Source organism: Novosphingobium sp. SG751A (assembly GCF_013149295.1).
Classification (GTDB): domain Bacteria; phylum Pseudomonadota; class Alphaproteobacteria; order Sphingomonadales; family Sphingomonadaceae; genus Novosphingobium.
Map to the genome: position 1 here is coordinate 1 of NZ_JABGCB010000005.1, position 225,353 is coordinate 225,353.

At 62.8% G+C, this 225,353-nt stretch carries 221 protein-coding genes, 2 tRNA genes and 4 pseudogenes (1 of these 227 running past the window's edge); 99 read left to right on the forward strand and 128 right to left on the reverse strand.

The genetic code is table 11. The features are described 5' to 3' along the window. Positions 1-114: 114 nt before the first annotated feature. From FHW96_RS07675 to FHW96_RS07705, 7 genes and pseudogenes are all read right to left on the reverse strand, one after another. A pseudogene (locus FHW96_RS07675) lies at positions 115-992 on the reverse strand (IS481 family transposase); the annotation flags it as partial. A gap of 216 nt (positions 993-1,208) precedes the next feature. Beyond that, entirely contained in the window at positions 1,209-2,117 is a 909-nt protein-coding gene (gene rfbA, locus FHW96_RS07680; RefSeq protein ID WP_172339983.1) for a glucose-1-phosphate thymidylyltransferase RfbA, read from the reverse strand. Continuing rightward, entirely contained in the window at positions 2,114-3,007 is an 894-nt protein-coding gene (gene rfbD, locus FHW96_RS07685; RefSeq protein WP_172339984.1) for a dTDP-4-dehydrorhamnose reductase, read from the reverse strand. The genes rfbA and rfbD overlap by 4 nt, the downstream gene beginning before the upstream one ends. Then, on the reverse strand, positions 3,004-4,059 hold the full coding sequence (rfbB, locus tag FHW96_RS07690; RefSeq protein ID WP_172339985.1) for a dTDP-glucose 4,6-dehydratase: 1,056 nt from the start codon (positions 4,057-4,059) through the stop codon (positions 3,004-3,006). The genes rfbD and rfbB overlap by 4 nt, the downstream gene beginning before the upstream one ends. 4 nt (positions 4,060-4,063) lie before the next feature. After that, positions 4,064-4,627: a dTDP-4-dehydrorhamnose 3,5-epimerase gene (gene rfbC / locus FHW96_RS07695; protein WP_172339986.1), complete on the reverse strand. Its 564-nt coding sequence runs from the start codon at positions 4,625-4,627 to the stop codon at positions 4,064-4,066. Between the two features lie 122 nt (positions 4,628-4,749). Continuing rightward, complete coding sequence (locus FHW96_RS07700) at positions 4,750-5,169, reverse strand: hypothetical protein (RefSeq protein WP_172339987.1); 420 nt, start codon at positions 5,167-5,169, stop codon at positions 4,750-4,752. Beyond that, positions 5,170-5,979: a hypothetical protein gene (locus FHW96_RS07705; RefSeq protein WP_172339989.1), complete on the reverse strand. Its 810-nt coding sequence runs from the start codon at positions 5,977-5,979 to the stop codon at positions 5,170-5,172. A 214-nt stretch (positions 5,980-6,193) separates the two neighbouring features. Between FHW96_RS07705 and FHW96_RS07710 the strand changes: the two genes are divergently transcribed. The 3 genes from FHW96_RS07710 (at position 6,194) to FHW96_RS07720 (ending at position 8,751) form a co-directional block, all read left to right on the forward strand. Continuing rightward, entirely contained in the window at positions 6,194-6,931 is a 738-nt protein-coding gene (locus FHW96_RS07710) for an endonuclease/exonuclease/phosphatase family protein (RefSeq protein ID WP_172339990.1), read from the forward strand. Between the two features lie 341 nt (positions 6,932-7,272). Beyond that, positions 7,273-7,845, forward strand: a complete 573-nt coding sequence (locus tag FHW96_RS07715; RefSeq protein ID WP_172339991.1) for a recombinase family protein — start codon at positions 7,273-7,275, stop codon at positions 7,843-7,845. 159 nt (positions 7,846-8,004) lie between these two features. Next, the gene (locus tag FHW96_RS07720; RefSeq protein ID WP_172339992.1) at positions 8,005-8,751 is read left to right on the forward strand and encodes a hypothetical protein; all 747 of its coding nucleotides are present in this window, start codon (positions 8,005-8,007) and stop codon (positions 8,749-8,751) included. Positions 8,752-8,847: 96 nt separating this feature from the next. Here the strand turns inward: FHW96_RS07720 and FHW96_RS07725 are convergent, their stop codons facing one another. Then, positions 8,848-9,189: a hypothetical protein gene (locus tag FHW96_RS07725; RefSeq protein WP_172339993.1), complete on the reverse strand. Its 342-nt coding sequence runs from the start codon at positions 9,187-9,189 to the stop codon at positions 8,848-8,850. A gap of 30 nt (positions 9,190-9,219) precedes the next feature. On the opposite strand from FHW96_RS07725, the gene FHW96_RS07730 reads away from it, so the two are divergent. Genes FHW96_RS07730 through FHW96_RS07740 form a run of 3 tightly spaced genes read left to right on the forward strand, consistent with a single transcriptional unit; the run spans position 9,220 to position 10,700 of the window. Next, a complete protein-coding gene (locus tag FHW96_RS07730; protein ID WP_172339994.1) occupies positions 9,220-9,495 on the forward strand; it encodes a hypothetical protein in 276 nt (91 codons plus the stop codon). 45 nt (positions 9,496-9,540) lie between these two features. Beyond that, the gene (locus FHW96_RS07735) at positions 9,541-10,008 is read left to right on the forward strand and encodes a hypothetical protein (RefSeq protein WP_172339995.1); all 468 of its coding nucleotides are present in this window, start codon (positions 9,541-9,543) and stop codon (positions 10,006-10,008) included. A gap of 32 nt (positions 10,009-10,040) precedes the next feature. After that, positions 10,041-10,700 carry a phytanoyl-CoA dioxygenase family protein gene (locus FHW96_RS07740; RefSeq protein WP_216650829.1) on the forward strand — a complete coding sequence of 220 codons (660 nt, stop codon included), beginning with the start codon at positions 10,041-10,043 and terminating at the stop codon, positions 10,698-10,700. A 9-nt stretch (positions 10,701-10,709) separates the two neighbouring features. Here the strand turns inward: FHW96_RS07740 and FHW96_RS07745 are convergent, their stop codons facing one another. The 3 genes from FHW96_RS07745 to FHW96_RS07755 form a co-directional block, all read right to left on the reverse strand. Beyond that, on the reverse strand, positions 10,710-11,264 hold the full coding sequence (locus FHW96_RS07745) for a hypothetical protein (RefSeq protein ID WP_172339996.1): 555 nt from the start codon (positions 11,262-11,264) through the stop codon (positions 10,710-10,712). A 55-nt stretch (positions 11,265-11,319) separates the two neighbouring features. After that, positions 11,320-12,849 (reverse strand): DUF6538 domain-containing protein, encoded by a 1,530-nt coding sequence (locus FHW96_RS07750; RefSeq protein WP_172339997.1) that lies wholly within the window; start codon positions 12,847-12,849, stop codon positions 11,320-11,322. A gap of 81 nt (positions 12,850-12,930) precedes the next feature. Continuing rightward, a tRNA-Thr gene (locus tag FHW96_RS07755) sits at positions 12,931-13,005 on the reverse strand. 161 nt (positions 13,006-13,166) lie between these two features. Between FHW96_RS07755 and FHW96_RS07760 the strand changes: the two genes are divergently transcribed. The 6 genes from FHW96_RS07760 to FHW96_RS07785 all read left to right on the forward strand — a co-directional run bounded on the left by FHW96_RS07760 (position 13,167) and on the right by FHW96_RS07785 (position 17,157). Continuing rightward, complete coding sequence (locus FHW96_RS07760) at positions 13,167-13,313, forward strand: hypothetical protein (RefSeq protein ID WP_172339998.1); 147 nt, start codon at positions 13,167-13,169, stop codon at positions 13,311-13,313. A gap of 142 nt (positions 13,314-13,455) precedes the next feature. Next, the gene (gene gpmA / locus FHW96_RS07765) at positions 13,456-14,142 is read left to right on the forward strand and encodes a 2,3-diphosphoglycerate-dependent phosphoglycerate mutase (RefSeq protein ID WP_172339999.1); all 687 of its coding nucleotides are present in this window, start codon (positions 13,456-13,458) and stop codon (positions 14,140-14,142) included. Between the two features lie 5 nt (positions 14,143-14,147). Next, positions 14,148-14,636 (forward strand): 5-(carboxyamino)imidazole ribonucleotide mutase, encoded by a 489-nt coding sequence (purE, locus tag FHW96_RS07770; protein WP_172340000.1) that lies wholly within the window; start codon positions 14,148-14,150, stop codon positions 14,634-14,636. A gap of 3 nt (positions 14,637-14,639) precedes the next feature. Further along, positions 14,640-15,716, forward strand: coding sequence for a 5-(carboxyamino)imidazole ribonucleotide synthase (locus FHW96_RS07775; protein WP_172340001.1), 1,077 nt, complete (start codon positions 14,640-14,642; stop codon positions 15,714-15,716). A gap of 10 nt (positions 15,717-15,726) precedes the next feature. Next, positions 15,727-16,215, forward strand: a complete 489-nt coding sequence (locus FHW96_RS07780) for a dihydrofolate reductase (RefSeq protein ID WP_172340003.1) — start codon at positions 15,727-15,729, stop codon at positions 16,213-16,215. A 12-nt stretch (positions 16,216-16,227) separates the two neighbouring features. Then, positions 16,228-17,157 carry a bifunctional riboflavin kinase/FAD synthetase gene (locus FHW96_RS07785; protein WP_172340004.1) on the forward strand — a complete coding sequence of 310 codons (930 nt, stop codon included), beginning with the start codon at positions 16,228-16,230 and terminating at the stop codon, positions 17,155-17,157. 309 nt (positions 17,158-17,466) lie between these two features. Here FHW96_RS07785 and FHW96_RS07790 read toward each other — a convergent pair whose 3' ends face one another. From FHW96_RS07790 to FHW96_RS07805, 4 genes are all read right to left on the reverse strand, one after another. Beyond that, complete coding sequence (locus tag FHW96_RS07790; RefSeq protein ID WP_168603271.1) at positions 17,467-17,883, reverse strand: DUF3035 domain-containing protein; 417 nt, start codon at positions 17,881-17,883, stop codon at positions 17,467-17,469. Between the two features lie 6 nt (positions 17,884-17,889). Beyond that, on the reverse strand, positions 17,890-18,435 hold the full coding sequence (gene lspA / locus FHW96_RS07795; protein WP_172340005.1) for a signal peptidase II: 546 nt from the start codon (positions 18,433-18,435) through the stop codon (positions 17,890-17,892). Beyond that, positions 18,432-21,263, reverse strand: a complete 2,832-nt coding sequence (ileS, locus tag FHW96_RS07800; protein ID WP_172340006.1) for an isoleucine--tRNA ligase — start codon at positions 21,261-21,263, stop codon at positions 18,432-18,434. The genes lspA and ileS overlap by 4 nt, the downstream gene beginning before the upstream one ends. A 293-nt stretch (positions 21,264-21,556) precedes the next feature. After that, positions 21,557-22,798: a hemolysin family protein gene (locus tag FHW96_RS07805; RefSeq protein WP_216650830.1), complete on the reverse strand. Its 1,242-nt coding sequence runs from the start codon at positions 22,796-22,798 to the stop codon at positions 21,557-21,559. 253 nt (positions 22,799-23,051) lie between these two features. Here FHW96_RS07805 and FHW96_RS07810 point away from each other — a divergent pair, with 253 nt between their 5' ends. Beyond that, positions 23,052-23,741 carry an OmpA family protein gene (locus tag FHW96_RS07810; RefSeq protein ID WP_172340010.1) on the forward strand — a complete coding sequence of 230 codons (690 nt, stop codon included), beginning with the start codon at positions 23,052-23,054 and terminating at the stop codon, positions 23,739-23,741. A 32-nt stretch (positions 23,742-23,773) separates the two neighbouring features. Here FHW96_RS07810 and FHW96_RS07815 read toward each other — a convergent pair whose 3' ends face one another. Next, positions 23,774-24,502 carry a metallophosphoesterase gene (locus FHW96_RS07815; protein ID WP_172340011.1) on the reverse strand — a complete coding sequence of 243 codons (729 nt, stop codon included), beginning with the start codon at positions 24,500-24,502 and terminating at the stop codon, positions 23,774-23,776. Between the two features lie 258 nt (positions 24,503-24,760). Next, positions 24,761-26,281, reverse strand: a complete 1,521-nt coding sequence (locus FHW96_RS07820) for a fumarate hydratase (protein ID WP_172340012.1) — start codon at positions 26,279-26,281, stop codon at positions 24,761-24,763. 293 nt (positions 26,282-26,574) lie between these two features. Here FHW96_RS07820 and FHW96_RS07825 point away from each other — a divergent pair, with 293 nt between their 5' ends. From FHW96_RS07825 to FHW96_RS07845, 5 genes are all read left to right on the forward strand, one after another. Then, positions 26,575-27,180, forward strand: a complete 606-nt coding sequence (locus tag FHW96_RS07825; protein ID WP_253950816.1) for a protein-L-isoaspartate O-methyltransferase — start codon at positions 26,575-26,577, stop codon at positions 27,178-27,180. Beyond that, positions 27,180-28,643, forward strand: a complete 1,464-nt coding sequence (locus FHW96_RS07830) for a TolC family outer membrane protein (protein WP_172340013.1) — start codon at positions 27,180-27,182, stop codon at positions 28,641-28,643. The genes FHW96_RS07825 and FHW96_RS07830 overlap by 1 nt, the downstream gene beginning before the upstream one ends. 42 nt (positions 28,644-28,685) lie before the next feature. Next, on the forward strand, positions 28,686-29,114 hold the full coding sequence (locus tag FHW96_RS07835) for a DUF2497 domain-containing protein (protein WP_172340014.1): 429 nt from the start codon (positions 28,686-28,688) through the stop codon (positions 29,112-29,114). A gap of 195 nt (positions 29,115-29,309) precedes the next feature. Next, the gene (locus FHW96_RS07840) at positions 29,310-29,741 is read left to right on the forward strand and encodes a thioesterase family protein (RefSeq protein ID WP_172340015.1); all 432 of its coding nucleotides are present in this window, start codon (positions 29,310-29,312) and stop codon (positions 29,739-29,741) included. Further along, entirely contained in the window at positions 29,732-30,103 is a 372-nt protein-coding gene (locus FHW96_RS07845; RefSeq protein WP_172340016.1) for a ferredoxin, read from the forward strand. Before FHW96_RS07840 ends, FHW96_RS07845 begins: the two co-directional genes overlap by 10 nt. On the opposite strand, the gene FHW96_RS07850 is transcribed toward FHW96_RS07845, so the two are convergent. After that, positions 30,085-30,384: a hypothetical protein gene (locus tag FHW96_RS07850; RefSeq protein ID WP_172340017.1), complete on the reverse strand. Its 300-nt coding sequence runs from the start codon at positions 30,382-30,384 to the stop codon at positions 30,085-30,087. The two genes, FHW96_RS07845 and FHW96_RS07850, sit on opposite strands and share 19 nt — an antisense overlap. A gap of 169 nt (positions 30,385-30,553) precedes the next feature. On the opposite strand from FHW96_RS07850, the gene FHW96_RS07855 reads away from it, so the two are divergent. The 3 genes from FHW96_RS07855 to xth all read left to right on the forward strand — a co-directional run bounded on the left by FHW96_RS07855 (position 30,554) and on the right by xth (position 32,407). After that, the gene (locus FHW96_RS07855; protein WP_172340018.1) at positions 30,554-30,982 is read left to right on the forward strand and encodes a CBS domain-containing protein; all 429 of its coding nucleotides are present in this window, start codon (positions 30,554-30,556) and stop codon (positions 30,980-30,982) included. A gap of 71 nt (positions 30,983-31,053) precedes the next feature. Beyond that, the gene (gene erpA, locus FHW96_RS07860; protein WP_172340019.1) at positions 31,054-31,392 is read left to right on the forward strand and encodes an iron-sulfur cluster insertion protein ErpA; all 339 of its coding nucleotides are present in this window, start codon (positions 31,054-31,056) and stop codon (positions 31,390-31,392) included. A 241-nt stretch (positions 31,393-31,633) separates the two neighbouring features. Further along, entirely contained in the window at positions 31,634-32,407 is a 774-nt protein-coding gene (xth, locus tag FHW96_RS07865; protein ID WP_172340020.1) for an exodeoxyribonuclease III, read from the forward strand. Here xth and FHW96_RS07870 read toward each other — a convergent pair whose 3' ends face one another. The 19 genes from FHW96_RS07870 to FHW96_RS07960 form a co-directional block, all read right to left on the reverse strand. Next, the gene (locus tag FHW96_RS07870; RefSeq protein ID WP_172340021.1) at positions 32,408-33,010 is read right to left on the reverse strand and encodes a hypothetical protein; all 603 of its coding nucleotides are present in this window, start codon (positions 33,008-33,010) and stop codon (positions 32,408-32,410) included. 111 nt (positions 33,011-33,121) lie between these two features. Further along, positions 33,122-33,640, reverse strand: coding sequence for a demethoxyubiquinone hydroxylase family protein (locus FHW96_RS07875; RefSeq protein ID WP_172340022.1), 519 nt, complete (start codon positions 33,638-33,640; stop codon positions 33,122-33,124). 16 nt (positions 33,641-33,656) lie between these two features. Continuing rightward, positions 33,657-34,124 carry a disulfide bond formation protein B gene (locus FHW96_RS07880; RefSeq protein WP_172340023.1) on the reverse strand — a complete coding sequence of 156 codons (468 nt, stop codon included), beginning with the start codon at positions 34,122-34,124 and terminating at the stop codon, positions 33,657-33,659. A 1-nt stretch (position 34,125) separates the two neighbouring features. After that, positions 34,126-35,463, reverse strand: coding sequence for a S41 family peptidase (locus FHW96_RS07885; protein ID WP_172340024.1), 1,338 nt, complete (start codon positions 35,461-35,463; stop codon positions 34,126-34,128). Between the two features lie 77 nt (positions 35,464-35,540). Further along, entirely contained in the window at positions 35,541-36,731 is a 1,191-nt protein-coding gene (locus tag FHW96_RS07890; RefSeq protein ID WP_253950817.1) for a murein hydrolase activator EnvC, read from the reverse strand. Positions 36,732-36,767: 36 nt separating this feature from the next. Further along, positions 36,768-37,190 carry a 23S rRNA (pseudouridine(1915)-N(3))-methyltransferase RlmH gene (locus FHW96_RS07895; RefSeq protein ID WP_172340026.1) on the reverse strand — a complete coding sequence of 141 codons (423 nt, stop codon included), beginning with the start codon at positions 37,188-37,190 and terminating at the stop codon, positions 36,768-36,770. Between the two features lie 54 nt (positions 37,191-37,244). Then, positions 37,245-37,652, reverse strand: a complete 408-nt coding sequence (gene rsfS / locus FHW96_RS07900; protein WP_172340027.1) for a ribosome silencing factor — start codon at positions 37,650-37,652, stop codon at positions 37,245-37,247. A gap of 100 nt (positions 37,653-37,752) precedes the next feature. Continuing rightward, complete coding sequence (locus FHW96_RS07905) at positions 37,753-38,442, reverse strand: nicotinate-nucleotide adenylyltransferase (protein ID WP_172340028.1); 690 nt, start codon at positions 38,440-38,442, stop codon at positions 37,753-37,755. Further along, positions 38,406-39,692 carry a glutamate-5-semialdehyde dehydrogenase gene (locus FHW96_RS07910; RefSeq protein ID WP_172340029.1) on the reverse strand — a complete coding sequence of 429 codons (1,287 nt, stop codon included), beginning with the start codon at positions 39,690-39,692 and terminating at the stop codon, positions 38,406-38,408. The genes FHW96_RS07905 and FHW96_RS07910 overlap by 37 nt, the downstream gene beginning before the upstream one ends. Before the next feature lie 40 nt (positions 39,693-39,732). Then, positions 39,733-39,900, reverse strand: a complete 168-nt coding sequence (locus FHW96_RS07915) for a DUF1289 domain-containing protein (RefSeq protein WP_172340030.1) — start codon at positions 39,898-39,900, stop codon at positions 39,733-39,735. Between the two features lie 77 nt (positions 39,901-39,977). Next, positions 39,978-40,586 (reverse strand): cell wall hydrolase, encoded by a 609-nt coding sequence (locus FHW96_RS07920; protein ID WP_172340031.1) that lies wholly within the window; start codon positions 40,584-40,586, stop codon positions 39,978-39,980. 197 nt (positions 40,587-40,783) lie between these two features. Beyond that, the gene (locus FHW96_RS07925; RefSeq protein WP_172340032.1) at positions 40,784-41,122 is read right to left on the reverse strand and encodes a DUF1491 family protein; all 339 of its coding nucleotides are present in this window, start codon (positions 41,120-41,122) and stop codon (positions 40,784-40,786) included. A 9-nt stretch (positions 41,123-41,131) separates the two neighbouring features. Next, entirely contained in the window at positions 41,132-41,590 is a 459-nt protein-coding gene (locus tag FHW96_RS07930; RefSeq protein ID WP_168603244.1) for a PTS sugar transporter subunit IIA, read from the reverse strand. 202 nt (positions 41,591-41,792) lie between these two features. After that, positions 41,793-42,332 carry a ribosome hibernation-promoting factor, HPF/YfiA family gene (gene hpf / locus FHW96_RS07935; protein WP_371815665.1) on the reverse strand — a complete coding sequence of 180 codons (540 nt, stop codon included), beginning with the start codon at positions 42,330-42,332 and terminating at the stop codon, positions 41,793-41,795. Between the two features lie 61 nt (positions 42,333-42,393). Continuing rightward, a complete protein-coding gene (gene dnaQ / locus FHW96_RS07940) occupies positions 42,394-43,086 on the reverse strand; it encodes a DNA polymerase III subunit epsilon (RefSeq protein WP_172340033.1) in 693 nt (230 codons plus the stop codon). Positions 43,087-43,145: 59 nt separating this feature from the next. Continuing rightward, positions 43,146-43,745: a dephospho-CoA kinase gene (gene coaE, locus FHW96_RS07945; RefSeq protein ID WP_172340034.1), complete on the reverse strand. Its 600-nt coding sequence runs from the start codon at positions 43,743-43,745 to the stop codon at positions 43,146-43,148. Continuing rightward, the gene (gene aroE / locus FHW96_RS07950; RefSeq protein ID WP_371815666.1) at positions 43,742-44,599 is read right to left on the reverse strand and encodes a shikimate dehydrogenase; all 858 of its coding nucleotides are present in this window, start codon (positions 44,597-44,599) and stop codon (positions 43,742-43,744) included. Before aroE ends, coaE begins: the two co-directional genes overlap by 4 nt. Positions 44,600-44,612: 13 nt before the next feature. After that, positions 44,613-45,197 carry a Maf family protein gene (locus FHW96_RS07955; protein WP_172340035.1) on the reverse strand — a complete coding sequence of 195 codons (585 nt, stop codon included), beginning with the start codon at positions 45,195-45,197 and terminating at the stop codon, positions 44,613-44,615. Between the two features lie 5 nt (positions 45,198-45,202). Continuing rightward, positions 45,203-46,030 (reverse strand): pyruvate, water dikinase regulatory protein, encoded by an 828-nt coding sequence (locus FHW96_RS07960; RefSeq protein WP_172340036.1) that lies wholly within the window; start codon positions 46,028-46,030, stop codon positions 45,203-45,205. Positions 46,031-46,358: 328 nt separating this feature from the next. Between FHW96_RS07960 and hemE the strand changes: the two genes are divergently transcribed. From hemE to FHW96_RS08005, 9 genes are all read left to right on the forward strand, one after another. After that, positions 46,359-47,384, forward strand: coding sequence for a uroporphyrinogen decarboxylase (hemE, locus tag FHW96_RS07965; protein ID WP_172340037.1), 1,026 nt, complete (start codon positions 46,359-46,361; stop codon positions 47,382-47,384). 103 nt (positions 47,385-47,487) lie between these two features. Beyond that, entirely contained in the window at positions 47,488-47,931 is a 444-nt protein-coding gene (locus FHW96_RS07970; RefSeq protein ID WP_172340038.1) for a CopD family protein, read from the forward strand. Between the two features lie 386 nt (positions 47,932-48,317). After that, on the forward strand, positions 48,318-49,574 hold the full coding sequence (rho, locus tag FHW96_RS07975; RefSeq protein WP_172340039.1) for a transcription termination factor Rho: 1,257 nt from the start codon (positions 48,318-48,320) through the stop codon (positions 49,572-49,574). Positions 49,575-49,884: 310 nt separating this feature from the next. Next, the gene (locus FHW96_RS07980; protein WP_172340040.1) at positions 49,885-50,130 is read left to right on the forward strand and encodes a DUF6489 family protein; all 246 of its coding nucleotides are present in this window, start codon (positions 49,885-49,887) and stop codon (positions 50,128-50,130) included. A gap of 12 nt (positions 50,131-50,142) precedes the next feature. Next, on the forward strand, positions 50,143-51,420 hold the full coding sequence (gene mnmE / locus FHW96_RS07985) for a tRNA uridine-5-carboxymethylaminomethyl(34) synthesis GTPase MnmE (protein WP_172340041.1): 1,278 nt from the start codon (positions 50,143-50,145) through the stop codon (positions 51,418-51,420). Positions 51,421-51,486: 66 nt separating this feature from the next. Next, positions 51,487-53,331 (forward strand): tRNA uridine-5-carboxymethylaminomethyl(34) synthesis enzyme MnmG, encoded by a 1,845-nt coding sequence (gene mnmG / locus FHW96_RS07990; RefSeq protein WP_172340042.1) that lies wholly within the window; start codon positions 51,487-51,489, stop codon positions 53,329-53,331. A 1-nt stretch (position 53,332) separates the two neighbouring features. Continuing rightward, positions 53,333-53,986, forward strand: coding sequence for a 16S rRNA (guanine(527)-N(7))-methyltransferase RsmG (gene rsmG / locus FHW96_RS07995; protein WP_172340043.1), 654 nt, complete (start codon positions 53,333-53,335; stop codon positions 53,984-53,986). Further along, positions 53,983-54,762, forward strand: coding sequence for an AAA family ATPase (locus FHW96_RS08000; RefSeq protein WP_172340044.1), 780 nt, complete (start codon positions 53,983-53,985; stop codon positions 54,760-54,762). Before rsmG ends, FHW96_RS08000 begins: the two co-directional genes overlap by 4 nt. Further along, a complete protein-coding gene (locus FHW96_RS08005; protein WP_172340045.1) occupies positions 54,759-55,730 on the forward strand; it encodes a ParB/RepB/Spo0J family partition protein in 972 nt (323 codons plus the stop codon). The genes FHW96_RS08000 and FHW96_RS08005 overlap by 4 nt, the downstream gene beginning before the upstream one ends. 49 nt (positions 55,731-55,779) lie before the next feature. Here FHW96_RS08005 and FHW96_RS08010 read toward each other — a convergent pair whose 3' ends face one another. Together FHW96_RS08010 and FHW96_RS08015 are read right to left on the reverse strand one after the other, a co-directional pair. Continuing rightward, positions 55,780-56,271 carry a hypothetical protein gene (locus FHW96_RS08010; RefSeq protein WP_172340046.1) on the reverse strand — a complete coding sequence of 164 codons (492 nt, stop codon included), beginning with the start codon at positions 56,269-56,271 and terminating at the stop codon, positions 55,780-55,782. Positions 56,272-56,370: 99 nt separating this feature from the next. Then, positions 56,371-56,859, reverse strand: a complete 489-nt coding sequence (locus tag FHW96_RS08015) for a GAF domain-containing protein (protein WP_172340047.1) — start codon at positions 56,857-56,859, stop codon at positions 56,371-56,373. Between the two features lie 89 nt (positions 56,860-56,948). On the opposite strand from FHW96_RS08015, the gene FHW96_RS08020 reads away from it, so the two are divergent. Continuing rightward, complete coding sequence (locus FHW96_RS08020) at positions 56,949-58,430, forward strand: sorbosone dehydrogenase family protein (protein WP_172340048.1); 1,482 nt, start codon at positions 56,949-56,951, stop codon at positions 58,428-58,430. Positions 58,431-58,681: 251 nt separating this feature from the next. Here FHW96_RS08020 and FHW96_RS08025 read toward each other — a convergent pair whose 3' ends face one another. Further along, on the reverse strand, positions 58,682-59,509 hold the full coding sequence (locus FHW96_RS08025) for a DUF815 domain-containing protein (protein ID WP_172340049.1): 828 nt from the start codon (positions 59,507-59,509) through the stop codon (positions 58,682-58,684). A 53-nt stretch (positions 59,510-59,562) separates the two neighbouring features. Here FHW96_RS08025 and FHW96_RS08030 point away from each other — a divergent pair, with 53 nt between their 5' ends. Then, positions 59,563-60,513, forward strand: coding sequence for an L-threonylcarbamoyladenylate synthase (locus FHW96_RS08030; RefSeq protein ID WP_172340050.1), 951 nt, complete (start codon positions 59,563-59,565; stop codon positions 60,511-60,513). Positions 60,514-60,525: 12 nt separating this feature from the next. On the opposite strand, the gene FHW96_RS08035 is transcribed toward FHW96_RS08030, so the two are convergent. The 5 genes from FHW96_RS08035 to FHW96_RS08055 all read right to left on the reverse strand — a co-directional run bounded on the left by FHW96_RS08035 (position 60,526) and on the right by FHW96_RS08055 (position 65,501). Then, complete coding sequence (locus FHW96_RS08035) at positions 60,526-61,254, reverse strand: head GIN domain-containing protein (RefSeq protein ID WP_172340051.1); 729 nt, start codon at positions 61,252-61,254, stop codon at positions 60,526-60,528. Between the two features lie 128 nt (positions 61,255-61,382). Further along, on the reverse strand, positions 61,383-61,916 hold the full coding sequence (locus FHW96_RS08040; RefSeq protein ID WP_168603226.1) for a CarD family transcriptional regulator: 534 nt from the start codon (positions 61,914-61,916) through the stop codon (positions 61,383-61,385). A gap of 347 nt (positions 61,917-62,263) precedes the next feature. Beyond that, positions 62,264-62,602, reverse strand: coding sequence for a ferredoxin FdxA (gene fdxA, locus FHW96_RS08045; protein WP_172340052.1), 339 nt, complete (start codon positions 62,600-62,602; stop codon positions 62,264-62,266). Then, a complete protein-coding gene (locus FHW96_RS08050; RefSeq protein WP_172340053.1) occupies positions 62,599-62,913 on the reverse strand; it encodes an RNA-binding S4 domain-containing protein in 315 nt (104 codons plus the stop codon). Before FHW96_RS08050 ends, fdxA begins: the two co-directional genes overlap by 4 nt. Before the next feature lie 2 nt (positions 62,914-62,915). Then, positions 62,916-65,501, reverse strand: a complete 2,586-nt coding sequence (locus FHW96_RS08055; RefSeq protein WP_253950818.1) for a helicase-related protein — start codon at positions 65,499-65,501, stop codon at positions 62,916-62,918. Positions 65,502-65,671: 170 nt separating this feature from the next. Here FHW96_RS08055 and FHW96_RS08060 point away from each other — a divergent pair, with 170 nt between their 5' ends. From FHW96_RS08060 to FHW96_RS08070, 3 genes are all read left to right on the forward strand, one after another. Continuing rightward, the gene (locus tag FHW96_RS08060) at positions 65,672-67,186 is read left to right on the forward strand and encodes a M23 family metallopeptidase (protein WP_172340055.1); all 1,515 of its coding nucleotides are present in this window, start codon (positions 65,672-65,674) and stop codon (positions 67,184-67,186) included. Positions 67,187-67,259: 73 nt separating this feature from the next. After that, positions 67,260-67,688, forward strand: coding sequence for a group II truncated hemoglobin (locus FHW96_RS08065; RefSeq protein ID WP_371815667.1), 429 nt, complete (start codon positions 67,260-67,262; stop codon positions 67,686-67,688). Then, on the forward strand, positions 67,689-68,303 hold the full coding sequence (locus FHW96_RS08070) for a YoaK family protein (RefSeq protein WP_172340057.1): 615 nt from the start codon (positions 67,689-67,691) through the stop codon (positions 68,301-68,303). 13 nt (positions 68,304-68,316) lie between these two features. Here the strand turns inward: FHW96_RS08070 and FHW96_RS08075 are convergent, their stop codons facing one another. From FHW96_RS08075 to FHW96_RS08100, 6 genes and pseudogenes are all read right to left on the reverse strand, one after another. Next, the gene (locus tag FHW96_RS08075) at positions 68,317-68,598 is read right to left on the reverse strand and encodes a DUF167 domain-containing protein (protein ID WP_172340058.1); all 282 of its coding nucleotides are present in this window, start codon (positions 68,596-68,598) and stop codon (positions 68,317-68,319) included. Continuing rightward, on the reverse strand, positions 68,585-69,157 hold the full coding sequence (locus FHW96_RS08080) for a gamma carbonic anhydrase family protein (protein ID WP_172340059.1): 573 nt from the start codon (positions 69,155-69,157) through the stop codon (positions 68,585-68,587). Before FHW96_RS08080 ends, FHW96_RS08075 begins: the two co-directional genes overlap by 14 nt. 9 nt (positions 69,158-69,166) lie before the next feature. Further along, a pseudogene (locus FHW96_RS08085) lies at positions 69,167-69,716 on the reverse strand (GNAT family N-acetyltransferase). Beyond that, the gene (gene hemB / locus FHW96_RS08090; RefSeq protein ID WP_172340060.1) at positions 69,709-70,716 is read right to left on the reverse strand and encodes a porphobilinogen synthase; all 1,008 of its coding nucleotides are present in this window, start codon (positions 70,714-70,716) and stop codon (positions 69,709-69,711) included. The pseudogene FHW96_RS08085 and the gene hemB overlap by 8 nt, the downstream one beginning before the upstream one ends. A gap of 94 nt (positions 70,717-70,810) precedes the next feature. Next, positions 70,811-73,216: an ATP-dependent Clp protease ATP-binding subunit ClpA gene (gene clpA, locus FHW96_RS08095; protein ID WP_253950820.1), complete on the reverse strand. Its 2,406-nt coding sequence runs from the start codon at positions 73,214-73,216 to the stop codon at positions 70,811-70,813. A gap of 170 nt (positions 73,217-73,386) precedes the next feature. Beyond that, positions 73,387-73,617: a DUF1192 domain-containing protein gene (locus tag FHW96_RS08100; RefSeq protein WP_172340061.1), complete on the reverse strand. Its 231-nt coding sequence runs from the start codon at positions 73,615-73,617 to the stop codon at positions 73,387-73,389. A gap of 97 nt (positions 73,618-73,714) precedes the next feature. Between FHW96_RS08100 and FHW96_RS08105 the strand changes: the two genes are divergently transcribed. The 3 genes from FHW96_RS08105 to FHW96_RS08115 all read left to right on the forward strand — a co-directional run bounded on the left by FHW96_RS08105 (position 73,715) and on the right by FHW96_RS08115 (position 76,499). After that, positions 73,715-74,719 carry an NAD(P)H-quinone oxidoreductase gene (locus tag FHW96_RS08105; protein WP_172340062.1) on the forward strand — a complete coding sequence of 335 codons (1,005 nt, stop codon included), beginning with the start codon at positions 73,715-73,717 and terminating at the stop codon, positions 74,717-74,719. Positions 74,720-74,988: 269 nt separating this feature from the next. After that, the gene (locus FHW96_RS08110; protein WP_172340264.1) at positions 74,989-75,639 is read left to right on the forward strand and encodes a glutathione S-transferase family protein; all 651 of its coding nucleotides are present in this window, start codon (positions 74,989-74,991) and stop codon (positions 75,637-75,639) included. Positions 75,640-75,797: 158 nt separating this feature from the next. After that, on the forward strand, positions 75,798-76,499 hold the full coding sequence (locus tag FHW96_RS08115; RefSeq protein ID WP_168603213.1) for a DUF1013 domain-containing protein: 702 nt from the start codon (positions 75,798-75,800) through the stop codon (positions 76,497-76,499). Positions 76,500-76,801: 302 nt separating this feature from the next. On the opposite strand, the pseudogene FHW96_RS08120 reads toward FHW96_RS08115, so the two are convergent. Together FHW96_RS08120 and FHW96_RS08125 are read right to left on the reverse strand one after the other, a co-directional pair. After that, positions 76,802-77,173: pseudogene (locus FHW96_RS08120) on the reverse strand (IS5/IS1182 family transposase); the annotation flags it as partial. After that, a pseudogene (locus FHW96_RS08125) lies at positions 77,169-77,509 on the reverse strand (helix-turn-helix domain-containing protein); the annotation flags it as partial. The pseudogenes FHW96_RS08125 and FHW96_RS08120, both read right to left, overlap by 5 nt. Positions 77,510-78,016: 507 nt before the next feature. Between FHW96_RS08125 and FHW96_RS08130 the strand changes: the two are divergent. Further along, a complete protein-coding gene (locus FHW96_RS08130; RefSeq protein WP_172340063.1) occupies positions 78,017-79,603 on the forward strand; it encodes a methyltransferase domain-containing protein in 1,587 nt (528 codons plus the stop codon). Further along, positions 79,600-80,103, forward strand: coding sequence for a glycosyltransferase family 9 protein (locus FHW96_RS08135; protein ID WP_172340064.1), 504 nt, complete (start codon positions 79,600-79,602; stop codon positions 80,101-80,103). The genes FHW96_RS08130 and FHW96_RS08135 overlap by 4 nt, the downstream gene beginning before the upstream one ends. A gap of 281 nt (positions 80,104-80,384) precedes the next feature. Here the strand turns inward: FHW96_RS08135 and FHW96_RS08140 are convergent. Then, a tRNA-Leu gene (locus FHW96_RS08140) sits at positions 80,385-80,471 on the reverse strand. 225 nt (positions 80,472-80,696) lie between these two features. On the opposite strand from FHW96_RS08140, the gene FHW96_RS08145 reads away from it, so the two are divergent. After that, entirely contained in the window at positions 80,697-81,614 is a 918-nt protein-coding gene (locus tag FHW96_RS08145) for a complex I NDUFA9 subunit family protein (protein ID WP_172340065.1), read from the forward strand. Here FHW96_RS08145 and FHW96_RS08150 read toward each other — a convergent pair. From FHW96_RS08150 to xseA, 3 genes are read right to left on the reverse strand one after another with little or no spacing between them, the layout of a single operon-like run. Beyond that, positions 81,604-82,437 carry a M23 family metallopeptidase gene (locus FHW96_RS08150; RefSeq protein ID WP_371815668.1) on the reverse strand — a complete coding sequence of 278 codons (834 nt, stop codon included), beginning with the start codon at positions 82,435-82,437 and terminating at the stop codon, positions 81,604-81,606. The two genes, FHW96_RS08145 and FHW96_RS08150, sit on opposite strands and share 11 nt — an antisense overlap. Beyond that, the gene (locus FHW96_RS08155; protein WP_371815669.1) at positions 82,434-82,628 is read right to left on the reverse strand and encodes a DUF2093 domain-containing protein; all 195 of its coding nucleotides are present in this window, start codon (positions 82,626-82,628) and stop codon (positions 82,434-82,436) included. Before FHW96_RS08155 ends, FHW96_RS08150 begins: the two co-directional genes overlap by 4 nt. 24 nt (positions 82,629-82,652) lie before the next feature. Beyond that, positions 82,653-84,149 (reverse strand): exodeoxyribonuclease VII large subunit, encoded by a 1,497-nt coding sequence (gene xseA, locus FHW96_RS08160; protein ID WP_172340067.1) that lies wholly within the window; start codon positions 84,147-84,149, stop codon positions 82,653-82,655. Between xseA and purD the strand changes: the two genes are divergently transcribed. Next, complete coding sequence (gene purD, locus FHW96_RS08165) at positions 84,148-85,428, forward strand: phosphoribosylamine--glycine ligase (protein ID WP_172340068.1); 1,281 nt, start codon at positions 84,148-84,150, stop codon at positions 85,426-85,428. The two genes, xseA and purD, sit on opposite strands and share 2 nt — an antisense overlap. A gap of 39 nt (positions 85,429-85,467) precedes the next feature. Here purD and FHW96_RS08170 read toward each other — a convergent pair whose 3' ends face one another. The 3 genes from FHW96_RS08170 to FHW96_RS08180 form a co-directional block, all read right to left on the reverse strand. Further along, entirely contained in the window at positions 85,468-85,644 is a 177-nt protein-coding gene (locus FHW96_RS08170; RefSeq protein WP_172340069.1) for a hypothetical protein, read from the reverse strand. Positions 85,645-85,662: 18 nt separating this feature from the next. Next, the gene (locus FHW96_RS08175; RefSeq protein WP_172340070.1) at positions 85,663-85,836 is read right to left on the reverse strand and encodes a hypothetical protein; all 174 of its coding nucleotides are present in this window, start codon (positions 85,834-85,836) and stop codon (positions 85,663-85,665) included. Positions 85,837-86,008: 172 nt separating this feature from the next. Then, the gene (locus FHW96_RS08180; RefSeq protein WP_172340071.1) at positions 86,009-87,004 is read right to left on the reverse strand and encodes an adenosine kinase; all 996 of its coding nucleotides are present in this window, start codon (positions 87,002-87,004) and stop codon (positions 86,009-86,011) included. Between the two features lie 109 nt (positions 87,005-87,113). Between FHW96_RS08180 and FHW96_RS08185 the strand changes: the two genes are divergently transcribed. Together FHW96_RS08185 and FHW96_RS08190 are read left to right on the forward strand one after the other, a co-directional pair. Then, entirely contained in the window at positions 87,114-87,524 is a 411-nt protein-coding gene (locus FHW96_RS08185) for a hypothetical protein (protein WP_172340072.1), read from the forward strand. Between the two features lie 93 nt (positions 87,525-87,617). Continuing rightward, positions 87,618-87,974 (forward strand): hypothetical protein, encoded by a 357-nt coding sequence (locus FHW96_RS08190; RefSeq protein WP_172340073.1) that lies wholly within the window; start codon positions 87,618-87,620, stop codon positions 87,972-87,974. Between the two features lie 182 nt (positions 87,975-88,156). On the opposite strand, the gene FHW96_RS08195 is transcribed toward FHW96_RS08190, so the two are convergent. The 8 genes from FHW96_RS08195 to FHW96_RS08230 are packed head-to-tail and all read right to left on the reverse strand — an operon-like array spanning position 88,157 to position 93,901. After that, positions 88,157-88,513 carry an iron-sulfur cluster assembly accessory protein gene (locus FHW96_RS08195; protein WP_172340074.1) on the reverse strand — a complete coding sequence of 119 codons (357 nt, stop codon included), beginning with the start codon at positions 88,511-88,513 and terminating at the stop codon, positions 88,157-88,159. 1 nt (position 88,514) lies between these two features. Further along, on the reverse strand, positions 88,515-89,048 hold the full coding sequence (locus FHW96_RS08200; RefSeq protein WP_172340075.1) for an SUF system Fe-S cluster assembly protein: 534 nt from the start codon (positions 89,046-89,048) through the stop codon (positions 88,515-88,517). Then, a complete protein-coding gene (locus FHW96_RS08205; protein WP_371815670.1) occupies positions 89,048-90,277 on the reverse strand; it encodes an aminotransferase class V-fold PLP-dependent enzyme in 1,230 nt (409 codons plus the stop codon). The genes FHW96_RS08200 and FHW96_RS08205 overlap by 1 nt, the downstream gene beginning before the upstream one ends. After that, the gene (locus FHW96_RS08210; RefSeq protein ID WP_172340076.1) at positions 90,274-90,996 is read right to left on the reverse strand and encodes a SufD family Fe-S cluster assembly protein; all 723 of its coding nucleotides are present in this window, start codon (positions 90,994-90,996) and stop codon (positions 90,274-90,276) included. Before FHW96_RS08210 ends, FHW96_RS08205 begins: the two co-directional genes overlap by 4 nt. Next, positions 90,993-91,736, reverse strand: a complete 744-nt coding sequence (sufC, locus tag FHW96_RS08215; protein WP_172340077.1) for a Fe-S cluster assembly ATPase SufC — start codon at positions 91,734-91,736, stop codon at positions 90,993-90,995. Before sufC ends, FHW96_RS08210 begins: the two co-directional genes overlap by 4 nt. 11 nt (positions 91,737-91,747) lie before the next feature. Then, positions 91,748-91,951, reverse strand: coding sequence for a hypothetical protein (locus FHW96_RS08220; protein ID WP_172340078.1), 204 nt, complete (start codon positions 91,949-91,951; stop codon positions 91,748-91,750). Between the two features lie 19 nt (positions 91,952-91,970). Continuing rightward, positions 91,971-93,452, reverse strand: coding sequence for a Fe-S cluster assembly protein SufB (sufB, locus tag FHW96_RS08225; protein WP_172340079.1), 1,482 nt, complete (start codon positions 93,450-93,452; stop codon positions 91,971-91,973). Then, positions 93,449-93,901 carry an Rrf2 family transcriptional regulator gene (locus tag FHW96_RS08230; protein ID WP_172340080.1) on the reverse strand — a complete coding sequence of 151 codons (453 nt, stop codon included), beginning with the start codon at positions 93,899-93,901 and terminating at the stop codon, positions 93,449-93,451. The genes sufB and FHW96_RS08230 overlap by 4 nt, the downstream gene beginning before the upstream one ends. 499 nt (positions 93,902-94,400) lie before the next feature. On the opposite strand from FHW96_RS08230, the gene FHW96_RS08235 reads away from it, so the two are divergent. Together FHW96_RS08235 and FHW96_RS08240 are read left to right on the forward strand one after the other, a co-directional pair. Beyond that, a complete protein-coding gene (locus FHW96_RS08235) occupies positions 94,401-95,450 on the forward strand; it encodes a quinone-dependent dihydroorotate dehydrogenase (RefSeq protein WP_172340081.1) in 1,050 nt (349 codons plus the stop codon). Between the two features lie 101 nt (positions 95,451-95,551). Beyond that, the gene (locus FHW96_RS08240) at positions 95,552-97,372 is read left to right on the forward strand and encodes a long-chain fatty acid--CoA ligase (RefSeq protein WP_172340082.1); all 1,821 of its coding nucleotides are present in this window, start codon (positions 95,552-95,554) and stop codon (positions 97,370-97,372) included. A gap of 404 nt (positions 97,373-97,776) precedes the next feature. On the opposite strand, the gene FHW96_RS08245 is transcribed toward FHW96_RS08240, so the two are convergent. The 4 genes from FHW96_RS08245 to FHW96_RS08260 all read right to left on the reverse strand — a co-directional run bounded on the left by FHW96_RS08245 (position 97,777) and on the right by FHW96_RS08260 (position 102,890). Further along, a complete protein-coding gene (locus FHW96_RS08245) occupies positions 97,777-98,508 on the reverse strand; it encodes a M23 family metallopeptidase (protein WP_371815671.1) in 732 nt (243 codons plus the stop codon). 145 nt (positions 98,509-98,653) lie between these two features. After that, positions 98,654-99,451 (reverse strand): ferritin-like domain-containing protein, encoded by a 798-nt coding sequence (locus tag FHW96_RS08250; protein WP_172340083.1) that lies wholly within the window; start codon positions 99,449-99,451, stop codon positions 98,654-98,656. A gap of 260 nt (positions 99,452-99,711) precedes the next feature. Further along, positions 99,712-100,182, reverse strand: a complete 471-nt coding sequence (locus tag FHW96_RS08255) for a peroxiredoxin (RefSeq protein ID WP_172340084.1) — start codon at positions 100,180-100,182, stop codon at positions 99,712-99,714. Then, a complete protein-coding gene (locus FHW96_RS08260) occupies positions 100,179-102,890 on the reverse strand; it encodes a bifunctional [glutamine synthetase] adenylyltransferase/[glutamine synthetase]-adenylyl-L-tyrosine phosphorylase (protein ID WP_172340085.1) in 2,712 nt (903 codons plus the stop codon). The genes FHW96_RS08255 and FHW96_RS08260 overlap by 4 nt, the downstream gene beginning before the upstream one ends. Before the next feature lie 106 nt (positions 102,891-102,996). Here FHW96_RS08260 and FHW96_RS08265 point away from each other — a divergent pair, with 106 nt between their 5' ends. The 11 genes from FHW96_RS08265 (at position 102,997) to FHW96_RS08315 (ending at position 117,666) form a co-directional block, all read left to right on the forward strand. Further along, entirely contained in the window at positions 102,997-103,995 is a 999-nt protein-coding gene (locus FHW96_RS08265; RefSeq protein ID WP_172340086.1) for an agmatine deiminase family protein, read from the forward strand. Positions 103,996-104,423: 428 nt separating this feature from the next. Continuing rightward, entirely contained in the window at positions 104,424-104,978 is a 555-nt protein-coding gene (gene dcd / locus FHW96_RS08270) for a dCTP deaminase (protein WP_168603303.1), read from the forward strand. 31 nt (positions 104,979-105,009) lie between these two features. Next, on the forward strand, positions 105,010-105,396 hold the full coding sequence (locus tag FHW96_RS08275; RefSeq protein ID WP_172340087.1) for a VOC family protein: 387 nt from the start codon (positions 105,010-105,012) through the stop codon (positions 105,394-105,396). A gap of 6 nt (positions 105,397-105,402) precedes the next feature. Beyond that, positions 105,403-106,206 carry a formate dehydrogenase accessory sulfurtransferase FdhD gene (gene fdhD, locus FHW96_RS08280; protein ID WP_172340088.1) on the forward strand — a complete coding sequence of 268 codons (804 nt, stop codon included), beginning with the start codon at positions 105,403-105,405 and terminating at the stop codon, positions 106,204-106,206. A gap of 75 nt (positions 106,207-106,281) precedes the next feature. Continuing rightward, entirely contained in the window at positions 106,282-106,953 is a 672-nt protein-coding gene (locus tag FHW96_RS08285; protein WP_172340089.1) for a glutathione S-transferase family protein, read from the forward strand. Positions 106,954-107,034: 81 nt separating this feature from the next. Beyond that, the gene (locus tag FHW96_RS08290; protein WP_172340090.1) at positions 107,035-107,208 is read left to right on the forward strand and encodes a hypothetical protein; all 174 of its coding nucleotides are present in this window, start codon (positions 107,035-107,037) and stop codon (positions 107,206-107,208) included. A 314-nt stretch (positions 107,209-107,522) separates the two neighbouring features. Continuing rightward, entirely contained in the window at positions 107,523-110,639 is a 3,117-nt protein-coding gene (locus FHW96_RS08295; RefSeq protein WP_172340091.1) for a TonB-dependent siderophore receptor, read from the forward strand. 83 nt (positions 110,640-110,722) lie between these two features. Beyond that, positions 110,723-112,753: a sulfotransferase gene (locus tag FHW96_RS08300; RefSeq protein WP_371815672.1), complete on the forward strand. Its 2,031-nt coding sequence runs from the start codon at positions 110,723-110,725 to the stop codon at positions 112,751-112,753. Beyond that, positions 112,750-113,877 carry an aspartyl/asparaginyl beta-hydroxylase domain-containing protein gene (locus FHW96_RS08305; protein ID WP_172340092.1) on the forward strand — a complete coding sequence of 376 codons (1,128 nt, stop codon included), beginning with the start codon at positions 112,750-112,752 and terminating at the stop codon, positions 113,875-113,877. Before FHW96_RS08300 ends, FHW96_RS08305 begins: the two co-directional genes overlap by 4 nt. Positions 113,878-113,892: 15 nt before the next feature. Continuing rightward, complete coding sequence (locus FHW96_RS08310; protein WP_172340093.1) at positions 113,893-115,995, forward strand: M3 family metallopeptidase; 2,103 nt, start codon at positions 113,893-113,895, stop codon at positions 115,993-115,995. A 27-nt stretch (positions 115,996-116,022) separates the two neighbouring features. Further along, positions 116,023-117,666, forward strand: coding sequence for a M28 family metallopeptidase (locus FHW96_RS08315; RefSeq protein WP_172340094.1), 1,644 nt, complete (start codon positions 116,023-116,025; stop codon positions 117,664-117,666). Positions 117,667-117,981: 315 nt separating this feature from the next. On the opposite strand, the gene rpmB is transcribed toward FHW96_RS08315, so the two are convergent. Beyond that, positions 117,982-118,272 (reverse strand): 50S ribosomal protein L28, encoded by a 291-nt coding sequence (rpmB, locus tag FHW96_RS08320; RefSeq protein ID WP_172340095.1) that lies wholly within the window; start codon positions 118,270-118,272, stop codon positions 117,982-117,984. Positions 118,273-118,398: 126 nt separating this feature from the next. Between rpmB and FHW96_RS08325 the strand changes: the two genes are divergently transcribed. Beyond that, the gene (locus tag FHW96_RS08325; RefSeq protein ID WP_172340096.1) at positions 118,399-118,854 is read left to right on the forward strand and encodes a nucleoside deaminase; all 456 of its coding nucleotides are present in this window, start codon (positions 118,399-118,401) and stop codon (positions 118,852-118,854) included. Here the strand turns inward: FHW96_RS08325 and FHW96_RS08330 are convergent. The 11 genes from FHW96_RS08330 to FHW96_RS08380 form a co-directional block, all read right to left on the reverse strand. Next, the gene (locus FHW96_RS08330) at positions 118,851-119,615 is read right to left on the reverse strand and encodes a hypothetical protein (protein WP_172340097.1); all 765 of its coding nucleotides are present in this window, start codon (positions 119,613-119,615) and stop codon (positions 118,851-118,853) included. The genes FHW96_RS08325 and FHW96_RS08330 overlap by 4 nt on opposite strands. Next, positions 119,616-120,491 (reverse strand): carboxylating nicotinate-nucleotide diphosphorylase, encoded by an 876-nt coding sequence (gene nadC, locus FHW96_RS08335; protein WP_172340098.1) that lies wholly within the window; start codon positions 120,489-120,491, stop codon positions 119,616-119,618. It lies immediately after the preceding gene. A gap of 267 nt (positions 120,492-120,758) precedes the next feature. Continuing rightward, on the reverse strand, positions 120,759-121,559 hold the full coding sequence (locus FHW96_RS08340; RefSeq protein WP_172340099.1) for a LytTR family DNA-binding domain-containing protein: 801 nt from the start codon (positions 121,557-121,559) through the stop codon (positions 120,759-120,761). A gap of 62 nt (positions 121,560-121,621) precedes the next feature. After that, complete coding sequence (locus tag FHW96_RS08345) at positions 121,622-122,782, reverse strand: sensor histidine kinase (RefSeq protein WP_172340100.1); 1,161 nt, start codon at positions 122,780-122,782, stop codon at positions 121,622-121,624. Between the two features lie 50 nt (positions 122,783-122,832). After that, positions 122,833-123,537, reverse strand: coding sequence for a DsbA family protein (locus FHW96_RS08350; RefSeq protein ID WP_172340101.1), 705 nt, complete (start codon positions 123,535-123,537; stop codon positions 122,833-122,835). Positions 123,538-123,687: 150 nt separating this feature from the next. Further along, positions 123,688-125,031: a M48 family metalloprotease gene (locus FHW96_RS08355; protein WP_172340102.1), complete on the reverse strand. Its 1,344-nt coding sequence runs from the start codon at positions 125,029-125,031 to the stop codon at positions 123,688-123,690. Positions 125,032-125,120: 89 nt separating this feature from the next. Then, on the reverse strand, positions 125,121-126,410 hold the full coding sequence (locus FHW96_RS08360) for a hypothetical protein (RefSeq protein WP_172340103.1): 1,290 nt from the start codon (positions 126,408-126,410) through the stop codon (positions 125,121-125,123). An 86-nt stretch (positions 126,411-126,496) separates the two neighbouring features. Further along, complete coding sequence (locus tag FHW96_RS08365) at positions 126,497-127,231, reverse strand: sterol desaturase family protein (RefSeq protein ID WP_172340104.1); 735 nt, start codon at positions 127,229-127,231, stop codon at positions 126,497-126,499. Positions 127,232-127,309: 78 nt separating this feature from the next. After that, positions 127,310-128,113: an enoyl-ACP reductase FabI gene (gene fabI, locus FHW96_RS08370; protein ID WP_172340105.1), complete on the reverse strand. Its 804-nt coding sequence runs from the start codon at positions 128,111-128,113 to the stop codon at positions 127,310-127,312. After that, entirely contained in the window at positions 128,110-129,159 is a 1,050-nt protein-coding gene (locus FHW96_RS08375) for a YihY/virulence factor BrkB family protein (protein ID WP_253950821.1), read from the reverse strand. Before FHW96_RS08375 ends, fabI begins: the two co-directional genes overlap by 4 nt. A 4-nt stretch (positions 129,160-129,163) precedes the next feature. Continuing rightward, positions 129,164-130,099: a DnaJ C-terminal domain-containing protein gene (locus tag FHW96_RS08380; RefSeq protein WP_172340106.1), complete on the reverse strand. Its 936-nt coding sequence runs from the start codon at positions 130,097-130,099 to the stop codon at positions 129,164-129,166. Between the two features lie 137 nt (positions 130,100-130,236). On the opposite strand from FHW96_RS08380, the gene pdxH reads away from it, so the two are divergent. Then, a complete protein-coding gene (gene pdxH, locus FHW96_RS08385; RefSeq protein ID WP_172340107.1) occupies positions 130,237-130,857 on the forward strand; it encodes a pyridoxamine 5'-phosphate oxidase in 621 nt (206 codons plus the stop codon). A gap of 11 nt (positions 130,858-130,868) precedes the next feature. Beyond that, on the forward strand, positions 130,869-131,795 hold the full coding sequence (locus tag FHW96_RS08390) for a cation diffusion facilitator family transporter (RefSeq protein ID WP_172340108.1): 927 nt from the start codon (positions 130,869-130,871) through the stop codon (positions 131,793-131,795). Between the two features lie 278 nt (positions 131,796-132,073). Here the strand turns inward: FHW96_RS08390 and FHW96_RS08395 are convergent, their stop codons facing one another. Beyond that, on the reverse strand, positions 132,074-133,225 hold the full coding sequence (locus FHW96_RS08395) for a serine hydrolase (RefSeq protein ID WP_172340270.1): 1,152 nt from the start codon (positions 133,223-133,225) through the stop codon (positions 132,074-132,076). A 31-nt stretch (positions 133,226-133,256) separates the two neighbouring features. Between FHW96_RS08395 and FHW96_RS08400 the strand changes: the two genes are divergently transcribed. After that, positions 133,257-133,643, forward strand: coding sequence for a hypothetical protein (locus tag FHW96_RS08400; RefSeq protein ID WP_253950822.1), 387 nt, complete (start codon positions 133,257-133,259; stop codon positions 133,641-133,643). Between the two features lie 123 nt (positions 133,644-133,766). On the opposite strand, the gene mnmA is transcribed toward FHW96_RS08400, so the two are convergent. Further along, a complete protein-coding gene (gene mnmA / locus FHW96_RS08405) occupies positions 133,767-134,858 on the reverse strand; it encodes a tRNA 2-thiouridine(34) synthase MnmA (protein WP_371815678.1) in 1,092 nt (363 codons plus the stop codon). 237 nt (positions 134,859-135,095) lie between these two features. Here mnmA and FHW96_RS08410 point away from each other — a divergent pair, with 237 nt between their 5' ends. The 6 genes from FHW96_RS08410 (at position 135,096) to FHW96_RS08435 (ending at position 142,018) form a co-directional block, all read left to right on the forward strand. Beyond that, the gene (locus tag FHW96_RS08410; protein ID WP_172340110.1) at positions 135,096-135,446 is read left to right on the forward strand and encodes a hypothetical protein; all 351 of its coding nucleotides are present in this window, start codon (positions 135,096-135,098) and stop codon (positions 135,444-135,446) included. Beyond that, complete coding sequence (locus FHW96_RS08415) at positions 135,443-135,742, forward strand: DUF1153 domain-containing protein (protein ID WP_168603328.1); 300 nt, start codon at positions 135,443-135,445, stop codon at positions 135,740-135,742. Before FHW96_RS08410 ends, FHW96_RS08415 begins: the two co-directional genes overlap by 4 nt. A gap of 199 nt (positions 135,743-135,941) precedes the next feature. Next, positions 135,942-137,138: an efflux RND transporter periplasmic adaptor subunit gene (locus tag FHW96_RS08420; RefSeq protein WP_172340272.1), complete on the forward strand. Its 1,197-nt coding sequence runs from the start codon at positions 135,942-135,944 to the stop codon at positions 137,136-137,138. 14 nt (positions 137,139-137,152) lie between these two features. Further along, positions 137,153-140,350 carry an efflux RND transporter permease subunit gene (locus FHW96_RS08425; RefSeq protein ID WP_172340111.1) on the forward strand — a complete coding sequence of 1,066 codons (3,198 nt, stop codon included), beginning with the start codon at positions 137,153-137,155 and terminating at the stop codon, positions 140,348-140,350. Positions 140,351-140,451: 101 nt separating this feature from the next. Then, a complete protein-coding gene (locus FHW96_RS08430; RefSeq protein ID WP_172340273.1) occupies positions 140,452-141,627 on the forward strand; it encodes a DUF445 domain-containing protein in 1,176 nt (391 codons plus the stop codon). 130 nt (positions 141,628-141,757) lie between these two features. Next, complete coding sequence (locus FHW96_RS08435) at positions 141,758-142,018, forward strand: hypothetical protein (RefSeq protein WP_172340112.1); 261 nt, start codon at positions 141,758-141,760, stop codon at positions 142,016-142,018. Positions 142,019-142,078: 60 nt separating this feature from the next. Here FHW96_RS08435 and FHW96_RS08440 read toward each other — a convergent pair whose 3' ends face one another. Genes FHW96_RS08440 through FHW96_RS08455 form a run of 4 tightly spaced genes read right to left on the reverse strand, consistent with a single transcriptional unit; the run spans position 142,079 to position 148,212 of the window. Further along, positions 142,079-144,091 carry an acetyl/propionyl/methylcrotonyl-CoA carboxylase subunit alpha gene (locus tag FHW96_RS08440; protein WP_172340113.1) on the reverse strand — a complete coding sequence of 671 codons (2,013 nt, stop codon included), beginning with the start codon at positions 144,089-144,091 and terminating at the stop codon, positions 142,079-142,081. Between the two features lie 5 nt (positions 144,092-144,096). Further along, positions 144,097-146,235: a methylmalonyl-CoA mutase gene (gene scpA, locus FHW96_RS08445; protein WP_172340114.1), complete on the reverse strand. Its 2,139-nt coding sequence runs from the start codon at positions 146,233-146,235 to the stop codon at positions 144,097-144,099. Continuing rightward, entirely contained in the window at positions 146,222-146,671 is a 450-nt protein-coding gene (mce, locus tag FHW96_RS08450; RefSeq protein ID WP_172340115.1) for a methylmalonyl-CoA epimerase, read from the reverse strand. Before mce ends, scpA begins: the two co-directional genes overlap by 14 nt. A gap of 14 nt (positions 146,672-146,685) precedes the next feature. Next, positions 146,686-148,212 (reverse strand): acyl-CoA carboxylase subunit beta, encoded by a 1,527-nt coding sequence (locus FHW96_RS08455; protein WP_168603334.1) that lies wholly within the window; start codon positions 148,210-148,212, stop codon positions 146,686-146,688. 117 nt (positions 148,213-148,329) lie between these two features. Between FHW96_RS08455 and FHW96_RS08460 the strand changes: the two genes are divergently transcribed. Next, on the forward strand, positions 148,330-149,730 hold the full coding sequence (locus tag FHW96_RS08460; RefSeq protein ID WP_172340116.1) for a short-chain fatty acyl-CoA regulator family protein: 1,401 nt from the start codon (positions 148,330-148,332) through the stop codon (positions 149,728-149,730). On the opposite strand, the gene FHW96_RS08465 is transcribed toward FHW96_RS08460, so the two are convergent. Further along, positions 149,727-150,335 (reverse strand): NAD(P)-dependent oxidoreductase, encoded by a 609-nt coding sequence (locus FHW96_RS08465; protein ID WP_172340117.1) that lies wholly within the window; start codon positions 150,333-150,335, stop codon positions 149,727-149,729. The two genes, FHW96_RS08460 and FHW96_RS08465, sit on opposite strands and share 4 nt — an antisense overlap. Positions 150,336-150,395: 60 nt before the next feature. Between FHW96_RS08465 and FHW96_RS08470 the strand changes: the two genes are divergently transcribed. Next, on the forward strand, positions 150,396-150,833 hold the full coding sequence (locus FHW96_RS08470) for a helix-turn-helix domain-containing protein (RefSeq protein WP_172340118.1): 438 nt from the start codon (positions 150,396-150,398) through the stop codon (positions 150,831-150,833). Here FHW96_RS08470 and FHW96_RS08475 read toward each other — a convergent pair. Beyond that, on the reverse strand, positions 150,830-152,605 hold the full coding sequence (locus tag FHW96_RS08475; protein ID WP_172340119.1) for a sensor domain-containing diguanylate cyclase: 1,776 nt from the start codon (positions 152,603-152,605) through the stop codon (positions 150,830-150,832). The two genes, FHW96_RS08470 and FHW96_RS08475, sit on opposite strands and share 4 nt — an antisense overlap. Positions 152,606-152,752: 147 nt before the next feature. After that, positions 152,753-153,952, reverse strand: a complete 1,200-nt coding sequence (gene sucC, locus FHW96_RS08480) for an ADP-forming succinate--CoA ligase subunit beta (protein WP_172340120.1) — start codon at positions 153,950-153,952, stop codon at positions 152,753-152,755. Between the two features lie 131 nt (positions 153,953-154,083). On the opposite strand from sucC, the gene FHW96_RS08485 reads away from it, so the two are divergent. Beyond that, the gene (locus FHW96_RS08485; RefSeq protein WP_172340121.1) at positions 154,084-154,869 is read left to right on the forward strand and encodes a 3'(2'),5'-bisphosphate nucleotidase CysQ; all 786 of its coding nucleotides are present in this window, start codon (positions 154,084-154,086) and stop codon (positions 154,867-154,869) included. 67 nt (positions 154,870-154,936) lie between these two features. On the opposite strand, the gene rpsI is transcribed toward FHW96_RS08485, so the two are convergent. The 4 genes from rpsI to FHW96_RS08505 form a co-directional block, all read right to left on the reverse strand. Continuing rightward, entirely contained in the window at positions 154,937-155,419 is a 483-nt protein-coding gene (gene rpsI / locus FHW96_RS08490; protein ID WP_172340122.1) for a 30S ribosomal protein S9, read from the reverse strand. Then, positions 155,419-155,898: a 50S ribosomal protein L13 gene (gene rplM, locus FHW96_RS08495; protein ID WP_172340123.1), complete on the reverse strand. Its 480-nt coding sequence runs from the start codon at positions 155,896-155,898 to the stop codon at positions 155,419-155,421. Before rplM ends, rpsI begins: the two co-directional genes overlap by 1 nt. A 137-nt stretch (positions 155,899-156,035) precedes the next feature. Continuing rightward, positions 156,036-156,359: a divalent-cation tolerance protein CutA gene (cutA, locus tag FHW96_RS08500; protein ID WP_172340124.1), complete on the reverse strand. Its 324-nt coding sequence runs from the start codon at positions 156,357-156,359 to the stop codon at positions 156,036-156,038. Further along, positions 156,356-157,384, reverse strand: a complete 1,029-nt coding sequence (locus FHW96_RS08505; RefSeq protein WP_172340125.1) for a COX15/CtaA family protein — start codon at positions 157,382-157,384, stop codon at positions 156,356-156,358. Before FHW96_RS08505 ends, cutA begins: the two co-directional genes overlap by 4 nt. A 171-nt stretch (positions 157,385-157,555) precedes the next feature. Between FHW96_RS08505 and FHW96_RS08510 the strand changes: the two genes are divergently transcribed. The 3 genes from FHW96_RS08510 (at position 157,556) to FHW96_RS08520 (ending at position 159,600) form a co-directional block, all read left to right on the forward strand. Beyond that, a complete protein-coding gene (locus tag FHW96_RS08510) occupies positions 157,556-157,930 on the forward strand; it encodes a MerC domain-containing protein (protein ID WP_172340126.1) in 375 nt (124 codons plus the stop codon). A gap of 18 nt (positions 157,931-157,948) precedes the next feature. After that, entirely contained in the window at positions 157,949-158,938 is a 990-nt protein-coding gene (gene thiS, locus FHW96_RS08515; RefSeq protein ID WP_172340127.1) for a sulfur carrier protein ThiS, read from the forward strand. 134 nt (positions 158,939-159,072) lie between these two features. After that, the gene (locus FHW96_RS08520; RefSeq protein WP_172340128.1) at positions 159,073-159,600 is read left to right on the forward strand and encodes a hypothetical protein; all 528 of its coding nucleotides are present in this window, start codon (positions 159,073-159,075) and stop codon (positions 159,598-159,600) included. 163 nt (positions 159,601-159,763) lie between these two features. Here the strand turns inward: FHW96_RS08520 and galU are convergent, their stop codons facing one another. Continuing rightward, the gene (gene galU / locus FHW96_RS08525; RefSeq protein ID WP_172340274.1) at positions 159,764-160,660 is read right to left on the reverse strand and encodes a UTP--glucose-1-phosphate uridylyltransferase GalU; all 897 of its coding nucleotides are present in this window, start codon (positions 160,658-160,660) and stop codon (positions 159,764-159,766) included. A gap of 169 nt (positions 160,661-160,829) precedes the next feature. On the opposite strand from galU, the gene murA reads away from it, so the two are divergent. Beyond that, on the forward strand, positions 160,830-162,113 hold the full coding sequence (gene murA / locus FHW96_RS08530) for a UDP-N-acetylglucosamine 1-carboxyvinyltransferase (RefSeq protein WP_168603348.1): 1,284 nt from the start codon (positions 160,830-160,832) through the stop codon (positions 162,111-162,113). 43 nt (positions 162,114-162,156) lie between these two features. On the opposite strand, the gene FHW96_RS08535 is transcribed toward murA, so the two are convergent. The 6 genes from FHW96_RS08535 to FHW96_RS08560 form a co-directional block, all read right to left on the reverse strand. Beyond that, entirely contained in the window at positions 162,157-162,447 is a 291-nt protein-coding gene (locus tag FHW96_RS08535; RefSeq protein ID WP_168603349.1) for a hypothetical protein, read from the reverse strand. 94 nt (positions 162,448-162,541) lie between these two features. Further along, on the reverse strand, positions 162,542-162,919 hold the full coding sequence (locus FHW96_RS26165) for a glycine zipper 2TM domain-containing protein (RefSeq protein ID WP_253950824.1): 378 nt from the start codon (positions 162,917-162,919) through the stop codon (positions 162,542-162,544). Positions 162,920-163,008: 89 nt separating this feature from the next. After that, positions 163,009-163,272, reverse strand: a complete 264-nt coding sequence (locus FHW96_RS08545) for a ribbon-helix-helix domain-containing protein (protein WP_172340129.1) — start codon at positions 163,270-163,272, stop codon at positions 163,009-163,011. A gap of 351 nt (positions 163,273-163,623) precedes the next feature. Continuing rightward, on the reverse strand, positions 163,624-164,346 hold the full coding sequence (phbB, locus tag FHW96_RS08550; RefSeq protein WP_168603351.1) for an acetoacetyl-CoA reductase: 723 nt from the start codon (positions 164,344-164,346) through the stop codon (positions 163,624-163,626). Between the two features lie 265 nt (positions 164,347-164,611). Continuing rightward, on the reverse strand, positions 164,612-165,349 hold the full coding sequence (locus tag FHW96_RS08555; RefSeq protein WP_172340130.1) for a hypothetical protein: 738 nt from the start codon (positions 165,347-165,349) through the stop codon (positions 164,612-164,614). A 143-nt stretch (positions 165,350-165,492) separates the two neighbouring features. Then, entirely contained in the window at positions 165,493-165,690 is a 198-nt protein-coding gene (locus FHW96_RS08560; RefSeq protein ID WP_172340131.1) for a hypothetical protein, read from the reverse strand. Here FHW96_RS08560 and FHW96_RS08565 point away from each other — a divergent pair. The 14 genes from FHW96_RS08565 to FHW96_RS08630 all read left to right on the forward strand — a co-directional run bounded on the left by FHW96_RS08565 (position 165,677) and on the right by FHW96_RS08630 (position 185,770). Next, complete coding sequence (locus FHW96_RS08565) at positions 165,677-166,186, forward strand: DUF3576 domain-containing protein (RefSeq protein WP_253950825.1); 510 nt, start codon at positions 165,677-165,679, stop codon at positions 166,184-166,186. The two genes, FHW96_RS08560 and FHW96_RS08565, sit on opposite strands and share 14 nt — an antisense overlap. Positions 166,187-166,267: 81 nt before the next feature. Beyond that, positions 166,268-168,784, forward strand: a complete 2,517-nt coding sequence (gene leuS, locus FHW96_RS08570; protein WP_172340132.1) for a leucine--tRNA ligase — start codon at positions 166,268-166,270, stop codon at positions 168,782-168,784. A 35-nt stretch (positions 168,785-168,819) separates the two neighbouring features. Beyond that, positions 168,820-169,287: an LPS assembly lipoprotein LptE gene (gene lptE / locus FHW96_RS08575; RefSeq protein ID WP_371815673.1), complete on the forward strand. Its 468-nt coding sequence runs from the start codon at positions 168,820-168,822 to the stop codon at positions 169,285-169,287. Further along, entirely contained in the window at positions 169,284-170,315 is a 1,032-nt protein-coding gene (gene holA, locus FHW96_RS08580; protein WP_172340134.1) for a DNA polymerase III subunit delta, read from the forward strand. Before lptE ends, holA begins: the two co-directional genes overlap by 4 nt. A 313-nt stretch (positions 170,316-170,628) precedes the next feature. Further along, on the forward strand, positions 170,629-171,915 hold the full coding sequence (locus FHW96_RS08585) for an exopolysaccharide biosynthesis polyprenyl glycosylphosphotransferase (RefSeq protein WP_253950826.1): 1,287 nt from the start codon (positions 170,629-170,631) through the stop codon (positions 171,913-171,915). 340 nt (positions 171,916-172,255) lie between these two features. Beyond that, positions 172,256-173,626 carry an O-antigen ligase family protein gene (locus FHW96_RS26690; protein ID WP_172340136.1) on the forward strand — a complete coding sequence of 457 codons (1,371 nt, stop codon included), beginning with the start codon at positions 172,256-172,258 and terminating at the stop codon, positions 173,624-173,626. Beyond that, positions 173,623-174,321 (forward strand): polysaccharide biosynthesis/export family protein, encoded by a 699-nt coding sequence (locus tag FHW96_RS08595; RefSeq protein ID WP_172340137.1) that lies wholly within the window; start codon positions 173,623-173,625, stop codon positions 174,319-174,321. Before FHW96_RS26690 ends, FHW96_RS08595 begins: the two co-directional genes overlap by 4 nt. A 67-nt stretch (positions 174,322-174,388) precedes the next feature. Then, on the forward strand, positions 174,389-176,569 hold the full coding sequence (locus FHW96_RS08600; RefSeq protein WP_172340138.1) for a polysaccharide biosynthesis tyrosine autokinase: 2,181 nt from the start codon (positions 174,389-174,391) through the stop codon (positions 176,567-176,569). Positions 176,570-176,614: 45 nt separating this feature from the next. Then, complete coding sequence (locus tag FHW96_RS08605) at positions 176,615-177,790, forward strand: hypothetical protein (RefSeq protein WP_172340139.1); 1,176 nt, start codon at positions 176,615-176,617, stop codon at positions 177,788-177,790. Positions 177,791-177,986: 196 nt separating this feature from the next. Further along, positions 177,987-179,117 carry a glycosyltransferase gene (locus FHW96_RS08610; RefSeq protein WP_172340140.1) on the forward strand — a complete coding sequence of 377 codons (1,131 nt, stop codon included), beginning with the start codon at positions 177,987-177,989 and terminating at the stop codon, positions 179,115-179,117. Between the two features lie 39 nt (positions 179,118-179,156). Continuing rightward, on the forward strand, positions 179,157-180,338 hold the full coding sequence (locus tag FHW96_RS26695; protein WP_172340141.1) for a glycosyltransferase: 1,182 nt from the start codon (positions 179,157-179,159) through the stop codon (positions 180,336-180,338). Positions 180,339-180,830: 492 nt separating this feature from the next. Further along, entirely contained in the window at positions 180,831-182,657 is a 1,827-nt protein-coding gene (locus tag FHW96_RS08620; protein ID WP_172340142.1) for a type I secretion system permease/ATPase, read from the forward strand. Between the two features lie 4 nt (positions 182,658-182,661). After that, the gene (locus FHW96_RS08625) at positions 182,662-184,005 is read left to right on the forward strand and encodes an HlyD family type I secretion periplasmic adaptor subunit (RefSeq protein WP_172340143.1); all 1,344 of its coding nucleotides are present in this window, start codon (positions 182,662-182,664) and stop codon (positions 184,003-184,005) included. A 37-nt stretch (positions 184,006-184,042) separates the two neighbouring features. Beyond that, the gene (locus tag FHW96_RS08630; RefSeq protein ID WP_172340144.1) at positions 184,043-185,770 is read left to right on the forward strand and encodes a TolC family outer membrane protein; all 1,728 of its coding nucleotides are present in this window, start codon (positions 184,043-184,045) and stop codon (positions 185,768-185,770) included. A 47-nt stretch (positions 185,771-185,817) separates the two neighbouring features. Here the strand turns inward: FHW96_RS08630 and FHW96_RS08635 are convergent, their stop codons facing one another. From FHW96_RS08635 to FHW96_RS08650, 4 genes are all read right to left on the reverse strand, one after another. After that, positions 185,818-187,149, reverse strand: a complete 1,332-nt coding sequence (locus tag FHW96_RS08635) for a Gfo/Idh/MocA family protein (protein WP_172340145.1) — start codon at positions 187,147-187,149, stop codon at positions 185,818-185,820. A gap of 44 nt (positions 187,150-187,193) precedes the next feature. After that, positions 187,194-188,267 carry a Gfo/Idh/MocA family protein gene (locus tag FHW96_RS08640; protein WP_172340146.1) on the reverse strand — a complete coding sequence of 358 codons (1,074 nt, stop codon included), beginning with the start codon at positions 188,265-188,267 and terminating at the stop codon, positions 187,194-187,196. A 165-nt stretch (positions 188,268-188,432) separates the two neighbouring features. Next, positions 188,433-189,743, reverse strand: a complete 1,311-nt coding sequence (locus FHW96_RS08645) for a lipopolysaccharide biosynthesis protein (protein ID WP_172340147.1) — start codon at positions 189,741-189,743, stop codon at positions 188,433-188,435. A gap of 33 nt (positions 189,744-189,776) precedes the next feature. Beyond that, positions 189,777-190,376: a polysaccharide biosynthesis/export family protein gene (locus FHW96_RS08650; protein WP_172340148.1), complete on the reverse strand. Its 600-nt coding sequence runs from the start codon at positions 190,374-190,376 to the stop codon at positions 189,777-189,779. A 143-nt stretch (positions 190,377-190,519) separates the two neighbouring features. Here FHW96_RS08650 and FHW96_RS08655 point away from each other — a divergent pair, with 143 nt between their 5' ends. From FHW96_RS08655 to FHW96_RS08680, 6 genes are all read left to right on the forward strand, one after another. Next, positions 190,520-191,674 carry an alginate lyase family protein gene (locus FHW96_RS08655; protein ID WP_172340149.1) on the forward strand — a complete coding sequence of 385 codons (1,155 nt, stop codon included), beginning with the start codon at positions 190,520-190,522 and terminating at the stop codon, positions 191,672-191,674. Between the two features lie 208 nt (positions 191,675-191,882). Beyond that, positions 191,883-193,217: a hypothetical protein gene (locus FHW96_RS08660; RefSeq protein ID WP_172340150.1), complete on the forward strand. Its 1,335-nt coding sequence runs from the start codon at positions 191,883-191,885 to the stop codon at positions 193,215-193,217. Between the two features lie 66 nt (positions 193,218-193,283). Beyond that, on the forward strand, positions 193,284-194,504 hold the full coding sequence (locus tag FHW96_RS08665; RefSeq protein ID WP_172340151.1) for a glycosyltransferase: 1,221 nt from the start codon (positions 193,284-193,286) through the stop codon (positions 194,502-194,504). Continuing rightward, positions 194,497-195,774 (forward strand): O-antigen ligase, encoded by a 1,278-nt coding sequence (locus tag FHW96_RS08670; protein ID WP_172340152.1) that lies wholly within the window; start codon positions 194,497-194,499, stop codon positions 195,772-195,774. Before FHW96_RS08665 ends, FHW96_RS08670 begins: the two co-directional genes overlap by 8 nt. A gap of 50 nt (positions 195,775-195,824) precedes the next feature. Beyond that, on the forward strand, positions 195,825-197,318 hold the full coding sequence (locus FHW96_RS08675) for an outer membrane beta-barrel protein (protein ID WP_172340153.1): 1,494 nt from the start codon (positions 195,825-195,827) through the stop codon (positions 197,316-197,318). Between the two features lie 159 nt (positions 197,319-197,477). Next, positions 197,478-198,575: a glycosyltransferase gene (locus FHW96_RS08680; RefSeq protein ID WP_172340154.1), complete on the forward strand. Its 1,098-nt coding sequence runs from the start codon at positions 197,478-197,480 to the stop codon at positions 198,573-198,575. Positions 198,576-198,653: 78 nt separating this feature from the next. On the opposite strand, the gene FHW96_RS08685 is transcribed toward FHW96_RS08680, so the two are convergent. Continuing rightward, on the reverse strand, positions 198,654-199,037 hold the full coding sequence (locus FHW96_RS08685; protein ID WP_172340155.1) for a hypothetical protein: 384 nt from the start codon (positions 199,035-199,037) through the stop codon (positions 198,654-198,656). Between the two features lie 484 nt (positions 199,038-199,521). Between FHW96_RS08685 and FHW96_RS08690 the strand changes: the two genes are divergently transcribed. Both FHW96_RS08690 and FHW96_RS08695 read left to right on the forward strand, forming a co-directional pair. After that, positions 199,522-199,944: a hypothetical protein gene (locus tag FHW96_RS08690; RefSeq protein ID WP_172340156.1), complete on the forward strand. Its 423-nt coding sequence runs from the start codon at positions 199,522-199,524 to the stop codon at positions 199,942-199,944. Then, positions 199,941-202,241: a hypothetical protein gene (locus tag FHW96_RS08695; RefSeq protein WP_172340157.1), complete on the forward strand. Its 2,301-nt coding sequence runs from the start codon at positions 199,941-199,943 to the stop codon at positions 202,239-202,241. The genes FHW96_RS08690 and FHW96_RS08695 overlap by 4 nt, the downstream gene beginning before the upstream one ends. Before the next feature lie 41 nt (positions 202,242-202,282). Here the strand turns inward: FHW96_RS08695 and FHW96_RS08700 are convergent, their stop codons facing one another. The 5 genes from FHW96_RS08700 to FHW96_RS08720 all read right to left on the reverse strand — a co-directional run bounded on the left by FHW96_RS08700 (position 202,283) and on the right by FHW96_RS08720 (position 208,009). After that, positions 202,283-204,004 (reverse strand): hypothetical protein, encoded by a 1,722-nt coding sequence (locus tag FHW96_RS08700; protein ID WP_172340158.1) that lies wholly within the window; start codon positions 204,002-204,004, stop codon positions 202,283-202,285. Positions 204,005-204,115: 111 nt separating this feature from the next. Further along, a complete protein-coding gene (locus tag FHW96_RS08705) occupies positions 204,116-205,201 on the reverse strand; it encodes an acyltransferase (RefSeq protein ID WP_172340159.1) in 1,086 nt (361 codons plus the stop codon). 171 nt (positions 205,202-205,372) lie between these two features. Next, positions 205,373-206,485, reverse strand: coding sequence for a glycosyltransferase family 4 protein (locus tag FHW96_RS08710; RefSeq protein ID WP_172340160.1), 1,113 nt, complete (start codon positions 206,483-206,485; stop codon positions 205,373-205,375). A gap of 22 nt (positions 206,486-206,507) precedes the next feature. After that, positions 206,508-207,089 (reverse strand): putative colanic acid biosynthesis acetyltransferase, encoded by a 582-nt coding sequence (locus tag FHW96_RS08715; RefSeq protein ID WP_172340161.1) that lies wholly within the window; start codon positions 207,087-207,089, stop codon positions 206,508-206,510. Continuing rightward, positions 207,086-208,009, reverse strand: a complete 924-nt coding sequence (locus FHW96_RS08720; RefSeq protein ID WP_172340162.1) for a hypothetical protein — start codon at positions 208,007-208,009, stop codon at positions 207,086-207,088. Before FHW96_RS08720 ends, FHW96_RS08715 begins: the two co-directional genes overlap by 4 nt. A 22-nt stretch (positions 208,010-208,031) precedes the next feature. Between FHW96_RS08720 and FHW96_RS08725 the strand changes: the two genes are divergently transcribed. Beyond that, on the forward strand, positions 208,032-208,172 hold the full coding sequence (locus tag FHW96_RS08725) for a hypothetical protein (RefSeq protein WP_172340163.1): 141 nt from the start codon (positions 208,032-208,034) through the stop codon (positions 208,170-208,172). A gap of 330 nt (positions 208,173-208,502) precedes the next feature. Here FHW96_RS08725 and FHW96_RS08730 read toward each other — a convergent pair whose 3' ends face one another. From FHW96_RS08730 to FHW96_RS08780, 11 genes are all read right to left on the reverse strand, one after another. Next, complete coding sequence (locus FHW96_RS08730; RefSeq protein WP_172340164.1) at positions 208,503-209,414, reverse strand: glycosyltransferase family 2 protein; 912 nt, start codon at positions 209,412-209,414, stop codon at positions 208,503-208,505. Continuing rightward, complete coding sequence (locus tag FHW96_RS08735) at positions 209,411-210,571, reverse strand: glycosyltransferase (protein ID WP_172340165.1); 1,161 nt, start codon at positions 210,569-210,571, stop codon at positions 209,411-209,413. Before FHW96_RS08735 ends, FHW96_RS08730 begins: the two co-directional genes overlap by 4 nt. Beyond that, positions 210,564-211,478 (reverse strand): glycosyltransferase family 2 protein, encoded by a 915-nt coding sequence (locus tag FHW96_RS08740; protein WP_172340166.1) that lies wholly within the window; start codon positions 211,476-211,478, stop codon positions 210,564-210,566. The genes FHW96_RS08735 and FHW96_RS08740 overlap by 8 nt, the downstream gene beginning before the upstream one ends. Positions 211,479-211,484: 6 nt before the next feature. Continuing rightward, the gene (locus tag FHW96_RS08745; protein ID WP_172340167.1) at positions 211,485-212,426 is read right to left on the reverse strand and encodes a glycosyltransferase; all 942 of its coding nucleotides are present in this window, start codon (positions 212,424-212,426) and stop codon (positions 211,485-211,487) included. A 44-nt stretch (positions 212,427-212,470) separates the two neighbouring features. After that, positions 212,471-213,835, reverse strand: coding sequence for a lipopolysaccharide biosynthesis protein (locus tag FHW96_RS08750; protein WP_172340168.1), 1,365 nt, complete (start codon positions 213,833-213,835; stop codon positions 212,471-212,473). Continuing rightward, positions 213,832-215,073, reverse strand: coding sequence for a WcaI family glycosyltransferase (locus FHW96_RS08755; RefSeq protein WP_172340169.1), 1,242 nt, complete (start codon positions 215,071-215,073; stop codon positions 213,832-213,834). Before FHW96_RS08755 ends, FHW96_RS08750 begins: the two co-directional genes overlap by 4 nt. Continuing rightward, the gene (locus FHW96_RS08760) at positions 215,073-216,002 is read right to left on the reverse strand and encodes a GDP-L-fucose synthase (RefSeq protein WP_172340170.1); all 930 of its coding nucleotides are present in this window, start codon (positions 216,000-216,002) and stop codon (positions 215,073-215,075) included. Before FHW96_RS08760 ends, FHW96_RS08755 begins: the two co-directional genes overlap by 1 nt. 11 nt (positions 216,003-216,013) lie before the next feature. Further along, positions 216,014-217,108, reverse strand: a complete 1,095-nt coding sequence (gene gmd, locus FHW96_RS08765; RefSeq protein WP_172340171.1) for a GDP-mannose 4,6-dehydratase — start codon at positions 217,106-217,108, stop codon at positions 216,014-216,016. Positions 217,109-217,525: 417 nt separating this feature from the next. Further along, entirely contained in the window at positions 217,526-218,041 is a 516-nt protein-coding gene (locus FHW96_RS08770; protein ID WP_172340172.1) for an LptA/OstA family protein, read from the reverse strand. A 117-nt stretch (positions 218,042-218,158) separates the two neighbouring features. Beyond that, positions 218,159-218,806: an LPS export ABC transporter periplasmic protein LptC gene (gene lptC / locus FHW96_RS08775; protein WP_172340173.1), complete on the reverse strand. Its 648-nt coding sequence runs from the start codon at positions 218,804-218,806 to the stop codon at positions 218,159-218,161. Positions 218,807-218,813: 7 nt separating this feature from the next. Then, complete coding sequence (locus tag FHW96_RS08780) at positions 218,814-219,437, reverse strand: ribonuclease D (RefSeq protein ID WP_168603383.1); 624 nt, start codon at positions 219,435-219,437, stop codon at positions 218,814-218,816. A 66-nt stretch (positions 219,438-219,503) separates the two neighbouring features. Between FHW96_RS08780 and ung the strand changes: the two genes are divergently transcribed. Further along, positions 219,504-220,190: a uracil-DNA glycosylase gene (ung, locus tag FHW96_RS08785; protein ID WP_172340174.1), complete on the forward strand. Its 687-nt coding sequence runs from the start codon at positions 219,504-219,506 to the stop codon at positions 220,188-220,190. A gap of 164 nt (positions 220,191-220,354) precedes the next feature. Then, entirely contained in the window at positions 220,355-220,933 is a 579-nt protein-coding gene (locus tag FHW96_RS08790; RefSeq protein WP_253950827.1) for an N-acetylmuramidase domain-containing protein, read from the forward strand. 4 nt (positions 220,934-220,937) lie between these two features. Here the strand turns inward: FHW96_RS08790 and FHW96_RS08795 are convergent, their stop codons facing one another. From FHW96_RS08795 to gltB, 3 genes are all read right to left on the reverse strand, one after another. After that, positions 220,938-221,129, reverse strand: coding sequence for a hypothetical protein (locus tag FHW96_RS08795; RefSeq protein ID WP_172340176.1), 192 nt, complete (start codon positions 221,127-221,129; stop codon positions 220,938-220,940). A gap of 117 nt (positions 221,130-221,246) precedes the next feature. After that, on the reverse strand, positions 221,247-222,683 hold the full coding sequence (locus tag FHW96_RS08800) for a glutamate synthase subunit beta (RefSeq protein ID WP_172340177.1): 1,437 nt from the start codon (positions 222,681-222,683) through the stop codon (positions 221,247-221,249). A gap of 23 nt (positions 222,684-222,706) precedes the next feature. Next, positions 222,707-225,353, reverse strand: partial view of a glutamate synthase large subunit gene (gene gltB, locus FHW96_RS08805; RefSeq protein ID WP_172340178.1) — the 3' portion only. The gene runs 1,994 nt beyond the window's last position; 2,647 of the gene's 4,641 nt are visible here — the last part of the coding sequence; its start codon lies off the right edge, out of view — the gene reads right to left on this strand; the stop codon is at positions 222,707-222,709.

Here is a 225,353-nt window from a genome sequence, read left to right on the forward strand (position 1 = left end):
GCACCCATCGCCAGCCTCCGTCAAAGCTGGTTCCTCATGAATCACGCATTCGCCGCTAAGGGAATCCCAAAAATCACTTTTCTGCCAAAGTAGTGTTAGCGCGGGTGGCGGTGCGATCCGTTCGCCGACCGTCTGGCGCGGTGATCTGCCTTGGAGCACGCACTGTCGTCGTCGATTATAGGCGCGGTTGAAGCCGGTCAGCAGGATTTCGAGATCGGCGTGGCTGGCAACATTGATGCCCAATACCTCGCTGGCAATACGGCCATTGAAGCGTTCGACCATACCGTTGGTTTGCGGCGTATAAGGCTTTGTCGTGCGATGAATGACTTTGAGCTGCGCGCAGATGCGTTCAAAATCATCAGCTGTGAAGCAGGATCCCCGGTCCGTCAGGACATGGGTGATGCGGAACGGGAAGGCCTTTCTGGCAGCCTTGAGGAAGGTGATGGCGTTTGCGGCATTTTCGGCGTCGTAGACGTTGAGATGGACGAACCGTGAGCAGCGATCGATGGCCACATAAAGGAAGCGCTTGCGGATCTCGCCATCCGCGGTGCGCAGTTTGGGCAGATGTTTTACATCGATGTGCACGAAGCCCAGATCATAGTCTTTGAAGCTGCCTTGTCCTTTGCGCGGCTGCGTCACGGGTTTGGGCGGGCGGCGGTTGAGCCCCTCGGACTTAAGCACCCGATAGATGCTGTCGCGATTGAGGTGTGGCAGGAAATGCCGGAGCACGAAGGTGAGATCGTCCAGGGGGAAACCCGTGGCTCGGCGTACCGCGCAGATAATCGCGCGTTCTTCCTCGTTCATGCGCCAGGCCAGTTGTTTGGGCCGGCTCGAGCGATCCTGGACCGCCTGTTCTCCACGTTTGCGCCACTTGCGCACGGTTTCATCGCTTATGCCATAGCGCTTGGCCACGACGCTGGCGGGCTCAGCCGAACGGGCAATCTCCGCCCGTACAGCAGGTGTGGCTGGGCTTGGGGATGTATTTGCACCATCACGAAACCTCTTCAGCAAGTGCGGAAAAGCGCCACGCATGATCTGAGATGGCTTCATTTACCATGTCCCAATGATGTGTCGCAACCAGACACCTAGGGCCGACGGCGATTCAGAATAGCTATCGGCAAATTCTGATCCAGAGCGTGACGCCCCAGTCCATCATTAACTTAAGATATTGAATTATTTTATAAATATTCAATTAGAAATTTCCGACCCTATCCCGACGCCATCTCTCCTCCCGGACTGCGACTTAACACCCCCTGCCCTATCAAATCGCCCAAATAGCCCGCATAATTGCCCTTACCCAACCGCAGCGTCGCACGCTCAAGCCCGTTGTCGTCGATAAAGCCCATATGCCAGGCGATTTCCTCAGGACAGGCGATTTTCATGCCCTGCCGCCTTTCGAGGGTCGAGACGAATTCTGCCGCCTCCAGCAGGCTGTCGGGCGTGCCGGTGTCCAGCCAGGCATAACCGCGCCCCATTTCCATCACGCTCAACCGACCCCGCTCCAGATAGATCCGGTTCACATCGGTGATTTCCAGTTCCCCGCGCGGCGAAGGCTGGAGATTGGCGGCAATATCCACCACGGTGGCGTCATAGAAATACAGCCCCGTCACCGCCCAGTTCGACTTGGGGTTCAGCGGTTTTTCCTCAATCGAGACGGCCCGGCGCTGATCGTCGAATTCCACCACGCCATAGCGCTGCGGATCGGCCACGTGATAGGCAAAGACCGCCGCGCCATCGAGCGCGCTGCGCGCCTGCGCCATCTTTTCAGGCAGACCGTGGCCGAAGAAGATATTGTCGCCCAGCACCAGACAGGATGGCCCGCCCGCCAGAAATTCCGCGCCGATCGTAAAGGCCTGCGCCAGCCCCTTGGGCTCGGGCTGCACCGCATAGGTCAGCGAGACACCCCATTGGCTGCCATCGCCAAGCAGATGCTGAAAAGCGGGCGCATCATGGGGCGTGGTGATGATCAGGATCTCGCGGATCCCCGCCAGCATCAGCGTGGTCAGCGGATAATAGATCATCGGCTTGTCATAGACAGGCATCAACTGCTTCGAGAGCGCCAGCGTCATCGGATAGAGCCTGGTTCCGCTGCCCCCGGCCAGAATGATACCCTTCATACGGCAGGATCCTTTTGCGTGACGAGACGGGCGACAACGGGCTTCACCGCATCGCGCCATACGGGCAGTCGCAAGCCATAGGCCTCGGCCAGATGATCCCCGCAGAGCCGGGAATTGGCGGGCCGCGCGGCGGGGGTGGGGTAATCGGCGGTGGCGATGCGGCGCACGCGCGCCCATGGCCCGCCCTGTGCAGCGCTGGCGGCAAACACCGCCTCGGCCAGATCGGCCCAACTGCCCTCCCCGCTGCCGGCCATGTGGAAAACGCCGCGTGGGGCCTGATCGGGGGCGCCATAAAGCCGATGGGCCACCGCCAACACCGTGTCGGCAATATCGAGCGCGCTGGTGGGATTGCCGACCTGATCGGCCACCACGCCCAGTTCCTCGCGCGTTTGCGCCAGACGCAGCATGGTTTTGACGAAATTGCCGCCAAACGGACTGTAAACCCAGGCCGTGCGCAGGATCACCGCATCGGGCGCAGCGGCCAGCACCGCGTCCTCCCCCGCCAGTTTCGAGCGGCCATAGACGCCCAGCGGCGCCACCGGATCGCTTTCCACATAAGGCGCCATTTTGGTGCCATCAAACACATAGTCGGTGGAAATATGGATCACCGGCAAGCCCAGCGCCCGCGCCGCCGCCGCCACGGCCCCCGGCCCGGCGGCATTAACGGCAAAGGCGGCTTCCTCTTCGCTCTCGGCCCGGTCCACCGCGGTATAGGCGGCGGCCGAGACCACCACATCGGGCCGCACCGCCACAATTGCCGGAGCAATCGTGGCCGGATCGCCCAGATCCAGTTCTGGCCGCCCCAGCGCGATGATTTCCACCCCCGCGCCCGCCCGTTCGATGAGCGAGGTCACCACCTGTCCGGTCTTGCCGGTCACCGCGATCCTCATGCGGTTTTCTCCAGCAGACCCAGTCTTTCGCCGCCATAGCCATCGCGCAAAGGCTGCCACCACCACGCATTGTCGAGATACCACTGAACGGTCTTTTCGATGCCGCTGTCGAAATCCTCGCGCGCGCGCCAACCCAGCTCATTTTCCAGTCGCGTGGCGTCGATGGCATAGCGCGCATCATGGCCGGGGCGATCGGTGACGAAGCGGATCAGCTCCTCACGCGGGCGATCAGCGGGCACCAGCCGGTCCAAAACCTGACAGATGCGGCGTACCACATCGATATTGCGGCGTTCATTGCGCCCGCCGACATTATAGGTTTCCCCCGGCACGCCACGCTCGACGATCAGGTCCAGCGCGCGGGCATGATCCTCGACATAGAGCCAGTCGCGGATGTTCTCGCCCGCCCCGTAAACCGGCAGTTCCCGCCCCTCCAGCGCGTTGAGGATGGTGAGCGGAATCAGCTTTTCCGGGAAGTGATAGGGGCCGTAGTTGTTCGAGCAATTCGACACAACAATCGGCATGCCATAGGTGCGGTGCCATGCCTTGGCCAGATGGTCGCTGGCCGCTTTGGACGCGGAATAGGGGCTGGAGGGGTCATAGGGCGTGTCCTCGCGGAACAGCGCCTGCGGATCCTCGCTCAGGCTGCCGTAAACCTCGTCGGTCGAGACATGGAGGAAGCGGAACGCTGCCTTGTCCTTCAGTCCGTTCCAGTAATCGCGCGCCGCCTCGAGCAGGGTGAACGTGCCCACCACATTGGTCATGATGAAATCGGCAGCGCCCGTGATCGAGCGGTCAACATGACTTTCGGCGGCCAGATGCATGATGCGGTCGGGGCGGAAGTCATGGATTGCAGCCTTCATCGCGGCGCCGTCGCGGATGTCGGCATGCAGAAAGCGATGCTGCGCGCAGCCTTCGACCGCGCGCAGCGATGCCAGATTACCCGCATAGGTCAGAGCATCGATGGTGAGCACATCGTAGCCTTGTTCCAGCACCAGATGGCGCACCAGCGCCGAACCGATGAAACCGGCGCCCCCGGTGACGATAACGCGCATGCGATCAATCCTTTACGCTAAAATAGGGCGGCAGATCGGCCAGCAGCGGCTGCACCCGATCCTTGCCTGACAGCGTTTCGGCGTCGGCCAGATCGGGCCAGACGATCCCGATGGCCGGATCGTTCCACATCAGACCCTTGTCATGCTCAGGGCTGTAATAGCTAGTCACCCTATAGGTTACGACGCTGTCAGGCCGTAGCGTACAGAAACCATGGGCAAAGCCGACCGGAACCCAAAGCTGGTTGCATTTTTCCGCCGTCAGTTCGACCGCGATCCATTGGCCAAATGTCGGGGAATCATGGCGTATATCGACCGCCACATCCAGAATGGCCCCCGCAGCGCAGCGCACCAGCTTGCCCTGCCCCATGGGGTGCGTCTGAAAATGCAGGCCGCGAAGGGTGCCTACCCGCGCGGAAAGCGACTGGTTCTCCTGAACAAAGGTCACGTCACCCGCGAGCGGAGCAAACCCGTCCTCGCGAAACAACTCGGTGAAATAGCCGCGCTCATCCCCCAGCTTGCGCGGGATGATTTCGACCAGGCCGGATATATCGAAGGTTTTGCATTCCATGGATGGTTTTCGCTTGCATATAATAACAAGAGACCACCAACGAGACTGGTCTCCCTCGCTCCTGAATATTTGGCATTTCGCAAAATGCGCCTCAATGGAGTTTGGAACGGGTACGGATGCGCTTACCCGTGTTTCTTACCGACCTCGGTTATAATTTGCGTGATCTGCGGCACGATGGAGCATAGGCGCGACGCATGGGAGTCCGCTCGCACGGCAAACGCCTGCCGCTGTGAAAGTAGGGCGATACCAAAGACACCGCGCCCGCCGTATTTTGCCAATGGCCCCGGAGACAGACAGATTGTGCCGATCAGGATCGAGGACGAAATCTGCCGGATCACATACGTAACCGCTGTCCACCGAAAGATATTGATTTCATGCAAACCCGCATCCATGCGGAAGAAACTGTGGTGCTGCTGGGGAGGATTGAACTCGTCATTCTCCAGCCAAACACCTGAAAAGAAAAGAGATTTTTTCAGAGCCTGTTGCGGTTGTAATAGCCGGATGTAACGGCGGAGGCAAGGCCTTCGGCTAGGGTTGTGCAATCAGCGCTGCGAGGCAGCGTCAAGGGCGTGCAATCCGTCGCTGACAGTGTTTAGCCTCTTGTATGCTGCCATGAACTCAGGTGGCACAGGTCTGAGTTTCGGCGTGTGGGCCTCTGTCCATGCCCGCATGAACTGGTCGGGTGGGTCTGGAGTGTTGGGCGGGCAGAGGATCACGCTACCGTCAGGCAAGTCCCTCGTTCCGGCATGGAGCACTCGTAGGCTATGACCGCCAGCCTGTTCCAATTCCACCCGAATACAGAACCGGCCCTTGCTGGGGATTTCGTCCCCCTTGGCGTCATGGCTCACCTCTTCCGGTGAACGGTGGGCACGTAGGAAATCGTAGTCTGCATCGCTGACATCGAAGTCCGCCCAAAGCTGGGCTGTCTGGACATGGCCATGAGGGCTTTTGCCATGGCTATAGTAAGCTCGTGAAAGATGCAGGACACCCGTATAGCGGATCGTCTGGCCGCTCGGAAAATCGCGGTAGCTCGCTATGACATCGCCGCCGAAGGCGATCAGGAGGATGGACACGATGAAGCCAACGAAACCAAAAGCGAGGCTGGCTCCGATTCGTCGCCACACAGACGCGCCTTCGAAAACCCACCAGAAGCCTCCCAGCGCGAAAAGCCCTCCGATCCCTGCCACTGCCATCCATGGGTCGTCTTGCCCCTGATGAGGCGAAATCAGGATCGTTGCGGTGTTCATGCCGCCAAGGATGGCGGCGGCCACCCCCATCAACGCCAGCGTACCCAATCCGTAATACATACGCTTGATGTTCGTCGGCTGGGGTGTCTGCGTTTCAGATGTCATCTTAATGCTCTTGCCTGCAACCTCAATGGGCGTACCAGCAAGCAGAGGCGATGAAAATGGAAAGCGTATGCAGGCCGCACTTACCGGCCTAAAACCGCAAGTTAGTCACGCTGGGAAACTCAGACCATTGCGCGCATGAATTACCCCCGTTACCCCACACCCTGACAGGTATTTACCCAGTAGCCTGACCGGCGAGGGGTTCGGGGGGGCCACGGTGCGGCTGGCTACATGGAACTGCAACGGGGCGCTGCGCCGCAAGCTGGAGTATGCCGACGCTCTGGGGGCAGATGTACTGGTCATCCAAGAATGTGAAGAACCAACCCAGTCCACCGCCGCTTACCGAGACTGGGCGGGCGACCATGCTTGGGTCGGTTATGGCAAGAACAAGGGCATCGGCATCTTCCCTCGGCGGGGACAGACCATCGAGCGGCTGGATTGGCCAGCTAGGGCCTTTGAGTTGTTCCTGCCCGTCAGGATCGGTTGTGGCCTCGACATCGTGGGCGCGTGGACGCAGAACGCCTCTCCATCCAACACCGCCTACATCGGCCAGTTCTGGCATTACATGCAGGCTCACCGGAACAAGCTGGGGCCGCAGACCATCATCGCGGGCGACCTCAACAGCAACGCCATTTGGGACAAGCCACGCCGGGCGTGGAACCACTCAACCTGCGTTGACGAACTTGGGGCCGCCGGGTTCCGCAGCCTGTACCATCTAGCCACAGGTGAGAACCAAGGTGCCGAGGCCCAGCCCACCTTCTATCTCCACCGCTCAGACCTCAAACCGTACCACATCGACTATGTGTTCGCCCATGATGCGATGCTTGGAGGCGCCACCCCGGTGGTACAGGTGGGGCACCGGGCTGACTGGATCAGGGTCAGCGACCACATGCCGTTGGTGGTGGACCTTTACCTGAATACGCCCTACGGTTACGCAGGGGCAGTCAGACCTTAACACGCATGGGCTACCCCCGTGCCCCACCCCCTCTGCCCATTTCAGGGCGCTTAGCCAATCATGGGAAAGGGTAAGCCCTTGCCGGGCCACGCCAGCCCGTTAGCAGCCGCAGGCTTGCGCCCCTGCGCTACCCCAGCCGCAAGGCATGATGCCCCCGGTCGGGGCCAGCCGACACCCGGCCACCCTCGGCCCTGCCCCACCAAGCCCGCAAGGCTGTGTCTCTTTGGGGTGTACCTAACCGGGACAATCCCGTGAGACACAATTCACGTCTCAATAGGCTTGACTTTGATTTGTGAGACGGTCTAAGCGTGAAGGTCTAGACCTATGTGAGACAGTTCGCCATGCCCAACATCATCGGATACGCCCGCGTCAGCACCACCGACCAAGACTGCACTTTGCAGAGGCAGGCGCTAGACGCCGCAGGCTGTACCCTAGTCCGCAGTGAACAGCGCAGCGGTACCACCACCGAAGGAAGGGCTGAACTCGACTTGGTGTTGCAGCTACTCCAAGAGGGCGACACCCTGATGGTCACACGCATTGACCGGCTGGCCCGCTCGGTAGCAGACCTAGAGCGCATCGCCAGTGTGGTACGGGCCAAGGGGGCAAGCCTCAAAGCGACAGAGCAACCTATCGACACGTCCACGGCAGCCGGGACAGCCTTCTTTCAAATGCTGGGGGTGTTTGCCCAGTTCGAGACGGCCATACGCAAGGAGCGCCAACTAGAGGGCATCGCCAAGGCGAAGGCGGCGGGCGTGTACCGGGGCCGCAAGGCGACTGTGCCGGTGGATGCTGTGCGCAGCCTGCGGGCAGAAGGTGTAAGCCCAACCGAGATTGCCAAGCGACTGGGGATAGGCCGGGCCAGCGTCTACAGGGCGCTTGAGGCGGGGCAGCCAGACACAGCAGGAGGCGAGTAGCAGAAGTCGTCTGTGCGGCCTGTGGAGGCGGTTTGTGGGCGCAGCCCAAGGCAACCCTCCGAGCGGGCCAGTCGCACTGTACGGCCCTCCTGCGGGCTTCTGGTAGGTGCCGCCGCGCCGGTAAAGATACGTAAAAGATTTCAAGGCATTGAAGCGACCATGACTAATGCTTTTACCGCAGCCATAAAGCAGGCCGCCACGCACATAAACATGAATGAGCCGCGTCGTGCTGACGACGACAATTGGCCAAGCCCTGCCGACTTAGGTGGCGTCAATGATGGTCTAGCCTCCTCCGAAGGGATGGCGGCGGCAAACTCAGCGGATGCAAAGGCAGCACGCCGTGACAATCAGACCGAGTATGACCAAGCACTGAAAGCCTTCCATGAAGCTTGGCGGGAAAAGACCGGCTTTGCCGTGGCTGTCCCAAAGCAACCAACGGTCTACAAGCCGGGCCCAAAGGGTTCCTACGAACTATGGAAACGCGTTCTAGGCATTTACGAGGCGAAGCCCGCCATGCTCGACATGAACATCTCCAAGCTCACCAAATTTCTAGCCGAGAGTGAGCCGAACTTCGTTGTTACCCGCGCTATGCTAACTCGGTCACTGGGCAAAAACGTCGCCAGAGATGCAACGCGCAAGCTGGCTGGTCAGGGTTGGGACATCACAGTCAAACCGGATGACACGATTTCTACAATCCGCAAGAAGATGTTGGCCCAACGGGCTGGTGCTGCGGGCGTTGAGGTGGAAGTGTTTTCCGGCAAGTTCCAAATCCGTGGCAAGCGGGTGACTGTGAATGGCCGGGAATACGCCGTGTTAGACGATGGCAAGGGTGGGCGCAGAATACAGCTTGGCAGACGCTCGATTTCTCTCGACACCCTCAAAGAGGTATGCACGCGGGAGGATTAACTCCAGTGATCTTTAGTACAGAGTACAATAAGACAAATCACTACCAAGGCCATCTTTCTGTTTCGTGACCCGATTGGAGGAGAGCGCCCTCCGCGCTCATGCCTCCCCCGTCCACCCGCCAGCCGGGGGCATGGGGCGAACTTTCACCATCAGGAGCCAACCATTCCCAAATCCACGCGGCCTCACGGCCCACAATCTGACCCCCGTTTCCGGCTGCACCAGCGCCAGCCGCGTGCCGACAAGCTGGACGCCCGCCAGCGTCTCCTTTGCAAGGCCGACCACGCCTATCAGGACGCTCTGCGCCAGCGTGTCGGCAATCCCGACCGCTTCGCCGCCTTCATGGCGGGCATCGCCTCCTATCTCGATTTCGACCGCCCTTGCCCCGCCTGTGAGGGCGTGCGCCGCCGCACCCGTGACCGATCCTGCTACACCTGCCACCTGCGTCGGGGGCAAGCCAATTTCGCCCGCATGAAAGCCGGGGTGGCCCCCATCGTCACCCGCAACCGGGCCAGCCACCTTGACCTGTTACGCCGCCAGAAGGCCGAACGAGAGGGCCAAGGCATCACCCGCACCTTCGGCACCATCACCGCGACGCGATGGCCCACAGGGCGGCTGGAGGTCCATTTCCCGAACGGCACCAGCACGCCCGACCTCGCCAAGGCCATGCCCGCCAAAGCCATCTGGCAAGCCGCACAGCGTACACCGGACCTGTGGGAGGTGTTGGTCTGGGCGGGGTGGTATTGAGCCTTACCCACTGGCATTCCTTGTTGCCTTCGGTAAGCTCTCGCCATGACGGCTGCCCCTTTGCTCTTGAGCTTGCTGCTTGCGGCCTCCGTGGCCGGTGATACCTCTGAGGAGGCCACCCCGTCGCCATGCTATGACGTAGCGGTGAGGGCCAAGCTGATCGACCAGATACCCAGCATCATGCCCGAATGTGATGACTGCCTCATCATGTCATGGCCTTGGTTCGTTGACCTCAAGGTTGCCAGGGTCTTGGAAGGCCATTTGGACGACAAGGTGGTTACGGCGCTAGTGGTCCAGCACACCTATCATGTATCGCGTTATGGTGTCTGGAAACTGCGCCACAACGCGGTTGGCGGTTACAACGTCGTCCAAGGATTTGATAGCGACAAGCCCCCGGCACGATGCGCTGCGGGCACGCCACCGGCCAAGCCCTACATCCGCTCAAAGGACAAGTCCCTCGACGACCTCAGGAATGAGGGGATCAAGCAGTACGGCCACTATCCCAAGCAATGACCATGGCCCCCACCCTGCCTGCCCCTGACACCATGACGCTTGCCGACCATGGCGCCCAACTGTTTCGGGGCGCTGCACTCCACGACCTGCCCGCGCTGTTGGACGTGTTGGCCCCGCTACCCGCCGAGCAAGCCGGTGTCCGCATCAGCGGCCTTCCCGGCCTGCGCCCCTATCTCGCCCCCACAGGTTCCATTGGCATGATCGCCAGCCGTGCCTTGGGGGCCGAGGGCAAGGCGGTGCGTGCCATCCTGTTTGACAAGAGCGAGGGCACCAACTGGTCGCTGGCATGGCATCAGGACCGCACAATCTGCGTGAAGGAGCGGGTGGAGGTGGACGGCTTCGGCCCTTGGTCGGTGAAGGCCGGGCTGCACCATGTCGCCCCGCCGTTCGATGTGCTGGCCCGCATGGTCACGCTGCGGGTTCATCTGGACGATGTGCCCGCCACCAACGCGCCGCTGCTCATCGCGCCGGGGTCACATCGGCATGGCCGCGTGCCGGTGGATGCGGTGGAGGGCGTGGTGGCCCGCTGTGACACGATGGCCTGCCTTGCCTCGGCTGGCGACGTGTGGGCCTATGCCACGCCCATCCTGCACGCATCTGAGGCTGCCAGCCGACCGGCCCGGCGACGGGTGCTACAGGTTGATTTCAGCGCCGATGCTCTGCCCGGTGGGCTGGAATGGTTGGGGGTGTAGTCTCGGCACTCAAGCAGGCTGGAGGATGTCAGGCGCCTTGGGGCAGGCGTGCTGTTTGACCGCCAGCCTCAAGATGTCGTTGCGCCGATAATCATCGTCCCGCATGAAATCGACACTCACCCAACTGTCGGCATGGACAGCCCCGCCTTGAGGCTCCACTTGATGCCAAGCGAAGGTGACTTGCCCCATTCCATACTCGAAATGCTCACCGGCCACGCTCCACAGTTCATCGGCGTCAACGTTTTTGCTGGCATAGGGTTTGCCGGGGTGGAAACTTTCAAGGCAGCCTTGCACTGACTGATACATGCCGGTTCGGACCTCGTCACGCGCTTGCCTAACGTGGCTGATCTCTATGCCTGCCCCGTAGGACATGCCTCCAATCCACACCACAGCTAAGACCGTCGTGCCAATGGGGCGGCCCCTAAGCCACGCCAGCCTCGTCAAGGCCGCAAGCAGCAGTCCGCCACCGCCAATGATAGCAAAGATGAAATAATCCGGCTGGATCGCCTCGGGATGGGCCACCAAGTCAAAAACGATTTGGGCGGGTGCGGCGGACGTTAGCATCACCGTGCTGTTAGCATGGGTAAGACGAGGCAGCCAAGATGATGCGCCGCAGCCATTACCGCTTTGCCGTGAATGGCGGCAATCCATGGCCTTGGTAAGGCGGTATCTTCTCAATCTCCGCCAGCAACACAGCCACCGGCAACGCGCCCTTGCCATACTTGCCGCCCTGATGCTTGGGCGCGTGGCCTTGAATGCGGTCGGCCAGTTCCTCGGTGATGCCCACGATCCGGGCCTGTGTCTTGAAACGATGCCGCCAGCCGTGGTTGGGTTGGACGTTCGGGTCGGTCACGCCCAGCGAACGCACCCAATCGCTCAGGTCGGTCGCCCGCATCTTGGGAGCGGGATTGACCTCGTTGCCCGCCCCTTCGCGGTAGAACAGCGGCGTGTTGTCCCCCTGCTTGGCCAGCTTGGTGATGCCCTGCTCGATAAGATGGGGATGCAGGGGCACACGCCGGGCCTTGCCGTCTTTGGTCGATCCAGCCTCGGGCGTGACGTGAACCACCCAAACGCCTTGCTCCTGCCTTATGTCGCCAGCCCGTAGCTGGGTCATCTCTGCCACCCGCGCCCCAGTATAGGCGCAAAGCCACGGCACCCACCGCCGCGCCAAGGCGTGTTCGGGTGAGAGCCGGTCTGACTGGGGCTGTAGTGTGCCCCGCAAGATGGTGAGGGCTTCATCATCGGTCAGATCACGGTCACGCACCATCACCGCAGAGGGGCCGCGTACCTTCAACCCACTAGACGGGTTGGACGGTATAAGCTCATCATCATAGGCAAGGCCCAGGATCACCTTCACCGGAGGCAGGTAGCCATCTGCCACCGTCTTTTTGGCCAGCCCCTTGGCGATCAGCGTCTCGACCCACTTGTTGAGGTCGCCCCGCGATACTCGGGTCACGTCATCATGGCCGAGGTATTCCACAAAACTGGCCACGCGGGGGCGCCATCTGGCAATGGTCTTGGGGTTGGCCGATCCTGAGAGGGCGTAACGCTCGTACAGTCCGGTGATGGACGCGGCTGGGGGCATGGCTTCGGCCAGCCGGGCGACCAACTCTGCCCGCTGCTTAGCGGCAGCCTCGGCTTTCTTTTCCTGAAAGGCTGGGCCGTACTTGTCCTTTTCCATCAAAGCAATGGCGGCGCGAAGCTGCTCTAGCTCGGCGTCCTTTTCGCGGATCAGGTCGATGGCTGCGGCCTCTTCGGGGGTCAGCATGGCGGTGCTGGTGGCCCGCCGCTTGTGCCATAGCGTGCGAAGCTCTGAGCGGGCTTCTCGGCGCTCCTCGCTCTCTCTGGCAAGGGCTGCCATGGCGGCTGCCTCTTCGCGTTCACGTGCCTGTGCAGCCGGGCCTATGGTGGGCTGAGGTTGGTCCTGCGCGATCTTTGCGCGGGCTTCGTCAATCTGCCTGCCGGTATCGACGATGTGCGGCACGCGCAGCCGCTTGGCTGTCTCGTGGTCCTTGGTGTTGAGGCTGATGTTCCACTCGGTCCGGGGCTTGCCCGAGGCGGTCAGGATGAGGCCCTGCGCGATAATGTCCTTGGGGACGGGGCGGCGGAAACGATAGGTCGAACCAACTTTTATGAGGTAGCTGCACATGTGCGCCTCCGTTACGATTGTAACAGGCGACTGTCAAAAGCCCTTGTTTTCGTTGGTTTCCCCGTGTTTCCGGGGGAACTGTGGTGCTGCTGGGGAGGATTGAACTCCCGACCTCAGCCTTACCAAGGATGCGCTCTACCACTGAGCTACAGCAGCACACCACAGTCATCGCCGGTGCGACCAGTGCCGCAGCGGAGGCGCGCTAATGGCCGGGGGTCGAAGGAATGTCAAGCGCCCTTCCTGCATTTTTGCAAAAGGGTTGCTTGAAGTCTGCCTCGACCTTCGCCAAACAGGGCGCACAAGATGAGAAAAATCCGATGAGCAGCACCGAAAAACCCGACAATTCCAAGCCTTCGCGTGAAGAACGGCTCGCGGCCAAGCTGCGCGAAAATCTTCGCCGCCGCAAAGCGCAGAGCCGCGCGATGGAGGACGCCCATGCCCCGACGGGTGATTCGCAAGCATGATGCCCCCGCTTTTTCTCATGCGTACACGCACACCCACGCACGCGCGAAATTCGGGCAAATCCTTGCTTCCCATTATCGCGGCAAAGGGCTAGGGCCGCGATAAAGGTGTATTCACGCTGCATTTGAGGGAGTGCCAGAACCCGTGCCTCGTCTGATTCTCGTCCGTCATGGTCAAAGCCAATGGAACCTTGAAAACCGCTTCACCGGCTGGTGGGACGTGGATCTTACCGAAAAGGGCGAGGGCGAAGCTCGCGCGGCCGGCGCTCTGCTGAAAGAAAAGGGCATCCTGCCGACGGTAGCTTTCACCTCGGTTCAGACCCGCGCGATCCGCACGCTGCATCTGGCGCTGGAAACGGCGGGCCGGGTGTGGATCCCCGAATATAAGGACTGGCACCTCAATGAACGCCACTATGGCGGGCTGACCGGTCTGGACAAGGCCGAGACGGCCGCCAAGCATGGCGACGAGCAGGTCAAGATCTGGCGCCGTTCGTTCGACGTGCCGCCCCCGGTGCTGGAAGACGGCAGCGAGTTCGATCTCAAGCAGGACGCGCGCTATGCCGGGATCGACATTCCCAGCACCGAATCGCTGAAACTGACCATCGAGCGCGTGCTGCCTTATTATGAAAGCACGATCGCACCGGAACTGGCCAAGGGCGAAACGGTGATCGTGGCCGCCCATGGCAATTCGCTGCGCGCGCTGGTCAAGCATCTGTCGAATATTTCGGATGCGGATATCCTCAATCTGGAGATCCCCACCGGCCAGCCCATCGTCTATGAGTTGGACGATAATCTGAATGCGCTCGAACGCTACTACCTGTCGGAGAGGTAAGAACAATGACCCGTCCCGGAGCCGTCGTTTCCATCGTCATGGGCAGCCAGTCGGACTGGCATACGATGAAGAAAGCCGCTGACATTCTGACGCAACTGGGCGTGGCCCATGATGTGCGGATCGTGTCGGCCCATCGCACGCCCGACCGTCTGGTCGAATTTGCCAAGAATGCCGCCGATGAAGGCTTCAAGGTCATCATCGCGGGCGCGGGCGGCGCGGCGCATCTGCCGGGCATGGTCGCCTCGATGACGCATCTGCCGGTGCTGGGCGTTCCGGTTCAGTCCAAGGCGCTTTCGGGTCAGGATTCGCTGCTCTCCATCGTCCAGATGCCTGCCGGTGTTCCTGTCGGCTGTCTGGCCATTGGTGAGCCGGGCGCGACCAATGCGGGCCTGCTGGCCGCCAAGATCCTTGCCACCAGCGACGAAGCGCTGGCCGCGCGCGTGAAGGAATTCCGCGTGGCGCAGACCGAAAGCGTGGCGGAGCGCCCGGAATAAGGCATGATTGCTCCGGGTGAAACGATCGGCATTCTGGGTGGCGGCCAACTGGGCCGAATGATGGCCTTTGCCGCCGCCCGTCTTGGTTATCGCGTGCATATCTTTGCGCCTGAGGCCGACAGTATCGCGGCTGAGGTCTGCAGCCGCTTTACCTGTGCGGACTATACCGACGAGGCGGCCTTGGCGCGCTTTGCGGCGGATTGCGCGGTCATCACCTATGAGTTTGAAAATGTGCCGGTCGCGCCGCTGGCCGCGGTCGGCGCAACGCCCCTGCTGCCCCATCCGCGCGCGCTGGAAACGGCGCAGGATCGCTTGAACGAAAAGCGGTTTGTGAGCGAACTGGGCGGGCGTCCGGCGCCTTTCATGGCGGTGGATGGGGGGGCCGCAAACCCAATGGGGGATCTGGCCCGCGCGGTCGCTGAAATCGGCACGCCGGGCATTTTGAAGACCCGCCGCGACGGCTATGACGGCAAGGGTCAGTGGCGGATAAAAAGCGAGGCTGATCTGGCCGGGCTGGATCTGCCGCCTCAGGCGCTGATCTACGAAGGCTTCGTCACCTTTTTTGCCGAATTTTCCGTGATTCTGGCCCGCGCCGCCGATGGCAGCGTGCAGTTCTGGGATAGCGCGGAAAATGTCCATGTGAACGGCATTCTCGACACATCGACCGTGCCCGCCAGCGCAGGCATCGCCGCACAGGTGCCGCAGGCGCGCGCCTTGGCGCAGAAGGTGGCCGAGGCGCTCGATTATGTCGGCGTGCTGACGCTGGAATTTTTCGCGACCGAAGACGGGCCGGTGTTCAACGAAATGGCGCCCCGCGTCCATAATTCGGGCCACTGGACCATCGAGGGCGCGATCACCAGCCAGTTCGAGAACCATATTCGCGCCGTTTGCGGCCTGCCGCTGGGGCTGACCACGCTGGCGGTTCCCGGCGCGCGGATGCTGAACCTGATCGGCGATGATGCCCATGATTGGCCCAAGATCCTGTCCGATCCGGCCAACCACCTGCATCTCTATGGCAAGGCAGCGGCGCGGCCCGGACGCAAGATGGGCCATGTCACCCGCCTGAAGCTTGAGGCGTGAGCAGAGGATAATGGCGCGGATCACCTTTGTTGTGGCCCGCGCGGCCAATGGTGTGATCGGCGCCGATGGCACGATGCCATGGCATTTGCCCGCTGACCTGCGCCACTTCAAGGCCAAGACCATAGGCAAGCCGATGATCATGGGGCGCAAAACGTTTGAATCCCTGCCCGGATTGCTGCCCGGCCGCCGCCATATCGTGATGACCCGCGATGCGGCGTGGGATGCGCCCGGCGCAGAGGTTGCGCCCGACCTGAATGGCGCGCTGGCGCTGGCGGGCGATGTGGATGAGGTTTGCGTGGTGGGCGGCGGGCAGGTCTATGCCCAGTTCATGCCCATCGCCCACCGCATCGAATTGACCGAAATCGACGCAAACCCCGAGGGCGACACGCATTTCCCCCTGATGATCGGCCCTGAATGGGTCGAAACCGCCCGCGAAGAGCATCCTGCCCAAGAGGGCAGACCGGCTTTTGCCTTTGTCACGCTGGAAAGGGCGGGATAGGCGCTTTTTTCCATGATCCGTCTCGATTCCCGCCAGCCCATTCCCGAAGCCTTACGCGGCGCGATCATCGCGCTGGGCAATTTCGACGGCTTTCATCTGGGCCATCAGGCCGTGGTGGGCGAGGCCCTGCGCTGGGCCCGCGCCGAGGGGCGGCCCGCGATTGTCGCCACCTTTTCGCCCCATCCGGTCGAGTTTTTCGCCCCCGGTTCGCCTCCGTTCCGCCTCTCGACGCTGGAGCAGCGCGAGGAATGGTTTGCGCAGGCCGGGGCCGACGCCATGCTGGTTTTTGCGTTTGACGCGGCCATGGCGGCCAGCAGCGCGCATGACTGGGTCTATGACGTGCTGGGCCGCCAATTGGGCGCGGCGGGCGTGGTGACGGGCGAGGATTTCACCTTTGGCAAGGGCCGATCCGGCTCGGTCGATACATTGCGCGCGATGGGGGCCGAGATCGGCCTTGGCGCAAAGGCGGTGGGCGCGGTGATGGAGGGGGGCGAGATCGTCTCCTCCAGCCGCATTCGCCGTGCGCTGACCTCTGGCGATATTGCGACTGCCACGCGCCTTTTGACGCGGCCCTTTGCCATGCGCGCCGCCGTCCAGCATGGCGACAAGCTGGGCCGCGAAATCGGCTTTCCTACGGCCAATATGGCGCTGGGTGACTATCTTCGGCCCGCTTATGGGATTTACGCGGTGACGGGACGCCTGCCCGATGGGCGCGTTTTGAAGGGCGCGGCCAATATCGGCATCCGCCCCCATTTCGATCCGCCCAAGGAACTGCTCGAACCGCATTTCTTCGACTTCTCCGGCGACCTCTATGGGCAGGAGATCGAGATCGGGTTTCATGCGTTTTTGCGGGCAGAGGCGAAGTTCGATTCGCTCGATGCCTTGATCGCGCAGATCGGGCGGGATTGTGATGAGGCGCGGAAGGTTTTGGAGGGGGTTTAAGATGCGAGGGTCTCGACCCTCGCGCTCCCTTTACTGTCTTTGTCGCGCTATGGGTTCAGCGTCAGGTGTCGGACGCGGCGTTGAGTTTTCAAAGCCTGCGGCGCCAACCAGCGCTACTTCCCCGCGCCGCAGGCTTTCACACATCCCTCAAAACGCCCCGCTGCCGAATCTGGCAGACCCCCATTTAATGGGATTGCAAAGGGACCAAGTCCCTTTGCCCGCCGGAGGCAAAAACCCTCATAGTCTGCACACAAAAAACCCCCACCCAACCGGGCAGGGGCCTTTTGAAACCAATGGCAACCCGCGCGATTACTGGCGCGGCGGGGTCTTGGCCTGCGCCTCGCGGCCATCGCCTTCGGGGGCGGCCACGATGGTGCGGGTGACATCGCCCTTGTTGGCGGTGGCGGTTTTGGGGTCGGCGACGGTCGAGCGGATCGAGGCGTCGCCGGTGCCCATCTTGGCCACGGCGGCATTTTCCACGCCGCTGCGCTGGGGCGCGGGGCCGAACATCGCCTCGGTGGTTTCAACCTGGCCGGGACGGGTGTTGGGGCGCGGGGCGCCCGGCTGCGGCGGGGTCAGCGCGAAATCGGGCGGGGCGAACAGCGGCGTCTGGCGCTGAACGGCGAATTCATCGGGGCGCACGCGGTTGAACAGCCCGCCCGCGCCACAGCCGGAGAGCATCAGGCAGGTGGTGCCGGCCAGCAGGATGGCGGAAATCTTGCGCATTGTGGTTCAGTTCTCCGGGGTGGACGGCGCGGCGTCCAGCTTGATGTGGCCACGCTTTTTGCCCGAAAGAAAGCTCCGGGCAAGGATAATCAATACGCCGAAGGTGATGGCGACATCGGCGAGGTTGAAGATGTAGAAGGGGCGATACGATCCGATGTGGAGATCGGCATAATCGACGACGAAACCCTTGGCCACGCGATCAAGGATATTGCCCAGCGCACCGCCCAGCACGAGGCCGAGGGGCAGGATTTCGCCCATGCGCCGCTCGACAAAGATCCACACCGCCACGCCTAGCGCAATCGCACCGGTCATGCCCACCAGCAGCCAGCGTTCAAGGTCCGAACCCGCCGTGAGCAGGCCCAGCGACACGCCGTAATTTTCCGCCCAGGTGAAGTTGAAAATGGGCAGCAGCGTGATCTGTTCGACGCGGGGCAGGTCGAGCGGGCCGATCATCGCCCATTTGACGATCTGATCCAGCGCAAACACCGCCCCCGCCACGGCAAAGCCGAGCAGGCGCGCTTTGACAGGGGAAGTTTGCGCAAGAGTCGTCATTCGGCGGCATCCATGCCCGCCACAACCTGATCGCAGCGTGAACACAGGTCGCCATCCTCGGAAACTTCCGGGAGATGGCGCCAGCAGCGGCCGCATTTGTGGGCTTCGGTGCGGGCCACGCTCAACGCATCGCCGCGCACAACGCTCGCGCTGATGAACAATTCGGCCAGATCGGCCTCCGGCGCATCACCCGGCACAATCACCTGTGCCTCAAGGCTGGAGCCCAGCGTCTTGTCGCGGCGCAGCGGTTCGATGGCGGCCAGCACCTCGGCGCGCAGGGCACGAAGCGCGTCCCAGCGTTCGCCATCGAGCGAGACCGCCGGCACCACCGGCCATTCCAGCAGATGCACGCTGCCCGCATCGGCAAAGCGCGACTTCCACACTTCCTCCGCAGTGAACACCAGCAAGGGCGCGGCATAGCGGATCAGCGCGTGGAACAGGATGTCGAGCACGGTGCGATAGGCGCGGCGCTTGGTATCCGTAGGGGCGTCGCAATAGAGCGAGTCCTTGCGGATATCGAAGAAGAAGGCCGAGAGGTCTTCGTTGCAGAAATCGACGAGGCTGCGGACATAGGTGTTGAAGTCGAAATCATCGACCGCCACCTTAAGCTCACCATCCAGCTTGGCCAGCAGCGCAAGGATGTAGCGCTCCAGCTCGGGCATGTCCTCAACCGGCAGCTTTTCGGCATCGCTGAAACCGTCCAGCGCGCCCAGCAGATAGCGGAACGTGTTGCGCAGCTTGCGATACTGATCGGCCACGCCTTTGAGGATTTCATCGCCGATGCGGTGATCCTCGGTGTAATCCACCGACAGCGCCCACAGGCGGACGATATCCGCGCCGTAAGTCTCCATGACCTTGAGCGGATCGACCGTGTTGCCAAGGCTCTTGGACATTTTCATGCCCTTGGAATCCATGGTGAAACCATGGGTCAGCACCGCCTTATAGGGCGCATGGCCGCGCGTGGCGCAGCTTTCCAGCAAGGAGGACTGGAACCAGCCGCGATGCTGGTCGCTGCCTTCCAGATAGAGGTCGGCGCGCGGGCCGCGATAGCCCTCGGGGCGCAGGAGGTCGGGCCAACGACCGCTTTCCATCACGAAAGCATGCGTGCTGCCGCTGTCGAACCACACGTCGAGAATGTCGGTGACGCGCTCGTAATCCTCGGCGTTGTAATCCGCGCCCAGATATTCCTGCGCACGCGCCTCGTCCCATGCGTCCACGCCTTCCTCGCGGATGGCGGCGATGATGCGGGCGTTGACCGCCTTGTCGACCAGATATTCGCCGGTCTTGCGATCAACGAACAGCGTGATCGGCACGCCCCATGCGCGCTGGCGCGAAAGCACCCAGTCGGGGCGGCCCTCGACCATCGCGCCGATGCGGTTGCGGCCCTTTTCGGGCACAAAGCGCGTTTCGGCAATCGCATGCTTGGCCCGTTCGCGCAGAGTGTCAGGCGAAAGGATCGTGGCCAGATCGAACATGTCGTCGGCCTCGCTCAGCGGGGCCAGATCCTTGTCCATCGGCACGAACCATTGCGGGGTGCAGCGGAAGATCACCTTGGCCTTGGACCGCCACGAATGGGGATAGGAATGCTTGTAATCGGCCGAAGCCGCCAGCAAACCGCCCTCTTCACGCAGCGCGGTACAGATCGGACCGTCGGGCGCGTTGAACTTGGGGTTGATGACCGACCCTTCGCCGCCCAGCCAAGGCCAGTCGGCGCGATATTTGCCATCGCCCTCGACCGCAAAGACCGGGTTGATCTTGTTGGCCTTGCACAGCAAAAAGTCGTCCTCGCCATGGTCGGGCGCCATATGGACAAAGCCGGTGCCTGATTCGACGGTGACGAAATCGCCGGCCAGCAGCGGGCGCAGCTTGGTAAAGAACTCGGATTCGGGGAAACGCGCGGCCATCGGGTGACGTGCCTTGGCCCCGTTGAGAACCGGCCCCTTCACATACATCAGGAAGTCATAGCCATCCTCGTCGATGCGCTTCAAAAACGCCTCGATCAACGGCTCGGCAATCAGATATTTCTGATCGCCCACGCGGATCTGCGAATAATCGATCGCGCGGCCATAGGCGAGGGCCTGATTGGTCGGGATGGTCCATGGCGTGGTGGTCCAGATCACCACCTTGGAGCCGACCAGCTCGGGCGCGGCGGGCACTTCGACCAGTTCGAAGGCCACATCGACCTGCGTGCTGGTGATGTCCTCATACTCGACCTCGGCCTCGGCCAGAGCGGTCTTTTCCACCGGGCTCCACATCACCGGCTTGGCGCCGCGATAGAGCTGGCCCGACTGGGCAAATTTCAGCAATTCGCCAACGATGGTCGCCTCGGCCTGAAAATCCATGGTCAGATAGGGATTGTCCCAATCGCCATTAACACCCAGACGCTTCAACTGCTCGCGCTGGGCATTAACCCAGGTCTGCGCATAGGCGCGACATTCGGCGCGGAATTCGCGCGGCGGCACCTCGTCCTTGTTCTTCTTCTTCTTGCGATATTCTTCCTCGACCTTCCACTCGATGGGCAGGCCGTGGCAATCCCAACCGGGCACATAAGGCGCGTCCAGACCCTTCAGGCTCTGGGTGCGAACCACCATGTCCTTCAGGATATGATTAACCGCGTGGCCCACGTGAATGTTGCCATTCGCATAGGGCGGGCCATCATGCAGAATGAACTTCTCACGCCCCGCGCGCGCATCGCGCAAGGCACGGTAGAGATCCTGCTCCTGCCACCCCTTCAAAATGCCCGGCTCCTTCTGCGGAAGGCCGGCCTTCATGGGGAAATCAGTCTTCGGCAGGAAGACGGTGGGTCGAAAATCGCGTTTCTCGGTCATGACGCGCCGTGCCTTAGCGATTCGGGGGGGGTTTCGCAAATAATGATGCGGGGGAATGCGTTTTGTCTTTTGCCTCCGGCGGGCAAAGGGACTCGTCCCTTTGCAATCCCATTATGGGGGTGGCGCGTGGTTGGCGGGGGTGGGGATATATTATGAAAGCCTGCGGCGCGGTGAACTCATGCCTGTCCGCACCGCAGGCTTTCAAATCTCAAACGCCGCGTCCCACACCTGACGCCGAACGCCACGCGCAACGCAGACAGTAAAGGGAGCGCGAGGGCCTAGACCCTCGCATTTCAACTCTCTTCCAAAACCTCAACCTTGCTCGCCAACAGCTTGTCGATCTTACGCCGATCCATATCGACGATCTCCCACCGCCAGCCCTGATCCACAAAGTGATCGCCCTCCTTGGGCAAACGCTTCAGAATCGAAAGCGCATAGCCCGCCACGGTGGCGTAATCGCGCGTTTCGGGCACTTCGATGCCAAAACGGTCGCCCAGCGAATCGGCGGGCAGGGCGCCAGAAATCAGCAGCGAGCCATCCTCGCGCGTGACCACCAGCGGGCTGTCGCCTTCATCCTGATAGGAGGCGAAATGGCCCGCGATGGCCGAGAGCAGATCAGCGGGCGTGACGATGCCTTCCAAATGGCCATATTCGTCATGCACCAGCGCCATCGACAGACCTGAATTTTGCAGCACGCGCAGCGCGTCCATCGCGTCGATCTGGTCCGGCACGATTTCGGCCTTATGGATCAGGCTTTCCAGATCCAGCGGCCCGCCGGCCAGCAATTGCGCCAGAACCTCGCGCACCTTGATCACGCCCACAATATTGTCGACCGCGCCATCGGTCACGGGCAGCAGCGAATGCGGGCTTTCGGCAATGGCGGCGCGCACCTCCGATTCGCTGGCCCCGCGTTCGATCCAGTCGATTTCGGTGCGCGGCGTCATCACCTCGCGCACGGGGCGCTCGGCAAGGCGCATGATGCCGGTCATGATCGCGCGCTCTTCCTCCTCGATCACGCCCGAACGCGTCGCTTCGGCAAAAACGAGGTGGATTTCCTCGGCGGTCACCTGCTGCTCCTCGCCGGTTTTCACCCCGATCATGCCAAGGATGGCATCCGAAGACACGCGCAGCAGCCACACCAGCGGCGCGGTCGAACGCGCCATCATCGCCATGGGCGGCGAGGCGATGATCGCGATCCGCTCGGCATGGGCCAGCGCCACCTGTTTGGGCACCAGTTCGCCGACAATCAGGCTGACAAAGGTGGTCAGCCCCAGCACCAGCACGCTGGCCAGACGGTCGGCATAGGCAAGCGGGATGCCCCAATGGGCGATCCTTTCGGCCACGGGGGTCGAAAAACTGGCCTCGGAAAAGGCGCCCGTGACCACAGCAACCAGCGTGATGCCGATCTGCGCGGTGGAGAGCAGCTTGCCCGGATCAGCGGTCAGGTCGAGCGCGGCCCGCGCCCCCCGATTGCCCCGATCGGCCAGCACGCGCAACTTTGCCGCGCGCGCCGAAACAATTGCCAGTTCTGACATGGCAAACACGCCATTGAGGACAATAAGCCCACCAATGACAAGAACATCTATCCAGGGAAAGGGTGTCACACACCATCCCTAGCAGCTTTGCCGGCAAAGGCGAAGGGGGCGCGAGGAAACGTATAAAAACTGTTACAAATTACTGCCAGACCGATGGCTCCTTGCGTTCAGCAATGCTAGATTCAGGCACAATCGCTGAAATGCGCAAGTACGAGGGGGCCCACCGCGGGCCGATTTCCATGGAGAGAGACCCATGACCAAGGCACGTATTTTCACCGCCGGTTTTGCCGTTGCCGCGCTGCTGGTAACTTCGGGCTGCGTGACCGATCCCAACACCGGTCAGCAAAAGGTTTCGCGCACGGCCATCGGCGCGGGCGCGGGCGCGCTGGGCGGCATGTTGCTGGGCGGGCTGATCGGGGGCGGCACGGGCCGCATCATCGGCGCAGGGATCGGCGGCATCGCGGGCGGCGCCATCGGCTATGAACGCGACAAGCAGATCAAGCAGTTGCGCGAGCAGACGGCAGGCACCGGGGTGGATATCCGCCCCTCCGACGATGGCCGCTCGATCATGCTCAGCCTGCCCGACGGCGTGACCTTCGACACCGGCTCCTATATGCTCCACCCGCAATTCCGCCCCACGCTGGACAAGATTGCGCAGAGCCTGAAGGATTATCCCAACAGCCTGATCGACGTCTATGGCCACACGGATTCCACCGGCAGCGCCCAGTTGAACCAGACCCTGTCGGAAAATCGCGCGCGCACAGTGGGCGATTACCTTGGCATGCAGGGCGTCTCGCAGGCGCGCATCCGCACCCAGGGCTATGGCGCGACCATGCCCGTGGCCGACAATGCCACGCCCGAGGGCCGCGCGAAGAACCGCCGCGTGGAAATCAAGATCGTGCCCATCACCCAGGAACAGGTGAACGCCGCGCGCGGCCAGTAAAAGGGGCCAGTAACGGATTTGGGGCGGTGGGCTTACCCCGCCGCCCGAACCATCACGTTCAGGCCCGTTTCGAGCGTATAATCCAGACGATTATAGCTGGGCGGTGTGGCGCGGGTCCGTTCGGACAGAGTGCCGGCGCCGATGATACGGATCGGACCGTTTTCGGTTTCAACATTCAGGTCGAACGGGTCATGCACATGGCCCGACAGCACGGCGGCCACCCCAGCACCCGCCAACGCCGCCAGCGCCCGCCGTCCGCCGCGCGTCGATCCCGTGCCATGCGTATCGGCATCGACCAGCGGATGATGGCAGGCCGCCAGCTTCAGCCCCTGTGCGCCCTCCAGACGGCGCAGGGCGGCATTCAGCGCAGGCTGTTTCACGCAACCCTTCGACCAGTTGATCCGCCACTGCGCGGGTGTCACCGTGGGCAGCGAGGCCAGCGTGACATCGCCCAGCGGCAGGTCCGAATGCGCCCGCGCGCGCAAAGCCTCAAACCGGGCAAAGGGGCGGCGCAGGCGGCTCACCATCTCCCAATAATAGGGCATGTCGTGATTGCCCGGCTCGATGCTGACCGGCACGCCAAGGCCGAGCAGATAATCCCCCGCCGCGCCAAATTCGCGCACGGTGCCCCGCATCGTCAGGTCGCCGGTGCAAATGACCGCGTCGGGCTTTTCCCGCGCGATCTCCTGTTTCAGCCAGTCGAGCGCGGCGCGGTCCTCGGCGCCGAAGTGGAGGTCGGAGATGTGGAAGAGGATGGCCATGGGGGAGGGGATTAGAAGAAGATGATGCGAGGGACTAGTCCCTCGCGCTCCCATTATTGTCTGCGTTGCGCCAAGGGTTCGGCGGACAGGTGTCGGACGCACCGTATCAAAAATAAAGCCTGCGGCGCTTTTGAGAGTGACCTCCCCGCGCCGCAGGCTTTCAATTCATCTCGCAAAACGCCCCGCCGCAAACGAGGCGCCACCCCATAACGGGATTGCAAAGGGCTTTCGCCCTTTGCCCGCCGGAGACAAAAAACCTTAGGCCAACAACCCCTCGGCCGCGATCTTTTCCTTCCACACCAGCGGGGCAAGCTGGTGAACATTCTTGCCCTCGCTATCGACCGCGACGGTCACCGGCATATCTTCGACGGTGAATTCATAGATCGCTTCCATGCCCAGATCGGCAAAGCCCACGACCTTGGATTCCTTGATCGCGCGGGCGACGAGATAGGCCGCGCCGCCGACTGCCATCAGATAGGCGCTCTTGTGGTTGGCGATGGACTCGGTGGCCTTGGGGCCGCGCTCGGCCTTGCCCACGCTGGCCAGCAGGCCAAGATCGAGCATAAGGTCGGAGAAGCTGTCCATGCGGGTGGCCGTGGTGGGGCCGGCGGGGCCGACCACTTCTTCGCGCACCGGGTCGACGGGGCCGACGTAATAGATCACGCGGCCCTTGAAATCGACGGGCAGTTCCTCGCCCTTGGCCAGCATGTCCTTGATCCGCTTGTGCGCGGCATCGCGGCCGGTCAGCATCTTGCCGTTCAAGAGCAGGCGGTCGCCCTGCTTCCAGCTCTGCACTTCTTCGGCTGTCAGCGTGTCGAGGTTGACGCGCTTGGCCGCCGCATCGGGGGTCCAGTGAACCTGCGGCCACTGATCCAGCTTGGGCGTTTCCAGATAGGAGGGGCCCGAGCCGTCCAGCGTGAAGTGCGCGTGGCGCGTGGCGGCGCAGTTGGGGATCATGGCGACCGGTTTGCCCGCCGCGTGGCAGGGGGCGTCCATGATCTTGACGTCGAGGATCGTGGCGAGGCCCCCCAGACCCTGCGCACCGATGCCCAGCGCGTTGACCTTGTCGAAGATCTCGATGCGCAGCGCCTCAAGATCGTTCTGCGGCCCGCGCTGCTTCAACTGGGCCATGTCGATCTGTTCCATCAACGCCTTTTTGGCCAGCAGGACGCAATGTTCCGCCGTGCCGCCAATGCCGATGCCCAGCATGCCCGGCGGGCACCAACCCGCGCCCATCTGGGGCAGCATTTCCAGCACCCAGTCGACGATCGAATCGGACGGGTTCATCATCTTGAACTTCGACTTGTTTTCCGAGCCGCCGCCCTTGGCCGCAACGTCCACATGGATCTTGCTGCCCTTGACCATATCGACATGGAGAACGCAGGGCGTGTTGTCGCGCGTGTTGCGGCGGGTAAAGGCCGGGTCGGCCAGAACGCTGGCGCGCAGCTTGTTGTCCGGGTTGTTATAGGCGCGGCGCACGCCCTCATCGACAACTTCCTGCAGGCTCATCTCGGATTCCAGAATGCAGTTCTGGCCCCACTGGATGAACACGTTGACGATGCCGGTGTCCTGACAGATCGGGCGATGCCCTTCAGCGCACATGCGGCTGTTGGTCAGGATCTGGGCGATGGCGTCCTTGGCGGCGGGCCCCTGTTCGGCCTCGTAAGCGTCCCCCAGCGCGCGGATATAGTCCATCGGGTGATAGTAGCTGATATATTGCAGCGCATCGGCCACGCTGTCGATCAGATCCTGTTCTTTGATGGTCACCAACTCGGCCATGGGGGCTCCTTCGCTCTGGGCCTTTGGCCATAGAGAAGGGGGGCCAAGGCGCATTCGTATGATCGGTTGGGGCGGTCCATAGGCATGATTGCCCCGCTTCGCCAAGGGTAAAGCGGCGGTTATGACAAAAGTCGGTGCCGCTTGTGGCGAATTTGCCCGGATTCCCGTGTCAAAGCGCTTGGCTTTGGCCCGCCGTTTGCCCTAGAAGCGCGCGCGATAAACGAACACAGGTCTGGCCTATTGCATTACTGTGTTATGTATGTAATACGGCCTTGGTCAAGGATTGTGATGGCATGAGCGAAATCCACTATGCACCCCAAGGCGCCGAGGCAGGCACCGCCCGCCGCGCCATGATCGACAGCCAGCTGCGCACTTGCGGCGTGAATGAGCCGTGGGTGCTTTCGGCTCTGGCCAGCGTCGCGCGTGAGGATTACGTGCCCGCCGCCAATCGCGCAGCCGCCTATATCGACCGCGCCGTGCCGCTGGGCAATGGCCGCGCGCTGCCCGCGCCGCTGTTTCATGGCAAGGTGCTGGGCGCCGCGCAGCCCACCGCGCAGGACAAGGTTCTGGTCGTGACCGCAGGCAGCGATTACCTCGCCGCCGTGGTCGCGCGCCTTGCGGGCAGCGTGGACAAGGTGGACGCTGCCGATCTGGGCAAGGGTCTGCCCGGCACCGGCTATTCGCTGATCCTGATCGACGGCGCGGCGGGCGAAGTGCCTGCTGTGCTGAACGATGCGCTGGCCGCCGATGGCCGTATCGTCACGGGCCTCGTCGAAAAGGGCGTTTCACGCCTGGCGCTGGGCCGCAAGGTGGCGGGCGCGGTATCCTATCTGACGCTGGCCGATCTTGGCATTCCCGCGATTGCCGAACTGGCCGCGCCCAAACACTGGAGTTTCTGATGATCAATGGCCGGGTAACGCGCAAGCTTCTGCTTTTGTCCTGCCCGGCCATGGTTCTTGTGGCGCCGATCGTCCATGCCGAGGATCTGCGCAGCGCTCTGGCCGCAACCTATGCCAGCAACCCTACCCTGCTGGGCGCGCGCGAACAATTGCGCGCCACCGATGCGGGCGTGCCGCTGGCCCGGGCCGATGGCCTGCCATCCTTGAACGCCACCGCCACCGAAACCGAATATGTCCGCCAGAACCCGGCCTCGACCACCGATATGCCGCGCATGGTCACAGCGGTGGGCACTTTGTCGGTGCCGCTGTACAGCGGGGGCGGGGTGAAGAATGCGATCCGCGCCGCCGATACGCGGGTGATCGCCGGGCGCAATGATCTGCGCGCCACCGAGGCGGGTGTATTTACCCAGGCCGTCACCGCCTATCTGGATGTGATCCGCACCGAGGCCATCGTGCGCCTGAACAAGGCGCAGGTGCAGACGCTGGTGACCAACCTGAAAGCCACCAGTGATCGCTTTCAGATCGGCGATGTGACCAAGACCGACGTGGCGCAGTCGCAATCCCGTCTGGCCGTGGCGCAAGGTAATCTGCGCAGCGCCGAGGCCAGCCTGGTGCAGGCGCGCGAGACCTATATCCAGATCATCGGCCATGAGGCGGGCGAACTGGCCCCGCCGCCGCCGCTGCCCAGCCTTCCCGCCGCGCCCGAAGATGCGGTGGGCATTGCGCTGGACGCCAACCCCGATCTGGCCGCCGCGCGCGAGCGCAGCAAGGCCGCCGGGTTTGACAGCGATGTGGCCCGCGCCTCGCGCATGCCCAAGGTCAGCATGGTGGCCAATGGCAATTACACCGATTATCTGGGCCAACTGGCGCTGCGCGGCAATTTTCCTTTCCCCATCGCGCAATCAGCCGCCACCGCCGATGTCAGCATCCGCGCCACGATCCCGCTCTATCAGGGCGGGCGGCCCAGCGCCCAGATCAAGCAGGCGCAGGCCCGCGAGGGGCAGGCGATGGACAATGAAATCGCCACCGAGCGGCAGGTGATCGCCAGCGTGCGCGCCTCTTTTTCGAACTATCGCGCGGCCAACGAAATCATCCTCGCCAGCCAGACAGCGGTGGAGGCGGCCGAACTCTCGCTGCGCGGGGTGAAGGCGGAAAACAGCGTGGGCAATCGCACCGTGCTGGATATCCTGAACGCCGAGCAGGAACTGGTCAACGCGCAGGTGCAACTGGTGACCGCGCGGCGCAATGCCTATGTCGCGGGCTTCTCGCTGCTCTCGGCCATGGGCCGGGTGTCGGGCAAGGATCTGGGGCTGGATGCGGGCGCGCTCTATGACCCGGAAATCCACTATCGCGAGGCGCGCGGGGCGCTGGGCGACTGGGGCGCAGACAAGGTGCAGGGCGCGGGCAAACCCACGCGCACCGTTGACACACCTGCCCAGAACGGTTCAACATTCGGCAATTGAGGGCCGATTTCGGCGATAATGCGATTTTCAGGGGCACAATTCATGCGCGCACAGGGCGAACCTTCGGTCGAGGAAATCCTTGATTCGATTAAAAAAGTCATCGCGCGTGACAATCGTGCCCCGACGGCCGCCCCCCGGCTGAATGTGGTCGAATCGCATGAGGACGATGTGCTGGATCTGGCTGATTCGGATCAGTATTTTCACGAGGACCCCACCCCGACTAGCCCCGCGGCCGACCTCATCAGCGAACCGGCTATCTCCTCGATGCGCGAATCTCTGGCCGCTTTGGCCATGATGTCACAGCCCAGCCGCCCCCCCCAGATCGTGCGCAGCGGCGAAACCTCGCTCGAAGGATTGGTGGCCGATCTGCTCAAGCCCGCATTGCGCGAATGGCTGGACCAGAACCTGCCCGCGATGGTCGAACGGATGGTCGCCGCCGAAATCGCCAAGATCGTCGGCAAGAAGGGCTGAAAGTTGGACGGGAAATCGCCTGCGCGATTTCCTAGCGGCACCAGCCCTCTCCCCCGGCCCTACCACCCACAGGGTACACCAAATGGGTGGTAGGGCCGGGGGAGAGGGCTGGTGCCGTAAGCTCCGGGCGGATGCCCGGAGCGCACCAACACAGAGGCGCTAGCCCTCCCGTCTTTGTCCTGATAGGACAAGGGCATGGCCAAACCCGATCCCGCTTTGCTCGATCCCGCCGGTTACCCGCATGTTTGCGAGGTGACGACCCGTTATGCCGATCTGGACCCGAACAACCACATCAACAATGTGGCCATGGCGGCGATCATTGAAGACGCCCGCGTGCGTTTCCATATGGCCAGCGGCTTTGCCAAGGCTATCCCGGCAGGCGCGCAGACGATGGTCGTCTCGCTCAATATCGATTATCTGGCGCAGGCCCATTATCCCCATCCTCTGGTGATCCATTCGGGCCTTTCGGCGGTGGGGGACCGCAGCCTGCGCCTGCGCCATCTGCTGACGCAGGACGGCCGCCCGGTCGCGCTGGCGGAGGCGGTGGCGGTGCATGTGGTGGATGGCAAGGCCGCGCCGCTGCCCGAGGGGCTGCGCGAAGCAATCGAGGCATGGAAATGTCGGTAAAGCCTGACGAAATCGCGCTGGCGCAGGCCGCCTTGGCCAAGGCCGGGGCCGCCGCACCGGGTGGGGTTCAGCGCCACATCTTCCTCTGCGCCGAACCGCAAAAAGGCGAATGCTGCGCGCCTGCGGTGGGCGGCAAGGCTTGGGCCTATCTCAAAAAGCGGGTCAAGCAACTGGGTCTGACCGAGGCGGGCGTGATGCGCAGCAAGGCCGATTGCCTGCGTGTGTGCTTTGCCGGGCCAGTGGCGGTGGTCTATCCCGATGGCGTCTGGTATCATTCCTGCACCGAGGATGTGCTCGAACGCATCCTTCAGGAACATATCATCGGCGGCGTGCCGGTGGAGGATTACCGACTCAGGCCCTGATCGTCCTTGGGGCCTTCGTTGACATCCTCGTCATGCCCGCTGGCGCTGGAGAGGAAAACCAGCCCCATCAGCGCCGACATCAACAGCATCGCAAAAGACACGCCGATCGCCACCGCGATATAGAAATGCGGGCTGACCATGCCTTCCTGTTTGTACAGGACGGTCAGGGCCCCGATCACCGTGGTCATCGTCACCAGAAACATCCAGCGCATGATGCGCCGAAACCGCGCCCATGCAGCGGCGGCCTGAGCCGTATCGGAAAAAGGAGCACGGTTGGTCATTGCGCGTCTTCATGCGCCTTTGGGGATCATGTTTCAAGCGTGGCGCATGGGTGACAGTTAACGGGCCAAGCACCAAAACCCGCGCAATTCCCCACTTTTCATGGGGGATGGCCTATGTCATACTCATACAAATAGACAAAAAGCCCGCCAAAAGGGAGATGGAGGAAACATGTCGATTGCTCGTCTGATCGAAGGCCGCAACGTTAATATCGTTGGCTGTACCGTCTCGATGAAAGTGCGCGATGCCATCGCCCTGCTGGCGGACAAGAGGATCGGCGCGATCCCCGTGCTAGATGGTCATGCCATTGCCGGGATCTTTTCCGAACGCGATGTGATCTCGCGCCTCAACGAACATGGCCCGGCCCTGCTCGACATGGTCGTGGGTCAGGTGATGACCTCACCCGCGATCACGGTGGACCCGGAAACCTCGGCCCTTGAGGCACTTGGCCTGATGACCCGCCGCCGTATCCGCCACCTGCCGGTGCTGCGCGAAGGGCGGATGGTTGATTTCATCTCCATCGGCGACCTCGTTAAATACCGGATCGACCGCATCCAGGGCGAAGCCGATGCTCTGCGTGATTACATCCAGATGGCCTGACCGCTGTCATCTGGATTGATGGGCGCGCGCCCGCCTTGCGAGTGGGCGGGCGCGCGCCTACATATAGACCTATGACTGACACCGCCCCCACCATCACCCTCAGCCCCTCCGCCGCCGCCCGAGTCGCGTGGATCGCGCAGAAGCAGGGCAAACCGGCCATGCTGCGCCTTGCCGTCGAAGGGGGCGGATGTTCGGGCTTTCAATATCGCTATGGTCTGGCCGAAAGCATTGAGGGCGATGACACGGTCGTCGAAACCGATGGCGTCAAGCTCGTCGTCGATTCGCTCAGCCTCGATCTCGTTTCGGGTTGCGTCGTCGATTATGTCGAGTCGCTGGGCGGGGCGGCGTTCAAGGTCGAAAATCCCAATGCCGTGGCCGGGTGTGGGTGCGGGTCTTCGTTTGCGGTTTGAGGTTAAGGGTTAATGACTCCGGCGGGCAAAGGGTCTTGGCCCTTTGCAATCCCGATAATGGGGTGGCGTGAGATTCGCGACCGGGCATTATGCGGCAAAGCCGCTTTAATTTATTGTCTCCGACGGTAAGAGAAGGTGACATTGCCTCTGGCACTTTCCCAGTCATGGGATTGCAAAGGGACCGAGTCCCTTTGCCCGCCGGAGGCACCTAAGACTTCTCTTCCCAAGGACCTGCATCCTCATGAAAATCGCCAGCTTCAACATCAACGGCATCAAGGCCCGCCTGCCGCGCCTGCTGGAATGGCTGGAGGAAACGCAGCCCGACGTGGCCTGCCTTCAGGAGATCAAGACGCAGGACGAGGGCTTTCCGGCCGATGAGTTTGAAAAGATCGGCTATCAGGCGATCTGGCACGGCCAGAAGAGCTTTAACGGCGTGGCGATCCTTGCGCGGGGCGAGAAGCCGGTTGAAACCCAGCGCGGCCTTGCGGGCGAGCCTGAGGACGAACAGAGCCGCTATATCGAAGCCGAAGTGCGAGGCGTGCGGATCGCGGGCATCTATCTGCCCAATGGAAATCCCCAACCCGGCCCCAAATTCGACTATAAATTGCGCTGGATGGAGCGTCTGCGCGCGCGGATGGCCGAATTAAAGGCGCTGGAAATCCCCGCCATCGTCACGGGCGATTTCAACGTCATTCCCACCGACCGCGACATCTGGAACCCCAAGGCGATGGCCGAGGATGCGCTGATGCAGCCCGAATCGCGCGATGCCTATCTGCGCCTGCTGCACGATGGCTGGACCGATGCCATCGCCACCCATAATCCCAACGGCGGCGTGTGGACCTATTGGGATTATCAGGCGGGCGCATGGCAGAAGGACAATGGCTTCCGCATCGACCATGCGCTGCTCTCGCCCGAACTGGCGGATCGGCTGGTGGCCTGCGGAGTGGACAAGGCGCATCGCGGCCGGGAAAAGGCCAGCGACCATGCGCCCGTCTGGGTCGAAATCCGCGATTAATTATTGACCGGGGGCAGGGGGGCCGTGCTGCGCGGCCTCTGCCTTCGCCTTAGCTTCGGCTTCAGCCTGCTTTTGCTTGCGGGCGAAATAGGCCTTTTCCTCGTCCTCGACATCGGACTGGGTGCGCGCGGCTTCGGTGTCGATCTTGCCAAGACGCTTTTCGCGCTCGGCCTCGATCATCTTGGAAAACTGCACGTCGCTCGACTGCTTGCGCTCGGCATAGGCATTCTTGATGAATTGCGAGACGCAGCCCGTCTGCCCGCCCGCGCCTACCGGCGAACAGCTTTGAGCACCGGTTGAACCGACGCGCTCATAGGCGATCACCTTGTTATTCCACGATTCGTTCTTCGGCCCGCCGGTGTTCTCGCGGAACGGCTCCGGAATGCGATAGCGCTCGCCCTCGGCCTTGCGGGCGCAGACGGTGATTTCGTCGCCCTTGCCCTGCGGACAGGCATCATCGCCAAAGATGATGACCATATTGACCCGCTCGCCCCCCGGCGCGGTGATCTGCGTGCCGGTCGGTTGCGCTCCATTTTGCTGGGCGGCAAGAGCGGGGGCAGCCATGCTCAAAACGGCAGCGAGGGTGAGAATCGGGCGAAACATGGCAACAGGCTCCTCAATGCGTTTGGCGGCAATATAGGCTGACCAAGCCCTCTGCGATAGCGGGTGAATGCTAGCTGAAGTTGGCTGCACCCGGCCTTGCGCCAGAACAATTTAGATACGTTCCGACAGCTTGATAGCCAACCGGCACCCCAACCGGATAGCCCCCGAGAGCAGCGGATAGGCCGGCGCGCGCTCCGCCCCATTGGCAAGGGCGGTGTCGCGGTGTTCGCGCTCGTCATCGCGCGCCTTTTCGATCAGGCCCGCCAGTTCAGGGTCCTCATCGCCCAGTTCTTCCAATTGCTCGGTATAATGCTTGTCGATCTCGGTCTCGATGGCCGCGGTGCAGGCCATCGCCGCCTCCGGCCCGATCAGCGCCGTGGCCGCGCCAAGCGCAAAGCCCGCGACATGCCAGATCGGCTGAAGCACCGTAGGCCGCCCCTGCCTCTCGACGATCAGCCGGTCGAACCATGCGCGATGGTCCACTTCCTGCGCTTCCATCTCGCGGATCTTGGCCGAATGCGGACCGCGATCGCCCATCACCGCCAATTGCCCGGCATAGATGCGCACCGCGCCATATTCCCCTGCCTGATCGACGCGCACCATCCGCTTCACGCGCTGCGAAACCGCCATCTCAACGCTCCCCATCTCAACCCTTGTTCCGCGCCATCAGCGCGAAAACCACCAGCGCCGCTGCGCCCGAAATCAGGAAATCGAAACCGGCCATCGAAATGCCCATCAGCTTCCACTGCACCACATCGCAGCGGATGACGGGCGCCGCCATGATCGCGGCCAAAGGATCGCCGCCATTGGAAAAGCTGACCGTGGTGGTGCATTCGGTCAGGCCCTTCCACCAGCCATATTCGACGCCTGCATGATAGCCGCCAATCGCCGAGGCCGCCACCAGAGCAAGACCCGACAGTGCCACAAACAAACGCTTCACCGGCAACACGAATGCCGCCACCGCCAGCCCCAGCGCGGCAAAATGGGCATAACGCTGCCACCAGCACATCTCGCAAGGCACAAGGCCGCCGATATACTGAAACCCATAGGCCCCGCCCAACAGCGCCAGCGGCACCGCCAGAGCAACCAGATTGGCCTTACTCAGATTTTTCATCTCACTTGCCCTTTGCCGCCAGCGTCGCCGTGCGATTGATCGTCTGCAGCGCATACCACAGCTGGAAATCCTTGATGCCCTTCTCGGTCAATTCCTCGGGCGTCATTTTGAAGCGCGGATCGGGCGTGTTGTCCTTTTCCAGCTTCTTGTCGTCCACGCCTTTTTCATTGACCAGATGGCGGCGCAGATCGCTCTCGCGCAGCGCTTTTTCGCTGCGCTTGCGGGCGTCGGGGTCGGAAATCTGGGGCACGCGGATGTCGGGTTCGATCCCGCCCTCCTGCACGCTGCGGCCCGAAGGCGTGTAATAGCGCGCCGTGGTCAGTTTCACCGCATGGGCGCTGTCGATAGGGATCATCGTCTGCACGCTGCCCTTGCCAAAGCTGCGCTCGCCCATAATCAACGCGCGATGTTGATCCTGAAGCGCGCCCGCGACGATTTCGGACGCGCTGGCCGAACCGGCATCGATCAGCACGATCACCGGCAGCCCCTTGACCAGATCGCCGGGGAAGTAGGTTTCGGCGCGATAGACCGCATTCTCGCCCGCCTGACGCCCGCGCTGCGACACCACCGTGCCGCCGCTCAGGAACAGATCGGACAGGGCCACCGCCTCGTCCAGCTCGCCGCCGGGGTTCGAGCGCAGATCCAGCACCACGCCTGTCAGACGGTTGCCTGCGGCAGCGCGCTGCTTCTGGATCTGTTCAAACACCAGACGGCCCACGTCATGGCTGAATTCATTGACGGTGATCACCGCCACATTGCCTTCCAGCTTGCCCGTCACCGGCTCCAGCGTGATCACCGCGCGGGTCAGCGTCAGGTCGAACGGCTCCTCGCGGCCGGGGCGATAGATGGTCAGCTTGATCTGTGTGCCCGCCGCGCCGCGCATCTTGGCCACGGCATCGTCCAGATCGCCATCGACAATGAATTTGCCATCCAGATGCGTGATATAATCGCCCGCCTTGACGCCTGCCTGCTCGGCCGGGCTGCCGCGCATCGGGCTGACCACCTTGACCGCGCCATCTTCCTGCACCACCGAAATGCCAAGGCCCGCATAGCCCCCGTCAATCATCGTGCGCAGCCGTTCCAAGCTGGCCCCGTCGAGATAGGAGGAATGCGGATCGAGGCTGGAGAGCATCCCGTCGATCGCGCCCTTGACCAGTTTTTCATCATCGGTCTGATCGACATAATGCGCCTTGATCAGGCTGTAGACCGTGTAAAGGCGGGCAAATTGCGGCGCCACGCGCCCATCGACGGCGGCCAGACCCGCCGTGCCCACCGGCACCATCGCCACCGCCCCCAGCATAAGTCCGGCGCGGGCAAGAGTGGCTAAACGTGAACGCATGGGGGGCCTTTCTGGATAATCGACGGCAAACCTAGCCGGGTTGGGCGCGGAATGCCAGATACGCTATGATGCAAGATTCAACGCCTGAGTTGATCCAAAGGGTTCACCGGCTTGCCATCTCTGCGCAATTCCAGCGTAATCTGGGGCTGCCCCCCGCCCGCCGCGCCCAAAGGCGATCCGGCCACGACATTGTCGCCCACCTGCGCCGAAATCCGGTCAAGCCCGGTGATCAGGCTGGTAAAGCCGCCCGGATGATCGATGATGATGATCTGGCCATAGCCGGCAAAAGGTCCGGCAAAGGCAATCCGCCCCGCCGATGGGGCCACCGCCTGCGCCTGAGGGCGCACCGACAGCGTGATGCCGCGCGCGGCTGTTCCACGTGAAGCATCGCCAAAGCCCGAGATCAGCCGCCCCGTCACCGGCAGCAGGAAATCAGGGAGGGCTGTGGGTGTCGGGCTGGGCGAGGGGGCATAGGCGGCCTCCTGCGCCATCTGGCCCCCCGCCGTCCAGCCTGACGCAGGGCGCAGCACCGGGCCGGGCAGCGCCGCCAGACGGTCGCGCAGCGCGGCGGCCTGCTCCAGCCCATCGAGCAATCCGCCCAGATCACGCGCCTTTTCGCCCAGAGCCAGCGCGCGTTCGGCCTCGCGGCTTGCCCCGCCATTGGCCTCACGCGCGGCCTGACGCTGGCGGGACTCCATCGCGCCCAGATCGCGGCGGCGGGTACCCAGTGCGGCAATCTCGCCATGCAGCGCGGCCTCAGCCACCTTGGCCTGTTCCTGCAGCGCGCGGGCGCGGGCCAGTTCGCTGCGCAAGGCGGCGGTGCGGCGCTGCACCTGCGGCAACATGCTTTCCAGCAAGGCGCGCGTATGCACACTGTCCGCCAGCGAGCCGGGGCGCAGCAAGGCCACCAGCGGCGGGCGGCGCGACAGGCGCTGCAAAGCCCCGGTCAGCTCGACCAGCGGCTTTTGCCTTTGCGCCAGTTCCGCCCGCAAATCCTTGCGCTGTTGTTCGATGATGCGGATGCGCGCCTCGTCTGCCACGATTTGCGCCTCGGCCTCCTGAATCCGCGCGGCCAGAGCGGCGGCTTCACGGGCGGCTTTATCGGCGGCGGCACTGGCCTGCTGCGCTCCGCGTTCAAGGTTCTCGGCCCGGGCGCGCGCCTGACTGGCCTGGGCCTGCGCGGCGGCCAGATCGCGCCTTGTTTGCGCCGGGCTTTGCGCCGGATCGTCCAGCACATTGACCACCTGCGCCGCGGCGGCACCGGCCATGAAAGCGGCAATCAGCAAGACCCCCGCCCGCATCGTTCAATTCGCCCGGTGATAGGGGTGGCCCGACAGGATCGCGGTGGCGCGCCACAATTGTTCGGCCAGCATCGCGCGCGCCATCAGATGGGGCCATGTCATCGCGCCAAAAGCGATCAGCAGATCGGCCCCTTCGCGCCCGGCGTCGCCATGCCCATCGGCCGCGCCGATTTCAAAGCGCACCTCGCGCACGCCATCATCGCGCCAACGCCCCAGCATCGCGGCAAATTCTTCCGAAGAAAGCTGGCGCCCGCGCTCGTCGAGCAAAACGCGGCGGGCAGGGGTGGCAAGGGCGGGAATGGTACCGCCCCGGTCCGGCAATTCGGTGTGCTTCACCGGCCAGCTAATCCGCTTCAAATAGCGGTCCAGCATCTCTCCTTCGGGCGAGCGGGCAATCCGCCCACGGGCCAGTATATGCAGCAGCATCGTGCCGACCCGTCCTTTTGCCGCGCCCCCGAAAAGCCTGATCAGTCGTGCAGATCAGGCCGCACCGCTGGGTCCGTCAAAGCCCCACATGCGTTCCAGATTATAGAAGTTGCGCACTTCGGGGCGGAACAGATGGACGACAATATCGCCGGCATCGATCAACACCCAATCCGCCGCAGGCAGACCTTCGATGCGGACATGGCCAAAGCCGCCGTGCTTGATACGCTCGGCCAGATGCTGGGCCATCGCGGCCACCTGACGCGTGGAACGGCCCGATGCGATCACCATGTGATCGGCCACCGAGGTCTTGCCTTCCAGCGGGATGGAGACAATTTCCTGCGCCTGATCGTCGTCAAGCGATTGCAGGACCAGCGCGTGCAGCGAACCGGGTTCGGCGTCGGGCAGCGTGGAAACGGGTTTCGCCGCCGGGATGGCGGGCGAAGGGGTGATAGGATCGGGCATGTAGGTCAGAATAACTCCTCTCTGGTGGCAGGCCCGCTCCGGCTGGAGGCGGGGTGCCAGAATGATCAATGTGAAACGCTTATGGGCATGTCCCGCCGCATCATGCCCGTCCCCACGGGGCAATGTTGCGGCGTGTCAGGCCGTCCCGCAGCGATGGTGCAATCGCTCCCTGCGCCCACGCCGGATTGGCCTGCCGGATGGCGGTGGCCGAACGGGGATCGGGGTCGAAACGCAACAGCACCAGCCTTGGCGCGCTCCATCCAGCCGGCTTTTTCAAACTGGCCGCAGGCCGCCGGAATCGGCGCAGCCAGGCCATCGCCGGACTGGCAACAGCGCCGCTATCATAGCCCGGACGGGCAATAACCGCAATCGGCATAGCACGCGCGATATCGCGCCACCGCCGCCAGTGGTGAAATTGCGCCAGATTGTCGGCGCCCATGATCCACGTGAAACATTTGGCGGGCCAACGGCGACGAATCCGCGCCAAAGTATCAACGGTATAGCGCGTGCCCAATTCGCGCTCGATGGCCGAAACGCGGATCGGCGCGCGCCGCGCCTGCGCCCGGGCCGAGGCCACGCGGGCGGCAAGCGGGGCCATGCCCGCACGCGGCTTCAATGGATTGCCCGGAGACACCAGCCACCACACCTCATCCAGCCCCAGCGCGGCGAGCGTCATGAGGCTGATGCGGCGATGGCCCCCATGGGCGGGGTTGAAGCTCCCGCCCATGAGGCCGATACGTTGCGGATTGGGTTTCAGGGGCGAACCTGTCCGGTTCCGCGCACCTGCCACTTATAGGTGGTCAGCCCTTCCAAAGCGACCGGGCCGCGCGCATGCAGGCGCCCGGTGGCAATGCCGATTTCCGCGCCAAGCCCGAATTCGCCGCCATCGGCAAATTGCGTGCTGGCGTTGACCATGACGATCGCGCTGTCGACGCGCTGGAGGAATTCCTCGGCAGCGGCAGGATCGGCGGTGATGATCGCATCGGTGTGATGGCTGGAATGGCGGGCGATATGGTCAATCCCGGCCTCAAGCCCATCAACCACGGCCACCGAAAGGATGGCGTCGAGATATTCGGTGTCCCAATCCGCCTCGCTGGCGGGCAGGATGCGCGGATCGAGCGCGCGGGCGCGGGCATCGCCGCGCAATTCGCAGTCCTTGTCCAACAAAGCGCGAACCACCGCGACCGAGCCGGGGAAGGCCGCGTCGAGCAGCAGCGTTTCCATCGAACCGCAAATACCGGTACGGCGCATTTTCGCATTCACAGCGATGGACAGCGCCATTTCGGGGTCAGCCGCGCTGTGAACATAAGTGTGGCAAATGCCGTCGAGATGCGCCAGCACGGGGACGCGCGCGTCATCCTGCACCCGCTGGACCAGCGATTTTCCTCCGCGCGGCACGATCATGTCGATCAGCCCCGCCGCCGTCAGCATCGCACCCACCGCCGCGCGGTCCTGCGTGGGCATCAACTGCACCGCCGCCTCGGGCACACCCGCGCTGACCAGCCCCTGCACCATCGCGGCGTGGATCGCGCGATTGGAATGCACCGCCTCGCTGCCCCCGCGCAGCAGCGCGGCATTGCCCGAACCGATGCAGAGTGCGGCAGCGTCAGCCGTCACATTGGGGCGGCTTTCGTAAATAATGCCGATCAGGCCCACAGGCACGCGCACCCGCGCCAGAACGAGGCCATTGGGGCGCTCATCCTGCGAAATCACCTCGCCCACGGGATCGGGCAGACCGGCCACCGCCGCCACCGCATCGGCAATCCCGGCCAGACGACCCGCATCCAGCCGCAGACGGTCGAGCATCGCGCCCGACAGGCCGCGCGCGGCGCCCGCCGCCATATCCTGCGCATTGGCCTCCAGAATCGCCGGCTGTGCCGCGCGCAAAGCCTCTGCCGCCGCCAGCAGCGCGGCTGCCTTTTGCGGGGTGGTCATGCGCGCCAGCACGACCTGCGCCGCGCGGCCAGCCTTGGCCAGACGCGCCACCAGCGCTTCGGGCGTTTCGGTTTGGGCGGATTCAAGAGTTTGCGTATCAGACATGCGCGGCCCCTTAACAGAATTGCGCCGCCCTGTCAGCCATTCAGCGTTTGCGCCGCTTTTTTAGCGTGGCCAGCAGCGCGCGCCTGGCCCCGTCCGACATGGCGGGCCAGGCCGCGATCTCATCCCCGCTGCGCCAGCATCCCGCGCAAAAGCCATGCGTGGGATGAATGCGGCACACGCCGTTGCAGGGGGAGGCAGGGGATTTCATGCCCTGCGCCCATAAAGAAAAGCCCCCCGTCGGCAAGGACGGAGGGCCTGAAATGATCGCGCGATCCGCAAAAGGGATCAACGATAGAAGATATGGTTCTCGATCTGCGCCACGCGGACCTTGTCCTGCCAGCGCGAACCCAGACGCGCGGCGTGGAAATACAGCGCGCCTTCCGCGCTCGACTTCCAGCGGTTGTCATGGGCGATATGGGCAATGGCCAGAGCGTTCTGCCACTTGCGCGATTCGGTCCGAATCGCAGGCATGTGGTGGCCGCGCACAAAGGAGAATTGCGAAGGCTGATACACCACGCCGCAGTAAGAGGCGGGGAAACGGCCCGAACGAGTGCGGTTCACGATCACGCGGCCAACGGCGAGCTGGCCATCGAGCGGTTCGTTACCGGCTTCAAAATAGATCGCGCCGGCCAGACAATTGATGTCTTCCGACGTTTCCGAGGCGGCTTCAGGCTCTGCGGCGACAAGGTCGGCGAGCGAAGCGGGAGCCTGCGGGGCGGGAATCAGAGCGTTCGAGGGGGTTTCCTCGTTAAACACGCTGAGCGAAGGTTGCAGTTGAACCGACGACTGGGTTTTATCCTGTGCGGCCGCGCCCGAACCAGCGGCGCTGTAAAGAAGAACCAGAAAACCTGCGGCAACCGAGGCCAGACTGGCGCGTTTCAGAAAGAGAGCCATAAACAATTTCAAATGGGCGGTGAACAGCCTGTCGCAAGGGTGAAGCGGGGTCTTTAGCCATTACTGACGCCGAAACCGCCCGACCGCTTGCCGGATGTCCCCCGTCTGCGCGCTTGTCGTTCCGGCATGATTACCGGACAGACCGCCCTCGCAAGATTAGGTGTGCGCCCGTTGCCCAAAGCGGCGCGCAGGGTCAATCAGTCATCTGCCGTTAATCCGATGAACCGTTCACCTCGCGCGATATCCAGTTCAACAATCCACAGGTCGCTGTCCTGACGCTCGCGTTTTTTCAGCCATTCGGGGAACTCATCAGGCGATTCGGCGTTCTGCCTCTTCGCGCATTGCCAGATTCGGTGGCCATCCGCGCTGGGCATCCGTTCATACGCGCGATAATCGCCGCCCCGGTCGCACAACACCACCATCACCGTGCCCGCATCGGGATCGCCGCGCGCGATGATCGTGCCAAAGCCGCCCTCGGCCTGAACCTGACGCAAAAGCGCGGAAACTTCGATTCCTGCAGGAAGGCGCGCGCTCAAAGGCCCTGCTTAACCGGCACGGTCGGCCACATTGGCGATCAGCGCATAGATCGCCTCGTCGCCCGGCGCCTCCATCAGCGCGGCATGCATCTTGTCATCGCGCATCAGCCGCGAAATCGCCGCCAGAGCATGCAGATGGACAACGCCCGCCGCCTCAGGGCTGAGCAGGCCGAACACCAGATCGACGGGCATATCGTCGGCCGCCTCAAATGCCACGGGCGCGGCCAGTCGCAGGAACACCGCCACCGGCTTTTCCACCATCGGCACACGGGCATGGGGAATCGCTACGCCGCGCCCGAAACCGGTGCTGCCCAGATTTTCCCGTTCAAGGATACGCTCAAGCACCTGCGCTCGATCAAGTCCGTAAACCGCCGCAAAGCGGTCGGCCAGGCAATCGAGAACAGCCGACTTACTATCGACTTTTACCGTACTGACGGCATCAGGCAGGAGCGTGAACAGCGCGGTCATCGCCAAAATTCGTTTAAGCCTTCTCTCCCGCGCGCCAAGAAGCCAAGCGGGATCGGCGGGGCCGATAGCGGGTTTTATCGAAACAAGCAAAGAGGTTTGGTTCGTCAGCTTACCGCCTTGACCAAACGCCCCCGCCAGTGGTCCCAAAAACACACCACGGCCCGCGCCAAAGGCACCGGGCCGTGGAGCGCGTTAACGTTCGTCAGGACGGTTCGACCCAGCCGATCGACCCATCACCGCGCCGGTAAACCATATTATGCTTGCCGGTGCCAGCGTTTTTGAACAGCAACGCGTTAGTGTTGCGCAGGTCGAGCATCATCACCGCGTCCGACACGGTGGTTTCGGGCACATCGACACGCAGCTCGGCAATCACCAGCGGCGCTTCGACGGGGGCTTCGTCCTGCTCCATCTCGGGTTCGACGAAAATCGTATAGGCGGCTTCTTCGGAACGAACCGAATGGGCGGCCTGTTCCTGCCGCGCGCTCAACCGGCGCTTATAGCGGCGCAGCTGGGTTTCCACCTTGTCCGAGGCCTGGTCAAAGGCGTGGTGCGCATCATGGCTGAGGCCGGCGCCCTTCAGGATCAGGCCCTGGCGCACATGCATCACGATGTCGCTGCGGAACGAACCGCCCGGGGCCTTGCTGAAGGTGACAACCGAAGACAGCGCCCGCGCGAAATATTTGTCGATGATCGCCGCCAGGCGCTCCTCAACATGCACGCGCAGTGCATCGCCAGTTTCCATTTGATGACCGGAAACGCGAACGTCCATGGTTGTTACTCCTCTTGTTGTTATCTCTTGATAGTCACTGAAGCCAGATCGGCTCCTTGATCGATTTCAAAAACGCGCCGTGGGCGTCCAGTTCCTCCTGACTGGCGGCATGGGGGCGGGCCTCGCGCAGGGGACGCGCACGCGTCGCCTGCGTGTTGGTTTGCATTACTGTTTCAGTAATAACAACGCTTTGTGCGGCCAGTTCCATACCAATCTGGCGGCCGCCCAGCAATTCGACATAGACCTGCGCCAGCAGTTCGGAGTCGAGCAAAGCGCCGTGTTTGGTTCGGTGGCTGCGGTCGATGCCATAGCGCGTGCAAAGCGCATCGAGCGAGTTTTTCGCGCCGGGATGTTTCTGGCGTGCGATCTTGACCGTATCGACCATGCGATCCAGCCCGACCGGCTCAAAACCGGCGGCTGTCAGTTCGGCATTGATAAAGCCAAAGTCGAAACCGGCATTATGCGCCACCATCGGCGCGTCACCGATAAAATCGAGAAATTCCTGCGCCTTTTCCGCAAACAACGGCTTGTCCGCCAAAAAGGCTTCGGACAGGCCATGGACCCGTTCGGCCTCGGCGGGCATATCGCGCTGGGGGTTGAAATAGGCATGATAGGTGGCGCCGGTGGCCACCCTGTTGACCATTTCGACGCAGCCAATTTCCACCAGCCGATCGCCGTTTTTGGGGTCCAGACCTGTGGTTTCGGTGTCGAAGATAATCTCACGCATTGTGATATCTATCCTCCTCGAAACCGGGCTGCACAAGCAAAATTCTCATGGAATCGAGATTAGGTTGCGTTTCCGTCCAAATGGTTAATCCGATCTAACACTTTTGCGAGGGCAGCGCGGGTTTTCTCCAGCGAAGTGCCTGTATCCAAAACATAATCGGCCAGCGCCCGTTTTTCCGCATCGGGCATTTGCGCGGCCAGAATATCAACGAATCTGGCCTCATTCATGCCCGGCCGGGCCATGACTCGGGCCTTTTGCACAGGGGTCGGGGCCGAAACCACCACCACCGCGTCCATCCCCTCCCGCCCGGTGCGCTCAAACAGCAAGGGAATGTCAAAAACAACCATTGGCGAGTCGCAATGTTGCGCAAGGAATTGCTCCCGCGCAATCGCGACTGCGGGGTGAACAATCGCCTCCAGCCGTGCCAGCGCTTCCGGCTTGCCAAACACCGCCGCGCCCAGTTTGCCCCGGTCCACGCCATCGGGGCCGGTGGTGCCGGGAAATTCAGCCTCGATCGCGGGCAGCAAGGCCCCGCCCGGCCCCTGAAGCGCGCGCACCGTGGCGTCGGCGTCAAACACCGGCACGCCGGCCTCGCGCAGCATCCCGGCCACGGTCGATTTGCCCATGCCGATCGAGCCGGTCAGGCCGATGATCTTCATGCCGTCAGAATCGCGCGCAGGGCCGTATCGCCGCGCTCACGCGCAGGGTCGGCGCCATAGAAATGTTCAAAGGCGATTCCCGCCTGACCGATCAGCATGGTCAGCCCGTCGATGCAGCGCATCCCCTCGGCCCGCGCAGCCGTCAGCAACGGCGTTTCCAAGGGCGCGGTGACAATGTCATAGACAATCGCTGCAGGCCGACCATGGCTCAGATCCAGCGCCAGCGGCGGATTGCCCACCATACCCAGCGGGCTGGCATTGACGATCATGCCGAATTCGCCATCGCCGCCACGGGCAAAATCCCCCAACGCCGCCGCACGATGCCGTGGGCCCGGCGCGAGTTCATCAAGCAAATCCTGTGCCTTGGCCGGATCGCGCGCGGCAAGCGTGATCGCTATCCCCGCATCGGCCAGCGCCACGACAATCGCCCGCGCCGCGCCGCCCGCCCCGATCACCAGCGCATTCTCCGGCGCCAGCTCATCGCCCAGCACCGGCAGCAAAGGCTCGATAAAGCCCGGCGCATCGGTGTTATGGCCGGTCAGCCGCCCATCCTTGCCGACTGCCACCGTATTGACCGCGCCGATCCGCGCCGCCAGCGGGTCCAGCCCGTCGAGCAGGGGGATGATCGTCTGCTTATGCGGCATGGTGACATTGCACCCGCGCCACAAGGGCTGGGCCCGACGCGAGGCAATATAGGCGGGCAGATCGGCGGGCAGCACATGGGCGCGGCCATAATCGGCCTCGAGCCCCAGCCGTTCGAGCCAGTGGCCATGGATCGCGGGCGATTTGGATTGGGCAATCGGATCGCCGATCACTTCGGCAAAGGGCCGCGTGGGCGCTGTAATCTCGGTCACTTCAATTCCGCCCTCAATCTACGTTCCTCAACGCCCCCAGCACCGCCAGCAGCGGCATTCCCAGCACCGTGAAATGGCTGCCCTCGATTCTGTCGAACAATTGTACGCCGCGCGCCTCGATGCGGAACACCCCGACGCAGGCCGCCACTTCGGGCCATTCGGCGTCCAGATAGGCCGAAATGAAGCCTTCGTCGAGCCGGCGGACCGACAGGCGCGCGCATTCGGCATGTGCCCAGACCACCGCCCCATCGCGGGCCAGCGCGGCGGCCGAATGCAATTCCATCACGCGGCCGGAAAAGAAGCGCAGATGATCGGCGGCATCCTCACGACTTGCCGGTTTGTCGAAACGGCGGCCCTCGACCACGACAAGGGAGTCGCTGCCCAGCACCAGTTGCCCCGGCGCCGATGGACAAACCGCCAGCGCCTTTGCCTGCGCCAGAGCCAGCGCGACATCATCGGGCGCGGCGCCTGTAAGCCCGGCCTCAAGCGCGCGTTCATCGATGCGCGCAGGGATGGCCTGATGCGCCACACCGGCAGCATCCAGCATCGCCCGGCGCGATGCGCTCTGGCTGGCCAAAACGAGTTCAGGAAAAGTCATCGGTTTTATCGGGCTCCGGAATGATGATCGGTCCGCTCTTTGATCAGATTGATGATCGCGGCGGCGGTTTCCTCGATCGAGCGGCGGGTGACGTCGATCACCGGCCAGCCATTATCGGCAAACATGCGGCGGGCAAATTGCAGTTCGGCGCCCACGCGGTCATTATCGACATAGGCGGTGTCGGGCGACTGGTTGAGCGTGAGCAGTCGGTTGCGGCGTACCTGAATCAGACGTTCGGGCGCGGTGGTCAGGCCGACGACCAGCGGGCGTTTCAGATCATAGAGCAGGCCCGGCGGCGGGCTTTCCACCACGATGGGGATATTGGCCACCTTGAACCCGCGATTGGCCAGATAGATGGAGGTGGGCGTTTTCGACGTGCGCGACACGCCCGCCAGCACGATGTCGGCCTCCTCCCAATCCTCCCACGCCACGCCGTCATCATGGGCGATGGTGAACTGGATCGCCTCAACACGGGCGAAATAGGCCGCGTCCAAAGTGTGCTGGCGACCGGGGCGCCCCTTGGCTTCCTGCCCCAGCGCGGCCTCAAGCGAGTCAATCACCGCATCGAGGGCGGGCACCGCGGGCAGGCCCAGCGTGCGGCAGCGATCCTCCAAGGCCCTGCGGATATCCTGACTGACCATCGTATAAACGACCAGACCGGGGTTGGCAGCGATATCGCCGATGATACGATCCAGATGCGCCTGCGAGCGGACCATAGGCCAGAAGTGGCGCACGACATCGGTATCGTCGAATTGCGACAGCGCGGCCTTGGCAATCATTTCCAGCGTTTCGCCGGTGGAATCCGAGAGCAAATGGAGATGGAGCCGCGTCATTCGTGAATGTACCTAAAACCGTTCCGCTCTGTGGATAAGCCTGCCCATAAACCACGGTAAAGGTCTGGTGACAATCTGGGGGACAGGTTTAACCCCCGGTAACAGGACTCCTTTGCGCGACTTGTGGACATGTGAATAGGGTTACCCACAGGCTGGGGATAAGGGGGAAAAGGAATCCTTGACCCTGACTCTTGGGGATTCGCAAAGGGCCTCGGCCTGTTCATTTCGGGATAAATCGGGCAAGGAACCGGTATGCCCGCTATCCACAGGCCAACTACCTACTAGAACCCTTTAATAAGAATCTATTTTTTTGGATTGGACTCTCTCGATGCCCGGTTTGCTCCTCGATACGTTGCGTGGTTCCAATGGCGTTTCGCGCCCGATCTGGCTGATGCGTCAGGCTGGGCGATACCTTCCGGAATATCGCGAGCTGCGGGCAGAAAAGGGGGGCTTTCTCGCGTTGGTCTATGACAGCGCAGCGGCGGCCGAGATCACGGTGCAGCCGTTGCGCCGTTTCGGCTTTGACGGGGCGATCCTGTTTTCCGACATTCTGATCGTGCCCTATGCGATGGGTCAGGATCTCCAGTTCCTCGTGGGCGAGGGGCCGCATCTTTCTCCGCGCCTCGTCGATCATGCCCTCAAATCGCTTGTGGCGGTCCCTGAGCGCCTTGTGCCGATCTATGAGACCGTGAGGCAGGTCGTGGCCCAGATCAGCCCACAGACCACCATGCTGGGCTTTGCGGGCAGTCCCTGGACCATCGCGACCTACATGGTGAATGGCGAGGGCAGCCGCGACCAGCATGAGACACGCGCTTATGCCTATCGCGATCCTGCCGCATTTCAGGCGATCATCGACGGGATCGTGGCCGTTACGGTTGAATATCTCGACGGTCAGATCAAGGCCGGGGCCGAGGCTATCCAGCTTTTCGACAGTTGGGCCGGGTCTCTCGCCCCGCGTGAGTTCGAGAAATGGGTTATCGCGCCCAACGCGGCCATTGTGAAGGCTGTGAAGGCGCTGCACCCCACCGTGCCCATCATCGGCTTTCCAAAGGGTTCCGGCGAGAAGCTGGCGGCCTATGCGCGCGAGACCGGCGTGGATGCGGTGGGTGTGGACGAAACCGTCGACCCGATTTGGGCCGCGCGCGAATTGCCTGCGGGCATGCCGGTGCAGGGCAATCTCGATCCGCTGCTGCTGCTGGCGGGCGGGGATGAGTTGGAGGCGCGCGCCATCGGCGTGCTAGAAGCCTTTGCCGACCGCCCCCATGTCTTCAACCTGGGCCATGGCATCGGGCAGACCACCCCCATCGCCCATGTCGAGCAATTGCTCAGCGTTGTGCGCGGCTGGAAACGGTAAAGCGCATTTAGGGCACTGTTCTTCCGGTTTTTTGTCGTCACGGCGTTGACAGCGGAAAACCGGATCCCACTTTTTCGCACGATGCTAACATCATGGTGCAGCGATGGATTGGGTGCTTTCGATGACCTATCTCTGGCTCAAGGCGGGCCATATCATCTTTGTGATCTTCTGGATGGCGGGCCTCTTCATGTTGCCGCGCTATTTCGTCTATCATCAGGAAAGCGAACCGGGCAGCGCCGAAGAAGCCCGCTGGATCGACCGCGAGGCCAAGTTGCGCAAGATCATCCTGACGCCTGCGATCATCGTGGTCTGGGTGCTGGGCCTGCTGCTGGCGCACACGATCGGGGCCTTTTCGCAGGGGTGGTTTCATTTGAAACTGACCGCGGTGCTGGGGCTGACTTTTTACCACATGTGGCTGGTGGGCTATTCCAAGGCTCTGGCTCGGGGCGAGCGGCGGTTGACCGGCAAGAAGCTGCGGCTGCTCAATGAAGTGCCCGGGCTGGCGGCGGCGGTGATCGTGGTGATGGTGGTGTTGAAGCCGTTTTGATTGGCTTTTAGGGTTTTGTGCCTCCGGCGGGCAAAGGGCGGGGGCCCTTTGTAATCCCGTTAATGGGGGTGCGTTTGGGTTCGCAGCTTTGTGGATGGGGCGATGATTGGAAGCCTGCGGCGCTGTTGAATGGCGCCGCAGGCTCTATCATTTCAAACGCTGCGTCCGTTGCACTTTCGTTGAACCTATGGCGCAACGCAGACAGTAACGGGAGCGCGAGGGGGTAGACCCTCGCATTTCTCTCTTTCCTTGATTTTCCGCCCCCAATCCCCTATCTCCCCACCCAACCGGCACCGCCGCGCGACATAAAGACGCGGCACCTCAATGGTCTTGCATTCTCCATGCCCCACAGACCCGCCGGCCGAACCTCATAGGAATACCTTGATATGCATTTGAAAGAATTAAAGAAAAAGACTTCGGCCGAGCTGGTCGAGATGGCCGAGGAATATGGCGTGGAAAGCGCCAGCACGCTTCGCCGCCAGGATCTGATGTACGCGATCCTGAAGGAAGTGGCCGAGGATGGCGAAGAGATCATCGGGCAGGGCACGATTGAAGTGCTGCCCGACGGCTTTGGCTTTTTGCGCAATCCGGAGGCCAATTATCTGGCCGGGCCGGACGACATTTATGTCTCGCCCAATCAGGTCCGCAAGTGGGGCCTGCGCACGGGTGACACCGTCGAAGGCGAAATCCGCGCGCCCAAGGATGGCGAGCGCTATTTTGCGATCACCAAGCTGGTCAGCGTCAATTTCGACAATCCCGAAGCGGTGCGCCATCGCGTCAACTTCGACAACCTGACCCCGCTTTATCCCAACGAGCGCCTGCGCCTCGACACGCTTGACCCCACGGTCAAGGACAAGTCGGCCCGCGTGATCGACCTCATTTCGCCGCAGGGCAAGGGCCAGCGCGCGCTGATCGTCGCGCCGCCGCGCACGGGTAAGACCGTGCTGCTTCAGAACATGGCCAAGGCGATCACCGACAACCATCCCGAAGTGTTCCTGCTGGTGCTGCTGGTCGATGAACGCCCGGAAGAAGTCACCGACATGCAGCGCAGCGTGAAGGGCGAGGTAATCTCCTCGACCTTTGACGAACCGGCGCAGCGCCACGTCCAGGTGGCCGAAATGGTCATCGAAAAGGCCAAGCGCCTTGTCGAACACAAGCGCGATGTCGTCATCCTGCTCGACTCGATCACCCGTCTGGGCCGCGCCTACAACACCGTGGTCCCCTCCTCGGGCAAGGTGCTGACCGGCGGCGTGGACGCCAACGCGCTGCAACGCCCCAAGCGCTTCTTTGGCGCCGCGCGCAACATCGAGGAAGGCGGTTCGCTCTCCATCATCGCCACCGCGCTGATCGACACCGGCAGCCGCATGGACGAAGTGATCTTTGAAGAATTCAAGGGCACGGGTAACTCGGAAATCGTCCTCGACCGCAAGGTTGCCGACAAGCGCATCTTCCCGGCTCTGGATGTCGGCAAGAGCGGCACCCGCAAGGAAGAACTCCTGGTCGAAAAGGGCAACCTGTCGAAGATGTGGGTCCTGCGCCGCATCCTCATGCAGATGGGCACCGTCGATGCGATGGAATTCCTGCTCGACAAGATGAAGGATTCCAAAACCAACGAAGACTTCTTCGCGACGATGAACCAGTAAGAAGGGTTTGCCTCCGGCGGGCAAAGGGACTTGTCCCTTTGCAATCCCGTTATGGGGTGGCGCTTGGGTACGCAGGTTTGCGGATCGGATTTTAAAGCCTGCGGCGCTATTATCTGGCGCCGCAGGCTTTATCATTTCTGATGGCCACGTATTCTGCGCTTTCGCTGCATCCGTGGCGCAACGCCGACAGTAACGGGAGCGCGAGGGACGAGTCCCTCGCATAACCTCTTCCCTCTTTTCTAAAACCTAGACTTCCCCCCCCCACTGTGTCTTTATCCATTCCGGTTTGCGCCATAAGGAGACCCCGGCGATGAAGATGAATTTCGAGGTGGATTGCACACCGGAGGAAGCGCGTCGCTTTCTGGGCCTGCCCGATGTGACGCGAGCCAATGAGGCTTATGTTGATGCGGTGATGAAGGCGATGCAGGGCGCGGGTTCGCTCGATCAGCTTCAGGAGTTCACCAAGCAGTTCGCGCCGATGGGTCAGCTTGGCATGAAGATGTTCCAGAACATTCTGGAGGCTGGCGCGAGCATGGCGACCGGCGGCAAAAAGTAAGATCACCTTCTCATGACTGACACGATTTTTGCCTGCTCCAGCGGGATGCCTCCGGCTGCGATTGCGGTGATCCGGATCAGCGGGCCGCAGGCGGGCGCGGCGTTGATGGCGCTGGGCGGGCGCCTGCCCGTGGAACGGCGCGCGAGCCTGATGGTGCTGCGCGACGGGGCAGGGACCGAACTGGATCGGGCGTTGGTCCTGTGGTTCCCCGGTATGCGCACGGCGACGGGCGAGGATCTGGCCGAGATCCATTGCCACGGCGGACGCGCGGTGATCGCGGCATTGGAACATGCGCTGGCGGCTCTGCCGGGCCTGCGCCGCGCCGAGGCTGGCGAGTTCACACGGCGCGCATTTTTGAACGGCCGCATGGATCTGGCCGAGGCCGAAGGGCTGGGCGATCTGCTTTCCGCCGAGACGGAGATGCAGCGGCAAGCCGCCGTGGCGATGGCAGGCGGCGCTCTGTCGGTTGTGGTCAAAGGCTGGCGCGAGCGGGTGCTGATGCTCTCGGCGCAGGTTGAGGCGGTGCTGGATTTTGGCGATGAGGATGATGTGGGCGCGCTGCCCGCTTCCTTCGCTCCGACGCTGGCAATGTTTCACGTGGAACTTTCCGACTGGTTGTCCCGCCCGCGTGCCGAGGCTCTGCGCGAAGGGTTTCGCGTGGTGATCGCCGGGCCGCCCAATGCGGGCAAGAGCACTTTGTTCAACGCGCTGGTCGAGGATGATGCCGCGATCATCACCCCGCTGGCCGGAACCACGCGCGACATTTTGATGCGCCCGGTGGCGTTGGGCGGGGTGCCGTTTCAGTTTCTCGATACGGCGGGCCTGCGCGATGACGGTGCCGACGTGGTGGAAAGCATCGGCATCGAACGTGCACGTGAAGTCATGGCACGGGCCGATCTGGTCCTTTGGCTGGGGCCGGAGGGTGAGGGCCCGCAGGGCGCGTGGGAGATCGAATCCCGGATCGACGCCGCCGTGCGCATGGCCAAATCCGCCCCCCGCCATCGCCTGTCGGGCAAGACCGGGGAGGGGGTAGATGCCCTGCGCCGCGACCTGATCGACACGGCGCGGATGGCCATGCCCAAGCCCGGACAGGTGGCGTTGAACGCTCGTCAGCATGGTTTGCTCTCCGAAGCAGCCTCCGCTTTGGCCACCATTCGTCCCGATGGCGACCTGCTGTTGACCGCTGAAGATCTGCGCGCGGCCCGCTCTGCTTTCGACCGTTTGCTGGGCGGGGCGGGGACCGAGGATATGCTCGATGCTTTGTTCGGACGTTTCTGCATCGGAAAATGAGGCGTGTTTCACGTGAAACAGTGCGCAGCTTTTGACCCGCCCGCCCGCTTAGGGTAGGGGCGGGGAATGCAGCATTTTGACATCATCGTGGTCGGCGGCGGCCATGCCGGCGTAGAGGCCGCCGCTGTCGCCGCTCGTATGGGCGCGCGCGTGGCGCTGGTCTCGTTTGACCTGAGCGCCATCGGCGCCATGAGTTGCAACCCGGCCATTGGCGGTTTGGGCAAGGGTCATCTCGTGCGCGAGGTCGACGCCTTTGACGGACTGATGGGTCGGGCCGCTGACGCCGCCTCGATCCACTATCGCATGCTCAACCGCAGCAAGGGCAGCGCGGTGCAAGGTCCCCGCATTCAGGCCGACCGCAAGCTGTTCAAGGCGGCGATCCAGCGGATGCTGCCGCAGCAGGGCGACCTGACTCAGGTGGCTGGAGAGGTCGCCGCGCTGGTGATGGAAGGCGGGCGGGCGACGGGCGTTGATCTGGCCGATGGGGTTCGCCTGACCGCTTCCGCCGTTGTCCTCTGCACCGGCACCTTCCTGGGCGGCACGCTGTTTCGCGGGGAAGAGCGGATGATCGGCGGGCGCATTGGCGAGGCCGCCGCGCATCGTCTGGCCGTGCAGATGCGTGAGGCGAACCTGCCGATGGCGCGTCTGAAAACCGGCACGCCGCCGCGTCTCGACGGGCGGACCATCGACTGGGTACGGTTGGAAGAGCAGCCCAGCGATGCCGAGCATTGGTGCATGTCGGCGCTGGAAACGCGCCGCGTAAATCCGCAACTGGCCTGCGCGATCACGCGGACCAATGCCGCCGTCCATGAAACGATTCAGGCTAACCTCCACCGCTCGCCCTTGTTCAGCGGGGCGATCGGGGCGAGGGGGCCGCGCTATTGCCCCAGCATTGAGGACAAGATCCACCGCTTTGCCGACCGCGATGGGCATCAGATTTTCCTCGAACCCGAGGGCCTCTCGACCCATCTCGTCTATCCCAACGGTATCTCGACCAGTCTGCCTGCCGATGTGCAATTGACCATGCTGCGCCACATGGAAGGGCTGGAGCAGGTCGAGATGGTGGTGCCGGGCTATGCGGTCGAGTACGACCATATCGACCCGCGCGCGCTGCGGACCTCGCTGGAGCTGCGCGCGATCCCCGGCCTCTATTGCGCGGGCCAGATCAACGGCACGACCGGCTATGAAGAGGCGGCGGCGCAGGGCTTGGTCGCGGGGATGAACGCGGCGGCTGTGGTGCTGGGGCGCGAGGCTCCGGCGATTGACCGGGCCAATTCCTATCTGGCGGTGATGGTCGATGACCTGACGCTCCATGGGGTGAGTGAGCCTTACCGGATGCTGACGGCGCGGGCGGAATATCGGCTGCGGCTGCGGGCCAACAATGCCTCGTCGCGGCTGACGCCTTTGGCGGCGGCGGCGGGCTGTCTTGGGGCGGAACGTTCCGCGTGGTTTGCCCAGAGGCAAGAGGAGAAGGCGGCGCTGGAAGGCGCGCTGGATCAGGGCGTGACGGCGCAGGATCTGGGCACGGTGGGCATCACGGCCAAGGCCGATGCGGGGCGTTTGCCGCTGCGCGAATGGCTGCGTTTCGATGGTGTCTCTATCGACCGGCTGCGTCCATGGCTGGGTGAGGCGTTGGACGTGGAAGGTACCTTGATCGAGGAAGTGGCCGAGGATGCGGCCTATGCCCCCTATCTGGCGCGGCAGGAGAGGGAGCTGTCCGACCTGCGCTCGAACGAGCATCTGAATCTGGCTGAGGACTTTCCCTATGATCAGATCGCAGGTCTTTCGAGCGAGATGGTGGAGCGCCTGACGCGGGCGCGTCCGGAAAATCTGGCGGCGGCGGGGCGCGTGGCGGGGGTGACTCCGGCGGCTTTGGCGGCGCTGTTGGTGCATGCAAGGAAGCTGGCCTGATATGATTGGTAGTGAGGAACAGGCCCGCGACTGGCTGGCCGGGCGCCCGGAAATGACGCCCGAGGCGATGGAGCGGCTGGAGAAGCTGGTCGCTATGTTGGCCGAGGAAAATGAGCGGCAGAACCTTGTGGCCGCCGCGACGATCCCGATGGTGTGGCAGCGGCATATCGTCGATTCCGCGCAGTTGCTCAGCTTTGTTCCACGTGAAACATGGAACGGGACCAAGGGGCCGTGGCTCGACCTTGGCACCGGGGCGGGCTTTCCGGGGCTGGTGATCGCGGCGATGAGGCCGGGGCATGAAGTGCTGATGGTGGAATCGCGCGGCCGGCGAGTCGAATGGCTCAACCGAGTCATTGAGGAACTGGCGCTGCCCAAGGCGAAGGTTTTGGGGCAGAGGCTGGAGATGGTGGAGACGCGCACCGTTGCGGTGATTTCTGCCCGAGCCTTTGCACCGCTCGACAAGCTTCTGAAAATCTCTCTCCGCTTTTCCACAAGGGACACGATCTGGCTGTTGCCCAAGGGGCGCTCGGCAGGGCAAGAGTTAGAGGCACTCAAAGCATCGGTGCGCGAAGGGTTCCACGTGGAACAATCGCTGACCGATGAGGACGCCGGGCTGATTGTCGGCCATCTCAATCCCAAGGGAGTGAAGCTGTGATCCGCATTGCCATTGCCAATCAGAAAGGCGGCGTGGGCAAGACCACATCCGCGATCAATCTGGCCACAGCCTTTGCCGCAGCGGGTTGGCGCACGCTGTTGATCGATCTTGATCCACAGGGGAATGCCTCGACCGGGGTTGGCGTGCCTGCTTCGGCGCGCGAATATTCCACCTATGACCTGTTGCTGGGCGAGGCAACGCTGGCCGAATGCGCGATGGAAACCAGCATTCCGGGCCTTCATCTGCTGGCCGCCACGGTCGATCTGTCGGGGGCCGAGGTCGAGCTGGTCTCGGTCGATGGCCGCACAGACAAATTGCGCAAGGGCCTTGCACGTGGATCGGAGCGCTATGACATCTGCTTCATCGACTGCCCGCCCTCGCTGGGCCTGTTGACGCTCAACGCGCTCAGCGCCGCCGATACGGTGTTGGTGCCGCTGCAATGCGAATTCTTCGCGCTCGAAGGGCTGAGCCAGTTGCTCCAGACCGTTGAGCGGGTGCAGCAGCGTTTCAACGCCGACCTTGGCATCGTCGGCATTGCGTTGACCATGTTCGACCGCCGCAACCGCCTGACCGATCAGGTTTCGGACGATGTGCGCTCGTGTCTGGGCAAGCTGGTGTTCGACACCGAGATCCCGCGCAACGTCCGCCTGTCCGAAGCGCCCAGCCATGGTTTGCCCGCGCTGATCTATGATCAGCATTGCAGCGGCAGCCGGGCCTATCTGGCGCTGGCCCGCGAATTGATTTCACGTTTGCCTGAAAACAGGAAAGCCGCATGACCGACGAAACCTCGACCCAGAACCCGCTTTCCGCCGCGATGGCCGGGGCCGCCGCGCCGCGCCGCAAGGCTGCGCTGGGGCGGGGGCTTCAGGCCCTGCTGGGCGAAACGCGGCGTGAAGAGCCTGTGACCGCCGGTGGCAACGCAAACGGGATGGTCTCGGTGGAAAGCGGGCTGGCCTCCTTGCTGGTGTCCAGCATCGAGCCCGATCCCGATCAGCCGCGCCGTCAGTTTGACGAAGCGGCTCTGGATGAACTGGCGGCCTCGATTGCCGCGCGCGGCGTGTTGCAGCCGGTGATCGTTGTGCCGCTGGGCGAGGGGCATTATCGGCTGGTGGCGGGCGAACGCCGCTGGCGCGCGGCCCAGCGGGCCAAGGTCCATGAAATCCCCGCGCTGGTGCGCAAGCTGACCCAGCGCGAGGTGATGGCGATTGCGCTGATCGAAAACCTTCAGCGCGAGGATCTGAACCCGATCGAAGAAGCCCGCGCCTATCAGCGTCTGGCCGAGAGCGAGAGCATGACGCAGGCCGAGATCGCCAAGATGGTCGACAAGAGCCGCAGCCATGTCGCGAACATCCAGCGCCTGCTGGCTTTGCCCGATCCGGTGACGCAGATGGTTGAGGCGGGCGAACTGTCGATGGGACATGCCCGCGCGCTGATCGGTGTGGAAGATGCCGAGGCGCTCGCGCGTCAGGCGGTGGCCAAGGGCTCGTCGGTGCGCGAGGTGGAGCAGATGGTGCGCCGCCAGTCCGGCCGCGAGGCGCCGACCCAGCGCCGCGCGCGTAACGAGTTCAAATCCGCCGAATCTGCCGACATTCAGGCGATGCAGGCGCATCTGGAGGAATTCCTCGGCCTGTCGGTCAAGATCACCGTGGACGCTGATCCGCGCTCGGGCGCGGTGACGATCCGCTATCGCACGCTCGATCAGCTCGATCTGATCTGCCAACGTCTGACCGGCGAGGGGATCTAAAAAGAGGGGGGCAGCAAAGCCCCCTTTTTCACGTCAGACCATTTTCACGTCAAATCGGGATGCGCTTATCGCGGACGATCTTTTGCCGGATCACACGGCGCTGGATCACCCGCTTTTCGATCACCTGCGGCGGGCAATCGGCTTTGACTTCTTCCATCACGCTGATGGGGATCGAATAGCCATAGGTAGGGTGAGGCGCGCCGCCACCCTGATAATAGGCCCACCAGTCCTGACACGCGCCCGACGATTGCGAGACATCTGCGCCGGGCACAGCGTTCAACCGCCGCTCGCATTCGGCCAGCCATGGGCCGTGCTGCATGCCCCCCGGTTGCAACCCGGCGGCGGGCGGCGCGGCATAGGCGGTGGAGACAGACGTACCCGGCGCGGCCTGACTGTAACTGGCCCCGGCCGGCGAGGGCGCAGGCAGGGGCATGGCCGAAACCTGCCCTGACGACATCTGGCCCGAAGTCTGGGCCATGGCGGGAGCGGCGATGAAGCCAGTCGAAACAAAACCGACGATCAGCAGGGCGCGGATGGACATGGGCTTGGCACCTTCATGACGGGAACCTCGTTCATAAAGGTTAATATCAGAAACAATCACTGCGCCCAAGTGAAAGCTTAACGTCCATCATCCGGTAATTTACGAGGTTAACACGCCTCCGATAGCCGAAGCCAGCGCCTCGATCCCCATGGCATCCTCATCGTCAAACCGGGCCGGAAGAGGGCTGTCGAGGTCAATCACCGCCACCAGGCGCCCATCGACCACCACCGGCACCACCAGTTCCGAGGCGCTGGCCCCGTCGCAGGCGATATGGCCGGGAAAGGCATGGACATCGCGCACCAGTTGAGTTGCGCCAGTCGCCGCCGCTGTCCCGCACACACCCCGGCCAAAAGGGATGCGGATACAGGCCGGTTTGCCCACGAAAGGCCCCAGCACCAATTCATCGCCGATGGCGCGATAGAACCCGGCCCAGTTGAGATCGGGCAGGAATTGCCAGATCAGCGCCGCCACATTGGCCATATTGGCCACGCCATCGCTCTCGCCATCGGTGATGGCCAGCGCGGCCTCGCGCAGGTCGCGGTAGATTTCGGATTTGGGCGCACCGGCCGAGGGGGAAAAGTCGAACATGGGCGCCGATGTAATACGCCAAACCGCGCCCGCCAAGTGGTGGCATTCCGGGCTTGTGGGCCACGCGGCAAATCCCTATCTCATCGCGCATGAGCCCTACTTTGCGCAAATCGCTTATCGCCCTTGGTGCCGTCGTTCTGGTTGGCGGAGGTGGCTTTGCCTATCTGTCGCATGGCAATGTTTCGCATTTGCCGATCGAACAGATGGAAGGCCGCAAGCCCAAGCTGGTCGATCCCGAGCCGGAGAGCTTCCCCACGGTGGGTCTGGTCAAATCGGTGGGCTGGGCCGCCAATGAGGCCCCAACCGCCGCGCAGGGGCTGAGCGTCACCCGTTTTGCCACCGGGCTGCAGCATCCGCGCACGCTGATCTCGCTGCCCAATGGCGATGTGCTGGTGGCCGAGACCGGCGCGCCCAAGGACAATGGGCCGGGGGGCATCACCGGATTTTTCCAGAACATCTTCATGGGCTTCGTTGGCGCGGGCGATCCCAGCCCGAACCGCATCGTCCTGCTGCGCGACAGCAAGGGCACCGGGGTAGCCGATCAGCGCTTTGTCCTGCGCGAGGGGCTCTCCTCGCCCTCGGGCATGGCCTATGGCGATGGCAAGCTCTACATCGCCAACCATGATGCGGTGCTGAGCTTTGATTTTCAGCCGGGTGCGACCAGCCTTACGGCTGCGCCCAAAAAGCTGATGGATCTGCCGCCGGCGGGCAATCACTGGATGCGCAATCTGGTGCTCAGCCCCGATGGCAAGCATCTCTACGTCGCCATCGGTTCGGCCTCGAACATTGGCGAACGCGGGCCAAAGGCCGAGGAAGGCCGCGCCGCGATCTATGAAATCGACACCGCCAGCGGCCATGCGCGCCGCTATGCCATGGGCCTGCGCAATGCCAATGGCATGGCGTGGAATCCCTCGACGCAGGAACTCTGGACGGTCGTGAACGAGCGCGATCAGCTCGGCCCCGATCTGGTGCCCGACTATCTGACCAATGTGCCGGTGGGCACGCATTATGGCTGGCCGTGGTTCTATTGGGGCAAGAATGAGGACAATCGCGTCTATCAGAACACGCCCGAGTTCCAGATGCCTGAATTCCTGATCGATTATGTCCGCAAGCCCGAATATGCGCTGGGGCCGCATGTGGCCGCGCTGGGGCTGGCCTTTGTGAAGGGCGGCCAGAAAATGGGCGGGCATTATGCCAATGGCGCCTTCATCGCGCGCCATGGTTCGTGGAACCGCAAGCCCGCTGCTGGCTATGACGTTGTTTTTGTGCGCTTTGATGCCAATGGCAACCCTCAGGGCCTGCCCGAAAAGGTGTTGACCGGATTCCTGACCGGCAAGGGCGAGACGCACGGGCGGCCGACCTGGCTGAACTTTGCCCAGGATGGCGCGCTGCTGGTGTCGGACGACACCGCCGGGATTATCTGGCGCGTGGTGGCGCCGGGCGCTGCGCCCGCTGCCGAGATCAAGCCGGTCGTGGTCAAGCATCTGCCGCCGCAGAAGGACCTCAACGGCGATCCGGAGATCCAGTATCGGTTGAAGTTCAAGGACGATCAGAAGGTGCGGGAGAATTGATCGTTTAGGTTTGGGGGCTTTATGCCTCCGGCGGGCAAAGGGCGGGGGCCCTTTGCAATCCCGTGAATGGGGTAGTGCATGAGTTCGCACGGACGTGGATTGGACGAGAAATATAAAGCCTGCGGCGCTAGTAAAAGGCGCCGCAGGCTTTAAAATTTCAGGTGTTGCGTCCGGCACCAACTGCCGAACCCATGGCGCCACGCAGACAGTAATGGGAGCGCGAGGGTCCAGACCCTCGCACCTAAACTCCCTTAAACCCTCATCCCGGCCCGCCCGGCCAGCTCATGCACATAATGCCACGCGATCCGCCCCGACCGGCTGCCGCGCCGCTTGGACCATTCCAGCGCATCGCCGACTTCAAAGCTCAGCCCTAATTCCTGCGCATAGCCCGAGATGATCGCGAGATAATCGTCCTGCGAGCAGGCGTGGAAGCCGATGGAGAGGCCGAAGCGGTCGGCCAGCGCGAGCTTGTCGTCCACCACATCGCGCGGGTTGATGGGGTCGTCCTGCTCGCCCAAGCTGCGCCCGACGATGGCGCGACGGTTCGAGGTGACGGCAAGACGGACATTGGCCGGGCGCGCCTCGACCCCGCCTTCGAGCCAAGAGCGCAGCGCGCGCGGGCCGGACAGGTCGCCTTCCTCAAAGCCGAGGTCGTCGATGAAGGTTAGGAATTGCCGTTCGATCCGCCCCAGCATGGCAAAGAGCGCCGAGAGCGAGGAGAGCGCATCGGGGGCGACCTGAACCAGCGCGATGGCGCCGGGGTGGGCTTGCGCGGCGGCCAGCACGCTGGCGCGCACCAGCGCCGATTTGCCCATCCCGCGCGAGCCCCACAGCAACATATCGTGCGAGGCATGGCCCGCCGCCAGCCTTTCGACATTGCTCGCGACGGCTTCCTTCTGCTGCTGGATGCCCTGAAGCAGGCGCAATTCGGGCGCATCCAGCCGGGCCACGCCGCGCGCCTTGCGCCCGTCCCAGACATAAGCGGGATAATCCAGCCACTGCGCCGCCGCCGGGGGAGGGGGGCTTAACCGCTCCAGAGCATCGGCAATGCGGGCCAGAGGATCGCCCTGATCGGCCATAAATTCTTTCCTTATGCTTGGCTTTGCTGCTCTTGCGCTATAGCGGGAGAGGCATGGCTGACAATGATCTTCCCCGTATCGTGACCACCGCGCCCGATGATCTGGCGCTGGCGGCGCGCGCCTTGCGCGATGGGGCGATTGTCGCGGTGCCCACCGAGACGGTTTATGGGCTGGCCGCGCGGGCGGATAGCGTCGAGGCGGTGGCCGCGATCTATCGGGCCAAGGGGCGGCCTGATTTCAACCCCTTGATTGTGCATGTGCCGGATCTGCCCGGGGCGGAGGCGCTGGCGGTGCTGGATGATCGCGCGCGGGCGCTGGCGGCGGCGTTCTGGCCCGGGCCTTTGACGATGGTTCTGCCGCGCCGGGATGATGCGCCCTTGGCCGCAGCGGTGACGGCGGGCCTGCCCACGGTGGCGATTCGCTGTCCTGCCCATCCGGTGATGCAGGCGATTTTGCGCGAATCCGGTCTGCCGCTGGCCGCGCCCTCGGCCAATCGCAGCGGCGGGGTCAGCCCGACCACGGCGGGCCATGTCGCGGCTTCGCTGGGCGCGCGGGTGCCGGTGATCGTCGATGGCGGGGCGTGCAAGGCGGGGATTGAATCGACGATTGTGGCCCTGCGTGGCGATGGAGCATGGCAGGTGCTGCGGCCCGGTCCGGTCACCTCGGCGGATCTGGCCGCCGTGCTGGGGCAGGGCGAAACGCATGAGGATCGCGGCATCGAGGCGCCAGGGCAAATGACCAGCCATTATGCGCCGGGCAAGCCGGTGCGCCTGAATGCGCCTGAGAAGGCCGCTGACGAGTTTTACATCACTTTTGGAGCCGAGGGGGGCGATGCCACGCTTTCGCGCTCAGGCGACCTTGCAGAGGCTGCAGCGCGGCTCTACGCGGCGCTGCATGAGGCGGCCCATGCGCCGCAGCCCAAAGTGGCCATCGCCCCGATCCCGGATGAAGGGATTGGCGCGGCGATCAATGATCGCCTGCGCCGGGCAGCGGCGCCACTTTAAAATCAGCGGGGTTTAAGGCTCGCACACCAATTTGCCCGAACCCATCGCGCTGACCTCGCATTTGGCGCGGCCTTTGACGCGCACCGATCCCGAACCCATCATCGAGGCCTTGACCGTCCCGTCCGAGGCGAATTGCGCCCCGCCTGAGCCAAGGATCGAAATATCGGCCTTGTCTGCCTTGAGCGCAGCCATTTCGGCGCTGCCGCTGCCCGCGATATTGACCTCCAGATCGGCGGTATGGCCTGCCCCGCGATAGGTGCCCGACCCGCCGATGGAGACTTCCAGCTTTTCGCCTTCGACCTTGGGCGTTTCGATATCGCCCGAACCCACGATGTTGATCTCGGCCTTGCGCGCCAGATCGGCGGTGGCGATCCGGCCCGATCCCGTCATGGTCAGCGATTTGGGCGCGGGCATCGTTACCAGCACCGAAACCGCCTGCCCCTGTCCCTTGCGGTCGCGCAGGATGCCCAGTGTGCCGTCTTTGAGCGTAAAGCGCAGATGGGCGGCCTGTTCGGGATCGCCTTCGACCTTGATTGCTAGTTTTTCGCCCGTTTCGATCTTCACGCTGTCGGGGCCGAGCAGCACCAGGCTGTCAGGCGCGGGGCCCGACAGGTCGAGTTCGGCCAATGGTTTGCCTGCGCCATGCAGCGAAATCTCGCCATCGTGGCATCCTGAAAGCATCGTGGTCATGCCGATGGCTATGATCGGGGCAAAGGCGGAAGTGATCTTGCGAAAGTCCATGGGGCTGCTCCCTGACGTATTGCGTATTGGTGTTGTAATACACCATGCAGCCAATGGGAAGCCCCAAAGAAAGAGGGGCCGCCCCAGCGGGCAGCCCCTCTTTGCAAACCCATACGGGCCCCGGCCGATCAGACGGCGGCGGCAGCTTCGTAATATTTGGGCGCATACTCGTTAAGGATCGCAAGGATCTTCTTCAGAGCAGCCGGTTCGTCGGTCTTTTCCATCGCAGCCAGTTCGCGCGCAAGGCGGCTGGAAGCGGCTTCAAAGATCTGGCGTTCCGAATAGGACTGTTCGGGCTGATCGTCGGCACGGAACAGGTCGCGCGTCACTTCGGCGATCGAAACCAGATCGCCCGAATTGATCTTCGCTTCATATTCCTGGGCGCGGCGCGACCACATGGTGCGCTTGACCTTGGGCTTGCCCTTGAGCGTGTCCATCGCCTCGCGCAGCGTCTTGTCCGAGGACAACTTACGCATGCCGATGGCTTCGACCTTGTTAACCGGAACGCGCAGCGTCATGCGTTCTTTTTCAAACCGCAACACATACAGTTCAAGCTTCATCCCCGCGATCTCCTGCTCAAGCAGTTCGATCACCCGGCCAACGCCGTGCTTGGGGTATACGACGTAATCTCCGACATCGAAGGCGTGCGCCTTGGCGGTCATCTATCGTCCTTTCACTCGGCCCGGTGCAACATGGAGAGGATCACGGCGGATTTCACGCAGACCGTGCGAAAGTGATGAGCTTTCGCTGCGGTATGATGCGCGCCATCAACCGAGTGCTGCAACGATGCCTTTCATGGTCAGGGGGTTCGACCCGGTTCTTTGCGATGACGACAGGCCAGACATAGGAACAGCCCGTCGCGACTGTCGTATTATATAGCACGCCTGTAACAAAATTGCCAGAGGCCAGCGGTGCGTTTATCGCAACCCCAGCCTCTGGCAGCAAAATTTTATCGTTCGGGCATCCGAAAATGCCTTCCGGGGGTGATTCGCCGCCCGGGTATATTCTCTTAGTCGCCTTCGCCCGGCGCTTCGGAGAACAGCTTTTCGAACTTGCCTTCCACGCCCTTGAATTCGTCGGCGTCGGCGGGCGAATCCTTCTTGGTGGTGATGTTGGGCCATTCGGCGCTGTACTTGGTGTTCAGCTCGAGCCACTGCTCCAGCCCGCTTTCGGTGTCGGGCAGAATGGCTTCGGCCGGGCATTCCGGTTCGCAAACGCCGCAATCGATGCATTCGCTCGGATTGATCACCAGCATGTTTTCGCCTTCGTAAAAGGCGTCAACCGGGCAGACTTCCACGCAATCCATGTATTTGCAGCGGATGCAGGCGTCGGTAACGACATAGGTCATGGCTGCAAATCCCCTTTCGATGAAGAACAAACTTTCCCCGCTGCTAGTGGGGAAGGGCGTGTCTCGTCAAGCACCTCATAACAGCTTTGTGCTTCATTTGCCGGTCCGCGCCGGTTTGGCATGTCGATAAGGCGGATGATCCGCACCCCCGAAGGCACCGGCAGCACCAGCACATCGCCTACCGCGACCGAGGCCGAACAGCGTTCGATGCGCTGACCATTGCGGCGGATATGGCCGGCTTCGACCCACTCCTGCGCCAGCCCTCGCGTTTTGGCCAGACGTAGAAACCACAGGAGTTTGTCGATCCGCATCCCTAGGCCACCAGCGAGGCCAGAGCGGCAAAGGGGCTGTCGGAATCCATGGCGGCGTGCTGACGGGTCGATGCTTCGGCCTCGCGCCGGGGCGGCTGCCAGCGCCAGACCAGCGGCGCGGGCGGCCCATAGACCTCTGCAGGCAGCACGCGCGGCATGATCGGGCGAAATCCGCCCAGCCGCAGCAGATGGGCATAGGCGCGCGTCGAAAGCCCGATCTTCACCGCTTCGGCCGGATCGAGAGAAAAGCTGGCCTTTCCGCCCTTTCCGCCCGCCGCCTTGCGCCGCCCATGGGCCTCGCGCAGCAGCCGGTCGGCCCGGTCGATGCGCAGCGCCTCCTGACCCAACCGGCGATAGAAGCGCGGCACCGGCTTTTCGCTCAGCTTGACCACCGGGGCCATGGGCTGGGCGATAATGCCCTTTGCCCCCACCGCCGATTGCCACAGGATCAGCGGCGCGGCCTTGACCATCGCGGGATGAAACAGATCGAGCGGCCCGATCCGCACACCCAGCCTGCGCAACACATCGCGCTGGGGCGGGGAGAGCTTTTCCACCCCCGAGGCGGCACGATCAACCATCCCGCCCCCCTCGATCATGCGGATGAGCAGCGCGCGCAGGTCCGACCCGCTCTCGGGATCAAGGCTGGCCGCCTCCATCGCGGCCAGCGGAGCCAGCGGTTTCCACCGCCGCGCCAGCCATTGCCCCAGCGCTGCGATCAGATCGGCGCGCAAGGGGGCGGCAAGCCGGTCGAGCAAGGGTGCGGGGCTGAGCGTGGGGTTGAGCAGCGCCCGCCCCCGCGCGATCCGCGCCAGAGGATGGCCATGCCAGACGATGCTCTCGCCCTGCATATCCACATCGGCCTCGCCCGCCTCCAGCGCCGCAATCAATTCGCCCGCGCGCCGGGCCAGCAGATCGGGCAGATGCTTTTCCGCCGCCGCCTGAAGCAGTCGGGCATCCTCATGCCGGGCCGAAGGATCAACCCGAAAAACAAAGCCGCTCAGCGTGCCGATCTTCTCGCCCTCAACCAGCACATCGTCGCCCTCCATCGTCACCGAGAGCAGGCCCGCATCCGGCCCCAGCTTGCGCATCAAAACGGTGGTGCGTCGGTTGACGAAACGCTCGGTCAGGCGGGCGTGCAAAGCATCGGACAGGCGCGATTCCACCTCGCGCGCGCGGGCCGCCATTTCCTCGCGCGCCAAAACCCAGTCGGGCCGCTGGCAAATATAAGACCACGAGCGCACCGCCGCGATCCGGCCCTGCAACGTGTCAATATCGCCCTGCGTGTTGTCGAGCTGGGCGATGGCGCGCGGCGCGGTGTCGGCGCCCAGCACCCCGTGGCGCAATTCCTCCCACAGGCGAGCGACAAAGCGTGCGTGAGTCTCGGCCCCCTGCTGGCGGAAATCGGGCAGCGAGCAGGCCTCCCAGAAGCGGCGCACCATGCCGGTGCCGCGCACGCCGGGTGCAATATCGGGATCCTCGGCCAGGCGTTTCAAGACCGCCAGATCGATGGCCGGCGGCGCAGCGATCAATTCGGCCTTGGCCGGGGGGCGTTCGAGCGAGTCGATCAGCCGCGCGACCGAATCGAAGGACAGATCGCTTTCACGCCAGAACAATTTGCTCAGCGGGGCAAAGCGGTGTTCCTCGATCGCGTAGATTTCTTCGTCGGTGAATTCCGCGTCATGGCCCCCGGTCCCGGCCAGCGTGCCAAAGGTGCCGTCGCGCTGATGCCGCCCCGCGCGCCCGGCGATCTGGGCCATTTCAGTGGGCAGCAACCGGCGCTGGCGCACCCCGTCATATTTCGACAGGCCCGCAAAAGCCACATGGGTGATGTCCAGGTTCAGCCCCATGCCGATGGCATCGGTGGCGACCAGATAATCGACCTCGCCCGATTGATAGAGGGCGACCTGGCGGTTGCGGGTTTCCGGGGACAGCGCGCCCATCACCACCGCCGCCCCGCCGCGAAACCGGCGCAGCATTTCGGCCACGGCGTAAACCTGCTCGGCGGAAAAGGCGACGATGGCGCTGCGCGGCGGCACGCGCGACAGCTTCTTCGCGCCCGAATGGCTGAGCGTGGAAAAGCGCGGGCGGCTGACGATCTCGGCCTCTGGCACCAGAGACTTGACCATCGGCTCCATCACCGAGGAGCCGAGCAGCATCGTCTCATCGCGCCCGCGCGCATGGAGCAGGCGGTCGGTGAAAATATGCCCGCGATCCCGGTCGCCGCACAATTGGATCTCGTCGATGGCGACAAAGGACAGGTCGGTGAAACGGGCGCTGTCTCGTTTGGGGCCGCCCTGCTTCGGCCCGCCGCGAACGGGCATTGCCTCGACGGTGCAGAGCAGCCAGCGCGCATTTGGCGGCTCGATCCGCTCCTCGCCGGTGATCAGCGCGACATGCTCCGCACCCTTGATCGCGCAGACTTTTTCATAAACTTCACGCGCCAGCAGACGCAGCGGAAAGCCGATGGCGCCAGAGGAATGGGCGCAAAGCCGCTCGATGGCCAGATGGGTCTTGCCGGTGTTGGTGGGGCCAAGCACGGCCTTTACCCGGCCATCGTGGGATTGTTGCGGGCGAAGCGAAGCGCGCAAGTTGGGGGTGTGAACCATTGCACGATGAATGTGGCAAAGCGCGCGGGGCCCTGCAAGGGGCGCTTTGTCGCATTCAGGGGTCAATGGACCAAAAGACCACAGATTTAGCGATGGATTAACCCTCTTGCGGCAGGGAGGGATGCGTAGAAATCTCCTTTGCAAAGGCCATCATGGCAAGCCGCGCTTTTTCCACCCCTGTCGTCTTGCCGTCGGCTCTGGCCGCGCGGATGAAGGGGGCCTTGCGCGGTTTCGATTTCGCCACTGATCTGGCCGAGGAGATCGGCACGGCGCGCTGGTATCGCGGGCTGGGGGTGATGCTGGGCGGGATCGGGCTGGCGCTGGCCTTGTGGCCGGGCATTGCGGCGGGGCCGACGATCCAATCGCAGCCGATGGACGCCACCGCGCGCGAGGAATGGCGCAGCCAGACCGTGCAGCCGCTGCTCTATGGCGGCGATACCGGGCAAAGAATGGGGCCGACCGCTCGCCTTGTCCCGCTGGCGCAGGCGCCCGAAAGGCCCAGCATCGACCTGTCGGTGATGCTGGCGCAGGAGGATAGCGTCGAGGCCATGCTGGGCCGCGCCGGGGTTTCGGCCGATGATGTCGGCGCGGTGCGTAGCGCGTTGGCCTCGGCGGGCGTGCTGGACGAGATTGCGCCCGGCACGCGCTTTGCCCTGCATCTGGGCCGCGCCGCCGCGCCGGACAGGCCGCGCCCGCTCGAAAGCCTTTCGCTGCGCGCGCGTTTCGATCTCGATCTGACTTTGACACGTTCTGGGACCCGTTCGGCGGACGGCTTTGCTGTGGTCCGCCATGTTCTGCCGGTCGATTCAACGCCGCTGCGCATCCGCGGCGTGGCTGGGGCCAGCGTCTATCGCGCGGCGCGGGCGGCGGGTGCGCCGATGAAGGCGATCCAGCAATTCCTGGCCGCCATCGACGCGCATCTCAGCCTTGATGAGGTCCATCAGGGCGATGTGTTCGACATGGTGGTCGATTATAAACGCGCGCCCGATGGTCAGGTCGAGGTGGGCGATCTGCAATATGCCTCGATCGAATCGCATGGGCGAATGGCCAAGCAATTGCTGCGCTGGGGCAAGGGCCGCGATGCGCAATTCTATGACGCCTCCGACATGGCCGAACAACGCGCAACACAGGCGCTGGTAATGCCGGTTGCGGGCGCGCGGATCAGTTCGGGCTTTGGTCTGCGGCTGCATCCGATCCTTGGCTTTGCGCGGATGCATGCGGGCACAGACCTTGCTGCGCCATGGGGCGCGCCGGTCTATGCGGTGGCCGATGCACTGGTCAATTTCGTCGGGCCGCATGGGGGGCATGGCAATTACATTCGGCTCGATCATGGCGGGGCGGTGTCCACCGGCTATGGCCATCTTTCCCGCTTTGCCGTGTCGCCTGGGATGCGGGTGCGCGCGGGGCAGGTGATCGGCTATGTCGGTTCGACCGGCCTGTCGACCGGCGCGCATCTGCATTATGAAGTGTTTCGCGGCGGGGCGGCGGTCGATCCGATGTCGGTGGGCTTTACCGTGCGCGCCGGGGTGGACCGGGCCGAGCTGGCCGCGTTTCGCGCGCGTCTGGCGGCTGTGCTTCACGTGAAACCTTCTGAGGCGCTTGGCCAAATTGGGGGGCCAATGGGCGCGCATATGGCGATGGGATCGGTTCCCCACGCGACCTATTGATTGGCGTCAAAGCCCGACAGGCTGGCGCATGGCAGCGAGGTTTGATAGACCCCCCTGCATAAGGATTGCCCCCGTGAGTGATGAAGCCGACCAGACCGAAGGCGAACAGGTTGCCCGCAAGACGCCCTATGAGCGGCTGGGCGGGCGCGAGGTGATCGCGGCGATCACCAATCGTTTCTATGATCTGATGGAGGGCGATCCGGCCTATGCGGCGTTGCGCGCGATGCATGCCGCCGATTTGGGGCCGATGCGCGAAAGTCTGGCGGGCTTTCTGACCGGATGGTCGGGTGGGCCGCGCGACTGGTTCGCTTCGGGAAAATGCATGATGAGCATGCATCGCGGATTGCCCATCGCCCGCGAAACCGCCGATCAATGGGCCGCCGCCATGCGCCGCGCGATTGCCGATGTGGCCCCGGCGGACAAAGTGATGGCCGATGCCATGGCGGGCGTGCTTGAGGAAATCGCCGGTTCGATGGTGCCCGTTGAGGCATCAGCGGACTGAATGCACAGGCTCGACCGCTCCCGACGCAACCTTGCCATCGCGCTTTCGGCGCTGGCGGGTTTTGTCGATGCCAGCGGGTTTGTCGCCAATGGCGGCTATTTCATCTCCTTCATGTCGGGCAATTCGACGCGCATGGCGGTCGATCTGGCCAGCGATATGCGCCGCGCGCTGGTGCCGGCGGGGCTGATTCTGGGCTTTGTGCTGGGTGTGGCGCTGGGCACGGCGGTGGCGGCGCGTTCGGGGCCGTGGCGCAAGGTGGCGGTGCTGGGGATGGTCTGCGCCTTGCTGGCGGTCGGGGCCGTCGGGCATGGCACGGTGATTGCGCAAGGGGCGCTGGTGCTGGCGATGGGGGCCTTGAACGCCACGTTTCAGCGTGAGGGCGAGGGCACTCTGGCGCTGACCTATGTGACCGGGGCGTTGGTGAAAGCTGGCCAAGCCTTGGGCGGACAGAAGGTGCCGGGGGCAGGCGCCGGGCTGGCGCTATGGCTGGGTCTGGTGCTGGGGGGCCTTGGCGGCGCGGCCATGGGGCTGCATCATCCAGAGGCCGGCCTGTGGCTGGGCGCGGCATGGGCTGCCGTTGCCACATTGGCCGCCATTCGCATCACGCGGCCCTAGGCCGCAGGCCGAATCACGCGGCAATAGAGAGCAGCTTTTCCCGCGAAGTTGCCCCGCGCAGCAAGGTCACCCGGCTCGACCCCATGCCCAGCGCCTGCGCCACCAGTTCGATCACCGCTTCGGTCGCCTTGCCGTCCTCAGGCTTGGCGCGGACCTTGACCAGCAGGCGGCCCTCGACAATCTCCAGACCCTCGCTGCGCGCGCCCGGCGTCACCTTGACCGCCAGCCTGCCCTCGCCATCGACCAGCGCGCGGATGGCCTCGGGCGCGGGCAGGGCGACTTTAGGCCGCGCCATGCAGCAGCATATCGTCCAGCGCCGCCTTATGCTCGCGCCCGTTGCGGACATAGGCGGCCACGCCGCGCTGCATGTCGGCCAATTGGGCATCGTCCAGCTCGCGCGCATAGCGGGCCGGTTGGCCGATCCACATCTGACGGCTGGGAATGCGCTTGCCGGGGCTGAGCAGCCCGCCTGCGGCCAGCATCGCATCCTCTTCGACCACGCAGCCATCCATGACAATCGCGCCCAGCCCGACGAACGAGCGGTCCATCAGCGTGCAGCCATGCACCATAGCCATATGGCCGATCAGCACATCTTCGCCGATGACGGTGGGGAAACCATCGTGCATGCCCGGTTTGGGGCTGTCGCAATGGACCACGCTGCCGTCCTGAATATTGCTGCGCGCGCCGATGCGAATCGAATTGGCATCGCCGCGAATCACGCAATTGTACCAGATGCTGACGTCAGGCCCGATTTCGACATTGCCGATAATCCTGCAACCTGGTGCAATAAAAGCACTTTCATGGATGCGGGGCCAGATGCCCTTGAACGGGGCGATGGTAACGTCTGAACGCATGGTGTCCTCTCAGCTCTTCGGCCGTGCAATGCGATAGAGAACATGGGGACGCAAGCGATCAGTTTCCAGAAGGGCGGGGTGATCGAAATCTTCATGCGGGGCATAGGCCATGCCGATCCGCTCCATCAGCGCCCGGCTTTTGGCATTTTCGCGCGTGGTGATGGCAACGATGGTGGGCATGGTGCGATGCGCCCAAGCCCAGTCCAGCACCGCGCGGGCGCTTTCCGTGCCAAACCCTTGCCCCCATGCGGCGCGGGCCAGACGCCAGCCAATCTCATATTCGGCCAGCGGCGCGCGGGGCGGACAAAATCCGCACATGCCAAGGAATTGCCCATCGCCGTGCCGCTCCCCCCGCCGCTCCATCACCCAGAAGGTGTGGCCATGCTCGGTCTGCATGGCCATCATCCGGTCGATCATCGCATCGCTGCCCTCGCGGGTGAGCGGGGGGGAGGTAGCGCATGACTTCGGGGTCCTGCGCCATGGCCCATGCGGCATCGCGGTCGCGATCCTCCCACGGGCGCAGGATCAGCCTCTCGGTGATGATGGGCAATTTATCCATTCATCAGGCGCGCCGCGTGCAGCGCATGATAGGTCAGCACCCCGCTGCATCCCGCTCGCTTGAAGGCCAACAGCGTTTCCAGCACCATCGTGTCGCGATCCGCCGCGCCTGCGGCCACGGCGGCCTCGATCATCGCATATTCGCCGCTCACCTGATAGGCAAAGACCGGCACGCCGAATTGCTGCTTCACCCGGATCGCGATGTCCAGATAGGGCAGGCCGGGCTTGACCATCACGCTGTCGGCGCCCTCGGCCAGATCGACGGCGACCTCGCGCAGGGCTTCCTCGGCATTGGCCGGGTCCATCTGATAGGTCTTCTTGTTGCCCTTCAGCAGCCCGCGCGACCCCACCGCATCGCGGAACGGGCCATAGAAGGCGCTGGCATATTTGGCGGCATAGGACATGATCTGGACGTTATGGTGGTTTTCGGCCTCCAGTGCGGCGCGGATCGTGCCGATGCGGCCATCCATCATGTCCGACGGGGCGATGATGTCGGCCCCTGCGGCGGCCTGATTGAGCGACTGGCCCACCAGCACATCAACCGTGGCGTCATTCAGCACATAGCCCGCATCGTCGATCAGCCCGTCCTGACCATGGCTGGTATAGGGATCGAGCGCGACATCGGTGAGCACGCCAATATCATCGCCGCAGGCTTCCTTGATCGCGCGGATGGCGCGGCACATCAGATTGTCGGGGTTGAGCGCCTCGGCGCCATCCTCGCTGCGGCGTTCGGCCTGCGTATTGGGGAAGAGCGCCAGCACCGGGATGCCCTGCGCCACGGCCTCTTTCGCGCGCGCCACGATGCCGTCCACGCTCCAGCGCGAAACGCCCGGCAGCGAGGGGATCGGTTCTTCCACGCCTTGCCCCTCGGTGACGAACAGGGGCCAGATCAGATCGGCAGGGGTCAGGATGTTTTCGCGGTGAAGCGCGCGCGACCAGCCGGTGGCTCGGGTGCGGCGCAGGCGAAGCGCCGGAAAGGGCGCGGGGATGGTCTGGGTCATGGCCGCAGGGTCTAAACCCGTTGCCGCTTGACGAAAAGGGTCAATTGAAGGGCGGGACGTTTTGCCCCACCCTTCAATCCTTTGATTTATCGTCTTATTCGCTCTCGCCCTCATTCTCGCCGCCGTTTTCGGACGGCTCGGATGCGGCGCTCGACTTCTTCTTGCCCTTGGGCGTCTTTTTCGCGTCCAGTTTGGGCGCGGCCGGCACGAGCAGGAAGGTCAGCTCGCTCTTGCCGTCCTCGCCTTCCTTGACCGTGACATTGACCTCGCCGCCATGGGCCAGCTTGCCGAACAACAGTTCCTCGGCCAGCGGTTGCTTGACCTTGTCCTGTATCAAGCGCGACATCGGCCGCGCGCCATAGAGCCGGTCATAGCCGCGATCACCCAGCCATTCGCGCGCCGAAGCGTCGAACTGGATATGAACGTTCTGATCGGCCAGTTGCAGTTCGAGCTGGAGGATGAACTTGTCCACCACGCGGCTGACCACTTCCTTGCCCAGATAGGCAAAGGGCACGATGGCATCCAGACGGTTGCGGAATTCAGGCGTGAAGAGGTTGCGCACCGCTTCCTCGCCCGCATCCGCCTTGGAGATGTCGCCAAAGCCGATGCCGCTGCGCGCCATGTCGGACGCGCCCGCGTTGGTGGTCATGATCAGGATCACGTTGCGGAAATCGACCGTCTTGCCGTGGTGATCGGTCAGGCGGCCATTGTCCATCACCTGAAGCAGGATGTTGAACAGATCCGGGTGGGCCTTTTCGATTTCGTCGAGCAGCAGCACGCAATGGGGCTGTTGATCGATGGCATCGGTGAGCAGACCGCCCTGATCGAAGCCGACATAGCCCGGAGGGGCGCCGATCAGGCGCGACACCGAATGGCGCTCCATATATTCCGACATGTCGAAACGCTGGAGCGGGATGCCCATGATTTCCGACAGGCGTTTGGCCACCTCGGTCTTGCCGACACCCGTGGGGCCGGAGAAGAGGAAGCAGCCGATCGGCTTGTCGGGATCGCGCAGGCCCGCCCGGCTCAGCTTCATGGCCGAGGAGAGCACTTCGATGGCCTTGTCCTGGCCAAACACCTGACGCTTGAGATCGCGTTCCAGATGGCCCAGCACCGCGCGGTCGTCCTTGCTGACCGACTTGGGCGGGATGCGCGCCATCGTCGCGATCACGGCCTCGATCTCGCGTTCGGTGATGGTCTTTTTGCGCTTGGACGGCGGCACCAGCATCTGCATCGCGCCCACTTCGTCGATCACGTCGATCGCCTTGTCGGGCAGCTTGCGGTCGTTGATGTAACGCGCCGACAGCTCCACCGCCGACTTGATCGCGCCGGGGGTGTATTTCACCTTGTGGTGATCCTCGAACGCGGTGCGCAGACCTTTGAGGATCTTGATCGTATCCTCAACGCTCGGCTCGTTCACATCGATCTTCTGGAACCGGCGCAGCAGGGCGCGGTCCTTTTCGAAGTGATTGCGGAACTCCTTATAGGTCGTCGAGCCGATGCAGCGGATCGAGCCGCCCGAGAGCGCGGGCTTGAGCAGATTGGACGCATCCATCGCCCCGCCGCTGGTCGCGCCCGCGCCGATGACGGTGTGGATTTCGTCGATGAAGAGGATCGCGTGCGGCATCTTTTCCAGTTCGGAAACGACCTGCTTCAACCGTTCTTCAAAATCGCCGCGATAGCGCGTGCCGGCCAGCAGCGAACCCATGTCGAGCGAATAGATCACCGCATTGGCCAGCACCTCGGGCACTTCGCCCTCGACGATCTTGCGCGCAAGGCCCTCGGCAATCGCCGTCTTGCCCACGCCCGGGTCGCCCACATAGAGCGGGTTGTTCTTGGACCGGCGGCACAGGATCTGGATCGTGCGGTCCACCTCGGGCCCGCGCCCGATCAGCGGATCAACCTTGCCGCCCAGCGCCTTTTCATTGAGGTTGACGCAGAACTGATCGAGCGCCGAATCCTTCTTGTTGGCGTTGCTGGAAGACTTGGTTTCCTGCTTTTCTTCCTGACGCGGTTCTTCGGCCTCGGCTCCCTTGGGGCTCTTGTCCTCGATCTTCTTGCCGCCCTTGCCGATGCCGTGGCTGATAAAGCTGACAGCATCCAGACGGCTCATATCCTGCTGTTGCAGGAAATAGACCGCATAGGAATCGCGCTCGGAAAACAGCGCGACCAGCACATTGGCGCCGGTGACCGTATCCTTGCCGCTGGACTGAACATGCAGGATGGCGCGCTGGATCACGCGCTGGAAACCGGCGGTCGGGGCCGGATCGCCCTTTTCCTTGGTCTTCAGGCTCTGATATTCCTGATCCAGATATTGCTTCACCGCCTCGGCCAGATCGCCCAGATCCACACCGCAGGCAATCATCACCTGCGACGCATCGGGATCGTCGATCAACGCCAGCAGGAGATGCTCCAGCGTTGCATATTCATGGCTGCGCTCCGACGCCTGACTCAGCGCGGCGTGGAGGGTCTTTTCGAGACTTTGGGCGAAACTGGGCATCGGTCGCGCTTTCGCTACTAAGAGGGCTGGGGGCTGGGGGCTGGAGGGCAGGGAGGGGCGAAGGGGCCGGGAGGATGTCCCGGAAAAATATGGGGCAACAGGTTTGATGAAGCCTATATGGCGATCCCCGGGACAATTACGAGGGGGGGCGCTGCGAGGGAGCGGGCGCATCAGCTTGCCTCACCCGATGATGCGGGCGACCGGAACAGGGCCTCTGCGGCAAGACGGCTGGTTGCGCTGCGCGCCTTATGTGCCCGCACCCGCTCGATCTCGTTTTCCAGCAGCTTTACCCGCGCATCCAGTTCATCGACCGAATAGGGATCAAGGCTCTCTGAAGCCAGAGAGGCGGCGGCGTCCTTACGACCGCTTGCCAAGGCATGGGGGCGATCTTCATCTTCCATAGATCGAGAGCATCGGACTGCTTTCGCTTGCTGTCAACAGGGTGCGCGGTTAGAGATTACAGTTAAATTGAGTGTATTGCAGCATTGCGGGGCAATCATGGGGTCTGTGCTTCCCGAATTTATGAAGGCGGTGACGTTCGATCAGCCGGGTCCGGCTCAGGTTCTGACGGTCTCGGACCTGGTTGTACCCATGCCTGCGGCGGGGCAGGTTTTGATCAAGGTGGCCGCTGCCGGGGTCAATCGCCCCGATGTGATTCAACGCCTTGGCCAATATCCCGCGCCCAAGGGGCATTCGCCGATTCTCGGGCTTGAGGTTGCCGGCGAGGTGGTTGCGCTGGGGGCCGGGGCCGATCCGGCGCTGCTGGGCCAGAACGTCTGTGCACTGGTCAACGGCGGGGGATACGCACAATACTGTATTGCCGAGGCGGGCATTTGCCTTCCCGTGCCCGACGGCCTCTCGATGGTCGAGGCGGCGGCCATTCCGGAAACCCTGTTCACTGTTTGGCACAATGTGTTCGAACGCGGCTGGGCTAGCGATGGCGAGCGGGTGCTGGTCCATGGCGGCACCAGCGGGATCGGCACGATGGCGATCACGCTGGGCAAGGCGTTCGGGCTGGAGGTGATCGTCACTTGCGGCAGCGACGAGAAATGCGAGCGCGCGCTCGAACTGGGCGCGGCCCATGCGATCAATTACCGCAGCCATGATTTCGTCGAAGAGGTCAAACGCATCAGCAATGGCGAAGGCGTGCATCTGGTGCTGGACATGGTGGCGGGCGATTATGTCGCGCGCAATATGAAGTGTCTGGCCGATGATGGCCGCCATGTCACCATCGCGGTGCAGGGCGGGGCCAAGGCCGATGTGCCGATGTGGCAGGTTATGGCGCGCCGCCTGACGTTGACGGGTTCGACGCTGCGCGCGCGGTCCAATGCGTTCAAGGTGCTGCTGGCGCAGGAAATCGCCGCCAATGTCTGGCCGCTGGTCGATGAGGGCGAGGTTCGCCCGGTGATGGCGCGCACCTATCGGCTGGAACAGGCGGCGCAGGCCCATGCGCAGATGGAATCGGGCGATCTGGTCGGCAAGATTGTGCTGGAGGTGGTATGAGCTATCCGTTGCTGCGCCTTTGCGATGATCGGGCCTGGGTTGAAATCCGAAAGGGGCGCGGTGCAGTCACCTGGAACGATATGGAGCGCGTCTTTGAAGGCGCCGCCAAAGCAGGGCAGGAATGGCGCGGCGATGAGGGCGGCAAGCTCTCGGGGCGTTGCTGCATTTCGTCCTCGCATGTCGATTCCACGCTCAGCCTGCCCTATGCCGTGCATGGGCAGGACGGGGTGAATGTCGGGCAGGCCGTCGAACTGGCCTTTCCCGATGACATGATCTGGAAGGCGTCGCTGCATGGACAGGCCTTTGTCCTGCATGAAGATCCGATTTCGGCCAATTGCTACAAGATCCGGCTGACGGCGGCCCTGCTGGGCCTGCCTTTGTCGCGGCGGGCCTATGATATCCGCAAAGGCGAGACGCGGACCCCCGAATTCCTTGCGCGGGTCAATGCCAATGGCCGCATCCCTGTGCTGGAAATCGCCGGGGCCAGCGGCATCCGCTTTCTGCCCGAAAGCAATGCGGCATGCTGGTATCTGGCCAGCGGTTCGCGCCTGATCCCGACCGACCGGTTTGCGCAGGCCGACATGCTGCGCTGGATGTTCTTTGAACAGTATAATCACGAACCCAATGTCGCGACGCTGCGCTTCTGGCTGGCCTATATTGGCGAAGAGAATCTGAGCGATGCGCAGAAGGGGCAGTTGGACGCCAAGCGCAACGCGGGCGAGGCGGCGCTGCGGCTGATGGACGAACATCTGGCGGCCCATGACTGGTTCGTGGGCGATGGCGTCTCGCTGGCCGACATCGCGCTCTTTGCCTATACCCACGTGGCCGAGGAAGGTCGCTTCGTTCTGGATGATTTTCCCGCGATCAAACGCTGGATCAGCCGGATTGAGGCCCTGCCGGGCTTTGTCGCGCTGAATTAACGGCGCAAATCCGCGCAATTTTGCGGCAAAACGCTTGCCCAGAATCAATCCCGCGCTTATGGGGAAAAGGTTAGGCCGCTCCGTGAAGGGGCGGCCCTTCTATTTTGTGCCCGGTTTTGGTGGGTTTTTCCCGCCTCAAACACGCTCGGAGATGACCCGTGACCCAGCCCACCCCGCTGATGCCGCATGCAACGGCCTCGTGGCTTGTCGACAATACCGCGCTCACGTTTGAGCAGATCGCAGACTTCTGCGGACTGCACATTCTTGAAGTGCAGGCGATGGCCGACGATCTGACCAGCGCCAAGTATATGGGCCGCGATCCGCTGCGCGCGGGCGAGTTGACCGCCATCGAAATCGAACGCGGCCAGAACGACCCCAACTATCGCCTGAAAATGTTCAAGGCGCCCGTCACTGTCAGCCGCACCAAGGGCCCGCGCTATACGCCCGTGTCCAAGCGCCAGGACAAGCCCGACGGCATCGCCTGGATCCTGCGCAACCATCCCGAAGTGTCGGACGCCCAGATCAGCAAGCTGATCGGCACCACCCGCACCACCATCGCCGCGATCCGCGACCGCAGCCACTGGAACATCGGCAACATCACCGCCAAGGATCCCGTGACGCTGGGCCTGTGCTCGCAGCGCGAACTGGACGCGATGGTGGCCAAGGCCGCCAAGGGCCGCAGCGCTGAGGATGACGAAGCCGACGTCCAGCGTCTGGGCAGCGACCGCGACGCGCTGATCGAAGAACTGCGCGCCGCCCGCGAAGCCCAAGCCAAGGCCGCCAGCGAAGCCGCGCAGGAAGCCGAAGCCGCCGCATGGCTCGCCGCCAAGCGCGCTGCCGAGGCCGAGGGTCGCGAATAAGCGCTTCGGTTTATTGTTGTGAAAAGGGGGCTGCCTTTGGGTGGCCCTTTTTTTGTTTTTTTGAGGGGAAGGGGTGCCTCCGGCGGGCAAAGGGCGGGCGCCCTTTGCAATCCTGTTATGGGGTGGCGCGTGGGTTCGAAGGTTTGTGAATTGGGGGATGTTTTAGCAGGCTGCGGAAATAGGCGCTGAATGGCGCGGTCTAGGCCCCGTTGGCGGGTTGGATGAATGCGCCGAGGCGTTCTTCCTCGCCTGGTGCGGGCGCATGCGAGATTTTTCGCCTATTTGGCGAAAAACGGGCGTACTTATCCCGTCGCTAGCAGCTTTGGCAGGCGCACCAGGTTGCAGGCGGCGGCGGCCAGTGTGAAGGCCCAGCCCACGCGCGGCAGTCCTCTGTGACGGGTCTTGCGCAGATTGCCGCAGGTCTTGGCCCAGCCGAAGACCTCTTTGATCCGCTTGTGGATGCGGATGCTGACGGCATACCCAAGGTGTCGGGTGGTGCGGCCGCCGATTGCCGAGCGCCGGTTAGCGGTGTTTTGCGCGACATGCGGTGTCACGCTCAACGCGCGCAGATTGGCGATGAAATCGGCCGTGTCGTAGGCTTTGTCGGCGCCCAGTGTGGTGCAGTGGCAGCCATCCAAGCGTTCCAGCATGGTCAGCGCCGCCTCGCGCTCGGCGGTTAAGATCCTCGGCCTTGAGCACTCGATAGATGCTGTCGCGATTGAGGTGCGGCAGAAAGTGCCGAAGCACGAAGGTAAGATCGTCCAGAGGGAAACCCGTGGCGCGGCGTACCGCGCAGATAATCGCGCGTTCTTCCTCGCTCATGCGCCACGCCAGTCGTTTGGGTCGGCTCGAGCGATCCTGGACCGCCTGTTCTCCACGTTTGCGCCACTTGCGCACGGTTTCATCGCTTATGCCATAGCGCTTGGCCACGACGCTGGCGGGCTCAGCCGAACGGGCAATCTCCGCCCGTACAGCAGGTGTGGCTGGGCTTGGGGATGTATTTGCACCATCACGAAACCTCTTCAGCAAGTGCGGAAAAGCGCCACGCATGATCTGAGATGGCTTCATTTACCATGTCCCAATGATGTGTCGCAACCAGACACCTAGGGCCGACGGCAATTACAGATCCACGCGCCCTAATGACGTCCTTTCTTCTCGCGTCAAAATCACCAGATATAGTTGAATGAGATGGCTATGGCTGCGCTCGCGTAAACGGGTCAGGCGGCCACGCGTCTATCACCGAGGTTGAACGGGTGGCGGGCAATTCTAAAACCTGCCGCTCCGGGAGTTTCTTGAGCAGCCTAAGCGACTGGTCTGTCGGATCTTGCCACCGGCACGTTTACATGCATGATGCTGTTTCATTGATTGCGGTAATCATGGACACCATTTTGATCTCAAAATATTGAGAATCATAATAATATACCTATCCTATAGAATAGGATTAATGGTGTAATGTATTATTTGCATGAAATATTTTATTAATAACGCATGATGATGTAAATTCTGGAGGGCGTATAATGGATTGGGGTGGCTTCGTTGGGGAAGAGGCTAGAAAGAATTTCGATCGGTGGGTAAAATCTGGTTTCTATCAACAGTTTCTTTCCGGAGATTGCGTCCTTGATATAGGTTTTGCTGGATACCTTGATGGAGTCCGACCCATTACTCCTAATGCAATCGGCGTTGGTCTTGATTACCCTGGTTATGATGGAAAAATCCTGCCGTTTCAGGACTTTTCACAAGATACTGTATTCGCCAGTCACTGCCTTGAACATATCGATGACTATCGAACAGTCATCGCTGATTGGTTCCGGGTGTTGAAAGTGGGAGGATATCTGCTTATTACGGTGCCGCACCAGTATCTTTACGAACGCAACCTTGATCTGCCTTCTCGTTTCAATGCAGATCATCGCCGCTATTATACAGCGGCAAGCCTGCTTCGTGAGGTCGAGGAAGCGATCGACCCTCTGCAATTCCGTGTACGACAACTAGAAGATAATGACCGTGGTTTCGATTATGCGATTCCGCCGTCCCAACATGCCGTTGGGTGTTACGAGATTCTTCTGGTTATCGAAAAGATCCAGACGCCGGTCTACGCTGAGGAATTGAACGCTCCTCCGTTCATTGGTTCTGCCCCGTCCGGCCGCTTTATCGGTCGTCCTCGCTCAGAAGCCGATTCCGCCGTGATGTCTATCACCGCCGCCGGTGCGCCACGTTCGGTGATTATTTTCAAGATGGATCACTATGGCGACTTCATTGCTGCCAGTCCTGTGCTGGCAGATCTGCCGCACGCATTTCCCGATGCACGACTGACGCTGGTGTGTGGTGCGTGGAATGTGGAGGCCGCCCACAAACTGGGAGTCTTTGATGAGATCATTCCATTTTCGCTTTTTGCTCGAACGCCTCGGCTAGGTGCTACCGTCGATTTGTTCGACCAGTTGAATGAGTTGGAAGCTTTGCTGGCAGATCGCCGCTTTGATCTTGCCGTGGACCTGCGGGTGGATGGTGACACCAGACTAGTACTAAAACACGTAAATGCGGGGGTACGCGCCGGTTTTGGTACAACCAAGGCGTTCCCTTATCTCGATATCGCCTTGCCCATGGGATCGCCCACCACGCAGAACCGTTCGGCGGTGTTGTTCTGTGACGCAACCCGCTTCGAATGCAGGGGAGGTAGCCATCTGGGCCACGCGATTTCGCTGCCGGCGGGCGTCTATGCAAAGGGTAGCACGCTGATTTGGGGGCCTTACGTCGCGATCGAACCGGGTGAGTATCTGATCACGCTGTTGCTGAACGATGAGTCGGGATCGGTGCCTCCCTTCGATTTCGATATTGCTTGCAACAGTGGTAACACGCGTTTGGCGGTCGGGTCATGTCAGGCAATTGCTTCCGACGGGCTGACTTTGGCTGTGGACGAGCCTGTTACGGACTTGGAAATTCGTATCTGGGGCGATGATAAGCATGCGCTGGAAACCAAGATGCGTGGCTGCATGATCACCAAATGGGGGCAGGTTGGCGGCCCGCACCAGACCGAGTTGATGGCCATGCTGGTGGCTTTGGTTCAACACCGGGCTGTAATCACGCCTTTTGAGGAACGGGTGGCATGATTGTCGTTGCTCCTTTTTCCAATGATGCGTTGCGCGATTGGCCACGCGCCTATTTCAGGCGATTGGTCGAGATGTTGGTGGCGCACTGCGATTTGCCTGTTTTGCTGGCGGGGGCGGCCGAACAGCGGCACCCGATCAATCTGATCCTGCGAGGATTGCCATCGCCTCGGGTCACCAGTACCGCTGGGCTGTGGCGTTGGCCAGAGACGGTTGATCAGGTTACACGAGCGCGTCTGGTCATAGCGAACAATTCGGGGATTGCGCATCTCGGGGCAAAGGCTGGCGTGCCGACGCTGTGTCTGTTTGCTGCCTCCCATGATCCGTACGAATGGGGGCCGCGTGGATCACATGTGACCACGCTATATGCTCGCGCGGCCTGTGCACCATGTGGAATGGCTGGCGTCGGCGGGTGTGGCAATGGGCATGCCTGCATGAACGCCATACAGCCGGAAGTGGCGTTCGATGCCGCAAGGCGTTTACTGGCACGGACCGACGGTTAGATTAACGGTATTGTTGGTCGCATCTCTTCGGTATCGCATATTGCGGAATGGCAGCTATTTTGGGAGGCAAACCTGAAATTCGCCGTTCCGCTTCCGGCCAATATTGTCATGCCCAACGGCAACCGGTCCCATCAGATTTTGAATGGCCTTGCCCCCCTCATGGCACCATATGGCCCAGGACTGCCTGAAATAGCCTGACACGCCCCGGGAGTGGTGAGGCTCAAAAATCGCAGATTTTCGGGGGTTTGTCGATCCTCCCGACCGCTGGCCGGGAGTGCAAATGGTGCCCAGGAGAGGACTCGAACCTCCACGCCCTTGCGAGCGCTAGCACCTGAAGCTAGTGCGTCTACCAATTCCGCCACCTGGGCACATTTGCTTTTTGGCGCCGAGGCTTAGCGTCCTTTCGGTTGCTGCCCGCGCCGGGTAGGACCGCGCCTCTAAGCGGACCTTCGAATCCTGTCAACGCAAAAAGATCATTTTTTTCGCGAAACTGAAAAGTTTTTTTGCGCGCCCCCGATTTGCCCTTCCGGCCCGATTGCGCCGGGCCGCGCGCCATACCATCTTAAACGTGGCTAATTGCTGGAGTTGCAACCATGAGTGACGTTTTGCGCGATGCCTTGGTGGCGGTCACAGGCGGCAGCGGTTTTGTCGGGCAGCATTTGGCCCATGCCTTGCTGCGCGGCGGGGCGCGTTTGCGCATCGTCAGCCGCCACCCGGAAAAGGCCTGGATGATTCGAGGGCAGGGCGATCCGGGGCAGGTGGAATTTGCCCGTGCCGACCTGCGCGACGGGGCCAGCGTGGCGCGAGCGCTGTCGGGGGCGGACGCGGTGGTCAATCTGGTGGGACTGTTTTCCGGGCCGCTGGATGCGATTCAGGGGCGCGGGGTGGAAAGCCTCGCCCGTGCCGCGCATCACGCTGGAGCGCGCGCCTTCGTCCATATTTCGGCCATTGGCGCGGATGCGGCCTCTCCCGTGCCCTATGCGGCCAGCAAGGCGGCGGGCGAAAAGGCGGCTCTGGCCGGTTTTGCAGGGGCCACGATTCTGCGACCCAGCGTGATCTTTGGGCAGGACGACAATTTTCTCAATATGTTCGCGCGGATGATGCGAATGGTGAAGGCGCTGCCCTTGCCCGCGCTCCTGCCGGTGTTTGTACCGGATGGATTGCTGCAGCCGGTGCTGGTCGATGATGTGGCGCGTGCGATCGTGGCCGCTCTGGCCGATCCAAAGCGCCATGGCGGGCAGACCTATGAACTGGGCGGGCCTGAAGTGGTGAGCATGATGGAGCTGAACCGGCGCATCGCGCTGGCGGTGGGGGGCGGTATTCGCCTCTTGCCCATGCCGGATCTGGCGGCGCGGATCTTTGCCGCCTTGCCCGGCACGCCGATTTCGGCCGATCAGATCGTTCTGCTCAAGGCCGGCAGCGTGGTGGCCGATGGCGCGCAGGGTTTTGCCGCGCTGGGCCTCTCCCCGCGCCCCATGGGCCTTTATCTCGACCGCTGGTTCAGGCCATAGGCCCGGCAAACAGCATCGGATCCAGCCGCGCCTCGCGCCAGCGCATGCCCCAGTGCAGATGTGGCCCCGTCGCGCGCCCGGTCATGCCCACCTTGCCGATGGGCTGGGTCTGGCTCACCCGCTCGCCCTCGCGCACCAGCAATTCGCTGGAATGCAGAAACGCGCTGACCAGCCCCATGCCGTGGTCGATCATCAACAGATGGCCCTCCAGCGTGAAGGGTTTTTCCGCCGCCAGCACCACCACCCCGTCGGCGGGGGCCAGATAGGGCGTGCCCGCGGGCATGGCGACATCGCTGCCTGAATGATAGGCGCCCGGTGTGCCGCGATAGACGCGCTGTGATCCAAACAGGCCCGAGATCCGCCCCTTCACCGGCCAGACGAATTGTTGCCGCCAGCCCTCGGAAAGGGCGCCTGCGCGCCGCGCCGTATCTATTCGCGCCACTTCCTCGGCGCGGATGCGGGCATATTCACCTTCGGGAATAGCGGGTGGGCGAAAGGGGGCATCGATCTGTTCGATCCGCCATGCGCGCGGGGCGATGTCCAGCGCCAGCACCGCCTGAACTCCATTGGGCGCGGCGGCGGTCAGTTTCGCCACCGGCCCCGCATCGCGGTCAAACGCGATCAGAAACCGCCCCAGCGGATCGGTGGACAGCGCTGCGCCATCGAGCGCCACCTGCCACCCTTTGGGCGCCTGTCCCTGCGCCCAGCCGCCTTGCGTGGTTTCGCCGCGCGGAAAGGTGATCGGGCCAACGTCGAGCGAAAACCCATGAGCGGCGGCCGGCATCGCCGCCAGCCCGCCCAGCACCGCGCGGCGCGAAATCACCGGCCCAGCAAACGCTTCGTTGCCAGTTCGGGCGAGGCATAGGCCTCCTGATGCTCGACGCTCCAATAGCGCAGCGACTCAAGCGCAATCGCCTCGCCCGAAACGGCGCAGACGACATGATTGCCGCGCGAAAGCATAGTGAAACCATTGGGTTCATAGCGCAGCACCGCCGCGCGATCCGGGGAGTTCATCAACATGGACCCTTTATAGCACGATCAGCCGAACAAATCATCCTGCGCGGGTGGCGGCGATTTGGCGCGGGGCGCGGGGGCGGGGCGCTTTGCCGCAGCTTCTCGCGCCGATTCGGACGGCGGCGGCGTGTCGCCCGGCGCCACCTCCAGCAGACCATCGCGGAAATGCAGCGTCAGATGGCTTTCCCCCGCCGCCGCCGCGCGGTTGGTCAGGGTGCGGCCATCGGTCGCGGTCACGCGGACATAGCCGCGCGCCAACACATTGTCGGGGTTCAAACTGGCCATGATCCGCGTCACGCCGTCCAGCCTTTGCCGGTCATGGCGCAGACGCTGGGCCAGCAGGGCGGGGTTCAGACGCTGGGCCGAAAGCCGCGCCTCGGCATGGCGCAGGCGGGCTTGCAACAGGCCCGGCGTCAGCGGCCCGGCGGCGCGCTGCAACCGCATCCCCGCCTTTTGCGCCACATTGCCCAGTGCGCGGCGCAGGCGTTCGCTGGCGTCATCCAGCGCCTGTGCCTTGGCCGCAATCAGTTCCTCCGGCGTAGGCAGCCGCTGCGCCCGCGCGTCCAGCCTTTCGCGGCCAAGCACCACCGGGCGTACAACCGCACGGCGCGAACGCAGCCCCAGATCGCCGACAAAGGCGCGCAATTCCTCGCGCACCGGCACCGCCATTTCGGCCGCCGCCGTGGGCGTGGGCGCGCGCATATCGGCGGCGAAATCGGCAAGCGTGGTGTCCGTCTCATGCCCCACGGCGGAAATCACCGGAATCGAACATTCCGCAATCGCGCGGACCACGATCTCTTCGTTAAACGACCACAGATCCTCGATCGACCCGCCCCCGCGCCCGACGATCAGCACATCGGGGCGCGGAATCGGCCCATCCGGGGCCATCGCGGAAAAACCGCGCACCGCATTGGCCACCTGTTCGGCCGCCCCCTGCCCCTGCACCAGCACCGGCCAGAGGATCACCCGCGACGGAAAGCGGTCGGCCAGACGGTGCAGAATATCGCGAATCACCGCGCCCGTGGGGCTGGTGACTACGCCGATCACGCGGGGCAAAAACGGCAACCGGCGCTTGCGGGCGGATGCGAACAGGCCCTCGGCCTCCAGCCGCGCCTTGGTTTTCTCCAAAAGCGCCAGCAAGGCCCCTTCGCCCGCGATCTCCATGCGGTCGATCACGATCTGATAATTGGACCTGCCCGGATAGGTGGTCAGCTTGCCGGTGGCGATCACCTCGACCCCATCCTCGGGCCGGAAACCCAGCCGGGCAACATTGCCCTTCCACATCACGCCGTCCAGCCGCGCGCCCTCGTCCTTTAGCGAGAGGTACACATGGCCCGATGCCGCCCGCTTTACCCCCGACAATTCGCCCCGCACGCGCACAAAGGCGAAGCGATCTTCGACCGTTCGCTTCAAAATCGCGGAAATCTCGCTGATCGAGAGGGGTTCCGCGTTGTCGCCGCGCGCGGCTTTCGCTACCAGCGCGCCGGAGAGATCATCATCGGAATCGAAAGAGGCAGGCATGAATATCCTTTTGCTGGGTTCGGGCGGGCGTGAACATGCTCTGGCGTGGCGTCTATCGCAATCCTCGCTTCTGGCAAACGGTGGAAAGCTTTTTGCCGCGCCGGGCAATCCTGGCATTGGCGAACATGCCGATCTGGTTTCGCTGGATGCGGGCGATCATGACGCGGTGCTGGCTTTTTGCGAGGAACACCGGATCGGTTTCGTCGTGGTCGGGCCGGAGGCGCCGCTGGTCGACGGGCTGGGCGATGCGCTGCGCGGGGCGGGGGTGCCGGTGTTCGGGCCCAACAAGGATGCGGCCCAGCTCGAAGGGTCGAAGGGCTTTACCAAGGATCTGTGCGCGCGGGCCAATATTCCCACTGCAGGCTACCAGCGCGTGACCTCATTGGAACAGGCGCTGGCGGTGCTGGATCAGTTTGGCGCGCCGGTGGTGGTCAAGGCCGACGGTCTGGCCGCGGGCAAGGGCGTGACCGTGGCGATGACCATGGACGAGGCGCAGGACGCGGTGCGCGACATTTTCGCCGGGCGTTTCGGGGATGCCGAAGCCGTGATCGAGGAATTCATGGAGGGTGAGGAGGCTTCCTTCTTCGCCCTGACCGATGGCGCGACCATCGTGCCTTTCGCATCCGCGCAGGATCACAAGCGCGTGGGCGATGGCGATACCGGGCCGAACACCGGCGGCATGGGCGCCTATTCGCCCGCCCCGGTGCTGACCGCCAAGCTTCAGGCCGAGGTGATGACCCGCATCATCGCCCCCACGGTCAAGACGCTGGCCGACGAGGGCATGGCTTATTCGGGCGTGTTGTTCGCAGGGCTGATGCTGACGCGGCAAGGGCCCAAGCTGATCGAATATAACGCCCGTTTTGGCGATCCCGAATGCCAGGTGATGCTCAGTCGCCTGACCAGCGACCTTGGCGAATTGCTGTTCGCCTGCGCCACCGACCGGCTGGGGAGCATTCCCGCGCCGCAATTCTCCGACGATACGGCGCTGACTGTGGTGATGGCGGCCGATGGCTATCCCGGCACGCCGAAAAAGGGCGGCGTGATCGAAGGCATCGAGGCCGCGCAGACCAATGGCGCAAAGGTCTTCCACGCGGGCACGGCTTTGGCCGATGGCGCGCTGGTGGCTGCGGGCGGGCGCGTGTTGAACGTGACGGCGCGCGGGGCCAGTGTGACTGCCGCGCAGGCCGCCGCCTATGCTGCCGTTGATGCGCTCAACGCCCCCGAGCTGTTCTGCCGCCGCGACATTGGCTGGCGCGAAGTGGCGCGCGAGGCTGAATAAGGCGTTTTGCCGGGGGTGTTGCGGCACCCCCGGCCGATTTTACGCGTAAACGGAAAATGTTGCGCCCGACGGGCCGCTGGGCGGCGGCGTGGGGGCGCCGCTGCCGCCATTGGCCTGTCCGGTGGCGATGGCGGCCGATGCGGCGGCAACGGCGGCCTGCGCCGCGTTGTTGGCGGCCACAGCCGGGGCGGCGGGGCTGGAAATGCTCATGGTCATGGGGTGGTCCTCTCTGTCTTAGGCGTAGGTGCTGAAACCGCTGAAGCCATCGTTGGGCTGGCGCGGCGTGGTCTGGCTGGGGTCGGTGACGCTGGGCGGATCGGCCTTGGTCACCGCGGTCGCTTCATACACCGTCCGGCTGGCCGGAGTGCCATGTACGACGGGAGAAACGGGCGATACTCCTGCGGTCATTGCTTTCGTCCTGTTGCGGCCGGAACGCTTCCGGCTTGTCCCAAGCGCGCAGAAACCACGACCGGATTGCCCCATCCCGGCCGGATCTTTGGCGCGCATACGACAGAACGAAAACCGCCGGACCTTTTTAAGCCCGGCGGTAAAATTTTTTGCAGCTATGGGTGGTGGCGTTTTACGCGACCGTTTCAGCCACCAGCGCCTTGAGGTCGGCCTCGGGCCGCGCGCCGTAATGCGAGATGATTTCCGCCGCGCAAATCGCGCCCAGCGTCAGGCACGTGTCCAGCGCCATGCCGCGCACATGGCCGAACAGGAAACCGGCGGCGAACAGATCGCCAGCCCCGGTGGTGTCGACCACCTTGTCGATCGGCTGGGCCGGAACATGGGCGGTCTCGCCCCGGCGCACCGCATGGGCGCCCTTTTCGCTGCGGGTCACGACCACGCAAGGCACCTTGGCGGCAAGCTGGTCCAGACCCTCGTGGAAGTCTTCAAGACCGGTCAGCGCGGCCAGTTCGTGTTCGTTGGCAAACAGGATGTCGATCTGGCCTTCCTCGATCAGCGCGCGGAAATCGTCGCCATGGCGCGAAATGACAAAGGCGTCCGACATGGTGAAGGCCACCTCGCGGCCCGCCCCGCGCGCGGCGGAAATGGCGCGGCGCATCGCGCGGCGCGGCTCTTCCGGGTCCCACAGATAGCCTTCGAGATAGAGAACCTTGGCCGAGGCGATCACGCTTTCATCCAGCGCGTCGGCGGGCAGGAACTGGCTGGCGCCAAGGAAGGTGTTCATCGTGCGCTGGCCGTCTGGGGTGACGAAGATCAGGCATTGCGCGGTGGCCGGTTCGCCTTGGCGCACAGGCGTATCGAAGCCGATGCCGCCCGCACGGATGTCATGGGCAAAGACATTGCCGAACTGATCGTCGGCAACCTGGCCGATAAAGGCGCATTGCGCGCCAAGCTGGGCCAGACCCGCCAGCGTATTGGCCGCGCTGCCGCCCGAAATCTCGCGCGCGGGGCCCATTGCGGCGTAAAGTTCGCGCGCGCGGTCCGGGTCCACCAACGTCATCCCGCCTTTGGCCAGACCCAGTGCCGCGATCTGTTCCTCGGATGCGGGGGCCAGAACATCGACAATGGCGTTGCCGATGGCGATGACGTCGATGGTGGGCTCGGACATGGGTGTGGGCTGCTTCCTGCTGTGTGATTGAACGCCTTGCCCTAGCGGCGGCGGGCTTTGACCGCAACCGGCATTGACAGGGGCCTTGGGCGTGGCATGAGCAGGGGCCATGCGCTTTTTCCTCCTGCCCTTGCTGCTCGTCCCGCTCATTGCCGCTTGTGGAGAGCAAGGGCCGGTGGCCAGCATACCGCGCGCGCCTGCGAGGTCTTCACAGGTTCCCGTCGCCCCGCGCCGTCAGCCTGTGCCCGCGCCGGTGGTGCATAGCGCGCCGGGGCTGGAAGGGGTGATCGGCGCGCGTGCGGGCGATCTGGCGCGATTGTTCGGTCCGCCGCGTCTGGATGTGCAGGAAGGCGATGTGCGCAAGCTGCAATTCGTTGGGCCTGCCTGCGTGCTGGATGTCTATCTCTATCCGCAGGCGGGCGGGGGTGAGGCACATGCCACCTATGTCGATGCGCGGCGCAGCACCGATGCAAAGGATGTGGACCGGGCGGCCTGCGTGGCGGCGCTGCGGCGCAAATAACGCTTCATCGCGTCTGACAATTCGGTTCATTGGGCGGCAAGGCGCGGTTCGTCATCTCGGCTTTGGGGGCGCAAACCGAAAGGAATGCTCCAAATGTCGAACTCGTCTAACGACTTTCATGGCAGCGATCTGCCCGGCTATCATCCGGCCCGACTGAACCCGGACGATGCCGAAGCGCTGCTGGCGATCAACGCGCATCTTCGTTCGCCCTCGCCCGAATGGGTGAGTTTTATTGGCGAGACGCTCTCGCACTGGCTGGTGGAACAGCGCGTTCCGCATGGCGTGGTGGATGATGCCAAGGCGATGTGGCTGATCGAACGGATCGACGAAGGGGGCGAAGTCAATTCGCCCGCGGCCCTCAACCTGCTGCAACGCTGCTGTGTGAAAGCCCAGCGCGTGCCGCAGCGCCTGATGCAATATTTGCAGGTGCAGGAGGCGAGAATGGCTTGAAAAACCCCGGAGGCCCATGAGGGGGCCTCCGTCTTGGCAGGGTGCGCTTCAGGCATCCGCCTGAAGCTTGCGGCACCGGCCCTCTCCCCCGGCCCTACCACCCATTGAGTGTACCCTGTGGGTGGTAGGGCCGGGGGAGAGGGCCGGTGCCGAGTGGTGGCACGGATGTGCCACCACAAATCTTAAACCGTAAAGCTCTCGCCGCAGCCGCAACTGCCCTTGGCATTGGGGTTGTTGAACACGAAGCCTGCGGTGAAATCATCCTCCACCCAGTCCATCGTGCTGCCGATCAGATAGAGCACGCTGGCGCTGTCGATGAAGAAGAGGCCGCCTTGCGTCTCGATCTTTTCATCCAGCGGGCTGGCTTCGTTGATGTAATCGACCGAATAGGCCAGACCTGAACAGCCCCGGCGCGGGGTGGACAGCTTGACGCCGATGGCGCCCTCCGGCGCTTCGCTCATCAATTTGGCCACGCGCGCTTCTGCGTTCGGCGTCAGCAGGACGGCGGCGGGGCGGGGCTTGCGCGTGGTCACGGTCATTTTACAACATCCCCAGTTCGAGGCGGGCTTCATCGCTCATCTTGGCCGGGTCCCATGGCGGATCCCAGACGAGGGCCACATCCGCATCGCGAATGCCGGGCACGGCCGAGACGCGCAATTCGACTTCGCCCGGCATCGATTCGGCCACCGGGCAATGCGGCGTGGTCAGCGTCATGGTGATGCTGGCCGAGCCTTCGGGCGTGATTTCCACGCCATAAATCAGGCCCAACTCATAGATATTGACCGGAATTTCCGGGTCAAAGATTTCCTTGAGCGCGTTGATCACGCCCTCATACAATTCGCCGCCTGGTTCATGGGGTGTCAGGCCGGTGGGCTGCTGCGAAAGGAAACCTTCGAGGTAGTCGGCCTTGCGGGCAACCTTGTCGGCAATCTTTTCAATCTCGCCATCGGCGCCCAGCGCAGGGGCGCCGGGAATCTGGGCCGACACATCCACCCGCGCGCGCGGCGGGGTGGGGGCATCGCTCACTTCCTCGACGGTGAAACGGGGGGTATCGTCAGGGGGGGTGTCAGTCATCAGCCGAAGATCCTCTTCGTGCGTTCAATGCCGGCGATCAGCGCGGCAATATCGCTTTCATCGCTATACAGGCCAAAGCTGGCGCGCGCGGTGGCGGGCACGCCAAGGTGGTCCATCAAGGGTTGGGCGCAGTGATGCCCGGCGCGGATCGCCACGCTTTGATGTTTTGGGCCTGCTTCGTCCAGAATCGTGCCCAGATCATGCGGGTGGACCCCGTCGATCACAAAGCTGACGATCCCGGCGCTGTCCTCGGGGCCAAAGACGGTGACGTCATTCATGGCCTGAAGCGCGCTACGCAGGGTTTTGACCAATCCGGCCTCATGGGCATGGATGGCGTCAAGGCCGATGCTCTGCACATAATCGACGGCGGCGGCAAAGCCGATGGCCTCGATGATGGCCGGAGTGCCCGCCTCAAAGCGGGTGGGGGCCGGGGCCCAGGTGGTCTTTTCAAACGTCACGCGGTCGATCATCGATCCGCCGCCCTGCCATGGCGGCATGGCGTCGAGGATCTCGGCCCGCGCCCAGAGCGCGCCGATGCCGGTGGGGCCATAGAGCTTATGCGCGGAAAAAGCGTAGAAATCGACGCCCAGCGCGGCCACATCGACGGGCAGGCGCGGCACGGCCTGACAGCCGTCGATCAGGATTTTCGCGCCCACGCCATGGGCCAGCGCCACCGCGCGTTCGACATCCAGCACGCTGCCCAGCACGTTCGACACATGGGCCAGCGCGACCAGCTTGTGCGCAGGCGTCAGGATGCGCGCGGCGGCGTCCAGATCGATCCGGCCATCGGCGGTCAGCGGGCAGACGTCGATTTCAACACCCACCCGGTCGCGCAGCAATTGCCAGGGCACGATGTTCGAGTGATGCTCCAGCGTGGAGATCAGAATGCGGTCGCCCGCGCGCAGATTCGCCCCGCCCCAGCTTTGCGCGACAAGGTTGATCGCCTCGGTCGCGCCGCGTGTGAAGACGATCTCGCCTTCCGCTCCGCCGATGAAACCGGCCACCTTGCGGCGCGCCTCTTCATAGGCCAGCGTCATATTGGCGCTGCGCGCGTAAACGCCGCGATGCACGGTGGCATAGTCGCGGCCCATGGCGTTGACCGTGGCGTCGATCACGGATTGCGGCTTTTGCGCGGTGGCGCCGGAATCAAGGTAATGCCAACCGCCCGCCAACCCCGGAAAATCGGCGCGGATTTTGGCCAGATCGAGGGTGAGGGTTTCCACGCTCACAGCAAAGCCTCCAAAGCGGCCTGCGCGGCGGCGGTCAGATTGTCCTTTTCGGCCGCCCCGTCAAAGGCTTCTGCGATAAAGGCTTGCAGCATCAGCGCCTTGGCGCGGGCCGGTTCGATCCCTCGCGCGGCAAGGTAGAACAGGCCATTGGCATCCAGCTCGCCAATCGCGCAGCCATGGGCGCATTTGACATCGTCGGCATAGATTTCCAGCTCGGGCCGCGCATTGGCCTGCGCCGTGCGGTCGAGCAGCATCGCGCGCACCGATTGCGAACCATCGGTGCCATCCGCGCCCTTGGCCACATAGACCTTGCCCAGCACGCTGGCGGTCGATGTGCCGCCCGCAACGGAGCGGATCATCTGATGGCTGGTGGCGTTGGGCTCGATATGGCGCACGGTGGTGACGATTTCGGCGGTCTGATCGCCGCTGCTCAATTGCACGCCGCCCAGATGGAAATCCGCGCCCTCATGCAGCGTGGCCTCGATTTCGATGCGGGCATAGGTGTCGGCGGTGTTGAGCACATGGACGGCGGCCTTGGCGCCTGCCTCCAGCGTGAGAGAAAGGCGCACCACGCCGCCCTTGTTCACAATCGCGCGCGCAAATTCGCCGCCCGCCGCCACGGTAACGCTTTCCGCATCGGGCAAGGGCCAGAGCGTTTCCAGCGCGCCGAGGTCGGCATAGCGCCATTCCTCGGCCTTGCGTGTGGGCAGGGTGATCATGCCGCGACGCCTTCGTAGCCGCCTTCTTCCAGCGCCAGCGCCAGTTCCGGCCCGCCCGATTTGACGATGCGGCCACCGGCCAGAACGTGGACGAAATCGGGCTTCACGTAATCCAGCAGGCGCTGATAGTGGGTGATGAGCAGCACGGCCTTGTCGGGCTTGCGCATGATGGCATTGATGCCCTCGCCGCAGATGCGCAGCGCGTCAATGTCGAGGCCGGAGTCCGTCTCGTCCAGAATCGCCAGCTTGGGGTCGAGGATGCCCATCTGCACCATTTCGGCGCGCTTCTTTTCACCGCCCGAGAAGCCCACGTTGACCGGGCGCTTGAGCATGTCCATGTCCATCTTGAGCAAGCCCGCCTTTTCCTTGGCCAGCTTGAGGAACTCGCCACCCGACAGCGGGGGCAGGTCATGGAACTTGCGCTGGCTGTTCAAAGCCTCGCGCAGGAATTGCAGGTTCGACACGCCGGGGATTTCCACCGGATACTGGAAACCCAGAAACAGGCCCGAAGCCGCGCGTTCATGCGGATCGAGCGCGAAGAGATCCTGCCCGTTGAACGTGGCCGAGCCTTCGGTCACTTCATAGCCCGGACGCCCGCCCAGCACATAGCCGGTGGTCGATTTGCCCGCGCCATTCGGCCCCATGATCGCGTGCACCTCGCCCGCGTTGATGGTGAGGTTGAGACCCTTGAGGATCGGCTTGTCCGCGACGGAGGCGTGGAGGTTAGTGATTTGGAGCATAAATTGCGACCTTAACCGAATAGGATTTCAGAAATGACGATAAACCCTAAGATTGCTGCAATCATGATGAGTCTTACGATGCATCCATAACCTAACTGCTTCGAAAATTTATCGCTTTCAAAGGTTGGGTATATTCTTTGTGCAAAGTGATTTCCAACCAAGGTCAGGCCCACCACTGCAATGAAGCCAATAACTAGTCCTGAACCATTCCTCATCGCGCAGCTTCTCCATGCATCACCCCACGCTCCCTTCCAACGAAATGCCCAGCAACTTCTGCGCTTCCACCGCAAATTCCATCGGCAGTTGCTGCAACACTTCCTTGGCGAAACCGTTGACGATCAGGGCCACCGCGCTTTCCGTGTCCAGCCCGCGCTGCATGGCGTAGAACAACTGATCGTCGGAGATCTTCGACGTAGTTGCCTCATGCTCGATGGTGGCGGTGGGGTTGCGCACCTCGATATAGGGCACGGTATGCGCGCCGCAGGTCTTGCCCAGAAGCAAGCTGTCGCACTGGGTGAAATTGCGCACGCCCTCGGCATTGGCGCCGACGCGGACCAGCCCGCGATAGGTGTTCTGGCTGTGGCCCGCGCTGATGCCCTTGGACACGATGGTCGAACGCGACCCCTTGCCGTTGTGGATCATCTTGGTGCCGGTGTCGGCCTGCTGATAATTGTTGGTGACGGCGACCGAGTAGAACTCGCCCACGCTGTCCTCGCCGTTCAGCACGCAGGACGGGTATTTCCAGGTGATGGCTGAGCCGGTTTCCACCTGCGTCCACGATACCTTGGACCGCTTGCCCTGACACAGCGCGCGCTTGGTCACGAAATTGTAGATGCCGCCCTTGCCCTGCGCATCGCCGGGATACCAGTTCTGGACGGTGCTGTACTTGATCTCGGCATCGTCAAGCGCGACCAGCTCGACCACGGCGGCGTGGAGCTGGTTCTCGTCACGCTGGGGCGCGGTGCAGCCTTCGAGATAGGACACATAGGCGCCCTTGTCCGCCACGATCAGCGTGCGCTCGAACTGGCCGGTGTTCTCGGCATTGATGCGGAAATAGGTGGAGAGTTCCATCGGGCAGCGCACGCCCTCGGGTACGTAAACAAACGTCCCGTCGGAAAACACCGCGCAGTTCAAGGCGGCGAAATAATTGTCCGCCATCGGCACCACACGGCCCAGCCACTTTTTCACCAGCTCGGGATATTCGCGGATCGCCTCGCTGATCGAACGGAAGATGACACCCGCCGCTTCCAGTTCCTTGCGGAAGGTGGTGGCCACCGAAACCGAGTCGAACACCGCATCGACCGCTATCTTGCGCGCGCCTTCAACGCCCGCCAGCACTTCCTGCTCGGCCAGCGGAATGCCCAGCTTTTCATAGACGCGCAGGATTTCCGGATCGACCTCGTCCAAAGACTTGGGCCCGTCCTTCTTCTTGGGAGCGGCCCAGTAATAGGCGTTCTGATAATCGATGGGCGGAATGTTCAGCTTGGCCCAATCGGGCATCGGCATGGTCAGCCAGTGGCGATAGGCCTTCAGGCGCCATTCCAGCATCCATTCCGGCTCGTCCTTCTTGGCCGAAATATAGCGGACGGTGTCCTCGGACAGGCCCTTGGGACCATATTCCTGCTCGATATCGGCCACCCAGCCGTGTTCGTATTCGGCCACTTTTGCAGCAGCCTCACGCGCGGCCTGATCCTTGATCTCGATATCTTCGCTCATTGCACCATATCCACATCGTCATGCGGCGTCATCAACCGGGTCAGGGGAACCCCCGACAAGGCCAGACGCAACGCCTCATTCACCACCGGCCAATGCGGGCGCACGCTGCAACCCAGCCCCGGCGCGCAATCATGGCTGATCCCTTCAACGCAAGGGGTCAGCGCAATCGGCCCTTCGACCGCTTCGACAATATCGGCAAGGCTGATGTCATGGGCATCGCGCGCCAGCGCCAGCCCGCCGCCCGCGCCGCGCGCCGAAGTCAAAAGCCCCGCCGCGACCAGACGGCTGACCAGCTTTTGCACCGTGGGCGCGGGCAGGCCCGTTTCCAGCGCAAGTTGTCCGGCATTCGCCCGCGCGCGTGCGTCGCCATCGGCGCCCACTGTCGGGCACTGGCGCGCCGCTGCCACCATCGCCACCACGGCGTAATCGGCCATGCTCGACAAGCGCATCGCGCGAATCCCTTTCGTCAGCCATCGATACTCAAGACGGTCAGATTAAAATAAGACCGAATCAATCCGATTTAAAGGCCCCTAAGGCTTTGCCCTCGCGCGGGCAAGGGGGACAGGCGAAATCGGGCGGGGGCGGAAATGCGCAGGGCATAAAAAAACGGCTCCCCCGTTGCCAGGGGAGCCGCTTGAGTTTCGAGAACTCTGTGGTGAAAACCACGAGCCCTTCGGGTCGCAAGGAGGCGGATAAAGCATTGCGGGGGAAGATAATTGTAAGATTGCGTCAAACCGCAGGAGCGTTTTCAAGTAGTTTTACTTATGATCCGACCATGCAAAGGATTTCATAGGCCTGTGTCATGCAGCCCTTACATCATGGCAGGGCGGCGCGGCGCACGGGCGCCCAAGAATCGAACAGATATTCGGGAATCACGCAGAAATCCGCGAATCGCAGGGGCGGCAGGCAATCGACAAGTCCCCCGCTTCTTGCCATAGGCCTTTCCCCATGACCTATGCCCTGATCCGCAAAGCCCTGTTCCGTCTGGATGCCGAAACCGCCCATGGGATGGCGCTGGCCGCGCTCAAATATCTGCCCATTGCCGGCGCCCCTGTCGGGCCCGGCGGCCCTTTGACCAGCACGGTGGCGGGCCTGACCTTTCCCACGCCCGTGGGCATGGCGGCAGGATTCGACAAGGATGGCGAAGTGCCCGACGCGCTGCTCGGCCTTGGCTTCGGTTTTGCCGAGGTCGGCTCGATCACGCCCTTGCCACAATCGGGCAACCCCAAGCCGCGCCTGTTCCGGCTGGAGGAAGACCGCGCCGTCATCAACCGCATGGGCTTTAACAATGGCGGCGCGGACGAGGCGGAAAAGCGCCTTCGCGCGCGGCTGACGCGCGGCGGGATCGTGGGCATCAACATCGGCGCCAACAAGGACGCCACCGACCGCATCGCCGATTATGCCTATGGCGCGCGGGTGTTCGCCCCGCTCGCCTCTTATCTGGCGGTCAATGTGTCGAGCCCCAACACGCCGGGCCTGCGCGCGCTTCAGGACGAATCGGCGCTGACAGAATTGCTCGACGGCGTGATGGCTGCGCGCGATGAGACGGGACACCGCCCGCCGGTCTTCCTCAAGGTCGCCCCCGATCTGGAGCCTGCCGATATTGAGGCCATCGCCCGCATCGCCATCTCGCGCCGTCTGGGCGCGCTGATCGTCAGCAACACGACGATCAGCCGTCCGCCGTTGCAAAGCCGCCACGCGGGCGAAACGGGCGGCCTGTCGGGCGCGCCCTTACGCGATCTGGCACAGCAACGCATGGTCGATTTCCGCCGCGCCACCGGGGGACAGATTCCCCTCATCGGCGTGGGCGGCATCGCCAATGCCGAAGATGCCTATGCCCGCATCCGCGCCGGGGCCAGTCTGGTGCAGCTCTATTCGGCCATGGTTTATGAAGGCCATGCCATTGCCGAAAAGATCGGAGCCGGACTTGTCCGTCTGCTGGCGCGCGATGGCTTTGCCAATGTGGCCGATGCGGTCGGGGCCGATGTCCCGCTCTGAGGCGGTCGGGCCGCTTCCTCCCCTTGCTAGAGCCCCGGCCAAAGCCTAAATCGGACGTAACAAAAGCCTAATGCACTTCCCCGGGCAGAGGACATAATTCCTTGCGCATCCTCGATATTGAAACCAGCCCCAATCTGGTCACGCTGTTTCTGGCGCGCGCCGATTTGCTGGCCGACCGGCCCTTTCTCCACAGCAAGACGGAGCAGGGATGGCAGGCGATAACATGGGCCGAGGCGGCGCGGCGGGTGGTCCTGCTTGCGCAATCACTGGTCCGTCTGGGCTATACGCGCGGCGAGCGGATCATGCTGGTGTCGGAAAACCGGCCCGAATGGTGCATCGCCGATCTGGCGATCATGGCTGCCGGATGCATCACCGTCCCGGCCTATACGACCAACACTGAGCGCGACCACCTGCATATTCTGGAAAATTCCGGATCGCGCGGGGTGATCGTGTCCACCGCCAAATTGGCCAAGCCGCTGCTGCCTGCCGTCATGCGCTCGGGCGGGGCCAACCATCTGATCGCGATGGAGCCGCTGGGCATGGCGCAGGCCAGCACGGTGGAATATCACGACTGGGATGCAATGCTGGAGGGCGATGCGGCGGCTGCCCGCGCGGCGGTCGAGGCGCGGATGAGCGGCATTTCGCGCAACGACACGGCCTGCCTGATCTATACCAGCGGCACTGGCGGCGCCCCGCGCGGGGTGATGCAGCATCATGGCGCGATCCTGCACAATGTCGCGGGCGCGGCCCATGTCATCGTCGAGGATTTCGGCTGGGACCCGACCGGCGCCGAGCCGGAGGTCTTCCTCAGCTTCCTGCCGCTCAGCCATGCCTATGAGCATTCGGCGGGGCAATTCTTCCCCATCGGCCTTGGCGGTCAGATCTGGTATGCCGAGGGTCTGGACAAGCTGGGCAGCAATATTGAAGAGGTGCGCCCGACGATCATGGTCGTGGTGCCGCGCCTGTTCGAGGTGCTGCGCACGCGGATCATGAAGCAGGTGGAAAAGCAGGGCAAACTGGCCTCGGGCCTGCTGAGCAGCGCGGTGGCGCTGGCCGCGCGGCGCGGGGCGGGCAAGGGCAAACTGCTCGACTGGCCGCTGGACAAGGTGCTGGAAAAGCTGCTGCGCCCCAAGATCCGCGCGCGTTTCGGCGGGCGGGTCAAGGCGCTGGTGTCGGGCGGGGCGCCGCTGAACCCGGAAGTCGGCCTCTTTTTTCAGGGTGTTGGGCTGACGCTGCTGCAAGGCTATGGCCAGACCGAAAGCGGCCCCATCGCCAGCGTCAACCGAGTCAAAACCGGAATCAAAATGGACACGGTGGGCACGCCCCTGCACGCCACCGAGGTGCGCATTGCGCAGGATGGCGAAATCCTGCTGCGCGGCGAACTGGTGATGCATGGCTATTGGCGCAACGAGGCCGAGACGGCGCGCGTGCTCAAGGATGGCTGGCTGCATACCGGCGACATCGGACATATTGATGCGGCGGGGCGGATCGTCATCACCGACCGCAAAAAAGATATGATCGTCAACGACAAGGGCGACAATATCTCACCCCAGAAGCTGGAAGGCATGCTGACCCTGCAGCCCGAAATCGCGCAGGCGATGGTGTTTGGCGACAAGCGGCCCTACATCGTTGGCCTGATCGTGCCGGATGCCGAATGGTCGCGCGAATGGGCGGTGGTCAATGGCCATCACGGTGCCGATGTGCGCGCGCTTCAGGAACTGCCCAGTTTTCGCGGGGCGATCCGTGAGGCGGTCGACCGGGTGAACCGCGACCTCTCGGTGATCGAAAAGGTCCGCCAGTTCACCTTTGCCGATGAGCCCTTTGCCATCGACAATGAGGAAATGACGCCTTCGCTCAAGATCCGTCGTCATAAGCTCAAAGAGCGCTATGGGGCGCGGTTGGAAGGGTTGTATAAGGGGTGAAGGGTTTTCAGGTGCCTCCGGCGGGCAAAGGGACTCGTCCCTTTGCAATCCCATGATGCGCGCGCGCGCGATATTGGCGGCGGGGCGGTTGGGGCCTCGTTTGTAAAGCCTGCGGCGCGGATGGGTTGGGCTTAAAGGCGCCGCAGGCCTATCAAATTTGAACGCTGCGCCTTTAGAGCCTTGGCCGAACCTGATGCGCCACGCAGACAGTCACGGGAGCGCGAGGGTTATGACCCTCGCATGAATCCCTTCACCCCTTAATCCCCTGAACCCCAAACGAGAAAAAGCGGCAGTTTCCCGCCGCTTTTTCCGCATCCTCTCCAAGATGCTAATGCCTGTTGGGCTTGTTTTCCGCCCTTCTTTCTCAGGCTTGGTTATCTCGCTTCAGACTCAACTTGTGTGAGTTATTCGCCGTCGTCATCACCTTTATCGTGATGCGCAATAGAAGCAAGCGCCAATTGCGGGTTGCCTTCGCCCTGGAGGTAAGGAACCGGGTTGACGGCCACGCCATCCACGCGGACTTCATAATGCAGGTGGGGGCCGGTCGAGCGGCCGGTGGTGCCGACAAAGCCGATCAGGTCGCCCTTGTGGACCATATCGCCTGCGGCCACGTTCAGGCGCGACAGGTGACCATAGCGGGTTTGCATTTCGCCGCCATGTTCGATCGAGATATAGAGGCCATACGAGCTGAACCAGTCGGCGCGGCTGATGACACCGTCGGCGGTGGCATAGACAGGAGTGCCGGTGGGGCTGGAAAGGTCGATGCCCTTGTGCATCCGCATGCCGCCCAGCACAGGGTGGCTGCGCATGCCGAAATCGCTGCTCATGCGCAGGCCTTCGATGGGCGAGCGCGAGGGAACTGACATGGCGCGGTTGACGATACCGGCAACGCCGCCGTTATTGTTGCCGATGGTGGCGTTAACCAGCTTGTTGCCGGTGCCTTCCATCGAACGCCAGGACGAGAACAGCTGACGGAAATTCTGATCGCCATTGTCCTGCGAGATCGGCGCGGCTTGGGCGGCGCGCAGCGGGGCGGCGATATCGGCGTTGGCGGCACTGTTGGCCAGCGCGGGCTGGGCGACAACAGCGGCAAGTGCGCCGAGAAGAAACCTGGTAGAAATACGAAGCGCGACCACTCCAAAACACCTTTATTCTTGCGCCCTTCAGCCCCCCAAATGGCCGTTGGACATGGGAAATGACACCTGCGGATTTCCCGCAGGCAGGAAATTGTTGGAGATGGTCGGAACCCCCCGCCGTCTCGTTGGTTTCTGCTATCCCAGGTCAGGCGCGGCTGGCAAGCGCCTCATACGCCTTGCGCGATAGACCGGCAGACTCGCGCGCTGAGTCGTTGAATGGTGGCTTAACGTTGCCCCTGAAATAACGCGTAACCAGCATTTGCCAGAGTTTTTCCGCAGAATCACCAAGTTCGTTCGCTACCTTGGCGAAATGATCGCAGCCATAGCGCACATGGCGGATTTCATCGGCCAGAATCCTTTCCAGAATGCGCGCGCCGGCCTCATCTCCACCGGCCCGAACGCGCGCCAAAGTGGCGGGCGTCACGTCCAGTCCGCGCGCCTCCAGCACCATTGGCACGATGGCCAGACGGGCCCCCACATCATGCGCGGTTTCCTCGGCCGATTGCCACAATCCATCATGTGCGGGCAGATCACCATAGGCTGCGCCCATCCGCGCCAGATGCCGCGCGATAATTGCAAAATGCATTGCCTCATCGGCGGCCACGGTCAGGAAATCGTCGACAAATTCACGCCCGCGCTGGTCGCCAAACCGCCCCGCCATGTCCAGCGCCAGATCGATCGCGACAAATTCGATATGCGCCAGCGCATGCCATAGCGCGACCCGCGCCCGCTCCGACCCGCCGCGCCCGCGCTTGGGCATGCGGTTGGGGGGCAGCAGTTCGGGCTTTTCCGGCCGCGCGGGCCGGTCGGGCATCGTCACGCTGAAATCCCACGCCAGCCTGCCCTGCCGCCAGTCGCGCACCAATTTGCGGGTGGCCATCGCCTTTTCACGCGGATCGGCGGTCAGCAGGGCGGTGCGGATGGATTCGGACAGAGAACGCATTTGGGGGCGTTAGAAGAAGGGAACGGAAAATGCGAGGGTCTAGACCCTCGCGCTCCCATTACTGTCGGCATGGCGCGCGGGGTTCGACCTTGCGTGTCGGACGCGGCGTTTCGGGAATAAAGCCTGCGGCGCGGACCAAGTATAAGTTCACCGCGTTGGAGGCTATAAAACGATAGCCTCCAACGCTGAGCTTGCGAGCCAGACGCCACCCTATAACGGGATTGCAAAGGGACTGGTCCCTTTGCCCGCCGGAGGCATAATCACCCCTTAACCACCCCCAACACCTCCTGCGCATGGCCCTTGACCTTCACCTTTTCCCAGATCCGCTCGATCACCCCGTCGGCGCTGATCAGATAGGTGCTGCGCTCCATGCCCATATAGGTGCGGCCATACATGGACTTTTCTTTCCACACGCCCAGAGCGTCCGACAGGCCGCCTTCCTCGGCGTCCGAGGCGAGGGGGGCGGTCAGCGCGTGCTTTTCGATGAACTTGGCGTGCTTTTTCGGCGGATCCTTCGAAACGCCCAGCAGCGCCGCGCCGGCGGCCTTAAACTCGCCCGCCAGAGCCGAAAAGTCCTTGTTTTCAGTGGTGCAGCCGGGGGTGTCATCCTTGGGATAGAAGAAGATCACCAGCCGCTGCCCGGCAAAATCGGAAGGCTTAACCGCGCTGCCGTCGGTCGTGGTCATGGCGATGTCGGGGATCTTGTCGCCCACGCCGGGAAAGGTGCTCATGCTTGCATCTCCAATTGCTGGCCGAATGTTGCGGTCCATTGGCGGGCGATGGCGACGCGCGCGGCCTCCATCGCAACGATCATCGCATTCCAATCGCCAAAGCCGCATGTTTTGGCAAGACTGGCACAAGGGGCAGGCTCAGGAGGAGCGCCATCGGGGGCCAGCAACCGCGCGGCCACCAGCACGCGCGAGAGCAGGCCAAACGCCCCCGGCACATCGCTCGCGATCAGCCCTGCTGCAGCCAGTTCACTCAGAGCGCCAACCATATCGGGCCGCACCCCCACCCCTTCGCGCAATTGCAGCGCGTGGGTGACAAATTCGGCATCGACCAGCCCCCCGCGCAGCAATTTCACGTCCAGCACGCCCTTGGCGGGCTTATGCGCGGCCATCTTGTCGCGCATCTCCTGCACTTCGGCTGTGACCTTGTCCCTGTCGCGCTCCTTGCCCAGAACGCCACCGATGATCGCGCCCAGCTCTGCCCGCGCCGCATCCGACCCGAACAGCACCCGCGCCCGGATCAGCGCCATATGCTCCCAGGTCCACGCCTCCTCGCGCTGGTATCGGGCAAAGCTCTCGAAACCCACCGCCAGCGGGCCTTGTGTGCCTTGCGGGCGCAGGCGCGTGTCCACCTCATAGAGCGCGCCCTCGGCCGTCGGCACCGAGAGCGCGGCGGAAACCCGCTGGGCCAGACGGTTGAAATAGAGGGTGGCGCCAAGCGGACGCCGCCCATCGCTCTCGGCGGCAAAATCGCCGGTGAACAGGTAAACCAGATCCAGATCGCTGGCATGGGTCAGCATCCCGCCCCCCAGCCGTCCAAGGCCCAGAATCACCAGCTCGCCGCCCGGAATGCGGCCATGGGTGGCCTCGAATTCGGCAATTGTCGCGCGGGCCAGCACGTCCAGCGCCGCCTCGGCCACGCGGCACAGGCCCGCCGAAATGTCGAGCGGGTCCTGCGCCCCTTCGATCAGTTGCACGCCAAGGGCAAAGCGTTTCTCGCCCACCTGTCGCCGCACGCGGTCGAGCAGGCGCTGGTAATCGTCCCCCGCCTCCATCGCGCCAAATTCATGCGCCAGATCCTCCACGCTGCCCGGCAGGGCAAAGGCGCTGGCGTCGATAAGAGCATCGAGCAGATCGGCCCGCCGCGCCAGCGCATCGGCCAAAGGCGGGGCCAGCGACAGCACCCGCACCAGCACTTCCAGCAAACCCGGTCGCGCCTCCAGCAGGCGGAACAGGTTCACCGCACTGGGCAGGCGGGCGATCATCTGTTCCCAGCGGACCATCGCGCGGTCCGGCTCCGGCGCAGCGGCCAGCGCGGCAAGCAGCGCAGGCTGCACCGCATCCAGCGCCGCCAGCGCCGCGCCCGAACGCAGGCATCGCACGCCCCCTGAACGCCAGCCCTGAATCCGCCCGGCCAATTCCGCCGGTTTGGCAAAGCCCAGATGTTCCAGCTCGGAGGCCAGATCGTCGCCCTCATGCTGGTCGGGCACGGCAACGCTGGTGCCTTCGCCCGCGCTGGCCGCGATCAGGCGGTCATAGCGCGCGCCCACGCGGGACGTGATCGCCTCCAGCTCCTCGATCAGCGCCGCCCCATTGGGCAGGCCGTCGAGCGCGGCAACATTGTCGATGCCGTCCATGTCACGCGGGAGTTTGTGGGTCTGCAGGTCGGATACCTGCTGCAACCGATGCTCGATCTGGCGCAGGCGGTCATAGCTCTCGCCCAGCATCACCGCGTCCGCCGGGTCGATCAGCCCTTCGGCGGCCAGAGCATCGAGCGTGGCCCGCGTGCCGCGCAGGCGCAGCGCCGGTTTGCGCCCGCCGTGGATCAATTGATGGACCTGGGCAAAGAATTCGACCTCGCGGATGCCGCCGCGCCCGCGTTTGACATCGAAACCGGGGCCGACCGCCTCGATCTTGCCGTGATGGGCGCGGATGCGGCGGGTCAGCCGCCCGATCTCGGCAATCGCGCCGAAATCGAGGCTCTTGCGCCAGACGAACGGGCGGATCGCGTGGAGGAAATGATCCCCCATCGCCAGATCGCCCGCCGCCGCCCGCGCACGGATAAAGGCGGCGCGTTCCCATGCCAGAGCGCTGGATTCATAATGCGTGAGCGCGGCGTCGATGGGCAGGGCCAGCGGGCTGATCTCGCTGGCCGGGCGCAGGCGCAGGTCGACGCGGAACACATAGCCCTCGCCATCGGCCTGCGACACCAGCCGCAGAACCGTGCGCGCAACATGGAGCGCGGCTTCTTCCGGCTCGTCGCGGGCGCGGCGGGGCAGGGTGGCCGGATCGTAGATCAGGATCGGGTCGATGTCGGAGGAATAGTTCAATTCCCGCGCGCCGTGCTTGCCCAGCGCCAGCGCGACAAAACCGGTCGGCTCGGCATCGGGCGCGCGGCTGCGGATGCCGTGGGCGATGGCGGCATCGACGGCGCGGTCGGCCAGATCGGACAATTCGCCCGTCACCCGCGTCAGATCAAAGGCCCCGGCCAGATCGCCTACGCCCAAGGCCAGTGCCAGCGCCAGCTTCTCGCGCCGCAAAGCCACGCTAAGGTCGGCCACCCCTTCGCCCGCGCGGCGCGCATGGGCCAGCGCCGCATCCCCATCGCCCGAGGCCAGCACCGCCACCAGATCGGGCAAACGCCCCATCGCCCGCGACAAGAAGGGCGAATGCGCCTCGGCCCGCGCCAGGGCGTTCTGCCAGTCAGTCATAAAAACTCCTCACTCTCCATGCCACTCATGGCCTGTATGCGCCCCTTTTCGCAAGGGCGCTGGCGCCTCTTTCCGCAACGCCGCTTAGACGCTAAAGGCACGCCTCATGACTGACTTGACCCCCAACTGGCGCTTCCCCCCCGAATGGCATCCGCAGGACTGGCTGTGGATCGGTTTCCCCCATGATGGCGAGGAATGGCCCGGCTTTCTTGAGGCCGCGCAGGTGCAGATGGCCGCTTTCGCCAATGCCGTGGCCGACAGCGGGCAGGAAGTGCGCCTGATCGTGCGCAACGAGGCCAACGAGGCCCGCGCCCGCGTGCTGTGCAGCGCCAAAGTGGTGATCGAGCGGCGCGTCTATGGCGATGTGTGGCTGCGCGACACCGGGCCGCTGGTTGTGCTGGACGGCAAAGGCGGGCGCGCGGCGCGGCGCTTTGGCTTTAACGGCTGGGGCGGCAAATATCTGATGGAGGGCGACCAGACCATCGGCGCGGAAATCGCCCGCGACGCCGGGCTGGAGATCACCACCAGCGACTGGATCATCGAGGGCGGCGCGCTCGATTGCGACGGCACCGGATTGGTGGCGACGACCGAGCAGGTGCTGCTCAATCCAAACCGCAACCCGCATCTGTCGCGCGCGGATCAGGAAATGCGGCTGAAGCGCGATCTCGGTTTTGACCGGGTGCTGTGGCTGGGCGACGGGCTGATCAATGACCACACCGATGGGCATGTCGACAACCTCGCGCGCTTTGTGGCCGACAATGTGCTGGCGCTGCCCATGGCGACCGGGGCGGACGATCCCAACGCGGCGATCTATGCCGACGCCAAGGCGCGGGCGCAGGCGGCGGGCGTGATCGTGCGAGGCGTTCCCTCGCCGGGGCGGGTGGAGCGTGATGGGCGGATCGAACCGGCGTCCTATATGAATTTCGCCATCACCTCGAAGCTGGTCGTCGTGCCGATCTATGGCACCGCGCATGACGCCGATGGCGTGGCCGCGATTGGTGAGCTTTTCCCCGATCGGCCGACTGTGGGCATCATGGCTGATGCGATTCTGGCCGGGGGGGGCTCGTTCCATTGCTCCAGTCAGCAGATGCCATCCATAATTTAAGGATTCGGTGAGGTTTTGGGCGCAGGGTTGGCCTATGAGCAGAACTCGCGCCCTTATTCTCGATCATGGCCTTGAGGCCATGCGCCTGCTTTTGGTGGTGGGCTGCGCCTTGGCGTTGATTCTGGCGGGAAGAATTTAAGGGATGATATGCGAGGGTCTAGACCCTCGCGCTCCCATTACTGTATTCGTTGCGTTAAGGGTTCGGCGTTTGGTGTCGGACGTGGCGTTGGGATTTTTAAAGCCTGCGGCGCCTCCAGCGCAACCTCCCCGCGCCGCAGGCTTTAACAATTCCCCGCCCTCTCAAACCTCCCCCCACCCCATTCATGGGATTGCAAAGGGACAAGTCCCTTTGCCCGCCGGAGGCATAACCCTTCTGCCCCTCTCAAAACGATTGCCCCGAACCCATCCATCCGCCATGAAGCCACGCTATGGCGATACTATCAGACAAATGGATCCGCGAAGCGGCGCAGACGCAGGGGATGATCGAGCCGTTTCTGGAGCGGCAGCACCGCGAGGGTGTGATCTCTTACGGGCTTTCCTCTTATGGCTATGACGCGCGCGTGGCCGATGAGTTCAAGATTTTCACCAATGTTGATTCGGCGGTGGTGGACCCCAAGGATTTTGCCGCGAACAGCTTTGTGGACCGCAAGACCGATGTCTGCGTGATCCCGCCCAATTCTTTCGCGCTGGCCCGCACGGTGGAATATTTCCGCATCCCGCGCGATGTGCTGGTGATCTGCCTTGGCAAGAGCACCTATGCGCGCTGTGGCATCATCGTGAACGTGACCCCGCTGGAGCCGGGTTGGGAGGGTCATGTGACGCTGGAATTCAGCAACACCACGCCTTTGCCTGCCAAGATTTACGCCAATGAGGGCGCGTGCCAGTTCCTGTTCCTCAAGGGCAATGAGCCTTGCGAAGTGTCCTATGCCGACCGCGCGGGCAAATATATGGGCCAGCGCGGCGTGACGCTGCCCCGTTTGTAATTTGAGCCTTTAAACCTAAGGGAGAGCCGAGATGTTCAGCCATCTTTTTGTCGGATCGAACGATCTGGCCAAGGCCAAGATTTTCTATGACGCCGTGTTTGCCGCCATCGGCGGGCCGGAGGGCGTGCTGACGCCTGCGGGCAATCGCCTGATCTATGGGCATAAGGGCGCCAATTACATCATCTGCACCCCCAATGACGGCAATCCGGCCTGCACCGCCAATGGCGGCACGATCGGCTTTGGCATCGACAGCGTGGAGCAGGTCGAGGCATGGCACGCCGCCGGCGTGGCCAACGGCGGCACCAGCGTGGAAGACCCGCCGGGCATTCGCCCCGCCTTCAACGCCTATATCGCCTATCTTCGCGATCCCGATGGGCATAAGCTGTGCGGGCTGCATGTGCTGCCCAAAGAAGCCTGATGTGAGATGATCCCCGCGCCCGAACCCTTGCCCTTTTCGCTCGACAGCGGGGGGAAGGTGTACGGGCGCGACGGATCGGTGGCCTATGCCGGGCGCCTGTGGGTGCCCGAGGCGCCGGTGGCGCTGGAATTCAATGGCCTGGCCTATGCGGTGATGATGGCCACTCCGTCCGATCTGATCGACTATGCCACCGGCTTTGCCCTGGCCGAGGGGTTGATTTCGGACGCGGCGCAGATGGGCGAGATCGGCGTGGCGCATCTCGACATCGGCTGGATCCTGCGGGCGCAGGTCGACGGGCTGGACGCGGCGAAATTGTCCGAACGCGTCCGGGCGCGGGTGGCGGAAAGCTCTTGCGGCCTGTGCGGCATGGAGAATCTGGAGGTGGTCGCCCGGCCCTTGCCGCAGGTGGCGCCCCACGCTGCGATCACCCCCGACGCCATATTCGAAGCGGGCGAGGAATTGCGCGAGCATCAGACGCTGGGCCGGGCCACATCAGCCGCCCATGCCGCCGCCTTTTGCGCCCCCGATGGCGCCATACTGGCCTGCCGCGAGGATGTCGGGCGGCACAATGCGGTGGACAAGCTGGTGGGGGCCATGGCGCGCGCCGGGGCCTCGCTGGCAGATGGCTTTGTGTTTTCCACCGCGCGCTGCTCGTATGAAATCGTTGAAAAGGCGGTCAAGGCCGGGGCCACGACTCTGGTGACCATTTCGCTGCCTACCTCTTTGGCGGTGGCGCGCGCGCGCGATGCGGGGCTCTCGCTCTGGGTTCTGGCGCGGCATGACAGTGTGATTTGCGTCACCTCGCGATAGTTTGAGCGCTTATCCGGGTCAAAATCGGCGCGCTCTCTTGCCGGATGCCTATCCGATGGGGCAAGGGAGTGGTCCATGTGGCGCCTTTACCAATTCCCGCTCTGTCCTTTCTCCCGCAAGGTCCGTCTCGTCATGGGCGAGAAGGGGATTGCCTATGAACTGTGGCGCGAAAATCCGTGGGACATGCGCGATGAATTCCTGAACCTGAACCCGGCGGGGCGCACCCCGGTGCTTCAGGACCCGGAAAAGGGGCTGGCCCTGTCGGACAGCCGGGCGATCTGCGAATATCTGGAAGAAACGGTTGAGCGCAGCCCGCTGATCATCGGCACGGCCGCGGCGCGGGCGGAAATCCGCCGCCTTGTCGCCATGTTCGATGAAAAATTCTTTGCCGATGTCACCGGACCTCTGTTGCAGGAACGGATGATGAAGCGGCTGGTGCTGCGCCAGTCGCCCGACTCGCGGGTGCTGCGCGAAGCGATGCGGCTGGCCCATGATCACCTCTATTACATCGACTATCTGGTCGATACGCGGCCATGGCTGGGCGGGGCGACTTTGTCGCTGGCCGATCTGGCGGCGGCGGCGCAGATTTCGGTCTGTGACTATCTGGGCGGGCTGGACTGGAGCGGGCACGAGCAGGCCCGCACATGGTATTCGGTGTTCAAAAGCCGCCCCAGTTTTCGCCCTCTGCTGGCCGAACGGATGGAAGTGATCCAGCCGCCGAGCCATTATGCGGATCTCAATGCCTGATCGTTGATCGGTCCGGGGCATCCCTATCCCTGAATGCTGCATAGAGTCAGGCGACCGCTTTTCACTTGGCGGGGCGGCGATTTGCGCCGCCTGATCCTGTGGCAGGAGGGCGGCCTGCTCATTTCCTTTGTTGCAAAGCCGAAACATACGGACTGGCCTTTAACCGGTCCGATTTTTGCCCGCCCGAGGCCGTATCCGCGCGATTTGCAGGTTTATTTCTACGATTTGCATCTATTGATATGGAATGCGCCATAATCCGTGCATAAAACGGCATTATATTTCATACATTTGTAACTATCGGTCTTTGTGTCCGCTGCTTTGATGCAACAAATGTGACTGAATTGCAACATTGGCGCAATATTTAACTGACAGTGGTGTCAGCTTCTTTACCCCGGCCCGACACAGCGGCAAGACAGCGCCATTGCTCTGTCACTGTGCGGGGGCGCGCCATGCAAACTTCCGGGGCATCAGGAAGTCGGGCCTCAACGCTTGCCGAACGAACGGAGCTTTGTCCTGGCCAATCCTTGGCGGCTGGCCGCACGCGCAGCGCGCGTAACAAAGGGGTGAACATGAAAACGAACCTTGCAAACGCACTGAGGCATGGCGCCGCGCCGCTGGTGATGAGCATCGCCATGCTGGCCGGTCCTGCCTATGCCCAACAGGCTTCGATCGTCGATGGTCCGCCGCCGGCCCCCGCCGCGCCGGTCGACACTTCGGCCACGATCGTGGTGACGGGCACGCGCATCGTCAATCCGAACCTGAAATCGGCCGCGCCCATCACCACCGTATCGGCGCTCGATCTCAAGGTGGCGGGCACCACCCGCACCGAGGACATCCTTAACCAGTTGCCGCAGGTCTTTGCCGCGCAATCTTCGACGCTGGCCAATGGCGCGAGCGGCACGGCCGAAGTCGACCTTCGCGGGCTTGGTCCCAAGCGCACGCTGGTGCTGATCAACGGCCGCCGCCTGATGGCGGGCGACCCCAGCCCGACCAGCAGCTCGGCCGCTGACCTTAACTTCATCCCGTCCTCGCTGATCAAGCGCGTTGACGTGCTGACCGGCGGCGCATCGGCTACGTATGGCGCGGATGCGGTGGCGGGCGTGGTCAACTTTGTCATGGACAAGGATCTCAACGGCCTGCGCATCGACGTCAACGATGGTCTGTATCAGCACAACAACGGCTCGACCATGGTGCAGGGCCTGCTCAATGCGCGCACCGCGGCGGGCCTGTCGGGCTATGATTATCCCAAGGGCAACACCTGGGGCGGCAACAGCATTGACGCCACGATTTCCTATGGCACCAAATTTGCCGACGGCGCGGGCCATATCATGGCCTATTTCGGTTATCGCCAGAGCAATGCGCTGCTCCAGTCTTCGCGCGATTTTTCCAAGTGCACGATTCAGAACAGGACCGTTTCCAGCAATGCGACCCCGCGCAGCGGATTGCAGTGCGGCGGTTCAGCCACCTCGGCCAATGGTAACGCGGTTTATTATACGCCCGCCTCGATCGCCAGTTCGTCATCGACCATCGGCACATTGGGCAACGGCACATTTGGCGGGGCACCCACGCGCTACAACTTTGCGCCGCTCAATTACTTCCAGCGCCCGGACCAGCGTTACACCGCCGGTCTTTTCGCGGATTACGAAGTAAATTCGGCGCTGCACCCCTATCTTGAATTCATGTTCATGGACGATCACACCGTGGCCCAGATTGCCCCTTCGGGCGATTTTGGCAACACGCTGACGATCAACTGCGACAACCCGCTGATGAGCGCGCAGCAGCGTGGTGAGATTTGCACCGACGTTAACAAGGTCAACCACTATCTGGGCACGTTCCCGCTGGTGGACTTCGTTTATAACAACCTGCCCACTGCCACGCAGGCGCAAACGACGGCCGTGGCCGGCGGCAACACTGCCTTCTTCCAGTTGCTGCGTCGTAACGTCGAAGGCGGCGCGCGCGTCAGCGATCTCCAGCACACCTCGTTCCGCACGGTGGTTGGCTCGAAGGGCGATCTGGGGCATGGCTGGGGCTATGACGCCTATTTCCAGTATGGGCGCACCAATTATAACCAGATCTATTCGAATGAATTTTCTGCTCAGCGTCTGGGTTATGCGCTCGATGTGGTGACCGGCCCCGCGGGTACGCCGGTGTGCCGTATTTCGCTCACCTATCCCTCCTCAGGCTGCGTTCCCTATAACATCTGGTCGGGCTCGCCCTCGGCCGCCTCGCTGGCCTATCTGAGCGCCACCGGCTTCCAGAACGGCTATACCAGCCAGACGGTGATTTCGGGCACGCTGACGGGTGATCTTGGTACCTATGGCCTGAAATCGCCGCTGGCCAGCGATGGGGTGAACATCGCGCTGGGTGTCGAGCGTCGCACCGAAAAACTGGTGCTCAATACGGATAATGCCTTCCAGTCGGGCGATCTGACCGGTCAGGGCGCGCCCACTCTGCCGATCAACGGTGGCTATCACGTCACCGAATTCCTTGGCGAAGTCGCGGTGCCGGTGATCGACCGTATGCTGACTTTCAACGGCGGTTTCCGTTATTCGGATTATGCGATCAACAATGGCAAGGGCTATAAGACCGGCACCTATAAGCTGGAGCTGGACTTTACCCCGATCGAGGACATCCGCATTCGCGCCAGCCTTAACCGAGCGGTTCGCGCGCCCAACATTCAGGAAATGTTCCGCGCCAACTATGTTGGCCTTGATGGTGTGACCGATCCTTGCGCGGGCCATGCCATTCAGGCGTCGGAAACCGGCTGTCTGGCGCAGGGGTTGCGTGTGGGCCAGGTGGTTGCCGCCAACCCTGCGGCGCAATACAATGGCTATCTGGGCGGCAATGCCAATCTGCGTCCGGAAAAGGCCACCACCAAAACTGTGGGTGTGGTATTCACCCCGCATATGGTGCCGGGCCTGTCGGTAAGCGTCGATTACTTTGACATCAAGATCAATCAGGCGATCCAGTCCTACGGCGCCGATGCGATCCTGACCGCCTGCGGTTCGGGCAGCTCGCTGGCTTGCAGCCTTGTGCATCGCAATGCCGCCGGTTCGCTGTGGCTGTCCTCGGACGGTTATGTCACCGATCTTGATAGCAATGTGGGCTGGGTCAAGACCGCCGGTTTTGAAGTCAACGCCAGCTACTCGAAGAACGTGGGTGCATGGGGCAAGATCAGCGCCAGCCTGACCGGCACGGCGCTGAGCGAGAAGTCGACCTATAACGGTCTGTCGCCTGCTTATGACTGCGCCGGCTATTATGGCCCGACCTGCGGTGTGCCTGCGCCCAACTGGCGCCACAAGGCTCGCCTCACCTGGTCCACGCCCAAGAATATCGATGTATCGTTGACCTGGCGTTATGTCGGTTCGGTCAACGTGGAATATATGAATCCGTCGGCCACTTTGGCGGATTCGCACTACAGCCTGTATAACAACAAGCTGCCGGCGATGAATTACATCGACCTGTTCCTGACGGGCAAGGTGACCAAGAGCCTGTCGGTTCGTGCGGGTGTCAACAACCTGTTTGACAAGGATCCGCCGCTGGTAACGTCTGGTGGCTCGGGTATCCTCGGTGCTGCTTCCACCCCCAGCGCCTGCGCCTCGGTCTATTGCAATGGCAATACCTATCCGGGCGTGTATGACTCGCTGGGTCGCTATCTGTTTGTTGGCGCAACGGTCAATTTCTGATCTTTTGGCGCTAACGTGATTGGCAGCGGCGGTTTTCCCATCCGGGAGAGCCGCCGTTTGCTTATGATAGAAGGGGAATTTTCGTGAGCCTTGATGCTGGCGGGATGACACAGGCCGACGAACAGGAGACAATCCGTCAGATTGTCGGCCTTGCTCGCGGCGGGCGCATGGATGAGGCCGCGATTGCGGTGCGCCGCGCGGCCGCGCGCGGGGCGGGCGGGCCGGTGTTTGCCGCATTGGCCGGGGCGGTGGAGTTTCATCGCGGGCAATTTGCCGATGCCATCCCCCATCTGCGCTTGGCCCATAGCGCCCAGCCTGCCGACATGACCGTGCGCGCCAATCTGGTTGAGGCGCTGTATCGCACCGGGGCGGGCGATCAGGCGCTGGCTCTGTGCGAAGAGGATGCGGCGCGGGCGGACCGGTCCTTGCGCCTTGCGCGGATCGGCGGCCATCTGGCGCAGGAGGCGGGGGATTTCACCCGCGCCGCCGCACTTTACCGCATCGCTCTGGCGGGCGATCCGCGCGACTGGTCGGGGTGGAACAATCTGGGCAATGCTTTGTCGGCGCTGGAGGATTGGGATGGGGCGATTGCGGCGCTGCGCCGCGCGGTGGAGCTGGCGCCTGATTCCGCGCCGGTGCGGCTCAATCTTGGCAAGACGCTGATCGAGGCCGGGCGGGGCGAGGAAGGCGAGGCCTTGCTGCGCGCGCTTGTCCGCGAATTTCCGCAGGAGGCAGCCACCCATTACGCGATGTTCGATGTGCTGCGCGGGGCAGGCGATGCCGATGGGGCGCATCAGGCGATTTCCGCCGCCGCGCGTCTGGCCCCTGATGATGCGCAGATTCAGGCCGATTGGGGCCAGCATTGCGCCATGATGGGGCTGTTCGACGAGGTGGAGGCGCCGCTTCGCAAGGCTTTGGCGATCGATCCCTCGATTGCCCCGGCTTGGGTCGGGCTGGCCAGCGTGCTCGAACGGTTGAACCGCGAGGATGAGATCGAACCTCTGCGCGCGACGGCGGCGGCCCATCTCGATGCCGCCTCGCTCTCCTTCATCGATGCGCTGCGCCATAAACGCGCCCATCGCTATGACGATGCGCTGGCCGCGCTGGAGGCGGCGGGCGAGGATACGGTGACGACTGCTCAACGCCATCACCTGCGCGGGGTGCTGCTCGACCGGCTGGGACGCTATGACGAGGCCTTTGCCGCCTTTGCCGCGATGAATGCCGAATTTGCCACCGATCCCACCGATCCGCGTGGGCGGGGCGCGTGCTATCGGGCGGAAATCGACGCGGGCGCGGCTTTGCTGACCCCGGCATGGCGGGCCGGATGGGGGGCGTTCACGCCCGCGTCCACGCGCCCCGCGCCGATCTTCCTGCTGGGATTTCCGCGTTCGGGGACAACGCTGCTCGACACGATGCTGATGGCCGAACCGCGCGTGCGCGTGCTGGAGGAGGCGCCGATCATCGCCGAAATCGAGGCGCAACTGGGGGGCATCGCCGCCCTGCCGGGGGTGAGCGCGGGTCAGATCGAAGAGGCCCGCGCGCTCTATTTCGCCCGCGCCGCCGAACTGGCCGATATGGCGCCTGACAGCATCGTGCTGGACAAGCATCCGATGCATCTGCGCCATGCGCCCACCATCGCTCGCCTGTTTCCCGAAAGCCGGTTTATCCTTGCCCTGCGCCACCCCTGCGATGTGGTGCTGTCCTGCTGGCTGACGAATTTCCGGTTGAACAATGCGATGGCCAGCTTCCTCGATCTGGAGGACGCCGCCGCGCTGTATGAAGCCGCCTTTGGCCAGTGGGAAAAGGCCCGCGCGCTGCTGAGCCTGCCCGTGGGCGAGGTGGTCTATGAACGCCTTGTCGAGGACAAGGATCGGGAATTGCGGCCCCTGTTTGACTGGCTGGGGCTGAACTGGCCGGAGGGCGGGGTGGACCACCGCGAGGCCGCCCGCGCACGCGGCACTGTTATCACGGCCAGCTATGCTCAGGTGACCGAGCCGATCTATACCCGCGCCTCCGGGCGGTGGCGCCGCTATGAGGCGCATCTGGCCCCGGTGGCCGCGCGCCTTGCGGGCTGGATCGAACGCTTCGGCTACGGCGAGGGACCGCAGGCATGAGCGCTGTCGAGGCCATGGTTCGTGCGGGCGATCTGGCCGGGGCGGCGGAGCAGTTGGAGCAGGCGTTAGGCGAGGAACCGAGCCTGACGCGCTATCTGCAACTGGCGGGTCTGCGCCGCGCTTTGCGCCAACCGCACCGGGCCCTGCGCGCTGTGGAGGCGGGGCTGGCGCTGGCGCCGCTCGATTTCATGGCGCTGTGCATGCGGGCCGGATTGCTGGAGAGCATCGGCGATCCGGGCGTGGGCCGCGCATGGGACGAGGCGCTGGCGCAAAGACCGGAGGGCGATCTGCCGCCGCCGCTGCTGGCCGCGCTGGCCCATGGTGAAAGTTTGCGGGATCAGTGGCGGACGCAGCGCGCCGAGCAGATGGCGCAGGCCACGCAGGCCAGCGAATCCGTGGGAGGCGATGAGGCATGGCGCATCGCCCGTTTTCGCAGCAACGCGCTGCGCCAGACCCGCCCCTATTATTCCGAGCCGACCCATTTCTTCTTTCCGGGTCTGAGTATGCGCGAATACCACCCGGCCGAGCGCTTCCCTTGGCTGGCCGATCTCGCCGCCGCGACCGAGGCGATCCGGGCCGAGATGCTGGCCGTGATGCAATCGGACCGCGCCGAACTGGCCCCCTATATCCAATATGCCGAGCATCAGGCGCTGCGCCAGTGGCAGCCCTTGAACCACAATCCCGACTGGACTGCGATCCATCTGATCCGCCGGGGCGAGGTGGTTTCGGCCAATGCCGCGCAATGCCCGGCCACGATGGATCTGCTCTCGCGCATGCCCCAGCCCGATATTCCCGGGGCCTCGGCCAATGCGCTGTTTTCCCTGCTGGCGCCCCATACGGCCATCCCGCCCCATGTGGGGGTCAACAATGCGCGGCTGCTGTGCCATGTCCCGCTGGTGGTGCCCGACGGCTGCTGGTTTCGCGTGGGGGCCGAAACGCGGATGTGGCGCTTGGGGGCGCCTTTCGTGTTTGACGACACGATCGAGCATGAGGCGATGAACCCCAGCGATCACCTGCGCGTGGTGATGATTTTCGACATCTGGCACCCGGATCTGACGCGGGGAGAACGCGACGCCGTGCGCGCCATCGTGGCGCAGGAAACTGCCGCCGGAAATCTGGGTTAAATAAGGAGCATTGTGATGAAGCATCGTTTGATGGTGATGGCGGCGTCTCTGGCGATGATCCCCGCCGCGTCGGGGGCGCAGACGGTGTTTGACGCGCCTTCGCCTTTGCCGTTCCACGCGCCCGATTTTTCGCGCATCAAGGACGCCGATTTCCAGCCCGCCATCGAGCGCGGCATTGCGCTGCAACGGGCAGAGATCGACGCCATCGCTGCCAACCCCGCCGCCCCGACTTTTGCCAACACGATTGAGGCGATGGAGCGTGCGGGCCAGATGCTCGACCGTGTGAACCAGGTGTTTTCCGCGCTGACCAGCGCCAACACCAATGACACGCTGGACGAGGTGGACCGGGTCACGGCGCCCAAGCTGGCGGCGCTGAATGACGAAGTGTCGCTCAATGCCAAGCTCTTCGCCCGTATCAAGGTGCTGCATGAGAAGGCAGCGGGGCTGAAGCTCTCGCCTGTTCAGCGCCGCCTGCTGGATCGCACCTATGAGAGCTTTACACATAGCGGCGCGCTGCTGGACGAGGCGGGCAAGACGCGGCTCAAGGCGATCAACCAGCGCCTTGCCAGCCTTTCGACCGAATTTTCGCAGCAATTGACGGCGGGCACGCGCGAGGCCGCGCTGGTGGTGAAGGACAAAGCGGCGCTGGCGGGCCTGTCGGAGGGCGAGATCGCGGCGGCGGCCAAGGCGGCCGAGGGCAAGAAGCTGCCCGCGGGCACCTATGCGCTGCCCCTGCAGAACACGACGCAGCAGCCGCAACTGGAAAGCCTGTCCGATCCGGCCACGCGCAAGGCGCTGTTCGAGGCGAGCTGGACCCGCAGCGAGCGGGGCGATGCGCATGACACGCGCGCGATGATCACCGAAATGGCCCAATTGCGCGCCGAAAAGGCCAAGCTGCTGGATTACAAGAACTTCTCCGACTATCAGCTTTATGACCAGATGGCCAAGAATGGTGCCAACGCCCGCGCCTTCATGGCCAAACTGGCCCCGGCATTGAAGGCGGCGCAGGAGCGGCAGGTCAAGGAATTGGCCGCGCTGATCGCCAAGGACGGCGGCGACACCAGCGTCAAACCATGGGATTGGCAGAAATATGCCGGGCAAAGCCTGAAGGCCAAGCTCTCCTTCGATCCCGCCTCGGCCAAGCCCTATTTCGAGATCAACAAGGTGATGGAGGATGGCGTTTTCTACGCCGCCAACCAGCTTTACGGCATCAGCTTCAAGCGCCGCACCGATCTGCCCGTCTATCAGGAGGATGTGCGCACCTACACCGTCTATGACAAGGGCGGCAAGGAACTGGGCCTGTTCTATTGGGACCCGTGGAAGCGGGACAACAAGCAGGGCGGCGCATGGATGAGCAATTTCGTCGGCCAGTCGGGGATGATGGGGACCAAACCGGTCATCTATAATGTCGAAAATTTCGCCAAACCGGCGGCGGGAGAGCCGCTGCTGGTCAGTTTCGACGATGTGATCACCATGTTCCATGAATTTGGCCATGCGCTGCACGGCCTGTTCTCGGACCAGTATTATCCCAGCATGTCGGGCGCCAATACGGCCCGCGATTTCGTCGAATTCCCCAGCCAGTTCAACGAGAACTGGGCCACCGACCCCAAGGTTCTGGCCCATTATGCGCGCCATTATCAGACCGGCGCCCCGATGCCTGCGGCCATGGTGGAAAAATTGAAAGACCTGCGCCGCATCGATCAGGGCTATGATCTGGGCGAGGTGGTGGCCGCCGCGATGCTCGATATGGACTGGCACGCGCTGCCCGCCGATGCGCCGCGTCAGGATGTCGATGCCTTCGAGGCCAAGGCTTTGGCCGCCACGGGGCTGGACACCGCCCATGTCCCGCCGCGCTATCGTTCCAGCTATTTCCGCCACATCTGGGCCAATGGCTATGCCAGCGCCTATTACGCCTATCTGTGGACCCAGATGCTCGACCATGACGCCTATGACTGGTTTGTCCACCATGGCGGCCTGACCCGCGCCAATGGCGAGCGTTTCCGCGCTATGGTGCTCTCACGCGGATCATCGCTGGATTATGCGGCCATGTACAAGGGCTTCACCGGGCGCGATCCCTCGGTCACACCGATGCTGCGCGCCAAGGGCCTGATCGACTGAAATTCCCCCTATCAGAAGGTTTGAGACATGAAATATTCGCCCTTGCTGGCCGCTTTTCTGCTGGGCGCGGCTGTGCCTGCCTTGGCGGCGCCCGCTGTGGTCAAGGTTCCGCCGATTGACGTGGCGCTGATGAAGGACACGGTAAAAACCCTCTCCGCCGACGACATGGAAGGGCGCGGGCCCTCCACCGCCGTCGAGCCCAAGGTGCTGGACGCGATCATCGCCCGTTTCAAGGCGGCGGGGCTGAAGCCGGGCGGCGAGAAGGGCGGGTGGCTGCAAACCGTGCCCACCGTCGAAATGACCGTGGCGCAGAGCAGCCCGCTGACCATCGGCGGCGTCGGCTTTGTCCGAGGCAGCGATTTTGTAGCCACCAGTTTCCGCCATGTGCCCCATACCGAGATCAAGGACAGCGATCTGGTCTTTGTCGGCTATGGCATCAATGCGCCCGAATTGGGCTGGAACGATTACGCCGGGGTGGACATGCACGGCAAGGTGGCCGTGATCCTCATCAACGATCCCGATTATGCCGCCAAGGACGAGGTGGGCCTCTTCAAGGGCCGCCGCATGACCTATTATGGCCGCTGGACCTATAAATTCGAGGAGGCCGCCCGGCAGGGCGCGCGAGCGGCGCTGATCGTGCATGACACTTATCCTGCCGCCTATGGCTGGAATGTGGTGCAGTCGAGCTGGTCGGGCTCGGAATATTATGTGGCGCGGCCCGACAATGCGATGGACCAGACCGAGGCCAACGGCTGGATCCAGATGGGCGTGGCGAAAAAGGTGTTTGCCGCGGCGGGCAAGGATTTCGCGGCCCTCTCCGAAGCGGCCAAGCAGAAGGGTTTCAAGGCGGTGCCGCTGGGGCTCAAGGCCAGCCTGTCGTTTGACAGCACGCTGCGTCGGGCCGAATCGCACAATGTTGTGGGCATCCAAAAGGGCCGTGTGAAGCCCGATGAGGTGGTGCTCTATTCGGCGCACTGGGATCATCTGGGGCACTGCGAAAAGGATGCGAAAGGCGACGGCATCTGCAATGGCGCGGTGGACAATGCGACCGGGGTGGGCGCGCTGGTGGCGCTGGCCAAGGCGAATGTGAAGGCGGGGCCGGCGCGGCGCAGTCAGGTGTTCGTCGCGCTCACGCTCGAGGAATCAGGCCTGCTGGGCAGTGAATTCTATGGCCAAAATCCGCTCTATCCGCTGGCGAAAACGGTGGGCGGGGTGAATATGGACGCGCTGGCCCCCATCGGCCGGGCGCGCAATTATGCCATCACCGGGGGCGATAAATCCGACCTTACCGGCATTTTCCGCGCCGTGCTGAAGCAGGAAGGGCTGTATGAAAGCCCCGAAGACCATTCCGAACGCGGCCACTACTACCGCTCGGACCACTTCAGCCTCGCCAAGCGCGGTGTACCCATGTTCGACATCGCGCGCGGGCAGGACCTCTTCGCAGGCGGCGCCAAGGCGGGCGCATTGGCCACCGAGGACTATGTCGAACATCGCTATCACCAGCCCTCGGACGAATATTCCGATGCGTGGGATTGGTCGGGCATCACGCAGGACGTGAAGCTGTTCTACAAGCTGGGGCGGATTCTGGCCGATGGGGCGATGTGGCCTAACTGGCACAAGGGCGACGAGTTTCGCGGGATTCGGGATGCGAGTTTGAAAAGCGGGAAGTGAGGTTGGAGGGGTTTTAAGGTGCCTCCGGCGGGCAAAGGGACTCGGTCCCTTTGCCCGCCGGTAATGAGAGGATGGGAGGAGTGTTTGGCGCTGGTGTTTAAAAGCCTGCGGTGCCGCGCAGGCATCGCTGTCCTTATTCCTGAAACGGTGCGCCCGAGACACCCTGCTTCGAACCCGTAGCACAACGCAGACAGTAACGGGAGCGCGAGGGACGAGTCCCACGCATTCTTGAACCTTCCTGCAAACCCCAGACACGAAAAAGCCCGGCGGAGAATCCCCACCGGGCTTTTTCACATCAACCCCAAAGGGGAAGAATCAGGCGGCGACAGCGGCCTTCTTGGCCAGCTCGCGCTTTACCTTGACGGCGCGCGGGCTGAGCTTGTCGTCGGCGCTCTTGAGCAGCCAGTTGTCGAGGCCGCCCACGTGTTCCACCGAGCGGAGGCCGTGGGTCGAGACGCGGAACTTGAAGCTGCGGTCAAGACCTTCCGACAGAAGCGTGACGTTCTGCAGGTTGGGCAGGAACACGCGCTTGGTCTTGTTGTTGGCGTGGCTGACGTTGTGGCCGACCTGGCGGCCTTTGCCAGTCAGTTCGCAAATACGGGACATGGGTGCTACTCGCTTAAGAAAGAATCCGATGACCCGCATAAAAGGCGGGTGAGGGGGCGCGCATAACGATTCGTGTGGAAAAGGTCAAGTTGCCTTGGACCTTTCGCTGCGCTAGCCCTTGCCTTTATGACGCGATGGCCACTTCCCGCCCCGATGCGCCGGGCTTTTGACGAGGCGCGGGCGGCGGCCGGCGCCGGAGAAGTGCCGATTGGCGCGGTGGTCGTCAAGGATGGCGTGATTATTTCATCCGCGCATAACCTGCCGCGCACCCGATGCGATCCCACTGCCCACGCCGAGGTGCTGGCGATTCGCGAGGCGGCGCGGGCGCTGGGCAACGAACGACTCGATGGCTGTGACCTGTGGGTCTCTCTGGAGCCCTGCGCGATGTGTGCGGGCGCGATCGTCCATGCCCGCATCGCCCGCCTCTATTATGCCGCCGGTGACCCCAAGGGCGGCGCTGTGGCGCATGGTGGGCGGATCTTTGACCAACCCACCTGTCTGCACCGCCCCGAGGTCTATTCCGGCATGGGCGAGGACGAGGCGGCGCAGATGCTGCGGGAGTTTTTTGCAGCGCGCCGTTAGGCTGGCTTGCTGCTGGTCGGGATGATGAACAGGTCGCTGCTCGACGGCGCGGGGCAGGCCTTGGGCACAAAGCTGCCCTTTTCGATGTCCTTGGGCTCAAAGCACAGATGGACCTGTTTCAGCCACACTTTGCCCGAGCCGTCGGGCGCAGGCATGGTCTGGACCTGAATGGCCTTTTCATGGTCCTTGAACATCGGGTTGGCGTTGACGAATTCGTGGACCACCGCGTCCGACACCATCCGCCCGTCCTTGGCCAGCTTGTACAGGTCGGGCTTTTTCAGCTTGGCATAAAGCCGCGCCACGCTCTGCCAGTAGGCGCCGCCGCTGGTCCAGGGGCCGCAGGCGCCGTGCTTTTTCCACTCATGCATCTGCGTCGTGGCCGAGGGCATGATGCAAAGATGCTTCTGCAATTGCGGCAACGTGGGCGCGGGAGCCTTGGTCGCGCACCATTGCGGCCAGTTGGCACCATCCGTTTCGCCCCAGAGACCATGGACGGCCAAGCCAAAGGGCGGCTTGTCCTGTCCGCATTGCAGCTTGTCGCCCGGATCTTTCAGCGGCCCTTTCAGACCGGCGCAATAGGACGGGGTCCAGCTCATCACGAAGCTGTAGACATTGATGGGATGCTTCGCCACCGGCTTGACCGGCTCGGCGGCGGGGCGCGAGATCTTGGGCAAGGCGTCCACTTGGGCAGCAACGCATTGCTGCGCCATGGCCTGAGCAGGGATCAGCGAAAGGGCAAGCGTGGTCAGGATCAGACGCATTCACACCTCCTCAAAATCAAGGCCGATGTCCGCCGCAGGCGCGCTTTGCGTCAACCGGCCGACCGAGACATAATCCACGCCCGAGGCGGCAATCGCGCCGATCGTGTCGAGCCGCACCCCGCCGCTGGCCTCGCAAGGCGCGCGGCCGGAAACCAGTTCCACCGCGCGGGCCAACATATCGGGCCCCATATTGTCGAGCAGCAGATGGGTCGCGCCCGCCTCCAGTGCCGGTTCGATCTGGTCGAGGTGATCGACCTCGCAGATGATGCTGGCGATGCCTGCGGCCTTGGCGCGGGAGACCGCAGGGCCGACCCCGCCCGCGATGGCGACATGGTTGTCCTTGATCATCGCCGCGTCCCACAGGCCCATGCGGTGATTGGTGGCCCCGCCCATGCGCGTGGCATATTTCTCCAGCACGCGCAGGCCCGGAATGGTCTTGCGCGTGTCGAGCAGGGTCGCGCCTGTATTCCCCATGGCGTCCACATATTCCCGCGTCATCGTGGCGATGCCCGACAGGTGCTGCACCGTGTTCAAGGCGCTGCGCTCCGCCGTCAGCAGCGCGCGGCCCATGCCGGTGATGCGCATCAGATGGGTGCCCGGCGCCACGCGATCGCCGTCCTGCACCAACAGTTCGATTTCGGCATCGGGGTCCAGATGGCGGAAAAACGCCGCCGCAATCGGCAGGCCCGCCACCGTGATCGCATCGCGGCTGTCCATCACGCCGATAAAGCGCGCGTCGGCCGGGATCACGCTCTCGCTGGTCACATCATGCCCGCCGCCGGGCCAGCCTTCGCCAAGATCCTCGGCGAGGGTGGTGCGGATGAAGGCGGCCAGATCAAAGCCGGTCAGTTCGAAGCCTTGGTGGGTGAAGGTCATAAAGGGGCTATAGAAGATGGATGATGCGAGGGTCTAGACCCTCGCGCTCCCTTTACTGTCTTTGTCGCGCATCGGGTTCGGTGTCTTGTGTCGGACGCGCCGTTGGAAAATTGCAAGCCTGCGGCGCCAATCGGCGCAAGGCCCCCGCGCCGCAGGCTTTATAACCCATCGCGCTTCGCTGCCAAGCAAGCGCCACCCCCATTAACTGGATTGCAAAGGGACGATTCCCTTTGCCCGCCGGAGGCAAAACCCCTTAAAACCCTTCAATCAATGCACAAACCGCGCCACCACATCCCGGTACGAACGCGACACCTTCACATCGGCCCCGGATTCCAGCACAAGGAAACACTCGCCGTTGGTATGGGGCTTCACCTGCCGCACGAGGTTCAAATTCACGATCCACGAGCGATGCACCCGCTGGAACACGCGCGGGTCGAGTCGGCGTTCGAGGTCTTTCATCGTTTCGCGCAGGATCATCGAATTGTCGGCGGTATAGATGACCATATAGTCGCCCGCGGCCTCGATGCGTTCGATCGTATCGACATCGACGCGGAATATCTGGCCGCGATCCTTGATGTTGAGCAGCTTTTCATAGCGGTCGGCGCCCGTATCGACGGGTTCATCCTCCATGGCGTCCATCGCATCGGGCGCCACTTCGGCCAGTACGCTTTTCAGCTTTTCCGCTTCCTCGGACGAACGCTTGTCGGCAAGGCGCTGGCGCACGCGGTCGAGCGTATCGGCAAGGCGGTCTTCGTCCACCGGTTTCATCAGGTAATTCACCGCGTTGGCCTCAAAGGCGCGCACGGCATGTTCCTGATAGGCGGTGACGAAAACGAAGAGCGGCGGTTCGATTTCCATCACGCCCTTGACCACGGCAAAGCCGTCGAAGCCGGGCATCTGGATGTCGAGGAAAACGAGGTCCGGTTTCTCGGTCTTGATCTTGCGGATCGCCTCGCGGCCATTGTTGCAGGTGTCGATGATTTCCACATCGGGAAATTTTTGAAGCCGCAGTTGCAGGCCCTGGATGGCCAGCTTTTCGTCATCGACGAGAATGGTGCGGATGGTCATGCAATGGGATCCTGCTTGTTGCCGCATTTTGCGGATCGGGAGTCGTTGTAACTCCTTTTCCTTCACACCGCCAAGGCTGAACGTGGGGTGACCGATGCGGGCGCACTCGACGACTGGCGCTTTTCGAACGGTATTTCGATGGTGACGGCAAATCCGCCCTCGGGCGGTTCGTACATATCGAAGCGGTGGCTGGTGCCGTAGGCCTGCACCAGACGGTCGCGGATATTGGCAAGGCCGACCCCGGTCGAGACCTGTTCGCGCCCGTCATAGGTGATGCCGCTGCTGCGGTTTTCGGCATTTTGCGCGGTCATGCCCGGCCCGGTGTCGGACACGGTGATGCGCAGATTTTGCCCCAACAGGCCCGCCGCGATGGTGATTTCCGCGCCCGACTCCTGCGGGCTGACGGCATATTTGATCGCATTTTCGACCAGAGGTTGCAGCAGCAGCGAGGGCAGCAGCCCGTCCTTGCAGGACTCATCAATGCGAAAGGTGGTGCGCAGCCTTTCTTCAAACCGCATCCGTTCGATGTCCAGATAGAGTTTGAGCGTCTCGACCTCCTGCGCCACGGTGACGCGGCCCGTGGGCGGGTTGATCAGCGTATAGCGCAGAAAGGAGGACAGCCGCGTGAGCATCGCATTGGCTTGATCGGTCTGTTTGAGCAGGACCAGCGTGGAAATCGAATTGAGCGTGTTGAACAGGAAATGCGGGTTGAGCTGATAGCGCAGCATCGCCAGTTGCGCGCTGGTCGCCTGATTCTCCAGCCGCATCAGCTGGTCGTTCTGCTCCTCGATCCGCAGGAAGAAGTTGATGGCGTAATAGAGCGCCGACCAAGCGCCGAGCAGCGTGGCGTCGAGATAGAACACGCCGATGAACAATTGGGCGAAGCTGGCGATGCTGTCGGGGCGATAGAGCGCGATCACCCAGCCATCCATGAAGGCATAGAGCGACACTGCAAAAGGCAGCACCACCATCGTCACGCCCCATGTCATCAGCGGCCTCTGGCCGATCAGCTGATGATAGACCACCGCCAGCAGCAGCGAGATCGAAAAGCCCGTGATCGTGGCGATCAGCACCAGCACCAGAAAGCTGGCGGGTTGGTTGTTGGCCAGGCTGGACATCGCGCGAAGCAGCATCGCGCCTGACCAGCCCAGCATTTGCAATCGCCAGAACGCCTTGTTCTTATTGGCAAAGAAGGGTGAGGGACGAAAGGGAAGCACGGCCATGATGCGCGTTTATCGCAGAAGCCGCGCCTAAGGGAAAGAGGCCGGAAAAATCAGCCCTTGATGGCGGCTGCCAGCGCGTCATAGCCCACTGCCCCGCCAAGGATCTTGCCGCCCGCGATCCAGCTGGGCGTGCCGCCAAGGCCCAGATGGCGGGCAAGGGCCAGATTGGCCTCGATTTCGGCCTGCGTGGCGGGGTCGGCAACCACCTTTTGCGCGGCGGCCATGTCGAGCGTAGCGCTTTGCGCCGCCGCCGCGATGGTCTGCGCATTGGGGCGCCCGGCGGCAAACATCGCTTTGTGGAAGGCGGCATATTTGCCCTGTTTGGCCGCGGCCAGCGCCATCTTGGCCGCATCCACGCTTTCAGGCGTCAGGATCGGCAATTGGCGGATCACCACCTGCGCTTGCGGATCGGCGGCGACCAGCTTGGCCACATCCTCCTCGCTGGCCCGGCAATAGCCGCAGGCGTAATCCATGAATTCGACCAGCACATGCTTGCCTTGCGGATTGCCGATCACCGCGCCGGGGAAAGGCTTCAACGCCTGCGGGGCCACCTGCGCCAGCTGCTTTTCCGCCTCGCCCGATTTCAGCTTCTCGGCCGCCTCGCTCAGGATTTCAGGGCGTTCGAGCAGCGCCTCGCGCACCGCCTTGACCTGTTCGGCATGGCCAAAGGGCAGCATCGGGGCAATGGTCGCGCCTACCAGACCGCCCGCCAGTCCGAACAGCGAGGCAAGGGCAATGGTGCGAAACTGAGACATGGGAAATCCTTTATGCGGTTTGGGCCAATCGCCTCCGCGATTGGCCTGCGGCACCGGCCCTCTCCCCCGGCGCTTTCCCTCGACTCTGGCACCCAACAGGATACCATATAGGGATGACAGGGCCGGGGAGAGGGCCGAAGCCGCGCCTGTCTATGAGCGTTTCTTCGATTTTGCGAGATAGCTCTTGGCCTCCATCGCAATATCCTCGGCGCGGATGGCGTCGGGCGATCCCACCGCCAACCCGTTCTTGGCCGCTTCGGCATTGACCAGCGCCCCGCCCCAATTGCCCGACAGCGAGGCCTGTTCGGCGCTGGCCAGACGGGCGCGGGGCAGGTCGCCATTCTTGGCATAGATGATGCCCAGCACATACCACGCAAAGGGATTTTCCCGGTCGCGCGCCAGGGCGGCTTTCAGCACCTTCTGCGCCTCTTCCAGATGGTCGCGTGAATTGACCAGATCGTCCTGCGCAATCAGCGCATGGCCAAAGGTGGTGGCAATCAGCGGCTGGTTGCCGGTCAGGGCCGTGGCCTGACGCAGCGGCGCGATCGCCTCGGCAGGCTTGCCCGCCTCCAGCAGGATCTGCCCCTTCAGCTCAAGGAAATAGGGATCGCGCGGGTCATAGGCCAACAGCTTGTCGGTTTCCGTGGTCGCCTTATCCAGAAAGCCTTCCTTGTGATAGGCATAGGCTCTGGCATAGAGCGCGGGCACATTGTTCATATATTCGGGAAAGGCCTGAAACGTGCTGGGCGGTTCGGCCAGATAGCCGTAGAGCTTGGCCTTCACCCTTTGAAAGCGTTCCTCCAGCGCGGGATTGCTGGGGGCATTCCACGCGGGGTCCTTTTTATAGATGTCTTCCAGATAGGCGATGCGCTCATCGGTCAGCGGGTGGGTGGAATAGAAGCTCGCCTCGTCGCTATGGGTCATGCCATAGCGGTTTTCCATCACCAGCAGCTTGTGAAAAAACTCCAGCGAGCCGCGCCCGGACATGCCCGCCTTGGACAGAAAACTGGCGCCCGCCGCGTCGGCGGCCTCTTCCTCGCCGCGGGTATACGCCAGGAATTTGCCCATCGCCATCTGTTGCCCGGCCATGAACACGCCCATCGCCGCCGCGCCCCCGCCCGCCGCCGCCGCTGCCGCGCCCAGCAACAGCGAGAGGATCGAGATATTGCCCGCCATCTTGGCCCCGCGATCATCAATCGCGTGGCCGCCGACAACGTGGCCCAGTTCATGCGCAATCACGCCTTGCACTTCGAGCGCGGAGGAAGCCTCGTTGATCAGGCCCGAATGGATATAGACCGCCTGACCCCCGGCCACGAAGGCGTTGATCGAGGAATCGTTGACCAGCACGACATCGACATTCTTGGGGTCCAGCCCCGCCGCGCGCACGAGCGGCGCGGCCATGTCGCGAAACAACGCCTCGGTTTCGGCATCACGCAGGACCGATTGCGCCGCCGCAGGCGTCGTGGCCAACAGGCATACGGCAACCGTAGCCATGGAGCGGAGGGCAGAGGCGAGCGCGGAACGAACTGACATGCTGGGGCCAGACCTAACACGTTTCGCCGTGAACCGCGCCTGAAGAATTATTACTCCGGCGTCAGCAGCCTTGTCGCCCGCGTCATCAGCGCCGGATCATCGCCCAGATCGCCCAGCAGCGCGATGGTCCCATCCGCCATGCGCCGCACCAGCACCACCGCATATTCCGGCCCCTTGGCGCTCAGCGTGGCCAGAGGGCGCGGCGTCAGGCGGTCGAGCGGATTATCATTTTCGGTCTCGCTGGCGCTTTCATCGCGGCGTAACCGGCGCTCCTGTGCCACCACGCCTTTCAATCCGCCGCTGGCCTGCGCCAGATGATCGGCCATCGCGCCCCGCGGCAGGCCCAGCCGAATCCCATGCGAGAGCGCGGTGGCATATTCGGTCAGCCGCGTCTTGTCGTAATCGGCGCCGAACACCAGCTTGACGATGGGCACCAGCGGCGCGCGCGGCTGGCCCACAAGGCCCGCCTCCATCATCAGTTCGTGGAGTTCGCCCGGCTTGTCGCGCGCCATCAGGGCAAAGTCATAGGCCCGGCCGATCGCATCATACAGCGCCTGACGCGGGCGGTCCTGGGTAATGCCGGCAGCATAGGCCAGATCGCGCGCGCTGCGCAGCCAGTCGGCCAGATCGCGCGCGGGGGCGGCGTCCACCCCGGCTTGCGGCCCATCCGCCCACGCGGCCCATTGCGCCACGGTCTGTTCGGGGCTGAGGCGTGCGGGGCCTGCATCGCCATCCTCATGAAACGAAGCGTTGAATTCGCGCGCCAGTTGCTCGCTCAGCGAAGCATCGGCCGCTTCCTTCCAGTTGACCACGCCCAGCACATAGCGGATCGGTCCGCCCGCTTCCTCGGCAAAGGGCAGCAGCATTCCGCGATAGGCGATTATCGCCCCGCGCGCGTTCAGGAATTCTTCCTCAAAGCCGATGGGCGCCTGATTGGCGATGATCTGCATATATTGCCCGGTCAGGCGCGCCAGCATCGAATGTTCGGGCACCTGATCCAGACGGGTGATGTCGCGCCCGACGTTGCATTCCTGCGCCAGCATCTCGCCGACAAAGCTGATGCGCGGGTCGGCGGCGCTGTCGGCAAAATCGATCAGCACCGCATGCTGGGCGATATTGCCGATCTGGTCCAGTTTCAGATCCGCGATCAGCGGCATGGCCTTGGTGCCCAGCAACCGGGTCCAATGGTCATAGGCGCGGATCTGCAATCGGCGCTCGCCTTCGGCCACCACCACGGGGGGCAGATCGGGCGAGGCGTCCTCGTCCTCGTCCGTGACCGGATTGGGGGCGATCGAACCGGTCCCGGCATTGCGTTCAAAAAAGCTCCGGGCGCCGTCCATCTCGTGTCTCCCGCCATGTTTCCAACGGGACAACTTTCGCGCAACAGGGTAAAATTCCGGTTAAGTTGCGCCATTCGGTGATGCGTCTATCGGGGGGGAAATTCTCCCAGCCCCTTGTCGGTTCCGCAAATTCTGTCCCAAAAGCGGAAATAGAGGCCGAAATTGGCGCGATAGATGTCGTGATGGCGCTGGTGATGGGTGGCGGTGATGATCCATTGCCCGATTCGCCCATGGACGATTCCGTGCGGAAAGATCTCCCAGCCCATGTGATTGGTGACGCCCATCACCGTCATGATGGTCAATACCACGCCCAGCGCCCCCACGTGAATCGGCACAAGAAATACCAGCAGCGGGATGACAAAGGCCTGCGTCAGCGCCTCGGTGGGGTGAAAGGCCATGGCGGCCCATGCGGTGGGCGGGCGGCTGGCATGGTGGACGGCGTGAAAGACGCGGAATACGCGCGGTTCGTGCATCCAGCGGTGGCTCCAATAGAACCATGTGTCGTGGATCGCCAGATAGATCAGGATCGAGAGCGGCCAGTACCACAGGGGCATGGCGTGGATATCTTCATAGATCCGCGTCCAGCCATGCGCGCGCCACCCCCATGCGACAATGCCCGCCGGAATGCCGAAGATCGCGCAGGAGAGCAGCGACCAGAGAATTTCGGAGCGAATCTGGCGCGTCAGGGGTGCATAGAGGCCCGGCTGGCGCACCCGCGTGGCCCATGCGAAACCCCCGCTGGACAGCAGATAGCGAAAACTGACGATGGCCACCATCGCCAGAGCGGAAATCAGGGCGGAGAGCAAGGTTGGGTCGGACATGGGCCGCCCTTATGCCGCGTTTGCCGATAAGGGGAAATGGGGCGCAAGGGGCAAAGCATGCCTCGCGCCCCATGGGATTTAGCTCAGAGCAATATCGGGGGCATCTTCCTGCTTCATGCCCACGACATTGTAACCGGCATCCACATGGTGGATCTCGCCCGTCACACCGCTGGCCAGATCGGAGAGCAGATAGAGACCCGCCCCGCCCACGTCATCAATCGTGACATTGCGGCGCAGCGGCGAGTTCAGCTCGTTCCATTTCAGGATATAGCGGAAATCGCCGATCCCGCTGGCGGCCAGCGTCTTGATCGGGCCTGCCGAAATGGCGTTGACGCGGATATTGTCCGGGCCGCAGTCATTGGCCAGATATTTGACGCTGGTTTCCAGCGCCGCCTTGGCCACGCCCATCACGTTGTAATGGGGCACGACCTTTTCCGCGCCATAATAGCTCAGCGTCAGGATCGAGCCGCCGTTCGGCATCATCGCCTGCGCGCGCTTGGTCACGGCCACCAGGCTGTAGGCCGAGATGTTCATGGTCATCAGGAAATTGTCGAGCGTGGTGTCATAATAACGGCCGCGCAGCTGGGTCTTGTCCGAATAACCGATGGCATGGACCACAAAGTCGATGGTTTCCCAGCGGGCCTTGAGCGCGTCAAAGGCCGCGTCCAGCGCGTCCATGTCCGACACGTCGCAATCGATCAGAAAATCGCTGCCCAGGCTTTCGGCCAGCGGGCCGACGCGCTTTTTCAGCGCTTCGCCCTGATAGGAAAAGGCCAGCTCCGCGCCATGTTCGTGCAATTTCTGGGCAATGCCCCATGCCAGCGACTTATCGTTTGCCAGCCCCATGATCAGGCCACGCTTGCCCTGCATCAGTCCGGTCATTCGTAATCATCCCTCATGTTTTCGGAGGCGCGGTTATCCGCCTGCCCTAACCAGTCGCGTTCTTCGGGCGTCACCGCCAGAGCCGCATTCAATTCCGCGCCTGTAACCAACCCAAGCCCGACAAGCCAGAAAAAGAACAACGCAATCATGGCGCCGGCAAGGCTGCCATAGGTCAGATCGTATAAAAAAAGCCAGCGCAGCAGCCATGGCAGCACGAGGCTGACCAGCGCCCACCACAGCGTGACCAGCAGCGCGCCGGGCCATTTAGGATAGGTCGGTACGCGATAAGTGCTTGGTGTCAAAATAAAAAACAACAAATAAAGCGAAGCGAACAGCACCACCATCGGCACCAGCCGCGACAGGCTGAGATTGGCCACCATGGCCTGTTCGCGAATCGTACGGATCGGAATCAACTGCAAGGTCGTGCTGATCGCCACCTGCATATAAAGCGAGATCAGCAGCAGCACGACCGCCACCATCACCAGCCCCGTGCCGATCAGCCGCCGCCGCCAGAAGCTCTTGTGCCGCACCGGCGTGCCATAGGCGCGGCGCAGAATATCGCGCACCGTCTCGATCAGGCTGGAGACCGTCCACAATCCCGCCGCCATGCCTGCCCACAGCAGCCAGCCATGGCGCATCACCACCACATCGCGCGCCACCGGCTCCAAAACGCCCGCCACCACCCGCGGCATCACCCGCAAAAAGGCATGGACCACATCGGCCCGCTCATTGGCCTCGCCCACCAGCGAGAACAGGCCGCCCGCCACGATGAAAAAGGGAAAGATCGCCAGCACCGCCATATAGGCCAGATTGCCGGCATGGATGAAACCATCGCGCCATACGCCCGTCACCACGCGCTGGACCACGGTAAAGCCGCGATGGCCCAGTTGCTCGCGCAGCCGGTCGGCCAGATCGCCATCGAGGCGCGCCACCCGCCGCCGCCGCGCCTCGGGCGTCAGATCATGCAATTTGGTGTTGAGGATGAACCCGCCGGACAGGGTGGGAGAAGGCTTCGCTTCCTCCTCGTCTTTGCCCTTGCCCGGCAAGGTCTTATCCGAATTTCGCGCGCAGATCGCGCGTATCGCGCCAGCCTTCGAGCCTTTGCGCCAGATCCGAGTCGCCCTCGGGCAGCGCGATTTCCAGCGTGACGAACTGATCGCCCCGCGTGCCGTCCTTGCGGGTAAAGCCGCGGCCCTTGATGCGCAAAGTTTTGCCGCTCGAACTGCCCGGCGCCACGGTCAGCATCACCGCGCCATCGGCGGTGGGCACCTTGACCTTGCCGCCAAACACCGCCTCGTCCAGCGAGACGGGGATATCCACGCGAATGTCGTCGCCGTCGCGGCGGAAATAGGGGTGGGGCTGGATGGCGATGGTGATCATCGCATCGCCCGCGCCGCCGGGGCCCGGCTCGCCCTTGCCTGCCAGACGGATCTGCATCCCGTCCTCAACGCCCTTGGGCAGTTTGACATCAATCGTCTTGCCATCGGCCAGCGTGATGCGCTGGCTGGCGCAGAGCGCGGCATCGGGCAGCGATACGGCAAGGCGATAGGCGCGGTTGGCGCCCTTGGGCGGGGCCTGACGGCCAAAGCCGCCCGCGCCGCCACCAAATCCGCCGGTCCGCCCGCCAAAGATGCCTTCGAAAATATCGCCGAAATCCATGCCTTCGGGCCCGGCTCCGCCGCCAAAGCCGCGCTGGCCATTGCCAAAACCACCGGCGCCGAAACCACCCCCGCCGAAACCGCCGCCGCCAAATCCGGCCGGATTGCCCTCGCCGTCGATTTCGCCCCGGTCGAACTGGGCGCGCTTGTCCTTGTCGGTCAACAGGTCATAGGCGCGCGTCACCTCGCTGAAACGCTCGGCGGCCTTGGGGTTGTCCTTGTTGTGGTCGGGGTGCAATTCCTTGGCCAGTTTGCGATAGGCGGACTTGATGTCCTTCTCGCTTGCGCCGCGCGATACGCCCAGAATTGCATAAGGATCTTGTGCCATAACCGCCTAGCTAGGATGGCAAGGCGCCGGCTGCAAGGTATCAGATCAAATGCTTGTTGCCCTTTTCGCCGCTTTCGTGATCGGGCAAACTGGCCTAACGGCGCAGACAAGCGCAAATCTCACGGGAATCAACGGATATGAGTTCGGAATCAGACGCGATTGTCGGCGGTGATCCTTTCGCCCTGTTCGACGCATGGTTTGCCGAGGCGAAGAAATCCGAACCCAATGACCCCGAAGCGGTCGCCGTGGCCACGGCCACGCCCGATGCCTTCCCCTCGGTGCGCATGGTGCTGATGAAGGATCACGGGCCGCAATTGCTGGGGCCAAAGGGCGGTTTCGTGTTTTACACCAACAGCCACAGCCGCAAAGGTGGCGAATTGCTGGCCAATCCCAAGGCCGCGATGCTGTTCCATTGGAAGAGCCTGCGCCGCCAGATCCGCATCGAGGGTGCGATCCATCAGGTGCCCGATGAAATGGCCGACGCCTATTTCGCCAGCCGCAGCCGCGATTCGCAACTGGGCGCCCATGCCAGCGATCAGTCCGCGCCGCTGTCCTCGCGCGGGGCCTTTATCGCCGATATCGCCCGCGTGACCGCTCGCCATCTGATCGGGCCGGTGCCGCGCCCGCCGCATTGGACGGGCTTCTGCCTGGTGCCTGATGCGATGGAATTCTGGATGGATCGCGCCTTTCGCCTGCACGAACGCCGCCGCTTCACGCGGGAGGCGCAGGGCTGGACCAGCACCCTGCTTTACCCGTAAAAGGCGTCATCATGGCTCAACACGATCATTCCGCCTTAAACCGCAGCGCTGCCTATGCCAGCATTTCCATGGCCCTGCTGCTGGTGGGGCTGAAAGGCTGGGCGGCGTGGACCACCGGTTCGACCGCGATGCTGGGCAGCCTTGCCGATACGCTGCTTGATCTGTTGGCCTCTCTGGCCACGCTGGCCGGGGTCTGGGTGGCGGGGATGCCGGCCGATGACAACCACCGCTTTGGCCATGGCAAGGCCGAGGCGCTCTCGGCCATGTTTCAGGTGCTGCTGATCGGGGCCTCGGCGCTGGCGCTGGCGGTGCATTCGGTTCAGCAACTGATGTCGGGCGAGCGGACCGGGGCGGCGGGCGATGGCATCCTCGTATCGCTCATCGCGATTGCGGGCACGCTGGCGCTGCTGGCCTGGCAGCAATATGTGATCCGCCAGACGCGCTCGGTGGCGATCTCGACGGACCACCTCCATTACAAATCCGACCTGCTGCTCAATGTGGCGGTGATTGTCGCGCTGCTGCTCGACCAATATGCCGGGCTGACCCGCGCCGACCCGCTCTTCGGCTTTGGCATCGCGCTCTGGCTGGGCTGGGGCGCCTATCACGCCAGCGAGGAAGCCATCGAGCAATTGATGGACCGCGAATGGCCCGAGGACAAAAAGGCACGCTTCGTCGAAGTCCTTGGCCGCCACCCCGAACTGCGCGGCGTCCACGACCTGCGAACCCGCACCAGCGGCAACCGCGATTTCGTTCAGTTCCATGTCTGGGTCGACGGTAATATGACCGTGACGCAGGCCCACCGCGTGATGGACGAAATCGAGGACAAATTGCTGGCCGAATTTCCCGAGGTGGAGATTTTGATTCACCCCGATCCCGAGGGCCATGTTGACGAGCGCGGTGTGGCGGGGCGGGATATTTTGCAGGATGGGGTGGTTTAAGGGGGTAAGGTTTTAGGGTGCCTCCGGCGGGCAAAGGGCGGGGGCCCTTTGCAATCCCGTTAATGGGTGGTTGCCGGGTTGCCGGGGTTGTGTATTGCGCGATGGTGATAAAGCCTGCGGCGCGGCCAAGCAGCGCTGATAGGCGCCGCAGGCTTTCAATTTCAAACGTCGCCTATCCAGCGCAACGCCGCCGTTGAAACGCAACGAATACAGTATGGGGATTGCAAAGGGTCGAGACCCTTTGCCCGCCGGAGGCATCCAAACCTCTCCAAAAACCCTCAATCCTGATTATACAATTGCACGATATCGGCCAGCTTGCGCACCAGCGCGGGTCGCATGGCGTGATCGGTCTTGCCCAGCCGGACCACGGTCAGCTCCTGATCGGGCGAGACGATGACATATTGACCAAGGTGTCCGATGGCGGCGAAGATATTGGCCTTGCCGCGGCCGGGGAAGAGTTCTTCCTGTCCGCTGGGCTGGGGGCGGTTGAGCCAGATTTGCGCACCATAGCCGGGGTTGTGCGGCGCGGGGGCCAACATAAAGCCGACCCAGTCGGAGGGGACGATGCGCACGCCGCCGATGGTGCCGTTGTTGCGCAGGAATTCGCCGAACCGGGCCCAGTCGCGGGCGGTGGCGTGGATCATGCTGCCCCCGATCATGGTGCCTGCGGCGTCGAATTCGGGGGTGGCGCTGGTCATGCCTGCGGGCATGAACAGGCGGCTGCGCAGATAGTCGCTGACGGCCTGTCGCCGGGCGGCCGGATCGCGGCTGTCGGTCAGCGCGCGCGCGGCGATGTCGGCCAGAATGACGCTGGTGGCGGTGGAATATTCCCAATGGCTGCCCGGTTCGCTGACCAGCGGCTGGGCCTCGGCATAGGCGGCCATATCGTCGCGCCCGTCCAGCGCGAGCATGCGCACGGTGTCGGCATCGCCGGGGGGCGTGGTCGATTCGACATGGCGCAGGCCGGATCGCATCTGCAGCAATTGGCGCAGGGTGATCTCGCCGCGCGGGTCGCCGGGGCGTTGCCATGACGGGACCGGGGCCGATTCGTCGAGCGTGAGCCGCCCGTCGGAAATCAGCAGGCCGATCATCACCCCGGTGATGGTCTTGGACATCGACCAGCCGATCAGCTTGGTGTTCGGGCCATATCCGGGGGCATACCGTTCGGCCACGATTCGCCCCCGATGCATCACCACCAGCGCGCGCGTTTCGCCCAGCATCGGATCGGTGAACAATTCATCCACCGCGCGGGCCAGAGCCTCACGCGGGGCGCCGGGGCGCTGGCCGATGGCGGCCATGGCCTGCGCCGAGAGGGGCGATTCGGGTTTTTCCCCGCCGCCGCAGCCCGAGAGCAGGGCGAGCGAAAGCGCGGCCAGAAGGGTTGGCAAGCGGCGCTTGGGCGCGATAAGGGGGGGGCGGCGCGTGACCATCACGATGCCTCCATGCGCAAGGTCGTTCCCGATGGCAAGTTTCAAGCTCACATGGTTGCACGATGGGTCACGCGAAAGCGCGGTGCCCGGTCGTGGTTTCCGGCTGCGGATTGTGCTTGCGTTGCTGGGGCTTGGGGTGATCGCGGCGCTGGGGCTGGGCCTGTGGAAGGGGCCGCGGCTGGCCAAGGATGCGTTAACGGGTGCGGCCTTTGGCGCGCGCATCGCCTGTTCGTGCCGTTTTGTCGAAGGGCGCCCTCTGGATCAGTGCAAGAGCGATTTCGAGCCGGGCATGAGCATGGTGATGCTGTCCGCCGACGAGGGCACCAAGAGCGTTACCGCGCGCGTGCCGCTGATTGCCGCCCAGACTGCGACCTTTCGTCAGGGCGAAGGCTGCGTGCTGGAGAAATGGGAGCAGTAGGTTTGAAAATTCGCCGAAAGAGGCGAATTTTACCCGGCACCGGCCCTCTCCCCCGGCCCTGCCACCCATTAAGTGTACCTTGCGGATGACAGGGCCGGGAGAGAGGGCCTTTAGCTGCCGCCCTTATCCCGCAAAGGTTTCCTCGATCCAGCCGCCGCCGATCACCCGGTCGCCTGCATATATCACCGCCGCTTGCCCCGGGGCGACGCCATATTCGGGGCTGGCAAAGCGGATCGTGGTATCGGCCCCGTCGCCCAGCGGCCCGTCCAGCGTTACCGGCACAGGCTTGGCCAGCGAGCGCACCTTGGCGGTCAGTTCCACGCCCTCCGGCACCGGCCCGATGCGGTTGGTTTCGACAATCCGCGCCGCCGACACCGCCAGCATCGCGCGCGGCCCCACCAGCACCCGCGCGCCGGGCGCATCAATGCCCACCACATAGACCGGTTCGGGCAAGCCGCCGATTTCCAGCCCGCGCCGCTGGCCCACCGTATAGTGGATCACGCCGCGATGGTGGCCCAGCACCGCGCCGGTCTGGGCATGGACAATATCGCCGGGGCGTTCGCCTTCGGGGCGGATCTTGCGCACCACGCTGGCATAATCGCCCTCAGGCACGAAGCAGATGTCCTGCGAATCGGGCTTGGCCGCGACCTTGAGGCCAAAATGATCGGCCAGTTCGCGCACCTGCGTCTTGGGCATGCCGCCAAGGGGAAAACGCAGGAAATCGAGCTGCGCCTCGGTGGTGGCATAGAGGAAATAGGACTGATCGCGCGCGGGATCGAGCGCGCGGTGCAATTCAGGCCCCGCCGCGCCCATCTCGCGCCGCACATAATGCCCGGTGGCCAGACAATCGGCCCCCAGATCGCGCGCCATGGTCAAAAGGTCGGTGAACTTTGGCCCCATGTTGCAGCGGATGCAGGGGATCGGCGTGCGCCCGTTGAGGTAATCCTCGGCAAAGCGATCGACCACGCTTTCGCGAAATGCACTCTCGTGGTCATAGACATAATGCGCAATGCCCAGCCGGTCTGCCACCTCGCGCGCGTCGCGAATGTCATCGCCCGCGCAGCACGCGCCCTTGCGCTTCACCGCCTCGCCGTGATCGTAAAGCTGGAGCGTGATGCCGATGACTTCGGCCCCGCTGTGCGCGGCAAGGGCGGCCACCACGGATGAGTCTACGCCCCCCGACATGGCCACAACGATTCGACGCATTTTTACCATTTGTCCAAGATCGAACAGATCGAGGAGCGCGGCGGGTGTTAACACAGAGGGGGAATCATGGGCCATAACCGGCCCCATACACCCACCCGGCCCCAGCGCCAAATCGGCAGATTCTTGCCGCCTTGCGCGATTAGGGGGTGCGCCAGATAGCGCCGACCCCTGCGGTTAAATATGGTCAACAAGTTGTAAATCCCGCCTTTACCCCCTCTTGACCATGTTGCGCTTATAGCATGGGCAATGGAACTGCGATTTGATCATGAAGACTGGCTGGCCCAGTCCTTTGCCACCGGCGCGAATGCCGATCGCCTGGCGACGGACTGGCACGGGCTGGCCACAAGGCTGGCGGCGGCGCACGCCTTTCAGCGCGGTTGCGGCGAGGCTCCCGCAATGCCGGCGGGGGGCAGTTTTGACCCCCATGTGGCGCGGCTGGTCAATGATTATGCACCGGTTTGGGACGGCCTCAGTGCTTCCTGCAACAGGGCTTTCGATGATGTTAACCCTGTTCCTAGAGGGGTTCGAAAAACGATGTCTGGCATTGAATTCGGCGTTGCCGGTCCCCGTCATCCCGGCGATCGAGGAATGAAATGATCGAGAACCAGAAAATCCGTCCGGCCATGGTCATTGGCCCGCTCGGCGAACCGCTCACGCTGGAATCGCTGCCGCCGCCCAACACCACGCGTTGGGTTGTGCGCCGCAAGGCAGAGGTGGTCGCAGCCGTCAATGGCGGCCTGCTGACCATCGATGAGGTCTGCGAGCGCTACAGCCTGACGCTGGAGGAATTTGCCTCGTGGCAACGCGCGGTGGATCGTTCGGGCATGCAGGGTCTGCGCGTCACGCGAATCCAGCATTACCGCGACCTTTATGAGCGTCAGCTAAAATATTGATGGGTTGAAATACCTATCACCGGGCCCGGATCAGGGCTTGAAAGGGCGCAGGAGCGGGGGGCTCCTTGCGCCCTTTTGCTTATATTCAGTCCAATTGCCCGAAAAGCCTGCTTGCCTGAGGTGATATACACAGGTAATACGCTTGCCGCATGATCCGGGCGCAGACCCGGTTCGTAATACTGATGGGGTGGTGAGCGAGATGAATGTCGAGGCCAAGGTGAAGTCCGATCCGGCGGCCCAGTCCTATGATGGGCCCTATGAAGATGGGGAGGTTCAGCCCTTCCCCCGCCGCAAGGTGTTGATCGGGGCCGGGGCGGCGCTTTTGGCCATCGGCGGCATCTGGGCCTATACGCATCGCAACCCCGGCGGCGATGGCGCGCGCGCCAATCAGGCCCCGCTGGTTTCGGTTTCGGCCCCCGGCATCGCCACTGTGGCCGGCACGATCAACGCCAGCGGCGTGCTGGCCGCGCGCCATGACATGCCCGTGGGCGTGGTGGGCGAGGGCGGCACCGTGGTGCAGGTGCTGGTCGAGCCGGGCGCATGGGTTAAAAAGGGCCAGCTTCTGGCTGTGATCGACCGTCAGGTGCAGAACCAGCAGCAGGCCAGCAGCAATGCCAATATCGGCGTGGCCCAGGCCGATGCGCGCATCGCGCAGGCCAATCTGGATCGCGGGCTGAAACTGGTGGCCAATGGGTTCATCTCGAATGCCGACATCGACAAGCTGACCGCCGTGCGCGATGCGGCCAATGCACGGGTGCGCGTGGCGCAGGCGCAATCGGGCGAGATGCAGGCCAAGATCCGCCGGTTGAACATTGTCGCGCCCGCCGATGGCCTCGTGCTGGACCGCGCGCTGGAAGTGGGTCAGGTGGTCAGCCCCGGCAATGGCGTGCTGTTCCGCATTGCCGACAAGGGCGAGATGGAAATGCGCGCGCGCCTGTCCGAGAGCGATCTGGCGCATCTGGCGCTGGGGCAAGAGGTCAAGGTGCGCCCTGTGGGATCGGAGCGTGAATTTGTCGGCCATGTCTGGCAAGTCTCGCCGGTGATTGATCCGACCACGCGGCAGGGCGTGGCGCGCATCGCGCTGCCCTATGACCGCGACATCCGCCCCGGCGGTTTTGCCGGCGCGGAAATCCGCAGCGGCTCGATGGCGGCGCCCCTCCTGCCCGAATCGGCTTTGCAGGCCGACGCACAGGGCAGCTATGTCTATGTTGTTACCGGCGACAACAAGGCGGTGCGCCGCCGGGTCAAGGTGGCGATGGTGACTGAAAAGGGCGTGGCCATTGCCTCGGGCCTGACGGGCGTCGAGCGGGTGGTGCTGCGCGCGGGGGCGTTTCTGACCGAGGGCGAAACGGTTAATCCGCGCAGCCAGCCCCAGTCACAGCCCAAGCAACCCTGAAGGGGGCCGGACCGATGAACTTCCGCAATCTTTCCGCATGGTCGATCCGCCATCCGGTGGTGCCCATCGTGATCTTTGTGGCCATGATGCTGATGGGCGTCATCAGTTTCGCCCGGATGGAGATCCAGGACCAGCCCGACATCGAATTCCCCATCGTGGTGGTCTCGATTACCCAGCCGGGCGCGGCCCCGACCGAAATCGAGACCCAGATCACCCAGCGCATTGAAGGCGCGGTGCGCACGATTTCGGGCGTGTCCTCGATCAGTTCGACCGCATCGGAAGGCAACAGCCAGACGATGGTGGAATTCCAGCTGGGCGAGGACATTAACGCGGCCGTTGCCGAGGTGAAGAACGCGGTCGATCAGGCGCGCGGCAATCTGCCCGACGGCATTTTGGAGCCGCAGGTGTTCAAGGTGAACACTTCGACCAACCCCATCGCCTATTTCGCTGTTTCGGCCGAGGATATGACCATCGAGCAGCTCTCGTGGTTTATCGATGATACGGTGGCGCGGCGCCTGCTGGGCGTGGAGGGCGTGGCCGAAATCAAGCGCAACGGGGGCGTCAACCGCGAGATTCTCGTGACGCTCGACCCGGCGCGGATGCAGGCCTTTGGCGTCACCGCGCCGCAGGTCAATGCGGCTTTGCGCGCGCTCAACCTGAACGCGGCGGGCGGCAAGGCGGAAATCGGCGGCACGCGGCAATCGGTGCGCGTGCTGGGCAATGCGCAGGATGCCTTTGCGCTGAGCCAGGCCGATATTCCGGTGGCCGGGCGGGTGGTCAAACTGGCCGATATCGCCACGGTGCGCGACGCATGGGGCGAAATCACCTCGCTGGGCAAGGTCAACGGCAAGCAGGTCGTGACCTTCTCCATCGCGCGCGCGCGCGGGGCCTCGGACGTGTCGGTTTATGACAAGTCGATGGTCGAACTGGACAAGATCGCCAAGGAGCGGCCCGGCGTCCATTTCACCGAATTGTTCAACCAGGTTTCCTATACCAAGAAGCAGTACGAATCCTCGATGGAATCCATGGTCGAAGGCGCCGTTCTGGCGGTGATCGTGGTGTTCTTCTTCCTGCGCGACTGGCGCGCGACGGTGGTTTCGGCCATCGCCATCCCGCTTTCGGCCATCCCCACCTTCTGGTTCATGAAGGTCTGGTTCGGCTTCACGCTTAATACGATGAGCCTGCTGGCGCTGGGCCTGGTCGCGGGGGTGCTGGTCGACGATGCCATCGTCGAGATCGAGAATATCGTCCGGCATATGCGCATGGGCAAAACCGCCTATCAGGCCGCGATCGATGCGGCCGACGAGATCGGTCTGGCGGTGGTGGCGACCACCTGCTCGATTGCGGCGGTGTTCTTGCCGGTCGGGCTGATGCCGGGCGTATCGGGGGCTTTCTTCAAGAATTTCGGCCTGACGGTGGTTGTCTCGGTGCTGATGTCGCTGGCCGTGGCGCGGATGATCACGCCGATGGTGGCGGCCTATTTCCTGAAAAGCCATGGCACAGCCGAGCATGGCGGCGGGCGGATGATGGATTACTATCTGCGCGTGCTGCACTGGTCGCTCGATGTGTCGGGTGCGCGGGCCTTGCGAGCGCAGTTGCTGGCGGAAAAGGGGCATCTGTCGTGGCGTGACCATCTGCGCGCCCGGATGCGCGATCATCGCATTTGGATGATCGGCGTCGCGCTGGGCTGTTTCGCGCTGACCATCGTGCTGTTCATCGCCATGCCCACCTCGATGTTCCCCGATGAGAACAGCGATTTCACCCAATTGCGAATCGAAATGGTCCCCGGCACCACGCTGGCTCAGACCGAGGCGGTGGCCGATCAGGTGGCCGCCATCGTGCGCCGGCGGCCCGAGGCCGATCAGGTGCTCGAACGGGTGAACGAGGGCAACGCCCGCGTGATGATCATGCTGAAAAAGGATCGCAAGATCCACACCAAGCAGTTCGAGCGCGAAGTCACCCCCACGGTGCAGGGCATTGCCGATGCGCGCATCACATTCCAGGCCAGCAACAATGGCGGCTCTTCCACCGGGCGCGGGCTGGAGATCATGCTGTCGAGTTCGGACCCGGCGCTGCTGGACAAGACGGCGGCGCAATTGGTTGAGCAGATGAAGGGGATGCACGAGCTGGTCGCCCCGCGCATTTCGGGCGACATGCGCCGCCCCGAAGTGGTGATCGTGCCGCATATGGATCTGGCCGCCAGCCTTGGCATTTCGACCTCCTCGCTCAGTCAGGCGATCCGCATCGCCACGATTGGCGAGATCGACCAGAACGCCGCCAAATTCTCGCTTTCCGACCGTCAGGTGCCGATCCGCGTGCGTCTGCCCGAGGAAGCGCGGCGCGATCTGTCGAATATCGCCAATCTGCCGGTGCCCACGGCCTCGGGCGGCTCGGTGCCTTTGAGCCGCGTGGCCGACATCACCTTCGGCTCCGGCCCCTCGACCATCCAGCGCTATAATCAGGAGCGCCGCATCTTTATCGGCGCGGATCTGGCGCCGGGCGTCATCAAGGGCGACGCGGAAAAGAAGGTGAAAGCGCTGCCGATCATGAAGAACCTGCCCGCGGGCGTGTCGAACACCGCCTATGGCGAGGCCAAGTGGCAGCAGGAGATGATCGTCAATCTGGCGCTGGCGGTGCCGGCGGGGATCGGGCTGGTGTTTGCGGTGCTGGTGCTGCTCTATCACCGGGTCGTGTCGCCGCTGGTCAATATGGCCTCGCTGTTTCTGGCGCCTTTGGGCGGGCTGCTCTTGCTGGCGCTGCTGGATATGCCGATCTCGATGCCAGTCTATATCGGCATATTGATGCTGTTCGGGATTGTGGCGAAAAACTCGATCCTGCTGATCGACTTTGCCATCGAGGAAATGCAGCGCGGCGCCAACAAGTTCGACGCCATCATCGAGGCGGGGCACAAGCGCGCCCAGCCCATCGTGATGACCACGGTGGCGATGACGGCCGGGATGATCCCGGCGGCCATGTCGCTGTCGGGCGATGCGGCGTTTCGCGCGCCGATGGGTGTGGTGGTGATCGGCGGGCTGACGCTGTCCACGGTGCTCACGCTGCTGATCGTGCCTGCCGCCTTCAGCCTGGCCGACGGGTTTGAGAAACGGATCGGGCCGAAATTGCGGCGCGGTCTGCTGACCTATGAACCTGAGCACGCCTATGATTCTGAGCATAGACCTGATGCTCATGCTGGAGTAACCCCTGCCGAGTGAGACAGGAACGCAGTTTATCGCGCTGGCTGGGCGTGGAGAGCGGGGCCGGAAATCGGCAGGCTGTTCGCGTGCGCTGGCTGGCGCATGGGTTGCTGGTGGGGATGGCGGGGCTTTACCTGCTGTCCCGTCATTTTGCGCCGCTCCATCCCGGCTGGGAATGGGCCAAGGCCTTTTCCGAAGCCGCCATGGTGGGCGCGCTGGCCGACTGGTTTGCGGTGACGGCGCTGTTTCGCCATCCGATGGGGCTGCCTATCCCCCATACCGCGATCATCCCGGCCAAAAAGGACCAGATTGCCGAGAGCATGGCGGGCTTTCTGCGCGCCAATTTCCTTACGCCTCAGGTGGTGGCGCGGCGTTTGTCGGGGCTGGATGTGGCGGGGGCTTTGGGTGGTTTTCTGGCCGATCCGGGAGAAAGCGGCGAACCACGCCTGCGTCAGGGGGCGGCGGGCCTGCTGGGCGATATGCTGCAATCGCTGCCGGGCGAGCAACTGGGCGATATGCTCAAATCCACCGTGCGCGGACAATTGGAGCGGCTCGATCTGGCGCCCTTGCTGGGACAGTTGCTGGAAGGGGCGATGGCCGATGGCCGCCATCGCGGCGTGATCGAGGCCATGCTGCGCTGGACAGGGATCACGCTGGAGGCCAATGAGGATCTCTTGCGCAAGATGATCCATGACCGGGCGCATACGCTGCTGCGCTGGACCGGGCTGGACGAGACGCTGGCCAATACGATCCTTGATGGCCTGTATAAGATGCTGGCCGAATGCATTGTCGATCCGCAGCATCCCTTGCGGACCAAGCTGGAGGATCTGCTGGCGGGGCTTGCCCATGATCTGCGCCACGATCCCGCGATGCAGGCCAAGGTGGCGCGGATGAAGGCCGAGATATTGGCCAATCGCGCAATGGGGGCGTGGATCGATGGCTTGTGGGAGCGCGCACGCGGCGCGGCCATCGAGGCGCTGAGCCATCCGGGCGGGTTGTTGCAGGGGCGGATGGGCGCGGGGCTGGCCGGGTTTGGCGCGGGCTTGCAGACCGATGCGCGGCTGCGCCATCAGGTTAACCGATTCGCACGCCGTTCGCTGGCCGGGCTGGCGGTGCGCCATGGGGCGGGCATTGTGAAGCTGGTGTCGGACACGGTGCGCCGGTGGGATGCGCGTACCGTTTCGGAACGGATCGAGGGCGCGGTGGGGCGCGACCTGCAATTTATCCGTATCAATGGCACGCTGGTAGGTGGAATCGTCGGATTGCTGCTTCACTCTATAGAGAAGCTATTATAGGAACGATTTCGCGCCTCGTGCGTTGATGATCGCAATCTGTGATGCGCAGATGAGCGGGATTACAGGCAATATGATTAATTTTGACTTAAAAGATGTGCAGGCTACTGCTCAGGCTATCAATTGCGATTGTATGGGCGCGTGCAAACGAGCCGATGCTGTTCAGTGCCTTTACAGTAAAACGCTCGATCTGCTCAGCCGCGAGGGTGAAGACTGGCGCGCGCGGGTGGACTTGCTGCGCCCGCTGGCCATGGTGGCGGGGTTTCAGAAAACCCGCGAAGGGCAGAGCGAATGCGCGGCCTTTGCCGCCCATCTGGCCGCAGGCGATGAGCCCGGCGCGCTGGCGGCCTGTCGTCGCCTGATCGAATTGGACGCCGAACTTTCGGGCAAATAAACGGCGGCCAATAAACGACGGGAAACCCGGTCAAGGGCTCCCCGCCGCCTCGCCTTAACTCTATTCAAGTTCCAGAATTATGTAATCGACCGGCAGACTCTCGCCAGGCTTGGCGTTGATCTTGCCGATGGTGGCCGATTTTTCCGCGCGCAGGATGTTTTCCATCTTCATCGCCTCGACCACGGCCAGCGGCTGGCCCGCCTCGACCTTGTCGCCTTCCTTGACATTCAGCGACACCAGCAGGCCCGGCATCGGACAGATCAGGAATTTCGAGAGATCGGGCGGGATCATTTCGATCATGTGGTCGGCCAGCGCCGCGACATGGGCGGGCAGGATCTCGACCTTGTGAATCGCGCCGCGCGTGGTCACTTTCAGCCCGGTGCGCGTCGGCTCGATCTTCAGCCCCAGCACTTCCTCGCCGATTTCGGCCACGATCAGATGGTCGCCGGGCGTATATTCCATCGCCAGATCGACCTCTGTGCCATTCACGCGCACGCTGTCGGTATCGACGCTGACGGCGAATTTTTCGCCATCCAGCCGCACCGACCATTCCGACGGCGGGGCCAGCACATGGGCCAGTTGCCCATCGACCTGCCGCGCGCGGTCGGCCCGCGCGGTGGCGATAAAGCCCGAAACGGCAGCGATATGGGCCAGCGTCTGCGTATCGGTGGCCGCGCCGTGGAAGCCCTCGGGATATTCCTCGGCGATGAAGCCGGTGGTCAGTTCGCCGCTGCGGAAGCGGGGATGCTGCATGATGGCCGAAACGAAGTCGATGTTATGGCCCAACCCCTCGATTTCGAACTGGTCGAGCGCGGCGATCTGCTTGTCGGCAGCCTCGTCGCGGGTTTCGCCCCAGGTGATCAGCTTGGCGATCATGGGATCATAGAACATCGAGACTTCGCCGCCCTCATAGACGCCGTCATCCACGCGCACGCCGTCAATGCCCCGGCGCCCGCCATCATCGCTCCACCCATCGACGGGCGGGCGATAGCGCGACAGGCGGCCCGTGCTGGGCAGGAAGCCGCGATAGGGGTCTTCGGCATAGACGCGGTTTTCGATCGCCCAGCCGTCGATCTTCACATCGTCCTGCGTGATGGTCAGTTTCTCGCCATAGGCCACGCGGATCATCTGTTCGACAAGGTCGATGCCGGTGATCGCTTCGGTGACCGGATGCTCGACCTGAAGGCGGGTGTTCATTTCGAGGAAGTAGAAGCTCTCGCCGGTCTTGTCCGCGCCCGAAACGATCAGTTCGACCGTGCCCGCGCTGTAATAGCCCACCGCGCGCGACAGGGCGACGCATTGCTCGCCCATGGCCTTGCGCATGGCGGGCGACACGAAGGGCGAGGGGGCTTCTTCCACCACCTTCTGGTGGCGGCGCTGGATCGAGCATTCGCGCTCGTTCAGGTAAAGGATATTGCCGTGCTGATCGCCCAGGATCTGGATCTCGATATGGCGCGGGTCCTGAATGAACTTTTCGATAAAGACGCGATCATCGCCGAACGAGTTCAGCCCTTCGCGCTTCACGCTTTCAAAGCCCTCGCGCACGTCCCTTTCGGAAAAGGCGAGGCGCATGCCCTTGCCGCCGCCGCCCGCGCTGGCTTTCATCATCACCGGATAGCCGATATCATTGCTGATCTCGACCGCGTGATCGGTGTCGCGGATTTCGCCGACAAAGCCGGGGACGACATTGACGCCCGCCGATTTGGCCAGCTTCTTCGATTCAATCTTGTCGCCCATCGCGGCAATCGCGCCCACGGGCGGGCCGATAAAGGCGATGTTTTCCTTGGCCAAAGCTTCGGCGAAAGAGGTGCGTTCCGACAGGAAGCCATAGCCGGGATGAACCGCCTCGGCCCCGGTGGCCTTGCAGGCCTCGATGATCTTGTCGGCAATCAGATAGGACTGCGCGGCGGGCGAGGGGCCGATATGCACGGCTTCATCGGCCATCTGCACGAAAGGCGCGCGGGCGTCGGCGTCGGAATAGACCGCCACCGTGGCAATGCCCATCCGGCGCGCGGTCTTGATGACGCGACAGGCGATTTCGCCGCGATTGGCGATGAGGATTTTCTTGAACATCGGCTTTACTCCGCCTTTTCCAGTTCGCTGCCCAGCGGCGGCATATTGTGGCCCAGCAGGCGCAGCATGTCGGCCGCGCAATCGAGCACGTTGGACCCCGGCCCATAGATGCCCTGCACCCCGGCCTCGCGCAGGAATTCATAGTCCTGCGGCGGGATGACGCCGCCCGCCACGACCTTGATGTCGGGCCGTCCGGCCTCGCGCAACAGGTTGATAAGTTGCGGGATCAGCGTCTTGTGGCCTGCGGCAAGCGAGGAGGCCCCTACCGCATCGACGCCCTTTTCCAGCGCCAGCGCGCAGGCTTCTTCGGGAGTCTGGAACAGCGGGCCGGAGGTCACGTCAAAGCCCATGTCGGTAAAGGCCGAGGCGATGACATTGGCGCCGCGATCATGCCCATCCTGCCCCATCTTGGCCACCAGCATGCGGGGCTTGCGCTCCAGACGGCGGGAGACGGCCTCGACGCCGTCGAGGATCTGTTGATAGCGCTCATCGCCCGCATAGGCCGCGCCATAGACGCCCTTGACCGGGGTGGGCACCGTGCCGTGGCGGCCGAAGACCTCCTCCATCGCGCTGCTGATTTCGCCCAGAGTGGCGCGGTGGCGGGCGGCCTCGACGGCCAGCGCCAGCAGGTTGCCGCCTTCGCGCGCGCCCTGTGTGACGGCGCGCAGAGCGGCCTGACAGGCGCCCTCGTCACGGGCGGCTTTCACCGCCTTGATCCGGGCGATCTGCGCCTCGCGCACGACATGGTTGTCGATGTCGAGCGTCTCGATCCGGTCCTCGGCGGCAAGGCGGTATTTGTTGACGCCGACGATGACATCCTCGCCCCGGTCGACGCGCGCCTGACGGGCCGCGGCTGCTTCCTCGATCATCGCCTTGGGCCAGCCTGCGCCCACGGCCTTGGCCATGCCGCCTTCGCCTTCCACGCGGTCGATGATGGCTTGCGCGGCATCGACCAACTGCTGGGTCAGCGATTCAATGTAATACGATCCACCCAGCGGATCGACCACATTGCACATGCCCGTTTCTTCCTGAATCACGATCTGTGTGTTGCGCGCGATGCGGGCGGAGAAATCGGTGGGCAGCGCAATCGCTTCATCAAGCGCATTGGTGTGGAGCGACTGCGTGCCGCCCAGCATCGCGGCCATCGCCTCGATCGTGGTGCGGATGACGTTGTTATAGGGGTCCTGCTCCTGCAAGGACACGCCGCTGGTCTGGCAATGGGTGCGCAGCATCTTGCTGCGCTCGTCCTGCGCGCCCAGCTTGGTCATGGCCCGGTGCCACAAGACGCGCGCGGCGCGCAGCTTGGCGACCTCCATGAAGAAATTCATGCCGATGGCGAAAAAGAACGAGAGGCGCCCGGCGAATTTGTCGATGTCGAGGCCCGAGGCCACGCCATATTTCACATATTCGATACCGTCCGCGATGGTGAAGGCCAGTTCCTGCACCTGCGTCGCGCCGGCCTCCTGCATGTGATAGCCGGAGATCGAAATGCTGTTGAATTTCGGCATATTGGCGCTGGTATAGCCAAAGATGTCCGAAATGATCCGCATCGACGGTTCGGGCGGATAGATATAGGTGTTGCGGACCATGAACTCCTTCAGAATGTCATTCTGAATGGTCCCGTCCAGCTTTTCGACCGGCACGCCCTGTTCCTCGCCCGCAACGATGAAGAAGGCCAGGATCGGGATCACCGCGCCGTTCATCGTCATCGACACCGACATTTCGCCAAGGGGAATGCCGTCGAACAGGATCTTCATGTCCTCGACCGAATCGATGGCCACGCCCGCCTTGCCGACATCGCCCACCACGCGGGGGTGGTCGCTGTCATAGCCGCGATGGGTGGCAAGGTCGAAAGCGACCGACAGGCCCTTTTGCCCCGCCGCCAGATTGCGGCGATAGAAGGCGTTCGATTCCTCGGCCGTCGAAAAGCCCGCATATTGGCGGATCGTCCAAGGGCGCCCGGCATACATGCTGGCGCGCACGCCGCGCGTAAAGGGCGCAAAGCCGGGCAGGCCGGGATCAACGCTCACGTCTTCCGCCGTATAGAGCGGCTTGACCGTGATCCCATCGGGCGTCTGCCAGTTCAGGTCCTTGCCCTTGACCTCTTTGGCGGCCAGCGCCTGCCAGTTATCAATGTTGGCCACGGGGCGTCTCCATGATTTCGGTGAGCTGCCCCAGCATGTCCTTGGGGTGCAGGAAGAAGATCGGCGTGCCATGCGCGCCGATGCGCGTGGGGCCTAGGATGCGCTTGCCTTGGGCGGTGAACCATGCGCGCGCGGCTTCGATATCCTCGACCTCGTAACAGAGGTGGTGCTGGCCGCCTGCGTGGTTCTTGGCGATGAAGCCGGCGATGGGACTGCTCTCGCCCAGCGGTTCGATCAGCTCGATCTGCGTGCCGCCATCGCTGCCAAGCGCGCCCGATTGCTGGGGGGTGTTGACGAAAGCGACCTTCACGCCCTGTTCGGGCATGTCGAAAGGCTCGGTGATGAGGGTGGCCCCCATCACATCGCGGTAATAGGCAATGGCATCGGCCATGGATGGCACGGCCACGCCGACGTGGTTCAAACGTCCGAGTTTCATGGCATCCTCCCCGCTTAGAGCGGAATATTGTCGTGCTTCTTCCAAGGGTTCTCCAGCGCCTTGTTGCGCAATTTGCGCAGGCCCAGCGCGATCCGCCGCCGCGTCGAATGCGGGTGGATCACCTCGTCGATGAAGCCCTTGCTGGCCGCCACAAACGGGTTGGCGAAGCGGTCTTCATATTCCTTGACCTTTTCCGCCTGCGCCTCGGCGGGCAGGCCGCGGAAGATGATCTCCACCGCGCCCTTGGCGCCCATCACCGCGATTTCGGCGGTGGGCCATGCGTAATTCAGATCGCCGCGCAGATGCTTGGAGGCCATCACGTCATAGGCGCCGCCATAGGCCTTGCGGGTGATGATGGTGATCTTGGGCACGGTCGCCTCGGCATAGGCGAAGAGCAGCTTGGCGCCGTGCTTGATGATGCCATTATGCTCTTGCGCAGTGCCGGGCAGGAAGCCGGGAACATCGACAAAGGTCAGGATCGGGATGTTGAACGCGTCACAGAAGCGTACGAAACGCGCCGCCTTCTTCGACGAATTGATGTCCAGCACGCCCGCCAGCACCAAAGGCTGATTGGCGACGACACCCACGGTCTTGCCCTCGATCCGGCCAAAGCCGCAGATGATATTACCCGCATGGCCGGGCTGGATTTCAAAGAAATCACCCTCGTCCAGCGTCTTGCGGATCACTTCCTTCATATCATAAGGCTGGGTTGCGCTGGCCGGGATCACCGTGTCGAGGCTGTCCTCGATGCGGTCCCACGGGTCGGCATTGGGGCGCTCGGGCACTTCTTCCTTGTTCGACAGGGGCAGGAAGTCGAAGAATTCGCGCGCCGTCAGCAGCGCCTCGATGTCATTCTCCAGCGCCAGATCGGCCACGCTGGTCTTGGTGCTGTGCGTGATCGCGCCACCCAACTCCTCTTGCGTCACCACCTCATTCGTCACGGTTTTGACCACATCGGGGCCGGTGACGAACATGTAAGAGCTGTCCTTCACCATGAAGATGAAGTCGGTCATGGCGGGGCTGTACACCGCGCCGCCGGCGCAAGGCCCCATAATGAGGCTGAGCTGGGGCACCACGCCCGAGGCCAGCACATTGCGCTGGAAAATCTCGGCATAGCCGCCCAGCGAGGCCACGCCTTCCTGAATGCGCGCGCCGCCCGAATCGTTAAGGCCGATGACCGGGGCGCCGACCTTCATGGCCATATCCATGATCTTGCAGATCTTCATCGCGTGGCGTTCGGAAACCGCCCCGCCAAACACGGTGAAATCCTGTGAAAACACGAAAACGAGGCGGCCGTTGATCGTGCCGGACCCCGTGACCACGCCGTCGCCGGGGATCGTATTGTCGGGCATGCCGAAATCGACGCAATTATGTTCGACATACATGTCGACTTCTTCAAAGCTGCCCTCGTCGAGCAGAACCTTGAGGCGTTCGCGTGCGGTCAGCTTGCCCTTGGCATGCTGGGCATCGATCCGCTTCTGGCCGCCGCCCATCCGGGCCGCCGCCCGCCGCCGCTCCATCTCTGCCACATTCGCGCTCATCGGCCATCCTCTTGCAAAACCACTTAACGCGCGGGATGGGCCATTCAGCTTGACCCGTCCACAGTAATGTTGCAAATTTGCAAAGGAAGAATTTGCAAAAATTAGCGAGAGGACGACATGAAAAGGCGGCTCTATGCAGGGCGATTCCTTAAAGCCCTGCGCGAGGATCATGGCCTGAAACAGGGCGCGCTGGCGCAAAGGCTGGGGATCAGCACGCCCTATCTCTCGCAATTGGAAAATGACACGCGGCCCATGACGCTGGCGCTGGCCGAAAGGGTGCGCGAGATCTTCCCGGTGGATTGGGCCGACATGGCCGAAACCCCGGTCGAGCCCATCGTCACCGAATTGCTGGAAGCCGCCGCCGATCCTTTGCTGCGCGATCTGCCCGCCGATCAGATCGAGCGCGTGGCCGACCAGTTCCCCCAATTTGCCGAGCAATTTGCCCATCTCTACCGCCTCCACAAACGCGATTCCGCCCGTCTGGCCGCGATGGACGAGGCGCTGGGGGCCGACAGCGTTTCGGGCGGGCGCCTGCCGTGGGAGGAGGTGCGCGACTGGTTCCATCTGGCCGACAATTACGTCCATCTGATCGATTCCAGCGCCGAGGCCATGGCGGGCGCCCTCTCGCGCCATCTGCCCACGCCCGATACCGCGCAATTGACCGCATGGTTCGACCGGCAGGGCATCACGCTGCGCCATCTGCCCGGTGCGCCGATCCGCCATTATGACCAATCCCGCCGCGAATTGACGCTGAATGCGGGCCAGCCCCATGAGAGCCTGCGCTTTCAACTGGCCTATCAGCTATGCGCCATCGCGCTGGCGCAGGAGATTGCCGAGACGGTGGAAAAGGGCGGCATGCGCACCCAGACCGCGCGGAATCTGCTCTCGGTGGGGCTGACCAATTATGCCGCAGGGGCGCTGCTGATGCCCTATCGCCCGTTTCGCGATGCGGCGCGGCGGCTGCGCCATGACATCGACGGCTTGCGCCAGATCTTCGGCACCAGTTTCGAACAGACCTGCCACCGCCTGTCCAACCTGCAACGCCCGCACCAGCGCGGCGTGCCGATCGCCTTTTGCCGCATCGACATGGCGGGCAATATCACCAAGCGCCACGCGGCCAACGGGTTGCAATTCGCGCGTTTCGGCGGGGCCTGCCCGCTGTGGATCGCGCATGAGGCGGTGGCTATTCCCGACCGCATCCATCTGCAAGTGGCCGAGATGCCCGAGGGGCGGCGTTTTGTGTTCCTCGCCAAGGGGCTGGTCAAACCCTCGGACGCCTATTTCCGCCCGCCGCGCCGCTATGCGGTGGTGCTGGGGTGTGAAGTCACGCTGGCCAGCGAGTTCATCTATGCCGACACGCTCAATCTGGAATGCGAGGAGGCCGTGGCGCGGATCGGCATTTCCTGCCGCATCTGCTCGCGCCACGATTGCCATCAGCGCGCCTATCCGCCCAATGACAAGGCTATCGACATCACCACCAACCAGCGCGGCTTCATCCCCTATCGCATTCTGGATTAGTATGCGGCGGTAAAGCGCGCGCGCGGGTGGTTATGGGCTTCCAGTTCATCGACCATGGCGATGGCATAGTCGGCAAAGCTGATCTTGCTCTCGCCCGCCGCGTCCACGACCAGATCGTCCTTGCCGCCGCGATAGGTGCCAAGGCGCGGCCCTTCGAAAATGAAGGCGGCGGGGGAGAAGAAGGTCCAGTCAATGTCGGCCACGCCGCGCAGGTCGTCAAGGAAGGTAATGCCCCCCATCGCCGCGCCCTTCCACGCTTCGGGGAAATCCGGCCCGTCGATCAAACGCTCGCCCGAGGGCAGCTTGAGGCTGGCCGCGCCGCCCGTGATCAGCAAACGGCCCACGCCCGCCTGACGCAGGGCGGAAAGCAGCGTTTCGGCCGACACATCGAAATGCAGCGCGCTGATGACGGCATCGACGCCTGCGATCAGGCCCGCCAGCACGGCCGGGTCCGAGGCATCGCCCTGCACCGCGCTCACGCCATCGGCGGCGGGAATGGCTTCGGGCTTGCGGGCGATGGCCACCACCTGATGCCCGCGCCCGGCCAGTTCCTTGGTGATTTCCGATCCTGCGCGGCCACTGGCGCCCAACACTGCAACTTTCATTTTCAACGCTCCTGCTTGCTTGGTTTCCAATGGTGACCAAGTGTGCTATGGAAACGCATCATGCAAGACGGCACTTTTCTTTCACCAGCTTACCTCGACGTAACCACCCTTGATGGGGCGCCGGGGGCGACCGGCAGGCGCGGCGATGTTTTCGCGCGCAATTGCCCCACGCGCCAATTGCTCGACCGGGTGGGAGATAAATGGAGCATTCTCCTGCTCGGCATGTTGGGCGAGGGCGAGATGCGGTTCAGCGCGCTCAAACGCCGGGTTGATGGCATTTCGCAAAAGATGCTGGCTCAGACCTTGCGCACGCTGGAGCGCGACGGGCTGATCACCCGCCATGTCGAACCCACTGTGCCGGTCAGCGTGACCTATGCGATCACCCCGCTGGGGCGCGAATTGCTGGGGGCGCTGCAATGGCTGATCGATTGGGCCGAAACGCGGATGGGCGCGGTGGCGCAGGCGCAGGTCGCCTATGATCTGCGGATGGCCGATTAGGCCGCAATGGCCATCTGGTTGCGGCCATTATGCTTGGCGCTGTAAAGCGCGGCATCGGCCTGGCGAAAGGCCTCTTCCACCGTCAGATCGACACTCAGCCGGGTCAGTCCCACGCTGACAGTTGCGCGCACCAGCTCGCCCACGACTGAACGCCCCTCGCTTTCGGCCAGACGGGTGCGCACACGCTCGCAAATCACCCCCGCCTGTTCCAGCGAAACATCGCGCAGCAGCACGCCGAATTCCTCGCCGCCCAGCCGCGCCACCACATCGCCCGCGCGCACCGTGCCGCACAGCAAAGTGGCGAACAGCGTCAGCATCCGGTCGCCCGTGGCATGGCCATGGACATCGTTGATCCGCTTGAAATGGTCGAGGTCGAACAGCGCCAGACAAGAGTCCCTGCCCTCCGCCACATCGCGGGCCAGCGCCCGGTCAAAGGCGCGCCGATTGGCAAGCCCGGTCAGCGGATCGGTGTTGGCCTCATGCGCCAGATTTTCGATCAGCCGCCGCCGTGCCGAATTATCGCGGATGATCGACACCGTGCCATTGGGCACACCGCGCCGGTTCAGCGTGGCGCACAGATGGCTTTCCACCCAGGTCGATCCGCCATCCTTGCCAATCACCCGGCATTCGACCGCCACCGTGCCCTCCGGCTCGCACAGCGCCTGAAAGCGGGCGTCGAACACGGCCTGTTCATCCTCGGGATGAATCAGGTCATAGGCCGAGCGGCCCAGCAGTTCCTCGGCCTGATAGCCCCACAGCCGTGCCCCGGCGTCCGACACTGAGCGTAAAGTGCCGTCAATATTGACCCGCATGATGACATCGCCGGTCCGCTCGACAATCAGACGGTGCAGCGCTTCGGCATCGCGCAGGCTTTGCATCAGGCGGCGGCGCGATTCCAGCTCTGCCGCCACCGGCAGTAGGATCAGCACCACGCAGGCGAAATAGATCTGCAACACCAGCAGCTTGGTCGACATGTCCAGATGGAGCAGCATCGTTGGCCCATGGCCTGTCATCGTACCGATCAATCCGCCGCAGATCAGCACCAGCAGCGAGGCCACCGCCCCAATCCGCCCCAGTCGGAATGTGGCCGCCACCATCGGCACCAGCGGCACGACGACCAGCGGAACGCGGCTTTGCCCAAAGGTGGCCAGCGTGGCCAGAGATACCGCGCCCAGCAGGATCAGCGCTTCGGGCAGGCGCTCACGGTTGAATTTGGTCGTATCAAGACGGCGGCGCCGCAGCACCAGAAAGATCGGCGGGGCAAAGGTGACGAGGCTGAGCGCATGGGCGCCGAACCAGTCGCGCCAGGCGATGAAAAAGGGGGTGCCCGTGGCGCCATGCGCGGCCCATGCGCCGATAAAGGCCGAGGCGGCGGGCGCGATAAACCCGGCCACCAGCAGAAAGCCGGCCACATCACGGATCGATTCAAACCGTGTGAAGCGCGGGGCGATGCGGCGCAGCAGGCTGGCGGCCAGCCATGCCTCGAATAGTCCGGCCAGCGTCAGGGGCAGCGTATAGACCCCGCCAAACCCGCGCAGGGCGATGGCCAGCGCGCCCGCCGGAAAGCATAAAAGCAGCGCCGCCGCCCAGCGCCGATGCGGCATCGCGGCCAGCGCCGAGAACAGCACCGCGCCCGCCGGCCAGACAATCGCCACCCCGCCGTTAAAGCGCGTCAGTTGCAGGGCGAGCAGCGCGCTGGCAAAATAAATCGGACACAGCAGCAGGCTCTGCCCAAAATATTTCAAGAGCAAGGCGCGGACTCGGGCACTCATGGGCGCAACCTGCCATGCAAAAGTTTAAGAAAGCATCGTCACCGCAAGCGATTCGGCAGGCCGTGCAGCCGCCGTCATGCCGCCGATGCAAAAGGCCCCGCAGCGCGGATGCGCCACGGGGCCTTTTTCCCGAAACTCGCGAAGGGCTTACTTGCCCTTGTTGACTTCCGCGACGATCTTCTTGGCGGCATCGCCCAGATCGTTGGCCGCCACGATGGGCAGGCCCGAATTGTTGAGCAGTTCCTTGCCCAGTTCGACGTTGGTGCCTTCAAGGCGAACCACCAGCGGAACCGACAGGTTGACGTCCTTGGCCGCGGCAATGATGCCCGCCGCGATGACGTCGCACTTCATGATGCCGCCAAAGATGTTGACCAGAATGCCTTCGACCGCCGGGTCCGACAGAATGATCTTGAACGCCGCCGTCACCTTCTCGGTGGTGGCGCCGCCGCCCACGTCGAGGAAGTTGGCCGGGAAGGCGCCGTTGAGCTTGATGATGTCCATCGTCGCCATGGCCAGACCCGCGCCGTTCACCATGCAGCCGATGTTGCCGTCGAGCTTGATGTAGGCCAGGTCATACTTGCTGGCTTCGATTTCGGCCGGATCTTCTTCGGTTTCGTCGCGCATCGCGAACACGTCGGGGTGACGGAACAGCGCGTTCGAATCGAAGCTCATCTTGGTGTCGAGAACCAGCAGGTTGCCGTTCACGTCTTCGACCAGCGGGTTGATTTCCAGCATTTCGCAATCGAGCGAAACGAAGGCATCATACAGTTGCTTGGCCAGCACCTGCGCCTGCTTGTTGGTGTCGCCCTTCAGCTTGAGCGCGAAGGCGATCGAGCGGCCGTGGTGCGGCTGGAAGCCCGAGGCCGGGTCGATGGTGATCGTGGCGATCTTTTCCGGGGTGTCATGGGCAACGGTTTCGATGTCCATGCCGCCTTCGGTCGACACGATGAAGGCCACGCGGCCCGTGGCGCGATCGACCAGCAGCGAGAGGTAATATTCCTTGGCGATATCGACGCCGTCGGTGACATACAGGCGGTTGACCTGCTTGCCCGCTTCGCCGGTCTGCACGGTCACCAGCGTGTTGCCGAGCATTTCCTTGGCGTGCGATTCGACTTCTTCCAGGCTCTTGGCCAGGCGGACGCCGCCCTTGGCATCGGCCGGCAGTTCCTTGAACTTGCCCTTGCCGCGGCCACCGGCGTGGATCTGCGACTTCACAACATAGAGCGGCCCGGGCAGCTGCTTGGCGCCTGCAACGGCTTCTTCAACGGACAGAGCCGGATAGCCCGCCGGAATGGCAACGCCGAACTTGGCCAGCAGTTCCTTGCCCTGATACTCATGGACGTTCATCGGTGCTTCTCGCTATTGCAGGCCTCATGGCCCTTTGGTCGGCGGCGGGCTAAGCACAGGTGGCGGGCGATGGGAAGGGAAAGATGTGCTAATCATTCTTAATTGCAAATTTTCCTGTCAGGGCCCCGCCCATGCTTGATCGCGCCCGCCTAGAGGCCATTGTCCGCCGCGCCGGAGAGCTCGCCATGGCGCAATGGCCGGGTGATAATAAAGCTCTGGAAGTTTTCGGAAAATCGGACGGAACCCCGGTTTCCAGCGCCGATCTGGCGGTCGATGCCTTTCTGCGCGCGCAATTGCACGATCTGCTGCCCAGTGCGGGCTGGCTGTCGGAAGAAACCATCGATGCGCCGAATCAGCGCGAGGGCGAACTGGTCTGGCTGGTCGACCCGATTGACGGGACGCGCGATTTCATTCGGGGGCGCACCGGCTGGGCGATCTCGGTGGCGCTGGTCAGTAACCATCGGCCCTTGCTGGCGATGCTGCACGCCCCGGCGCGCGACGAATTCTGGCAGGCCGAGGCCGGGCATGGCGCCTTTTGCAATGGCGAGCCGCTTGCCGCTTCTACGCGGGAGCAATTGTCGGGCGCGCGCGTTCCCACCCGGGTTCTTCCCGCCGAAGATGCCGATATGGCGATGGTCGAACAGCCCAATTCCATCGCCCTGCGCATCGCCATGGTGGCTGCCGACCGGGCCGATCTGGTGGCGACGCTGCGCTGGGGCTATGAGTGGGATATTGCCGCTGCCGCCTTGATCGCGCGCGAGGCGGGCGCCGCGATCAGCGATGCGCAGGGAGGCAAGCTCAATTACAACAAGCTGGACCCGCGCGTGTTTGGCGTGGCCGTGTCGGCGCCTGCAATCCATGCCGATCTGATCGAGCGTCTGGCCGAGCGCGCGCATCTGCTGTCGCAGCGGCGATAAAGCGAAGCGCCCATGAAAAAAAGGCGGCCCGTTGCCGGACCGCCCCTTTTCGCCATTCCTGAAACGCTTAACGCTTCGAGAACTGGAAGCTCTTGCGAGCCTTCGCCTTGCCGTACTTCTTACGTTCGACAGCGCGCGAGTCGCGGGTCAGGAAGCCAGCGGCCTTGACCACGCCGCGCAGCGCGGGTTCGAACTTCGAGAGAGCCTGCGAGATGCCGTGCTTGACGGCGCCGGCCTGACCCGAGAGGCCACCACCCTTGACGGTGGCAATAACGTCGTACTGGCCCGAACGGTCAGCCACGCCGAAGGGCTGGTTGATCACGAGGCGCAGGGTCGGACGAGCGAAGTAAACTTCCTGATCGCGACCGTTGACGGTGATCTTGCCGGTGCCGGGCTTGATCCACACGCGGGCCACGGCGTCCTTACGACGGCCGGTGGCATACGAGCGACCCTGGGCGTCGACTTCGCGAGCGCGCAGCGGGGTGGCAGGAGCAGCGGCAACCGGAGCTGCGGTGCCGATTTCGGCCAGAGCGGAGAATTCTTCAGACATTACGCACCAACCTTGTTCTTGCGGTTGCGGGCAGCGACGTCCAGCACTTCAGGCTGGTTGCCGGCGTGCGGGTGCTCGGCACCAGCGTAGAGGTGCAGGGCGCGCATCTGCTGACGGCCCAGCGGGCCGCGCGGGATCATGCGTTCCACAGCCTTTTCCAGAACGCGCTCCGGGAAGCGGCCTTCCAGAACCTTGGCAGCGGTCACTTCCTTGATGCCGCCGGCGTAACCGGTGTGCTTGTAGTACACCTTGTTCTTCAGCTTGTTGCCGGTCAGACGCACCTTGTCGGCGTTGATCACGATGACATGATCGCCGGTGTCGACGTGGGGCGTGAAGGTGGGCTTGTGCTTGCCGCGCAGCGTGTTGGCGACGATGACGGCAAGGCGGCCGAGCACCAGACCTTCGGCATCGATCAGATGCCACTTCTTTTCCACCTCAGCCGGCTTGACCGACCGGGTGACCTTGGTGAGAGCCTTCATGGCTTTGGTTCCCGTATAAATGACGACCCCGCCACGCTGTCGCGGCGGGGGGTGTGGCGGGCCTAATGTTGCAAACGGCCCCAAGAGTCAAGCATTCTGGGCTTTTTAGGGCACGGTAAAATAATACCGTGGCTTTTTCACCCCTTCAGCCCCCCCAGCCAAGCCATGGTTGCGGGCAGCGAGAGCGGACATTCCCAGCCCAGAATCGCAGGCTCTTCATAAGGGTGCAGTTCGGACAGACGCTCGATGCACCTCTCGCGTAGATCCGCATTGGTCTTGAAGAGTACGCCGACCTCTGCCCCTTCATGCAGCGCGCCCTGCCATGCATAGACCGATTCCATCGCGGGCAGGATATTGGCGCAAGCCGCAAGGCCCTCCTCGACCAGCGCGCGTGAGGCCGCCTTTGCGCTCTGCGTATCGGGAAAGGGACACCAGATCAGCACAGGAACAGGTAAGCTCATGACCAGCGCTCGCTGCCCAGCGCATGCATGCCCCAGACCGTGGCCACCACCAGCAGTGCGCCCACCAGTTGATGCGCCACCGCCAGCGGGATCGACACGCCGCTCATCACCGTGGCAATGCCCAGCAGGATCTGCGTGCCAAACGCGCTGTGGATGGCGATCGAAGGCTCACGCCGCCCCCGCTGTTTCAGCGCCCGCGCCAGCATCACCAGCACGCCGACCACCACCCACGCCCACCAGCGATGCAGGAAATGGACAATCGCCGGATCGTCGGTGATCGCCTGCAGGAAAGTCTCGCCGCTCTGAGTCGGGCCGGGCCAGATATGGCCGTTCATCAGCGGCCATTCATCGGTCACATGCCCCGCGCGCAGGCCCGCCGTGAACGCGCCCCAGATCAGTTGTACCCCCAGCACCGCGCCCGCCAGCGCGCCCAGACCCGTCAAGCGGCTGCGCTTTTGTCCACGCGCCAGCGCCTGCAGATCGAGCGCCGTCCATACCAGCCCGGCCAGCGTGAAGAGCGCCACGCCCAGATGGGTGGCCAGCCGCAGGTGGCTGACTTTTACATCATGGGCGATGCCCGATTTGACCATCCACCAGCCGACCGCCCCCTGCAATCCGCCCAGCGCCAGCAGCGCGACGAGGCGTCCATGATAGCCCGCCGGAATTTGGCGCCGAATCCAGAAAATCGCCAAAGGCAGCGCAAAGACCATCCCGATCCCGCGCGCCAGAAGCCGATGCACCCATTCCCAGAAGAAGATCGCCTTATAGGTGGCCAGAGTCATGCCCGCCGGACCGTTGATCAGAATATATTGTGGCGTGGCGCGATATTTGGCGAATTCGGCCTCCCATGCGGCCTGCGTCAAAGGAGGCAGGGCGCCGCTGACAGGCTTCCACTCGGTGATCGAGACGCCCGATTCGGTCAGGCGCGTGATCCCGCCCACCACCACAATGCCCGCCACCAGCACGGCCACGGCCCAAAGCCAGCGCGCCACCAGCAAGGGACGGGCGTTGGAGGCTTGTTTCATTCCTTGATCCTGCGTTCTGGGCCATGCCTGCGTCGGGCAGGGGCGGCGGCCTTGATCCAATGAATGGCTTTTTATCGCAAGTGCCTGTCCGGGGCGGTTTTAAAAAAATGATCGGGCTTGAAAAAACGTAATCCCTTGCCAGATGATACATTATCACATATCGGAGCCTGCATGTTCGTCCCCGCCCTTGCCCTGATTCGCGCCCGGCTCGACCGCCTGGGCGTTGCGCTTTCGGCCCTGTGCCTGATCCATTGCGTATCGGGTGTGGTGTTGGTGGGCTTGCTGGGGATTGGCGGCGGGGTGCTGCTTGATCCGCGGGTGCATGAATATGGGCTGGCGGCGGCGATTGCGATTGGCGCGCTGGGTCTTGGCGTTGGTGTGGCGCGGCATGGGCGGCGTGAGCCTTTGATTATGGGCTGCGCGGGGCTGGTGCTGATGGCGGCGGGACTGGTGGTGCCGCATGGCCTGCCCGAAGTGGCGATGACCATGCCGGGCGTCATTCTTCTCGCTTTTGCCCACATCCGGAACTTGCGCCACGCGGCCTGACGCGCAATAGCGCGAGGCATGAGCGAAACGATCTCCCTGACAGTGAATGGCGAGCCGCGCCGGATTGCCCATGGCGCCAGCGTGGCCGACCTTGTGGCCGAAATCGGCCTCAACCCGGCCAAGGTGGCGGTGGAGCGCAATGCGATCATCGTCCCGCGCAGCACGCTGGCCGATGTGGCGCTGAGCGATGGCGATGTGCTGGAGATCGTGCATTTTGTAGGGGGTGGTGACGTGAGCGCAGATGATACTTGGACCGTTGCGGGTCGCACTTTCCGGTCGCGCCTGATCGTGGGCACCGGCAAGTACAAGGATTTTGCCCAGAACGCCGCCGCGCTGGAGGCGTCGGGCGCGGAAATCGTCACCGTGGCCGTGCGCCGCGTGAATGTGTCGGACCCCAAGGCGCCGATGCTGACCGATTTCATCGACCCGCGTAAAGTGACCTATCTGCCCAACACCGCCGGTTGTTTTACCGCCGAGGATGCGATCCGCACCCTGCGCCTTGCGCGTGAGGCGGGCGGCTGGGATCTGGTCAAGCTCGAGGTGCTGGGCGAGGCGCGCACGCTTTATCCCGATATGCGCGAAACGCTCAAGGCGACCGAGGTGCTGGCCAAGGAAGGCTTCCTGCCCATGGTCTATTGCGTCGATGATCCGATTGCGGCCAAGCAGTTGGAAGAAGCGGGCGCCGTGGCGGTCATGCCTTTGGGCGCGCCGATCGGCTCGGGCCTTGGCATTCAGAACAAGGTGACGATCCGCCTGATCGTTGAAGGCGCCAAGGTGCCGGTGCTGGTCGATGCAGGCGTGGGCACGGCCTCGGATGCGGCCGTGGCGATGGAGCTGGGCGTGGACGGCGTGTTGATGAACACCGCCATTGCCGAGGCCCGCGATCCCATCCGCATGGCCCGCGCGATGCGCCTGGCCGTCGAGGCGGGGCGCGACGCTTATCTTGCCGGGCGCATGGCCACGCGCAAATATGCCGACCCGTCCAGCCCTCTTGCGGGCATGATCTGATCTGAACAAATGCATCCGGGGGGCTAATGAGCGCCCCTTAATAATTTCAATCAGATGGTTAACGCCTTTTTAAATGCATTGGGCGCAATTTGAACCTGAGGCCGGGAATCGTCCGGGCCGATGGGATCACGAAGATGGCACATACGGGTACGGCCACGCTCGCAATCGCCGAACTGCGCGAATTTGCCGGTTTCACGCCTTGCGAGCAGCGTTACATCAAGCGCAGCCTCGATGTGGGGCTGGGGCGTCAGGACGCTTTCAAGCTGTGGGCGCGCGATTCGGCGGAAAACGCCAGCATCCGCAGCCAGTACGTGATCTATCAGGAATTGAAGGCCTTGCGCGGCGAAAAACCCTGCGAGACCAATCTCGATGCGCTGGAAAGCTTTCTGGGCAAGCTGGTGCGTCTGACAGCTTTCGATCTGGCGCAGGAAAAGATCACGGGCTTTTCGGCCTACCGCTTCTTGTATGAGCGCCTGCTGGGCGCCGATGTGCGGCCCTGGTTGCCCTCCGCTTTCTGCGCGGCGGCGGCGCTGCCGCAGATCCGGCCCGAACGGCGCAAGAAGCTGTTGCAATCGATCAGCGAGGCGGCAGCCACCGCGCCGGGCTGGTCCACGCGCGAACCGGCCTTCTATCCCGAGTGGGTGGATAAGGAAGCGGCCTGATCGCCGCGTAAACATTCGTTGCGATAAAAGGTTAAGAATTGGCGCGAAGGGTGATCCCTTCGCGCCTTTTCTATGCCCGCCGCGCCTCTTCAGAAGGCAAAACAAAAGGCGCGGAAAAAGGGGTTGGCCCCTTTCCCGCGCCCTTGCTCAAGCTGTCGGATGATTATGCCGGAGCGTATTCGCCCAGCAGCTTGCGGGCCATTTCGCGCACTTCGGCGCCCATGTCCTCGCGCTGCAGCGCCAGCGCCAGGGTGGCCTCGACAAAGCCGACCTTCGAGCCGCAGTCATAGCGCTTGCCCTCAAAGGTCACGGCGTGGAACGGCTGGTGGCCGATCATCTGCGCCATCGCGTCGGTCAACTGGATTTCGCCGCCCGCGCCCTTGCCCTGCGTTTCCAGCACGGTCATCACTTCGGGCTGAAGGATATAGCGGCCCGAGATGATCAGGTTCGAAGGCGCCGCCTCCACCTTGGGCTTTTCGACAAGGCCGGTCACCTCGGTCAGATCGCCCTCGGACTTGCCCGGCGCGATCACGCCATAGGACGAGACTTCCTCACGCGGCACTTCGAGCACCGAGATCAGATTGCCGCCGGTCTTGTGATAGGCCTCGACCATCTGCTTCATGCAGCCCTTTTTGCCGATCATCAGTTCGTCGGGCAGGAAGATGGCGAAGGGTTCATTGCCGATCACGGCGCGTGCGCACCAGATCGCATGGCCCAGGCCCATCGGCACCTGCTGACGCACTGTGACCAGATTGCCCGGCTTGATCCGGGTGGGTTCGAGCACGTCGAGCGACTTGCCGCGCCCTTCCATCGTGGCTTCGAGTTCAAAGGCCGTGTCGAAATGTTCGACGATGGCGGTTTTGCCGCGGCCGGTCACAAAGATCAGCTGCTCGATGCCCGCTTCGCGCGCTTCATCGACGGCATACTGGATCAAAGGACGATCGACGATAGGCAGCATTTCCTTGGGGATAGCCTTGGTCGCGGGCAAAAAGCGCGTCCCAAGGCCTGCCACTGGAAATACCGCCTTGCGGACGGGCTTGATTTCACGCGAATGCATCATCATCTCTCGCTTTCGTTCCCGACTTCTTTGCCGAATTAGCTGTAGGTTTACCTAAAATACAAGTTCTACAACTTGGTTAATTTTTTCGACCTGCCTATTCGCAATCCGCCCCCAGCCTTTCACAATCCGCCCATTGCCGACAGCACAAATGGCTCCTAAACGGTGGCGTATGGACAAAATCATCATTCGCGGTGGCAAGCGACTTTCCGGAGCCATTCCGGTGTCGGGAGCCAAGAATTCGGCCCTCACCCTGCTGCCTTGCGCGCTGCTGACCGAGGAACCCCTGACCCTGCGCAATCTGCCGCGTCTGGCCGACGTGGACGGGTTCCAGCACTTGTTGAACCAGTTCGGCGTTTCTACGTCCATCGCGGGGACAAGGCCAGAGGATTTTGGTCGAGTCATGACCCTTCAGGCCACGCGCCTGACCAGCACGACCGCGCCTTATGAACTGGTGCGCAAAATGCGCGCCTCAATTCTGGTGCTGGGCCCCTTGCTGGCCCGCGCGGGCGAGGCGACCGTGTCGCTGCCGGGCGGCTGCGCGATCGGCAATCGCCCGATCGACCTGCACCTGAAGGTGCTGGAGGCCTTTGGCGCCACCATCGAGCTGACCTCGGGCTATGTTCGCGCCATTGCGCCTGATGGCGGGCTGCCCGGCGGGCGCTATGCCTTCCCGGTGGTTTCGGTGGGCGCGACGGAAAACGCGCTGATGGCGGCCAGCATGGCCAATGGCACCTGCCGCCTGCACAATGCCGCGCGCGAGCCTGAAATTGTCGATCTGTGCAACCTGCTGGTGGCGATGGGCGCCCAGATCGAGGGTATCGGCACTTCGGAACTCACCATTCATGGCGTAAAGCGCCTTCATGGTGCAACCTATCAGGTTATGCCGGACCGTATCGAAGCCGGCTCCTATGCCTGCGCCGCCGCGATCACCGGGGGTGAGGTCGAATTGCTGGGCGCGCGTGCCGATGAAATGGATGCGACGCTGGCCGCGCTGCGCGAGGCGGGCGTTCATATCGAACCGCGCAAGGACAGCATTTTCGTCGCCGCCAATGGCCCGATCCGCCCCGTCACCGTTTCAACCGCGCCTTATCCCGGTTTCGCCACCGACATGCAGGCGCAACTGATGGCTATGCTGACCCGCGCCGAGGGCACCAGCGTGCTGACCGAAACGATCTTTGAAAACCGCTATATGCACGTGCCAGAACTGACCCGCATGGGCGCACGGATCGAAACCAAGGGCCGCGTGGCCATCGTCCATGGCGTGCCGCGCCTGACCGGGGCCGAAGTGATGGCGACCGATCTGCGCGCTTCGATGAGTCTGGTGATTGCCGGCCTCGCCGCCGAAGGGCAGACCACGGTCCACCGCCTCTATCACCTTGATCGCGGCTATGAGCGGTTGGAAGAGAAATTCGCTCTGCTGGGCGCCGAAATCGAGCGCGTCGGCGGCGACTGAAATAGGGACCCGGCGGTTTTTGGACCGCCGGGTCAAACCTGCATTATCGGCGCGCCTCGACATAGCGGCAGCGCTTTTTCGCGGTGATCGTGCGGTCAATCGCGCGGCCCGCAAAGGCCCCGCCCACCGCGCCCGCCACCAATCCGACCGGCCCGCCCAGCGCTGCATGGCCCACCAGCGCGCCGCCTGCGCCACCCGCGATCAGACCCGCGGTGCCGCTCGACTTGCGGCAAACCTTGACCACGCGCTTGGCAGGGCGGGCTTCGGCCATCACGGGCGCTGCCACCACCGCCAGCGCCGAGGACATGGCGATCAGTTTGATGAAATTCGGCATAAGGCATCTCCTGTTTTGACTTGGCTGACGCCATAAAGCGCCAACCAAGTTCAACTCAAGATGAACGGTTTTTGCGACGAACTGTTCCTGAACGTTAAGGTTTGACAGGCGTTTCTACATCGCGGCACCGCTGCTTGGCGGTCAGCGTGCGCTCAAGGGCCTGTCCGGCAAAGGCGCCCGCGGCCGCGCCGCCCGCCGTGCCCAGAATACCGTTGTCGATCACCTTGTTGCCCAACACCGCGCCCAAGGCCGCGCCCGCCACGGCCCCGGTGGTCGAACTGGTGGTGTCGCAAACGCGGGTTTTCTGCATGACCGGCGCGGGAGCGGGGACCGGTGCGGGCGCAGGGGTGACGCTGGCCGTGGCGACCGGCTTGCGCTTGACGACCTTCTTCGTGGTCGCGGCCAAGGCAGGCTGGCCGCAGAGCGCGAAAGCGAGCAGGGCGAGGCTCGAAATCCTGTGAATCTTGCGCATGAAAAATCCCCCTCCGTTTCACCCGTCATCGCAAAATTGCGGAAATGCCGAAGGCCTCCGAAGCGATGACTATGGTTAATCCCAGTATTTTACCCTAGGGCAGACCGTGTATCAACCGCGACGAACGGTTGTGTCACCAGCCAAATTCTTACCGCCCCGGCCAGACCCGGCGGCGTTTCGCAGGCAATTCTTTCGGCATCGATTCGCGCCACCAGCGCATTGACCGACACACCTTCGCGCGCAGCCGCCTCGCGCAGCATATCCCAGAACAGGGGCTCAAGGCTGATCGAGGTCTTGTGTCCGGCAATCTCGACCGAGCGTTTGACGGGGGGGTGATAAGGCGGGGTGAGCATGGGGGGAGTGTAGTGGCGGGGGAGGGGAAGGGATAGATGCCTCCGGCGGGGTTTTATGCCTCCGGCGGGCAAAGGGACTCGTCCCTTTGCAATCCCGTTAATAGGGGGCAGCCAAAGGGCATAGGGTGTGTTTGGGGTGATGTTTGAGAGCCTGCGGCGCGGTGAAGTTATCCCTGTTTATCAAATCAGTCCTCGCGTCCAACACAAATGGCCGAACCCATCGCGCAACAAAGACAGTATCGGGGAGCCACGAGGGGCAAGCCCCTCGTGATACCACTTGTCTTAAAACACAAAAAAGGCGCGAGCCTTTCGACCCGCGCCCTTTCTCAAACCACGTAAACCGCGATTCCATCAATACATATGCTGCCCGCCGTTGATGCTCATGGTCGAGCCGGTGACGAAGCCTGCATCCTCGCTGCACAGGAAAGCCACGCCGCGCGCGATTTCCTCGGCATGGCCAAGGCGGCCCACCGGGATCTTGGCAACGATCTTTTCCAGCACCGGCGCGGGCACGGCGGCCACCATTTCGGTGTCGATATAGCCGGGCGCGATGGCGTTGACGGTCACGCCGAACTTGGCGCCTTCCTGGGCCAGCGCCTTGGTAAAGCCGTGGATGCCCGATTTGGCGGCGGCATAGTTGACCTGGCCATACTGACCCGCCTGACCGTTGATCGAGCCGATGTTGACGATGCGGCCCCAGCCGCGTTCGCGCATGCCGGGGAAAGTGGCCTTGGCCATGTTGAAGCAGCCGCCAAGGTTGACGCGGATCACTTCGTTCCAGTTCTCGAAGGTCATGCGATGCAGCACGCCGTCGCGCGTGATGCCGGCATTGTTGACCACCACATCGACCGGGCCCAGATCGGCCTCGACCTGCGCCACACCGGCAAGGGTGGCTTCATGATCGCCCACGTCCCATTTATAGGCGGCGATGCCGGTCGCCTCGGTGAAGGCTTTGGCCTTTTCATCATTGCCCGCGTAATTGGCGGCAACCGTATATCCCAGATCCTTGAGGGCGAGGCTGATCGCCTCGCCAATGCCCCGCGTACCACCTGTAACGATTGCCACTCGCGTCATGCATTTCCTCCAAAAGATGTTGGCCAGAGAACATCCGAGCCACAAGTGCTATCGGCGCAATGCGACAGTGGCAAGTAAGTTGGCGGGGCGTTACGCGCAAAAACTGCGCAGTTTAGCGCAAGACTGGAGGTAAATTGCGATATATGCTGCATGTGCGAAGTAAATTTACAGATTACGCATTTGCAGCATTGGATGGGTCGCGTACAATTCGGGGGCAATTACGTGATTTTGCGCGCCAATTGTCTGTCAAATACCACGCGGCGGATCAGAATCGGAATTGCGTGCCGACAAAGACGGCCTGACTGTCCGACTTGGTGTCATTGGTGGGTTTCAGCCGGTCGCGGTCCTGCGAATAGCGCACGCCCGCCGTCACGTCGAAATTGCGCGTGACGCGATAGGACCCGCCCACATCGACGCTTTGTTCGCCAAAGCTTTCCAGCGTGCGCGGCGCACGGCCCGCCCTTTCGCGGTCGACCAGTTGAATATGGGGCGCCAGCCGCGAATCGCTGCCGCTCTCGACGCGGGGAAAGGCCGAGAGGTCGGGCATTTCATGCTTGGTATGATCGTTACCGGGCAGCGAATAGGTCGAGGTCAGCGATGAAAAGCTCTGATACCCGCGCGACAGACCAAGATTGTAGGCATTGGGCGCCACGCGCGTATTGGGTCCGGCGGGGGCAATACGCTGGGCCGGGCCGCGCACGACAATCGCCCGCGCGGTTTCGGCATCCACCCGCACTGCCACCGTCACCGACCGGTCAGGCCGCGTGGCCAGCCCCGCGGGGGTGAAATGAAACAGCGCTTCCTTGCCTTGCATGAACTGGGCCTGCTGGCGTGCGGCCATGGCGCGGGCGGCGCGCGGGTCCAGTTCGCTGGACGAGAAATTGCCCTGATCGGTGCCGGAATCGGCGCTTTCGGCGACGGTTTCAAACCGCGTCGAAAAGGCCAGCACCGCGCTGGGCAACGCGAGCAGCCCGACAGCCCCGGCCATTACCAGAGCGGGCATCGAACTGCGCGGGGCGGAAGAAAGAATGGCCTGCATCATCGTCGCTTACATCGGGGCCGGATTCCTTTCCGGCGTCGGATATTCCATACACCTCAAATTGTAAGCGCGCCATGATGAACCTTGGCTGCACGCCATTCTCATGTTCAGCCAAGGTTCACGCCGTCGCTGGCCAAGAAAGAAGCGTGCCCAACGCCCCTTGTCGCGCGCTTTTTGGCGGTTATAGAGACTTGCCAACCGATGCGCGCGCGCTGTGCGGGCAGGATGGCGACGAACCAGTTTTTTTGGGACCCAAGCGTTTGGGTTTTTTGGACGGAAAGTGCAGAACCGATGATGGCCAGCAAGGCTCCTGCCCGTAAGTTGATCAGCCCGATGCTGCGTGGGGGCGCGGTGGCCCTGGCCCTGCTGGCGCTGGGCGGGTGCAAGGTCGGCAATATGCGCGTGCATAATCCGATCCATATCAAGCATCACCGCGTCACCCGCACCACGCTGACGCTGCCGCCCTCGAACCTGACCACGATCGGGGTGAATGCCTATCTCTGGCGCGCGGCGCTCGATTCGGTGTCCTTCATGCCCCTGCTGCAAAGCGATGCGAACAGCGGCGTGATCGTCACCGACTGGTATTCGAACCCGTCGAACCCGGGTGAGCGGATGAAGCTGACGATTGCGATCCTCGACAAGGACCTGCGCAGCGACGCGCTGCGCGTGACGGCGGCGCGTCAGGTGTCGAAGGACGGTTTCTGGACCGATGCGCCGGTGGCGGCCGCCACGGTTCAGCGACTGGAGGACGTGATCCTGACCAAGGCGCGCGATCTGCGTCAGGCCACGCTGATCAAGTAAACATCAATTCTGACCGTTTGCCTCCCGCCTTGCCCCCGTACCGGCAAGTCGGGAGGCTTTCTGGTATAAAGGGCATGAGCAATGAGTGAGCGTTTCGATTCCAGTGTTGCCGATGGCAAGTGGCAACGCGTGTGGGACGAGAAGCAGAGCTTCCGGGCCGATGACAAGAGCGACAAGCCGCGTTCCTATGTCCTGGAAATGTTTCCCTATCCATCGGGACGTATCCATATCGGCCATGTGCGCAATTACACGATGGGCGATGTGCTGGCCCGTTATAAGAAGATGCAGGGCTTTGAAGTGCTGCATCCGATGGGCTGGGACGCGTTCGGCATGCCCGCCGAAAATGCCGCGATGGAAAAGGGCGTTCACCCCGGCGGATGGACCCGCGACAATATCGCCAACATGAAGGCGCAGTTGAAGCGCCTTGGCTTCGCGCTCGACTGGAGCCGCGAACTGGCGACCTGCGAGCCGGAATATTACGGTCAGGAACAGTCGCTGTTTGTCGATCTCTATGCGGCGGGCCTTGTTTATCGCAAGGAATCGACCGTCAATTGGGATCCGGTCGACAACACTGTTCTGGCCAATGAGCAGGTGATCGACGGGCGCGGCTGGCGTTCGGGCGCGCTGGTGGAAAAGCGCAAGCTCAACCAGTGGTTTTTGAAGATCACCGACTTTGCCGACGAATTGCTCGAGGGTCTGGGCGCGCTTGAGCATTGGCCCGAAAAGGTCAAGCTGATGCAGGAAAACTGGATCGGCAAGTCGCAGGGGTTGCAGTTCAAGTTTAGCGGCGATGCCGAGATTGAGGTCTATTCGACCCGCCCGGACACTTTGTTCGGCGCCAGCTTTGTCGCCATCGCCGCCGATCATCCGATCGCGCAGAAGCTGGCCGCCGAGCGCGCCGAGGTTGCCGATTTCATCGCGCTGTGCAAGCAGGGCGGGACCACGGCGGCGGAATTGGAAACGGCGGAAAAGCTGGGCTTTGACACCGGCCTGCGCGTGGCGCATCCGTTGGACGCGGAATGGCAATTGCCGGTCTATATCGCCAATTTCGTGCTGATGGATTATGGTACGGGCGCAGTCTTCGGCTGCCCCGCGCATGACCAGCGCGATATTGATTTTGCGCGCAAATATGGCCTGCCCGTTACCCGCGTGGTGGCTGATGGCGAGAATACCGCGCCCGTTTTCGAGGGGGACGAGGCCTACACCGGCGCGGGCACTCTGGTGAACTCGCAATTCCTCAACGGCATGGAAGTCGAGGCCGCCAAAGCCGCCGTCATCGCCAAGGCCGAAGCCGAAGGCTGGGGCGAGGGCAAGACCGTGTGGCGTCTGCGCGACTGGGGCGTTTCGCGCCAGCGCTATTGGGGCACGCCGATCCCCTTCATCCATTGCGAGGTCTGCGGCGTGGTGCCGGTGCCCAAGAAGCACCTGCCCGTGACCCTGCCCGAAGATGTGACCTTTGACGTGCCCGGCAACCCGCTGGACCGCCATCCGACGTGGAAGCATGTCGATTGCCCGCAATGCGGCCATGCCGCGCGGCGCGAGACGGATACGCTGGACACGTTCGTCGACAGCTCGTGGTATTTCCTGCGTTTCGCCAGCCAGCCTGACGATGCGCCGTTCGATCCGGCGGAAATCGCGCGCTGGCTGCCGGTGGGGCAGTATATTGGCGGGATCGAACATGCGATCCTCCACCTGCTCTATGCTCGCTTCTGGACCCGCGCTCTGGCCCGTATCGGCAAGATCGATGTGACCGAGCCTTTCGCCAGCCTGTTTACGCAGGGCATGGTGACGCATGAGACATACAGCCGCGTCGATCCCGGCAATGGTCAGCCGATCTGGTTTGCGCCCAGCGATGTCGAGCGCACCAGCGAAGGCGGGACGCTGAAGGCCGATGGCGCGCCGGTGGACATTGGCCGCGTCATCAAGATGTCGAAGTCCAAGAAGAACGTCGTGGACCCCGACGAGATCGTCGAGACTTACGGCGCCGATGCGATCCGCTGGTTCATGCTGTCCGACAGCCCGCCCGAGCGCGATCTGCCGTGGAGCGAGGCTGGCATCGAGGGCTGCGCGCGCTTTGTGCAGCGTTTGTGGCGCCTGTTCGCGCAATATGATGCCGCCGCGACTGGCGAGGACAAGGCCGTGGACCGCAAGGCCCATCAGACCGTCCATGCCATCGCCGCCGACATTGAGGCGCTCAGCTTCAACAAGGCCGTGGCGCGCATTTACGAATTGACCGGCGTTGTCGAAAAGGCCGCGCCCAGCGCCAGCCGCAGCGCCGCGATTAAGGCGGTCCTGCTGCTGATCGCGCCGATGATGCCGCATCTGGCCGAGGAAGCATGGGCCACCATTGGTGATGATCTGATCGCCGAAGCCGCATGGCCCGCTGTCGATCCGGCGCTGCTGGTCGATGATGAGGTGACCATTGCGGTTCAGGTCAAGGGCAAGCTGCGTGACACGCTGACCGTGGCCAAGGGGACCGCGAAAGAAGAACTGGAAGCGCTGGCTTTGGCCTCGGAAAAGGTGCAGCGTGCGCTCGAGGGCGCCGCAATCAAGAAGGTGATCGTGGTGCCTGATCGCCTCGTCAATCTGGTGGTCTGATTATGCGTCGATTCCTGCCTCTGTGTGCTTTGGCCATGCTGCCCGCCTTGCAGGGCTGCGCCTTGCAGCCGCTCTATGCGGGCGGGGCGCAGGCCGGCGTGGCGCAGGGGCTGGGGTCGATCTCGGTTTCGCCCATTCAGGGCAAGGCCGGGTGGCTGATGCATAATGCGCTGGTCGATCAACTGGGCACCCCGCCTGAGGGGGGCACGCCGCGCTATCGGCTGGAGGTGCGGCTGGACGATCAGTTGCTCGGTCTGGGCCTGCTCTCGAACAATACGGTGGGGCGTGAGCGGCGTATCCTGCGCGCGCGCTATCAGTTGATCGATGCGGCCAGCGGGGCGATCCTGCTGGACGCTACGGCGGGTTCGGATGCGGGCATGGATGTGGTTTCGTCCGAATATGCCACAGTGGCGGCCGAGCAGACCGCGTTGGAGAACCTGACGCGCGTTGTTGCAGGGCGAATCGTAACCAATTTGGCCGTTAAGCTGCGCGCGAGGCAATGAAAGCCACCCAGCGCGACTTCGTCAACCTTGCGCCACGGGCGGCGCAGACCATGCGCGTCTTCTTCCTTTGCGGCACCGATGACGCCAGCGTGCAGGATGCGGCCTTTCGCATCGCCTCCTTGCTGCCCGACGCGGGCGAGCGGGTGGAGTTTACCGGGGCCGAGCTGAAGCGCGACCCGGTGCGGCTGGGCGATGAGGCGCGCTCGACATCCTTGTTTGGCGATACGCGCCATATCTGGGTGCGCTGTTCGGGCGACGAGGCGCATGATGCGGTCGAAAACCTGATCTCGAGCGACGTGGCACCCTGTCCGGTCATCATTCAGGCCGCCAATGCCAGCGACAAGTCGCGCACGGCCAAGCTGCTGGAAAAGCGCGATGATGCGTTGGTGGCGATGTTCTATCCGCCCGATCTGGCCTCGGTCACGGCTTCAGTGCGCCAGATGGCCGATGCGGCCGGGGCGCCGATGGACCGCGAGTTGGCCCAGCGTATTGCGGCTGCGGTAGGATTGGATACGCGCCTGGCGGCCTCTGAAGTTACCAAGTTGGCGCTTTATCTGGATGCCACCCCCGAAAGGCCGCGTCCGGCCTCGCTGGAGGCCTTCGAGGCGGTGGGGGCCAAAACCGAAGAGGATGGTTTTACCACATTGGTGAATACTGTCCTGAATGGGGACAGCGGCAGGCTGAAGGCTGAGTTGCGCCGTATGGCTGAACTGGAGCTTAACCCGGTTGGCCTGCTGCTCGCTTTTGAGCGGCGTGTTGCCCAATTGGCACAATTGGCCGGACGACTCGGAACCAACCCGGATATTTCCGCCTTTATGGAGGGCGAAAAGGCATCAAGACGGGTTTTTTTCAAGGATGTTCCGGACCTTAGCCGCCAGTTGCGGATCTGGCGCGGTCGCCCCCTTGCCCGACTCGCCCAGCGCCTGATGGCCCTCCATCGCAGCCTGATGGTCAATAACCAGACAGCAGAATTGCTGCTTGCTCAAGAGCTTGCGGAAATTGCCCGCTATGCCAAATCCCGTTGCTAGACGCTGTTTTGTTTAACCTTTTCGGAAAACATTAGAGATCCGAGTTAAGGTTGAATGAATTTTTAATTTTGCTGCAATGCAGCGGCGTGTTAGTGCTTTTACTAGGGTGACAAGACCGGAAGTGTTAGGGCCTAGCGCTCGTCACGAACCGGCGTTGATGCGGCAAAGTTAGCAGGGTGGAGCAAGCATGAACGCGCCAGTAGCACGTGTGTCCGGTTCGTTGCGTAAACGGGCCAAGGCAAGAGCAAAAGCATTGCGTATGCCGCTGATGCCTTCGTTGCAGCAGCGTCGTCTTCAATGCTACCTGGCATTTATGCTGGGTGATGTTCTGGCGATCTTCGCCGGATTTGCGATTGCAGGTTATTTGCGCGCCGAAACTTTCACCGGCGCCACGGTGATGCTGTCGCAGCTGGTGCTGCCGGTCTATCTGACCATTGCGCTGTATAACGACGCCTATTCCATCGAATCCCTGCGCAGCACCAGCCATAGCGCGACCCGCTCTTTGCTGGCGCTGGGCCTGTCGGCGGCAACGGTTACCTTTGTAACCTTTTATGCGCGCTCGACCGACAATTATTCGCGCATGGTGTTTACCATTGGCGTGGTGGTATCGGCGCTGTTCGTGCTGGTCAACCGCGTGGCGATGCGGCGTTTTGTGCGCTGGCGCTGCGGTGTGTCCGTGATCAACCAGTTGGTGATCGACGATGGCGGGCCCGATATTACCCTGCACGGCGCTTTTCACGTTTCGGCGCAGAGCTTTGCTTTGGCCCCGGTGCTGGATGATCCCCATGCGCTGGACCGGATCGGGATGATTATCCGCAATGCCGATCGCGTGGTGATCAGTTCGGTGCCTGAACGGCGCGCGAACTGGTCGATCATTCTCAAGGGCGCGAATGTCGCGGGCGAGGTGGTCGATGACACCGTGCTCGAACTCTCGGCGCAGGGCGCGCGGATCGCCAATGGGCATGGGCTGCTGCTGGTTTCGGTGGGGCCGATGGGCCTGCGCGACAGATTGCAGAAGCGGATGCTTGACGCCTTTGTCGCCGGTTCGGCTTTGTTTTTGCTGTCTCCGATCCTGTTGCTCGTCGCGCTGGCGATCAAGCTGGAGGATGGCGGGCCAGTCTTTTTCATCCAGCGTCGCGTGGGTCGGGGCAATCGCTTCTTTCCGATCTTCAAGTTCCGCAGCATGAGCGTGAATAAGATCGGCCGGAACGGGACCCAGTCGGCAGCCAAGGACGACAAGCGGATTACGCGCGTCGGAAAGATCATCCGTTCGACCAGCATTGATGAATTACCGCAACTTATCAACGTTCTGCGTGGTGATATGAGCCTTGTTGGCCCGCGCCCGCACGCCACTGGCTCGATGGCCGGGGGTAAGTTGTTCTGGGAAGTCGATCCGCGCTATTGGGAGCGTCATGCCCTCAAGCCTGGTCTGACGGGGCTGGCCCAGATTCGCGGTTATCGCGGGGCGACCGACCGCGAGGAGGATTTGACCGACCGGCTCTATGCCGATCTGGAATATCTCCATGGATGGTCGCTGTGGCGCGACATCTGGATCATGTTGATGACGCTTCGCGTGGTCGTCCACTCAAGGGCGTTTTAACTTACTGGCTAATGTACCAAGTGGGTTTGAAACCTGTTCATAAACCTTTGCGGTGCATGGCGGCGCCGTGAATCTGGAAAAGTGCGTTTCCGGTTGCCTGCCCTGCGTTAAACTGCGTTGAATGGTGGCCGCTCGCGCTGGACTCGGAAAGACATACCGTGTAGTTACCTAGGTAATATATCGGTTTATCCCAGTAGCGGGAGTTGGTGATGTGACGGGGTCTTCGGCATCCTCCGCAAAGGGGCAAAAGCTTTATTACGCGACTTTAACGCCGCGTCGATTGGCTGGAGGACCGGTTGGTTCCAGTCGCCTGCTGTCCGCTTTCGCGGGGGAGTGATTGGTGCGAAGTCTCCTCGTTAATCAAGGCAGCGCCACGTTTCTTGCCATGGCCAGTCTGGCCGTGCTGATGCTGGCCGGCGGCGGGGGCGATGCGGCACCCGCTTTGGCCGGATTGGTTCAGGCTATCGTTGCTGTGCTGGCCATTGCGCGGCTGTTGGCGCCCTCGCGCTATCATGTGTCGCCGCCGCGCACGGCTTATGTTGTGGCCGGTCTGGCGATTGCTTTGCCGGTGCTGCAACTGGTGCCTTTGCCGCCTTCGATCTGGCATGCTTTGCCGGGCCGTGAATTGACGCTGGCGACGCTGCAACTGGTGGGGGCCGGGGATAGTTGGCGCCCGGTGAGCCTTTATCCATTCGAAACGCTTGCAGTTTTGACTACACTGGCGCCCGCCGCGATCATGTTGCTGATGGCCACTTCGATCGGCGCTTCGGGGCGGCTGTTGCTGTTGATCCTGATCGTGTTTGTGGCTTTGCTGGCTCTTGCCGTGGGCGCGATGCAGGTTTCGGGCGCTGAAGGGAATCCATTTAGGTTCTATAGCTCAAGCTCAAATCTCCTGAACGGTTTTCAGTCGAACCGCAGCGGACAGGCCGATATTTTCCTGATCGCCATCGTCTGTGTCGGCGGCATCACCCGTGAGCTTTATCCCAAGGCGGCGATTTCGGGGCGACGCTGGCGCTTTTTGCTGCTGAACGGCACGGCGGGTCTGCTTTTTGCGCTGGCTGTGGTGTTGACGCGGTCGCGTTTCGGCATGGTCATGGTGCCTTTTGCGCTGTTGTTTCAACTGGCTTTTCTGCGTCCCGCGCTGGGCATGTCGCAAAGGGCCTTCGCCGGTCTGGTCGCCTTGCTGCTGGCTGCGGGCGGAGCGGCGCTGGCGCTGCTGGCCACCATTCCCAAGGTTGCGGAATCGCTCGGCCGCTTTTTGACGAAGACGGAGCTGCGTCCCGAAATCTGGAAGGACACGCTCTATCTCATCGACAAATATTCGCCCTGGGGCACCGGTATGGGCACGTTCGAGCCGGTGTTTCAGCTTGATGAGCGGCTGGACTGGCTGACCTTTCGGATCGTCAATCGCGCGCATTGCGATTTTCTTGAACTTTATCTCGAAGGCGGCGTGCCCGCTGCCATAATTCTGAGCGTTATCGTCGCTATTGTGATCGTCGCGGCGGTCAAAGCGCTGCGCAAATCCTCGGCTCCCGGCCGTTGGCAGGTATGGTGTGCCGTTTGGGGACTGTTCCTGATTGGGGCGCATTCGGTCTTTGACTACCCATTACGCTCCATGTCGCTCGAAGCTATATTCGCCGTTCTTGTCGCGATCATTCTTGGCGGTGCGCGACGGACTGTTTCTCGTTCCGAAATGGAAGTGCATGTATGAAGATGATGGGGCGCGGTGCGATTGTGGTGGGGGTGGCGCTCGGTCTGGCCGGCTGCGGCACGGTCCGTCCGAACTCGAACATTCCTCATGGGGATGCCGCCTACAAGCTGATCCCGGCCGTCGAGAACGGCAACGACCTGGGCGCTATTCAGCCCGGTGATCGTCTGTCGATCCGCGTGGTGGGCGAACCCGATATTTCGGGCGAGCAATATTGGGTGGATGGCGCGGGCCGCGTACAGATGCCGCTGGTGGGCGAATTCACGGTGGTCGGGCGCAACACCCAATCGGTTCGTGAAGAGATCGAAAAGCGGTTGGCGGTGGCCTATATCCGCAACCCTCTGGTTTCCATCAGCATTGTCGAGCATGCCAAATTCGGCCTGACAGTTGAAGGCGAAGTGCAGCGGGCGGGGCGCTTCGAAGCCTCTCCGGGCATGACCCTGCTGGGCGCGATCGCGCAGGCGGGCAGCACGAGCAAGGATGCCAAGCTCAACGAAGTCTATCTGTTCCGCGAAAGAGGCGAGCAGAAGATCGGCGCCCGTTTCGATCTGACCTCCATTCGCAGCGGCCGGAGCCCCGATCCGCAGATCCAGCCCGGCGACGTGGTGGTGGTCGGCCGTTCGGCTCTGAAGGGCACCTGGCATGAATTCCTTGCCGCGGCGCCTTTTGCCAACGTCTATTACAATTTGGCTCGGTGAATCCTTTCCCGATTGACCCCAAGCATCAGGATACTTGACCTTGTCGACAGTTGCTCCAACCGAAAATTTGGATCAGGAAAACCCTCTGGCTCCCTCCGGAGGCGGTCTTAATTTTCGCTACATCTATGCGGTGCTGCGCGCAAATCTTGTGCTTGTCGTGTCGCTGTTCTTCGGGTCATTGCTGATCTCGATCCTGGTCACGCTGCTGCAGACGCCTTTGTATATCGCGCGCAGCACGGTTCAGATCAACAACAGCACCAGCCGCGTTCTGTCCAAGGACAATGACGAGGGGCAGGGCGAAGATGCCAGCGCGATGCAGGACACCGATCGCTATCTCAAAACGCAGATGGAGATCCTCAAGAGCCGGTCGCTGGCGCTGCGGGTTGCCGATGCGCTCAAGCTGGTGGACAATCCGGCTTTTTACGAGGCCATGCGCACCAAGCCCAATCCGGCCGGTGTTGCGCGTACGCAGGCTTCGCTGCGCGCGGCCGGGCTGCTGATCAAGGGGCTGGACGTGACCATCCCGCGCGACAGCCGTATCGCGACGATCTCGTTTGAATCGGCCGATCCCGCCCTGTCCGCCAAGATCGCCAACGCCTATGCCAGCGAATTCATCCAGTCCAGCCTTCAGCGCAAGTTTGAAAGCTCGGGTTATGCGCGTGAATTTCTGGCCCGCCAGCTGGTCGAGGTGAAGGACAAGTTCGAACAGTCGGAACGCGCGCTCAACGGCTATGCCCGTTCGGCCGGTCTGATCCGTTCGAGCAGCGATGTCGGGGGCGGCACGCAGGGCGCCGGTTCGGGCCCCTCGGTGATCGGGGCCAGCCTTAACCAGTTCAACCAGTCGGCCAACGAAGCCAAGACCCGCCGCATTGCTGCTGAATCGCGCTGGCGTGCGATCAATTCGGGGCCGCTGCTCAACGCCACCGAGGTGGTGACCAATGCGGCGGTGTCCAACCTGCTGACCCAGCGCGCCACCGCGCTGGCCGCGCTCGAGGAAGAGCGCGCCCGCCACCTTGACGGCTATCCCACGGTTGCGGCCAAGCAGGCCCAGCTGCAGGCGCTCAACAGCCAGATCCAGACGCTGGCCAACAATGTGCGCAATGCGATCAAGTCGGAATATGAAGCCGCGATCAAGGCCGAAACCGAGCTGAGCGGACAGGTGGACCGCCTGAAGGCCGACACCCTGAACGAACAGGACCGCACGGTTCAGTACAATCTGCTTCAGCATGAAGTACAGACCAACCGCGAATTGTACGACGGCCTGCTCCAGCGCTATAAGGAGCTGAACGCTTCGGCCGGGATCAGCACCTCGAACATTTCGGTGATCGACACGGCCCAGGCCCCCGGTCGTCCCAGCTCTCCTGATATTCTCAAGAACCTGCTCTACGGCTTTGCGGGCAGCCTTGTGCTGACGGCGATGGTTCTGTTCATTAAGGAACAGTTCGATGACTCGGTCCGCATCCCCGAGGATGTGGAAACCAAGCTGGCCATTCCGCTGCTGGGCGTGGTTCCCGTGTCGAGCAGCAACAATCCCGTGCTGGAACTGGACGATCCCAAGTCCCAGATTTCCGAGGCGTATAACTCCTTGCGCGGCTCGCTGCTCTTTGCGACCCAGCATGGTCTGCCCAGGCTGTTCATGATCACCAGCGCCCAGCCCGCTGAAGGCAAGAGCACCAGCAGCTATGCCACTGCGCTGACGCTGGCCCGCATGAAGAAGAAGGTGCTGCTGATCGACGCCGACTTGCGGCGCCCTTCGCAGCACCGCTTGATCGATTACGACAATACCAAAGGTCTGTCGGACGTGCTGACTTCCCAGTCTTCGATGGCCGATCTGGCCCAGCCGACTGATCAGCCGGGGCTCTTCATGCTGACCTCGGGGCCGATTCCGCCCAGCCCGACCGAAATGCTCTCCAGCATGCGGATGCGCGAGGCGCTTGAAGAGGCCAAGAAGGACTTTGACGTCATCCTGATCGACTCCCCGCCGGTGCTGGGTCTGGCCGACGCGCCGATGATCGCGGCCATCGTCGAGGGTGTGGTCTTCATCGTCGAATCCGACCGCAGCCGTCACGGTTCGCTCAAGACTTCGCTGCGCCGCCTGCGCGCGGTGCGCAGCAACATCCTGGGCGGCGTACTGACCAAGTTCGACCCGCTCAAGAGCGGAAGCCGCTACTCGTCCTATTATGGCTATGAATATTACCAGTATCAGTATGGCTATTCGGTCGGCAACGATCGGGACAAGAAGCGGTAAGCGCGAATAGGTAGGGGACTTGCGTTGCCTGTGCTGAACAAGACAGTGACTTGGGGACTTGGAGCCATCGCCGCGGCCTATGCGGTGGTGGCTCTGGCGGCCGGCGCGGATCGGGGGGCGGTGAACACCTCCGCTCTGGCCGGGGTTCTGCCTTCCGCATTGGCCCCCAACGCACGCATGGCACAGGTAAGGGACGCCCTTGCACGCCGTGATGGGCCCGCCGCGGTCAAGCTGGCGCGCGCTTCGATCCTTGATGCTCCGCTCGATGCCCGGCGGCTCAGCGCCTATGGGGTGGCGCTGGGGCTGACAGGAAATTCGGCCAAGGGCTATGATGCTTTCCTGCTGGCCGGTCAGATGGGCTGGCGCGATCCGGCCACGCAGATCTTCTGGATGCAGGCCGCGCTCGATCTGGGCGATGCGCCGGTGGCGGCGATGCGGCTTGACGGCTTGTTGCGTACCCGGCCGCAGATGGCCGATCAGGCCGAGCTGACCGGTGCGTTTGACACCAATGCGAATTTTGGCGACGCGCTGATCGCGCGGATGCAGGCCAAGCCTGAATGGATCAGCGCCTATGTCGGCAGCACCCGCCTGCTGGAGGGGGACAGGCTGAACAGCCGTGTGGCCCTGTTGGAGCGGATGGCCGGGACCGGGCTGAAGGTGGGCTGTGAGCAGATCGCGCAGGTGGTTGATCCTCTGACGCGGCGGGGCATGTTCGATGCGGCCTTTGGCCTGTGGCGCAGCCATTGCGATGATCGACCTGCGGGGCTCATCATGGACGGCGAATTTGCCGCCTATAATCCGGCCTATGAGGAAACGCTGCCGTTCCGCTGGCGGGTTCCGGCTTCGGGCGATCTCAACGTTTCGGAAGAGCCGCAGAAGTCGGGCGGCAAATTGCTGGAAATGCGCAATGTTTCGCCCACTCCGATGGTCGCCGCCAGCCAGTTGGCGATGATCGGCGGGGGGCAATATCGGTTGACCTGGCTGGCGCGCGATACAACCGGGCGGGCCTCGGTCTCGATGGTGCCGCGCCTGTGGTGCGCCGATGCCAAGCAGGTTGACGCGCAGGATCGGACCCTGTTGCCTGACGGCCGCTGGCAGGCCGTCTTTAAAGTATCGGATCAGAGCTGTTCGGCGTGGAGCCTCCAGTTCACTTTGCAGCCTACCAGCTATCCTGTCACTTTCGGATCGGTGACGATGGCGCGGGATGGCGTCGGGCGATAGGTTCATCGCCCGCTAATTGCCCGTGGGGCATGGAACAATGCGTCGACCCGAAGGGACCGGGGAGACCGTTTTTTCGCGCCCTGATGACGGGTTCAGTCTGGGTCAGGCCGATGATGCGGCATCGCGAAACGGGGCGATGGCGTTTTTCGGTCCGACCTGTTTTGTCCACTCAGGCACGGCGTAAATTGGGGGCGATATGCGCAAGGATCGCTTGAAGAGATTAGCATTGGTCTGGAGCCAGTTTGCCGCCTACCATGTGGATCGCTGCGAGGCGGTGGGCATGGCGACGGCGGGCCGGGCGCAGGTGCTGGCAGTGGAGGTGGCCACCTCTTCGAAGCTCTATGCCTGGGAGGCATCGGGCGGGATCGCCCATGCCGAAAAGCTGACCTTGTTCGATGGCTGCCAATATGAAGACGTGTCGCCCTGGCGGCGCTTTCGCAAGCTGTTTGCCACGCTTGCGGGCTGCGATGTGGCCTATATCGGCATCGGTTATCATGAACCGGAGATCGTACCGCTGGTCTGGCTGCTGCGCCTTTTTGGCGTGCGGGTGATCCTGATGCTCGATTCGAAATTCGACGATTCCCCCCGCAAGAGCTGGTTTGAATTTCTCAAGTCGCTGGGGCTGGCGGCCTATAGCGGGGCAATTGTCGCTGGTAAACGCCACTTTGACTATATTCGGTTTTTGGGTTTCAAACGGCGAATGGTACTTCCCGGATACGATTGTGTTGGGGTCGATCGTATCCGAAAATGCCTGACACCAGAAGATGTCAGCCGATCTTGGGATGATCGGGACTTCTTATTTGTGGGGCGTTTCGTCGAAAAGAAGAATTTGACGACGCTGATCGACGCTTATGCGCTGTATCACGCGCAGGCGGGCGACAAAGCGCGGCGTCTTGTGTTGATGGGCGACGGGCCGTTGCGCGATGAAATCGAACGAAAAATCGCAAACATGGGATTAGGGCATAAAATTATCATAATAGGGTTTATGCCTAGCCAAACCGTAGTAAAAGCTATGGCAGGAGCTCTAGCTTTGCTTCTTGTCAGCCATGAGGAACAGTGGGGGCTGGTCATCAATGAAGCGGTTGCGGTCGGTTTGCCGGTGATTGCATCATCCACTTGCGGGGCAACCGATCTGTTGGTTCGCAATCTGGTGAATGGCTATGTGGTCGATTGCGCTTCGGTCGAAGGCATCGCTTCGGCCATGACGCGAATGACCCGTTCTCAGGGCGAGTGGCAAACCATGTCCGAGGAATCGACAAAACTGGCCCACCTTGGGGATGCCAGTTTTTTTGCTCAGTCGGTCATGCAGATCGCGACGGTAACTTAAAGCATCGGCCAGCGTGCCCCGAAATAATTGAGGCGATTTGTGCATTCTATCGGATTTCTCTGGGCCCAGTTCTCGTCCTATCATGTCGACCGCTGTGTGGCGGCGGCCCATCGTCTGGCGGGGCGGACGCATGTCTATGCGGTTCAGGTCTGCACGAAATCGCATCTTTATAAATGGGAACCGTTCAAGGATGTGGCCGGGGCCACCACGGTGACGCTGTTTCCCGACACGGTTTATGAATCGATCACCCCCTGGGCGCGTTTCTGGAAACAGTATCACGCGCTGCGCCGCTGCAAGACGGTGTTTATCGGCGTCGCCTACAGCGAGCCCGAGATCCTGCCGCTGGTGGTGCTGCTGCGCCTTTCGGGCGTGCGCGTCATCATGATGAGCGCGACCAAATATGACGATTTTTCCCGCTCAGCCTGGGTCGAACTGATCAAGGGCGCGCTGCTATCGGTCTATCAGGGGGCGATTGTCGGCGGGCGGCGCCAGATGGAATATCTGCGCTTTCTGGGCTTTCGCAAGCGGCCGGTGCTGACCGGTTATAATGCGGTCGGACTGGACCGCGTGCGCGAACAGGGGCTGGCTTTTCTGCCGCCCGAAGGCGTGGCCTTTCGCGATCGCCCGTTCATTTATGTGGGCCGCTTTGTGCCCAAGAAGAACCTGAACGTGCTGCTCGAAGGTTTTGCGCAATATGTGGCGCGGGTGGGCCGCGAACAGGCGCATAAGCTGGTGATGGTGGGTTCGGGCCCGCTCGAAGGGGCGCTGCGCGAACAGATCGCGGCGGCGGGGATCGAGGATCTGGTCGAATTTCCCGGCTTTCTGACCGCGCCGCAGGTGGCGGGCGAACTGGCGCGCTGTCTTGCGCTGGTGCTGGTCAGCACCGAGGAGCAATGGGGTTTGGTGGTCAATGAGGCGCTCGCGTTTGGCGCGCCCATGCTCACCTCCTCGCCGGTCGGGTCGAATGACGCGCTGACGCGCAATCTGGTGAACGGCTATATCGTCGAGCCGGAATCGGCCGACGGGATCGGTCGCGCGCTGGGCCAGCTTTCGGCCGATGAGGAATCGTGGAACGCGATGCGCGAGGAATCGCTCAAGCGCCGCTGGATGGGCGATTCAGAGCGTTTTGCCGATGCTGTCGAAGTGATGCTCTATCCCGACGCCGCCGAGGCGCGCGAGCGGGTGATGCGCTTCATGCAGGAAATGGGCGCGGACGTTTAAGGGCCGGAAGCCCGGCTTAGGGCGGTGGCGGAGGCATTTTCGCCCGTTTCCGGCGAAAATGCGCGGCGCCATCCCCTAATGCGCGGTCAAGGCGCGCATCCGAACCGATTGCTTAACAGTCTATTTTCCGAATCCGACCAATCCTCCGGTCGCCGCGCTCCTTTGCGCCCCGAAGAGACGTGCGCGCCACATGGTTGATACGGCGTGCTTTTGCCTGTTGCGGACAATGGGCTTTACCGAACATTAGCTGAATAAGCCGATGATGTTGCTAAAATTAATCTAAAATCGGGACGACAATCTACACCGATCTGGCTGCTTCTTTGTTCCGGGTTTTCCTCCCGCCGGGTGTAACCTGACGGCGCAGTGTAAGGAAAACAGGATCGGATCACCTGCTTCACGCGCCCGCACCCCACACTCGTCCCACGCGAATGCGCGGCGCGAGTGTGGGGTGCGTATGTGCGGCGGGCGAACGTACAAGGGCAGCTTGTTGAAATGTCCACGACTATCATAACCGGGACGCGCGCGGTCGTGTCGCGTTTTCGCAATGCCTTCTGGGCGGTTGCCTTATTGAGCGCGGTGCTCAACGTGCTGATGCTGGGCGGCTCCATCTACATGATGATGGTCTATGACTCGGTCTTGCCCAGCCACAGCCTGCCCACGCTGTTCGGCCTGTTTGTGATGATCGTGATCGTCTATATTTTTCAGGCGCTGTTCGACCGTATGCGGCAGCGGATGCTCAGCGATATCGGCGAGACGCTGGACCGCGAACTGGCGCCTCATGTGCAATATGTGATGTCCGAAACGGTGCTGCGCGGCGGACGGCGCGCAGGCGACGGCCTCATCGCGATGCGCGATCTGGATTCGGTGCGCAGCTGGCTTTCGGGCAGCGGGCCGGCCGCCCTGATCGACTTGCCGTGGATATTGCTGTTCCTGATCGTGGTGGCCTTTTTGCACCCGCTGCTGATGGTGACCACGCTGGTGGGGGCGATCATCATGCTGGGGCTGACCTGGCTGACCGATGCGACCACGCGCAAGCCGATGCAGAAGCTCTCGCAGATCGTGTCGATCCGCAACGAACTGGCCGAAAACAATCTGCGCCATGTTGAAATGCTGGTGGCGCTGGGGATGCGGCAACGGATGCAGGATCGTTGGGCGCAGGTGAACCGCTACTATCTGTCGGCCAACGCGCATCTGTCCAATTCCAGCGGGACCATCGGCGGGATCAGCAAGACGTTCCGCATGCTGCTGCAATCCATCCTGCTGACGGTGGGGGCGCTGCTGGTGCTGGACGGCAAGGCCAGCGGGGGCATCATCTTTGCAGGCAATATGCTGTGCGGGCGGGCGCTGGCGCCGATTGATTCGGCCATTGCGCAATGGCGATCCTTTGCCGCCGCGCGCAGCGGATGGGCCCGGCTGCAACTGCTGTTCGAGAAAGTCCCCCCCGCCGAGGAAGCCGGGGTGATCCTGCCGCCGCCGACCAAGTCTCTGGCCCTGCAACAGGTTTTCGCCGCGCCGCAGGGTACGCAGACGCTGACGCTGAGCGGGATCAATTTTACGCTCAAGGCGGGCGAGGCGTTGGGCGTGATCGGGCCGAGCGCTTCGGGCAAGACAACGCTGGCGCGGGTGATGACCGGGGTGTGGCAACCGGTGCGCGGCGCGGTGCGGCTCGACGGCGCCACGCTGGACCAATGGGACCGCGAAAGGCTGGGCTCCTTCATCGGCTATCTGCCCCAATCCGTGGAATTGATGGAGGGGACCGTTGCCGAAAATATCGCCCGTTTCGATCCCGATCTCGACAGCACCAAGGTGATCGCCGCCGCGCGGGCCGCCGGGGTGCATGAACTCATCATCCGTTTGCCCAACGGCTATGAAACCGATGTGGGCAGCGAGGGGGCGGGACTTTCCGCAGGACAGCGTCAGCGTATCGGTCTGGCCCGGGCGCTTTATGACGATCCGTTTCTGGTCGTGCTGGACGAGCCCAATTCGAATCTGGACGGCGATGGCGAGGCCGCGCTGGGCCATGCCATCGCCGGGGTGCGCGCGCGCGGCGGCATTGCCGTGGTCATCGCCCATCGCCCCTCGGCCCTGGCGCAGGTCAGCCATGTGCTGTTCATGCGCGAAGGGCGGGCCGAACAATTCGGCCTGCGCGACGAGGTGCTGCGCGCCGTCAGCCGCCAGCCCGAAAGGGTGACCAATGGCAAGACCCCCGCGCCCAAGCCCGATGAAACGCTTGCCGCCACCGGCGATGGCAAACCGGATGAGAGCGCCAAGGATCCCGCGCTGAACAATGAAAATGACGTCAACGGGCAGGAGGTCTGATCCCATGTCCAGCAATCTTCCCGCCAGCCTGATCGAAATCAGTTCGGCCATCGATCCGCGCAGCCCAGAGGACCGGTTGCAATACCGTATTCGTGAGGCCTATCTGGTGCTGGCCGCGCTGGTCGTGCTGGTCGTCATCGGCTTTGTGCTTGTGCCCATCGGCGGGGCCGTCGTCGCCTCCGGGCAGGTCGGGGTGGAATCGCGGGTAAAGCGCATTGCCCACCCCAGCGGCGGCATCGTTTCCGAATTGCTGGTCCATAATGGCGATGTGGTGCGCGAGGGGCAGGTGCTGCTCCGGCTGGACAATGTGGTCAGCGGCGCGACCAACGAGCTTTCGGGCCTGACCGTGGTGCAGATGCAGGCGCAGCGCGCGCGTCTGGATGCCGAGAGGATGGGCTTTTCCTCGATCCGCTTCCCCGCCGATCTGCTTGCCAGCAAGGACCCTGCCGCAAGGCAGGCCATGCAGGATGAGGCGCGGCTTTTCGCCACCCGCAATGCCCAGACGGGCCAGTTGGTCGCCCAGTTGCGCGCGCGCGTCGTCCAATATGGCAAGCAGATCGTCGGTTATCAGGCGCAGATCAATGCCTTGCGCAAACAGCAGGACCTGATCGCGCCCGAGCGCGAGGGCGTGCGCGAATTGTGGGACAAAGGGCTGGTCACGATCAACCGCATGAACCAGCTGGAGCGGACCAGCGCCGATATGGAAGGCTCTATCGCCAATCTTCAGGCCCAGATCGCCACAGTACAGGCGCGCATCGCAGAAACGCAGGAACAGATCATCTCGCAAGGGGCGACGCGCAAGGCCGATGCCGGTTCGCAATTCGCCACCGTCAACAACACGATCAACGACCAGCAGATGAAAAGCGTGAGCGCCGCCGAGGCGGAGAAGCGCAGCGTGATCCGCGCGCCCTATGCCGGGGTGGTGGACAAATTGCAGCTGACCACGGCGGGCGATGTGGTCAAGCCGGGCGATACGATCATGGAAATCGTGCCCGATGGCGACAAGCTGATCATCGAGGCCATCGTTCAGCCCAATGATATCGACCAGTTGAAGGTCGGCCAGCCGACGCGCATCCGCTTTACCGCGTTCAACAGCACGGCAACGCCCGAAATCCACGGCAAGCTGATTTTCGTTGCCGCCGAACGCACCAGCAATCCGGATACCAAGCAGAGCTATTTCGAAGTGCGCATCGCCATCGATGCGCATGATCTGAAGAAGAACCCGGGGATGATCCTCAAGCCGGGGATGCCGGCGGAAGTCTATATCGAAACCGGCAGTCGTTCGATGCTGAGCTACCTGCTCAAGCCGCTGCGCGACCAGTTCGCGCGGGCCTTCCGCGATAATTGAACCGGGCTCGCCAGAAACGCAGATAGGGGGACAGTCGATGGGTTTCACGCATGACAAGGCAAGGCGATATGGCTGCTGGATCAGCCTTTCGCTGGTGCTGGCCGGGCCGGCCTTCGCCCAGACAATGGGGGCAGGCGTCAGAACGTCGACCGATCCGGTCATTCCGGCCGTGGCCGCGCAATCCACCGCCGCCCAGACGCAGCCGTTGAGCGCGACACCGCAGGCCGGGGTGCCTACTGACCCGCGCCTGCCGCTGCCCCGCTTCAAACCGGGCCAGCCCTATACGGCGGCCAAGGACGCCGGGCCGCCCGGCGCCGTGACCACGCTGGCCGATGCGATCAGTCTCGCCTATCGGGGCAATCCGCGCCTGCTGGCATATCGCGCCACCTTGCGGGCCACCGACCACAATGTCGGCGCCGCCAAGGCCGCCTACGGCCCCACGCTCAATGTCACGGCATCGCGGGCCTATACCGAGGACCGCTTTGATTACAGCAGCGGTTTCAAACAGAACCTGTCGGCATGGACCAACACTGTTTCGGCCACGCTGACTCAGACGCTGCTTTCCTTTGGCCGCATCCCCTATTCCGTCGCCACCGCCGAGGCGCAGGTCAGCTATACGCGCGCGCAATTGCGGCTGGTTGAGGCGGAGGTCACGCTGGCGGTGATTTCCGATTATGTCGATGTGTTGCGCGATGCGGCATCGGTCACCATCGCGCGGCAGAATCTGGCCATTCTGGAAAAGCAGTTCAGCGAGGACACGATCCGCAGCAGGGTGAAGGAAATCACCCGCGCCGATTTGCAACAGGTGGAAACCCGTCTGGCCACCCTGCGCGGCACGCTGGTGCAGGCCGAGGGGCAATTGGCGGTCAGCCAGGCCGATTTCCTGCGCGATGTGGGCGCCCCGCCCGGAGAGTTGGAGGCGCCTGACGTGCTGCACGTGCCCACCGCTACGCTGGAGGAAGCCTATAGCGTGGCCGATAAGGAAAGCCCGCTGATCCGCGCGGCGCAGGAGAAGGAGAAGATCTCGCGCGCGGGGATCGGCACGATCAAGTCGGAATTCCTGCCCCGCGTCGATCTGCAATTGACCGGGGGCTCGTTCCCCTCTTCGGCCAGCAGCACGCTGGTGCGCTATGAACGCCTGCAAGGGCAGGTCACGCTGACGGTCCCGCTGCTCGACGGCGGCAGCCGGGTGGCTCGGCTCAGCGCGGCGCAGGAAAACAACCAGTCCGACTGGATGCTGATCGATTATTCGGTGCGCCAGTCGCGCGCCGCCGTGGCCACCGCGTGGGAGCAACTGGCATCCTCGCGCGCGGCTTTGTCCTTTTACCTCAGCGCCACCCGCGCGGCCCGCATGGCCTATGAAGGCGCCCAATTGCAGCATCGCGCGGGCGACCGCACCACGCTGGACGTGCTGGATCTGGCGCGCGATCTGCTGAATGTGGAAAACAATTACAACACCGCGCTGGCCAATGAATATCTGGCGCGGGCCAATCTGATTTCGGCGATGGGGCGGCTGGAGGCCGAGCAACTGGTCAAGGACACCGATGCCTATTCGCCCGAGGCGCATTATCGCAAATCGAAGCTGATGGTGCTGCCCTATCAGTTCACCTCGCTGATCGCGCTCGACGGGCTGGTCATCCCCACACATGACAAGGACCGGCCGTTGGGCGATCCTTCCTTGCTGCAAACCAAGAAGGCCAAGGTTGATATGCCGCCCGAAACGGCAGCGGTGGCGCTGGACAGCAGCATTTTCGCGCCGCAATAGGGCGGGGGGCTGCGGCTCCCTCCCGAGAAAGAGAGGGAGCCGCAGGATCAGATCAGCGGATTGGTGGGCGCGGGCCCCTTGCGCAACACTTCGCGCAGGCGCTGCCAGATCTTTTCACGCCAGCTTTGCCTTGCATAATCGCGATAGTCGGGAGCGGCGGCGCGGCTGCGTTCGGGCAGGGCGACCGGATCAAACCGCGAGGTCAGTTGATGGCGCAGCCCGTCCGGCCCCGCCCCCTGAATCGCCAGCGTCAGTTCGGTCAGATGCAGCGTGAAGTCATGCGAGGGGAAATGCGGCCGCCCGGTGGCAATCGCGTCGCATAATTCGGCCAGACCGATGGCTTTGTCCTGAATGCCGATCTGGTTGCTCATAAACCGCTTGTAGATGGCCCGCGGCGACATGCTCTTGCGCGGCAGGCGTTTCGATCCGGGCGGCGGGGTGACGATCAGCGGCACTTTGCGCCCGCCGATGCCCACCAGCCATTGCACAAAGCTGTTGGTGCGCGCCAGCCGCATCCGGCGCATATCCAGCGCCAGCTTGCCAAAGCGTTCGATATAGACCGGGCATTCATATTCGCGATAGGTGTTGGTGTGGATCACCCCGCGATTGCCGATGATGCGCATCTGATGGTCATAGGGCGCGGCAATCGAGCAGGTGACGCGCCCCACCACGCCGCTTTCAAAATCGAGGCAGCCCACCGAGAAATCGGGTGTATCGGCCGGATCCATCGGCAGGTCGGTCTTGTCGGGCAGGGTCATTTTGGAAAAGGACGTAACGCTGCGCACCGGCCCGAAAATCGCGCACATCCAGGCCAGATGATAGCCGACATGCTCCCACGTACAGCCCGATTCATACTCATGAACATAGGGCCATGGTGTGCCTGAACGCGAACGCCATGTTTCCGGATTCATCAGGTAGACCGGCTGATTGTCAAACTCGGCATAGACCATGCGGACATCGCCCACGGCCTTGTCCTGCGCGGCCTTCCACATGGTTTGCGATGTGGCCGACAGCGCGTTGGACGGGGCGCAGGAAATGCGCAGCCCCAGGTTTTCGGCCAGAGCGAAAAGCTCGCGCGCCTCATCCATGTCGGTGACAAAAGGTTTTTCGCAATAGACATGCTTGCCCGCCCGCAGGATGGCCTTGTTCACCTCGTAATGCGCCTCGATCGAGGTGAGATTGGCGATCACCTCAATCTCCGGATCGCCCAGAATGCTCTCCCGATCAGGATATACCCGCAGGCCGAAGAATTTCCCGACCCTTTCTGCCTGTTCGGACCTGATGTCGTAAATACCTGCGATCTCGATGTTTTCATGCCGGCCGATGGTCAGCATATAAAGATCAAAGACATAGCCGCAGCCAATAATGCCTATTTTCATAAGCCCCCTGTTTGCCCCCCGGATATGCGTATGGGCCCTATGTTTCAGATGGGCGCCGTAACAAGTGCGGCGCGAATGGCGTCCAGCGTGCGGGCCACGGCGATGCTGTCGTCCAGCGGCATGATCGCGCTTTCGGTCGCGCCGCGCGCCACGCATTGCTGCACCTCGTCGGCCTCGTAATGATAGCCATTGCCGGTGTAGCGAAAATTCTCGACCTTAGACCGGTCGCGCGCGGACCAGCCCATCATCTGGGCGATGCGGTGAAAGGCGTCATGTTCCTTCAACCGCATTTTCCAATGGAACTTCGGCTCGGAAAAGCGTTGCGGCGCCTGCCGCGTGATGCGCAGCCCGTTGGGGCGATAGAGCGGGCCGTGAAAGGCCAGAATCCCCTCCGGCCCCATCGCCTGAAAATCATTGGGCGCCCATGCGCGGATGCTGGCGTAAAACGCCCCGGTGACGCCATTGGCAAAGCGCAGGGTGAAGGCGACGTCCTCGTCGACCCCGGTTTCCCCCATCCGCCCGCTGGCCTGAATGCTCACCGGCGGACCAAACAGCCATTGCGCCAGCGAGACGGGATAGGTGCCCAGTTGCGCCATGGCTCCGCCGCCGCGTGCGGGATCGAAGGCGCCATTGCGCGGGTCGATCCGCTTGGCGGTGCCAAAGCTGCCCGAGATCATGTGGACATCGCCGACCGCGCCGCCCGCCAGTCGATCCCGAAAGGCCTGGGCCGCGGGCAGGAAGCGCGTCCACATCGCCTCCATCGCAAAGACGCCATGCGCGCGGGCGGCATCGGCGATACGCTGGGCATCGGCGGCGTTGGAGGCAAAGGGCTTTTCGATCAGCACGGGAACCCCGGCCTCAAGACACATGAGCGCGAGGCGGGCATGTTCGGCGGGCGGCGAGGCGATATAGACCGCATCGGCCATGCCAGAGGTCGCGGCCTTGGCATAATCCTCGATGCCATGGGGGATTTTCAGCGCCTGGGCAAAGGATTGCGCCTTGGACAGGCTGCGCGAGGCGACGAAATGGGCCTGCGCATTATCAGCGGCCTTCAACCCTTCGGCGAATTTGGCCGAGATGGCGCCTGTCCCGAAAATACCCCAACGGAAAGGCTTCACGATCTTGGACTCCCTTTGAAATATAGTCGAAGCATAGTGATCAACAGCTGAAATAATATCCGGTGTATTATCCGTAGTGGTTTGAATTTATGATCATAATTTTGCCATAAATAATTTATTGTTGACTTTGAATACCGCGAAGCCTGCAAATTTGGTCCCATCATTTCATGCGCCGACCGGCTGATCCCTTTCGGAAATGCCGTGATGGCGTTCCTGCGTGCGATCGGCATGCACGACATGGCGGCTGACCAGCGCGAGCAGCAGGCAATTGGCCCCCTGCGCCAGCACGAGCGAAAGGACCGCCCCCATCACATGCATCCGGGGCACCAGAACCGCCGCCGCGGCAAAGGTCACCCCAGCGCTGGTCAAACGCGAGGCGAACAAAGATTTGCCCTTTTCATTGGTGATCAGAAAGGTCTCGAATGGCTGATTGATCACCACCAACAGGTAGTAAACGCCCAGTACCGCCATTTCCAAAGGATAGCTGTAGCGCCCCTTGTAGAGGATCGGCAGCAGCCATGGACCGATGGCGCAGCTGAACAACAGCCATGGCATGGCCAGCACCAGAATGAACCGTCTTGTGCCATTGACCGAGGCCAGCGCGCCGGGCACGCCCTTGTCCCGCATGGCGTTGATCGCGCGCACCTTGTCGGTGGAATCCACCGCGCTCACGATGCTGTTGATCGGATTGAGCACATTGCGGATCGCCGAATAGCCCGCCAGCGTGATCGGCGGGGCGACATGGGTGAGCAGCAGCGGAAAGCCCTGACCGTAAATCACGAAAGGAATATGGGTAAAGGCCTGCCACAAGGCGAAATTCAGCCGCGGGCGCAGCAAGGCCCCCATCTGCGTCAGGCTGGGCGCGCAGAGCCGGGGCGGCAGCGCCGCCATCTGCATCACAAAGGCGGCAAAGGCGGCCAGCCCCATCAGTTGCGGCGCCGCCGTGGGCGAAACGCGCCCCAGCATCATCAACCCTAGCCCGCCCAGCATGATGGTGAGCGAGAGCATCGATGACAGCACCACCTGAAGCCCCCGGTGGCTTTGATACAGCCAGCGCCGCCCGAATTCCTGAAGCGTCAGGCCCGGCGTCTGCCATGCGGCGAATACCGCCACCAGACAGGCATAGGCCGAAAAACCCGCTCGCTCCATGCCGATGGCGATCCCCTGCATCAGCACAAAGAGCGCGGCCGAGACCAGCACGGTCAGCCATGCCCATTGCGGCTTGTGCTCCTCATTATCCGCCTCCTTGCCCGACAGGAGGAAGGGGATGACGATAATGGCGCGGAAGAAGCCGGCCAGCAGGAAATAGATCGCCACCGCCGTGGCAAAGGCGGCGAATTTGTCCGTGGGCAGGATGCGCGCCATCAGGATGGCCGTAAGCAGATTGCCCGCGCCCAGCAGCGCCTGATCGGCAAAGCCGAAGAGGCGGTCGCTCTGCGTCTGCCTTATCCTATTGATACGGTTCAGAATGGACACGATCTATATCCGATCCCACGGATGGTGGAATTATCAGAAGGCGCGTTCGGGCACCTTGATGATGTCGCCGGGGGCCAGTTTGATCGGCATGCCCGGGTTCAGCTCGAACTGACGCTCGGCTTCGCCGCTGTGGCGCAGGACGACACGGTTATGCGCCCCCCGGTCGGTATAGCCGCCCGCCACCGCCACCGCCATATCCACCGTCATGTCGGGAATATAGGGATAGGCGCCCGGCTTGGTGACCGCGCCGCTGACAAAGACCGAGCGCATCTGGGCCAGATTCACCGAAATGCGCGGTTCCGTCAGAATACCCTTTCGCAGCTTGCCCAGAATCTCGTCCGAGAGCTGGCTGGCGGTCTGCCCCTTGGCCATCACCACGCCGATCAGCGGCAACTGGATCGTGCCTTCGGGCAGGACGAGATAGTCGCCGGTCATATTTGGTTCGTTGTAAACGACAATGCGAACCAGATCGCCGGGTGCGATCACATAGGCCGGGGCGCTCTGGATCGCGGCCGCGCTGGCCGGTTCCAAAGGCGGAAGGCGGTCCTGCGCACAGGCCGTCAGCGAGAGCAGGGCCCCGCCATGCAAGGCGGCGAGCAGGGCGAAGCGCAATCTATTTCGCGGATCTTTCATGGTTAAAAGGCTTCCATTTGTGAGGAGGTTCACGTTGACGACGCCCTATATCCTTCAGATAAAAGGGTACGACACATTGCGGTGCCTTAAGTCGCTGAGATTGGTAAAATCTCGCCGCCACCTTATCAAGTGGAGATTGGTTCATGGAAAGAAACCGATTCGTCCGTTCTCGTTGTTATTACGTAATCACCACTATATTGGCTTTGGCGGCGCAGGGCTGCGACTCAAAGGATAGCAAGGCCGCGCCACCAATACGGACGGGCGATCATCACTATCAGGCGCCATTTCATGTACCCTCCGGCGGGGGCGGTGGACGCTTCGTGGCCAGAAATGCATCCTGTCCGGTTGCTGGTGTGCCGGTGCGCGATCTGATGATTAATACGCGTTATAAACCAGGGAAATCTGCGGATGTTGTCGATCAGGACGCCGAGGATGCCTATAAGGAAGCCATGGCTCCGATCCTGGCTTTTATGGCCGGATTAACCAATCAGGCCAACCGATACATCCGATCTGACGGCAAAGATTTAGCAGCTGCGGAATGCGCACGCTATAGTCTGGACCAGTGGGCAAGAGGCGAGGCTTTCACCGGCGTCTCGGGCACCGCGGGATGGTTCAAACTATCCACGCTGCTGTCCGGGCTTTCGCTTTCCTACCTACAGATTCGCGATGCACCCACCGATGCGGCGGGTGAAGAAGAGAATCGGCGTATTGAACAATGGCTGGCCAAAATGGCGGGCAACCTTTTGGAGTTTCGGCGTAATGGTGTGACAGGATCGCCCGTGGAAAATAACCATCTCTATTGGGCAGGGCTGGCCATCGGCGCAACCGGTGCTGCAATTGGTAATCAGACTTTCTTTGATTTTGGAATGGAATCTTTTCGACATGGCGCTTGTTCGGTCACGGCTGATGGATTCCTTCCCATGGAATTAAAGCGTCGACATGCTGCGCTGCACTATCACGTTTACGCGTTGCAGCCGTTGTTTCTGTTGGCCGAGCTGGCTGAGAGAAACAACCAGTCTGGTTATGCGACCTGTGACAGGGCGATGGACCGGCTGGCACGCAATGTTTTGGCGGGCGCGGAAAATCCTGAGATCTTTGAGAAAAAGACAGGATCGCCGCAAAAGCCGGTTTTCAAGGATGGCGGCGAATTGCCCAAACCCCTGTGGGGCTGGCTGGCGATTTACGCGGGCCGGACGGCTCTTCCGCCTTCCTGGGCCCGGCGCCTTGCCGCCACGCCTAGGCTGGCTGCCGCCGAAACGGGTGGAGATGAGTTGGCGCTTTATGTTTCAAGGCATTAGAATGATCAGCATCGAACATCAACAGACAGCCAATAGTCAAGGGTCGGATCGTTGAAGATTCTCGCCGTCACGGCGTGCCGTTTTGGTTGTTGGCCTTGTAAATTGGGGGTGTAAATTGGATAACGTTCAGGTCAGACCATTTCGCGAAACGGCTTTCGTACTGGGAGATTTCTTCAGGCGGCGGCGTAAGGGTATTTTGCGATCGGCCATGATAATCTATGGCCTCATCGTTCTATACGTTGTGCTGGCTCCGCCCAGCTATTACGCCCGCGCCATCGTGATGATCGATCCCCGGCGCAACGTGGTCAATACAGAGCGCGGCGGGGCGATGAACTATCTGATGCCCACCGCCGATACGGTGGCGACGGAGATTTCCAGCATCCAGTCGCGCGAAAATGCAGCCGAAGTGGTGCGACGTCTTCATCTGGATCAGAACTCCTCCTTCACCAAGGTCTCGCTCAAGTTCCGGGTGCTGGACGGCATGCTGGGCGTGGGCAGCTTTGTACGCTCGACGGTCGGCGGTGTGATTCGCGCCGTGACCGGGGATACGACCCCCGTTCGCGACAGCGACCCTTCGACCGATACGCCCCAGCGCTATGCGCAGGACAATCTGCTCAACAATCTCAATGTCGAAGGGGTTGGGCAGAGCTATTCGATCGAGGTCGGATTTAAATGGGGCGATCCGGTGCTGGCGGCGAAAATCGTCAACACTCTGATTCAGGTGCATGCCGAAAGAGAGGGCGATTTGCGCCGTCAGGTTCGGTTGAACGGCACCAAGGAACTGGCGGAAAGCCTTGAAAAGCATCGCGCGAAGATTGGCGAGCTGGAAAAGCGGCTGGCCGATGCGCGGGCAAGGGCGGGCGTGCTGAACCTGCAGGGGCCCAATCTGGGCGGCGACGTCTCGATGATGACGGCCCAGCAGGCGAGCGCGCAGGCTGATGCCGCGCTGGTGTCGGGCCGCAACCGCGCCGCGATGGCTGACGCCGCGGTCGACGCCAACCCGACCATTCAGGCGCTGCGCACGCAATTGAGTCTGGCGCAGGCCGAGGCGCTGAGCGGAACCAGCCGCTATGGCCCGCTGCACCCGCTGGCCGTCGAAGGACGCCAAAAGGTCGAGACGCTCAAGGCCGCCATCGACAAGCAGTCCGCCTCGATCCGCAAGACCGCGATGGCCGGGCTGGGCGTCGAAGCGGCGGCGCAGTCGCAGCGCGCCGGGGCGCAAGGCGTCGCCTTGCGTAAGAGCAAGGCGGAAATGGCCAGCAGCCTGCAGGCCACTGGAACCGTGGCCCAGCTTGAGCATGAGCGCGACTTTGAACTGACCACCTACAATGCCGATTTCGACCGGTACAAACGCATCGTCAGCACGCTCGACAGCGTAGGCGATCTGACCGTGGAGACAGTCGCGTCCACCCCGCAGGTGCCCAATGCGCCCAAGATCAAGCTGCTGCTTATTCTGGGTGTCGTGTTGGCGCTGCTGGGATCGCTGATGCTGGCGGTTCTGGCCGAGGCCGGGACATTCTTTCGCAACCTGAAAGAGGCGTGATCCATCGGGCCCGGCGCAAAGCCTGATGGCGCCGCCGGGAACCGATCTTTGGATAGGGGGCAAGTCTTGAAGATCGCACATCTGTCATCGCATCATGAACGGCAGGACAACCGGATCTTCTTTCGGGAATGCTGCACGCTGGCCGAGGCCGGGCATGATGTGAGCCTTGTCATTCGCAATGGCGGCGACGAGGTGGTCAATGGCGTCAAAATCCTGGCCGTGCCCGCCCCGCGCAACCGTCTGGAACGCGTGACGCTGACCGCGGCGCGGGTGACCTGGCGGGGGTGGAAATCGGGCGCGCAGGTTCTCCATTTCCACGACCCGGAACTGATCCCATGGGGCTTCCTGCTCCGCGCGCTGGGGCGCAAGGTGGTGTTTGACGTGCATGAGGATTTCTCGCAGGCGGCGGGGGTGCGAGAATGGATCCCTGATGGCCTGCGTAATCTGGTGTCCTCGGCCTATTCGGCTGTGGCGCGCGCCGCCAACAGCGCCTTTGAGGTGGTGATTGCCGAACGCTATTACGAACGCAGCTTTCCCGGCGCCACGCCGGTGCTGAATTACCCCCATCTTGACCGGTCCGAACGGCTGCGCTCGGTTGATCGCCATGCCAACCGGCCCGAAAACATCCGCCTGATCTATGCCGGGACTGCTTCGGAAAGCCGGGGCGCGCTGTTGCAGGCCGCGCTGGCGCAGCATCTGCCGGGCAGCACGATCCATTTTTCCGGCCGTATCCCCAAGGACCTGGCGCCCAAAATGATCGAGGCGGCGGGCGATGTCCATGTCGGCCTGCTGGCCAAGGATGGCACGATGGAATGGGTGAAGCGGTCGAGCAAGCCTGAGGGCGAGGCTTCGACGGTGATCCTTCAGGGGGTCAATTATTTCGTCACCCACGAAATGGTCGAGGCATTTTGTGAGCCCTGGACGGCCGGGCTCGCGGTCTTTCCGCTGCATGAGCATTATTATGAAAAGGAACTGACCAAGTTCTTTGAATATATGGCGGCGGGCCTGCCGATGGTGGTTTCGGATTTTCCGGTGTGGCGGGCGATTGTGGATGCCGATAATTGCGGCTTTTGCGTCGATCCGGCCAATATCGAGGAGGCGGTCGCCCGCATCCGCTGGCTTCACGAAAACCCGCAGGAGGCGCTGGCCATGGGCGAGCGGGGGCGTCAGGCGGTGGTGAGCAAATATAGCTGGCAAAGTCAGCAGAAGAACCTGCTGGCCCTGTATAATCGCCTAGTGCCCTCGGGGGCGGTGGCGGTCAAAGAACAGGTCGCATCCAATGCGTGAGGATCATGCGGCAACCTGGCCGCTCCATCAGGGCTGGCGGCGGGACTGGCGGCAGACGCTGCGTGATCTGTGCGATGCCAATGCGCTGTGGGGGTGGTGGCTGGGCCTGATCCCGTTGCTCTCCTTTGTGGTGACGCCGCCGCGCGGCTTCATCGGGCAATTGGGCACGGTCGATACGCGCACGGAAACGACCGAATCGCTGGGGATCACGGTGGCGGCGGTGGCGCTGGGCTTTTTGCCGGCGGCGTTGACGGTGGTGCGGCGCTATGTCGCGCTGGATCTGGTGATCCGCCCGGCGGTCTTGTTCCTGTGGATCCTGACGCTGATCGCCGCCAGTTTCCTTTATGAGATCACGCCCAAAGATTTTGGCATGTTGGCCATCGGCCTTTACGTAATGGTCCTGATTTGCGTGCTCTGTTCTCAGCAAGAGGACACCGAGGAAATCGTGCGTAAGGTCTTTACCGCCCTGGCTGTGTTTCAAAGTGTGGTGATGATCGTCGCGCTGGTGGACAATAATTATGTGGTCGGCCGGTTTCAGGGGCGCATCGGCCCGAATTACTGGGGGTCGACTGCTGCCTCCACGCTGCTGATCTCCTATGTCATTCGCAGCCTGCCGGTGCGGGCGGTTGTGATGGGCATTTGCGCCTACATGCTGATCGTTTCGCAAAACCGTTCGGGCATGATTGCCGCCATGGCGGGCAGCGTGATGGTTGCTCTGCTGTACTGGCTGCGCGCCAATGGGCGGCAAAGGCTCAGGATGGTGGGGGCTGCGGTGCTGGGTCTGATTGTTTTGCTGGCGGCCTCGCCGGTGATCTATTCCAAGGTGTTCCTGCTGGACAATGCGCGTCGGGGTCTGGAATCGAATGGCACGGGCCGCTTTGCCGCATGGCAGGAAGCGTTGAACATCATTTACACCCATCCCCTGTTCGGGGTGGGCTATCGCCATCACGAGCAGTACATTACCGCCGCCTCTTCTGCGCATAATGCCTATTTGGCGGCGATGGCGGATATGGGCGTGCTGGGGCTGCTGACCTATCTGGTCTATCTGTTCGGCGCGATGGGGATCGCGATCGCTGCGGCAATGCGGCGGCGCGAATGGTCCTATGCAGTGATGGCCGGGGTGCTGTTCGGCTATGCTGCGGTGAATTTTCTGGAAACGCGCGGAATCAATTTCGCCAACAGCGTGTCGCTGTCGGTGCTTTGCGCCGTGGCGCTGATCCTGCGGGCCAATCCGCCGCGTATGGCGGCGAAACAGGAAGGCATTTCCTGAAACAGGGGTGCAGCAAGGACGAACAGGCCGGGCCTATGGGGGACACATTCATGAAATCGACCACGCGGATCGCCAAAGGGGTGGGGATTGTCGCCACCATTTTGATGTCGGCGCCCGCTCTGGCCCAGACGATCACCTACGGCAAGATTGGCGAGCGGGCGGTTGCCCCGACATGGGGCGGCACGGCAACCTCGCGCACGGTTCAGGCGCAGCCGGGCGCCGCGCCCCCGCCCCCTGTGATCCTCGCGCCCCAGCCGGTGGTGCCCTTTACCTCCACCCCGCCCCAGCCGGTCATCATTCAGCCGGTGCTGAATGATCCGGTCACGCGCTTTCTGCCCCTACTGGACGATATGGCCAGCACGCAGGCGCTGACCGGGGGCATCGCGCCCAATTATCGCCCCCGGCCGATCCGTATTCGCAGCCTGCGTCTGCAACCCTCGGTCACGGTGGCAGGGGGCTATAACAACCTGTCCACTGCCGACCGGGCCAGCAAGACCACCGGGCCGGTGGCGCAGATCACGCCTGAGCTGAATTTCGACAATGGCGATGCGGTCAACCGCATCAGCGGCAACCTGCGCTACACCGCCACGCGCTATACGCAGGCCCGTGCCAATGACATGAACACATTTGCCAGCTCGCTGCGCTATGAACGCGGGACGCCGGAACTGGTGTTGCTGCGGCTGCATGGTTCGGCCAATCGCGAGATGCTCTCGCGCGTAGACATCAACAACCAGCCCGAGACGCGCGAACCGGTGCGCTATTGGCAATATCTGGGCGAGGCTGATTTGTCTCATCGCTCGCCTATTCTGGGCTGGCGGTTGAACATGGCGGTGGATCGCAAGCTGTTCTCGCCATCGGTGGATGCGCAGACGGGGGCGATTGTGGATCAGAGCCGCCGCAGCCATGCCCGGTGGAGCGTTGCGGGCCTTGCCACCCATCAGCTTCGCCCCGGCATTGAGGCGGTTGTCTCGGTGGAGGGCAACCGGCATTATTACGATGCGCTGCGCAATCTGGGCACGTCTGCCAACCCGATTGTCGTGAGCGCCAATTCGGTCGGTTATGAAGCGATGGCGGGGCTCAATGTTCAGCTTAACCGCCGCCTGCTGGGCACGATTCAGGCGGGCTATATGGCCCAGAACTTCGAAGATGCTCGGATTCAGAACATTGCGGGGTTGAGCTATAAGGTCGATCTGCTCTATTTGTTGAGCAAGCAGAGCAATCTACGGCTGAGTGCCAGAAAGAAAATTGATGAAAGCAGCAGCTATGCCTCACCGGGGCGTAGAAGGACCAATATTGATCTGACCTATACTCATGATATCCGTGACAACTGGCGCGTCACTGTGTCGGGTAATTATGATTATTTCGATTATATGATCGCGGGGCGTCAGCCTTATGGCTATGGCGCATCGGCATCCTCTCGCATCAGCCTCAATCGCAACCTGTCGCTGATCACGCAGGCGGGATATTATCGGCGCGATGCCGGGCTGACGCAGGATCGGCTGCGTTATCTGACCGTTATGCAGGGCCTTGAACTGGTGTTCTGAGGCAAGCGCGATCTTTCGCCATTCAGTATCGCCTGCGCCATCCGCTTGCGGACAAGGAGTGCTGCGATCTGGCTTTTTTGAAAACCTGCCGTTTCGGCGGCCTTGATAGTGTGAGATCCGAATATGCCGTGGATCAGCCTTTCGTTAGCACTGCTGTTCTTGCTTTTGTTCGTGCATCCCTATCTGATCTATCCGATCACGTTGCGCTGGATGAAGCGGCGACCTGTGGCGCCCGGTCAGACCTTGCCGCAGCCCAGCGCCAGCCTGCTGTTTTCGGCCTATAATGAAGAGGCGTCGCTGCCCGACAAGATCCGCAATCTGGAGGAAATCCGCAAGATTTGCCCCGATGTGGAGTTTGTCGCCTATTCGGATATGAGCAGCGATCGGACGCGCGAAATCATCGAAAGTCGTTCCGATCTGATCCGCTTTGTCCCCTCCAGCGAGCGTACCGGCAAGGCTACCGGCATGCGCCATATGGTGGCGAGTTGTTCGAGCGACATCTGCATCTTTACCGATGCCAATGTGATCCTCGACCCGGCGACGGTGCCGGCCTTGCTGAACTATTTCCGCGATCCGACCATTGGCGGCGTGTCGGGCACGTTGAAATATATCAATGATGATGAGGGGACCACCGCACAGGTCGGCGGCTTTTATTGGCGGCTGGAAGAAAAGATCAAGAAGCTGGAATCGGAATGCGGGTCGATGATGGGCGCCGATGGCTCGATTTTCGCCACGCGCCGGTCGATCTATCCGGTGGTGCCGGCGCATCTGCTTGATGATATGACCGTGTCGATGAGTGTGACCTTTGAGGGGCTGCGCCTGATCTCGGCCCCCGATGTGGTGGCCTATGAAAAGAACACCACCAGTTCGAGCGACGAGTTTCGGCGCAAGCGGCGCATCGCCTGTCGCGCCTTCAACACGCACAAGCATTTGTGGCCCAGCATCGATCGCACCTATTCGCTGCTGGATCGGTACAAATATGTCTCGCATAAGCTGCTACGCTGGTTCGGGGCGCCGATGCTGGCGCTTTCCGCCATCTTCTTCAGCGTGGCCCTGTGCCAGATGGGGTTGAGCAGCGTGGTCGTGGCAAGCCTTGGGCTGGCCGTGGTGCTGTGGTTGCTGGCGCGCAAGGGTATCGGGGGGCCGCTGGTCACGCTGTATGAGGTGCTGACCCAGATTTGCGCCACTTTCATGGGAATCATCGATTCCTGGAGCGGCAAGACCTATCAGATCTGGAGCCCGGCCAAATCGCGTTGACCCTGCAATCATTGGGCGCACGAAAAAACCCCTCCTGATACAGGAGGGGTTTTTGCATTCCAGTTCTGCGAGGTGAGATTACCGCGCGGAAAGGACAATCGTGGTGGTGCCATTGTTGTTGTCAATGACCTGCTGAACCACCAGCGAACCGATGGCTGCGCCAACCAGCGGGGCGCCGAACGAAGCGGCAAAGCTGCCGAAGGCCGAAGTCGACATGGTGTTAGCACCAGCGACAAAGGCGGGCGTGCCCTGAGCCTGGGCTTCGGTGCAGCGAGCAGCGGCAGCCTTGGACTTGGGGGCAACCTTGCAGTTTGCGCCGACGTTACGCTTGACCACGACGTTGGCCAGCTGAGTCTTGCCGGCGACCGGGATGGCGGCAGCCGAACGGATCTGGGTATTCTGGGCGGGGGCACCGGCCACCAAACCGGCAGCGGCGAGTACCACAAGCATGCTAGCAGCCATGATGCTATCTCCTAAAATTACGTAACACTCCCTAGCACAGCAAAAAGGCGGGAGTCGAGCAAAGATTTTGCATTGCAGCACGAGCGCGGCAGGAACGGATTGGTCCGACAGGCCGGAAAGCGCAATATTCTCCCGATCCCGCCACGAATATCCGGCGGGGTAGATGGATTGAATAAGCATGTTTTAATCGGAAATTCGGCGCAAACATTCGCGTCGGGCGCATTGAGGCGCTGCGTTGCGGATTGGGCGATTCGCTTTGCTGCATTCGCTTCAGGCCTCGGGGGCGGCCGGAATTTGTTCATCGCGGCGGCGGTGAGAGCCCTGTGGGTATCCGCAAGAAAGACAATAAAAGTCAATAGTATAGATCTCGATAAAAACCGGATAAGTGATCCTGTCACTTGTTTCGGCATATCGGATAATTTGCATTTCCTACACGAACCTAATTGGTTATTTTCCAAAAAGGATCATTCGTAAAGGAGGCACCATGTCCAAGCCCGTTCAGACACCGGCCAATTATGTCCCGCAATTTGCGGTTAGTTTTGCCAATGCCGATGGCACGGCCGCCACGGTCAATACCGCCGCGCCGCTGCCGGTGACTTTTCCGGTAACGACGACCGCGCCGTTGACCGGCAGCACATCGGCCTCGGTGTTGCTTGGCCCCTTTACGCCTGTGGTCGGGCGCAGCGTGATCCTGACGCTTTCGGGTACATGGTCGGGGAGCGTTCAATTGCTGCGCTCGATTGATGGCGGTGTGAACAAATTGCCGCTGACGATGGGCGGTGCGCCCTGGGCGCTGTTCACGGTCGATTGCTGTGAGGCGGTCTGGGATGAAAGCGAGACCACTGCCCAGCTTTACCTTCAGGTCACCCTGTCGGCCGGCACCCTCAACTACAGGATGGCCCAATGATCGACATTCTTGCACGCAAACTGGCAACCCAGGCCTCCAGCAATGCCGCGTCCGCCGTGCGCGCTGCGGTCAGCAATGCCTCGGTTCCCACCCAGGCCGGCGCGGTGGGCGATGGCAACAGCGCGGCATCCGATCAGGCCGGGGTTGCCGCCTGTATTGCCACCGTGGCCGCCTCGCGCAGCGCCGCCCCGACCGGAATCCTCGACCTTTATCAATATCAGAGCGGGATCGAGATCGAGCCGGGCATCTATGATGCCGGTGATTTCACTATGAGCGATTGCAAGCTCTGGCTGAAAGCGCGCATCCCCGGCACGGTGGTCATCCGCATTCCGGCGGACAAATATTTCCTGACCGTCACCGGCCAATTGATGAGCATGTATGTGGATGGCATCATGTTTCTGGGCGGCAAGGGCTTTTTGAAATGCACCCGCACCAGCACCAATGCCAGCCAGAACATGCGGATCACCAATTGCATGTTCGGCAATTATACCGAATGCGCGATCAGCAATAACAGCGTCGACAGTCCCTTCCTGAAAATCGACAATTGCCAGTTTGGCGGCAATGGCGCCAATATCGGCATTGCATGGGGCGGCTATGTCGATCAATTGGTGATCGAAAATTGTGCGATCGGCGGCAATGATTACGGCATCGCCATCGGTCCGCGTTTGTCGGCCAATTACAATATTCAAAAGAACGACCTGCTGCAGAACCGCAAGGCCGACATCTGGATCAAGCCGAACATCACCGAATCCAGCGGCACCAATGCCGGTTGGGCCGGGATGATCAAGCAGAACAAGTTTGGCGGCGAAACGCAGACGATGGCCAACCCCTATCCGCGCATCCTGATTGCCAATGAGGATACGTCCAGCGGCACCGACCGTGCGACCTGCAAGCCGTGGATCGGCGCGGGCAGCGATGTCGGCTATCTGGTGATGCCGACCATCAAGGACAATCTGTTTGCCCAAATCAGCGGATGGTCTGCTCCGGCCATGCGCTGCTACATTTCCAATCTTCAGTATGGTTTTTGGGAAAACAACAAGTTCACCGGCGGCGCGAACACCTATGTCATGGAGTTTCCCAACGGGCGGACCAGCAACTTTGTGAACAACAGCAGTGTTTTCATATTCCGCGAATCCGACGGAAGCGTGCCGGTGCAGTTTTCGACGCACCCCTTCGCGAGGCTGGAGGATTACGGGTCGTTCTGGCCGGGCACGACGGGCGGCGCGATGGTCCATCCTCTCAGTGATAATCCCACGCTGTCGCTGATCGGCAATGGCCTGTCTCCATCCTTGCGCGGGATCTATGGCACCGGCACCGCTGTTTCCACCGCCGATCAGTATGGCGGGAATGATTTTGACCTTGTTACCTGCACCAACACAGGCACCGGCGCGGGCAAATATATCGGCGTCAATGCCGCATCGCTGGCGGCGGGCGGAATGGTGTTTGTCGAAATCGGGCTGCAGCAGGCCCCCACGCGCAGCGTTTCACGCGTGCTGATCGAGCTGGTCAATTATTCGAACTCGCAATGGGCGATGCAGCGGACCATTCTCTTGCCCGCCACATTCGGCCGCTTCCTCCTGCCGGTCTATCTGCCGCCCAACGTCAACACCGGAAGCTGGCAGTTGAAATGCTATGCGATCGGCAGCGATGTGGTTTCGGGCACCACGGACCAGCTCATCATCGGCGACATGATCGTGAACACCGGTGGGGGGCGGATGGGGCGTGACCGGGCGCTGGCGCGCTATCCGGTCCAGCCGCGCAACGTCACCATGCTGGGCGGCGCGCAATCCACCTGGCCCACCGGGTGGTCGCAGGGCGTGGCCAATGGGCTGGCGGGGCTGACCACGGCGGTCAACAGCGTGGGGGTCGATGCCGATGGCTATTATGTCGAAGTGGCGCTGTCGGGAACGGTGACAGCGGCAGGCGCATGGGTGGTCTATCCCGATGTGCTGCGCTCCATCAACATGGCCTATGCCCAGTGTTGGCAGTGGTACACCAAGATCAAGCTGGTGTCAGGCAGCCTGTCCACCGCCAGCAGCGCCACCGGCACCGATGGTTCGACCGGCCAGATGCAGATGCAATGGTGGGTTTACAGTTCGGCCGACAGCCTGCTCCAGACCTATTCCACCGCCATGACTCCCACGACCACCATCGGCAATTACGGCCATTCCAAATGGAATGGCTTCCATTCCCAGACGGCCTATGCCCGCCCGTCCTATGGATTGACCTTTGCCTCGGGCGCGGTGGTTTCCCTCGTGCTGCGAATCTATCAGCCGGTCATCCGCCGACTGGGTTGATCGATCCTTTCCGCCCGGAACGCCTGTCCTTTCGCCTCGCGTCAGGACGGGCGTTTTGGCGCGTCGGGCATCGGGTCGGAAAACCACATCGCCCCGTTCTTCAGCACGATCCTGACCAGATACATTCTGGGGCCACCATAGAGTCGGCTGTTCTTGTTATCGTCGGAATCGCGCCCGACCTGAAGCACACGGGTCTTGCTCAAGCCGATATCGCCTGCGGGGGGGAATTTGATCTGATCGATCAGATTGCCGTCCGCCAGCAGATCGGCGGACAGGACGCTGCGCGCATCTATCCCCGAAATCCGGACATTATTACCTTGCGCGCTGATCACCGGGCGCCAGCCCTTGGGTGTGGTGAGGCGGCTGTTGAGGCTGTAATAATTGGTGACGCCGTGATCGCGCGGCAATTTGCTCTCTGTCGAGAACAGGATGGGCGCCGAGGTGATCGTGCCGCTGGGCCCCTTGGCAACTGCGCGGGCAAAGGCATAGCGTCCGCCTGCCGGCGCCACCAGCGGGATCTGTACAGCATCCAGCTGATGCGCGCGCGCCGTCAGATCCGCCGCCCCCAGCACATCGCCATTGTCGGCCACCACCTGCAGATGGGCCTTCACCGGGGTCGCATCGGGATTGATGATGGCCAGTTCGGCCACCGACCTTTCGCCCGCGCGCAGCGATTGCGGCGCGGTCAGGTAAAGCGCCTGCCCAAAGGGATAGGAGCCCTTTGTCAGCAGCCGCGAGAACCACAGGTTCATGTCCGAGCGTGTGTAGCCCCATGAACTGTCGGGCGCGAGGTTGGTGTGTTCGACAAAGTCGTTCTGGGTGATCCAATAAACCCAGCCGATGTTCGATTGCAGAATATCGCTCCACAGCGAACGCAGCCGTCCGGTACCCTGAGCATCGACGCCAAAGGGGCCATAGGATGGGTTGACCGCGATGCCGCGATAATAGCTGGGCATGATGCTGCCGACCCAGACCTTGTGGTTGGCGGCCATGACCTTGTTCCAATTGGCATTGGAATCGGCCGCCCCGGCAACGCCCGCACCGGGGAAGTTATACGCCCCATCCCAATGCGCGGCCAGCGCCGCGGCATTGGCAAAGGCGTTGGCAGGCGGAATATTGGCCTGCGAGGCATCCCCGATCATAAACACCGGAAAACCGTCGGCGATGACCTTGCTGCGCACGCGGGCCCAGTCGTCGGGCGCCATGCTCCGGCTGCCATAGAAAAACACGATCAGGCGGCCATCGGCCATCAGCGCCGGATTGCCATAGTTTTTGGCCACCTGATAGGATTGTTCGATCGCGTCGATCAGATCTTCGGGCGATTTGCCGCTGTCAAAGCAGGGCGCCACCAGAATGCCCGAACCGGCCATCGCCTTGACCAGCGCCGCATATTGCGGAACGCGGATCGCGTTGCCCCCCTTGCCGGGCAGGATTTCGAAGGCGATGCCGCCAATGCCGGAATGGATGACGTCATAGATGAATTGCTTCTCGGACCCGGCGCGGGCCACCGGGTCCTTTTCGTCAAAGATGCTGATCGGATAGGTTGAACCATATTGCATGCCCGCGTTGCGGGGCATCTGGCCCATCATATGCATCCACACCATCCGCCCCAGCGGCGGATTGACGGCGCGCGCAGGCGCGGCTTGAGCAGAGATTTCGGCCTCGGCAATGGTGGGAGCGGGCGCCAGTGTCAGCGCACCGATTGCGATCAGGCCGAGGGCTCCGGCCACGCGGGCCAGAGTGCGAAACTTGCGTTCGAGCATAGGTGTTTATCCCAAAGCGACGCCCCGTCTTATCATATCGCCCGATGGCGTCATCAAGGATGAGACAAGCTGCGGTGATTTTCGGTCCCTATGTTCGAGCCGGGCCTGGATTTACGAATGCACGTTCGATGGGAACAGGCGGTCGCGCAAGGCCATCATAGGACGCTCGACGCTGCGAGTGATCGCCACGCCCAGAGCCACCACCAGCGCATTGCCGATAAGAATGCCCAGCGGCAGCGATCCCGACTTGGCCGCGGCCCATGAGATCAGCGAGCGGCCGATGCCGGGGTGCCAGATGTAGATCGAATAGGAATAGATCCCCAGAAAAGCCAGCGGGCGCGCAATCCACAGCGCCGGGCGCGGCAATTGCACCCCATCCAGCCCGAGGATGAGCGACGCGCCCAGCCCCATGCCCAGCCATCGCCCATAGACGTTCACATAGGTGGGGTGGAAAGACACTTCGTTCAGGCCAAAGCAGCAGGCCAGAGCCACGAGCAGATAGGGCCAATGCCGCCCCTGCAGCCGGATATAAAGATCATGGCGGCGGAATTTGAGCACCGCCAGAATGATCCCGACCAGCAGCACGTCGATACGATATTGCGTTTGCCATTGCAGCGAAACCGCATCGACCCCGTAATACCACGCCACCGTGCGCAGCAGCGATGAGAATGCGGCAAGCCCGGCCAGCCACATCAGCATCGGCCTTGTGTTGATCTGAAGCCGCGCGATCAGCGGCAGCAGCAGGGCGGCCAGCAGATAGAATTGCTCTTCAACCGCCAGTGACCATAAGTGGTTGATCGGTGTGCGGAAATAATTCTGCACATGGAAGAAGATCTGCGGGACATAATCGCTGTAGGGATCGCTGCGCTTAAAGAGCATATGCGCCACGACAAACAGATAGAGCACCGGCCAAAGGCGGAAGGCGCGCCGGGTCAGGAACTTCTTGATGTTGAAACCGCCGGTGGTGTCGATTTCGCGAATGATCATGCCGCCGATCAGAAATCCGCTGAGCACGAAAAAGATATCCACGCCGATGGCCCCCCAGCGCATGGCAGGGGTCTGGATCCAGTCGAGCAGGGCATTGCCGCTGGGCCGGTTCAGGTGCGAACCGACCGCCAGCATGATCGCCAGACCGCGAATGGCGTCAAGCTCAACCGCGCGCTTCGATCCCGCGTTCTGGGAGAAGGACTCACGCAACCTGTTCGCAATCAGCAGCACATCATGTCCTCTATCAAGCTTTGGATCATAAGGCGAATAGTGGTCGGCGCACGGGCGCTGTTGCGTTGCTTGGTTCGGCTGGGTAATGATAAGTAATTACCCTAATGATGCATCGCAACATGATTGGCAACCACCAACGCAGGTGCAGCGTCAGGCCGAGAGGGCCTGACGATATTGTTCAAGATAGCCCTCGATCACCCGGTTCCAGTCATAGGTTGCAGCCATCGCCAGCGCGGCCTCACGCATGGCCGAGAGCCGCGTTTCATCGGCGCCCAAAAAGGCGTCCAGCCGCTCCTTGTCCTGCGATCCGAGGTCGAAATAGAGATAGAGCCCGTTTTCCGGCTTCACGAAATGGTTGAGCGGCGCCATGTCGCGGCACATCACGATCAGACCCGCCGCCATCGCCTCGACCGTGCTGAGGCCAAAGCCCTCATGCTCGGTGGCGGTGATGGCCACGCCGCGCCGGGCGATTTCGGCGCGCAGTTGCTCCTGCGTCAAAAACGGGACGAAAGTGATGGCTTTGTCCAGCCCCATCGCGGCGACCTTGGCCTTGAGCCCGTCGGCCAGCCCCTCGAAATCGCGGCCGCAAATCAGCAGCTCGACCGGGTGTCCCGCCGCGCGCGCCATGCCGACATAATCAATGGCCAGATCGACCCGCTTGTTGCGCGAGAGGCGGCCCCAATAGATCCAGCGATGGACATCGCGCGATCCAGCGCCGGGGCTGTTGTCCGCGACGTCAACGGCGAAACCGGCCATGTCTATGCCATTGCCGCAAGGGACCACGCGCGAGGAAAATTGCCCGAAATAGGCCAGATCCCCTGGACTGGACGCCAGAATGGCCCGGTAATGCCCCAGCGCCGAGCGCAGCAGCAAAGTCTCGAACAGGGTCTTGAGCAGCGCCAGCTTGCGCGTGTGGCGAAATCCGCCATGGGTGCTGAGCACGGCGGGCTTTTTGCCGCAAAACAGGCGAACATTGGTGGTGATCGCGCTCAATTGCGGATCATGCACATGCAGCAGGTCATAATCGCGCGCAATCGCTCCCAGCGCCGGGGCCAGCCCCAGCAGCCGATGCCCATGCAGCGGCACCTGATGCACCCGCACGCCGTCCAGATCGATGCAGCCTACCTGTTTGAACTCGGTAGCGACATGGGCGACATCCATCGTCACGCCCCGCGCCCGGCTGTGTCTGGCCAATTGAAACACGACTTGCTCTATCCCGCCGATATGGGGGTAATAGGTCGGTGTGATGGCCAGAATCTTCATGCCTGCGTCCCTTTGATTGGCGTTAGCGGCTGGCGTCGAAAGGGCGTGTCTTGATGCGGCGGGCCGGATTGCCGGAATAGACCGACCATGGCTCAAGCGCGCCATGCACCATCGCCCGCGCGCCCACCACGCAGCCGTCGGCCACGCGGCAGCCGGGGGCCACCATCGCCTCGGCGGCGATCCATACGTTCGAACCGATGGTGATCGGGCGCACGACCAGAGGGTTGCTGGCGATCGTGTAATCATGCGTGCCGCCGCAAAGATACACGCGCTGGGACACGATCGTGTAATCGCCCACGCTGAGCGGCGCCATATTGTAGCAATCCACCCCTTCGGCCAGCACCGAATGCGCGCCCATCACCAGATTGCCCGGATAGAACACCCGCACCGATCCGCGCACATCGCTGTGATAGCCGATCCGCGCGCCAAAGCAGCGCAGCAGAAACACCCGCCAGACCCGCATCTGTTTGGGCGTCCAACGGAACATGGTGTTCCACACAATCGCCCAGATCAACCGCGTGAGGCGGTGGCGGCGGCTGAAACTGGGGCGGCGGCGCAGGTCGAAGGCATCGCCGCCCTGGGCATGGGGTGATGCAGCGGTCATGGCTTGTCCTGCAATGCCGGGCGGGCAGATTTTGCAGCTTTGGTCGCCACCTTTTTGTTGCGATTGGCCAGAACGATGGTGAAAATAAGCAGAAGCACGAAGGAGCGATAGACGTTGCGCGTTGGATAGGCGCCCGTTTGGATGAATACCACGAGGAAATAGAGCGATCCGAAATAATAGAATATTCCGATCTTGTTCTTGTTCTTTGTCAGGAAGCGGCAAAGGAAGAACAGGGTTCCCCAAAACAGTGCCGTATAGATCGGGCCAAAGAATATGACCTCGGTCTGCGCCCCCATCGGCACGAATGGATTCAGGTTGATGCCGTAGAGCGGCAGATAGTAGCTGAAATTGTCGACGGCCGAAGGGAAGGGGGAAAAAGACAGTATCTTGTAGATGGGGTTGAAGTCAGCGCTGTAATCCAGTCCGTCGCCGGTCACAAATGCCCCTTGAAAGATACTGGACAGCATTTCCAGCCATTTGCCCCCGTCCAGTTGCGTGGGCGCGGCCAAAATGGAGGGAATGGCGGTCAGGCCGAAATGCCCGAGACCGCGTCCGCTCAGCGCTGCGCAATAAATCCAGCCGGCGCACAAACCCAGAAAGGCCTGGCGAAAGGGCTGGGCTTTTTTGGCAAACAGGCTGGAGAAAATCACAACGATGCCCAAAATCACCGCAGCCGAGCGCGAAGCCCCGCCAATTGCAATGGCCAACTGCCAGCTGAAAACCGCAATCCAGCCGAAGGTGAGAGCGGTGAAGCGCCGGGTGAGCGAAATGGCCACAAACATGGCGGAAATCGGCGCGGTGGCGCCCACGACGCTCTGGATGAAGCCGCCTGCGGCATTATTGCCCTTCATCGCTTCTTTCGATCCCATCAGCAGATAGGTGCTGTTGTCGAGAAGGATGTCCCAGTCGATCAACATCATATAGGCGCCGACAAAGAGCAGGATGATGCCCAAAAGAAAGGGTTCGACCGTGGCCACGCGGGCGATGATCGCCAGCATCGACTGGCGCACTTCCGCCACCGATGTCGAAAGCCGCCGCAGGCCGACGGTGGAGGCCGAAAACATCAGCACCACGCAGGTATAATAGATCACCAGAACCTCTGGGTGATTGATATAACTGTAGGTTCGCCAACTGCCATTGTCGTCGCCCACGACCCAGTCGCCGTTGATGTACAGGATCTCGGAAACCAGCAGAAACCAGCTCGCCGCCTCGGCCGGGTTGAAGCCGCGCAGCCGCCGCCGCATTTCGACAATCAGAAACAGCTGAAAGATGAGCAGCAGATAGATCACGCCAAGGGCCTCGAAACTGGGCGGACAGCCATGCCCGCGAGGTTTAAATCCGGCTGGAGAGCGGCCCGCTGTGCGTAAGTCTTGCGACTAGCACGCATGCCGGCCATCGCCAAGATTGCCGCACTCACAATTTCAGCCCCGTGGCCGCGCGCAGCCGCGCCAGCCGCGTTTCGCGATCAGGCGCATCGGCGATGAGCTGTTCCAGCTCCATCACCTTGGCATCGACCAGAAAGCGATACCAGAAGCCTTGCAGCACATGATAGGTGATGCCCGTAGGCCCGTCCAGAATGCCCAGTTGCGGAAACAGGCGCACCAGCAGATAGATCAGCGGCCCGGTGCCGAAGGGCAGGCGGTTATAAACCTTTTCCTTGATCCAGCGCTTGAAGGCGGCCTGTTTCCCCGCGCTTTCCACCGCCACCTCGCTGCCGCCCAGCAGGCCGTAGCGCCCGTCCAGCACATCGATTGCCTCACGCGTGGCATAGCCATTGTGCTTGGCGGTAAAGAAGGTCAGGTCCTTGAGCGAGGCATCGTCGAACTGGCCCGCCATATGCAGGATGCGGCCTTCGTCGATGACCACATGCTCGTCCATCCAGCGGTCCTCGACCACGCCTTTGCCGCGCCGCCACAGGCGCAGCAGGCGCAGCGGATAGCGCCCTCCATGGCGCACCCAGCGGCCCATGAAGATATGGCGACGGTCAAAGGTGATGCCGGCGACATCGGCGGGCAGGCCGGGCAATTCGCGGCAGATCCGCTGCGCCAGATCGGGTCCGATGATCTCGTCGGCATCAAGCCGGACGATCCAGTCGGTCGCCACCTCGCCATTTTCCAGCGCCCAGTTGAATTGCCGCGCGTAATTCTCGAACCGGTTCTGCATGACGCGGGCGCCGGCCTCGCGGGCGATCTCGACGGTGCGGTCGCTCGAAAAGGAATCCACCACCAGCACATCGCTGCCATAGGAGCGCGCGCAGGCAATCGAGCGCGCGATATGCAGTTCTTCGTTATGGGTGAGGATAATCGTGGTGATCAGCGCGCTCATGCGTGCCTCCTGTTGTGTTCTATCGCGGCGGCATAGGTTTGGCCCCATTGCGCGGCCACGGCGCGGGCCGAAAACATCGACCCGGCCAGTTCGAGCGCCGCCCCGGCGCGGGCCTGCCATGCGGCATGGTCCAGCGCCCAGCCATCGCTCAGCGCCTGCGCAATCGATCCGGCGTCAAAGCCGCATTCCAGCGCCGCGCCTTTGGCAAAGCCCATGTCCAGATTGCATTCGCGCGTCATGATCGTGGGCGTTCCGGCGGCCCATGCCTCCAGAATCGCCATCGGCAAGCCTTCGGACAGCGAGGGCAGCACCATGAAGCGCGCCTCATCGAGCAAAGCCTGCTTGGCCGCGCCGAACACGGGGCCCAGAAACTCGATGCCGTCGGGCGCTGCTGCAATCGCGGCCCTGAGCGCGGCGACATCCTCATCCGCGCCCCATCCGGCGATTTTCAGCTTCGCGCCCTCGGGATGCTGCCCGCGCGCGGCCATATCCTGCCATGCCGCCACCAGCGGCAGCAGGTTCTTCTTGGTATGGATGCGCCCGATATAGAGCACAACCGGCGCGCGCGGGGCGGCCGATACGGCAGGCGCCGGATCTGGCCCGGCATTGGGGATCATGATGATCTCCGCCCGCCCGGTGCGCGCGCCCAGATCGCTCGCCTCGCGCGGGGTCAGCGCATGCAGCGCATAGGCGCGACGCCAGCTTTTGTTCTCCCACGCCATGCGCAGCAGCGTCTTCTTCCAGCGCCCGCGCGCATAGATCCACGGATCGAGCATGCCATGGGGCGTGATGAAATAGGGCCGCCCCGTGCGTCCGGCCCAGATCGCCCCGGCGCAGGAAGGATATTGCCAGATGCCATGCACATGCAGGCAATCCAGATCGGCCGCGATCATCGCCTCGGTCAATCCGGGGGCATAGGAAATCTGCGGCGGACCCTTGCGGGCGAAATTCATCACCTGGCTGGGGGAAAAGCGCGCCCGGTCCTGATCGGTATCGGCGTCGATCATGGCAAAGACCGTGACCTTGCCCCCCATCGCGCGGATCATCTCGGCCTGCGCGACCATCGCCTCGAACACCCCCCCGCCCTGACGCGAGGAGGAGGAGGCCAGCAGCCCGATATGGCAGCCGGTCAGGTCGGGCAGCGCAGCATCAGCCATTGTAGACCCGGCGCAGGCGGGCATACATGTCAAACGAGGCCTTGCTGACCGGCTGGCGCTTGACCTTGCCCTTCAGCACCCGCGCAAACCCGTCCAGAACGCCCCAGAACCACGGACGCAGGAACTTCTTGTTCCACGCAAATTTAAACCCGACCGCCACCGATCCCACCATGCGATAGGGGGCCAGCAGGCCGGGGGCATATTTGTAGTAAAAGATGATCTTGTTGCGATGCATCGTGAAGTCTTGGATATAGCTGCGCTTTTTGGGCACCTGCATGTGGTGCAGCGGCCGGCTGGTGCCGCGAATGGTGCGCAGGCCCTGACGGTCAAGCAGCCGCAGTGCCAGATCGCCTTCCTCCATCGAATAGAACAGTTCCTCGTTATACCCGCCGACCTGCAAAAAGGCGTCGCGCCGCACGCCATGCGCACAGGCCGCGAAATCGAGCATTTCGAAAGGCTGGCCCTCGCGCCTGGCATGGCGGATCTGGGTGTCCTGAAGGATGTTCTGGAACGGCATGCACACGATCGCCACCGAGGGATCGGCAAAATCGGCCAGCGCTTCTTCAAGAATCTCGGGTTCGACCAGCATGGAATCGTCGTCGAGAGGGAAGACGATTTCGGTCGTGGCCAGCTTCACGCCTTCGTTGCGCTGATAGCATGGCCCGCGCGAGACTTCGCTGCGCAGATAGGAAATGTCGGGATAGGCCGCCAGAACGGCCTCCTGCGTGCCGTCGCTCGATGCATCGTCGGCGATGATGATATGGACCGGCACGGTCTGTTTCAACGCCAGATCAATCGCGCGCAGCACCAGATCCTTGCGGTTATGCGCGGTAAAGACGATGCTGGTGCGCGCCGGGCGATCCGAAATCCGGCCGTTGGCGTCATGGGCGAAATTCTGCGCGATCATGTCATGTCACCTGTTCAGCAAGGCAATCAGGGCGGGCGTGGGCGCAACGTCGGGCGTCAGCCATGCGTTGAAGAAGGCCTCGGTGCGCGCACGCCGCCCTGCGCCGCCATCCATCTTGCGGCCCAGCGCGCGGGCCGCTGCATGGACCTTGGGGCGCAGCACCTGACGCAATTGAAAGCTGGGCCAATGCAGCGCGCGCCGTATCGGGACGCTGGATGCGCTCCACCCCAGCCGTTCAAAGACCAGCGCGCGGATCCGCGACCTTTCGCCGTCCAGCCGGTCGCGATAGATCTGCGAAATCTGGCCCGGCGCGATGCGAAACGCGCCCAGCCGCTTGGGCAGCCACTTTTCCTTGAGCCCCACCCGCAGGTTGAGGAAAAAGGCATAATCGGTGCAAAGCCGCAGATCATAGAAGCTGTCGGGCAACAGGCGGGTCTTTTCGCGCTTCCAGAAAATGCATTCCGAATACATCTGGCGATAGAACAGCGCGTGGTCGGCCACGCTCAGCCCCTTGATCAGCCCGCCATTGACCAGCAGGCGGGTTTCTTCCTCAAAGGCAAAGTCATCGGAAAACACCAGATCGAGATCGGGATCGGCGCGAAAGGCCGCATCCACCGCCGCCAGCGATCCGGGCATCAGGATGTCATCGGCGTTCAGCCAGTAGAGAATATCCCCCCGCGCCAGACGGGCCGCCTTTTGCAGCGCGTCGAGCTGGCCCTTGTCGGGCTCGCTGACCAGCGTGATGTTCAGGCCCTCGAAGGCCTCGACCACGGCCTGCGTGCCATCGGTGCTGCCCCCGTCCATGACGATCACCTCGACCGAGGCAAAGCCCTGCTTGCGCACCGAATGGAGCGTGGCGGCGATGAAGGGCGCGGCATTCCATGCCGGAACAAGCACGCTGAAGCGTGGGGCCGGAGCGCCTGACGTGTCGAGGTTTGGCTTGTCCACTTGAGAGGCCTCTTTGTTTGCCGGTCTGTTCAGGGCGGACCGTTTCAGCGCCGACGCAGTTTTTGCACGAATTGCATGGCAAGATCGCGGGTCATGTCGAAATGCAGCAGCCGGGCCCGGCGCACCGTGGCCGCCACCGCGATCAGCATCACCGCGTCCAGCGCCAGCCCGGCCATCGCCACGCCCTGCGCCTGCCACAGATGGGCCAGCCCCATGGCCCCGCCCAGCGCCACCAGCGCGCTGACCATATAGAACAGTGCGATGCCGGTATGGGCGTTGACCGCGATGAGGAACGAGCAGAGCGAATTCCAGCAGGCGTTGAGCACCATGGCCCCCGCCAGCAGCGCCACCAGCAAGGTCGGCGTATGGATGGCACCGCGCGTCCAGAACCGGATGATCTCCGGCCCGATCAGCACCAGCAGCAGCGAAGCGGGGATCACCATCACCAGAGTTACCCCCAGCGCCAGCAGCGCCAGAACGGCCTTCTGGCGCTCGTTGCTCTGGGAATGGGCGACGGTAAAGCGCTGCAGCGCCGCAACGCTGAGGATCAGCGAGAATTGCAGCGGCAGCCGCGTCAGCGTGCGCGTGACGGTAAAGACCGGCACCGCCGCCGCCCCTGCCGCCGAGGACAGCACCAGAATGGCGCCCTGCAGCGTGGTGGCATTGGCGATGGGAATGGCCAGCGAACCCAGCGCCGGTTTGACCAGCCGCTTCAATTCGCCCAGCGAGGATTGCCACGGCGCCGACACCAGCCACCCGCCATGACGGCGCAGCACCAGATTGACGACGATGGTCGCCACGATACGGATCGACAGGGTGAGCATGGCCACCTGAAACGCATTGGCGCCCAGCCATACCGCCGCCAACTGGCTGAGCGATTCGAACATGAACAGCGTCTGGAAAATGGCCGAGCCCAGCGCATAGCGATCCACCGTGCGCAGCCCGGCATTGATCGACCCGTTGCCAAGACAGATCAGCGCATAGCTCCACAGCATCAGCATGGTGAGCTGGGCATGGCCGCCCGTTGCGACCTGCGCAAATGCCAGCCATTTGCCGCCCACCGTATAGATCAGCGCCAACGCGGGCAGGAACAGGCCTGCAAAGACCAGCAGCACGAACAGGCGCAGCGCCTGAAACACCGAGATGGCGCGGGCCCGGTCACCCTGCGCCGCGCTGGCGGCCATGTCATTGCTGGCCGCTTGCGTCAGGCCCAGATCGGCAATCGAGAGATAGGAGGGCACCGAGGACAGGATGATCCAGACCGCATAGCGCTCCACCCCCCATTTCGAAATCATCAGCGGCACGCCGATGAACTGAAACGCCATCTGGATGGCCTGTCCATAGACGCCCACGGAAATGGCGCGGCCCAGACGGGTGTGGCGGATGTTGCGCAGCAGGCCGCCGATCATCGCGCGGCTCCGGCAAGGGCGCGCAACCCGGTTTCCAGCCGGTCGATGACCCGCGCGATGGACCAGCGCTCGGTGGCGCGGATGCGACCTTCCTCGCCATAGCGAGCGGCCAGCGCGGGATCGTCGATCAATTGTTCGACGGCGCAGGCCAGAGCCGCCGCATCGCCCGGCGCGGTGTTGATGCCGCAGCCGTCAACCTCGTCATACAGGCCGGTGCCGGGATTGGCCGTGGCCACCACCGGGCGGCCCGAGGCCAGCATATTGGTCAGTTTCGAGGGCAGCACCAGATCGGCGGTGCCCGGAATTTGCGGCAGCAGATGCACCGATGCCAGCCCCAGCAATTGCCCCATCCGGCCCGAGGGTTGCAGCCCGTGGAACTGAATGTTCTTCAACCCCTGCGCCAGTTCTTCGAGCCGGGCGCGGTTGGGCCCGTCGCCGCAGATGACAAAGGCAATGTCGTCGCGGTGCTGCAAATGGCGGCTGGCCTCGATCAGGATGTCGATGCCCTGCTTGTTGGCGATATTGCCCGAATAGAGGCAGACCTTCTTGCCCGTCAGCCCCCATTGCGCGCGATAGGCGGCGCCCTGGTCGGGGTCGGGCTGGATGGTGGTGTCGGCCCAGTTGCGGATCTCGATGGTCTGATCGGCCGCAATGCCTTTTTCGTGCAGCTTGGCGACCATCTGCGGGCTGATCGAGGAGACCATATCGGCCAGACCGAGCAGGAAACCTTCCGCCCGCGCGCCCCATTTGGCCAGACCGCCCTTTTCCTGAACCAGGCCGGTGGCAAAGGCCGCCTCGACCTCGAAATCCTGAATATGGACCCACAGCTTCGCGCCCGACAGGCGCGCCGCGATCCATGCCACCGGCACGCTGAGCAGCGCGGGGGCGATGCAGATAACCACATCGGGGCGGTTTTTCCGCGCGGCGCGAACCGCAGGCCCAAGCGCGCTGAGCGCATAGCTGGCCAGATGGATGATGCGCTTAAGGCCGCTGGGCTTTGCCGGCACATAGAGCGGGCAGCGGGTGATCGCCACCCCGTCCTCAACCGAGGCGCGCCAGCCCCCGCGCCATTCGGGCGGCACATGCCATGCCGGGTAGTAGGGCTTGCCCGAAATCACCCCCACCTGATGGCCGCGCGCGGCCAGCGCGCGGGCCATATCGGCGGTGTAACGGGCGATGCCGATCTCTTCGGGCGCATAATTCAGCCCGACGATGGCGAGCCGAAGCGCCCTGCTCATTAGCCGATCTCTTGCAGGAAATGGCTATAGGCGTCGGCGATACCGTCCTTGAGAGCGATCTTCGGCTTCCAGCCCAGATTGTGCAGACGGGTCGAATCCATCAGCTTGCGCGGGGTGCCGTCGGGCTTGGACAGATCATGCACGATCTCGCCGTCATAACCGATGACTTCCATCACCAGTTGCGTCAGTTCGAGGATCGAGACATCCGAGCCGAAGCCGATGTTGACATGTTCCTGCGCCGAATAATTCTTGAGCAGATGCACGCAGGCATCGGCGCAATCGTCGGCATGCAGGAATTCGCGGCGCGGCGTGCCCGTGCCCCACACCTCGACCGTGCCGCCGCTCTGCTTGGCATTGTGAACCTTGCGGATCAGCGCGGGCATCACATGGCTGGTTTCGAGGTTATAATTGTCGCCCGGACCATAGAGGTTGGTGGGCATGCCGCTGATGTAATCGGAGCCATATTGCACCCGATAGGATTCGCACAGCTTGATCCCGGCGATCTTGGCGATCGCATACCATTCGTTGGTCGGTTCGAGCGGCCCGGTCAGCAGCGCGTCCTCGGTGATCGGCTGGGGCGCGAATTTGGGATAGATGCAGGAAGAGCCCAGAAACAGCAGCTTGCCCACATCCACCCGGTGCGACGCCTCGATGAGGTTCGCCTCGATCATCAGGTTGTTATACAGGAAATCGGCCGGATAGGTGTTGTTGGCCAGAATGCCGCCCACCTTGGCGGCGGCCACAACAACCACATCCGGCTTTTCCCGCGCCATCCATCCGCGCACCGCGGCCTGATCCATCAGGTCCAGATCGGCGCGGCCCGCGGTCAGCACTTCGCAATTTTCGCCGGCAAGGCGGCGCACAACGGCGCTGCCCACCATGCCGCGATGCCCGGCCACGAACACACGCTTGCCCGAAAGATCAAACATCGCGTGCGTCCTTACTGGAATTTGGCGATGGGCGCATCGCGCATGGTTTCAAGGTCGGACAAGACCATTTCGCGCGCCAGTTCGCGCACGGTGGTCTGATGCGTCCAGCCCAGCTTGGCCTTCGCCTTGGCCGGATCGCCGATCAGCAGATCGACTTCGGTCGGGCGGAAATAGCGCGGGTCGATCTCGATGATGACCTTGCCGGTCTTCTTGCAGATGCCCTTTTCATCAATGCCTTCGCCGGAGAATTCCAGCTCGATCCCGGCATCTTCAAAGGCCCAGCGCACGAATTCACGCACCTCGGTGGTTTCCCCCGTGGCCAGCACGTAATCGTCGCCTTCGTCCTGCTGCAGCATGCGCCACATGCCTTCGACATATTCGCGCGCATGGCCCCAGTCGCGCTTGGCGTCCAGATTGCCCAGATACAGCTTTTCCTGACGGCCCAGCGCGATGGCGGCGGCCGCGCGGGTGATCTTGCGCGTCACGAAGGTTTCGCCGCGCAGCGGGCTTTCGTGGTTGAACAGGATGCCGTTGCTGGCGTGGATGCCATAGGCCTCGCGATAGTTCACCACGATCCAGTAGCCGTAGAGCTTGGCCACGCCATAGGGCGAGCGCGGATAGAACGGGGTGGTTTCGCGCTGGGGCACTTCCTGCACCAGACCGTAAAGTTCCGAGGTCGAGGCCTGATAGAAGCGGGTCTTCTTTTCCAGCCCCAGAATGCGGATCGCTTCGAGCAGGCGCAGCGTGCCGATGGCATCGGCATTGGCGGTATATTCAGGCGTGTCGAAACTGACCTGAACATGGCTCTGAGCGGCCAGATTGTAGATCTCGTCAGGCTGAACCTGCTGGACGATACGGATGAGGTTGGTCGAATCCGTCAGGTCGCCATAGTGCAGGTGGAAGCGGGCGTTCTGAACATGGGGGTCTTCGTAGATATCTTCGACGCGGCCCGTGTTGAACGAAGACGAACGACGCTTGAGGCCATGAACCTCATAGCCCTTTTCCAGAAGAAGGCGTGCCAAATAGGCACCATCTTGTCCGGTCACGCCAGTGATCAGTGCGACCTTTCCCTCATGGGAAGTACCTTCGGAGGAGAGGTTTGCCATTTTGTTTAACGCCTCAAGCTATTCGCAGATGCAGCACATCTAACCAGAACATGGATTTTTGCAAGCAAGATTCCGGGGTAATTAACTAGGGAAAAATCCCTGAATTGTGCCAAAATCATACCTACCAAGGCGTTATCGATATTTGGGTGACTTTTCCGCCATTTCCTTTGGCTCTGTTACAGAGGGTGAGTCCTCAAGTCTTAACGAATGTAGCGGACAAAGCTTGAGAATTTGACGAAACTCGTTGCGCTTAAAGCCAATCTGGTTAATCTTTGAGTGGCGGGCAGGCGCAGACAGGTATGGCGCCCGAAATATCTTCGACCCCATTGCAAGGCGCAACGCAAAATACACCGCGCTATCCTATATGGTGATTTACTTATCCGCCCCGGCCGCCTTGGACCGGACGGCGCCCAGACCTCAAGGCGCGGGCGTGGTCCGCTTGGCGACGGTGAAGCTGCCCGTCACACGACCGGATTCGCTCTTCTCGCCCGTGCCCGAGGAGGCACCGACGAAGTTCGAAACATGGCGGTCAAGATCGATCACCAGCCGCTCGCCCTTGCCGCTGCCGCGTGCGTTCTGCAAACGCACATGGCCCACCACGGTGATCACCCGCCGGGTGAAATCATAGGTGGCCATATCGCCCCAGACCCGGTCGTCGCCCTGATTGATTTCGACATTGCCGGTCGCGTCGATGCGCTGGATCTTGATATTGTTGTTGTCGCCGCCTTCATTGGCATAGGCCACGATCGTGCGGGCGGCTTTCATGCGCAGGTCCTGCTGGGTAATATCGACATTGCCCGTCAGCAGCACGCGCTTGGCCTTGTCCTGCACCTCAATGCGGTCGGCGGCATAATCGACCGGTTTGTCGCTGTCATGATTGCCCAGCCCCTGCGCCAGCAGGGCCCCGGCCGATCCGCCAAGAACAAGTGCCATTGCGCCAAGGGCGGCAAAGCGGCGGGAAGGGGCAATCTTTGACATGATAGACATGACCTGGCTCTTAGCCCAAGGCTTGGCTTGGGTGAAGGGGCGTTTGTGGGGAATGGGAATCCCCTATCGGGGAGCTTTCATCTTGCTGGGCGTCATGCGCAGCCGCGCCCGGCCTTGCAGCACCACCGTCCGCGCGGAAATATCGGCGGCCATATGGTCGGCGGCAAAGGTTCCGGCCGGCACGATGCCCGTGACCCCGCCGCTGGCGGTGGCCTGCCGGGTTTTCAGGTTAATCGCCACGTCGCTGGTCTGCATGCGATAGCCGTCACCTTCGGAAAAGCGGACGGGGCCGGCCACCTGCATGACTTCGCGGTTGATGTCATAGCGCGCCGAGGGGGCCTCGACCCGCGCCGGGCCGCTTTCCATCGCCAGTGTGGCGTTCAATCCGCGCATTTCCACGATCGGCACCTGTGCCGAATGCTGCACCGCCTGTCCCGCGTTCAGGGCGAAGGGGCGGCCCTTGTCATCGGCCCCGCGATAGGTCGCGCTGGTCACGGCAAGGCGTTCTTTGGCCACGGCCACCTTGTTGCGGTCGAGCAGGAAGGACACCTCGCCATGGGGAAAGATCGGGCTTACCACCATGACGGCGGTGACCATGCCAAGGCCGACCGGCAGGGCGGTGAACAAAAACCGGATCATGCGATCCTGCGCCCCGCCGGGCGCGGCTTTCGCGCGGCGGCGGTTGCGCAGCAGATCGGCACCGATGGTCAAGGCTGCCTCAGGCCGACATGTGGCTGAAGATGTCGTGATCGGGCCAACCGGCCAGATCGAGTTCCGCCCGCGCGGGCAGGAAGTCGAAACAGGCCTGCGCCAATGCGGTGCGCCCTTCGCGCTCAAGCCGGGTGACCAGAATCGCATGGGCGGCATGCAGATAGCGCACGTCGCTGGCCGCATATTCGCGCTGGGCATCGGACAATTCCGCGCCGCCCCAGTCGCTCGACTGCTGCTGCTTGCTCAATTCCTTGCCCAGCAGTTCGCGCACCAGATCCTTGAGGCCATGGCGGTCGGTATAGGTGCGCACCAGCTTGCTGGCGATTTTCGTGCAGAACACCGGCGCGGCGGTCACGCCCAGATAATGCTGGATCGCGGCAATGTCGAAACGGGCGAAGTGATAGATCTTCACCCGCTCCGGATCGGCCAGCACGGCCTTGAGGTTGGGCGCGGCATAGGTGCTGCCGGGCTTGAAGCGGACGAGATGCTCGTCGCCCCGCCCGTCGGCAATTTGCACGACGCACAGCCGGTCGCGGGCCGTGATAAGGCCCATGGTTTCGGTATCCACCGCAATCGGGCCGGGAGCCAGCACGCCTTCGGGGAGATCTTCTTCGTGGAGATAGACAGCCATTGTGCCAAAATGCTTAGGACGAAGCGGGCAAACTGAAAAGCCCTGAAAGCGGCGGGAAGGCAGATTATGACGGCAAGTGACGCAGTTCCCACAAGTTGGCGCGAAGCGTTGGATGGCGCGCTCTCCACGCCCGAGGCGCGGCGGCTGGGCGGTTTCCTGAAAGCCGAGGAGGCGGCGGGCAAGGTGATCTTTCCTCCGCGCGGGCAAAGGCTGGCCGCGCTGGAACTGACGCCGCTTGATGCGGTCAAGGTGGTGATTCTGGGACAGGACCCCTATCACGGGCCGGGACAGGCCCACGGGCTTAGCTTTTCGGTGCAGCAGGGCGTGCGCGTCCCGCCCAGTCTGGTCAATATCTACAAGGAGCTGAAAACCGACATCGGCTTTGCTCCGCCCACCCACGGCGATCTGTCCGCCTGGGCGCGTCAGGGGGTGCTGCTGCTCAACAATGCGCTGACCGTGGAGCAGGGACAGGCCGGATCGCATCAGAACCGGGGCTGGGAGGCGATTACGGACGCCTGCGTGGCGGCGGTGGCGGCCGGGCCTTTCCCATGCGTCTTTATGCTCTGGGGCAGCCATGCGCAGAAGAAGGCCGCGCGCGTGCCGGGGTTGAACGATGGGCGGCATCTGGTGCTCAAGGCCCCGCATCCCAGCCCGCTCTCGGCCTATAATGGCTGGTTCGGCAGTCGGCATTTTTCAAAGGCCAATGAATTTCTTGAATCGGTTGGCCGTCAACCGGTTGATTGGACCCTGTAAAATTGTATTTCCAACAGTAGGCAATGAATCATTGCCTACAAGGGAATGATTATTCAAAATATGGCCATCCGCTTCTGAAAGGGATGGCCATGAACATCATCGATTTGCAGAAAGCTATTGGCGCGAAACCTGATGGCGTCTGGGGTGATTTGTCTCGAAAAGCCTTGATCAGTACTTTTACCAGCGCGAACACTGGCCCGCTCGATGCCGACAAGATCAAGACTTTGGCCGCGCGGCTGGGCGTGTCGGTCAAGCAATTGGCCGCCGTGGCCAAGGTCGAGGCCGCAGGCAGCGGTTTTGACAAGGACGGGCGCCCCAAGATCCTGTTTGAACGCCATAAATTCCATAAATACACCGGCGGCAAATATTCGGTATGCAGTTTCAGCAATCCGCAGTCGGGCGGCTATAATGAAAGCAGTTGGGACAAATTGCTGGGCGCGATCGTCACCGGAGAGATCGACGCTGCCTTCATGGCCTGCTCATGGGGCAAGTTTCAGGTGCTGGGCGAATATTGGGACGATTTCGATTATGCCTCGCCCTATGCGCTGGCCCTGTCCACCGTGGCGTCCGAGGCCGGGCATTACCTCCTGCTGGTCCATTATGTCGAGGCCAACAAGTTGCAGGACGAAATGGCGGCGCTTTCCACCAATCCGGAAACCTGCCGCGCCTTTGCGCGGGCCTATAACGGCCCCGGCTATACGCAATTCGATTATCACAACAAGCTTGCCGCCGCGATGAAGTGACGGCCTAGAACCGGTGCCAAAGCGCCAGCGCGATGTCGAAAAAGGTGATCCCGGCAATCGGCGCGATAAACAGCAGCAGGAGATTGAGCCCCACCAGCGACATGACCAGCCCTTCGCGTCGCCGGTTTGGATCGCGGCGGGGTGGGGGGCTCCACGGGTCGGGCGGAGGCCAGGGATCGCGTGTGTCGAGGAACATGGGCATCGACTCCGGTTTGTTGCCGGTATTCTACGCCACGGTTTGCCCGATGCTCCATAGAAAAAAGCGCCGGCAGGAACCCCGCCGGCGCTTCTTTTTACCCTTTGGCCGGCCCGATCAGCGCGGCAATTCGGTCACGCCCATCAGCGCCTCGTCCACCGCGCGCGCGGCCTGACGACCCTCGCGGATGGCCCAGACGACAAGGCTCTGGCCACGGCGCATGTCGCCGCAGGCAAAGATCTTGTCATCGCTGGTGCGATAGTTGTTGGTGTCGGCCTGCACATTGCCGCGTGCGTCCAGAGCAACGCCCGCCTGATCGAGCAGACCCTGCTTGCGCGGGCCGACAAAGCCCATGGCGAGGAAGATCAGGTCGGCCTTGAGCGTGAACTCGCTGCCGGCCACTTCGACCATCTTGCCGCCTTCCCATTCGACGCGGACGCATTCAAGGCCGGTGACGACCCCGTTTTCGCCCACAACGCGCTTGGTCAGCACGGCGAATTCGCGCGCCACGCCTTCTTCATGGCTCGACGAGGTGCGCAGCTTGAGCGGCCAGTTCGGCCAGCTCAGAGCCTTGTTTTCCTTCACCGGCGGCTGGGGCATGATTTCCAGCTGCGTCACAGACAGCGCGCCCTGACGGTTCGACGTGCCAACACAGTCGCTGCCCGTGTCGCCGCCGCCGATCACCACGACATGCTTGCCGGTGGCGGTCAGAGACCCACGCGGGGCGGCGCGGATTTCATCGTCGCCCGCCACGCGCTTGTTCTGCTGGGTCAGGAATTCCATGGCAAAGCGCACGCCCTGCATTTCATAACCCGGAATGTTCAGGGGACGCGGATCTTCCGCACCGCCCGCCAGTACGATGGCGTCGAAGTTTTCCTTCAGCGATTCCACCGATACATGCACGCCCACCTCGACCGAGGTGCGGAACGCCACGCCTTCGGCCTCCATCTGCACCATGCGGCGGTTGATGAGGTGCTTTTCCATTTTGAAGTCGGGGATGCCGTAGCGCATCAGCCCGCCCACGCGGTCGTTCTTTTCAAACACCGTGACCGAATGGCCCGCGCGCGCCAGTTGCTGGGCCGCTGCCAGACCCGCCGGGCCCGAACCCACCACGGCTACCGACTTGCCGGTCTTCTTGGCGGCCACCTGCGCGGTGATCCAGCCGTTTTCCCAGCCCTTGTCGACGATCGCGCATTCGATCGACTTGATCGTCACCGGCTGGTCCACGATGTTCAGCGTGCAGGCCGCCTCGCATGGCGCGGGACAGATGCGGCCGGTGAACTCGGGGAAGTTGTTGGTCGAATGCAGCACTTCAAGCGCATTCTGCCAATCGCCTTCATAGACCAGATGGTTCCAGTCCGGGATGATGTTGTTCACCGGACAGCCATTGTGACAATAGGGAATGCCGCAATTCATGCAGCGCGAGGCCTGTGCTTTCAGCGCAGGCTCGGCATGCGGGATCACGAATTCCTTGTAATGCTTCACGCGCTCCTTCGGGTCCGCATAGGTGCGATCCTGACGGTCAAGCTCGAGAAAGCCGGTTTCCTTGCCCATGTGTAATTCCTTCCTTCTCGAACTTATTCTGCGGCCACAGTTTCTGCGGCCAGACGCTCAGCTTCAAAGCTGCGCAGCGCCTTGGCATAATCACGCGGCATGACCTTGACGAACTTGGCCAGCGCGTTGTCCCAGTCTTCCAGCAGTTCGGCGGCGCGCTTGCTGCCGCTGTGGAGCTTGTGACGTTCGAGCAGAATACGCAGACGTTCGGCATCGTGGCGCAGCATGTCACCCATGCCCAGATCGTGGACCGAAACGGTGCGCTGCTGCGGACGGCCTGCGCCTTCATCAGCATCGGCCTCGGCGCTGATCGGCAGGATGTCGACCTGAGCCGGATTGACCAGATCGGCAAAGTTGCCTGCCTCGTCATAGACATAGGCCACACCGCCCGACATACCGGCCGCAAAGTTGCGCCCGGTCTTGCCCAGCACAACCACCACGCCGCCGGTCATATATTCGCAGCCATGATCGCCCGTGCCTTCGACAACGGCGATCGCGCCCGAATTGCGCACCGCGAAACGTTCGCCCGCCACGCCCGAGAAGAAGGCCTCGCCGCTGATCGCACCATAGAGCACCGTGTTGCCCACGATGATGTTCTGGGTCGGCTCACGGTTGACGTAGTCCGGCTGCTTCACGATCACGCGACCGCCCGACAGGCCCTTGCCCACATAGTCATTGCCGTCGCCCGTCAGCTCCAGCGTCACGCCATGCGCGAGGAAGGCGCCGAAAGACTGACCCGCCGTGCCGGTCAGCGCGATATGGATCGTGTTGTCGGGCAGGCCCGCATGGCCATAGCGCTTGGCCACTTCGCCCGAGAGCATCGCGCCCACCGTGCGGTTGACGTTGATGACCTTGCGCTCGATCCGCACAGCCTTGCCCTCGATCAGAGCATCGCTGGCCGCGACGATCAGGTCATTGTCCAGCGCGCCGGCCAGACCGTGATCCTGCGTCTCGGTCCAGTTCAGGCTGGGCGAGATGCCATCGGGAACCTTGTGCAGCAGACGCGACAGGTCGATGCCTTCGGCCTTCCAGTGCTGGATTGCCCGCTTCGGCTCCAGACGGTCCACACGGCCCACCATTTCGGCAAGGGTCTTGAAGCCCATCTCCGCCATGATGGCGCGCAGCTCTTCGGCCACGAAGAAGAAGTAGTTGATGACATGCTCAGGCTGGCCGGTGAAGCGGGCGCGCAGAACGGGGTCTTGCGTTGCCACGCCGACGGGGCAGGTGTTCAAGTGGCACTTGCGCATCATGATGCAGCCCGCCGCGATCAGCGGAGCGGTGGCGAACCCGAACTCGTCGGCGCCCAGCAGCGCGGCCACCGCCACGTCGCGGCCCGTGCGCAGGCCGCCGTCGGCCTGAACACAGATGCGCGAACGCAGGTTGTTGAGCATCAGCGTCTGCTGAGTCTCGGCCAGACCGATTTCCCACGGCGAACCGGCATGCGTCAGCGAGGTCAGCGGCGAAGCGCCGGTCCCGCCTTCATAGCCCGAGATCGTGACGTGGTCCGCGCGCGCCTTGGAAACGCCCGCAGCCACGGTGCCCACGCCCACTTCCGACACCAGCTTGACCGAGATGCGCGCGCCGGTGTTCACGTTCTTGAGATCGTGAATGAGCTGCGCCAGGTCTTCGATCGAATAGATGTCATGGTGCGGCGGCGGCGAGATCAGGCCGACACCCGGGGTCGAGTGGCGGGTCTTGCCGATGGTCTTGTCGACCTTGTCGCCGGGCAGCTGGCCACCTTCGCCGGGCTTGGCGCCCTGAGCCATCTTGATCTGGATGTCGTCGGCATTGACCAGATATTCGCTGGTCACGCCAAAACGCCCCGAGGCCACCTGCTTGATCGAGGAACGCAGCGAATCGCCGTTTTCCAGCGGGGTGAAGCGGATCGGATCCTCGCCGCCTTCGCCGGTGTTCGACTTGCCGCCGATGCGGTTCATCGCGATCGCCAGCGTCGTATGCGCTTCCCAGCTGATCGAGCCATAGCTCATCGCGCCGGTGGCGAAACGCTTGACGATTTCGCTGGCCGGTTCAACCTCGCTGATGTCCAGCGGCTTGTCGGCGCGGCGGAAGTCCAGCAGACCACGGATGGTCAGGTTGCGCTGGGCCTGATCGTTGATCGTCTCGGCAAATTCCTTGTACTTTTCAGGAACATTGCCGCGAACAGCGTGCTGCAGGCTGGCGATATTGGCCGGCGTCCAGGCGTGTTCTTCGCCGCGGATACGATAGCCATAGATGCCGCCCACATCGAGCATGTTCTTGTAGATCGGGTTGTCGCCATAGGCCGCCGCGTGACGACGCACGGTTTCTTCCGCGATCTCCTTCAGCCCCGCGCCCTCGATGGTCGTGGCCGTGCCGGTGAAGTAAGCGTTCACAAAGCTGGTCGACAGGCCGATGGCGTCAAAGATCTGCGCGCCGCAATAGGACTGATAGGTGCTGATGCCCATCTTGGACATGACCTTAAGGATGCCCTTGCCCACAGCCTTGATGTAGTTCTTCTTGACCTGATAACGGTCGAGCGGGAACTCCTTCTTCACGCGGATATCTTCCAGCGTTTCAAAGGCCACATAGGGGTTGATCGCTTCGGCGCCGAAACCGGCCAGAACGCAGAAGTGATGCACTTCGCGCGCTTCGCCCGTTTCCACGACAAGGCCCGCCTGCATACGCAGACCC

Excerpts from the sequence above, each read along its gene's own strand:
- rfbA (WP_172339983.1), bottom strand. The coding sequence starts at position 2,117 with ATGAAGGGTATCATTCTGGCCGGGGGCAGCGGAACCAGGCTCTATCCG.
- rfbD (WP_172339984.1), bottom strand. The coding sequence starts at position 3,007 with ATGAGGATCGCGGTGACCGGCAAGACCGGACAGGTGGTGACCTCGCTC.
- rfbB (WP_172339985.1), bottom strand. The coding sequence starts at position 4,059 with ATGCGCGTTATCGTCACCGGGGGCGCCGGTTTCATCGGTTCGGCGCTG.
- rfbC (WP_172339986.1), bottom strand. The coding sequence starts at position 4,627 with ATGGAATGCAAAACCTTCGATATATCCGGCCTGGTCGAAATCATCCCG.
- FHW96_RS07705 (WP_172339989.1), bottom strand. The coding sequence starts at position 5,979 with ATGACATCTGAAACGCAGACACCCCAGCCGACGAACATCAAGCGTATG.
- FHW96_RS07715 (WP_172339991.1), top strand. The coding sequence starts at position 7,273 with ATGCCCAACATCATCGGATACGCCCGCGTCAGCACCACCGACCAAGAC.
- FHW96_RS07720 (WP_172339992.1), top strand. The coding sequence starts at position 8,005 with ATGACTAATGCTTTTACCGCAGCCATAAAGCAGGCCGCCACGCACATA.
- FHW96_RS07730 (WP_172339994.1), top strand. The coding sequence starts at position 9,220 with ATGAAAGCCGGGGTGGCCCCCATCGTCACCCGCAACCGGGCCAGCCAC.
- FHW96_RS07735 (WP_172339995.1), top strand. The coding sequence starts at position 9,541 with ATGACGGCTGCCCCTTTGCTCTTGAGCTTGCTGCTTGCGGCCTCCGTG.
- FHW96_RS07740 (WP_216650829.1), top strand. The coding sequence starts at position 10,041 with ATGACGCTTGCCGACCATGGCGCCCAACTGTTTCGGGGCGCTGCACTC.
- FHW96_RS07745 (WP_172339996.1), bottom strand. The coding sequence starts at position 11,264 with ATGCTAACGTCCGCCGCACCCGCCCAAATCGTTTTTGACTTGGTGGCC.
- FHW96_RS07750 (WP_172339997.1), bottom strand. The coding sequence starts at position 12,849 with ATGTGCAGCTACCTCATAAAAGTTGGTTCGACCTATCGTTTCCGCCGC.
- FHW96_RS07760 (WP_172339998.1), top strand. The coding sequence starts at position 13,167 with ATGAGCAGCACCGAAAAACCCGACAATTCCAAGCCTTCGCGTGAAGAA.
- purE (WP_172340000.1), top strand. The coding sequence starts at position 14,148 with ATGACCCGTCCCGGAGCCGTCGTTTCCATCGTCATGGGCAGCCAGTCG.
- FHW96_RS07775 (WP_172340001.1), top strand. The coding sequence starts at position 14,640 with ATGATTGCTCCGGGTGAAACGATCGGCATTCTGGGTGGCGGCCAACTG.
- FHW96_RS07780 (WP_172340003.1), top strand. The coding sequence starts at position 15,727 with ATGGCGCGGATCACCTTTGTTGTGGCCCGCGCGGCCAATGGTGTGATC.
- FHW96_RS07785 (WP_172340004.1), top strand. The coding sequence starts at position 16,228 with ATGATCCGTCTCGATTCCCGCCAGCCCATTCCCGAAGCCTTACGCGGC.
- FHW96_RS07790 (WP_168603271.1), bottom strand. The coding sequence starts at position 17,883 with ATGCGCAAGATTTCCGCCATCCTGCTGGCCGGCACCACCTGCCTGATG.
- lspA (WP_172340005.1), bottom strand. The coding sequence starts at position 18,435 with ATGACGACTCTTGCGCAAACTTCCCCTGTCAAAGCGCGCCTGCTCGGC.
- ileS (WP_172340006.1), bottom strand. The coding sequence starts at position 21,263 with ATGACCGAGAAACGCGATTTTCGACCCACCGTCTTCCTGCCGAAGACT.
- FHW96_RS07805 (WP_216650830.1), bottom strand. The coding sequence starts at position 22,798 with ATGTCAGAACTGGCAATTGTTTCGGCGCGCGCGGCAAAGTTGCGCGTG.
- FHW96_RS07810 (WP_172340010.1), top strand. The coding sequence starts at position 23,052 with ATGACCAAGGCACGTATTTTCACCGCCGGTTTTGCCGTTGCCGCGCTG.
- FHW96_RS07815 (WP_172340011.1), bottom strand. The coding sequence starts at position 24,502 with ATGGCCATCCTCTTCCACATCTCCGACCTCCACTTCGGCGCCGAGGAC.
- FHW96_RS07820 (WP_172340012.1), bottom strand. The coding sequence starts at position 26,281 with ATGGCCGAGTTGGTGACCATCAAAGAACAGGATCTGATCGACAGCGTG.
- FHW96_RS07825 (WP_253950816.1), top strand. The coding sequence starts at position 26,575 with ATGAGCGAAATCCACTATGCACCCCAAGGCGCCGAGGCAGGCACCGCC.
- FHW96_RS07830 (WP_172340013.1), top strand. The coding sequence starts at position 27,180 with ATGATCAATGGCCGGGTAACGCGCAAGCTTCTGCTTTTGTCCTGCCCG.
- FHW96_RS07835 (WP_172340014.1), top strand. The coding sequence starts at position 28,686 with ATGCGCGCACAGGGCGAACCTTCGGTCGAGGAAATCCTTGATTCGATT.
- FHW96_RS07840 (WP_172340015.1), top strand. The coding sequence starts at position 29,310 with ATGGCCAAACCCGATCCCGCTTTGCTCGATCCCGCCGGTTACCCGCAT.
- FHW96_RS07845 (WP_172340016.1), top strand. The coding sequence starts at position 29,732 with ATGTCGGTAAAGCCTGACGAAATCGCGCTGGCGCAGGCCGCCTTGGCC.
- FHW96_RS07850 (WP_172340017.1), bottom strand. The coding sequence starts at position 30,384 with ATGACCAACCGTGCTCCTTTTTCCGATACGGCTCAGGCCGCCGCTGCA.
- FHW96_RS07855 (WP_172340018.1), top strand. The coding sequence starts at position 30,554 with ATGTCGATTGCTCGTCTGATCGAAGGCCGCAACGTTAATATCGTTGGC.
- erpA (WP_172340019.1), top strand. The coding sequence starts at position 31,054 with ATGACTGACACCGCCCCCACCATCACCCTCAGCCCCTCCGCCGCCGCC.
- xth (WP_172340020.1), top strand. The coding sequence starts at position 31,634 with ATGAAAATCGCCAGCTTCAACATCAACGGCATCAAGGCCCGCCTGCCG.
- FHW96_RS07870 (WP_172340021.1), bottom strand. The coding sequence starts at position 33,010 with ATGTTTCGCCCGATTCTCACCCTCGCTGCCGTTTTGAGCATGGCTGCC.
- FHW96_RS07875 (WP_172340022.1), bottom strand. The coding sequence starts at position 33,640 with ATGGCGGTTTCGCAGCGCGTGAAGCGGATGGTGCGCGTCGATCAGGCA.
- FHW96_RS07880 (WP_172340023.1), bottom strand. The coding sequence starts at position 34,124 with ATGAAAAATCTGAGTAAGGCCAATCTGGTTGCTCTGGCGGTGCCGCTG.
- FHW96_RS07885 (WP_172340024.1), bottom strand. The coding sequence starts at position 35,463 with ATGCGTTCACGTTTAGCCACTCTTGCCCGCGCCGGACTTATGCTGGGG.
- FHW96_RS07890 (WP_253950817.1), bottom strand. The coding sequence starts at position 36,731 with ATGGCCGGTGCCGCCGCGGCGCAGGTGGTCAATGTGCTGGACGATCCG.
- FHW96_RS07895 (WP_172340026.1), bottom strand. The coding sequence starts at position 37,190 with ATGCTGCTGCATATACTGGCCCGTGGGCGGATTGCCCGCTCGCCCGAA.
- rsfS (WP_172340027.1), bottom strand. The coding sequence starts at position 37,652 with ATGCCCGATCCTATCACCCCTTCGCCCGCCATCCCGGCGGCGAAACCC.
- FHW96_RS07910 (WP_172340029.1), bottom strand. The coding sequence starts at position 39,692 with ATGTCTGATACGCAAACTCTTGAATCCGCCCAAACCGAAACGCCCGAA.
- FHW96_RS07915 (WP_172340030.1), bottom strand. The coding sequence starts at position 39,900 with ATGAAATCCCCTGCCTCCCCCTGCAACGGCGTGTGCCGCATTCATCCC.
- FHW96_RS07920 (WP_172340031.1), bottom strand. The coding sequence starts at position 40,586 with ATGGCTCTCTTTCTGAAACGCGCCAGTCTGGCCTCGGTTGCCGCAGGT.
- FHW96_RS07930 (WP_168603244.1), bottom strand. The coding sequence starts at position 41,590 with ATGACCGCGCTGTTCACGCTCCTGCCTGATGCCGTCAGTACGGTAAAA.
- hpf (WP_371815665.1), bottom strand. The coding sequence starts at position 42,332 with ATGGAAACTGGCGATGCACTGCGCGTGCATGTTGAGGAGCGCCTGGCG.
- dnaQ (WP_172340033.1), bottom strand. The coding sequence starts at position 43,086 with ATGCGTGAGATTATCTTCGACACCGAAACCACAGGTCTGGACCCCAAA.
- coaE (WP_172340034.1), bottom strand. The coding sequence starts at position 43,745 with ATGAAGATCATCGGCCTGACCGGCTCGATCGGCATGGGCAAATCGACC.
- FHW96_RS07955 (WP_172340035.1), bottom strand. The coding sequence starts at position 45,197 with ATGACTTTTCCTGAACTCGTTTTGGCCAGCCAGAGCGCATCGCGCCGG.
- FHW96_RS07960 (WP_172340036.1), bottom strand. The coding sequence starts at position 46,030 with ATGACGCGGCTCCATCTCCATTTGCTCTCGGATTCCACCGGCGAAACG.
- hemE (WP_172340037.1), top strand. The coding sequence starts at position 46,359 with ATGCCCGGTTTGCTCCTCGATACGTTGCGTGGTTCCAATGGCGTTTCG.
- FHW96_RS07970 (WP_172340038.1), top strand. The coding sequence starts at position 47,488 with ATGGATTGGGTGCTTTCGATGACCTATCTCTGGCTCAAGGCGGGCCAT.
- rho (WP_172340039.1), top strand. The coding sequence starts at position 48,318 with ATGCATTTGAAAGAATTAAAGAAAAAGACTTCGGCCGAGCTGGTCGAG.
- FHW96_RS07980 (WP_172340040.1), top strand. The coding sequence starts at position 49,885 with ATGAAGATGAATTTCGAGGTGGATTGCACACCGGAGGAAGCGCGTCGC.
- mnmE (WP_172340041.1), top strand. The coding sequence starts at position 50,143 with ATGACTGACACGATTTTTGCCTGCTCCAGCGGGATGCCTCCGGCTGCG.
- mnmG (WP_172340042.1), top strand. The coding sequence starts at position 51,487 with ATGCAGCATTTTGACATCATCGTGGTCGGCGGCGGCCATGCCGGCGTA.
- rsmG (WP_172340043.1), top strand. The coding sequence starts at position 53,333 with ATGATTGGTAGTGAGGAACAGGCCCGCGACTGGCTGGCCGGGCGCCCG.
- FHW96_RS08005 (WP_172340045.1), top strand. The coding sequence starts at position 54,759 with ATGACCGACGAAACCTCGACCCAGAACCCGCTTTCCGCCGCGATGGCC.
- FHW96_RS08010 (WP_172340046.1), bottom strand. The coding sequence starts at position 56,271 with ATGTCCATCCGCGCCCTGCTGATCGTCGGTTTTGTTTCGACTGGCTTC.
- FHW96_RS08015 (WP_172340047.1), bottom strand. The coding sequence starts at position 56,859 with ATGTTCGACTTTTCCCCCTCGGCCGGTGCGCCCAAATCCGAAATCTAC.
- FHW96_RS08020 (WP_172340048.1), top strand. The coding sequence starts at position 56,949 with ATGAGCCCTACTTTGCGCAAATCGCTTATCGCCCTTGGTGCCGTCGTT.
- FHW96_RS08025 (WP_172340049.1), bottom strand. The coding sequence starts at position 59,509 with ATGGCCGATCAGGGCGATCCTCTGGCCCGCATTGCCGATGCTCTGGAG.
- FHW96_RS08030 (WP_172340050.1), top strand. The coding sequence starts at position 59,563 with ATGGCTGACAATGATCTTCCCCGTATCGTGACCACCGCGCCCGATGAT.
- FHW96_RS08035 (WP_172340051.1), bottom strand. The coding sequence starts at position 61,254 with ATGGACTTTCGCAAGATCACTTCCGCCTTTGCCCCGATCATAGCCATC.
- FHW96_RS08040 (WP_168603226.1), bottom strand. The coding sequence starts at position 61,916 with ATGACCGCCAAGGCGCACGCCTTCGATGTCGGAGATTACGTCGTATAC.
- fdxA (WP_172340052.1), bottom strand. The coding sequence starts at position 62,602 with ATGACCTATGTCGTTACCGACGCCTGCATCCGCTGCAAATACATGGAT.
- FHW96_RS08050 (WP_172340053.1), bottom strand. The coding sequence starts at position 62,913 with ATGCGGATCGACAAACTCCTGTGGTTTCTACGTCTGGCCAAAACGCGA.
- FHW96_RS08060 (WP_172340055.1), top strand. The coding sequence starts at position 65,672 with ATGGCAAGCCGCGCTTTTTCCACCCCTGTCGTCTTGCCGTCGGCTCTG.
- FHW96_RS08070 (WP_172340057.1), top strand. The coding sequence starts at position 67,689 with ATGCACAGGCTCGACCGCTCCCGACGCAACCTTGCCATCGCGCTTTCG.
- FHW96_RS08075 (WP_172340058.1), bottom strand. The coding sequence starts at position 68,598 with ATGGCGCGGCCTAAAGTCGCCCTGCCCGCGCCCGAGGCCATCCGCGCG.
- FHW96_RS08080 (WP_172340059.1), bottom strand. The coding sequence starts at position 69,157 with ATGCGTTCAGACGTTACCATCGCCCCGTTCAAGGGCATCTGGCCCCGC.
- hemB (WP_172340060.1), bottom strand. The coding sequence starts at position 70,716 with ATGACCCAGACCATCCCCGCGCCCTTTCCGGCGCTTCGCCTGCGCCGC.
- clpA (WP_253950820.1), bottom strand. The coding sequence starts at position 73,216 with ATGCCCAGTTTCGCCCAAAGTCTCGAAAAGACCCTCCACGCCGCGCTG.
- FHW96_RS08100 (WP_172340061.1), bottom strand. The coding sequence starts at position 73,617 with ATGGAAGATGAAGATCGCCCCCATGCCTTGGCAAGCGGTCGTAAGGAC.
- FHW96_RS08105 (WP_172340062.1), top strand. The coding sequence starts at position 73,715 with ATGGGGTCTGTGCTTCCCGAATTTATGAAGGCGGTGACGTTCGATCAG.
- FHW96_RS08110 (WP_172340264.1), top strand. The coding sequence starts at position 74,989 with ATGATCTGGAAGGCGTCGCTGCATGGACAGGCCTTTGTCCTGCATGAA.
- FHW96_RS08130 (WP_172340063.1), top strand. The coding sequence starts at position 78,017 with ATGGATTGGGGTGGCTTCGTTGGGGAAGAGGCTAGAAAGAATTTCGAT.
- FHW96_RS08135 (WP_172340064.1), top strand. The coding sequence starts at position 79,600 with ATGATTGTCGTTGCTCCTTTTTCCAATGATGCGTTGCGCGATTGGCCA.
- FHW96_RS08145 (WP_172340065.1), top strand. The coding sequence starts at position 80,697 with ATGAGTGACGTTTTGCGCGATGCCTTGGTGGCGGTCACAGGCGGCAGC.
- FHW96_RS08155 (WP_371815669.1), bottom strand. The coding sequence starts at position 82,628 with ATGAACTCCCCGGATCGCGCGGCGGTGCTGCGCTATGAACCCAATGGT.
- purD (WP_172340068.1), top strand. The coding sequence starts at position 84,148 with ATGAATATCCTTTTGCTGGGTTCGGGCGGGCGTGAACATGCTCTGGCG.
- xseA (WP_172340067.1), bottom strand. The coding sequence starts at position 84,149 with ATGCCTGCCTCTTTCGATTCCGATGATGATCTCTCCGGCGCGCTGGTA.
- FHW96_RS08170 (WP_172340069.1), bottom strand. The coding sequence starts at position 85,644 with ATGACCATGAGCATTTCCAGCCCCGCCGCCCCGGCTGTGGCCGCCAAC.
- FHW96_RS08175 (WP_172340070.1), bottom strand. The coding sequence starts at position 85,836 with ATGACCGCAGGAGTATCGCCCGTTTCTCCCGTCGTACATGGCACTCCG.
- FHW96_RS08180 (WP_172340071.1), bottom strand. The coding sequence starts at position 87,004 with ATGTCCGAGCCCACCATCGACGTCATCGCCATCGGCAACGCCATTGTC.
- FHW96_RS08185 (WP_172340072.1), top strand. The coding sequence starts at position 87,114 with ATGCGCTTTTTCCTCCTGCCCTTGCTGCTCGTCCCGCTCATTGCCGCT.
- FHW96_RS08190 (WP_172340073.1), top strand. The coding sequence starts at position 87,618 with ATGTCGAACTCGTCTAACGACTTTCATGGCAGCGATCTGCCCGGCTAT.
- FHW96_RS08195 (WP_172340074.1), bottom strand. The coding sequence starts at position 88,513 with ATGACCGTGACCACGCGCAAGCCCCGCCCCGCCGCCGTCCTGCTGACG.
- FHW96_RS08200 (WP_172340075.1), bottom strand. The coding sequence starts at position 89,048 with ATGACTGACACCCCCCCTGACGATACCCCCCGTTTCACCGTCGAGGAA.
- FHW96_RS08210 (WP_172340076.1), bottom strand. The coding sequence starts at position 90,996 with ATGATCACCCTGCCCACACGCAAGGCCGAGGAATGGCGCTATGCCGAC.
- sufC (WP_172340077.1), bottom strand. The coding sequence starts at position 91,736 with ATGCTCCAAATCACTAACCTCCACGCCTCCGTCGCGGACAAGCCGATC.
- FHW96_RS08220 (WP_172340078.1), bottom strand. The coding sequence starts at position 91,951 with ATGAGGAATGGTTCAGGACTAGTTATTGGCTTCATTGCAGTGGTGGGC.
- sufB (WP_172340079.1), bottom strand. The coding sequence starts at position 93,452 with ATGAGCGAAGATATCGAGATCAAGGATCAGGCCGCGCGTGAGGCTGCT.
- FHW96_RS08230 (WP_172340080.1), bottom strand. The coding sequence starts at position 93,901 with ATGCGCTTGTCGAGCATGGCCGATTACGCCGTGGTGGCGATGGTGGCA.
- FHW96_RS08235 (WP_172340081.1), top strand. The coding sequence starts at position 94,401 with ATGACCTATGCCCTGATCCGCAAAGCCCTGTTCCGTCTGGATGCCGAA.
- FHW96_RS08250 (WP_172340083.1), bottom strand. The coding sequence starts at position 99,451 with ATGCGTTCTCTGTCCGAATCCATCCGCACCGCCCTGCTGACCGCCGAT.
- FHW96_RS08255 (WP_172340084.1), bottom strand. The coding sequence starts at position 100,182 with ATGAGCACCTTTCCCGGCGTGGGCGACAAGATCCCCGACATCGCCATG.
- FHW96_RS08260 (WP_172340085.1), bottom strand. The coding sequence starts at position 102,890 with ATGACTGACTGGCAGAACGCCCTGGCGCGGGCCGAGGCGCATTCGCCC.
- FHW96_RS08265 (WP_172340086.1), top strand. The coding sequence starts at position 102,997 with ATGACTGACTTGACCCCCAACTGGCGCTTCCCCCCCGAATGGCATCCG.
- dcd (WP_168603303.1), top strand. The coding sequence starts at position 104,424 with ATGGCGATACTATCAGACAAATGGATCCGCGAAGCGGCGCAGACGCAG.
- FHW96_RS08275 (WP_172340087.1), top strand. The coding sequence starts at position 105,010 with ATGTTCAGCCATCTTTTTGTCGGATCGAACGATCTGGCCAAGGCCAAG.
- fdhD (WP_172340088.1), top strand. The coding sequence starts at position 105,403 with ATGATCCCCGCGCCCGAACCCTTGCCCTTTTCGCTCGACAGCGGGGGG.
- FHW96_RS08285 (WP_172340089.1), top strand. The coding sequence starts at position 106,282 with ATGTGGCGCCTTTACCAATTCCCGCTCTGTCCTTTCTCCCGCAAGGTC.
- FHW96_RS08295 (WP_172340091.1), top strand. The coding sequence starts at position 107,523 with ATGAAAACGAACCTTGCAAACGCACTGAGGCATGGCGCCGCGCCGCTG.
- FHW96_RS08305 (WP_172340092.1), top strand. The coding sequence starts at position 112,750 with ATGAGCGCTGTCGAGGCCATGGTTCGTGCGGGCGATCTGGCCGGGGCG.
- FHW96_RS08310 (WP_172340093.1), top strand. The coding sequence starts at position 113,893 with ATGAAGCATCGTTTGATGGTGATGGCGGCGTCTCTGGCGATGATCCCC.
- FHW96_RS08315 (WP_172340094.1), top strand. The coding sequence starts at position 116,023 with ATGAAATATTCGCCCTTGCTGGCCGCTTTTCTGCTGGGCGCGGCTGTG.
- rpmB (WP_172340095.1), bottom strand. The coding sequence starts at position 118,272 with ATGTCCCGTATTTGCGAACTGACTGGCAAAGGCCGCCAGGTCGGCCAC.
- FHW96_RS08325 (WP_172340096.1), top strand. The coding sequence starts at position 118,399 with ATGACGCGATGGCCACTTCCCGCCCCGATGCGCCGGGCTTTTGACGAG.
- FHW96_RS08330 (WP_172340097.1), bottom strand. The coding sequence starts at position 119,615 with ATGCGTCTGATCCTGACCACGCTTGCCCTTTCGCTGATCCCTGCTCAG.
- nadC (WP_172340098.1), bottom strand. The coding sequence starts at position 120,491 with ATGACCTTCACCCACCAAGGCTTCGAACTGACCGGCTTTGATCTGGCC.
- FHW96_RS08340 (WP_172340099.1), bottom strand. The coding sequence starts at position 121,559 with ATGACCATCCGCACCATTCTCGTCGATGACGAAAAGCTGGCCATCCAG.
- FHW96_RS08345 (WP_172340100.1), bottom strand. The coding sequence starts at position 122,782 with ATGGCCGTGCTTCCCTTTCGTCCCTCACCCTTCTTTGCCAATAAGAAC.
- FHW96_RS08350 (WP_172340101.1), bottom strand. The coding sequence starts at position 123,537 with ATGTCTCAGTTTCGCACCATTGCCCTTGCCTCGCTGTTCGGACTGGCG.
- FHW96_RS08355 (WP_172340102.1), bottom strand. The coding sequence starts at position 125,031 with ATGGCTACGGTTGCCGTATGCCTGTTGGCCACGACGCCTGCGGCGGCG.
- FHW96_RS08360 (WP_172340103.1), bottom strand. The coding sequence starts at position 126,410 with ATGGACGGCGCCCGGAGCTTTTTTGAACGCAATGCCGGGACCGGTTCG.
- FHW96_RS08365 (WP_172340104.1), bottom strand. The coding sequence starts at position 127,231 with ATGTCCGACCCAACCTTGCTCTCCGCCCTGATTTCCGCTCTGGCGATG.
- fabI (WP_172340105.1), bottom strand. The coding sequence starts at position 128,113 with ATGACCGGACTGATGCAGGGCAAGCGTGGCCTGATCATGGGGCTGGCA.
- FHW96_RS08380 (WP_172340106.1), bottom strand. The coding sequence starts at position 130,099 with ATGGCACAAGATCCTTATGCAATTCTGGGCGTATCGCGCGGCGCAAGC.
- pdxH (WP_172340107.1), top strand. The coding sequence starts at position 130,237 with ATGAGTTCGGAATCAGACGCGATTGTCGGCGGTGATCCTTTCGCCCTG.
- FHW96_RS08390 (WP_172340108.1), top strand. The coding sequence starts at position 130,869 with ATGGCTCAACACGATCATTCCGCCTTAAACCGCAGCGCTGCCTATGCC.
- FHW96_RS08395 (WP_172340270.1), bottom strand. The coding sequence starts at position 133,225 with ATGGTCACGCGCCGCCCCCCCCTTATCGCGCCCAAGCGCCGCTTGCCA.
- FHW96_RS08400 (WP_253950822.1), top strand. The coding sequence starts at position 133,257 with ATGGCAAGTTTCAAGCTCACATGGTTGCACGATGGGTCACGCGAAAGC.
- mnmA (WP_371815678.1), bottom strand. The coding sequence starts at position 134,858 with ATGGTAAAAATGCGTCGAATCGTTGTGGCCATGTCGGGGGGCGTAGAC.
- FHW96_RS08410 (WP_172340110.1), top strand. The coding sequence starts at position 135,096 with ATGGAACTGCGATTTGATCATGAAGACTGGCTGGCCCAGTCCTTTGCC.
- FHW96_RS08415 (WP_168603328.1), top strand. The coding sequence starts at position 135,443 with ATGATCGAGAACCAGAAAATCCGTCCGGCCATGGTCATTGGCCCGCTC.
- FHW96_RS08420 (WP_172340272.1), top strand. The coding sequence starts at position 135,942 with ATGAATGTCGAGGCCAAGGTGAAGTCCGATCCGGCGGCCCAGTCCTAT.
- FHW96_RS08425 (WP_172340111.1), top strand. The coding sequence starts at position 137,153 with ATGAACTTCCGCAATCTTTCCGCATGGTCGATCCGCCATCCGGTGGTG.
- FHW96_RS08430 (WP_172340273.1), top strand. The coding sequence starts at position 140,452 with ATGGCGGGGCTTTACCTGCTGTCCCGTCATTTTGCGCCGCTCCATCCC.
- FHW96_RS08435 (WP_172340112.1), top strand. The coding sequence starts at position 141,758 with ATGGGCGCGTGCAAACGAGCCGATGCTGTTCAGTGCCTTTACAGTAAA.
- FHW96_RS08440 (WP_172340113.1), bottom strand. The coding sequence starts at position 144,091 with ATGTTCAAGAAAATCCTCATCGCCAATCGCGGCGAAATCGCCTGTCGC.
- mce (WP_172340115.1), bottom strand. The coding sequence starts at position 146,671 with ATGAAACTCGGACGTTTGAACCACGTCGGCGTGGCCGTGCCATCCATG.
- FHW96_RS08455 (WP_168603334.1), bottom strand. The coding sequence starts at position 148,212 with ATGAGCGCGAATGTGGCAGAGATGGAGCGGCGGCGGGCGGCGGCCCGG.
- FHW96_RS08460 (WP_172340116.1), top strand. The coding sequence starts at position 148,330 with ATGAAAAGGCGGCTCTATGCAGGGCGATTCCTTAAAGCCCTGCGCGAG.
- FHW96_RS08465 (WP_172340117.1), bottom strand. The coding sequence starts at position 150,335 with ATGAAAGTTGCAGTGTTGGGCGCCAGTGGCCGCGCAGGATCGGAAATC.
- FHW96_RS08470 (WP_172340118.1), top strand. The coding sequence starts at position 150,396 with ATGCAAGACGGCACTTTTCTTTCACCAGCTTACCTCGACGTAACCACC.
- FHW96_RS08475 (WP_172340119.1), bottom strand. The coding sequence starts at position 152,605 with ATGAGTGCCCGAGTCCGCGCCTTGCTCTTGAAATATTTTGGGCAGAGC.
- sucC (WP_172340120.1), bottom strand. The coding sequence starts at position 153,952 with ATGAACGTCCATGAGTATCAGGGCAAGGAACTGCTGGCCAAGTTCGGC.
- FHW96_RS08485 (WP_172340121.1), top strand. The coding sequence starts at position 154,084 with ATGCTTGATCGCGCCCGCCTAGAGGCCATTGTCCGCCGCGCCGGAGAG.
- rpsI (WP_172340122.1), bottom strand. The coding sequence starts at position 155,419 with ATGTCTGAAGAATTCTCCGCTCTGGCCGAAATCGGCACCGCAGCTCCG.
- rplM (WP_172340123.1), bottom strand. The coding sequence starts at position 155,898 with ATGAAGGCTCTCACCAAGGTCACCCGGTCGGTCAAGCCGGCTGAGGTG.
- cutA (WP_172340124.1), bottom strand. The coding sequence starts at position 156,359 with ATGAGCTTACCTGTTCCTGTGCTGATCTGGTGTCCCTTTCCCGATACG.
- FHW96_RS08505 (WP_172340125.1), bottom strand. The coding sequence starts at position 157,384 with ATGAAACAAGCCTCCAACGCCCGTCCCTTGCTGGTGGCGCGCTGGCTT.
- FHW96_RS08510 (WP_172340126.1), top strand. The coding sequence starts at position 157,556 with ATGTTCGTCCCCGCCCTTGCCCTGATTCGCGCCCGGCTCGACCGCCTG.
- thiS (WP_172340127.1), top strand. The coding sequence starts at position 157,949 with ATGAGCGAAACGATCTCCCTGACAGTGAATGGCGAGCCGCGCCGGATT.
- FHW96_RS08520 (WP_172340128.1), top strand. The coding sequence starts at position 159,073 with ATGGCACATACGGGTACGGCCACGCTCGCAATCGCCGAACTGCGCGAA.
- galU (WP_172340274.1), bottom strand. The coding sequence starts at position 160,660 with ATGATGCATTCGCGTGAAATCAAGCCCGTCCGCAAGGCGGTATTTCCA.
- murA (WP_168603348.1), top strand. The coding sequence starts at position 160,830 with ATGGACAAAATCATCATTCGCGGTGGCAAGCGACTTTCCGGAGCCATT.
- FHW96_RS08535 (WP_168603349.1), bottom strand. The coding sequence starts at position 162,447 with ATGCCGAATTTCATCAAACTGATCGCCATGTCCTCGGCGCTGGCGGTG.
- FHW96_RS26165 (WP_253950824.1), bottom strand. The coding sequence starts at position 162,919 with ATGCGCAAGATTCACAGGATTTCGAGCCTCGCCCTGCTCGCTTTCGCG.
- FHW96_RS08545 (WP_172340129.1), bottom strand. The coding sequence starts at position 163,272 with ATGCTCACCCCGCCTTATCACCCCCCCGTCAAACGCTCGGTCGAGATT.
- phbB (WP_168603351.1), bottom strand. The coding sequence starts at position 164,346 with ATGACGCGAGTGGCAATCGTTACAGGTGGTACGCGGGGCATTGGCGAG.
- FHW96_RS08555 (WP_172340130.1), bottom strand. The coding sequence starts at position 165,349 with ATGCCCGCTCTGGTAATGGCCGGGGCTGTCGGGCTGCTCGCGTTGCCC.
- FHW96_RS08565 (WP_253950825.1), top strand. The coding sequence starts at position 165,677 with ATGATGGCCAGCAAGGCTCCTGCCCGTAAGTTGATCAGCCCGATGCTG.
- leuS (WP_172340132.1), top strand. The coding sequence starts at position 166,268 with ATGAGTGAGCGTTTCGATTCCAGTGTTGCCGATGGCAAGTGGCAACGC.
- lptE (WP_371815673.1), top strand. The coding sequence starts at position 168,820 with ATGCTGCCCGCCTTGCAGGGCTGCGCCTTGCAGCCGCTCTATGCGGGC.
- holA (WP_172340134.1), top strand. The coding sequence starts at position 169,284 with ATGAAAGCCACCCAGCGCGACTTCGTCAACCTTGCGCCACGGGCGGCG.
- FHW96_RS08585 (WP_253950826.1), top strand. The coding sequence starts at position 170,629 with ATGCTGGGTGATGTTCTGGCGATCTTCGCCGGATTTGCGATTGCAGGT.
- FHW96_RS08595 (WP_172340137.1), top strand. The coding sequence starts at position 173,623 with ATGAAGATGATGGGGCGCGGTGCGATTGTGGTGGGGGTGGCGCTCGGT.
- FHW96_RS08610 (WP_172340140.1), top strand. The coding sequence starts at position 177,987 with ATGCGCAAGGATCGCTTGAAGAGATTAGCATTGGTCTGGAGCCAGTTT.
- FHW96_RS08620 (WP_172340142.1), top strand. The coding sequence starts at position 180,831 with ATGTCCACGACTATCATAACCGGGACGCGCGCGGTCGTGTCGCGTTTT.
- FHW96_RS08625 (WP_172340143.1), top strand. The coding sequence starts at position 182,662 with ATGTCCAGCAATCTTCCCGCCAGCCTGATCGAAATCAGTTCGGCCATC.
- FHW96_RS08630 (WP_172340144.1), top strand. The coding sequence starts at position 184,043 with ATGGGTTTCACGCATGACAAGGCAAGGCGATATGGCTGCTGGATCAGC.
- FHW96_RS08635 (WP_172340145.1), bottom strand. The coding sequence starts at position 187,149 with ATGAAAATAGGCATTATTGGCTGCGGCTATGTCTTTGATCTTTATATG.
- FHW96_RS08650 (WP_172340148.1), bottom strand. The coding sequence starts at position 190,376 with ATGAAAGATCCGCGAAATAGATTGCGCTTCGCCCTGCTCGCCGCCTTG.
- FHW96_RS08655 (WP_172340149.1), top strand. The coding sequence starts at position 190,520 with ATGGAAAGAAACCGATTCGTCCGTTCTCGTTGTTATTACGTAATCACC.
- FHW96_RS08660 (WP_172340150.1), top strand. The coding sequence starts at position 191,883 with ATGATAATCTATGGCCTCATCGTTCTATACGTTGTGCTGGCTCCGCCC.
- FHW96_RS08670 (WP_172340152.1), top strand. The coding sequence starts at position 194,497 with ATGCGTGAGGATCATGCGGCAACCTGGCCGCTCCATCAGGGCTGGCGG.
- FHW96_RS08675 (WP_172340153.1), top strand. The coding sequence starts at position 195,825 with ATGAAATCGACCACGCGGATCGCCAAAGGGGTGGGGATTGTCGCCACC.
- FHW96_RS08685 (WP_172340155.1), bottom strand. The coding sequence starts at position 199,037 with ATGGCTGCTAGCATGCTTGTGGTACTCGCCGCTGCCGGTTTGGTGGCC.
- FHW96_RS08690 (WP_172340156.1), top strand. The coding sequence starts at position 199,522 with ATGTCCAAGCCCGTTCAGACACCGGCCAATTATGTCCCGCAATTTGCG.
- FHW96_RS08695 (WP_172340157.1), top strand. The coding sequence starts at position 199,941 with ATGATCGACATTCTTGCACGCAAACTGGCAACCCAGGCCTCCAGCAAT.
- FHW96_RS08700 (WP_172340158.1), bottom strand. The coding sequence starts at position 204,004 with ATGCTCGAACGCAAGTTTCGCACTCTGGCCCGCGTGGCCGGAGCCCTC.
- FHW96_RS08710 (WP_172340160.1), bottom strand. The coding sequence starts at position 206,485 with ATGAAGATTCTGGCCATCACACCGACCTATTACCCCCATATCGGCGGG.
- FHW96_RS08715 (WP_172340161.1), bottom strand. The coding sequence starts at position 207,089 with ATGACCGCTGCATCACCCCATGCCCAGGGCGGCGATGCCTTCGACCTG.
- FHW96_RS08720 (WP_172340162.1), bottom strand. The coding sequence starts at position 208,009 with ATGATGTTGATCGACTGGGACATCCTTCTCGACAACAGCACCTATCTG.
- FHW96_RS08725 (WP_172340163.1), top strand. The coding sequence starts at position 208,032 with ATGATGCCCAAAAGAAAGGGTTCGACCGTGGCCACGCGGGCGATGATC.
- FHW96_RS08730 (WP_172340164.1), bottom strand. The coding sequence starts at position 209,414 with ATGAGCGCGCTGATCACCACGATTATCCTCACCCATAACGAAGAACTG.
- FHW96_RS08735 (WP_172340165.1), bottom strand. The coding sequence starts at position 210,571 with ATGGCTGATGCTGCGCTGCCCGACCTGACCGGCTGCCATATCGGGCTG.
- FHW96_RS08740 (WP_172340166.1), bottom strand. The coding sequence starts at position 211,478 with ATGATCGCGCAGAATTTCGCCCATGACGCCAACGGCCGGATTTCGGAT.
- FHW96_RS08750 (WP_172340168.1), bottom strand. The coding sequence starts at position 213,835 with ATGATCGGCGGCCTGCTGCGCAACATCCGCCACACCCGTCTGGGCCGC.
- FHW96_RS08755 (WP_172340169.1), bottom strand. The coding sequence starts at position 215,073 with ATGAGCAGGGCGCTTCGGCTCGCCATCGTCGGGCTGAATTATGCGCCC.
- FHW96_RS08760 (WP_172340170.1), bottom strand. The coding sequence starts at position 216,002 with ATGTTTGATCTTTCGGGCAAGCGTGTGTTCGTGGCCGGGCATCGCGGC.
- gmd (WP_172340171.1), bottom strand. The coding sequence starts at position 217,108 with ATGGCAAACCTCTCCTCCGAAGGTACTTCCCATGAGGGAAAGGTCGCA.
- FHW96_RS08770 (WP_172340172.1), bottom strand. The coding sequence starts at position 218,041 with ATGGCACTTGTTCTTGGCGGATCGGCCGGGGCCCTGCTGGCGCAGGGG.
- FHW96_RS08780 (WP_168603383.1), bottom strand. The coding sequence starts at position 219,437 with ATGGCTGTCTATCTCCACGAAGAAGATCTCCCCGAAGGCGTGCTGGCT.
- ung (WP_172340174.1), top strand. The coding sequence starts at position 219,504 with ATGACGGCAAGTGACGCAGTTCCCACAAGTTGGCGCGAAGCGTTGGAT.
- FHW96_RS08795 (WP_172340176.1), bottom strand. The coding sequence starts at position 221,129 with ATGTTCCTCGACACACGCGATCCCTGGCCTCCGCCCGACCCGTGGAGC.
- FHW96_RS08800 (WP_172340177.1), bottom strand. The coding sequence starts at position 222,683 with ATGGGCAAGGAAACCGGCTTTCTCGAGCTTGACCGTCAGGATCGCACC.